The following is a 223,476-nucleotide window of genomic DNA, read 5'->3' on the forward strand; positions in this document are numbered from 1 at the left end:
GCTGCGCCGCTACGTGCACCTGGGCACCGGCAACTATCACAGCGGCACTGCGCGCGTTTACACCGACTTCGGGCTGTTCACCGCCGATCCGGACATCGGCAACGACGTCCATCTGATCTTCCAGCAGCTCTCCGGCCTGGCGCCATCGACCAAGCTCAAGCGCCTGCTGCAATCGCCCTTCACCCTGCATGCGGGCGTGCTCAAGCGCATCGATCGCGAAACCAAGCACGCGCGGGCCGGCAAGCCGGCGCGCATCGTCGCCAAGATGAACGCACTGAACGAACCGCAGGTCGTGCGCGCGCTCTACCAGGCCTCGCAGGCGGGCGTGCAGATCGACCTCATCGTGCGCGGCGCATGCACGCTGCGCCCGGGCCTGCCCGGCATCTCGGAGAACATCCGCGTGCGCTCCATCGTCGGCCGCTTCCTCGAACACCACCGCATCTACTGGTTCGCCAACGACGGCTCGCCCGACCTGTTCTGTTCGAGCGCCGATTGGCTGGAACGCAACCTCCTGCGCCGGGTCGAGACGGGCTTCCCGATCCTCGCGCCGGAACTGGCCGCGCGCGTCCACGAAGAAGCGCTCGCCAATTACCTGGCCGACAACTGCAACGCGTGGACCCTGCTGCCCGACGGCGACTACGAACGGGTCACGGTGCCGGAAGGCGTCCCGCCGCATTCGGCACAGGCGTCGCTGCTGGCGAAGATCTGCGGATGACCATCACGGCCGTACCGTCAAGGATGGACGGCGGCACGGCCTAGCGGGGATCATGTGCGCATGAGCGACGCCTTCCCCACCAGCAAACTGCCGCTCGTCGACGGCGACCTGCTCGCTGCCGTGGACCTGGGGTCCAACAGCTTCCACATGGTCGTGTCGCGCTACGTGCTCGGCCAGCTGCGCACGGTCGACCGCCTGCGCGAGACCGTGCGCATGGCCGAGGGCCTGGACCGCCGCGGCGGACTGGCGCCGGAAGTACGCCAGCGCGCGCTCGAATGCCTGGCCCGGTTCGGCCAGCGCATCCGCGACATCCCGCCGCAACGCGTGCGCGCCATCGCCACCAACACCGTGCGCCGCTTGGCGGTGCCGCAAGCTTTCCTGATGCCCGCCGAAACCGCGCTGGGCCACGCCATCGAAGTCGTCGCCGGCCGCGAGGAGGCGCGCCTGATCTACCTCGGCGTCGCCCATGCGCAGCCGGCCCGGCCCGGCGAGCTGCGCCTGGTGATCGACATCGGTGGCGGTTCCACCGAATGCATCATCGGATCGGGCTTCGAGGCCATCGAACGCGAAAGCCTGCAGGCCGGCTGCGTCGCCACTACGCGCCGCTTCTTCGAGAGCGGCAAGCTTTCGCGCAAGAAATGGAAAGAGGCGCTGACCGAAGTCACCGCCGAGTTCCAGCAGTTCGCCGGCACCTATCGCGCACTCGGCTGGAACGAGGTGCTCGGCGCATCCGGCACCAACAAGGCCATCGGCGACATCTGCGCGGCGATGAAACTCACCAAAGGCGCGGTCACCGCCGAAGCCCTGCCCGTGCTGCGCGACCGCCTGCTGCAGGCCGACCGCATCGACGCCATCGATCTGCCAGGCCTGTCCTCGGAACGGCGCCCGGTGATCGCCGGCGGCGTGCTCGTGCTGGAAGCGGCGTTCACGGCGCTGGGCATCAAGCGCATGGCCGTGAGCAAGGCGGCGATGCGCGAAGGCGTGCTGTACGACATGCTCGGCCGTGGCGGCGCGGACGATCCGCGCGATGCGTCGGTGGCGGCGCTGATGCAGCGTTACGGCATCGACGACGGCCAGGCACGGCGTGTCGAAGCCACGGCGCTGCGGTTGTTCCAGCAGGTCTCGCAGGCCTGGCAGCTCGATGCCGACGACAGCCTGATGCTGCAGCGTGCCGCGCGCCTGCACGAACTCGGACTGGCGATCGCCCACAGCCAGTACCACGTGCACGGCGCCTACGTGGTCGAGAACTCCGACATCGCCGGCTTCTCGCAACAGCAGCAGCGTTTCCTCGCGGCGCTGGTGCGCACGCATCGCCGCGGCATTCCCAAGTCCGCGTTCGATGCCCTGCCCGACCGCCTGCTGCCGTCCGCGCGCCGACTCGCCGTGCTGCTGCGGCTCGCGGTGCTGCTGCACCGCGCCCACGAAGCCGACCCGATCCCGCAGCTCGAAATCCGCGCCGACGGCAACAACCTGATCCTCGTCGTATCGCGTCGCTGGCTCGACGCGCGCCCGCTGGTGCGCGCCGATCTCGAGGGCGAGCCGGAAGACATCGCCGGCCTCGGCGTCGTCCTGAAATTTGAGGCGATCTAAGGCGCGCAGTCGCGCGCCTTCGCACTACCCGAGCCTTACGACCGCGCGATCTGGTCGGCGTGTACTTTCGCGCGCAGTTCGGCGGCGCGCACCAGCACGCCCGGCGGCGTGTGTTCTTCCGGGATCGAGAACATCTTCCATCGCCGCAGCAGCAGGCCCGGCCCGCGCGCCGAGGTGAAGGCGACGATCGGGATCGACAACAGCAGGCCGAGGATCACCGGCGCCATCCACGCCGCCAGCGATGGCGAGATGTAGTACGCCATCGCACCTGCGAGCACGCCGAGCACGGTCACGCCGCCGTAGCTACGCACCAGTCCCGACAGCGGCAGCGTGCCGTCGTCGCGACGCTGCGCATCCCAGCCCGAGTCCTTGCCGGCCAGTACTTCAGCCACGCCGCGCGACTGCACGTACATCGTCACCGGCGCCATCAACGCCGCCAGCAGCGTTTCCAGCACCATGCTCAGGAACGCGCGGATCGCGCCGCCGCAACCGCGCCGCGTGTCGCGATCGAAGAACAGCGTCAGGTAGCCCATGAACTTCGGCGCCAGCAGCACCGACATGGTCAGGAAGAACACCCAGATGAAGCGCTCCGGATCCTGCTCGCGCCAGTACGCGCCCGGCGAGAAGCCCGGCAGCGTCAGCATGTCCAGACCGAGGCCAGCCTTGAACAGCGGGATCGCCAGGCCGACCAGCATCAGCATCGCCCACATCGGCGACGTGAAGTAATGGCCGATGCCCATCATCAGATGCCAACGACTCACCCAGTGCAGACCCTTCGCCGGCAACACAGCGCTGTGCTGCAGGTTGCCCTGGCACCAGCGGCGGTCGCGGGTGAGCATGTCGGTCAGCGAAGGCGGACCTTCCTCGTAGCTGCCGCCGAGGTTGGGCACCATGTGCAACGCCCAGCCACCGCGGCGCAGCAGCGCGGCTTCGACGAAATCGTGGCTCAGCACCGTGCCGCGGAACGGCTTGGGACCGAGCAGTTCGGGCAGGCCGCCCTGCTCGGCGAACGCACGCGTGCGGATGATCGCGTTGTGGCCCCAGTAGTTGCTTTCCGAACCGTGCCACCACGCGATGCCGTGCGCGATGACCGGCCCGTACACGCGGCCGGCGAACTGTTGCATGCGCGCGAACAGCGTGTTGCCGTTGACGATCATCGGCAGCGTCTGCACCAGCGCGACATCGGGATGACGGTCCATCGCGTCGGCCAGGCGCACGATGGTGTCGCCGGTCATCAGGCTGTCGGCGTCGAGGATCAGCATCTGCGGGTACGCACCGCCGAAGCGTCGCACCCACTCGGCGATGTTGCCGGCCTTGCGCTCGTGGTTGTCCTTGCGATGGCGATAGAACAGGTGCGCGTGGTGGCCCAGGCGTTCGCGCAGCGCGAGGAACGCGCGCTCCTCGTCGGCCTGGATCGCCGGTCGCGTGGTGTCGCTGAGGACGAAGAAATCGAAACTCGACAGCTGCCCGGTCGCCTGCACCGACTCGAAGATCGCCTGCAGGCCGGCGAGAAGCCGCTCGGGATCTTCGTTGTAGGTCGGCATCAGCAGCGCCGTACGCGACTTCAGCAACGGCAGCGGAGCGTCGTCGTTCAGTCCCAGACGCGCGCGATGGCCGCCGACGATCAGCACGAAACCGGCGAGCGAACTGACGAACGCCTGCGCGATCCACGCGAACAGGCCGATGAACAGCACCAGCAGCAGTCCCTCCAGCAGATCGGTTCCGCCGCCGCGCAGCACCCACCAGATCTGGTAGGTCGCGATCAGCGTGAGCAGCGCGGCGCCGCCGATCACGACCAGACGCCGCATCGCCATCGCGCGCGGCGTGGTGGGAAGCTTCGGATTGCGCAGCGCGCCTTCGCGCAGCGTCTGCACCGGCATGTCCAGCGGCACTTCAGCCGGCAGCCACGGCGTCGGTGAACCCATCGCCGGACCGATGTCGGAAACGGTGCGCACGTCGGTCACAGGGTCCACCGGTACAGCCAGGTTTCGGTCAGCGGACCGCGCTCATCGCCGAGCACCGCGCGCAGTTCGATGCTGCGTTCGTCGCCGGGCACGAGCTCGAAGCCCAGACGCCAGCCGCCCGCGCCGGGATTCGGATGCGCGGTGACGTTCGCGATGCGGCCCTTCGATGCACTCACGTCGGCACGCACCTTGGCGCCGTCACCCAGCCCTTCGAGTCGACCGCCGTCGAAGTCGATCACCACCAGCCTTGCGCGCCCGGTGTTCTCGCCGAAGGTCAGGCCGCCGATGCGCGTGCGCGCGACCGTGGCCAGCTCCGGCTTCCAGTTGTGCTGGTCGCACCAGTGCATGCGGTAGTCGAAGCGGTGTTCGCGTCCGGCCGCGAGCGGCTGCTTCGGACGCCAGAACGCGACGATGTTGTCGTGGAATTCGTCCGCCGTCGGCAGTTCGAACAGATGCACCGCACCTTCGCCCCACTCGCCCTGCGGTTCGATCCACAGACTCGGCCGCTTCTCGTAATGCGCCTCGCTGTCGGCGTAGTCGGCGAACGCGCGCTTGCGCTGCATCAGGCCGAAGCCGCGCGGGTTGACGTCCTCGAAGCCGCTTTCCTGGATCGACGAGGGATTCTGCAACGGACGCCAGATCTGTTCGCCGCGCCCGTTGATCATGCCCAGGCCGTCGGAGTCGTGGACCGCGGGACGGTAGTCGTCGATGCCGACGCGGTCGTTGGAATCGAACTGGAACATGCTGGTCAGCGGCGCGATGCCGGCCTGGTCCAGCGCCACGCGCGGGTACAGTCGCGCCGACACGTCGAACACCGTCTCCACGCCCGGGGTGATGGTGAAACGGTACGCACCTGCCACGCTGGGGCTGTCCATCAGCGCATGCACGGTGATGCGCCCGGCGCCGCGCGCCGGTCGTTCCAGCCAGAACGCGCGGAACACCGGGAATTCCTCAGCCGGACCGCCGGTCTTCAACGCCAGTCCGCGTGCGGACAGTCCATAGGCCTGGCCTTTCGCGACGGCGCGGAAGTAGCTCGCGCCGAGGAACGCGGCGACTTCGTCGAAGTACTCGGGCCGGTTGATCGGCGAATGCAGGCGGAAGCCCGCGTAGCCCAGATCGTTCTCCTTCGGCGCAGGCGTGCCGTCGAAGGTGAACTGCGAAGGCCGGTACACCACCGGCGTGGCCTTGCCGTCGGCGACCTGGTGCATGTCCACGCGATCGCGGAAGAAGAAGCCGCGATGGAAGAACTGCGCCTGGAACGGCAGGCCGTCGTTGCGCCACAGCGCCTGCGCCGGGTTGAAGCGGATGCTGCGGTACTGGTCGTAGCCGATCTTCTCCAGCGACGCGGGCAGCTGCTTGCTCTGCGGCACGAACGGCTTGGCCGCCAGCGCCTTGGCCAGGTTGGCCACCGTCTCGCCATCGAAGGGAACCGTGGCCCCGGCCGGCGCAAAGGCGTGGGCTTCGCCTCCCGCCAACAGCGACCACAACGGCCACGACAGTCCTGCCATCAACACTTCGCGTCGGTGCACGCGTACTCCTTCGGCCATGACGGTAAACGGTTCATTCTAGGGATTGATTCGTTAACGGGCTCACCACGCAAACCCCTCGGACACGGGCCTTTCACGGCCGTCACACCGGGTAACCGTTTTCAGTCGCGGTTTTCCGAGAACCGCGTCATCCCCGCGTCATCCACCTGCCATCCTGGATTCACCGCTGCGCATCACGATTGCGCAAACCGGGAGCCGCGCATGCGCTACGCGATCGTCAGCGAAACCTATCCGCCCGAGGTCAACGGCGTCGCCCTCACCGTGCAGGGACTGGAACAGGGTCTGCGCAGCCGTGGGCACGAGGTGCAGGTGATCCGTCCGCGCCAGTCGGCCGAGGAAGCGCCGGCCGCGCACGAGGTGCTGGTGCGCGGCGCCCCGCTGCCGCGCTACCCCGGGCTGCGCCTGGGACTGCCCGCCAGCGGCCGACTGCAGACGTTCTGGCGCGAGAACACCCCCGATGCGATCTACGTCGCCACCGAAGGTCCGCTCGGCTGGTCCGCGTTGCGCGCGGCGCGCCGGCTCGGCATCCCGGCGGCGACGGGTTTCCATACCCGCTTCGACGAATACATGCGCGACTACGGTGCGGCGTTCCTCGCGCAGACCGCCCTGCGCTGGATGCGCCGCTTCCACAACAGTGCCGATGCCACCCTCGTGCCGACGCGCGAACTCGCGCAGTTCCTGCAGGAGCAGCGCTTCGCCAACGTGGTGCGGCTGCCGCGCGCGGTCGACACCGCCCTGTTCGATCCGCGTAATCGCGACGCACAGCTGCGCGCCCAGTGGGGCGTCGGCGAGAACGGCCTGGTCGTGATCTACGTCGGCCGAATCGCCGCGGAGAAGAACCTCGACCTGGCGGTGCGTGCCTTCCGCGCATTGCAGCAGTCGCGACCGGAAGCGCGCTTCGTCTGGGTCGGCGACGGACCGGCGCGCGCGCGCCTGCAGCAGGACAACCCGGATTTCGTGTTCTGCGGCGTGCAGCGCGGCGAAGCCCTCGCCCGCCATTTCGCCAGCGGCGACCTGTTCGTGTTCCCGAGCCTGAGCGAAACCTTCGGCAACGTGACCCTGGAAGCGCTGGCCAGCGGCGTGCCGACCGTCGCCTTCGACTACGGCGCCGCCCGCGAGCACCTGCGCGATGGCATCGATGGCGCGGCGATCCCGCCCGGCGATGAAGCCGCCTTCATCGCCGCGTGCGTACGGCTGGCCGGCGACGACCTCAGCCGCGGCGCGATGCGTATGGCCACGCGGCAGGCGGTCGCAGGCCTGCATCCGGAGCAGGTCGCATCGGATTTCGACTCGGTACTGCTGCAACTCAGCCACGCGCGTCGCACTCGCGACGGCACCACGGCTTCGTCCACCACGGAACGGGAGGCGTCATGAACCGACATGCCCTGCAAAAGCGTCTGATCGCCAACGATTCGGGCTGGTGCCTGCGGGTCAACCGCTGGGGCGAACGCGGCCGCTCGCGTTCGTACTTCGCGCTGGTGAGCCGCCTCGGCGACGGCGTGTTCTGGTACGTGCTGATGGGCGCGCTGATCGTCATCGACGGCTTGGACGGACTGGCCGCATCGGCGCACCTGGCCGCGACCGGCGTGATCGCACTGACGCTGTACAAACTGCTCAAGCGCTGGACGCGACGCCCGCGTCCGTTCGCGTCCGACCAGCGCATCCACGCGTGGGTGGCGCCACTGGACGAGTTCTCGTTTCCGTCCGGACACACGTTGCACGCGGTGGCCTTCAGCCTGGTCGCGATCGCGCACTACCCGGTGCTGGCATGGGTACTGGTGCCATTCACCGCGAGCGTGGCGGCGTCGCGCGTGGTGCTCGGCCTGCACTATCCGAGCGACGTGCTGGCCGCAACCGCGATCGGTACGACGCTGGCGGGCGTGTCGTTGTGGCTGGTGCCGGGCGTGTCGCTGTTCTGACGGTTACGCGGCCGCCCGCACCACTTTGGCCCGAGCCACGCTCGGGAAATACTGGCTCGCCCAGTCGCGGTCGTTGCTCACCTGTGCGTGCGCACGACTCGCCTCAAGCGCCGCGAAGTCCAGCGTCGCCACCGCCCAGCGCTGCTCGCCGCGCGTTTCGACGATCATCCCGTCGTGCGGCAGGCCCACGTCCATCGGCGCGATCAGCGCGGCCTCGCCGGTGTTGACGTCGAGCGCGGGGCTCCACGGCGCAATGCCCGCGGTCACGGCCTGCGCGACGAAACAACGGTTCTCCAGCGCGCGCGCAAGACAGCCCACGCGCACGCGGGTCGCGCCGGCCTCGGTGTCGGTGCAGCTGGGCACGATCAGCAATCGCGCGCCGGCTTCGCACTGCGCGCGCACCGGCAGCGGAAACTCGCTGTCGTAGCAGACCGACACTGCGCTGCGCACGCCGGCGGTCTCGAACACCTTCAGCTCATCGCCCGACTCGATCACGCCGGTGCCTTTCTCGAAGCCGGTCAGGCGCAGCTTGTCCTGCCAGACGTGGCTGCCGTCCGGTGCGAAGACGTAGCTCCGGTTGCGGTAACGGCCCACGCCGTTGTCGAGCAGGAACGTGCCCGCCACCACGTGCATGCTGCGCTCGCGCGCGAGCCGCGCGAACAACGCCAGCCACGCGCCGTGGTAGCGCTGCGTCGCGACGAGCGATGCCTGCAGCTCGCTGCGCGTGGCCTCGTCGAACGTCGCCGCCAGTTCCAGCGACAGGTATTCCGGCAGTACCGCCATCTGCGCGCCTCGTTCGCGCGCTTCGTCCAGCCACTGCGCCTGCTTGTTCGCGAAGGCCTCGAAGTCGGCCGGCGCGTCGATCGTGTACTTGGCGACGGCAACCTTGAGCGTGCCGTCGGCCAGGATTTCCTGCAAGTTGGTCATCGGGTGCGCTCCAGTGGTCGCAGCCAGAACGTGAGGGTGTGACCGGTCTCGCCGGCCTGTCCGACTTCGCGCCACGCAAGGTTTGCGCGGATGTCGGAGCGCGGGCGGTAGCCGCGCTTGTTCCAGAACGCCTCGTTGCCGCGATGGAAGGCGGGACGACGCGGATGCGACGGGTCGCGGTCGACCGCGCAGAACGCGGTCCACGCGTAGTCGCCATAACTGCGCGCGTGCGCTTCGCGTTCGTCGAAGAAGCGATGTCCGATGCCGCGACCGCGATACGCCGGCAGCAGCACCGACTCGCCGCAGTAGAAGACTTCCTGCGGCGCCACCGACACGCCGTCGAACGGCGCGAGGAATTCCTCCGATTCGTCCACCAGCGGCAGGCCGGTGGAGGCGCCGACCACACGGTCGCCGTCGAAGGCGAGCACGGCGACGCTGCGCGGCGACTGCAGATAGGTCTTCAGGTAGCTCGCCTCGTAGGCGGCGTCGCCGTCGTAGAGGTAGGGCCAGTCGCGGAACACGCTGATGCGCAGGCGAGCCAGGTCGTCCAGCCACGGTTCGATCGCGGCGCCGCCGTAGCAGCGGACGTCGAGCGGGCGGGCGGTTTCGGGAGAAGTGACGTCCATGACATACATGGTAGTGGCCCCTGGCAGGCGGATGGGTGGGAGGCGATCGCGTCCACGACGAACGCGGCCGCGGGCTTCCGCCCACGGCCGCGAGTCTCCTCATTCCAGACGCGGCGCCGGGCGCGCACCGGCCAGCTGGTACCAGTCGACACGGCGGGTGATCACCATGATCGTGGCCAGCACCAGGAACAGCAGGCCCGCGCCGAGCACCAGCGCGTTGTCCTCCGACACCAGCAGGCCGTACAGCGCCGCGTACAGCGTGGCCAGCATCGCCGCGAAGCCCAGTCCGCGCCCCACGCTGCGCAGTACCGCGCTCAGGTAGAAACCGAGCAGGCCGATGCACGCGGCGCTGGCGGCGAAGTAGCTGTAGAGGAAATCGAAGTGCTCGCTCAGGCTGACCAGCAGCAGGAAGAAGATCGCCAGCGACAGACCGACCAGGCCGTACTGGATCGGGTGGATCGGCAGCTGCTTGATCAACTCGAAGATGAAGAAGCCGACGAAGGTCAGCAACACGAACAGCACGCCGTACTTGGTGGCGCGGTCGGACTGGGTGTAGATGTCGACCGGATCGATCAGCGAGACGCCCACCGCGTCGAGGCCACGCATGCTGGCCGCGCCTTCGCCCAGCTCAGGCAGCGAACGTCCTTCAAGGAACTGGCGTTGCGCGGTGCTCGCCACCGACGCGATTTCCCAGTCCGCATGGAACCCTCGCGCATCTATGTCGTGGCGGGGCGAGGTGCCGCCGAAGCTCGGATGCGGCCAGCTCGATTCCAGCGCGAACCGGTTGCTCTTGCCCAGCGGCACCAGCGCGAGCGACTCCGTGCCGCCCAGGCGGATGTCGAGATCGGTATCCACGGTGAGCGCCTGTCCTGCGGCGGGCGCATCGAGGCGGACGTGCAGGCCCGGACCGTCGCGACTGCCCATGCCTTCTTCCAGTGCCATCTCGCGACCGTTCACGCGCAGGCGCGGCGCGGCCCGCAGACCGCGCACGTCGGCGATGGCGTAGCTCAGGTACGGACGACCGATCTGGCGCCCGGTGACGGCGGCGTCCTCGGGAATGCGCACGTCGAAGCGCGCCTTCGCCCGCCCCTGCCATTCGTACACGCGCACCTCGTACAGCCCGCGCCGGCGCGTGTCCGGCCGCATCGGACCGCGCACGTCCAGTGCGGCGGGGAAGAACGTCCAGTAGTCGGTCTTCGTGCGCTGGACCTTGCGGTGCGGATCGTACGGCGTGGGATCTTCGACTTCCTCCACCTGCGTGTATGGGACCACCAGCACCGGTCCGGCGAACGACTGCGCGCCGGCGTAGCTGCGCGCGATGTCGGCGACCGCCTGCGCCCGGTATTCCTGCCGTTCGTGGATGACGCCGCCGATCATCGACAGCGGGATGAGGATCGCGAGCGTCAGAACGAAGACGAACCCGACCTTCAGTGCAAGGCGCAGCATGGACAACTCCTGTCGTGGAATGGCGACAGGGTCGGCGACGAGGGTGCGCGCACGATGGCGCGACGGTGAAGCGACGGTGAAGTGCCCTAGCCCGGAAGCGCGATGCGCGCGACCGCGCCGCCGTCCTCGCGGTTGAACAGCGCGGCCTCGCCGCCGTGCAGCGCGGCCACTTCGGCCACGAAGCACAAGCCCAGCCCGCTGCTGCGGCTGCCGTTGCCCGGGCGCGGCAACGAATAGAACCGTTCGAACACGCGACCCACGGCGTAGTCGGGAATGCCCGGACCGCGGTCGCGCACTTCCACCGCCTGGCGCTCGCCGTCGCGGAACAGGCGCAGTTCGATGCCGCTGCCGCGCGGCGCGAAGTCGATGGCGTTCTCGATCAGGTTGACGATCGCCTGGCGCAGCAGGAACGGATCGCCATGCACCGGCGGCAACGCGCCGGCATGCTCGTGGTCGAGCGTCAGTCCTGCCTGCGCGAGCCGCGTCGCGCACTGCACGGCGGCATCTTCGACGAGCGTGTCGAGTTGCAGTACTTCCGGATGGTCGAGACGCTGGCGATGCTCGACCGCGGCCAGCGCCAGCATCTTGTCGATCATCTGCGCCAGGCGGTCGCTCTGACTGCGGATGCTGGCGATGAAGCGTGCGCGGTCGGCGTCATCGAGCGGCCCTTCCAGCAGTTCGGCACTGCCGCGGATCGCCGCGAGCGGGCTCTTCATTTCGTGCGTCAGCGTGTGCACGTAGTGTTCGACGTACTGCTTGCCTTCCAAGCGCGCGCGCATGGTTTCCAGCGCGCGACCGAGTTCGCCGAACTCGCCCGCCGTCGCCGGCAGCGTCGCGCGCTCGCCCGCGGTGACCGCGTTGGCGTAGCGGCGCAACATGCCGAGCTGGCGCGACAGCCACCACGCCGCGACCAGGCCGATCAGCAGCGAAACGCCCATCAACACCGCGCCCCAGCGTTCGACCACGCGCTGGCTGCGATCGATGAACGGCGCGATGGCGCGATTGGGCTTGGCTACGGTCAGCACGCCGATGATGCGTCCCTGTGCGTCGCGGATCGGCGCCGCCACGTGCATCACGGTGGAATCCGGATCGGCGTATTCGGCGCGGGTCGAACGCGCACCGTAGCGGCCGCGCAGCGTCAGGTAGACATCGTTCCAGCGCGAGTAGTCCTTGCCGACGTCGCGCCCGCCACTGTCGAACACCACGATCCCGCGCGCGTCGGTGACGTAGATGCGGTACTGCGAGGAACGCTTGCCGAAGCCCCAGATCTGCGCGCCGTAGTCGCGTTGCGCCATCGCGCGCACGCGGCGGGCGAAATCGCCGCTGTCGATGCGGCCGGCGAGGAAATCGTCGGTGGCCAGTTCGGCCAGCACGTTGGCGGTGTCAACCAGCGTGTCCTCCATCGCCTGGCGGACGCCGGGCTTCACCTGCGCGACGAACACCTGCGCCAACAGCAGCGCCGCGACCGCGACGATCACGAAGTAGCCGAGGAAGATGCGCAGACCGATCTTCATCAGGCGTCCACGTCCAGCGAGTAGCCCAGGCCGCGATGGGTGCGGATCGGATCGGCATCGGGCGCGACGTCGCGCAGCTTGGCGCGCAATGTCTTGATGTGCGTGTCGACGGTGCGGTCGCCGCTTTCCAGCGCATCGCCCCACACGCGGTCCATCAGTTGCGCGCGCGAGAGCACCGCACCGGGTCGTTGCAGCAGTGCGGCGAGCAGGCCGTACTCGTAGCGGGTCAGGTCCAGCGGACGGCCGCGGAAACGGATGCGCCTGCCGTCCGCGTCGTGCGCGAACGCGTCGGCGCTGGCGCCCGCGGGCGCCGGATGCACGCGGCGCAGCACCACGCGCACGCGCGCGACCAGTTCGCGGGGCGAGAACGGCTTGGTCACGTAGTCGTCGGCGCCGATCTCCAGACCGAGGATGCGATCGGCCTCGGCGTTCTGCGCGGTCAGGAAGATCACCGGCAGGTCGCCGTGGCGGCGCAGTTCGCGGCACAGCGCGAAGCCGCCGATGTCGGGCAGGCCCACGTCGAGGATCGCCAGGTCGAACGCCTGCGAGCGCGCCGCGGCCAGCGCCTCGCCGCCGGTCAGGCAGTGCGCGGCCTCGAACCCCTCCGCGCGCAGCGCGTGCACGACGATCTGCGCGATCGCGGGTTCGTCGTCGACCAGGAGGATGCGCATTCGGGGGCGTGCCGTGGTGGTGGGTCGGGGCAATTCTGCACGCAGCAGCGCGCCGAGGGGATGGGACGGCTATGCTTTCCGCCCGGATTCCGCGAATCCCGCCTCCACGCCCGGCTTCCATGAACTATCGCCACGCCTTCCATGCCGGCAACCACGCCGACGTGCTCAAGCACATCACCGTGCTCGCCCTGTGCGATGCGCTGGTCGCCAAGCCCGCGCCGGTATTCGCGCTGGACACGCACGGTGGCCGCGGCCTGTACGCGCTGGACAGCAACTCGGCGCAGCGCACCGGCGAAGCCGAGGGCGGAATCGGCCGCCTGATCGCCGAGGCGCCCAAGCATCCGGCGATCGCGCGCTACCTCGCGGCCGTGCGCGCCTGCCGGCACGATCACGGCAGCGCCGCCTACCCCGGTTCGCCGTGGCTGCTCGCGCATGCGCTGCGCGAGCAGGACCGCATCGCCGCCTGCGAACTGCAGCCCGAGGAAGCCGGCCAGCTGCGCGCGGTGTTCGAGCGCGATCCGCGCGTGGCCGTGCACACGCGCGACGGCTACGCCGCGATGAAGGCGCTGCTGCCGCCGCGCATCGGCGAGACGCGCTACAACCGCGGGCTGGTGCTGATCGACCCGCCGTACGAAGCGCAGCTGGAGGAGTTCGACACCGCGCTAGGCGCGCTGCGCGATGCGCTTGGCCGCTGGCCGCAGGGCACCTACGCGCTGTGGTATCCGATCAAGCTGCGCCGTTCGCTGCAGCCGTTCTACCGCCGCGCCGCGGCGCTGCCGGCTAAATCGTCGCTGGTGGTGGAACTGCAGGTGCGTCCGGACGACTCTCCGCTGCGCATGAACGGCAGCGGCCTGCTCGTGCTCAATCCGCCGTGGCAGCTGGACCAGACGCTCGCAGGCGTGGTGCCGCTGCTGGCGAAGGTACTGGGCGAGGAAGCGGGCGCGGCCGGGCGCGTGGAGTGGCTGGTGCGGGCGGCCTGAGGTCGCCCTCCCCCTCTCCCGATCGGCGTTGCCGACCGACCCTCTCCCGCAAGGGGAGAGGGTGGAACTTACGGGACATTTTCAGAGCGTGACGACTCCCACCTCTCCCATTGCGGGAGAGGTCGACGCGCGAAGCGCGTCGGGAGAGGGGTTCAGGCGACCAGCTTGCGATCCGGCTCGAAGAAGCTCCAGCGCACTTCCGGGAAACTCTGCTTCAGTGCGCGCTCGACCGTGTTGATCTGGTCGACCAGCCCGGGCACGCCGTGCTCCTCGCGCATCTGCGCCTGCACCGACACCAGCACCTCGTTGCCCAGCTGCAAGGTGATCAGGCTGATCACGCGGACGATCTCCGGGCGGCCTTCGAGGAACTCGCGCATCTGCTGCTGGCGCGCCGGATCGACGCTCTGGCCGATCAGCATCGCCTTGACCTCGATGGCCACGAACACCGCCACGACGATCAGCAGCGCGCCGATCACGATGGTGCCGATCGCGTCCCACAGCGGGTTGCCCGTCGCCACGGTCATGCCGACCGCGATCAGCGCGAACACCAGGCCCAGCAGCGCGGCCAGATCCTCGCCGAAGATCACCACCAGTTCAGCCTGGCGGCTCTCGCGGAACCACTGCCACAGGGAACGATCGCCACGGGCCTTGTTCACTTCCTGCAGGCAGGCGCGCATCGAAACGGCCTCGGCGATGATGCCGAACGTCAGCACACTGGCAGCCCACCACCAGTACTTCACCGGTTCGGGGTGCTGCAGTTTGTGGATGCCCTCGTACAGCGAGAACATGCCGCCGACGGTGAACAGCATCACCGCGACGAGGAACGACCAGAAATAGATCGCCTTGCCGTAGCCCAGCGGGTAATCCGGCGACGGCGGCTGCTTGGCCTGGCGCATGCCCAGCAGGAGCAGCAGCTGGTTGCCGCAGTCCGCGAGCGAATGCACCGTCTCGGCCAGCATCGCGCTGGAGCCGGTGAAGAAGGCAGCCACGCCCTTGGCGACCGCGATCGCGAAATTGGCGCCCAGCGCGAAGAAGATCGCGCGCGTCGAATCACCACCACCTGCCATGCCGTTCGTCCCTTGATCTTGATGAGGAGTGCTGAAGCCGCGCGAGTCTAGCACCGGCTCGCGACGCGCCCGCGCCCGCGCGGCGGCCCGCCCGCAGTCAGTCGGCCAGCTCGCGCTGGGTCTTCTTCGGCAGACGGGCGCGCACCAGTTCGTAACTGCGGCGCAGCAGCGCGCGCAGCTCCGCCACGGGCACCCGACCCGGATCTTCGAGGTACACCCAGTGCGCCCGGGCCAGGTACGGGGCCGGCTGGAAGCCGGGGCGCTCGGTCAGCTCTAGGAAGCGCTCGTCCTCGACCTTGAAGCTCATGCTCCCCTGCTTGGGCCCACGCACGCAGACCACGCAGAACATCTTGCCTGCGACCGTGAAGACCAGGTCGTCCTCCCACTTCATGCCGGACTCGCCCCCGGGCCATCCGCCCACCCATTCCTGCAGCCCAGCTCCGTCCATCGCGCGTTCCCGTCCCCGTGAAGATTGTGAATACGGCCTAGAAGCGAAGTGTGCCAATATCCGGACATGGCCGCGCGCGAACGACTCCCGCCTTGGCATGAACGGATGCGTCTCCCCAATGGACGCGAGGTGTTGATACGCCCGATCCGGCCCGAGGACGCCGAGCCCATCCGCGCCAGCTTCACGCTGCTGCAGCCGGAAGAAGTGCGCCAGCGCTTCCTGTATGCGCTGAAGGAACTCACGGTCGACATGGCCGACCGGATGACCCGGGTGAATCCGAAGACTGAATTCGCCCTGGTCGCGGCCGAACCGCTGCCGCCCGGCGAAGCGCTGATCGGCGCGGTCGCGCGCATCGCCGTCGATGAGGGTGGCCGCAACGCGGAATTCGCGATCCTGGTCAGCCATTACGTGGCCGGCATGGGACTGGGCCGCTACCTGATGACCCGTCTGGTGAAATGGGCGCGCGGCAAGAAGCTCGACCGCGTCTATGGCGATGTGTTCGAGCACAACCAGGCGATGCTCGCGCTGGCGCAGTCGCTGGGCTTCGAGCGCGAACTCCAGCAGGACGCACCCGGCCTTGTCCGCGTGTCGCTGGACCTGAAGGCCGGCAAACACTGACTGGCCGGCGGCGCCGTTGCGCCGCGTTGGACGATCTTGCCTGGGGGGCCTGCGACGGGCCGCGTCGCGCGTCCACGGAAGGACATCCTTCCGGACTCACACCATGAGCATCGACGAACAGCGACTCAACCAGTTCCTGGGCCAGGCGGTCGGCGACCTCGGCGCCGCGATCAGCGCGACCCTGATGCTGGTGGGCGACCATCTCGGCCTGTACCGCGCACTGGCGAAGAAGCCGATGGGCGCGGCGGAACTGGCCCGCCAGACCGGCACCCATGAGCGCTACATCCGCGAATGGCTCGGCAACCAGGCGGCCGGTGGCTACGTCCAGTACGACGCGGCGAGCGATACCTATTCGCTCAGCGAGGAACAGGCGCTGTGCCTGGCCGATCCCGGCGGTCCGGTCGATCTGCCCGGCGCGTATTCGATCGTCGAGGCGACCTTCCACGCACTCGAACACACCAAGGAAAACTTCCGCACCGGCAAGGGCATGGAATGGGGCGAACACCATCCCTGCCTGTTCCACGGCACCGAACGCTTCTTCCGCGCCGGCTACAACGCGCACCTGATCACCGAATGGCTGCCCGCGCTGGACGGCACGCTCGAGAAGCTGCGCGCCGGCGGCAAGGTCGCCGATGTCGGATGCGGCCACGGCGCGAGCACCACGCTGATGGCGCAGGCGTTCCCGAAATCCACGTTCATCGGTTACGACTACCACGCGCCGTCGATAGAAGTCGCGCGCGAACGCGCGAAACAGGCCGGCGTGGACAACGCATATTTCGAAACCGCCGATGCGACCGGCTACACCGGCCATCATTTCGACCTGATCTGCTTCTTCGATTGCCTGCACGACATGGGCGACCCGGTCGGCGCGGCGCGGCATGCGCTGAAGGCGCTCAATCCCGACGGCATCTGCATGCTGGTGGAGCCGTTCGCGGGCGATCGCGTGGAAGAGAACCTCAATCCCGTCGGCCGCGTGTATTACGGCGCGTCCTCGCAGATCTGCGTGCCGGTATCGCTGGCGCGCAACGGCCCGGCGCTGGGCGCGCAGGCCGGCGAGGCGCGGCTGCGCGCAGTGATGGAAGAAGCGGGCTTCACCCGCTTCCGCCGCGCCACGCAGACACCGTTCAACCTGGTGTTCGAGGCGCGGCCGTGAACGGCTAGCGAGGGGGCCAGCGCGACGCGGGCGCTATCCGGCCCGCGTCGCGCATCTTCGCGGTCAGACCACGGTCAGCGTGACGTCGATGTTGCCGCGCGTCGCGTTGGAATACGGGCACACGTGGTGCGCCTTCTCGACCAGCGCCTCGGCCTGCTCGCGGGCCAGGCCCGGCAGCGCGATCTTCAACTCGACCTGGATGCCGAAGCCGGCCGGGATCGGACCGATGCCGACACTGCCATCGATGCGCGCATCGGCCGGGAGCTGCACCTTCTCCTTGCCGGCGACGAACTTCAGCGCGCCGAGGAAGCAGGCCGAGTAGCCGGCCGCGAACAGCTGTTCCGGATTGGTGCCTTCGCCGCCCGCGCCGCCGAGTTCACGCGGCGTGGTGAGCTTGACGTCGAGCACGTTGTCGGACGAAACGGCACGGCCGTCGCGGCCACCGGTGGCGCTGGCGTGGGCGGTGTAGAGGACCTGGTCGAGGGACATGGGATGACTCCTTGGTGGGGGACTGCGGTGGATGGCCGGACGGCCTGTGATTAGTTCGCTATTTTATAGCGCGCTATGTATTTGACGTGAATCTGGTTCGGATCAACCTGCATCAGCCGTTCTTCATCAGCCCGCCGCGCAGCGATTCCAGCTGCTGCTTCAGCGTGACGATGTCTTCCAGCTCGCATTCGGACGCGCACAACAACTCGCTCGGAATCGCCTTCGCCTGCGCCTTCAGCGCGCGCCCTTCGGTCGTCAGTTCGATGACGACCTGGCGTTCGTCGTGGGTGCCGCGGGTTCGGGTGATCAGTCCCGCGGTTTCCATGCGCTTGAGCAACGGCGTCAGCGTCGCCGAATCGAGGAACAGGCGTTCGCCGATCTCCGACACCGTCACGCCGTCGCGCTCCCACAGCACCAACATCGCCAGGTACTGCGGATAGGTCAGCCCCAGCGGCGTGAGCAGCCGGCGGTAGACCTTGTTGAGCGCCAGCCCGGTCGAATACAGCGCGAAGCACAACTGCTCATCCAGCTGCAGCAGGTTCTTCGCCTTGGCGGGCTTGCGGGCGGGGGCGTTCTTCATGGGCCGCAATTTACATAGCGCGCTATCTAATTGCAAGCTATCTTTATCTCCGCCAGCGCAACGCTGCGATCCACCCCGCCGGACCGCCGCCTGCGACCGCGTGTTCATGGCGGTCACGTAAAATGCAGGCCTCTTTGCGCTGGCGGCGACGGCTGCCGGCGCTGTCCTCGTTTTGACCGGGCCCCCTGCGCAATGCCGAAGTCCGCAATCCAGACCCCTCCCCTGCCCAAGGCCGGACAGCGCGCATGGTGGCGCGCGCCCGCTTCGGCCTCGGCACTGGCGTACCACATCGCCGCCGCCGCGCAGGCCCATGACGCGCCGCTGCTGGTCGTCGCCCGCGACAACCACGGCGCGCACCAGCTCGAATCCGACCTGCACACGTTGCTGGGCCGGCGCGACGACTTGCCGGTGGTCGCCTTCCCCGACTGGGAAACGCTGCCCTACGACGTCTTCAGCCCGCATCCAGACATCGTCAGCCAGCGCCTGGCCGCGCTGCATCGACTGCCAAGCCTGGCGTGCGGCATCGTGATCGTGCCGGTGCAGACGCTGCTGCAGCGACTGGCCCCGCTCAAGCACGTGGTCGGCGGAAGTTTCGACGTGAAGGTCGGCCAGCGCCTGGACCTCGACGCCGAGAAGCGCCGACTCGAATCCGCCGGCTATCGCCACGTGCCGCAGGTGCTGGATCCGGGCGATTTCGCCGTGCGCGGCGGCCTGCTCGACGTGTATCCGATGGGCGCGGACCAGCCGTTCCGAGTCGAACTGCTCGACGACGAGATCGAGACGATCCGCGCGTTCGATCCGGAATCGCAGCGTTCGCTCGACCGCTTCGATGCGGTGCACCTGCTGCCGGGCCGCGAAGTGCCGCTGGACGACGCCGCGCTCAAGCGCGCGCTCGATGCGCTGCGCGAACGCTTCGATCTCGACACGCGTCGCAGCGCGCTCTACCAGGACCTCAAGGCCGGCCTTGCCGCGCCGGGCATCGAGTACTACCTGCCGCTGTTCTTCGATTCGACCTCGACACTGTTCGACTACCTGTCCAAGGGCGTGCTGCCGATCATCGCCGACGGCGCGATGGACGCGGCCGACCAGTTCTGGTCGCACACGGGCGAGCGCTACGAACAGCGTCGCCACGACGTCGAACGCCCGCTGCTGCCACCCGACGCGCTGTACCTTTCGCCGGACGCGCTGCGCGAGAAGCTCAACCAGGGCTCGCGCGTGGAAGTCTGCGGTGAAGGCCACGCGCAGCGCGAACGCGCCAGTGCGCTCGGCGACCAGCCCGCGCCCGCACTGCCGATCGCCGCGCGCGACCATGCACCGGCCGATGCGCTCAAATCGTTCCTGTCGAGCTATCCCGGTCGCGTGCTGATCGCCGCTGATTCGCCGGGCCGCCGCGAAGCGCTGCTGGAACTGCTGCAGGGCGCGTCGCTGGCGCCGCAGGTGCTGGCCGATTGGCCGTCGTTCGCGCTCGGCGGCGAACGCTTCGCCATCGCGGTCGCGCCGCTGGACGACGGTTTCGCCACCACCGAACCGGCGCTGGCGGTGCTCACCGAACGACAGCTCTTCCCCGAGCGCGCCAGCCAGCCGCGTCGCCGTCGTCGCGTCGGCCGCGAGCCGGAAGCGATCATCAAGGACCTGGGCGAACTCAGCGAAGGCGCGCCCATCGTCCACGAAGACCACGGCGTCGGTCGTTATCGCGGACTGGTGACGCTCGAAGCCGGCGGCATGCCGGCCGAGTACCTCGAGATCGAGTACGCCAAGGGCGATCGCCTGTACGTGCCGGTCGCGCAGTTGCACCTGATCAACCGCTACTCCGGCGCCAGCGAAGAGACCGCGCCGCTGCATTCGCTCGGTGGCGAGCAGTGGACGAAGGCCAAGCGCAGGGCCGCCGAGAAAGTGCGCGACGTCGCCGCCGAACTGCTCGAGATCCAGGCCAAGCGCCAGGCTCGCGCGGGGCTTGCGATCGACGTGGATCGCACGGCGTACGAACCGTTCGCGGCTGCATTCCCGTTCGAGGAAACGCCGGACCAGCATTCGGCGATCGAAGCGGTGATCCGCGATCTCGCTTCCAGCCAGCCGATGGACCGCGTGGTCTGCGGCGATGTCGGCTTCGGCAAGACCGAAGTCGCAGTGCGCGCGGCCTTCGTCAGCGCGATGAGCGGCAAGCAGGTGGCGGTACTCGTGCCGACCACGCTGCTGGCCGAACAGCACTACCGCAATTTCCGCGACCGTTTCGCCGACTGGCCGATCAAGGTCGAAGTGCTGTCGCGCTTCAAGACGAAGAAGGAAATCGAGACCGAACTGGCGAAGGTGTCCGAGGGCACGATCGACGTGATCGTCGGCACGCACCGTCTGCTGCAGCCGGACGTCCGCTTCAAGGACCTCGGCGCGGTGATCGTCGACGAGGAACAGCGTTTCGGCGTACGCCAGAAGGAAGCGCTGAAGGCGCTGCGCGCCAACGTGCACCTGCTCACCCTCACTGCCACGCCGATCCCGCGCACGCTCAACATGGCGATGGCGGGCCTGCGCGATCTGTCGATCATCGCCACGCCGCCGGCGCACCGCCTGGCGGTGCAGACCTTCGTCGTGCCGTGGGACGACATGCAGCTGCGCGAGGCGTTCCAGCGCGAACTCTCGCGCGGCGGCCAGGTGTACTTCCTGCACAACGACGTGGAGAGCATCGGCCGCATGCAGCGACAGCTGCAGGAACTCGTGCCCGAAGCGCGCATCGGCATCGCCCACGGACAGATGCCGGAACGCGAGCTGGAACGCGTGATGCTCGACTTCCACAAGCAGCGCTTCAACGTGCTGTTGTCGACGACGATCATCGAGTCGGGCATCGACATCCCCAACGCCAACACCATCGTCATCAACCGTGCGGATCGTTTCGGCCTCGCCCAGCTGCACCAGCTGCGCGGCCGTGTCGGTCGTTCGCACCATCGCGCCTATGCCTACCTCGTCGTGCCCGAGCGCAAGGCGATGACCGACGACGCGCGCAAACGCCTGGACGCGATCGCGGCGATGGACGAACTCGGTGCCGGCTTCACACTCGCCACGCACGACCTGGAGATCCGTGGTGCGGGCGAACTCCTCGGCGAGGAACAGAGCGGCCAGATGGCCGAGGTCGGCTTCAGCCTGTACACCGAGCTGCTCGAACGCGCGGTGCGTTCGATCCGCCAGGGCAAGCTGCCCGATGTCGACGGGCACGAAGCACGCGGCGCGGAAGTCGAACTGCGCGTGCCGGCGTTGATCCCCGACGACTACCTGCCGGACGTACACACACGCCTGACCTTGTACAAGCGCATCAGCAGCGCGCGCGATGCGGACGAACTGCGCGAACTGCAGGTGGAGATGATCGACCGCTTCGGTCTGTTGCCGGATGCGGCCAAGCACCTGTTCGCGGTTGCCGAACTGAAGCTGCGCGCGACGCACCTCGGCGTGCGCAAGCTCGACCTCGGCGACAAGGGCGGACGCCTGCATTTCGTCGAGAAGCCCAACGTCGATCCGATGGCGGTGATCCGCCTGATCCAAGGGCAGCCCAAGCTCTATCGCATGGAAGGCCCGGACAAGCTGCGCATGACGCTCGACCTGCCCGATGCGTCTTCGCGCGTGCTCGCCGCGCGCGGGTTGCTCACCGCGCTTCAACCGGCGGCCTGAGGTCGGCTATCGTGGCGCACCACTCTTGCTGGATGCCTGCATGAAGACCGCGCTGACCGCCCTGCTCCCGCTCCTGCTGCTCGGCGGTTGCGCATCCACGCCGCGTGCCGACGCGGACACCTCCGCACAGGCCACGACCTTCGTGCTGGTGCGACATGCGGAGAAGGTCGGCGACGGTTCCGACGATCCGGCGCTCACCGTCGCGGGCGAAGCGCGCGCGCAGTCGCTGTCGCGCGAGTTCGCCGACCTGCCGCTGTCGGCGGTGTATTCCACCGCGTACCGGCGCACGCAGCAGACCGCTGCGCCAACGGCACGGTCTCACGGACTGACGACGATCACCTACGATGCGAAGCAGCCCGCCGCCGATTTCGCGACCGCGTTGCGGCGCGAGCGCACCGGCCAGACCGTGCTAATCGTCGGCCACAGCAACACGGTGCCCGGCATCGCCTCGGCGCTGTGCGGTTGCGAGGCGACACCGATGACGGAAGCGGAGTACGACCGCCTCACCACCGTCCGCATCGATGCGCAGGGCCACGCCACGCTGCGCGAGACGAAGCAGCAGCCCTGACGCGCTACAGCTGCGATTCCACCGGCAACCAGCCGACCACCTTCGCCATCGCGCGACGGCTCCAGCTCGCGGCGGGGTCATGGCTCCACATCGTCGGTGGATTCGTCGTGCCGTCCTCCCAGCGCAGTTCGCCGTCGTCCAGCCACAGTCGATAACTGTTGTTGCGTTCGATCTTCCACTCGTAGATGCGCTGCAGGTCGGCGGTGAGCTGGCGATCGTTGAACAGGATGCCCATCTCGGTGTTGAGGTTGATCGAGCGTGGATCGAGGTTGAACGATCCGACGAAGCCCACTTCGCCATCGACCATGAACGCCTTCGTGTGCAGGCTGGCGTCGCTGGATGAAGAACCGAGCAAGCCCAGGCCGCCCCCGCGCGGACCGCGCGCCTTGAGTTCGAACAGGTCCACGCCGCCTTTCAGCAGCGGCACACGGTATGGCGCATAGCCGCCGTGCACCGCGGCGACGTCGGTCGCGGACAGCGAATTGGTCAGCACGCTGACGCGAACGTTGCGCTGGCGCAGGCGCAGCATCGCGGCCACGCCGTCGTCGCCGGGCACGAAGTACGGCGAGATGATGTACAGCTCGCGCCGCGCGGACGCGGTCGGCGGGATCAGCGCATCGATCAGCCAGTCGCGACGCGGCGCACCATCGGTCTTTTCGGGCGGATCGGAATACACGTGGGCATCGCGCGTCCAGCGCAGCTTGCGCTCGCCGCGCCACAGCTCCTGCACGCTCGGCGATTTCGCCAGCCGTTCGGCGTAGGGCGCCGCGTCCTTCGATCGATACTCCAGCGCGCCGACGCGACGCAGTCGATGCAGGGACAGTTCGTCGCTATCCACCAGCGCTTCGAGCGGGATCGCGTTGCCGTGGTTCCAGTAGGCGTCGAAGATCTTCGCGGTCTCCGCGACCGGCGGGCCGACCACGGCGAGGTCGGCATCGAGGAAGTTGGACGCCTCCGCCGCACCGAAATACTCGTCGCCGATGTTGCGCCCTCCGACCACCGCCACGCGTCCGTCCGCGATCCACGCCTTGTTGTGCATGCGCCGGTTGAGGCTTAGGCCGCGCAACAGCATCTCGGTGCCGCGCACGATGAAGTTCTGGCGTCCGCGCGCGGGATTGAACAGACGCACTTCGACGTTGGGATGGCGATCCAGCGCCGCCAGCACCGAGTCCTTCGCGCCCGCGTTGAGATCGTCCAGCAACAGGCGCACGCGCACGCCGCGATCGGCGGCGCGCAGCAGTTCGTGCACGATCAGGTTGCCGGTGAGGTCCGGCTTCCATATGTAGTACTGGACGTCGAGACTGCGTCCCGCCGCGCGCGCGGTGACGGCGCGCACGGCGAAGGCATCGAGGTTGTCGGCCACCAGCGACAGTCCCGCCTGGCCGGGACGCGCCTGTTCCAGCGGTGCGACGGCGCGATCGAGCGCGGTCTCGACACGGTCCGCCGGCAACGCCTGCGACGGCGCGCCGCGCGCACGCTGTGCGAATCGTCCGTAGCTGTAGACCGACAGCAGCGAGGCCAGCACCAATGCCAGCACGACGATCGCAATCCATCGCAGCTTTCGGGTCATGGCGATCCGGTGCGGGACATTGCGTCGATTCTATCCGCCCCACCTGCAACGACCGTTCACGCGACGGCTTTGGGTAGACTGGCCTTCCCCGCATCCGCATGCCCGTCATGAAGCCGATCCGCGCCGTCGTCGCGCTGCTGCTCCTCACTGTCGCCGGATGCGCCACCACGCCCACGCCCGCGCTGCCGCTGGAAGCGTCGCTGCGACCGGGCCAGAGCATCGACCTTCCCGGGCACGCGCGACTGCGCTACGTCGGTACGTTCGACGATTCACGCTGCCCGCCCGACGTGCAGTGCATCCATGCCGGCGACGCCGAAGTGCGCCTGCGCGTCGAACGCGAGGCCGGTGCCGAGGACGTGATCATCCATGCATCGGATGCGACGGCGCGGACGACCGCACCGTGGCGCATCACCCTGTTGCGCCTCGCGCACGGCGCTGCGCCCGTGGCGACGCTGCGCGTGGAGGACGCGCTGCCCTGATCGACGCCATTCGACCGCGCACCGGCGTACATGCGACGGATATCGCGGCGTGACACCCTTGCCGCAACCAACGAGGATCGCGACATGACCATCATCGTTTCCCCACGCGTGCACGACCTCGGCGGTTTCCAGGTGCGGCGCGCGGTGCCGAGCATCCAGGCGCGTTCGGTCGGACCGTTCGTGTTCGTCGACCACATGGGACCGGCGGTGTTCGAACCCGGTCGCGGCATCGACGTGCGCCCGCATCCGCATATCGGCCTGGCGACGGTGACGTTCCTGTGGTCGGGCACCATCACCCATCGCGACACGCTGGGCAGCCTGCAGGACATCAATCCCGGCGACGTGAACTGGATGACCGCCGGTCGCGGCATCGCCCATTCCGAACGCACGCCGGCGTCGCTGCGCGACCACGCCAATCCGCTGCACGGCATGCAGACCTGGGTCGCGTTGCCGCAATCGGACGAGGAAACCGAACCGGGTTTCTTCCACCATGCCGCTGCTTCCCTGCCGCAACAACGCCGCGACGGCAGCTGGCTGCGCGTGGTCGCCGGCCGCGGCTATGGTGAGGAATCGCCGGTGCGTGTGTATGCCGACACGCTCTACGTCGCCATCGATCTCGACTCCGACGCCGAACTCGCCCTGGACGACAGCCACCCGCAGCGCGCGCTCTATGTCCTGGAGGGCGATGCCCAGCTCGATGGGGCCGACATCCCGGCCATGCACCTGATCGTCCTAGACCCCGGCACCCGCCCGAAGCTGCGCGCACGCACGCCGGTGAAGGCCATGCTGCTCGGCGGCGAGCCGCTCGACGGCCCGCGCCACCTGTGGTGGAACTTCGTGTCCAGTTCGAAGGAGCGGATCGAGCAGGCCAAGCAGGACTGGCTGGACGGGCGCTTCGGCAAGGTGCCGGGCGACGACGAGTTCATCCCGCTGCCCGAGCGCTGAGCCCCGCAGCCCCCGCTCCATAAGCCTGTCGCATGGCGGACCGCGATTCATAAGCCCGACCATCCGCCTATTAAGGATGGTTATTTGTCAAGTGCCGGAATCTGGACTATGTTCGTTCCAGATCGGGCGATTCGGTCACGTTCCCCGGTCTGGCTGTAGGGGTGTTTTCGCAGCAAACCACCACAGGGGGTTAGTCGTGAATACGACGGCATGGCGTATGTCGGCCCTGCTCGTGCTTGCCGGTATCGGCAGCGCGGCACAGGCGCAGGAACAGGGAAATTGTCCGCAGCTGCCCGCCGACTCGGGGCTGGCCTGGGAAAACCGCAGCAGCGGCGATTCCGACTTCTGCCGCGCCCTGCGCGCGGACGGTTCGGAAGCGTTCGGTCTGTACATCTCCCGCAAGGCGACGTTCGAGCCCAAGCGCGGCAACCGCGCCGAGGCCGGCATGATCGATGGGCAGACGATGTACTGGTACAAGGGCGAGCTGGCGATGAAGCCGAACGTCGAAGTACGCGAGACGCTGGTCGAGCTGGCCGACGGTCGCACCGCGCACATCTGGTTCCAGGCCGAAAAGGCGGCGCTGGCAGCTTCGATGACGCAGGCGCAGTCGATCCGCTTCACCGGCACCCGGCTGAGCAGCAAGTAATCCTCGAACACGACGGCCCGGCCCAGCTGCCGGGCCCTGCGCTCGCGTGCGCGCGGGCGAGCACGCGCGCACCCGGATGACGTGCGCCTTCACGCGCCCCTCCTAAGATAGGCCGACCCTGCCCACCGGCGGGGCGAAACACACTGCAACAGCGCCGCTCGGGTGGGTGTTGGCAGTCTGGCCCGAGCTGATCCGTCAACTTCGCAGAGAAGAAGAGGAGGCAGCATGATCAAGCGTCTCGCGGCTGAGTTCATCGGTACGTTCTGGCTGGTGTTGGGCGGTTGCGGCAGTGCGGTGCTCGCGGCGAACTTCGGTGGCGACGGCAATCCGCTCGGCATCGGCCTGCTCGGCGTGTCGCTCGCCTTCGGCCTGACCGTCCTCACCGGCGCCTACGCGCTGGGCCACATTTCCGGCGGCCACTTCAATCCCGCGGTGAGTTTCGGCCTGTGGGCCGGCGGCCGTTTCCCGGCGCGCGATCTGCTGCCCTATGTGATCGTGCAGGTGCTGGGCGGCCTGTTGGCCGGCTTCATCCTGTGGCATATCGCCAGTGGGACGGCGACCTTCGTGGTCAATCCCGATGCGGCCGGTGCGTTCGCGAGCAACGGCTACGGCACGCATTCGCCGGGCGGTTACGACGTGGGCGCAGCATTCATGTGCGAGATCGTGATGACGGCGATGTTCCTCGTCGTGATCCTCGGCGCAACGCACCCGCGCGCGCCAGCGGGCTTCGCGCCGCTCGCCATCGGCCTGGCGCTGACGCTGATCCACCTGATCAGCATCCCGGTGACGAACACCTCGGTGAACCCCGCGCGCTCGACCGGCGTGGCGGTGTTCGCCGGCGCGACCGCGATCTCGCAGCTGTGGCTGTTCTGGATCGCGCCGATCGCCGGCGGCCTGCTCGGCGGCGTGATCTACCGCTGGCTCGGCCAGGAAGACCGCGCGTGATCTCTAGTCCGTCGCGTTGACGCGGATGCGGATGCAAAAAGGCCACGCCTCACAGCGTGGCCTTTTCGTTGCTGCGATTCGCGCGATATCCGCGACGGAGCCTCGTCAGAAGCGTCCTTCCTGGTAATCGACGAACGCCTGCATGATCTGCTCCTTCGTGTTCATGACGAACGGGCCGTAACGCGCCACCGGCTCGCGCAGCGGACGACCGGCCACCAGGATCACGCGCACGCCCTGCGCACCCGCGCGCAGGCGGAAGACCGGGCCGCCGATCAGTACGGCCAGCTCCTGCGAGACCAGCGGCCGCGCGTCGTCGCCGTCGCCGATCTGGCCATCGCCTTCGAACGCGTACGCGAAGGCGTTGTGGCCGTCGGGCAGTTCGTAATCCCACGACGTACCGGGTGCGAGTTCGATGTCGAGATAGACCGGATCGGTCGCCGGCTGGCGGATCGGTCCGGCGACATCGCCAAGGCGACCGGCGATCAGCTTCACCTGCACGCCGTCCTGCGGCTGCAGCTGCGGAATGCGCTCCGGCGCGAATTCCTGGTATTGCGGCTGGCTCATCTTCTCGCTGGCGGGCAGGTTCACCCACAGCTGGAAACCGCGCATGCGACCTTCCTGCTGCTCGGGCATTTCCGAATGCACCAGTCCACGGCCGGCGGTCATCCACTGCACGCTGCCGGGCACCAGCACGCCCTCGTTGCCGTGGTTGTCCTTGTGGCGCATGCGGCCGTCGAGCATGTACGTCACCGTCTCGAAGCCGCGATGCGGATGGTCGGGGAAGCCGGCCAGGTAGTCCTCGGCCTTGTCGGTGCCGAATTCGTCGAGCATCAGGAACGGATCGAGCATCTCCAGCTGCGCAGTGCCGATCACGCGGGTGAGCTTGACGCCGGCGCCGTCGGAGGCCGGCATGCCGCGGATGGCGCGGCCGATGCGGGCGAAGCGGGTGGAATCGTGGCTCATGGGGATCTCCCGGGGTGTCTGCCCAGCAATGTCGCGGCGGCGCGGCACCGCGGCCAGTGCCACGCATGGAACGGACGGTTACGCTGCCCGACCGTACGTCGGAGGGCGCGAGTGAAGCCGGGCGGGTTCATGCCAGATTAACCGCGCCGGATCGACGTTGCAGATCAGGCACCCAACCTCGGAGGGATGTCATGAAGACACTGTTGCTGCGTCTGTCGACCCTCGCACTGAGCTTGGGCATCGGCGCTTCCTTTGCCGGCGACCCTGTCGAACGCTCCGCCCCGATCCGCCCCGTGGGCGATTGCCTGGTCACCCGCGACATCATCGAATGGGGCGTGATCGGCGACAACCGGCTCGTGGTGAAGAGCCTGGGCAAGCGCTATTACGACATCGAGCTGAAGAACAGCTGCCGCGACCTCAACCGCGAACCCTACCTCGCTTTCCGCGAAGGACTGCGTCCCTCGCCGCTCGGTTCCGCGCGCGGTTTCGATCCCGGCACCATCAGCGACCCGGTCACCAGCGACGGTCGCATCTGCGGCGACCTTGGCGATGCGGTGATCCCGGTCAGCGCCGTGCACACGGGCCTGGAACAGCCGTGCACGATCGGCCGCATCCAGCGCATCGACGAAGCGACCTATCGACGCGTGTTCGAAAGCAACGCGCCGGTGGTCGGCCAGCCGGAAGCGAGCGCGGATATCGAACGCGTCGCGAAGGACTGATCGCGACACCCGCGAAAGGGCCCGTGCGAACGGGCCCTTTCCTTCCGTCTCACCAGCCGACGCCGATGCCCACGCCGGCCGACTGCTCGCTGCCGCTGAACGCCGCGCCCAGCGACAGGTTCACGTTGCGATTGATCTGGCGTTGGTAGCCCACGGCCATCGCTTCCTCGCCTTCGGCATAGCCCGCGCCGACCGACACGCGGTTGATCGTCTGGATGTTCGCCGCGCTCGAGGCCATGTGGACCATCGCCGCGTTCATCGCGCCCTGCCGGTTGATACGGCGATCGGTATGGCGGAACTCGTCCTCGACCTGGCCGCGCAGGTCTTCGATGGCCTGCATCGGCAGCGCGACGATCTCGCTCACGCGCTGGTCGGTGTAGGCATTGGCCTGGTTGAGCGTGGCCGTGGATTGCACCTGCATCTGCTGCACGTTGACCGCATCCGTCGGCGCGGTGCCGGCGGCGACGTTGGCGACCTGGCGCTCGCTGCCAGCCGCGCCCACCGAGACCGTGTTGGCGCGATCAGCCACCGAATTCGCACCAAGCGCGACGCTGTTGTCCGCACTCGCCCGCGCGTTGCTGCCCGCCGCGACCGACTGCGTGCCGCTGGCACTGGCCGGCGTCGCGTCCTGCGCGGTGAAGCGTCCATCCGCACCCGCCCCTCCTCCGAGTGAATCGAGCCGGTTGTTCAGCGCCGCCAGCGCGCTGCCGACATCGTTGAACACGTTGCCGCCGATGTCGTAACTCGGCGCATCGATCAGGCCGTTGCCGCTGACAAGCGAGTTACCGCCGAAATGCGCGGCGAGTCGCTGCAAGCCCGCATAGATCTGTCCACCGTTGACCGCATCCGTGCTGCCGGCATCGATCGTACCGGCAGCAAGGTTCACGACCTTGTTTGGCCCGCTGCCAAGATGGTTCGCGCTGAACGCGCCCGCGCCGCCTTCCGCGGCCGCATCCCACAGCAGCGCGTCGTTGGCGGTGATCTGCACCGCGCGCAGCTGCGCGACGTTGACCGCGTCCGTGTCGGCGCTGCCGGCGGCGAGGTTCGTGAGCTTGCGCTCCGCACCGGCGCTGCCGATGGACACTTCGCCGAAGGAATTCTGCGGCGTCGCCAGGCCGAACGCGGTGTAACCCGTCTGCGCACCCACGCTGGTCTGTGACGCGGAACCGATGGCCACGCTCAATGCGTGATCGACCGTGGCACCCGCGCCGAGCGCGACGCCCTGCTCCGCATTGGCCTGCGCCTGCGTGCCCATCGCGATACCCGAAGCCAGCAGCACCTGCGATTGGCGTCCCATCGCGATGCCGCCCGGCGCGGCGATGTCGACCGTCGCCGCATTGCCGATGCCGATGCCGTTGTCGCCGTTGACCACCGTGAGCGGTCCGACCGCGATGGACTCCGCGCCGATCGAGAGCGAATCGCCGGCCGTCGAATTGGCATGGAAGTACATCGTGCCGGTGCTGGTGACCGAACCGATCGCACCCTGCAACTGCCGCAGCGTCACTGCGTCCTGCTGCTGCGTGCCGTCGGCGACGTTGGTGATCTGCCGATAGCTGGTGTCGGTGCCGACCGACACCGCGCCGAGCAGCGTCTTGTCGGTGGTGTCGAAATCAACGGCGCCCGAACCGGCCGGAATGGAACCGCTGCCCGGCGCGATGGCACGGTTGGAGATCGAGCCCGCACCGAGCGCGACCGCGCCCTGCGTCGCCACGCTGGTGCCGAAGCCGAGCGCGGTGCCCTGCGAGGCGTTCACCGCCGTGTTCGCGCCGAACGTCGACGCCTGCAATGCGCCGGCGGCAACCGTGCTGTTCTCGCCGACTGCGGTGCTCTGGTCGGCATTCACGCGCGCGTTGCGGCCTATGGCGGTATCGCCGGGACCGGCGGCGAAACTCGCCGCGCCCAGCGCGATGCTGCCCGCACCGGCCGCGTTGCTGCCGCGTCCGCCGGCGAGCGCGTCCACCGCGCTGGCGGCGGAGTCTGCACCGAGCGCGAGCGCGCCCTGCTGCGACGCGTTCGCGCTGCGCCCGACCGAGGTCGCGTTCGCGCCCGTCGCCTGCGCGTTGTTGCCCACCGCCAGCGCTTCGCTCGCGGTCGCATCGGCGGATTGGCCGAGCGCCACGCTCAATGCGCCGGTCGCCGTGGCGTTCTGCCCCAACGCGGTGCTGACGTTGCCCAGTGCCCGCGCCGACGTGCCCAGCGCGACCGAGTTGCTGCCCTGCGCGATGCTGTTCTGGCCGATGGCGCTGGCCTGCGGACCGATCGCTTGCGCGGCGGTGCCGAAGGCGACGCTGTTCTGGCCGTTCGCGATGGCGTTCGCACCGACTGCGGTCGCGTCGGAATTGTTCGAACGGCTGTGGTTGCCGATGGCGATGCCGTTGTTGATCGCCGTGCCGCCGGGATCGACCGCCGCGACGATGGCGTCGGCACCGACGGCCAGACCGTTGGCCGAATTGACCGCCGCACTGTCACCGATGGCGACGCCAAGGCTGCCGGCAAGCGCGACCTGCGCGAGCGTGCCGATGGCGAGCGAATCGGCGCCTTGCGCGCTGGAGAAATTGCCGACGGCGATGGCGCGCTGTGCCGACGCGTTCGCGCTTCCACCGACGGCCACGCTCGAGGCGCCGCTCGCATTGGCCTGCGTGCCGAACGCCTGCGCGCTCACCGCGGTCGCCTGCGCCTGATTGCCCAGTGCCAGCGCGAAATCCTGGCTCGCATTGGCGAAGGCGCCGACCGCGAGCGCGTTGAGTCCGCGCGCCTGCGCCACCGCACCAAACGCGGTGGCGGCTTCGGCATCGGCAATCGCGAACGATCCCACCGCCGTCGTCGACTGCGCACTCGCGATCGACGAGCTGCCCGCAGCCACTGCATTGGGTGCGGTCGCCTGCGCGTCATCGGTGCCATCCTCCAGCCCGGTCGCCTTGAAGTAGCGCGTGTTGCCGGCGACGACCGAAGTGAGCTGGCTGACGTTGACCGCATCGGTCGGCGCGACGCCTGCCGCGACGTTGACGATGCGACGTTCCGCACCCACGGTACCGATCGATACGGTATTGGCCTGGTTGGCCACGCTGCCCGCACCGAGTGCGACCGCATTGGCTGCGGTGACGCTGCTGCCGAATCCGAGCGCGGTTCCCTGCGATGAGTTCACCGCCGTGTTCGCGCCGAACGCCGATGCCTGCAGTGCGCCCGTGGCGATCGTGGCGTTCTCGCCGACCGCGGTGCTCTGGTCGGCATTCACACGCGCGTTGCGGCCGATGGCGGTGTCGCCGGGACCGGCGGCGAAACTCGCCGCGCCCAGCGCGATACTGCCCGAACCGGCCGCGCTGCTGCCGCGTCCGCCGGCGAACGCATCGACGGCGCTGGCGGCCGAATCGGCACCGAGCGCGAGCGCACCTTGCTGCGACGCGTTCGCGCTGCGTCCGAGCGAAGTCGCATTCGCCGCAGTCGCCTGCGCGTTGTTGCCAACCGCCAGCGCTTCGCTCGCGGTCGCGTCGGCCGACTGCCCGAGCGCGACGCTGAGCGATCCGGTCGCGGTGGAGTTCTGTCCGAGCGCGGTGCTCACGTTGCCTTGCGCGAGTGCGGAGGTTCCGAGCGCGACCGAATTGCTGCCGATCGCGCGCGCGTTCTGTCCGATGGCGCTGGCCTGCGGTCCCTGCGCGTTCGCCGTGGTGCCGAAGGCGACGCTGTTCTGCCCGTTGGCCACGGCGTTCGCGCCGACCGCGGTCGCGTCTGAGTTGTTGGCGCGACTGTTGTTGCCTATCGCTATCCCGTTCTGCACGGCGGTGCCGCTGGGATCGGTGGCGGCAACTATCGCGCTCGTACCCAGCGCCAGTCCGTTGAGCGAATTCACCTGGCTGTTGTTGCCTATCGAAATGCCGTTGATGGCTGCCGCGGCGATCTGCGCGTTGGTGCCGAGCACCACGCTGTCGGTGGCCGCCGCCAATGCCCGGAAGCCAATGGCGATGGTGTTGCCCGCCTGTGCCTGCGCCAGCGTGCCTACCGCCGTGCTGTTGGTCGCGGTCGCGCGCGAACCGCCGCCGAGCGCCAGTGCGGCCTGCTGTGTCGCCTGGGAATCGAACCCGAACGCCGCGCTGCCCAGCCCCGTGGCAAGCGCAGCCGTACCCACGGCCGTACTCGCCTGCGCGATGGCCTGGCTGTTCGAACCGATCGCCACCGCCCCCTGTTGCGTCGATTGCGCCGCCGGGCCGATCGCGATCGCACCCGGGCCCGACGCCACGGTGATCTCGTTGGCGTCCACGACACCATTCGCATTGCCGTCGTTCCAGCCGCCGATGGCCGTGGTCAGCGTGTTGCTGGCCTGCGTGCGGTAGCCCATCGCGACGCTGCTCTGTCCGCTGGCGACCACTTCGTTGCCGACCGCGATGCTCGTCGCGCCAGTCGCCTGCGATCCGCCGCCGACCGCAAGGCTGCGGTCCGCGCCGGCATTGGCACCGATGCCGAACGCCTGTGCACCGATCACCGTCGCCTGCGCGCCGGTACCGACGGCGAGTGTCTGATCGGCGGCCGCATTGGCGAACGCGCCGACCGCGATGGCCGCCTCGCCCGTGGCGGTGCTGTTGGAACCCAGCGCAGTGGCACCCGGGCCGTTGGCGCTGGACGTGCTGCCCGCGGCGAGGCTGAACTGCCCCGTCGCCGACGCGTTATCGCTGCCGTCGTTCAGTCCGTCGGCGGCGAAGTAAGGAGAACCGGCACCGTTCACGCCGTTCACCGCGGCTGTGAGCTGGTCGAGGTTGACCGCATCCGTGCCCTGGGTGCCGGCTGCCACGTTGACGATCTGGCGCGGCGCACCCGCGGTGCCGATGGACACCGTATTGCTGCGGTCGGCCATCGAACCGGCGCCCAATGCGACCGCATCCGGCGCCGACACGCTCGCACCGAAGCCGAGCGCCGTGCCGCGCAGGCCGGTGATGCTCGCACCGTAACCGAAGGCGGAGCTTTCCACCGCGGTCACGGCGACGCCGGCACCGACCGCGGTGGACTGCACCGCGCCAGCGGCGACGATCGCACCTTCGCCCAGCACCGTACTGTTGTCGGCTTCTGCACGCGCGTTGTAGCCGATGGCGATGTCGCCCGGGCCGACGGCATGGCTTCCACTGCCGATCGCCAGCGAACGGTCGCCCAACGCCTGGCTGGCATTGCCTATCGATACGCTGTCCGTGCCCGACGACACCGCGCTCGTGCCGACCGCGACGGAGCGATCAGCCGTGGCAAGCGCGTGGGCGCCGAATGCGCTGGCGGAGTTGCCTGCACTGCTGCCGGCGCCGGCCGCGACCGCCTCGGTCCCGATGGCGACGGCATCGTCGGTCCCATCGGCCAGGCCGGTGGCCTGGAAGAAGCGCGTCCCATCGGCCACCTGCGCGGCGACGTCATGCGGTGTGAATGCAGCGATCAGGAGCAGCAACGTCCCGCTCCATCCGGACGCGCGTGCGCTCGTGGCGTGGTGACACCCTGCGGCTTCGCACGGGCCCTGGCCCTGGCGACCTTTCGTGTTCATGGCGTACTCCGAGCGGCTACGGTGCGGGAAGGGGCACGTCACCGGCTGACGGAGCGTTGCCGCGCCGCGCGTCGCCAGAGCGACGTGCACGAGCGCTGCAGTTAGGCGGCCCTTACGTTCGTCCAGACGGCGTCATGACCCGCCTCGTGATTACCTGCCGTCCTGTGGAGAAGGCATGAAGGACGCGTTGCATCATGTCGCCCGATAGACGAACACCGTGGCGGGAGGCACGTTACGCAGCACGAAGGCGCCCTTGCGCACGTTCAATCGCAAGTCGCGTGCCACTTCCTCGAGCACAGGCGCACGCGCGCCGTAAGTGAACTGGATGAACGGTGCGCCGGGTTTCAGGCAGGCGAACGCGGCCCGCAGCATGTCCTGCTGCTCGGCGTAGTTCATCGACAGGAACCCCAGGCCCGAGACGATCGCATCGACCGGGCCATCGCGCAGGAAACCGCAGCGCATGGCGATGCCCGGCAGGTCGCGCGCGTCGCCACGCGCCACGCGCACCTGCGGGAAGCGCGCGTGCAGGTGTGCGTGCAGCTCCTCGCTCAGCCCCACCACCAGCAGGTCGCGTCCGTGGATGCCACGTGCGAGCAGCGCACGCGTGATCGCGCCGGTACCGCCGCCGAGTTCGATCACGCGCTGCGCGTCGTCCGGAAGTTCGGCGATCATCGCAGCCGCCAGCTCGCGACCCGACGGCGCGACTGCCGCCGTGCGCAGCGGATTGCGCAGCCACTGCCGGAAGAACGTCCACGCACCATGCAGGCGGTGACGTTTCCAGCGGTGGCCGCGCCGCTTCATCAACTCCGCCGCGTCAGACGCCAGCAGCGGTGGATGCGCGCGTCGCGCTCGAAGTCCGGCGGGATCGTGCGCGGCGTGATCTCCTCGCACTGCGCGAACTGCGCGATCGCGTCCTCGTCGATGCGGAAACGACGGAAGTTGTTGGAGAAGTACAGCACGCCGCCATCGGCCAGGCGCGCCACTGCAGCGCGCAGCAGGCGCACGTGCTGTCCCTGCACGTCGAAGTCCTCGGCGCGCTTGGAATTGGAGAACGTCGGCGGATCGCAGAAGACCAGGTCGTACTGCTGCGTGTCCGCTTCCAGCCAGGTCAGCGCGTCCGCCTGCACGAGGCGATGGCGCGTGCCGCCGATGCCGTTCTCGCGCAGGTTGTCGGCGCACCATTCCAGGTACGTCGCCGACAGGTCGACGGTGGTGGTCAGGCGCGCGCGGCCGACCGCCGCATGCACGGTCGCCGCGCCGGTGTAACCGAACAGGTTGAGGAATCGCGCGTCCTCGGCCTCGGCGGCGATGCGCAGGCGCATCGGGCGATGATCGAGGAACAGGCCGGTGTCGAGGTAGTCGAAGAGGTTCACGCGCAGGCGCGCATCGCCTTCACGGACGGTGACCAGCTCGCCGCGCGAATCCATCTGCCCGTACTTGCTGCCGCCCTTGCCGCGCGAGCGCGTCTTCACCGCGACCTGCTCGCGCTCGACGCCGAACACCTCGCGCGCAGCGGCGAGCAGTTCGTTGAGGCGGCGACGCTGCACCGCTTCGGGGATTTCCGCCGGCGCGGCGTATTCCTGCACGTGCAGGAAGGTGCGCGGGGTCGCTTCGTCGGTGGTGTAGACGTCGATGGCGGCCGCGTACTCGGGCAAGTCGGCGTCGTAGGCGCGGTAGCAGGTGATGTGCTCGCGCTCGCGCCAGCTCTTGAGCTTGCGCAGGTTCTTGCGCAGTCGGTTGACGACCATCTGCGCGCCTTCCGACAGTGTCGGCGCCTGTTCGTTGCCATCTTCATCGACACGCTTGCGCTGCGGCGGCGCGACCGGATCGCACACGATCAGCGTGCACTCGATCGCACCGTTGAACAGCTGGTACTTCTTCTGCGCGCGCAGGCCGGTGGCGAAGGCGAGTTCGGCGTCGCCGCACAGCAGGCTCGCGCGCCATTCCGGCACGGCGCGCTTGAGCGCGTCGCCGAGCGCGCGGTACAGCGCGGGATCGGCGGACAGGCGTGCGTCATACGGCGGATTGCATACGACCACGCCACGCGCGGGCGTTTCGGCATTCTCGCGATGCAACGCGTCGGCCTGCAGCGAACGGATGTCGCCGGTCTTCCAGTCGATCAGACCCGCCAGTCCGGCGAGCACGGCGTTGTCCTGCGCGGCGCGGATCGCATGGGGATCGGTGTCGCGCCCGAAGAAGGCGGGACGCAGCGCGTTCATGCCGGCGGCTTCGCGCGTGCGCGCGTCGTCGACCAGCGTGTTCCATTGGGCCTCGTCGAAGCCGCGCCAGCGCGTCGGCGGCGCATGGCCGTGGCGTTGCAGGCCCGGCGCGACATCGGCGGCCATCAGCGCGCCTTCGATCAGCAGCGTGCCGCTGCCGCACATCGGATCCAGCAGCGCGCCGCCATCGGCGTACACGCGCGGCCATTGGCCACGCATCAGCACCGCCGCGGCGAGGTTCTCCTTCAGCGGCGCCTCGCCCTGCTTGGTGCGCCAACCGCGACGGTGCATCGGACCGCCGGAAAGGTCGATCGACAACACCGCGCGTCCCTTGCGCAGCACCAGGCTCAGGCGCAGGTCGGGCGATTCCACGTCCACGTCGGGACGCGCGCCGGTCTTCGCGCGCATCACGTCGACCACGGCGTCCTTGACCCGCTGCGCGGCGTAACGCGCGTGCGTGATCGCCTCACCGGACACGTGGGCGTCCACGGCGAGCGTGTGGCCGGGTGCGAGATGGTCCGGCCACGCGACTTCGGCGACACCGGCGTAGAGCGCGTTCTCGTCGGGGCAGTCGAACTCGGCGATCGGCCACAGCACGCGGCTGGCCAGTCGCGACCACAGCACCGCGCGTTGCGCGTCTGCGAGCGTGCCATCGACGTTCACGCCGGCGACGGCGGCAGTCGCGCGCGCACAGCCCAGCGCCATCAGCTCGTCGGCGAGCAGGTATTCCAGGCCCTTGCCGCAGCTGGCGAAGAACTTCATGTCAGAGCGCCGACAGCAGCGAAGCGAACGCCTCGGCGCTGGCTTCGACGTGGTTCGACAAGCGATGGCTGTCGTCGACCAGCAACAGGCGCGCACTGCGTGCGTACGACCACGCAACGACTTCGGCGGCGGGGATCAGTTCGTCGTTCCAGCCGTGGATGATCGAGGTCGGCACGCGTGCCGCTTCCAGGCGCGGCGCTTCGCCCATACGCACCGGCGGCGCCATCAGGAACAGGCCGAGCGTCGGCACCTGCAACGACACCAGTCCGGAGATGTAAGCGCCGAGGCTGGAACCGGCCAGCACCACCGGTCCACGCGTCGCCGCATCCTGCGCCAGCGCGAGCAGGCGTGCGACACGCGCGTGCACGTCGCCGACTTCGCTCACCTCGCGTTTCGCGTCGAGGTCGGTGTAGTCCGGGCGCTCGTGCGACCAGCCCAGGCGCTGCGCGACATCGGCCAGCGCCGTGACCTTGGTGGCGTCCGGGCCGCTCTCGAAGCCGTGTGAAAGAATGCAGTGTCCGCGCGTGCTCATGGATTTCCTGGTGTTCTGAACGACGACGACGTCAGTCCGCGATGGCGACGACGGTGTCGCCACGACGGATCGTGCCGCCTTCGATGATGCGTGCGCACAGGCCGCCGTGGCCGCGCATCGCGTTGTAGCCGCCCGCGCCGAGCGCGGCTTCCATGCGCGAGCACGGATCGCAGTCGTCGGTGCCTTCCAGCAGCACTTCACCGATGCGGAAGCGGCGTCCCTTCAGCGCGACCAGCGGAATGCCGGAGACCACGAGGTTGCGTCGCAGCGTGGCCGGTCGCACTTCGTCGTGGCCGGACAGCGCGGCGATCACGGGCAGGTGTTCGGCCTGGATCAGGGTCACGCCGCGCTTGCCGCTGCCGCCGCTGTAGCGATCCCCGGCCAGGCCGCCGCCGGATTCGGCGACGACTTCATCGACCTCGTCCATGACGACATCACGCTTCGGGCGCAGGCCGATCCAGTCCACGCGACCGGCGCGCGGCAGCGTGGCCATCAGTTTGCCGAGCTCGGAGTCGGCGGGAGGCAGTTTCATGGGCGATTCCATGCGGGTCGGACCGTGCGGCATCGGCGCGGCCGGGGATGACGTCCCGGCGCGGCGCGGCTCGGGAGGGGCGAATGGTAGCATCCGGCCCCATGCTGCCCGACCCGCCGGCCCCGCCCATCGCCTTCGAGCCCCTGCCCTACCAGGGCCGTCTCGATCCTCGCGACACGGGCGACATCGACATGATCGTCGTCCACTGCACCGAGCTGCCCGACCTGCCGATGGCGCGCCGGTTCGGCGAAGAAGTCCTGTACGAAGGCTCGCAGACCGGCAACAGCGGCCATTACTACGTGGACCGCGACGGCAGCGTCCACCAGTACGTCGCGATCGAGCGCATCGCCCACCACGTGCGCGGCTATAACGCGCGTGCGATCGGCGTCGAGCTGGTGAATCGCGGTCGCTATCCCGACTGGCTGGCGGCTTCGCACCAGGCGATGGATGAGCCCTACACGCCGGCGCAGATCGACGCGCTGATCGCGCTCGTGCGGCAACTGCAGGCGCAACTGCCCTCGCTGCGGTTCATCGCAGGGCACGAGGACCTGGACACCACCGAAGTCGCGGCCACCGACGATCCCGACGTGAAGGTGCGACGCAAGCGCGATCCGGGTCCGCGCTTCCCGTGGGCGCACGTGATGTCGCGCGTGCCGTTGCAGCGGATGATCTGAGTCCCAGAAACGAAAACGGCGCCCGCAGGCGCCGTCGTCGGTCCGGGCGTGCCGTTACCTGCGCCCTTCGGCGCGGGTCTCGATTTCTTCGTCTTCCTCCATGTCCGGCGGCTGGTCGCCGACCGTCCACAGGCGTTCGAGCGCGTAGAACTCGCGCACGCGCGGCAGCATGACGTGGACCACCACGTCGCCCAGGTCGACCAGCACCCATTCGGCCTCGCGCTCGCCTTCCACGCCCAGCGGCTGGACGTCGAGCTTCTTGGCGAACTTCACCACTTCGTCCGCGATGGATTTCACGTGGCGCGTGGAAGTGCCCGAGGCGATCACCATGTAGTCGGTGACGCTGCTCTTGCCTCGCACATCGATCTCGATGACATCACGGGCCTTGAGTTCCTCGACTGCCGCATGCACGGTCTTCAGCATGGCGTCCACCGGCGGCGGCGGGTTGGGCAGGCGGGTCTTGATGACTTGCGCTTCGGTACTCAAGGGTCGTTGGCTCTCGTGAAGACTCTGGTTTCGATGCCGATTATAACGAAGCCGGCGTGACGCCCCGGACGCGATAGAGCCCGTGGCGGCGGATGTATTCGGCGACGGCCGCCGGAACCCCGTCCTGCCACGGTTCACCGCCCGCGATGCGGCGACGCAGGTCCGTTGAGGACTCCGGGCGCTCGCGCGCGAGCGGGAACACGGCGAATCCCCCCGCGGGCGCTCCATTCAGCTCGGCGGCCGTGAGGCGGCGCGGGCCGATCTCGGCTTCGACCTCGGGCGCATGCGCGGCCACGGAGACCGGATCCAGCGACGAGCCCGGCCGGGCGACCGCCAGCACGTGGGCGTGGTCGAACAGCTCGCGCCAGCGATGCCAGGTGTGCAGCTGCAGCAGCGAATCGCCGCCGAGCATCCACACGATGGGCACGTCCGGGCCGAGTTCGGCACGCAGTTCGGCCAGCGTGTCGGCGGTGTACGACGGGCCCTCTCGACCGAGTTCGCGACGATCGACCTTGAGTCCTGGCTCACCGGCGACGGCGAGATCGAGCATGCGCGCGCGCATCAGGGCGTCGGCGTGGATCGTGTCCTTGTGCGGCGGATCGGCCGCGGGCACCAGGAACACCCGCGCGTCGAGCGCGTCGCGCACTTCGCGCGCTACCGCGAGGTGGCCGGCATGCACCGGATCGAAGGTCCCGCCGTAGTACACGCGCAATGCCATCGCGCCTCCGCGCTCAACCGGTCAGCAATCGCGTCGCGCGCGGTTCGGCCACCGCCAGCAGCAGGCGTTCGAGCGCCACCCACGCGTCGGCGGGCTCCTCACCGATGCGCATGCGTCCCTTGGCGATGCGGTCGACGCGACCGGCCTCGGACACGAGCGCATCCCAGCGCGGCGCGGCGTGGCGCGCCAGCGCGCGGCGGTACATGGGCTGCTTGGAATCCCAGATGCGCTGCGCCTTGAACTCGGAGGCGAGATTGCCGCCGCGTTCCTGCACGCGGGCGAGCGCGGCGGCGCGCTGCAGTTCCATCACGACCATGCCGAGCAGGCCCGGCACGGCCTCGCCTTCGGCACGCAGGCCGGCGAGCATGCGCGATACCTGCGCGCCCTGCCCGTTCATCGCCGCGTCGACGAGGCGGAACACGTCGAAACGCGCCGCATCGGCGACGAGTTCGGTCATGCGTTCGCGATCGAGCGTCTGTCCGTCCGAAAGCAGCGCGAGCTTGTCGATTTCCTGCGCCGCGGCCAGCAAATTGCCTTCGACGCGATCGGCCAGGCTCTGCACCGCTTCGTGGTCGGCACGCAGTCCGCGCGCACGCAGGCGGCGTTCGATCCAGTCCGGCAGTTCGTGCGGCTTGATCGCCCACGCGACGGCGACCTGGCCGATGCGGGCGATGGCCTCGCTCCACTTGCCGCCGTGCTGGCGGCTCCAGTCGCCTGCCGTCACCAGCAGCGCGACGTCGCCGGGCGGATCGGAACAGAAATCGATGATGACCTCCGAACCTTCCTTGCCCGGCTTGCCACTGGGCAGGCGCACTTCGACCAGGCGCCGACTGGCGAACAGGCTCGGCGCGCGGAAGCTCGCCGACAACGCGTTCCAGTCGGGCTCGCGCTGGTTGCCTTCGGCCTCGAACACCTCGCGCTCGGCGAAGCCCTGCTTGCGCGCGGCGGCGCGCACTGCATCGGCCGCTTCGAGCACGCGCAGCGGTTCCGGACCGGCGATCAGGTAGGCCGGACGCAGCGGCCCGCTCTCGAGCTGCGCGACGAGTTGCTCGGGTTTCAGTTCCATCGGCGTGGATCGCGACGCGCCGTCAGCGCGGCGTGTCGCTCGACGCGGCGGGCTCGACCGGCGCGGCAGGAGCGGCCGTCGTCGCCGGTGCGGCGGTGTTCGCGGTATCGAAGGTGCGGCGCGCGACGGCGTCGAGGCGACGCAGGATCGAGGCCACCATTTCGCGGCGCAGTTCGGTCTGCAGGATTTCGCGCTCGCCCTCGGTACCGATCGACTGCACCGGGTTGGACACGTAATCGCGCGCCAGCTCGATGGTCTGGCGCGGCACCGGCGTGGTGCCGTCGGGGCGACGCAGTTCGAACGTCACCGCGTAGCGCAGCGAGAACTCCTGCGCGCGGCCGAGTTCGTCGAGGCTGATCGGGCGATCGCCCCACTGCTCGGAGAGCAGGTCGAGCACGGTGGCATCGACGGTCTGCTCGGTCGCCGCGGGGGCGCCGGCGCGGGTCAGCGCCTGCGACAGCGACTCGGCCAGCGGGCTGTAACGGTCCACCGACACCACGCGCACCGCGCCGAGGTCCGGCGGCAGCACGAGCGCATTGCGAAGGTGGAAACCGCAGGCCGTCAGGGCCAGCACGAGGGCGACGGGAACCGCGCGCGTGAGCAGGGTGCGAAAGGTCATGCGCGCAGTCTGGACGAGGCGTTGGCGCCCATCAATAGCGGAAGTGTCAACGCCGTTCAGCGATGGGGAAGGCATGCGCCCTGACCTCTCGCCTCTCTCCGCTGCGGAGCGGCTTTGCGCGGGCGGCTCGGACCTTGTCGTTCGTCATCCCCGCGAAGGCGGGGTCTTTTGGGCCGCCGAAGGGCGGCACTATCCAATCCGCCGCACGATTCCGGCATCCGCAGAGCGTGATCCGCTCAACCGTGGATACCCGCCTTCGCGGGGACGACGGCTTGGGCTCTTCGCGGATGACGGCCTCGGACACGCGCTCCAGCGACGGCTTATCCCGCAACTATGTTGACGATCTTGCCCGGTACCACGATCACCTTGCGCACGGTCAGGCCTTCCATGAACTTGACCACGTTCGGCTCGGCCAGGGCCAGGCGTTCGATCTCGTCCTTGGCGACATTCACCGCCACCTCGATCGTGCCGCGCAGCTTGCCGTTGACCTGCACCGCCAGCGTCACCGCATCGCGCTGCAGCGCGGCCGGATCGGCGGCCGGGAACGGCACGTCCTCCAGCAGCGTTTCCTTGTGGCCCAGCACCTGCCACAACGTGTGCGAGACGTGCGGCGTGACCGGGTTGAGCAGCAACACCATCGCCTGCAGTACCTCGTGACGCACGGCGCGACCCTGGTCGCTCATGTCGTCGAACTTCGAGACGTGGTTGAGCAGTTCCATCAGCGCGGCGATCGCGGTGTTGAAGCTGTGGCGGCGGCCGTAGTCGTCGCCGACCTTCTGGATGGCTTCATGCAGCTGGCGACGCAGGGTCTTCTGCGCGGCGTCGAGGCGGGACGCATCGACCTGCGGATGGTCCGGCTGCGAGGCGTGGGTGACCACTTCGCGCCAGAAACGGCGCAGGAAGCGCGCCATGCCTTCCACGCCGGCTTCGTTCCACTCCAGCGACTGTTCCGGCGGCGCGGCGAACATCGAGAACAGGCGCACCGTGTCGGCGCCGTACTTGCCGACCATCAGCTGCGGATCGACGCCGTTGTTCTTCGACTTCGACATCTTCTCGGTGCCGCCGATGACCACCGGCCGACCGTCCGCCTTGAGCGTGGCGCCGGTGATGCGGCCGCGTTCGTCGCGGATCACTTCGACGTCGGCCGGGTTGATCCAGTCCTTCGAGCCGTCGCCGTTCTCGCGATAGAAGGTTTCCGCGATGACCATGCCCTGGGTCAGCAGGTTGGTCGCCGGCTCGTCGCTGTTCACCAGGCCCTGATCGCGCATGAGCTTGTGGTAGAAGCGGAAATACAGCAGATGCAGGATCGCGTGCTCGATGCCGCCGATGTACTGGTCGACCGGCGTCCAGTACTTCGCGCGTTCGTCGACCTGCTGCGACGCACCCGGCGAGGTGTAGCGCGCGTAGTACCAGCTCGACTCCATGAAGGTGTCGAACGTATCGGTCTCGCGCTCGGCCGCACCGCCGCACTGCGGGCAGGTGGTCTTGCGCCAGTTCGGATCGGACTTGATCGGCGAGGTCACGCCGCTGAAGGCGACGTCTTCCGGCAGCACGACGGGAAGCTGGTCTTCAGGCACCGGCACGTCGCCGCACGACGGGCACAGGATCACGGGGATCGGGCAACCCCAGTAGCGCTGGCGGCTCACGCCCCAGTCGCGCAGGCGGTAGTTGACGCGACGCTGGCCGCGGCCGTCGGCCTCGAAGCGCGTGGCCAGGGCTTCCAGCGCCTGCTGGAAGTCCATGCCGTCGAACTCGCCGGAATTCACCAGCCAGCCGCGTTCGGTGTACGCCTCTTCCTCGGCGATGCGACGTTCGAATTCCTCCACCACCTGCACCGCGGCCGTCGTGTCGTACACGTCCACCGACGGCGCCGCGCCGAGCGCGCTGCGCATCGGATCGTCGTGCTGCGCGAGGTGCTGGCCGATCTCCGCGAGCGCATCGCGCAGGTGCGTGGGCACGATCACCATGCGGATCGGCAGCACGTACTTGCGGGCGAACTCCCAGTCGCGCTGGTCGTGGCCCGGCACCGCCATCACCGCGCCGGTGCCGTAGCCCATCAGCACGAAGTTGGCGACGAACACGGGCATCTGCTCGCCGGTGATCGGATGGATCGCGCGCAGGCCGGTGTCGCGGCCGCGCTTTTCCTGCGTTTCCAGCTCGGCTTCGGTGACGCCGCCCTTCTTCAGGTCGGCGAGGAACGCGGCCAGTTCGGGATCCTTCGCCGCCGCCTGCACCGCGAGCGGATGCTCGCCGGCGATCGACACGAAGGTCACGCCCATCAGCGTGTCGGGACGGGTGGTGAACACGTGCAGCGGCTCGACGGCATTGCCGTCGTCGTCGACCACGTCGAAACGGATCTCCAGGCCTTCGCTGCGGCCGATCCAGTTGCGCTGCATCGTCTTGACCGCGTCCGGCCAGCCCGGGAGCTTGTCCAGGCCGTCGAGCAGTTCCTGCGCGTAGTCGGTGATCTTGAGGAACCACTGCGGGATCTCGCGCTTCTCCACCAGCGCGCCGGTGCGCCAGCCACGGCCGTCGATCACCTGCTCGTTGGCCAGCACGGTCTGGTCGACCGGATCCCAGTTCACCACCGAATTCTTGCGGTAGGCCAGGCCCTTCTTCATCAGGCGCACGAACATGCGCTGCTCGTGCACGTAGTAGTCCGGCGTGCAGGTGGCGAACTCGCGCGACCAGTCGATCGCGTAGCCCATCTGCTTCAGCTGCGCCTTCATGTGCGCGATGTTGGCGTAGGTCCACTTAGCCGGCGCGGTGTTGTTCTTGATCGCGGCGTTCTCGGCGGGCAGGCCGAACGCGTCCCAGCCCATCGGCTGCAGCACGTTGTGGCCGGTCATGCGCTTGTAGCGGCTGATGACGTCGCCGATGGTGTAGTTGCGCACGTGGCCCATGTGCAGCGCACCCGACGGGTACGGCAGCATCGACAGGCAGTAGTACTTGGGCTTGTCCGAGGTTTCGGCGACCTCGAAGGCGCGCGTGCCCTCCCAGAAGCGTTGCGCATCGGCCTCGATGGCCTGCGGTTCGAACGGACGGGTTTCGGTTGCGGCTTCGGCGGACACGGCGATCGGGGGACGTCGGGAAAGACCTTCAAGCCTACCGCAGCGCAACATCGGCCGCCACGCGGCGAAGGGCGCATGGCCGTTCTGCGGCCCGGTTCGCGCCCGCCGGGGCCGGGGCGTGCTTCAATCCGGCGCTCCAGGGGACGATCAACGGGAGTCTTGCGTGCGCGATTCGCTTCTTAGCCTTGCCTTGCTGGCCGCGCTGTCCAGCGTGTCCGCCCATGCCGCGGAACCAGCCGCGCCCGCCGCCTCACCCGCGGGCGAATTGCAGGCGCTGCAATGCGGCCAGGTCTTCGACGCCCGAAGCGGCAAACTCACCGGCCCGCAGACCCTGCTGGTACGGCAGGGGAAGATCGAGCGGGTCGGCGCTGCCGAAGCCGATCTCGCCGGGGCCACCCGCGTGGACCTCAGCGGCCACACCTGCATGCCCGGCTGGACCGATCTGCACGTCCACCTGGGCAGCCAGTCCAGCCCGCAGAGCTACTCGGAAGGTTTCCGCCTCGACGAGGTGGACTTCGCGTTCCGCGCGGTCGGCTATGCGAACAAGACCCTGATGGCCGGCTTCACCAGCGTGCGCGACCTCGGCGGCGAAGTCAGCCCGCACCTGCGCGACGCGATCAACCAGGGCCTCGTCGACGGACCGCGCATCTGGGCCGCGGGCAAGTCGATCGCCACCACCGGCGGCCACGCCGATCCCACCAACGGCTACAACGACGCGCTCTCGCACCTGATCGGCCCGCCCGGCCCGACCGAGGGCGTGATCAACTCGATCGAGGACGCGCGCCAGGCCGTTCGCCAGCGCTACAAGGAAGGCAGCGACGTCATCAAGATCACTGCGACCGGCGGCGTGCTGTCGTATGCGCGCTCGGGCGACGCGCCGCAGTTCACGGTGGAGGAAGTGAAGGCCATCGTCGATACCGCCAAGGACTACGGCTACCGCGTCGCCGCGCACGCGCACGGCGAGGAAGGCATGAAGCGCGCGGTGCTCGGCGGCGTGACGTCGATCGAGCACGGCACCTACATGAGCGATGACGTGATGAAGCTCATGAAGCAGCACGGCACCTGGTACGTGCCGACCATCTATGCCGGCCGCTTCGTCGCCGACAAGGCGAAGATCGACGGCTACTTCCCTGAAGTCGTGCGACCCAAGGCACAGCGCATCGGCGCGATGATCCAGGAAACCGCCGGCAAGGCGTACAAGAACGGCGTCAAGATCGCCTTCGGCACGGACATGGGCGTGGGCCCGCACGGCGACAACGCGCGCGAGTTCATCTACATGGTCGAAGCCGGCATCCCGGCATCGGTGGCATTGCAGGCCGCGACGATCCGCGCGGCGGAAGTGCTGGGCGTGGACGACCAGGGCGTGATCGAGGCCGGCAAGCGCGCCGACATCGTCGCCGTCCCCGGCAATCCGCTGGAGGACATCGCACAGGTGATGAAGGTCGATTTCGTGATGAGGGACGGCAAGATCTACCGCAGTCCGGGCCGCTGATCGCTTCGAGGCGTCGCGGCCATCGTGGCCGCGGCGCCTGCTCCGACCGCATGTTCAACGCATGCGCGAGGCCAGCACCACGCAGGCCAGCCACACCAGCAACACCAGCCGCTGTGCAAGCGGCCCGGCCAACCACGCCGTGGGCAGCGCATTCAACGACACGACCAGCACGCCGGCGACGATGAACACCATGCCGGCGCGCCGCCAGTTCGCGCGCACGCCCCATCCGAGCAGCAGCGCGCCCGGCACGAATGCCAGCCACCACAACATCCACGCCGTCGCGTGGCGCTGGCTCAGCGCGCCGTCGAGGTCGTTCGGGTCCAATGGCCACAGTCCCTGCGCGGCGAACGCCAGCGCGGAGGTCGCCAGCATCCACGCGCCGACCCCGGCCATGCGACCGTCCGGCGAGCGCATGCGCAACCGCACGAACGTCCATGCGGCGAGCAGGCCCGGCACGACGAAGCCAAGCACGTTGAACGCGGAGGCGTTCGGCACGCCATGCGCGCCGAGCAGGCCCGGTGGGTGCTGCACGTGCGAAAACGCCGGCAAGGCCGCGGCAAAACCCAGCAGCGCCAGCAGCGCACAGGCCGCCGCGATCCAGCCGGCATGACGATCGAGGAGCTGCAGCGCGGGATCCGTCTTCATCGCATCATGCTAGCGTGACCGGCCTTTTCGCGTGCTTGCCAAGCACGCTCCCCGTCCCCATCTCCAGCGCACCGACGAACGAGTTCCCCGCCGATGACCGCCCAGACCGCCGCCCCCGCCCACGTCTTCGACGCCACCACCAACACCTTCGAAACCGAAGTGCTGCAGAAGTCCATGCAGACGCCGGTGCTGATCGATTTCTGGGCCGAGTGGTGCGGTCCGTGCAAGACGCTCGGGCCGATCCTCGAAAAGATCGCCGCCGACTACAACGGCGCGTTCCGCCTGGCCAAGATCGACGTCGACAAGGAACCGCAGCTGGCCGGTGCGTTCCAGGTGCGTTCGATCCCGACCGTGTTCCTGGTCAAGGACGGTCAGCTGGTCGACGGTTTCCCGGGCGCGCTGCCGGAAGGCCAGATCCGCGAATTCCTCAAGCACCACGGCATCGAGCCGGCCGCGAACGAGCCCGAGGCCGAGGCGGCCCCGCCCGCACCGCTGGATCCGCATGCCGAAGTCGTGCGCCTGCGCCACGAAACGGCCGAAGCGCCCGAGAACGCCGAGCTCAAACTCGATCTCGCCCTGGCCCTGCTGCGCACCGGCGCGGTGCAGGAAGCCGAGCAGCTGCTCGACGGCCTGCCCGCGAACCTCGCCACCGACGACCGCGCGCGCAATGCCCGCGCGCGCCTGGACTTCGCGGCGCTGCTCAAGGACGCGCCGGCGCCGGACGTGCTGGAGGCCGCGATCGCCAGCAACCCGGGCGACCTGCGCGCCCGCCACCTGCTCGGCGCACTGCGCCTGGTCGATGGCGACGCCGAAGCCGGGCTGGAACAGTTCCTCGAAATGCTGCGGCTGGACCGCAACTTCGAGGACGGCCTGCCGCGCAAGGCTCTGATCGACGCCTTCCGCGTGATCGACGATGAGGATCTCGTCAGCCGCTACCGCCGCCGGATGTCCTCGCTGCTGTTCTGATCGCGCGGCCGCAAGGCCAACCCGGGGCGGCAACGGCCGCCCCGCTTCCGCAATACGCATCCGTATGGCAGGCTGGCGCCCCCCTCACCCGCCTCCTGCCCTGCATGAAAGCCAGCGTCCTGCGTCGCGGCCTGAACCTCTGGCCGCCGTTCCTGTTCAGCGGCATCCACGTCGCCACCATCACCGACGACTACCGGCACGCGCACGTCGAGCTGCGCATGCGCCCCTGGAACCGCAACTACGTCGGCACCCATTTCGGCGGCAGCCTGTTCGCCATGACCGACCCGTTCTGGATGCTGCTCACCATGAAGTCGCTGGGCGGCGAGTACTGGGTCTGGGACAAGGCCGGCGAGATCGAATTCGTCAAACCCGGACGCGGCACCGTGCATGCCGATTTCCGCCTCGGCGAGGACGTACTGGACGAACTTCGCGCCGCCACCGCCGGTGGCGAGAAAGCGCTGCGATGGTTCGATACCGATGTCATCGATGCCTCCGGCGAAGTCGTCGCACGCGTGCGCAAGCAGCTCTACGTGCGCCGCAAACCCGCGCATCGCGAGACGGACGGCAACGGCAAAAACGGCCAAAACTGACGGGAAATCGCCAGCTTCTGGACAAAAACTGACACTGCGCGTCATCACGCTAAACGAACGCACCCACGCACATCGTGGATGTGATGGGCACGTCGTGAGGTTTCCTCTCACTCGGCGTATGCTCCTGCTTCGCGACAGGGGGCGCCGCGATGTCCGGGTCAGCATCCAACAACGACACTTCGACATTGCCGGAAATCACCGGGTATCGCCTGCACAAGGTGATCAACCACGGTGGCATGTCGACTGTGTACCTGGGTCACCAGATCGCCTTGTCGCGCGAAGTCGCGATCAAGGTGATGCTGCCCGTTGCGCTCGCCGATGAAGTCAGCCGCCGCCGCTTCGAAAACGAAGTGCGCACGATCGCGCGACTGGAACATCCCAACATCGTCGGCATCCACGAAGTCGGTCGTACGCACGAAGGACTTCCGTACTACGCGATGCCGTACCTGCCGCGCGGCCATCTCGGCCAGCGCGACCTCAGCCAGGACGAACCGCGCGCGGTGGAAATCGCGCTGACTCTGCTGTCCGCGCTCGACTACGCACATTCGCGCGGCGTCGTGCATCGCGACGTCAAGGCCGAGAACGTGCTGTTCGACGAAGGCGAACGCGTGCTGCTCGCCGACTTCGGCATCGCGCTGCGACGCGGCTTCGGCCCGCGCGTGACCACCGCGGGACTCGCGGTCGGCAGCACCGCGTACATGGCGCCCGAACAGGCGCGCGGCGAAGACGTCGACGGACGCGCCGATCTCTACAGCCTCGGTGTGCTGCTGTGGGAAATGCTCACCGGCCGCCTGCCGTACGAAGCGTCCGATGCGCTGTCGATGGCGGTGATGCACGCGCAGGATCCGATCCCGAAGATCCCGCACCATTTGCGCCACTGGCAGCGCTTCATGAACCGCGCGCTGTGCAAGCAGGCGGGCAACCGGTTCCAGGATGCGGCGCAGATGGCGACCGCGATCCGCGCCGTGCAGCAGCGCAAGCCCTGGTCGCCGGCCTTGGACGCACTGCAGCGCATACGTCCGACGCAGCGTTGGGCGATGCCGATCTGGGCCACGCTGGGCGCCACCGCGGTCACGCTGGTGGTGCTCGCCTTCAGCCTCGGCCGCGACGAAGAGCGGCCTGCGCCGGCTGCGCCCGTGGCCACGATTCCCGATGCGACGCCGGTCACCGATCCGACCGCCGCGATGCTGCAGCCGCTGCCCGAGGCGCCGCTGCAGCGCGCGCTGGAAGACGCACGCCAGCAGATGGCGCGCGGTCGCCTGACCGAACCGCAGGACGCCAACGCCTTCGACAGCGTGCTGCTGGCCTGGCATACCGACAGCACGCACCCGGATGTCGCCAAGGCGATCGACGATCTCACCGGCGCGTTCTCCACGCAGCTCGTGCGCGCGGTGAAGGAAGGCCGCGACGATCGCGCCGCACAGCTCGCCGAGCGTGCGTCCGCGCTCGGACAGCAGACCGGTACCACTGGCTCCAAGGCGCAACAGAAATTGCGCGATGAGGCGGGCAAGGCGCTCGACGCGCGTCTGCAATCGGCGGTGCGTCGCCGCGACGGCGCCGACGTCCAGCGAATCACCGCGCTCGCCGGCGAACTGCAGCTGCCGCGCAAGCTCGATGCGCGCCTGCTCGCGCAGGCCAAGGCCCTGCCGAAGGGACTGGCGCGCGGCGCCACCCGCGAATCCATCTCGCAGACCAGCGCCAAGATCAGCGTTGCCCTGACGCCGCGTCCGGTCAGCCGCCGCGAGTACGCGCGCTTCGCCGCCGCCAACGGCCGTGATCCGGCCTTGTGCCGCGAGCGCGCGTCGCTGCTGCGCATGATCGACCCGCGCGACTGGGAAGCCCCGGGCTTCCGCCAGAACGAGAACGACCCGGTCGTGTGCATCTCGCTTGAGGATGCGCAGGCGTACGCACAGTGGTACAGCGCGCAGACCGGCCGGCGCTATCGCCTGCCCAGCGCCGAGGAAATCGCCGAGCTGCCGGGCGAAGTCGACGGCCGTGCGCTGTCGATGTGGCTGCGCGACTGCGGCAACAACTGCCAGCAGCGCCAGGTTTCCGGCGAATCCTGGCGCAGCCGCGAAGCCCAGCGCACCCTGGTGGCCGCCCGCGGCTACGACGACGTGGGCTTCCGCCTGGTTCGCGAGCGCTGAAGCCATCGCCGCTTCGGGCGGCCGGTGCCGTTCGTGGCGGTACGCCGGACTTCGGAGCGACCGACCCGGCCATCGGCGGCCCGGCGTTCTACAATCCGCGCCATGTCCCCGACCCCCTCCCCCGCTCGGCACGCGTCGCGCCCGAGCCTGCAGAAGCTCTTCCTCACTGGCCTGCTGACCCTGCTGCCGATCTGGCTGACCTGGGTCGTGGTCAAGTTCGTGTTCGTGCTGCTGTCGGACATCAGTCAACCGCTGATCACGCCGACACTGGAAAACCTCGCCGCGACCTATCCGCGCATGGCGTGGGCCGCCGAGCCGTGGGTGCGCACCGTGCTGGCGATGCTGGCCACGGTCGCGGTGATCCTGTTCTCCGGCGTGATGGCGCGACGCGTGTTCGGCCAGCGCATGCTGCGATGGTTCGAAGCGCTGATCCAGCGCATCCCGCTTGCGAGCACCATCTACAGCAGTGCGCGCCAGTTGCTCGACATCCTGCAGACCAAGCCCGACGGCACGCAGCGCGTGGTGCTGGTGGACTTCCCGCATACCGAGATGAAGTCGATCGGCTTCGTCACCCGCGTGATCCGCGAACAGGGCACCGGTCGCGAACTCGCCGCGGTGTACGTACCGACCACGCCGAACCCGACCTCCGGCTATCTGGAAATCGTGCCGGTGGAGAAGATCACGCCGACCGACTGGAGCGTGGACCAGGCGATGAGCTTCATCATCTCCGGCGGCGCGGTTTCGCCCGACACCATTCCGTTCTCGCCGCCCGCGCACGAGAGCGCGCCGACGTCCACGCAGTGAAGCGCACGCCGCGCGTCGCGGCGAACACCGGGGAACGCGCCACGTGAGTCCATCCGTCCTGCCCGTCGCCACGCGCACGCTCGACGACCGCGCCGTACGGCTCTTCATCGTGCTGAGCGCGTTCTTCTGCGTGAACGCCGTGCTCGCGGAGTTCATCGGCGTGAAGATCTTCGCGCTCGAGGACACGCTCGGCATCACGCCGCTGCAGTGGAACCTGTTCGGCCAGAGCGGATCGTTGAGCTTCACCGCGGGCACGCTGCTGTGGCCGGTCGTGTTCCTGATGACGGACGTCATCAACGAATTCTTCGGTCGACGCGGCGTGCGCACGATCTCGTGGCTGGCCGCGGGCCTGATCGTGTACGGCTTCGTGTTCGCCTTCGCCGCGATCGCACTCGCCCCCGCAGACTGGTGGGTCAAGGCCGCGCAGGCACAGGGCGTGGGCGACTACCAGGCCGCGTTCGCCGCAGTGTTCGGACAGGGTCTGTGGACCATCGCCGGCTCGCTGGTCGCCTTCATCATTGGCCAGCTGATCGACGTGGCCGTGTTTCACCGCATCCGCAGCGTCACCGGCGAGAAGCACGTGTGGCTGCGCGCGACCGGCTCCACCGCGGTATCGCAGCTCGTCGACAGTTTCGTCGTGCTGTACATCGCGTTCGTGCTCGGCCCGCAGAAGTGGCCGACCTCGCTGTTCCTCGCGGTGAGCACCGTCAACTACGCCTACAAGATGCTCGCCGCGATCGCGCTGATCCCGCTGATCTACCTGGTGCGAGCCGCGATCACGGGTTACCTCGGTGAGGCGCGGGCTCGCGAACTGCGGGAACAGGCGGCGGGCTGACCGGATAAAGGGTCAGGAGCCACCCAAACCCCGACGCGCGACGCGCCGCGCATGACCTTCGGCCCATGCCGGCCGGGGGTGGCCGGGTGAGCCTTCCGGATCGCCCGCCATTACTGGTTTCCCATGTCCGCACCCGCGCGTCCGTCCCTTCGCCTGCCGCTCGCCATCGCCCTGGCGCTCACCACCGCCGTGTCGGCGCCCGCCTTCGCCGCCCCGCAGGGCGCGGGCGCGACCGCTACGCAGGATGCCAAGGCCGCGCGCCTGAACGCGCTGTACGAGCAGTACTGGGAAGAGCTGCTCAAGCTCAATCCGCTGCAGGCAACGTTCCAGGGCGACAGCCGTTACAACGACCAGCTGCCCAACACGCTGTCGGCGCAGTACCGCAAGCAGATGCACGACTTCAACACGCGCTGGCTGAAGACCGTGAAGGACGTCGGCAGCGATGGCCTCGACGGCCAGCAACTGCTGAGCTGGCAGATCTTCGTACGCGATCGCGAGAAGTCGCTGGAAGCGGAGAAGTTCCCCGGCTGGCAGATCCCGATCAACCAGTTCTACAACCTCGCCGCGACCGCGGCGCAGCTCGGCTCCGGCACCGGCGCGCAGCCGTTCAAGACCGTGCAGGACTACGACAACTGGCGCAAGCGCGCGTCGCAGGTTCCGACGCTGTTCGACCAGGCCATCGCCAACTCGCGCGAAGGCGTGAAGCACGGCGTGGTGCAGCCGCGCGCGTTGATGGAGAAGGTGATCCCGCAGCTCGATGCGCTGATCAAGCCCAAGGCCGAAGACACCCTGTTCTGGGGCCCGGTGAAGACCTTCCCCGCCAGCTTCAGCGACGCCGACAAGCAGCGCCTCACCAATGAGTACCGCGCGATGATCGAAGGCGAGCTGATGCCCGCCTATCGCGAGCTGCGCACCTACATCGCCGATGACTACCTGCCGAAGACGCGCACAACCTCGGGCATGGGCGCGCTGCCGAATGGCGCTGCGTGGTACGCGTTCAACGCGCGCAACTCGACCACCACCAACCTGACGCCGGCGCAGATCCACCAGATCGGCCTGGATGAAGTGACGCGCATCCACGGCGAAATCGCCAAGGTGATGCAGCAGGTCGGTTTCAAGGGTTCGATGAAGGAGTTCTTTGCCTTCATGCAGACCGATCCGCGCTTCACCTTCAACGACGAGCCGGCGCTGCTGGCGTACTACCGTGGCCTCGAGGCGAAGATCAACCAGAAGATCCCGGAGCAGTTCTCGCTGACGCCGAAGGCGCCGTTCGAGATCCGCCCGGTGGAAGCGTTCCGCGCGCAGTCGGCGGCCGGCGGTTCGTACATGCGTCCGAGCCAGGACGGCTCGCGTCCGGGCATCTTCTACGTCAACACCTACGACCTGCCGACGCGCAAGACGTGGGATGCGGAAGACCTGTACCTGCACGAAGCGATCCCGGGCCACCACTTCCAGCTCGCGCTGCAGCAGGAACTGACCAACCTGCCGAAGTTCCGCCGTTTCGGTAGCGAAACCGCCTTCAGCGAAGGCTGGGGCCTGTATGCGGAATCGCTGGGTCGCGACCTCGGCGTGTATGAAGACCCTTACTCGCAGTTTGGTTATTTGCAGAACGAACTTTGGCGCGCGATCCGTCTCGTCGTCGACACCGGCCTGCACAGCAAGGGTTGGACGCGCGAGCAGGTGATCGCCTACATGCTCGACAACTCCGCCGAAAGCGAAACCCAGTCCACCGCCGAAGCCGAACGCTACATGGCGATTCCGGGCCAGGCGCTGGCGTACAAGATGGGCGAGCTGAAGATCCAGGAAGTGCGCGCGAAGGCCGAGAAGGCGCTGGGTCCGAAGTTCGACATCCGCCAATTCCACGCCGAAGTGCTCAAGGACGGTTCGGTGCCGCTGGAAATCCTCGAAGGCAAGATCGATCGCTGGATCGCCGAAAAGAAGAAATCGTGACGCTGCATCCGTCGTTCCCGCGCGGACGACGGACCTGAGAGATACTGCCCCCTCACCCCGGGAGACCACCATGACGCTTCGCCCGCTCCTGCTTGCCCTCGCCGTCTCCGCGGCGATCGCCGGCTGCTCCAAGCCCGCCACCGACACCGCCGCCACCGACAAGCCGGTTGCGACACAGAACGCGCAGGCCAAGGCCGAGCAGCTCAACAAGATCTACGCCGACTACTGGGAAGGCTTCCTCAAGCTCAACCCGGTGCTGGCCACCTTCACCGGCGACACGCGCTTCAACGCCGAGCTGCCCGACTTCGGCTCGCAGCAGTACCGCGACGAAGCGAAGAAATTCCAGCAGGACTGGCTGGCCAAGGTCGAGGCCGTGGGTTCGGAAGGCCTGACCGGGCAGGACCTGCTGAACTACGAGATCTTCACCAAGGACGCGAAGGACGCCATCGACTCCTTCCAGTTCCCGGGCTGGATGGTGCCGGTGAACCAGATGGACAGCACCGCAAGCCTCGCCGTGCAGTTCGGCTCGGGCAGCGGCGCGCAGCCGTTCAAGACCGTGCAGGACTACGACAACTGGCTCAAGCGCGGCGCGCGCATCCCGGTGCTGTTCGACACCGAGATCGCCAACATGAAGCAGGGCATCGCCGCCGGCGCCGTGCAGCCGAAGGTGCTGATGGAGAAGGTGGTCCCGCAGCTCGACGCGCTGATCAAGGACAAGCCCGAAGACACGCTGTTCTGGGGCCCGATCACCAACCTGCCCAAGGACTTCAGCGACGCCGACAAGAAGCGCCTCACCGATGATTACCGCAAGCTGATCGCCGAGCAGCTGATGCCGGCTTACAAGAAGCTGCGCGCCTTCATCAACGACGAATACCTCGGCAAGACCCGCGACACGTTCGGCCTGGACAAGATGCCCAACGGCGCGGCGTGGTACGCCTTCAACGCCAAGCAGAGCACCACCACCGACCTGACGCCGGCGCAGATCCACCAGATCGGCCTGGACGAAGTCGCGCGCATCCACGGCGAGATGCAGAAGGTGATGACCGAGGTCGGCTTCAAGGGCACGCTGCAGGAGTTCTTCAAGTTCGTGCAGACGGACAAGAAGTTCGAGTTCAAGAGCGAGGAAGAACTGCTCAAGTACTACCGCGGCCTGGAAGCGAAGATCAACGAGAAGGTGCCGACGCAGTTCTCGCTGATCCCGAAGTCGCCGTTCGAGATCCGTCCGGTCGAACCGTTCCGCGCCAAGTCCGCGGCCGGCGGCCAGTACTACCCGCCGAGCGAGGACGGCACGCGTCCGGGCATCTTCTACGTCAACACCTACGACCTGCCCTCGCGCAAGATCTGGGACGCCGAAGACCTGTACCTGCATGAAGCGATCCCGGGCCACCACTTCCAGATCGCGCTGCAGATCGAGCTGAAGGACCTGCCGTCGTTCCGCCGCTGGAGCATCCAGAGCGCGTTCGCCGAAGGCTGGGGCCTGTATGCCGAATCGCTGGGCAAGGACCTGGGCGTGTACACGGACAGCTATTCGTACTTCGGCTATCTGCAGAACGAACTGTGGCGTGCGATCCGCCTGGTCACCGACACCGGCCTGCACAGCAAGGGCTGGACCCGCGACCAGGTCATCGCGTACATGAAGGAGAACTCGGCGGTCAGCGACACCACCGCCGTCGCCGAAGCAGAGCGCTACATCGCATGGCCGGGCCAGGCGCTGGCGTACAAGATCGGCGAACTGAAGATCAAGGAGCTGCGCGCCCGCGCGGAGAAGGACCTGGGTCCGAAGTTCGACATCCGCGAATTCCACGCGGAGATGCTCAAGGACGGCGCCGTGCCGCTGGCCGTGCTGGAGCAGAAGATCGACCGCTGGATCGCGTCGAAGAAGGGCTGATCGGCCGCGCGGAACATCGCGCATCCCATCGGGTCAGAGGAAGGCCGGCGCAAGCCGGCCTTCTTCGTTTGGGCCGGGCGCTGCCTGAACAGGGCAAACAAGCGCTTGAAATTCCCGTTGGCGACCCGAAATCCGAGATTCAGCAATGCCTTACGAGAATGCGTGGATGATCCAGCCCCGCACCCTGGCCCTGGCGATCGCGGCCCTCCTCCCCGCCTCGCCGGGACTGAGCGCGCGCAAGCCCGCCAACCAACCTACCGTCCTGCCCTCTTCCGCCGGTACCGCGGCCGGGGACACGCCTGCGTCGACCGACGCGTCCGCCCTCTCCGCGGATGCGCCGGGCGGCCGCTGGCTGTCGCGGCTCGCGCCGGGCGCGGACCCGAAGGTGCTCGAGCTCGCCGTCTCGGCCATGCAGTGCGCACAGTCGGGCGGCGTCGGCGCCGACGCGCGCCGACTTGCGGTGATCGACTACAGCCGTCCATCGCTGATGCCGCGCCTGTGGGTGTTCGATCTTGCCGCGGGCAAGCTGCTGTATGAGGAGGTCGTCGCCCACGGTCAGGGTTCGGGCGACAACATGGCCACGCGTTTCTCCAACGACGACGGCAGCCACCAGTCCAGTCTCGGCTTGTTCGTCACCGCCGACACTTACACCGGCCGCAATGGCTATTCGCTGCGCATGAAGGGCCTGGAGCCCGGCGTGAACGACGCCGCGATGGCGCGCGCGATCGTCATGCACGGCGCACCGTACGTCGATCCCGTGCGCGCGAAGTCGATGGGCCGGCTCGGCCGCAGCTGGGGCTGCCCCGCCGTGCGCAGCGCGGTCGCCCGGCCGATGATCGACCTGCTCAAGGGCGGCCAGTTCGTGTTCTCGTACTACCCCGACCAGGCCTGGCTCGCGCGCTCGGCGCTGCTGAAATGTCCCGCCGCGCGAAATTCCCTCGCCCATCGGGGCGCTGACGGAGCGCCTCCGTCCGGCTAGGCTGTCACGCAGATCAAAGGATGGATTGCGCGATGACCCGACTCCGATTTCCGCTGCTGCTCGCCCTGCTGCTCGTCGCCGGCATCGCGCAGGCCGTCCCCACGTGGGGCGCGCGCCAGTCCAGTCCGGCCAACACACCGCCGCAGCAACTCAAGCCCGGCGAATGGATCTGGGGCGGCGACAACCGCGCCGGCCCGATCGCGGTGGTGGTGAGCCTCACCGAGCAGCGCGCATACGTCTATCGCAACGGCATCCCGATCGGCGTCACGACGGTCAGCACCGGCAAGCGCGGCTACGAGACGCCGACCGGTGTGTTCTCGATCCTGCAGAAGTCCAAGGATCACCGATCCAGCATCTACAACGCCGCGCCGATGCCGTACATGCAACGGCTCACCTGGGACGGCGTCGCGCTGCACGCGGGCGGCCTGCCCGGCTATCCCGAATCGCACGGCTGCGTGCACCTGCCTTCCGAATTCGCGCGCCTGCTGTTCGATTCGTCGAACATGGGCATGACCGTGGTCGTGTCGGAACAGGGCAAGTCACCGGTCGACACGGTGCATCCGGGTGCGCTGATCCCGATCGATCCGCGCACCGGCACCGACACTGGGGTGCCGCGCCTGGAAGACGGGCAGAAGTATCGCTGGCGTCCGGAGCTGTCGACTGAAGGCCCGGTGTCGATCCTGCTCAGCGGCGGCGACCAGCGCGTCGTCGTGTTCCGCAACGGCATCGAGATCGGCCGTTCGCGCGTGCTGGTGCGCAATCCCGAACTGCCGCTGGGCACGCACGCCTACATCGTCAAGGATGGCTTCCTGCCCGGCGACAACCCGCTGCTGCCGGGTACGAAAATGCCGAACTGGAGCACCATCGGCATTCCCGGTCATGGCGAAGATGCCGGCAAGCTGCTCGGTCCGGAGACCATCGACCGCGTGGTGATCCCGCACGATTTCGTCGCCGCGGTGCTGCCGCTGCTGACACCCGGTGTGGTGATGCTGGTCACCGACGAACGCATGTCGCCGGAAACCACCGGCGGCGCGCCGGTGCAGGTGCTCGATTCGGATCCGCCGGAGGGCTGAGCCCTCCGCGCGGACTTCAAGCCTGACGCCGCACGCACCTTGGGAGCGTCTCGCGTCGCTGACGAACGTTCGCCTTCGCACGCAAAAAAAAAAGCCCCGGCGAACCGGGGCTTTTCTAACGTCAGCGATGGGGCGTGCGATCAGGCGATGCCGCTGCGCGAACCGCGACCCTGGCCGCCGCCGCGATGCTGCTTCGGACCGGCGTGCGCATGGCGCGCGGCCGGCTTGCCGTGCGGACGGTGCGCAGGCTTGCGCGCGGCGCCCTGCTTCTGGCGCGGGTTCGGCAGCGGTGCGTTGAGCTGGATCGGGCGCGACGGCTCGAAGCCTTCCACCACCACCACTTCGACATCGGACCTGAGCATGTTCTGCACCTGACGCAGCAGGCCGCCCTCTTCCGGCGCGACCAGCGACAGCGCTTCGCCGCTGGCGCCGTTGCGGCCGGTGCGCCCAATGCGGTGCACGTAGTCCTCGGCCACCATCGGCAGGTCGTAGTTGATGACCAGCGGCAGGTTCGGGATGTCGAGGCCGCGTGCAGCGACGTCGGTGGCGACCAGCACGCGGGCCTTGCCGGCCTTGAACGCATTGAGTGCCTTCTGGCGCTGCGCCTGGCTCTTGTTGCCGTGGATCGCGACGGCGACGAGGCCCGCGTCTTCCAGCTGTTCCGCCAGGCGGTTGCAACCGTGCTTGGTGCGGCCGAACACGATGGCCTGATCGGTGTGACGCTTGGCCAGGATGTCGATCAGCAGATCGCGCTTGCGCGCCACGTCGATCGGATGCGCGCGGTGCGTGATCGTCTGCGCAATGGTGTTCTGCGCGGCGACCTGCACCTGCTTCGGCTCGCGCATGAACTCCACGGCCAGCGCCTTGAGCTGCGACTCGAACGTGGCCGAGAACATCATCGTCTGGCGATCGCGCGGGAGCTTGCCGAGGATGCGCTTCATCGCCGGCAGGAAGCCCATGTCGAGCATGCGGTCGGCTTCGTCGAGGACGAGGATCTCGATCGCATCGAGCTTCACGGTGCCGCGATCGAGGTGGTCGATCAGGCGGCCCGGCGTGGCGACGAGCACGTCGACGCCGCGGCGGAACATCTCCACCTGCGGGCCCATGCCGGCGCCGCCGAAGATGGCGCTGATGTTCATGCGCACGTGCTTGGCGTACGTGCGCAGGTTGTCGGTGACCTGCACGGCGAGCTCACGCGTGGGCACCAGCACCAGTGCGCGCGGACGGCGGAAGCCGTTGCCGGGGGTCTGCTTCGACAGGCGCTGCAGTAGCGGCAGGCCGAAGGCGGCGGTCTTGCCGGTGCCGGTCTGGGCGCCGCCCAGCAAATCGTGGCCGGCCATCGCCAGCGGAATGGCCTGGGCCTGGATCGGGGTGGGCGTGGCGAAATTCTGCTCGGCGAGCGCGCGCAGCAGTGCGGGCGACAGCCCGAGGGTTTCGAACGTCATGGAGTGAAGCTCCTTTGGCTCGCGGCGACGCGGCACGCCATACGGCGTGCGCGGACAAATACCGCGTGAAGGCTCGCGCGTTCCCTGGAACCGCGGTGCGAGCGATCGAAATGACGGCTGCCGGATGCTCCGGGCCGTGTCTGCGCGACGAAAGACGTGCGGGATAGAAGCCGTTTGCTCGAACCGCAATGCGGTCCACGGCGGGCATACCTGGGAAACGTACCCTTGCGGGGAGGCAGCCGTGCGCTGAACGGGGCGCACTCTACGCGAAAGCGACGGGCGCCGCCAGCCATGTAGGCTGCCCGTCAGGACAAGGTTCATCGGGGGTGGGTGATGGCGGAAGCAGGTTCGGGCGATCTGGTCAGGGTGGTGGCGCTGCTCGGCGCCGCCGTGGTCGCGGTGCCCCTGTTCAGGCGGCTGGGACTGGGCTCCGTGCTGGGCTACCTGGCCGCGGGCCTGGTGATCGGCCCGTTCGGGCTGGGCTGGTTCTCCGACCCGCAGGCGATTCTGCACGTGGCCGAACTGGGCGTGGTGATGTTCCTGTTCGTGATCGGCCTGGAGATGCGCCCCTCGCACCTGTGGAGCCTGCGCCGGCAGATCTTCGGGCTGGGCACGCTGCAGATCGCGGTGTGCGCGGTCGTGCTGACCCTCGTCGGGCTCGCGTTCGGCTACAGCCCGACCGTTTCGTTCATCGGCGCATCGGGGTTCGTGCTGACCTCCACCGCGATCGTGATGCAACTGCTCGCCGAACGCGGCGACGTCGCCCTGCCGCACGGCCAGAAGATCGTCTCGGTGCTGCTGTTCGAGGACCTGCTGATCGTGCCGTTGCTGGTGGTGGTTGCGCTGCTCGCGCCGACACCCGCGGTCGCCGAGACCTCGCGCTGGACGTCGATAGCCATTGGCGCGGGCGCGATCGTCGCGCTGGTCGCCGTCGGCGTGTGGCTGCTCAATCCGCTGTTCCGCCTGCTCGCCGCGGTGAAGGCGCGCGAGGTGATGACCGCGGCCGCGCTGCTGGTCGTGCTCGGCGCGGCGCTGCTGATGCAGCTGGGCGGACTGTCGATGGCGATGGGCGCGTTCCTCGCCGGCGTGCTGCTGTCGGAATCCACTTTCCGCCACCAGCTCGAAGCCGACGTCGAGCCGTTCCGCGGGCTGCTGCTCGGCCTGTTCTTCCTCGGCGTCGGCATGGCGCTGGACCTGTCGCTGGTCGCATCGAACTGGGCGTTCATCGTCGGCGTCGTGCTGGCGATGATGGTCGCGAAGGCCACCTGCATCTATCTGGTTGCGCGTTTGCTTCACTCCAGTCACGTCGAAGCGCTCGATCGCGCCACGCTGATGGCGCAGGGCGGCGAGTTCGCGTTCGTGCTGTATTCCACCGCGGCCGCGAGCGGCGTGATCGCCGCGCAGCACAACGCCAACCTCACCGCGATCGTGGTGCTGTCGATGGCACTGACACCGCTGGTGACGCTGGCGGTGCGTCCGTGGCTGCGCAAGCCCGACGAGAAGACCGACGACCTCGAAGTCGCCGAAGGTCTCAGCGGCAGCGTGCTGATGATCGGCTTCGGCCGCTTCGGCCAGGTGGTCAGCCAGTCGCTGCTCGCGCGCGGCGTGGACGTGACCATCATCGAAACCGACGTCGAGATGATCCGCAACGCCAGTTCGTTCGGTTTCAAGATCTACTACGGCGACGGCACGCGCCTGGACGTGCTGCGCGCGGCGGGCGCGCCGGCCGCGCAGGTGATTGCCATCTGCATCGACGGCAACGAAGCGGTGAACCGGATCGTAGAGCTGGCGAAGAGCGAATTCCCGCAGGCGAAGCTGCTCGCGCGCTCCTACGACCGAGAACATTCGCTGGAGTTGATCCACGCCGGCGTCGACGTGCAGGTCCGCGAGACGTTCGAGTCGGCGATGAAGTTCGGCCAGGCCGCGCTGTGCCAGCTCGGTGTGGACAAGGCCGATGCGCGCGCGATCGTCGAGGAGATACGCCGCCGCGACGCCGAACGCGTCGAGCTGGAGATCGCCGAAGGACTCAATGCCGGCACGGCGATGCTGTACGGAAACCTGCGCGCAGGCCCGACGCCGACGCCGTTCACGCGTCCGCGCCAGGCGGCGACACCGCTCACCCCGGAAACCGCCGCGGCGGCACAGGGCGTGGCACGCGAGTGAGGTGCGGCGGTTGCGCTTCGCGACCGCTCACACCTCCAGCGTCATACCGGGCCGCGCCAGCGTGGCCTGCACCGCGAAGTGTTCGCCGATCTCGCCGGCCAACGCTTCGCGCGCCTTGTCTTCGCCGTGCACCAGCGCCAGCGGCGGATGCGCCACGCCATCGCCGCCGGCGATCGCGCCGTACCACGCCATCAGCCCGCGCTGGTCGGTGTGCGCGGACAATCCGCCGACGGTGTGGCGTTGCGCGCTCACGCGCACGTCGAAGCCGTGGATGCGCACCCATTTCGCGCCGTCGACCAGTCGCCGCCCGAGCGTGCCTTCGGCCTGGTAACCGACGAACACCACATGCGTCTGGCGCCGGTCGAGCCGGTGACGGAAGTGGTGCAGGATGCGCCCCGCGTTCGCCATGCCGGAACCGGCGATGACTATCGCGCCGCGTTCGATGCGGTTGATCGCCATCGATTCGTCGCGCGCCTGGGTGAAGTGCAGGTTCGGCAGGCGGAACGGATTGGGCTTGTCCTGCCAGACCCGGCGTGCGTCCTCGTCGAACAGTTCGGCATGGCGGTCGTAGACGCCGACCACCTTCGCCGCCATCGGGCTGTCGAGGAAGATGCGCCAGCGCGACAGACCCCATTCGTCCCAGTGGCGCGCGAACCAGTACAACAGCTCCTGGCTGCGCCCGACCGCGAACGCGGGAATCAGCACGTTGCCGCCCTCCTTCCACGCCGCGTCGAGGATGTCGCCAAGTTCGCGGATCGTCTCGGCGCGATCGCGATGCAGGCGATCGCCGTAAGTGGATTCCATCAGCACCAGGTCGGCGCGGTCGATATTCGCCGGATCGCGCAGGATCGGCGTGCCTTTCGGACCGAGGTCACCGGAGAACACCAGCTTGCGGCCGTCCGCCCAGATCTCCACGCTCGCCGAGCCTAGGATGTGGCCGGCCTCGCGGAAGGCGATCTCGACGCCGGGCTGGATCGTCGTGCGCGTGTCGTACGGCAGCGGCTGCACGCGCGCCATCGCCGCGTGCACGTCGTCGCGCGTGTACAGCGGCTGGTGTTCGGGCTCGCCGGCGCGACGATGGCGGTTGAAGCGTTCGGCGTCACCTTCGGAGATCGACGCGGCGTCGAGCAGCATGATGGGCATCAGGTCTGCGGTCGCCTGCTGGGCGTAGATCGGCCCGGCGAAACCGCGTTTGACCAGCAGCGGCACGCGACCGATGTGGTCGATGTGCGCGTGGCTGATCACCAGCGCGTCGATCGCGGCCGGTTCGAACGGGAACGGCTCGCTGTTGCGACGCTCGGCCTCCGGGCTGCCCTGGATCATCCCGCAGTCCAGCAGCAGCCGCCCGCCGGCGGCCTCGACTTCGTGCAGCGAACCGGTGACCTCGCCGGCCGCTCCGTGGAAATGCACCCGCATGCCGCCCCTATGCCAAGAGTGGTGGTGCGACGAACGTAGCACGCCGGCCACCGCGCTCCGTGACCTTCGACACCCCCGTCCGCCCCACGGGATGTCTAAGGTGGGCGGTCCGCCTGATCGCCACACCCGCACGCCCGGAGCCCGTTTCCATGAGCAAGCCGCACGTCCTGCTTCTGTCCCTCGCCGTATCCGCCGGCATCGCCGCACTCGCGGCCCACGCCGCACCGGGCGGATCGCCAACCCCGTCGCTGGACTCGAGCAAGCTGCCCGCGCCGAACCGCTTCCTCGCCGCCGACATCGACCGCTCGCTCGATGCCTGCCAGGACTTCGGCGCGTACATCAACCAGAAGTGGCGCACGGCCAATCCGATCCCGGGCGACCGCGTGACCTGGGGTTCGTTCGAGATGCTCGACGAGCGCTCCAATGCGATCCAGCACCAGCTCGCCGAGCAGGCCGCGGCCAATCCGAACGCCACCGGTGTCGAGCGGATCGTCGGCGATTTCTTCGCCACCGGCATGGACGTGGAACTGGCCAACCGTCTCGGCCTGTCGCCGCTGAAGCCGCAGCTCGATGCCATCGCCGCGATCAAGGATCGCGATGGCCTTACCGATTACCTGCGCCGCAGCGCGGCCGACGGCAACAACGTGCTGTTCGGTTTCTCCTCGGGTCCGGACTTCAAGGATTCGATGAGCAACATCGCCTTCGCGATGCAGGGCGGCCTCGGCCTGCCCGACCGCACCTACTACACCGACGCCGGCAAGGCGAAGGAACTGGCCGCCTACCAGGCCCACGCCGCGAAGGTGCTGGAACTGGGCGGCGTGCCCGCCGCCGACGCGGCGAAGCAGGCCGCCGACATCGTCGCCTTCGAAACGCGCCTGGCGAAGGTGTCGAAGTCGCGCGTGGAGCTCTCGCGCGATGCGGAACTGCGCTACAACCCGGTCACGCTGTCGCAGGCCAACATGCTGACGCCGAACTTCGACTGGACGAAGTTCTTCGCCTCGCAGGGCGTCGCCGCGCCGTCGAAGTTCTCTCTCGCCATCCCCGCCTTCCACCAGGAAGTAAGCGCGATGCTCGCGCAGGTGCCGCTGGCGCAGTGGAAGAGCTACCTGACCTTCCGCAACATCGACCGCGCCTCGCCGTATTTGTCCGACGCGTTCGTGCAGGAGAACTACGCGTTCTACGGCAAGACCCTGCGCGGCCAGCAGGAGATCAAGCCGCGCTGGAAGCTCACCCTCGACACGCTCAACGGCCAGGCCGGCGAAGCGCTGGGCCAGATGTACGTCAAGGCCGCGTTCCCGGCCGAATCCAAGGCGCGCATGGAAACGCTGGTCGGCAACCTGCGTGTCGCGCTCAAGCATCGCCTCGAGAACCTGGCGTGGATGAGCCCGGAAACCAAGCAGAAGGCGCTGGAGAAGTGGGCCGCCTTCACGCCGAAGATCGGCTACCCCGACAAGTGGCGCGACTGGACGGGCCTGGAAACGACGCGCGCCAGCTACATCGGCAACGTGCAGGCCGCCAACGCGTTCAACTACCGCTGGAACATCGGCAAGATCGGCAAGCGCGTCGATCGCACCGAATGGGGCATGAGCCCGCAGACGGTGAACGCGTACTACCGCTCCAGCGCCAACGAGATCGTGTTCCCGGCCGCGATCCTGCAGCCGCCGTTCTTCGATCCCAAGGCCGACGACGCGCTCAACTACGGTGGCATCGGCGCGGTGATCGGCCACGAAATGATCCACGGCTACGACGACCAGGGCAGCCGCTTCGGGCCGACCGGCAACTTCGAGAACTGGTGGACGGAAGCCGACGCAGCCGGTTTCAAGAAGCTCACCGATCAGCTGGTCGCGCAGTTCAACGAGTACGAGGCCGCACCGGGCAAGCACGTCAACGGCAAGCTGACGCTGGGCGAAAACATCGCCGACCTCGGCGGCCTGGCCGTCGCGTACGACGCGCTGCAGACCGCCAGCGCGGGCAAGCGCGATCCGAAGACCGACGGCCTGACCCGCGACCAGCGCTTCTACGCGAACTGGGCAACCGTGTGGCGCCGCAACTTCACGCCACAGGAACTCGACGTGCGCCTGACCACCGACTCGCACGCGCCGGCGAATTTCCGCGCGATCGGCGCGCCGTCCAACCTCGCCAGCTTCGCCGGCAGCTATTCGTGCAAGACCGGTCAGCCGATGGTGCGCGACGGCGACAAGCAGATCGTCATCTGGTGATGGATGCGAACCGCGCGCATGACGGCGGTTGCCGTTTCATGCGCGCGGCTCACCGCATCGCTCACAGCGGCGGAGCCGTGCGCTCCTCGCGCACCACCACGGTGCCGTCGGGGCGCACGTCGCGGTAGACCACCGTCTCGCCCTGGCGCGGGAAATCGCGGTACGCGGCGAGCAGGTCGAGGTTCTGTTTCTCGATGACTTCCAGGTTGCGCACGATGCGGCGCAACAGGCCCTTGATGCCGAACACCGCGAACGGGACGAGTATCCACAGGATCGACAGGATCAGGCCGAACGCGAACAGGCACATCCACAGGAAGGTGTTGGCGCTGTAGGCCGCGTTGGCGACAGTGCTGGTGTCCATGCAGGCTCCATCACTAGGAGGAGTCCGCAGTCTTCGCAGGCACGCGTGAGTTCCGCGTGCAGCACGGCGTGATCGAGTCGTGAGTGCGCGTTCGCGTTCGACTGCGATTCAGAGCGAACGCGCGTCAGCCCGCGTCGAGCGCACGCAGCGCGTCGCGGATCTCGTGTTCGCCAGACGGACGCACGACGCGCGCGACTTCGGCGCCATCGCGCAACACGATCAACGTCGGCCACAGCTTCACGCGATACGAACGCCCGAGCGGACGACCGGGGCCGTCTTCGACCTTGAGGTGGCGGATGTCGTCGCGCGGCGCGAGCACGGCTTCGATCGACGGCTGCGCGCCGGTGCAGTAGCCGCACCAGCCGGTACCGAACTCGAGCACCGCCGCGCCGCGCCAGGCATCGACGTCGGCGCGCGCGGGTTCGTCGGTGGTGTAGGTTCGGGTGAAGGTCATCGCACGATCGTCGCGGTCCGGGCCTGCGTGCAGTGCAAGCAGACCCGAGGGCGCGTCATTTCTTCGTGACGTCCGCGAGCGGGCGCACGTACTGCAGCAGGCTGACCAGCACCTTGCCCGGCTCTTCCCACTGGATCATGTGCGATGAGCGCTCGAACCACACGCCCTGCTTGTACGGCGCCTTCACCTGCGCCAGCCACGCAGCGGTCGGTTCCGACGGGGTGGTGTAGTCGTGGCGACCCATGAAGATCACCAGCGGGATCGGGAATTCGCGCACGCCCGACATGTCGGTCTCGAGGAACTCCGGCAGGATCCGGCCGAGCGTGAACATGTTGCCCTCGTCGATCGCGCAGCGATCCTTGTCCTCGTACTCCGGCGACAGCTTGGGCGCCTGGTAGAAGTAGTACGCCGACTCGTCGCGGAACGCGGTCATGCCGCCGTAGTGCTGCGCCCAGATGCGCGCGGTGACGATCCGGTCGCGGGTGATCGGCTTGTCGCCCGGGTACGGCGCGATCGCTTCCAGCTCGCGCACGGCTTTTTCGTTCTTGTGAGCCTTCGCCTGCGCGAGTGCGTAATCGAAGCTGACGCGCTCGTTCTCGCGCACGTCGACGACCTGGCCGATGCCGACGTAGGCATGGAAGAGGTCCGGACGCTTCAGCGCGGCCTGCATGCCGATCAGCGTGCCCCAGCTGTGGCCCATCAAAATCACCTTGTCCTTGCCCAGGCGCTTGCGCACGTGCTCGGCCATCGCGATCACGTCGTCGACGTAGTTGGCGATGTGGATGGTGTTCTCGATGGACGCCGGATCGGTTTCTCCGAAGGTCTTGCCGGCAGCGCGCTGGTCGTACGTCACCATCGTGAAGTACTCCTCGAGCGGGCGCTGGAACTGCCACGTCGTCGGCATCAATGGCGAGGCCGGCCCGCCGTGCACGAACAGGATCGCCGGATTGGCCTTGTCCTGGCCGCGGATGCTGACCCACTGCTCGATGCCGCCGATGCGGGTCTTGTAGCTTTCCTGGATGCCGCCCGGGGCGACGATGCGGCCGAGGTCGGCGACGATCTTTCGCGCCGGCTCGTAGGCGCTGGTGTCGCGGCAGGTCTGGGCGGAGGCGGTGGTGCAGGCGCCGGCGATGAGCAGGCAGGCAAGCAGAATTTTTCTCACTTCAGGTCCTTGTGAACTGCGAAAAAGTCGGCGGAGCTTAGGAACGTGCTCCGTCAGGCACAAGAGATACCCGTCGGGCTTTTACGGTTGCGTCCGAGTGCATCAGCCCCGCCAGCAAGCCTCCAGGCATGCCGTTGTCCCACCCGGGTCTGCATTGCCGATTCGGGCGGATCGACCCGGCCCTGTGCGACCAGCCTCCGGACCGCTCTTCCCGCCCGGTCAATGTGACCTTCGACACCCTCCCCCCGGGACAATCGAAGCTAATGTCGCCCGATGCCCCGTTCCGGGGCCTGTTCGAACTGTCCAACGCCGTCACGGCCGGAGCCCTCTGTGAGCCTCAATAAACCGCAAGTCCTCGTGTTGTCCCTGGCCGTCGCCGCCTCGCTGGCCGCGTGCGCCAAGAAGGAAGAAGCCGCCCCGGCCGCCGATACGGCCAAGGCCGACCAGCCGGCCGCCTACACACTCGACGAGAGCAAGCTGCCCGGCGTGAACCGCTTCGTCGCCAGCGACCTGGATGCGAGCAAGAACGCGTGCGAGGACTTCGACGGTTACGTCAACGGCAAGTGGCTGGCCGCCAACGCCATCCCGGGCGACCGCACCTCGTGGGGCGCGTTCGAGATGCTCGATGAGCGCTCCACCGCCGTGCAGCGCCAGCTCGCCGAGCAGGCCGGCGCCGACACCAAGGCCACGGGCGTGCAGAAGATCGTCGGCGACCTCTGGGCGACCGGCATGGACGCGGCCAAGATCAACCAGCAGGGCATCGCCCCGCTGAAGGCGCAGCTCGACGCGATCGCCGCGCTCGACAGCCAGGAGAAGATCGCCGACTACCTGCGCACCAGCGCGGCCAAGGGCGAGAACGTGCTGTTCGACTTCGGCCCGGACGCCGACTTCAAGGATTCCAACGTCAACATCGCTTACGCCTCGCAGGCCGGCCTGGGCCTGCCGGACAAGCCGTACTACTTCGACGCCGACAAGAAGGACAAGTTGGCCGCGTACGAACAGCACGTCGCCAAGGTGCTGGAGCTGAGTGGGGTCCCGGCGGCCGACGCTGCCAAGCAGGCCAAGGACGTGATCGCGTTCGAGACCCGCCTGGCCAAGGCATCGACCGAGAAGAAGGAACTGCAGCGCGACGTGTCGCTGTACTACAACCCGATCAGCCCGGCCGACGCCGACAAGCTGGCGCCGAACTTCCCGTGGACCAAGTTCTTCGAATCGCAGGGCGTGGCCACGCCGGCCATGTTCTCGCTCGCCATGCCCAAGTTCCACCAGGAAGTCAGCGCGATGCTGGCCGACGTGCCGGCGGCGCAGTGGCAGTCGTACCTGCGCTTCCACACGGTCGACGAGGCCTCGCCGTTCCTGTCGGACGCGTTCGTCGAAGAGAACTTCAACTTCTACAGCAAGACCCTGCGCGGCCAGAAGGAAATGAAGGAGCGCGGCAAGCGCGTGCTGGCGGCCATTCGCGGCACCGCCGGCGAGGCGATGGGCGAGATGTACGTGCAGGTCGCCTTCCCGGCCGAGTCCAAGGTGCGCATGCAGGAGCTGGTGAAGAACCTCTCCGAAGCGCTGAAGGCGCGCATCGAGCATCTGGCGTGGATGGGCGACGACACCAAGAAGAAGGCGATGGAGAAGTGGGCCGCCTTCACGCCGAAGATCGGCTATCCGGACAAGTGGCGCGACTGGACCGGCCTTGCCACCAGCCGCGACAGCTACATCGGCAACGTGCTCGCGGCCAACGAGTTCAACTACAAGTGGGAGCTGGGCAAGATCGGCAAGCCGGTCGATCGCACCGAATGGGGCATGCCGCCGCAGACGGTCAACGCCTACTACAACCCGTCGCGCAACGAGATCGTGTTCCCGGCCGCGATCCTGCAGCCGCCGTTCTTCGACCCGAAGGCCGACGACGCCACCAACTACGGCGGCATCGGCGCGGTGATCGGCCACGAAATGACCCACGGTTACGACGACCAGGGCAGCCGTTTCGGACCGTCGGGCAACTTCGAAAACTGGTGGACCGAGGCCGACGCGAAGGGCTTCTCCGGCCGCACCGACAAGCTGGTGGCGCAGTTCAACGGCTATGAAGCCGCACCGGGCCTGAAGGTGAAGGGCGACCTGACGCTGGGCGAGAACATCGCCGACCTCGGCGGCCTGGCCACGGCCTACGACGCGATGAAGAAGGCGACCGAAGGCAAGCCGGATCCGATGACCGACGGCCTGACCCGCGACCAGCACTTCTTCCTCAACTGGGGCACCGTGTGGCGTCGCAACTTCACGCCGGATGAGCTGAAGCTGCGCGTGAACACCGACGAACACGCACCGTCCAATTTCCGCGCGGTCGGTGCGCCGTCGAACCTGCCGGCCTTCGCCGCGGCGTTCTCGTGCAAGCCGGGCCAGCCGATGGTCCGCGAGGGCGACAAGCAGGTCGTGATCTGGTGATCGCACGGATCGCCTGATCCACAACGCAAGTAGCGGCCGCACTCGTCGTCGGCCGTCCGAAGGCCCGGTTTCCGCCGGGCCTTCTTCTTTGCGGGCCATCACACGCCCGTTGCTAGACTCCGGCCACCCGTCTCCCCCACGGATGCCGCCATGAACCTGCGTCCACTCGGATGTGCCCTGGTCGTGAGCCTGATCGCCGGCCTCGCCTCGCCGGCCGATGCCCAGAAGAAGCGCAGCAGCAAGCCGAAGGCCGCCGCCGCGCCATCCGCGTGCAGCGACTTCTACGCCAGCGCCAACGCCGACTGGCTGCGAAGCCACACGCCGGGCAGCACCGGATCGGTGTCCGCGCTGGAGGAACTGGGCGCACGCGCGCGCCAGCAACAGCGCGACCTGCTCGAGGCCGCGTCGAAATCGCCGCAGAACAACGTGCAGAAACTGCTTGGCGATTTCTGGGCGAGCGGACTGGACGAAGCCGCTGTCGAACGCGACGGCGCGCAGCCGATCGCACCACTGATCTCGCGCATCGACGCCATCAAGAATGCGAAGGACGTATCACCCGCGATCGCCGCACTGCACCAGGTCGGCATCCCGGTGCTGTTCAACTTCGGCGCCGACATCGACCTGGGCGATCTCAACCGTCACATCGGCTACTTCGCACAGGGCGGGCTCGGCCTGCCCGATCCCGCGTACTACACGCGCAACGACGCCGACACGCAGGCGTTGATGGGGCGCTATCGCAATTACGTCGAGAAGATCCTCGCGCTCACGGGCACGCCGCAGGGGCAACTGAGCTCGGACGCGCAGTCGGTGATCGACCTGGAGACGCGCATTGCGCGCGCTTCGAAGTCGCTGCTCGACCTGCGCAATCCGCGCGCCAACTACGCACCGGTGGAAACCGCATCGCTCGCCAAGCGCTACAAGCGCCTGCAGCTGGGCGATTTCCTCAAGGCGCAGGGCGTGTCGGACGATCGCGTGTCGATGGCGAACCCGGAGCTGTTCGCGCAGCTCGACGGACTCGTCGGCAGCCTCAAGCCCGCGCAGTGGAAGGCTTACCTGCGCTGGCGCGTAGGCGATGCGATGGCGCCGTACCTGGCCAAGCCCTTCCGCGATGCGGAGTTCGAATTCCGTGGCCGCGTGTTGCGCGGGCTGGCCTCACCGCCGACGCGCCAGCAGGCGGTGCTCGATGCGATCACGCTCGCCGCCGGACCGATGGTCGGCCACGAATACGCCGCGCGTTACCTGCCCGCCAGCACCGACAAGCGTGCCGAAGACATCGCCGCGCAGCTGCGCGCCGCGCTGGGTGAAGCGCTCGATCGCGACACGCGCCTGAGTGCCTCCGCCAAGACCGAAGCGAAGGCGAAGCTGGACAAGCTCAAGATCGAAGTCGGCACGCCGAACCGCGACCTCGACTACACCGTGCAGCCGATGGGCCGTGGCAGTTTCGGCAGCAACATGCTGATCGCCTCGACGTGGCGCCATCGCGAAGAGATGAAGCGCATCGGCCGCGGCAACGCCGACCGTCGCTGGGACGTGCTGCCGCAGGATCCCGCGCTCGCGTACGACATCGCACAGAACCGCCTGATCGTCACCGCGGCGATGCTGCAGCCGCCCGTGTTCGACACCGGCAAGGACGCGGCATGGCTGTATGGCTCCTACGGCGCACTGGTCGGCCACGAACTCAGTCACGGCTTCGACAACCGCGGCCGTCACGTCGATGCGAAACAGGAATTGCGCGACTGGTGGACGCCAGCCGAAGCAAGTGCTTGGGACGTACTCGGCAAGCGCGTCGCTGCGCAATACGGCGGCTACGACGACCCGGAACTGAGTGGCCGCAAGATCAACGCCGCACAGACGAACGAGGAAAGCATCGCCGACATCGCCGGCGTGGACCTCGCATGGTCCGCGTTCCGCAAGGCCGAACCCGCGGCCGCGAAGCCGGCGCAGCAGTCGTTCTACAAGGGCTGGGCGTCGCTGTGGCCGCAGAAGCTGACGCCGGAGGCCGCGCAGCAGCGCGCCGCGACCAGCGTGCACGCGCCGGGCAAGTGGCGCACCAATGGCCCGCTGCGCAACGAGCCCGGATTCGGTGAAGCGTATGCGTGCAAGGCGGGCAGCGCGATGCAGCTGGCGGCGGACCAGCAGGTGCGGCTGTTCCCGTGACGAGATGACCGGCTCGTGCGCGAGCCGGCGTCGATCATTTGACCACGCGCATCCGCGGTGGCTTGCGACCGCCGAACGGCGGCTGCCCGCGCCAGTAACGGATCAGCAGCCAGCCGAACAGCATGCCGCCCAGGTGCGCGAAATGCGCCACGCCCGGCATCACGTTGCTGATGCCCAGCAGCAGTTCGATCGCACCGTAGACCAGCACGAGCGTGCGCGCCTTCATCGGGATCGGCGGAATCAGCAGCATCACGCGCTGGTTCGGGAACAGCAGGCCGTACGCGAGCAGCAGGCCGAAGATGCCGCCGGACGCACCGACGGTCGGATACGCCTCGCCGCCCTGCGACATCGTCCACATGCCGACGCCGATCTGGCACAGCGCCGCGCCGACCACACACACGAAGTAGTACGTCAGGTAACGGCGATCGCCCCAGACGTGTTCCAGCGGCGCGCCGAACATCGCCAGCGCCAGCATGTTGAACAGCAGGTGGGCGAAATTGCCATGCATGAACGCATACGTCACCAGCTGCCACGGCATGAATTCGATGCCGTAGACCTGCGAACCGCTGCCAGGCGGCCAAAGCATGAAATACGCGAGCGCGTCGTCGCCGATGACGAAGGGAAGCTGCAGCACGAACACCAGGCCGTTGGCGATCAGCAGGGCCTTGGTGATGGGGGGAAGGTTGGAGAACATCACGGCTCCTTGGGTGCGCTACATGGTAGCCGTTGCCCCGGTCGCCTGCGCTCATCCGTAGGTAGGGGCTAGCCGCGGACGGGCGTCCTGGACGTTCGTGCCTTCTTCGCCGGCGTTCGTGCCGGCTTCGCGCTTGTCGCAGCCTTGCGCGGCTTGTCCGCCGTGCGACGCGGGCGCACCGGCGCGTCGGCGTGCATGCCCATGCCCCACATCTGCTCGTCCAGGGTCGCAGCGGCGCGCAGCCCGCGTACACGGCCTGATTCCACGCGCACGCCCTCGGCGCGCAGCCGCTGGCTCTGCTCGCGGAAGCCCTTGGAGCCCTCCGGGAACGCGATACGGCCGTCCGAACGCAGCACGCGATGCCAGGGAAGCCCTGGGTCGTCGTTCTCGCCCAGTACCCGCGCGACAAGGCGCGCACGGCCGGGAAGGCCCGCACGGCGTGCGACTTCGCCATAACCGGCAACCTCGCCCGCGGGAATGGCGCGGATCGCCGCCAGAATGCGCCGACGCGAGTCGGCCGGGTCGTTGCTCATCGCGGTAGCATAGCGGCATCCCCCGGAAGGAGCCGCCCGTGCGCAACTTCGACTCCATCCGCCGCCATCTGCAGGCGGCGAAATTCCACATGACCGAGCACGACGTCGATGTCGTCTGCATCGAACTCTCGCTCGACCACGGCACGCGCCACCAGGCGATCTTCCTGTCCGAACTCGACGACGACGACGGCCGCCCGTACCTGCGCGTCAGCACCGCAGTCGCGCCGATCACCGGCCTGGACGCGAAGAAGGCGCTGATCTTCAACTGGCAGAGTCGCGTCGGCTACCTCGCCATCGGCGATCTCGACGGCGTACCGCACCTGCAACTGTGCGAGAACCGTCCGTACGACGGCCTCGATCCGGCGGAAGTCGATCGACTGGTGCTGGAGATCGGCGGCCTGGGCGATCGCATGGAACGCATGCTCTCGGCGGGCGGCGACCTGTTCTGATTCCGCGGAAAACGAAAGGCCCGCTTGCGCGGGCCTTCGTGTGTGCGTCGTGGCAACGATGCGGCGGGCGTTACGCCCAGCCGAAGAAGCGGAACATCTCGAAGCACAGGTAGGCGATGCCGCCGGCGGCCGGGATCGTCAGGATCCACGCCCAGATCATCTTCTCGACGACGGTCCACTTGATCGCGTTGAAGCGCTTGGCCGTGCCCACGCCCATGATCGCGGACGAGATGTTGTGCGTGGTCGAGACCGGGATGCCCAGCGTCGATGCGGCCATGATCACCGACGCCGCGCTGGTTTCTGCGGCGAAGCCGTTGATCGGATGCAGCTTCACCAGCTTGTGGCCGAGCGTCTTGATGATGCGCCAGCCGCCCGCGGCGGTACCGGCGGCCATCACGATGGCGCAGGTGAGCTTGATCCACAGATCGATGTCGTTGTGCTCCAGCGCGTTCTGCGAGGGGTGCAGGAACGCCAGCCACGGCGGCAGGTTGTCCAGCGTGCCGGCCGACTGTGCGCCGACCAGGGCGAGCGCGATGATGCCCATCGTCTTCTGCGCGTCGTTCATGCCGTGGGCGAAGCCCATGCCGGCGGCCGAGGCGAGCTGCGCCTTGCCGAAGAACGCGTTGACCCAGCGCGGTCGCGCCATGCGCGCGAGGATGCCGCCGCTGCGCGCCATGAAGGAGATGATCGCGAACAGCACGCCCATCACCAGGAAGCCGGCCGCGAAGCCCAGCAGCGGCGAGGACACCATCGGCACGATCACCTTCCACAGCACGCCGGCGCTCTTGTACCAAGGGTCTGCGGGATGCGACCAGATGACCGAGTGGAAATTGTTGCTGGCCGCCGCGACCGCGGCACCGCACAGACCGCCGATCAGCGCGTGCGAGGACGAGGACGGCAGGCCCTTCCACCAGGTGATCAGGTTCCACACGATCGCGCCGAGCAGCGCGCACAGGATCAGCTGCGAAGTGACTTCGACCACGCCGGTATCGAGCAGGCCGGACGCGATCGTCTTGGCGACCGCGGTGCCCCACAGCGCGCCGAGCAGGTTGGTGATGGCCGCCAGCGCCACCGCCTGCATCGGCGAGAGCACCTTGGTCGCCACCACGGTGGCGATCGAATTGGCGGTGTCGTGGAAGCCGTTGATGTACTCGAACGCAAGCGCCGCGAACACCACGACCAGGACCAGGGTCAACATCGGCCCGGCCCCTTACGAGTTCTTCAACACGATTTCGTAGGCGACCACGCCGGCTTCGCGGCAACGGTCGATGGCCTTCTCCAGGATCTCGAAGAACTCCTTGAGCAGGAACATCTGCAGGTTGTCGAGGCGGCCGGAGTAGATGTCGCGGTACAGCTCGAGCATCAGGCGGTCGGCCTCGCTCTCGATCGAACGCAGCTCGTCGTTGAGCGCCTTCATCGGCTCCAGCTTGAGATGGCGCAGCTGCTGCACCATCTGCACGACCACCGCTGCGGCCTGCTCCAGCATCGCCGCGCGCGGCGCGAAGTCGATGTGTTCCAGGTGGCGCGTCGCCAGCGAGTAGCGGTCGGCGAACTTCTCGACCTGCTTGGGGATCTTGTACAGCGCCGAGCCCAGGGCTTCGATGTCCTCGCGCTCGATCGGCGTGATGAAGCTGTTGACCAGTTCGTGGCTGATCTTGTCGGACGCTTCGCGCTCGCGCTGGCGAGCCAGCTTGAAGGCGTCCAGCGCCGGCTGGCGATCGGCCGTCTTGAGCATCGCGTGCAGCGCCTTGGTGCTGTCGTGCGCGGCGACCGCGGCTTCCTCCAGCAGGGTGTAGAACTGGTTGCCTTGGCCGAAGATGGTTTGCAGGGAGAACATGCGGAGGGTGCCTTGTGGGGCCGGAACACCGGCTCGATGGGGGTCGCAGGGCGGAATTATGACGGTTTGGCGACACCCGCGCCTCCCCGGCCGCAAGGTTGAATCCGGCCGGCCTGCTACCATCGTGAAGACTCACCCCCTCTCCGCACCCCTCCCCTAGATGGACGACGACCCAGAACGGCCGCCCGCCCCCGCTTTCGCGCCCCCTCACGGCGCGTCGACTCCAGCCTGCCATCCTGAGGTACGGACCGCATGCTGGAACTGCTGATCGTCATTGCCCTGATTGTCCTCAACGCTTTCTTCGCGATGTCGGAGATGGCGCTGATGACCTCGCGCAAGCTCAGGCTCAAGCAGATGGCCGAGACCAGCCGCGGCGCCAAGATGGCGCTGGAGCTGGCCGAGCATCCGGACAACCTGCTGTCCACGGTGCAGGTGGGCATCACCCTGATCGGCGTCCTCACTGGCGTGTTCGGCGGCGAGGCCATCGGTCTGGCCATCGCCGGCTGGCTGGAAGGCCTGTTCCCCAACGCGCGCGAGTACGCCCGAGGCATCGGCATCGGCACCGCGGTGGGACTGATCACGGCCGCGCAGGTGATCTTCGGCGAGCTGATCCCCAAGCGTCTTGCGCTGACCAATTCCGAACGCATCGCCTCTGCCGTCGCGATCCCGCTGTACTGGCTCTCGCGCGGCGCTCGTCCGATGGTGGCCGCGCTGGGCGCGATCAATCGCCTCTTCCTGCGCCTGATCGGGGTGAAGGACGATGCTCGCAGCGCGATCAGCGAAGAAGAGATCCGCCTGCTGGTGACCGAGAGCCATGAGCAGGGCGTGATCGACGCCGACGAACGCAAGATGATGAACCGCGTGCTCGGCCTGGGCGATCGCACCGCCGAGAGCCTGATGACGCCGCGCACGCGCATCTCCTGGCTGGATGCATCCGCCGAGTTCGCCGAGAACCTGGCGACGATGCGGCAGACGCAGTTCTCGCGCTATCCGGTCTATCGCGGCAACGACAGCGAAGTGGTCGGCATCCTCGAAGTGAAGTCGCTGCTGGACCGCCTCGACGAACGCGCGCCGGACCTGTTCAAGTCGCTGCGCGAGCCGCTGTTCGTGTCCGAGTCCACGCACGCGATGAAGCTGCTGGAAATCTTCCGCGAGGAGCAGCAGTCGCTCGCGCTGGTGGTGGACGAGTACGGCGACATCAGCGGCATGGTCACCATCGCCGACCTGATGGACGCAGTGGTCGGCCGCGTCCACAGCATGGGTGGTGCGGGTGGCGAAACCGAGGACGACGACGCGCCGGTCGTGGAACGTGCCGACGGTTCGTTCCTGATCGACGGTGCGTTGCCGGTGGAAGACCTGCGCGAGCTGGTCGGCGGTGGTCGCCTGCCCGACGAGGACGAGCACGACTTCCACACCGCCGCGGGCATGGTGATCGCGCACTTCGGCCGCATCCCCTACGTCGGCGAATACTTCGACTGGGGCCTGTGGCGCATCGAAGTCGTCGATCTCGACGGTCCACGCATCGACAAACTGCTGCTGTACAAGCGGCCGGAGCAGGAGCCCGCGACGGATGAAACCTCGGGCTGACGCTCCCCGCGAGGCCGGCACGCGCGCCCTGCTGGACGTGTTCGCCGCGGGCGATCCGGACGAGCAGCTGCGCATGGGCGACGTGCTGCACGGCCTGGGCGACCGCTCCTTCGGCATGCTGCTGTTCGTCTCGACAATCCCGGCGTTCATTCCGATTCCCGGCGTCGGCGGCGCGGTCAGCGGCCCGCTGGTGATCCTGATCGGCTTGCAGTTGCTGATCGGACTACGCCAGCCGTGGCTGCCGCAGTTCCTCGCGCGACGCGGCCCGCACCGGCACGCAATGGCGCGCTTCCGCGACCTGATCTCGCCGTGGCTGGTACGTCTGGAAAAGCTGGTTCGTCCGCGAGCGACGGTGCTGCTCGACCATCGCCTCGCCGATTTCTTCACCGGCCTGTTATTGGTGTTGCTCGGACTGCTACTGTCGCTGCCGATTCCGTTCACCAACTACCTGTTCGGCGGCCTGCTGCTGTTGTTCGCACTGGCGCTGCTAGAGCGCGACGGCTGGCTGCTCGGCGCGGCGTGGGCCGCCGGCAGCATCGCCATCGCGGTGTTCGGCGTGTTGTCGGGACACCTCGCGGGCGTGGCGGCGCGCTGGATCGACATGCTCGCCTGATTCGCGTCGCCTGCCCTGCGTTCACGCGGCGAACCCGACAGCACGCCTGCAAACAAAAAGGCCCCGCATTGCGGGGCCTTTTCTTTATCGAAGTCGTGCGCGGGTCAGGCGAACGGGTCCTGCAGCACCATCGTCGCGTCACGGTCCGGACCGGTGCTGACGATGGCGATCGGGCAGCCGGCGAGTTCCTCCAGCGCACGCAGGTAGGCGCGTGCGGCGGGCGGCAGCTTGTCCCACTCGGTGATGCCGTGGGTGTTCTCGTCCCAGCCCGGGAACTCCAGGTACACCGGCGTGCATTCTTCCCAGCCGGCGGCGTCGAGCGGCGCGTACTCGGTGCGCTTGCCGCGGTATTCGTAGGCGATGCAGATCTTCAGCTTCTCCATGCCGTCGAGCACGTCGAGCTTGGTGATGCACAGGCCGGTGATGCCGTTGACGGCCACCGCGCGGCGCAGCGCGACGATGTCCATCCAGCCGCAGCGACGCGGGCGGCCGGTGGTGGCGCCGTACTCGGCGCCGCGATCGCGGAGACCCTGGCCGACTTCGTCGTCCAGCTCGGTCGGGAACGGACCGCCGCCGACGCGCGTGGCGTAGGCCTTGGCGATGCCGAGCACGTAGTCGATCGCATCCGCACCCACGCCGGTGCCGGCATACGCACCGCCGACCGTGGTGTTGGACGAGGTCACGTACGGATAGGTGCCGTGGTCGATGTCCAGCAGCGAGCCCTGCGCGCCTTCGAACAGCACCTTCTTGCCCTGCTTGCGCAGGTCGTGAAGGATGCCGGCGACGTCGGACTTCATCGGTTCGACGTATTCGCCGAAGGCCAGCGCCTCATCGAGCGTCTGCTGGAAGTCCACCGCTTCGACGCCCAGGTACTTGGTCAGGACGAAATTGTGGTAGTCCATCGTGCTGCGCAGCTTCTCGGCGAGCTGCTGCGGGTAATGCAGGTCGGCCACGCGGATGCCGCGACGCGCGACCTTGTCCTCGTACGCCGGGCCGATGCCGCGTCCGGTGGTGCCGATGGCCTTGCCGCCGGCTGCCTTCTCACGGGCCTGATCCAGGGCGATGTGGTACGGCATGATCAGCGGCGTGGCCGGGCTGATCTTCAGGCGCGAACGCACTTCAACGCCGTTGCCTTCGAGCTCGGCGATTTCCTTCTGCAGAGCAGCCGGCGACAGCACGACGCCGTTGCCGATCAGGCACAGCGCGTCCGGGCGCAGGATGCCCGACGGAATCAGGTGCAGGACGGTCTTCTTGCCGCCGATGACGAGCGTGTGGCCGGCATTGTGGCCACCCTGGAAGCGCACGACGGCGCCGATTTCCCGGGTGAGCAGATCGACGATCTTGCCCTTGCCTTCATCGCCCCACTGGGCACCGAGAACGACGACTGACTGACCCATTTCGAAGCTCCTGACTCCGTTGCATTGAGGACCGGCAATGCCGGGCTGCCGCGGAAGGGTCCGCAAACAGCAAGAAAGCCGGCGGGGCGCAGGGCCCCGTCCGGCTTTTGTGCATTATCCGGGTTTTGGGTGGGCGGGACCACCCCGCCAGGCCAATCCGATGCGCTTCGGCCCGATCCGGTCAGGTCTGGGCAGCGGATGTGAAGACCGTCAGGTCCGTACCCACCACAGCGACAGCAGGCCGATCCCCACCACGATCCCGCCGACCACGCGCAAATGGCGGTCAGGCAAGGCGTGCAATTGTTCGGCGGCCCGCTTCCAGCCGCGCGGAGCCACGAACAGGAACAGTCCCTCCAACACCGCGACCAGGCACAGGGCCGACAACAGCTCGCTCATCGTGGTCGCGGCGCGGGATCAGCGGTCCGAACGCAGGTACTGCAGGAACGGATCGTCCTTGTCGAGGACGATCACGCCCTCGCCGTCCGCGAACGCCTTGCGATAGGCATCCAGGCTGCGCTGGAACGCGTAGAAGCCCGGGTCCTTGTTCGCGGCCAGCGCGTACAGGCGCGTGGCCTCGGCATCGCCTTCGCCGCGCAGCTTCTGCGCGTCGCGTTCGGCTTCGGCCACGATCACCGTCTGCTGGCGATCGGCGTCGGCACGGATGGTCTGGGCCTGCTCGGCGCCCTCTGCGCGGAGCTTGCTGGCGACCTGCTGGCGCTGTGCGCTCATGCGCTTGTAGACGTCGTTGATGACCTGGCTGTCGGTGGGCAGCTCGATCTGCTTGATACGCAGGTCGATGATGCGCACGCCGACCGTCGCCGCGCCGCGATTGATCGCATCCAGCTGGGCGCTGATGACTTCCGAGCGGCTGCCCGACACCACCTGTTGCAGCGTCCGCGCGTTGATCTCATCGCGCAGCGACGCCTTGATGATGGGCGCCAGGCGATTGATGGCCACGTCTTCCTGGCCGCCGGTGGCGCGGTAGAACGCGCGCACGTCGGAAATCTGCCCCACCGCGAAGAAGTCGACGCTGACGTCCTTGCGTTCGGAAGTCAGCGTGCGCTCCGGCGCGGCATCGAGCACCTGGAAACGGCGGTCGAACACCAGTCGCGTTTCCACCAGCGGCCACTTGAAGTGCAGGCCCGGGCCGATATCGCTGCGCACGACGCGGCCGAGGTTGAGCACCATGCCGGTCTGGCCTTCGCTCACCACGAACACCGATCCCATCAACGCCAGCAGCGCGGCCACGGCCAGCGCGATCCACATGGAGAATCTCATCGCGTCACCTCCTCGCGACCGGTGGGACGGGACGAACGACTGGGCCGGACGCCACCAGACGTGTCGGGGGTGATGCTGGGCGTCAACAGTTCGGGCGTGAGCAGCGGCGTCGACGTGTCGGTGCGCGGCGCGCGGCCGTCATCCATCGGCACGTAGAGCAACTGGCGCGAATCGCCACCGACGATCTTGCGGTTGCCGGCCAGCACGTCCTGCACGGTATCGAGCCACATGCGCTTGCGCGTGACGTCGGGGGCGCTCTTGTATTGCTCGACCAGCAGCGAGAAGCGGTTGGCGTCGCCTTCCGCGCGCGCGATCGTCGCGCTCTTGTAGCCCTCGGCGACCGTGCGCACGCGCGCGGCCTGGCCTCGCGACTCGGGCACGATCTTCGCGGCGTAGGCGCGCGCTTCGCTGATCAGGCGGTCCTTGTCCTGCTGCGCACTGTTCACGTCGTCGAAGGCCGGTTTGACCTGCTCCGGCGGACGCGCGTTGGCGAGGTTGAGTTCGGTCACCACCAGGCCGGTGCGGTAGGCCTCGAGCGACTTCTGCAGGTTGGTGAGCGAGGCGCCTGCCAGCGCGACGCGCGCGCCGAGGACGGTGTCCAGGGTGGAACGCCCGACCTGCTCGCGCACCGCGCTCAGCGCGGCCTGCTGCAGGATCTGGTCGGCGTCGCGGGTGCCGAACATGTACAGACGCACGTCGCCGATGCGGTACTGCACGTTCACTTCGACCTGGACGATGTTCTCGTCGGAGGTCAGCACCGGGACGTTCTCGCTGAAGGTCTTGATCTGGGTCGCGTTGATCTTGGTCACGCGCTCGATCGGCCACGGCGCCTTGAGGTGCGGGCCTGGCTGCAACACGCGCGAGAACTGGCCGAAGCGCAGTACGACGCCGCGCTCCTGTTCGGTCACCAGCACGAAGCAGTTGAACACCAGCCACAGGCCGAGGACCAGGCCGACCCAGCGCAGGATGCCACCGCCACCACCGCCGCCGAACAGGCCGCGCAGGGGTTCGAGCAGGGCGTCCAGGCCGCGGCCGTCGGGTCTGCGTTGCCGCGGGGTTCGTCCGTTCGAACCGCCGGAATTGTCACTGCCAGGGGTGTTCCAGGCCATGCCTGCTCCAGGAGATGGATCCGCGTCCGCATTCAGCTGCGCGAACGTGCGTCGATTCTAGGTGGGGGTGACGCGTGCCTCAAGCAAGGCGCCGACGCGGTTCAGGCCGCGTCTTCGTCCTCCGGCTCCGGCAGCAGCGCTCGCAGCGCCTCGCCGTGGGCCTGCACGAACAGGCGCTGCGCGTCTGCCAGGGGCAGATCGACGCGGATGCGCCAGCCGTGCTCGTCGTGATCCTCGCCGCGAACGGCGCCGAGGTCGTGCAGCTTCGCACGAAGCTTCGCGGCCTGCGGCGGCACGCGCACTTCGCCGACGACGTGGCGCAGGTCCAGCGATTCGGCCAGGGCCTGGCGCAGCAGGTCCAGGCCGCGCCCGTCCCGTGCCGACAGCCAGACGCGGTTGCGACCCTCGGCGGGACGGTCCAGTCGCGGCTGCGCGGTCTCGCCGTTGTCGAGCTTGTCGATCTTGTTGAACACCAGCAGCTGCGGCAGGTCGCCGGCGCCGATGTCCTTGAGCACTTCGTCGACCTGGGCGATGCGCTCGTCGCGCAGCGGATCGGCCGCGTCGACGACGTGCAGCAGCAGGTCGGCCTCGCGCGCTTCCGACAGGGTGGAACGGAACGCGGCGACGAGTTCGTGCGGCAGGTCGCGCACGAAGCCGACCGTGTCGGCCAGCACCACGCTGCCGCCGGACAGTTCGATGCGGCGCACCGTCGGGTCCAGCGTCGCGAACAACTGGTCGGCCGCGTACGCGTCCGCACCGGTCATCGCATTGAACAACGTCGACTTGCCGGCGTTGGTGTAGCCCACCAGCGCCACGCGCGGCAGCTCGCTGCGCACGCGCGCGCGACGCATCTGCGTGCGCTGCACTTCGACCTTGTCCAGTCGCTTCTGCAACTGTTCCAGGCGCTTCTGCAGCAGGCGGCGGTCGGTTTCCAGCTGGGTTTCGCCGGGACCGCGCAGACCGATGGAACCACCGCGCTGGCGCTCCAGGTGGGTCCAGCCGCGCACCAGGCGCGTGGCCATGTGCTTGAGCTGGGCCAGTTCGACCTGCAGCTTGCCGTCGTGGCTGTGCGCACGCTGGGCAAAGATGTCCAGGATCAGTCCGGTGCGGTCGACCACACGGCGCTGCAATGCGCGCTCGAGGTTGCGTTCCTGGCCCGGACTGAGCGGATGGTTGATGAGGATGAGGTCGGCGCCGGTGGCGTCGGCCGCGGCCTTCACCTCCTCCAGCTTGCCGCTGCCGATCAGCATCGCCGCGTTGGGGCGGTCGATGCGCGCGGTCAGCACGGCCGCGATCGTCGCGCCGGCGGAGCGGGCCAGGTCGGCGAACTCCTCCAGCAGATCCTCGTCCGGCGGGCCGCCGGCATGGGGTTGGATCAGCAGCGCGTGTTCGCCTTTGCGGGATCTTTCGAACAAACCGGGTCGAGCCTGTGGGGGATCAGTCGACAAGATGGGCACGGACCCGCGGCCACGCAAGGGCCGCAGGTCGTGTATTTCGCCGCGGTCCGGGATTCCGGACCGCCGTGGCGGGCCTTACTCGACCTCGGCTTCTTCGCCGCCCTCGCCGCTGCCGTCGGCGGACTGCACGTAGCCGCCACCCGGTCCCACGCGCACGTTGCGCGCCGGAACCACGGTGGAAATGGCGTGCTTGTAGACCATCTGGCTGACGGTGTTGCGCAGGAGCACGACGAACTGGTCGAAGGATTCGATGGTGCCCTGCAGCTTGATGCCGTTGACCAGGTAGACCGAAACCGGCACGCGTTCGCGCCGCAGCGCATTCAGGAAAGGATCCTGCAAAGACTGTCCCTTGGACATGACGTTGTTCCCCAACTCGTTCTAGTTATAAGGGCGGCGCAAGCCGCATCGCCGTTCCCTGTCCCCACAGCGGCGACGGCCCGATGGTAGCGCAAAGATCCGCGTCGCACGCGTACCCGGCTCAGCCGCTCGCGGTACCGTGCGCGCCGTCCATGAAACGCGCCCTCGCCGCCTCCAGCGCGGCGGCCTCGCGCTGCGGATCGAACCACTGCGCGTCGAGTTCGCCGCGCAGCCAGGTCAGCTGGCGCTTGGCGAGCTGGCGCGTGGCATATACCCCGCGATCGCGGAATTCGGCGGCGCCGGTGGCACCGTCGAGGTGCTCCCACGCCTGGCGGTACCCGACCGCGCGCAGGGCCGGCAGTTCGAGCGGTGCCGGATGGTCGCGCAGTTCCGGCATGGCGCGCAGCGCGCGGACCTCGTCGAGAAAACCTTCGGCGAGCATCCGGTCGAAGCGATATTCGATGCGCTCATGCAGCACCGCGCGATCCTGCGGTGCCAAGACGAGGCGCAGCACGCGCACCGGCAGGGCCGGCGCGGCGGGAGCCTCGCGCCGCCAGTCGCTGATGGTGCGTCCGGAGAGGCGGTAGACCTCCAGCGCGCGCTGGATGCGCTGGGCATCGGTGGCGTGGATGCGCGCGGCCGCCTCAGGGTCGATCCGCAGCAGATCGGCATGCAATGCGGCCCAGCCGCGTTCGGCGGCCTCGCGCTCCAGGCTCGCCCGCGTCGCCGGATCGGCCTCCGGCATCGGCGACAGCCCGTGCAGCAGCGCGTGGAAGTACAGGCCGGTGCCGCCCGCCAGGATCGGCAGCCGTCCGCGCGCGAGCACGTCGTCCAGCGCGCGACGCGCATCAACCGCGAACTCCGCCGCCGAGTACGGCTGCCACGGTTCGCGCAGGTCGAGCAGATGGTGCGGCACGCGTTCGCGTTCCTGTGCCGTCGGCTTGGCCGAGCCGATGTCGAGGTGGCGGTACACCAGCGCCGAGTCGACGCTGAGGATCTCGCCGCCGAAGCGTTCGGCCCAGTCGAGCGCGAGCGCGGTCTTGCCCGACGCGGTCGGGCCCATCAGGGCAATCGCGATGGGGCGCGTATCGACGGGCATGTTCGGCGGGCATGGACGGAGCACAGGGGCCGGGCGCGTAGCCTCGCACAGGCGCACGCGCCGGGGAACCGCGCGCTTTCCACAGACGCTGTGGAGAACCGCTGGGGCAAGGCTGTTGATAAGCGCCTGCGCCCCAGGCGTGGCAAGGCCCGCAGCAGGTTTGGCGATAATTTGGCCAGTCGGGGACGACTATCCACACCACCTGTGGACAAGCCTGCGGACAGATGTGTGCAGAACCGTCGCATCGCCTGCAACGACGCGGGGCACGCCAAACATGGTCATAAATTCACCAGCGGCCCGTCGCGGCCCGCGACGGATTTCCGTCGCCTTCGATCCACGCCGACGTGCGCGCCAACCGCGAACCGCGACTATCCACACAACCTGTGGACAAACCTGCGGACAGAAATGTGGAGACAGGCCTGCACGCCTTGCCGCACAAGGAGCGCAAGAGGTTTGGCGAAAAATTGACCGCAAAAATCGTTTGACATTCGCGTCGCTTGCACTCGACGACGACACGCGCTGCCGCGATTGTCCACAGCGCTTGTGGACAAGCATGCGGACATCCATGTGCGCATCACGCTGCAGCGCTTGCGGTGCAAGGGCTGCAGGAATGTGGTCAATATTTGTCCAGCTTACTCGTCGTCGGGCCAGCGCGGCATCGCGGGGCCTGACTTCGCGCGCGGCATCGCCTGCGAGGCCACCGCGCTCCATACCTTCAACGCATCGACCGTCGCCGCGACATCGTGCACGCGCAGCAGCTTCGCGCCGCGCTGTGCGGCGATGAGATGCGCGGCGACCGATCCGCTCGCGCGTTCGCGCGGATCGTCGCGCCCGGTGATCTCGCCGATCGTGCGCTTGCGCGACAGGCCCGCGAGCACCGGCACACCAAGTTCACCGAAACGTTCCAGCTGCGCGAGCAGCACCAGGTTGTGTTCCGTGTTCTTGCCGAAGCCGAAACCCGGATCGACGACGATCTTCTTCTTCGCGATGCCGGCCATCTCCGCGGCGAAGATGCGTTCGGCGAGGAAGCGGTGCACCTGCGCGACGACGTCGTCGTACTGCGGCGCCTGCTGCATCGAACGCGGCTCGCCCTGCATGTGCATCAGCACCACCGGAACGCCGAGCGACGCCGCAGCATCGAGTGCGCCCTCGCGCCGCAGACCGTAGACGTCGTTGATCATGCCGGCGCCGGCCTGCACGGCGGCGCGCATCACCTCGGGCTTGGACGTGTCGATGCTGATTGGCAACGAGGTTTCTTTCGCCAGCCGCTCGATCACCGGAATCGTGCGGCGCAGTTCTTCCTCGACCGGGACATCCGCCGCGCCGGGGCGCGTCGACTCGCCGCCGATGTCGAGGATATCGGCGCCCTCCTCCGCCAGCCGCAACCCGTGCGCCACCGCGGCTTCGAGCGTGTCGTGCGCGCCGCCATCGGAGAACGAGTCGGGCGTGACGTTGACGATGCCCATCACGCGTGGACGGTCGAGGATCAGCGGCCGTCCGTTGCAGTCGAGGATGAGCGTGGTGTCGAACATGATCGTGGCCGTCGTCGTGGTGCGATGAAACATCTTACGGTCCGGCGCGACCGGCGGACGACAGGCACAAAAAAGCCGGCACGGGACCGGCTTCTTCGTCGTTCGATGGACGCGTGGATCAGGTCTGCGCGGCAGGCCCGCCGATCGCGCCCGGACGCTCTCCGTCATCCTTGCTGGTACGACCGGACTTGGACCAGTCGGCCGGCGGACCCGGACGGCGACCGGCCATGATGTCGTCGATCTGGTGCGCGTCGATGGTCTCGTACTGCAACAGCGTGTCGGCCATGACGTGCAGCTTGTCCAGGTTTTCCCTCAGGATCTCCGTGGTGCGCGCGTAGGCCTTGTCCAGGATGCCGCGCACGACCTCGTCGATCCTGCGCGCGGTTTCGTTCGACACGTTCTTGTGCTGCGTGACCGAACGACCCAGGAACACCTCGTCCTCTTCCTCGCCGTAAGCGATCGGGCCGAGCTCGTCCGACAGGCCCCACTTGGTGACCATGTTGCGGGCCATCTTGGTCGCGCGCTCGATGTCGTTGGACGCACCGGTGGTGACCTTGTCCGAACCGAAGATGAGCTCCTCGGCGACGCGACCGCCGTACAGCGAGCACAGCTGCGACTCGATCGCGGTCTTGTTGAAGCTGTACTTGTCGCCTTCCGGCAAGTACATCGTCACGCCCAGCGCGCGACCGCGCGGAATGATCGTGACCTTGTAGACCGGATCGTGCTCGGGAACGATGCGACCGACGATGGCGTGGCCGGCCTCGTGGTACGCGGTAAGCTTCTTCTCGTCCTCGCTCATCGCCATCGAGCGGCGCTCGGCGCCCATCAGGATCTTGTCGCGCGCCTTGTCGAAGTGCTCCATGCGCACGTCCTTGGCGTTCTCGCGCGCGGCGAACAGCGCAGCCTCGTTGCAGAGGTTGGCCAGGTCGGCACCGGAGAAGCCCGGCGTGCCGCGCGCGATCGTCATCGGCTCGACGTCGTCGTGCAGCGGCAGCTTGCGCATGTGCACGCGCAGGATCTGCTCGCGGCCCTTCACGTCCGGCAGGCCGACCACGACCTGGCGGTCGAAACGGCCCGGACGCAGCAGCGCGGGATCGAGCACGTCAGGACGGTTGGTCGCGGCGATCACGATCACGCCCTCGCCACCCTCGAAGCCGTCCATCTCGACCAGCAGCTGGTTGAGCGTCTGCTCGCGCTCGTCGTGACCGCCGCCCAGGCCGGCGCCGCGATGGCGGCCGACCGCGTCGATCTCGTCGATGAAGATGATGCACGGCGCGTGCTTCTTGGCCTGCTCGAACATGTCGCGCACGCGGCTGGCGCCGACGCCGACGAACATCTCGACGAAGTCGGAACCGGAGATCGAGAAGAACGGCACCTTGGCCTCGCCGGCGATGGCGCGCGCAAGCAGCGTCTTGCCGGTGCCCGGAGGACCGACCATCAGCACGCCGCGCGGAATCTTGCCGCCGAGCTTCTGGAACTTGGACGGATCGCGCAGGAACTCGACCAGCTCGCCGACTTCTTCCTTGGCCTCGTCGCAACCGGCGACGTCGGCCAGAGTGACCTTGACCTGGTCCTCGCCCTGCAGCTTGGCGCGCGAACGGCCGAAGCTCATCGCACCCTTGCTGCCGCCCTGCTGCATCTGCCGCATGAAGTACAGCCAGATGCCGATGAACAGCAGCCAGGGCAGTACGTTGATGAGGATGTAGATGAGCGTCGGGCCATCCTTCGGCGGCGCCTGATCGATCGCGACGTTGTGGTTGAGCAGGTCGTTGACGAGGTCCTTGTCCTCGCGCGGCTTGAACGTGGTGAACTTGCTGCCGTCCTTGCGCTCGCCGGTGATCGTCGTGTTGTCCTCGGCGATCTTCACCTGCTTGACCGAATCCTTCTGGACCTGCTGCACGAACTGGTCGTAGGGCAGCTCGGCGCTGCTCACCGCGCGCGGTCCGAATGCCTGGAACACCACCATCAGGACGACGGCGACGATCACCCAAAGCAGCAGATTCTTGGCCAAATCGTTCATCTATTTCCTACCTGTGCCAAAGGCGCATTACAGCGCGGCGCATTGCAACGGGGGCGGCGCCATGCGGATGACCGCAGTCGCCGTACAACGGGTATCTCACGAACCTTACTTCATAACCGCGCGCTTGCCCTGTGCCAGCGCGTACACCTCGGGCGACCGCTTGCGCGACGCCTCCGGCTTGCGGATGACCACCCTGTCGTAGCGGCGGCGCAGTTCCTTCACGTACTCGTCGAAGCCCACGCCCTGGAACAGCTTGATCAGGAAGTTGCCCCCGGTACGCAGGTGCTGGTCGGCGAAGTCCATCGCCAGCTCGGACAAGTACATCGCCCGGGGCATGTCGACCGCATCCACACCGCTCTTATTGGGGGCCATGTCGGAGAGGACAAGGTCCACCTTCTGCCCCCCGAGGGAAGCCACCAGACCGGATAGGACCGCATCCTCCCTGAAATCCCCATGAAGGAATTCCACCCCGGCCAGGGATGGCATTTCCAGGATGTCCAGGGCGATGACCCGGCCCGGACGGGCCGCATCCATACGGTCCAGTTCCTGCCGGACCCACTGGGACCAGCCGCCGGGGGCGGCGCCGAGGTCGACCACGACCATGCCCGGCTTGAGCAGCCGGTCGCGTTCGACCAGCTCCTCCAGTTTGTAGGCCGCACGCGAGCGCAGGCCTTCCGCCTTGGCCTTCTTCACGAAGGGATCGGAGAAGTGTTCCTTGAGCCAGCGCTGGCTGGATTTGCTGCGGGTCGCCATCGCGCGTGAGGGTGCCGGGGGCGCTCATGATACCCTGCGCGCCCCCGCCCGATTCCCGTGATTTCCAAATGCAGACCGTCCTGACCTCAGCCCAGACCCGCTTCCTGCGGGGCCAGGCCCACGATCTGAAGGCGATGCTGCAGGTGGGTGGCAAGGGCGTGACCGAGGCGCTGGTGGCCGAGATCGACCTGGCCCTGGAACACCACGAGCTGATCAAGGTGAAGGTCGGCGCCGAGGACCGCGACGCCCGCGACGCGATGATCGGCGATATCGCCGAACGCACCGGCGCCGCGCTGGTCCAGCGCATCGGCCATACCGCCGTGCTGTACCGCCCGAGCAAGGAACGGCGCCAGATCGTCCTGCCCCGCGCCTGATTCGACCGGGCTCGCCTTCCATTCCGGCGAGCCGTCCCCATCACGGGCCCATGCAGCTCAATCTCGAACACCCCGACCACGAGTTCTACCTGCGCGCCGCGGACGGCTCCTCGGCCCGGGTGAACGATCGCCTGCTCGACGCGAGCTTCGTCCTGTCGCCGAACCGGCTGATCGAAGACTGGCCCGTGCGCGACGTGAAGGCGATGACGCCACACGACCTCGAACCGGTACTGGCGCTGGAGCCGGAAGTGATCCTGCTCGGCAGCGGCGCCGCCCAGGTGTTCCCGCCAGCGGCCGTGCTCGCCGCCTGCCTGGGGCGCGGCGTCGGCCTGGAAACCATGACCAACGCGGCGGCCGCGCGCACCTACAACGTGCTCGCCAGCGAAGGCCGTCGGGTGGTTGCGGCGTTCGTGCTCGGCGGCTGAACCGCGTTCGCGGCGAGGTCGCTCAGCGGCTTCGCAGGCGCACCCACAGTCCGAAGTGATCCGATGCCCACGTGCCATCGGCGGCGGGCTGCACGAACAAGCGGCGCGATTCCAACGGCACGAACGCATCGGCCTGCGCGAACACGTGGTCGATCCGCTGCGGTGCATGGCCCAACGCGTGGTTGAGCGTGGTGTGCGCCGGCGCGTCGACATCGTCGCCGGCATGCGTCGCGGCGTAGCCATCGAGATACGACGCGCGCAGCGGTGCGAACTCTGGACCATCGGCACGCGCGTTGAAATCGCCGCCGATCACCACGTCCGCATCACCCCGCGTCGCCGCGACCAGATCCAGCACGCCGCCGATCTGCCGTGCGCGCGTGGCGCCGCTGGCGTCGGTGAAGTTGAGGTGCACGACGTAGATCGCGAGCGGTCGTCCGCGCAGCTCGATGCGCGCCCAGCCGGCAATCCGGTAGTCATCGGACGGCTGCAAGGCGCGTGAACCGCGCTGCGTCATCGGCTCGCGCGTGAGGATCGCGTTGCCGTAACGGCGTGCGCGTTCGGGTGCGTCCACCGAAACGAAATGCCAGTGGTAGCCCAGTTGCGATGCGAGCGCCTGCGCCTGGTTTGGCAGGCCTTCGTCCTGCAGCACTTCCTGCAACAGGATCACGTCGGGCGACAGGCGCCGCAGTTCGTCGACGATCATCGACTGCCGGCGCGGCCAATCGTCGCGGTCATGCCAGAGGTTGAGCGTCACCACGTCGATTGGCGCATCGTCGTCTGCGGGCGCGACGCGCGCATCGTCCGTCGTCGTACGGCATGCGACCAGCGATGCGAACAGGCATAGCAGCGCGAATCGCAGCCAGAGCGGCACCGGCCCGCCGCATCGTGCGGGCCGCGCGGTCATTGCTTCGGCAGGTACAGCAGTGGATCGACCGGCTTGCCGTTGTAGCGGACTTCGAAGTGCAGCATCTCGCGCGGCGCGCCGCTGCGACCCATCTCGGCGATCTGCTGGCCCGAACGCACGAGCTGGCCTTCGTTGACCAGTCGGTTGCGGTTGTGGCCGTAGGCCGACAGCCACTGGTCGTTGTGCTTGATGATGATCAGCTCGCCATAGCCGACCAGGCCCGAACCCGAGTACACGACCACGCCGTCGGCGGCAGCGCGCACCGGCGCACCGCTGTTGCCGGCGATGTCGATGCCCTGCTTGGTCGGTTCGCCCGCGACATAGCGACCGATCAGCTGGCCGTCGGCCGGCCAGCGCCATTTGATGTCGCTGACCGCCGGCGTGGGCGCGGCTGGCTTGGGTGCGGTCGGCGTCGGCGTGGTGGGCGCCGTGGTCGTCGGCTTCGTCGTGCCTGTCGGCGGACGCGTCGTGGTGGCGGTGCCGCTGCGGCTGCCCGGGTACAGGCGCAGGCGCTGGCCCGGATAGATCGTGTACGGCGGATCGATGCCATTCCACGCCGCCAGGTCCGGCGCACGGATGCCATTGCGCGAGGCGATGCTGAACAACGTGTCGCCGCGCTTCACCGTGGTGGTCACGCCGTATTTCGGCTTCGACGGCGCGGACGACGACGCGCCCGGCTCGCGGTACACCTTGGAGCTCGCGCAGCCGGCCGCGAGCACGGCGACGAACGCGGCGGCGATGACGATTCGCGATGTACCGGCCATGCGCCCTCTCATCCGAACTGTGCCTTCCAGACCAGCCACGCCAGCGCTGCCACCAGCAGCACCGACGAAATCCAGCCGATCGGCTCGATGTAACGCCGCAGCGCCGCTTCGGCGCGCACGCCGCCAAGACGAATGGCCAGCGCGATCAGGTACACGCGCTTGCCACGGCCGATGAACATGCTGGCGACGAACGGTGCCAGCGGGACGCCGACGATGCCCGACGCCCAGGTGAATATCTTCAGCGGAATCGGCGTGAACCCAGCGAGAACCAGCAGCCAGAACGCCTGCCACGGCGAATGCGCGGCGATGTCGCGCAACTGCGTGACCTGCGCGTCGATGCGCTCCATCCAGCCCAGCGCGACCAGCGCCGGCTTGACCAGCTCGTAGGCGAAGTGGCCCAGCGCATAGCCCACCACCGCGCCGAACAGCGAACCGATGAGGCTCAGGGTCGCGAACCAGAAGCCACGCCGGGGCTGGGCCAGGCACATCGGCGCCAGCATCACTTCCGGCGGGACGGGGAACACGACCGCTTCGGCGAAGCTCAATCCGGTCAGGTAGGTCGGCGCATGCCGGTGGCGCGCCCAGGTGATGGTGCGCTCGTACAACGGTCCAAAGATCTTCAACGCCCGCCCCTGTTCCTGTGCTGGTTTTCGGTAGTGCTCAATCGACCATGCCCGACAACAGCGGCACGAACACGACCGGAGCCAGCGTCTGCTGCGAGATCGCACCGTCGGCGTCCTTGCTCAGGCGCAGCAGCGACTGCGCGCCCGCGCCACCGACCGGTGCGATCAGCGTGCCGCCGGCGGCGAGCTGATCGGTCAGGGCGTCCACCAGCGCCGGTGCGGCGGCGGTGACGATGATGGCGTCGAACGGGCCGTTCTCCGGCCAGCCGATGCGGCCGTCGTCGTGCTTGCTGCGCACGTTCATGCCGAGCTGGCGGAAGCGCTTGCGTGCGGTGCGCAGCAGTTCGCCGATGCGCTCGACGGTGTGCACTTCCAGTCCGAGCGCGGCGAGCACCGCGGCCTGGTAACCCGAACCGGTGCCGATCTCCAGCACCTTCTTCGGTTCACCTTCGAGCAGCGCTTCGGTCATCTTGGCGACGACCCACGGCTGCGAGATGGTCTGGCCGTGGCCGATCGGTAGTGCGGTGTCCTCGTACGCGCGCGTGGCGAGCGCCTCGTCGACGAACAGGTGGCGCGGCACGGTGCGGATCGCGTTGAGCACGCGCTCGTCGCGGATGCCGTTGTCGCGCAGGCGATCGACCAGCCGGTCGCGCACGCGCTGCGAGGTCATGCCCGAGCCGATCGCTTCGGGCTGAAGGCGCATGCGCAGGGTCACGCCACGCGCTCCCGGCCGCGCCCCAGCGAAACCGCCAGGCCATCGACCCAGCTCGCGACCTGGTCGAGCGCGTGGTAGCGGGTCAGGTCGACCTGGATCGGCGTGATCGAGATGTTGCCCGTGCGGACGGCGTGGAAATCCGTGCCCGGACCGGCGTCCTGCTCGGCGCCGGCCGGACCGATCCACCACCACTGGCGGCCACGCGGGTCCTGTTGCGGGATGCAGGCCTCGGCGCGATGGCGGTTGCCCAGGCGGGTGACCTCGAAGCCGCGGATTTCGTCCCACGGCAGATCGGGCACGTTGACGTTGAGAATGGTGTCGGCGGGCAGCGGATCGATGCGCAGGCGGGCGATGATCTCCGCCGCGGCGCGCGCGGCGGTCTCGTAATGCTTGCCGGTGTGGTCGACCGTCTGCAGCGACATCGCCACCGCGGGCAGGCCGAGGAACCGGCCTTCCATCGCCGCGGCGACGGTACCCGAATAGATCACGTCGTCGCCGAGGTTGGCGGTGTTGTTGATACCCGACACGACGATGTCCGGCTCCGCTTCGAGCATGCCGGTGATGGCCACGTGCACGCAGTCGGTCGGCGTGCCGTACACGCGCCAGGTGGAAGCGTCGAGCTGCTGCACGCGCACCGGCGCATCCAGGGTGAGCGAGTTGCTGGCGCCGGAGCGGTCCCGATCGGGCGCCACCACCAGCACTTCATGGCCGGCGGCACGCAGGCCTTCGGCGAGGACGCGGATACCGGGGGCGTCGACGCCGTCGTCGTTGCTGACCAGAACTCGCATGGACTCCCTTGTTGCTGAACTGCCGAATCGTGGGGACGCCGTCCGTCGAACGGCGAGGGACCCATGATAGCCGATGAATCCGACGCGTCCGGCGACCGGCGCCACGGCTTGCGCGAACCGTCCGCGTCGCTAGGCTGGCGGCATGGCCGACCCGCGCGACGACGACGAAGACGACAGCGAACTGTTCCGTGCCGCGATCGGCCCGGTGCGGCGCCTGCCCGAGGCGACGGCGCCGCCCGGCAAGCCGCGACCGCGACCGCGTGCGCGCATGGCCGAGCGCGACGAGGCGCACGCGCGGGAGGAGTTCCGCCACGCCCTCGACGCCAGCCTGCTCGAGGCCGGCGATGCGCTGAGCTACCGCCGCGACGAGGTGTCGCCGCGGCTGCTGCAGAAGTTACGGCGCGGGGAGATCGCGGTGCAGGAAGAGCTCGACCTGCACGGCGCCGACACGCGCGAGGCCGAACAGCTGCTGCGCGCGTTCCTGCACGATGCCCGCCAGCACGGCGTCGGCTGCGTGCGGATCATTCACGGAAAGGGATTGCACGGAGCCGCATCGGTGGCGTCGAGCGGAATGCCCGTGCTGAAGAACCTGGTCGATCGCATGCTGCGCCATCGCGCGGATGTGATCGCCTTCCACTCCGCGCCGCCGGCGCAGGGCGGCACCGGAGCGGTACTGGTACTGCTCGCGCCCCGCCGTCTCCGCTAGAACGCCTGGCGACGTCCCTGGAAGCCGGAGGGGGCGACGAGCAGGGGCTTACCGGTCGGGCTTGTGCGCGGCCAGCTCGAGTTCGCGCCTGGTCGGCGGATTGACCCAGTTGACCTCGACGCCGCGACGGCGAGCGACTTCCTCGACGTAACCGACGTACTCGGAGTCCTGGTCGATGAGCGACGGCTGGCGCTCTGGTGCATTGGCGCTGCGGGTCTCCATTCCGGCGCAGGCCGACAGGCCGAGCACCGCCAACGACAGCACGGCCATGCGTAAGGATGCTTTCATGACGGCATCTCCATGACGTGATCGCCGCAACCTGTGGATGCGGCGGCAGCAGGCATCGCGCCCCTGCAATTCCGGTATACGCCCGCTCGTCGGGCGCACCAGTGCCGGTGGGTGCTTTCCGACAGACGGTTTCGCGGACCGTTGCCGCGTGCCTTCAGCCTTCGCGGCCGAGTGCGCGGACGTCGCCGAGTTCGCCCAGCACGACCGTCGCGTACGCGCCGGGCGGGAGTGCGAAGGCGATCTCCAGCGCGCCGTCGTCACGCCAGCTCCACGCGAGGTCCGCCGGTCGCAGGCGCAGCGCGCGGCGCTCCTGCTTGAGGCCTTCGGCTTCCAGCCCGGCGCGCAACGCGAGCGCGTCCTCGTCGCCCAGCGCCCCCAACTCGCAGGCCGCGGCCGCGCCGGTGGAGCGCAGCTCGCCGCGTCCCCACAGCGGGCCGGTCGGATGGATGTCGAATGCGGCCAGGCGTTGTTCCAGCGTTTCGTCCAGCGGCTGCGGGCCGAACACGCTGCGGCTGCCGTCGAGCATCCAGACCTCGCCGTCGAGCGGGCGATCCCAGCAGCCTGCGCGCACGCGCGCGGCGAGCACGCGGTTGAACATTTCCGACCGCGCCGCCGACAGCAGCATCGTGCGCTGGTCGCGACGCACGCGGCGTCCGCCGAACATCGCCAGCGCCGCCTTGACGTTGTCGCCTTCGCGGCCGAAGCGCTGTTCGCCGAAGTAATTGGGCACGCCGCGCTCGGCGATGGCGCGAAGTCGCGCATCGACAGCGTCGCGTTCGCCGTTCGCATCGCGCAGCACGAGTACGAAACGATTGCCGGCCAGCGCGCCGCGCGGAAGCTTCTTCGCATGCCAGGCATGTTCGACGACGCGCAGCGCTTCGCCCTCGCCTTCCAGTGCGAGTGTCGCCAGGTCGGGAGCGACGCGCTTGGGCAGGTGCACGGTGAAGCGCTGGCGCGTGACCGCGTTGCGATCCTTCAGCCCCGCGTATCCGATCGCGACTTCGCCCACGCCCGCCCATTGCGCGATGCGCTTGGCGGCGAAGGCGGTGTTCATGCCGCGCTTCTCGATCGTCAGCAGCAGGTGTTCGCCGCTGCCGCTCGGCTCGAAGCCGGACAGTTCCTCGACGAAGAAATCCTCGGGCGTGGTGCGCATGTGCGCGCTGAGCACGGGCTCGCCGTGCGCGCGCGGCAGGACCTCGACGTTCGGATTCATGCGCGTTCCAGCAGACACACCGCCATCGCGGCGATGCCTTCGCCACGACCGGTGAAGCCGAGCTTCTCGCTGGTGGTCGCCTTCACGCTCACCGCATCGAGCGCGATACCGAGGTCTTCGGCCATCACCTCGCGCATCGTCGCGGCGTGCGGACCGACCTTGGGACGCTCGCAGATCACCGTGACGTCGGCATTGCCCACGCGCCATCCACGCTCCGCGATCAGCGCGTTGCAGTGGCGCAGGAACGCTCGACTGTCAGCGTCTTTCCAGCGCGCGTCGCTGGGCGGGAAATGCTGGCCGATGTCCCCCAGCGCGAGCGCGCCGAGCATCGCATCGCACAGCGCGTGGATGACCACGTCGCCGTCGGAATGCGCGATCACCCCGCGATCGTGCGGCACGCGCACGCCGCCGAGCACGACGTGGTCGCCCTCGCCGAACGCGTGCACGTCGTAGCCCTGGCCGATGCGGACGTTCGCGCTCATCGTTGCCTCAACAGGTAATCGGCCAACGCGAGGTCGGCCGGAGTGGTGACTTTCAGGTTGTCTTCGCGGCCTTCGACCAGCGTCGGATGCAGGCCGGCGCGTTCGACCGCCATCGCTTCGTCGGTCACGACGACGCCATCGCGAGCTGCAGCTTCCAGCGCATGCGTGAGCACGTCGCGACGGAACGCCTGCGGCGTGAACGCGCGCCACAGCGCCGAACGCGGTTCGGTCGCGGCGATGCGCCGTGTGTCGTCGGCGCGCTTGAGCGTGTCGCGAACGGGCGCGCCAAGGATCGCGCCCTCGGCGTGTTCACTGGCGGCCGCAATCAGGCGGTCGATGTCCTGCGCGCGCAGGTTCGGTCGCGCGGCATCGTGGACCAGCACCAGCGTGTCGTCGGCGAGTGCGGACGGCAACGCGCGCAATGCGGCGAGCACGGAGTCCGCGCGTTCGCCGCCGCCCACGCAGCGCAACACGGGCTTGCCGTGGCGCTCGCTCCAGCCGGGCCAGCGTGTGTCGTCGGCCGACAGCGCAACCATCGCACCGGCGATGCGCGGGTGCGACAGCAACGCGTCGAGCGCGTGCGCGATCAGCGGCTGGCCGGCGACTTCGAGGTACTGCTTGGGCACCTCGCCGCCGAAGCGCGTTCCGCGACCGGCGGCGGGAATGACGGCCCAGATCATCACGGTTCCCGCGGCGCGATCCCGGACTCGTCCTGCGACGCATCGTCCGTCGCGGGCGCGGGAGACGGCGCGCCGCCGTCGGGTTCGACCACGCGATAGAACGTTTCGCCGGGCTTGATCATGCCCAGCTCGCTGCGTGCGCGCTCCTCGACCGCGGCCTCGCCGGACTTGAGGTCCTCGACTTCCGCGGCGAGTGCATCGTTGCGCTGCTGCAAACCCGCGTTCTCGCGGGTCTGCTGTTGGACCTGCTGTTCCAGGCGTGCGACCGAGCGGCTACCGCCCTCGCCCACCCACAGCCGGTACTGGAGGAAGACCAGCACGCCGGCCAGCACCACCAGCAGCAGTCGCAACCAGCGCACGGAGGCTCCGTGGCTCAGCGCTTGAGCGAGACGAAGGCGTCGCGGCCGGCGTACTTCGCGGCCGCGCCGAGGGCTTCCTCGATGCGCAGCAGCTGGTTGTACTTGGCCACGCGATCGCTGCGGCACAGCGAGCCGGTCTTGATCTGCGTCGCGGTGGTCGCGACCGCGATGTCGGAGATCGTGGTGTCCTCGGTCTCGCCGGAGCGATGCGACACGATCGCGGCGTAGCGGTTCGCGTCGGCCATCGCGATGGCTTCCAGCGTTTCGGTCAGCGTGCCGATCTGGTTGACCTTGATCAGGATGGCGTTGGCCACGCCCTGGTCGATGCCTTCCTTGAAGATCTTCGGATTCGTCACGAACAGGTCGTCGCCGACCAGCTGCACCTTGTTGCCGATGCGGTCGGTGAGCTGCTTCCAGCCGGCCCAGTCGTGCTCGGCCATGCCGTCCTCGATGGTGACGATCGGGTACTGCGCGGCCCAGTTGGCGAGGAAGTCGACGAACTGCTCGCTGGTCAGGCGCTTGCCTTCGCCGGTGAGGTTGTACTTGCCGTTCTCATAGAACTCGCTGGAGGCGACGTCCAGGCCGAGCAGGATGTCCTCGCCCGCCTTGTAGCCGGCCTTGCCGATGGCTTCCAGGATGGTTTCCAGCGCTTCCTCGTTGCTGCGCAGGTCGGGCGCGAAGCCGCCTTCGTCGCCGACCGCCGTGCTCAGGCCGCGGCCCTTGAGCACCGACTTGAGCGCATGGAACACCTCGGTGCCGGCGCGCAGCGCCTCGGCGAAGCTGTCCACGCCGACGGGCAGGATCATGAATTCCTGCAGGTCGACGTTGTTATCGGCGTGCGCGCCGCCGTTGATGATGTTCATCATCGGCACCGGCAGCACGGCCTCGCGATTGCCGGCGAGGTACTTCCACAGCGGCAACTTCTTCGACGCGGCCACCGCGTGCGCGTTGGCCATCGACACGCCCAGCAGCGCGTTCGCGCCGAGGCGGCCCTTATTCTCCGTGCCGTCCAGGTCGATCATGCGGCGGTCGAGGCCGGCCTGGTCGTTCGCGTCGAAACCTTCCAGCGCCTTGGCGATCGTGACATTGACGTTCTCCACCGCCTTGCGCACGCCCTTGCCCAGGTAGCGGGTCTTGTCGCCATCGCGCAGCTCCACGGCTTCCTTGGTGCCGGTGGAGGCGCCGGACGGCACCGCGGCGCGGCCGAAGCTGCCATCGCTCAGGGTGACTTCGGCTTCCAGCGTGGGATTGCCGCGGCTGTCGAGGATCTCGCGGGCGTGGACTTTGGCGATCGTGGTCATGTCGGTCGTCAGGTGGTTATCGGAAGAAAGATGGGAAGCCGCGCGGGCATCAGGCGGGGACGATAGCCGAGTTGCCGCCGCCCCGCTCGGGGTCGGCCGCATCGTCTCGTCAGACCTGCGATTCCAGGAAGCCGTTGCGCTTGGTGATCTCGTCGATCTGCATCAACGTCTCCAGCAGCGCGCGCATCTTCGGCAGCGGCCAGGCGTTGGGGCCGTCGGACAGGGCTTCGTCCGGCACCGGATGGGTTTCCATGAAGATGCCGTCGATGCCGACCGCCATCGCCGCGCGCGCCAGCACCGGCACGAACTCGCGCTGGCCGCCGCTCTTGCCGCCGGCGCCGCCGGGCAGCTGCACCGAATGGGTGGCGTCGAACACGACCGGGCAGCCGGTGTCGCGCATCACGCTCAGCGAGCGCATGTCGCTGACGAGGTTGTTGTAGCCGAAGGACACGCCGCGCTCGCAGGCCATGATCTGCGTGTTGCCGGTGGCCTTGGCCTTGTCGGTCACGTGCTTCATTTCCCACGGCGAGAGGAACTGGCCCTTCTTGATGTTCACCGGCTTGCCGGCGCGGGCCACGTTCTGGATGAAGTCGGTCTGGCGACACAGGAAGGCCGGCGTCTGCAGCACGTCGACGACCGAGGCGACCTCGTCCATCGGCGTGTACTCGTGCACGTCGGTCAGCACCGGCACGCCGATCTGCTTCTTCACTTCGGCCAGCACTTTCAGGCCTTCTTCCAGGCCCGGACCACGGAAGCTGGTGCCCGAGGTGCGGTTGGCCTTGTCGAAGCTCGACTTGAAGATGAAGTTGATGCCGAGCTCGGAGGTGATTTCCTTGAGCTTGCCGGCGGTATCGAGCTGCAGCTGCATCGACTCGATCACGCAGGGACCGGCGATCAGGAAGAAGGGTTTGTCGAGGCCGACTTCGAATCCGCAGAGGTTCATGCTTCGCCGCTCTTTGAACCCGTCCCGTGTCGGGGCGGGTGATGTGGAAGGGATGGGCTTTCCAACATGGTGGCGGTGGAGGGGAAACCCATCCCCTCCTCCGCCCGCATCACGCGCTGGCTTCCTTCAGCAACCGGCCGCCGGCCTGCGCCTTGTTCTCGCGCGCGGCGCGGATGAAACCGACGAACAGCGGATGACCGTCGCGCGGGGTCGACAGGAATTCCGGGTGCGCCTGGCAGGCCAGGAACCACGGATGCTGCGTGCGCGGCAGTTCGACCATCTCCACCAGCAGGTCGTCCATCGACTTGGCGCTGATGGTCAGGCCGGCGTCTTCGAGCTGCGTGCGGTAACGGTTGTTGAATTCGTAGCGATGGCGGTGGCGCTCGGCGACGACGTCCTTGCCGTACATCTCGCGCGACAGCGTGCCCGGCTTGACGCGTTGCTCCTGCAGGCCCAGGCGCATGGTGCCGCCGAGGTCGCTTTCCTCGCTGCGACGTTCGATCTCGCCGCTGGAGGTGCGCCATTCGGTGATCAGGCCGATCACCGGATGCGGGCTGGCCTTGTCGTTCTCGGTGCTGTTGGCACCGGACAGGCCGGCGACGTGGCGGGCGTAATCGACCACCGCCGCCTGCATACCGTAGCAGATGCCGAAGTACGGAACGCCGTGCTCGCGCGCGTACTTGGCAGTGAGCACCTTGCCCTCGAAACCACGATCGCCGAAACCGCCCGGCACGAGGATGCCGTCGACGTCCTTCAGTGCGTCCACGCCCTGCTGCTCGATGTCGCTGGATTCCAGCCACTTCAGCTTCACACGGGTGCGCTGGCGCAAACCGCCGTGCTTGAGCGCCTCGCCCACCGACTTGTACGCGTCCTGATGATCGACGTACTTGCCGACCACGGCGATGTTGACCGTATCGACCGGATGTTCGCTGGCGTCGACTACCTCGTCCCACTGCGACAGGTCGGCCGGGCCGGCGTTGATGCGCAGGCGATCGAGCACGATGGCGTCGAGCCCTTCCTCGTGGAAGCGGCGCGGCATCTTGTAGATGTTGTCCAGGTCGACCGCCGAGATGACGGCGCGCTCGGGCACGTTGGTGAACAGCGCGATCTTGCGGCGCTCGCTGTCGGGCAGCGGCTGCTCGCTGCGGCACAGCAGCACGTCGGGCTGGATGCCGATGGAGCGCAGTTCCTTCACCGAATGCTGGGTCGGCTTGGTCTTCAGCTCGCCCGCGGCGGCGATCCACGGCACCAGCGTCAGGTGCATGAAGATCGCGCCCTCGGGGCCGCGCTCGCTGCGGATCTGGCGGATGGCTTCCAGGAACGGCAGCGACTCGATGTCGCCGACCGTGCCGCCGATCTCGACCAAACCCACGTCGAAGCCTTCGGTGGCCTCGATGATGCAGCGCTTGATCTCGTCGGTGATGTGCGGGATCACCTGCACGGTGCCGCCGAGGTAGTCGCCGCGGCGTTCCTTGCGGATCACGTTGTCATAGATCCGGCCGGTGGTGATGGAGTTCTTGCGGGACAGGCGCGTGCGCAGGTAGCGCTCGTAGTGGCCCAGGTCCAGGTCGGTCTCGGCGCCGTCGTCGGTGACGTACACCTCGCCGTGCTGGAACGGGCTCATCGTGCCCGGGTCGACGTTGATGTAGGGGTCGAGCTTCATCATCGTCACGCGCAGTCCGCGCGCTTCGAGGACGGCCGCCAGCGAGGCCGCTGCGATGCCCTTGCCAAGCGAGGACACCACGCCGCCGGTGACGAAAATCAGGGGAGTCATGGGATTGCTGCCGCTGGAAAGCCGTAGTTTACAGGTTGAGGCTTACGGCCGCGACCTTGACGCGGAACAGCGTGTTCATTCTGCCTCTGCGCGAACGCCCCGGCGGCGGCCGGGGCGTCCGGAATGCCGGTCATCGCCGGCCGTCGCGTGAGCGCTGCGGATCAGCGCTCGCGACGGTCGCGACGGCTGTTCTTTTCGGGGGCCGGGCGGGTCGTCTCGCCGCTGACGGCGGCATCGGCGGCCGCATCGACCTTGCCCGACACCGCGGGCGGGCTTCCGACCTGCGTGCCCGCGCGCCCGGCCGCATCGACGCTGGCGTCGACCCGACCCGCCGCGGAATTCGCGGTACCGACCGCACCGTTCGCCACACCATTGGCGGTATCGACGCCGCCGCGCACCGTGTCGCGAGCGCGCGACTGCGTGGTGCCGACCGTATCGCGCGCATCGCGGGCGGCCTGGCCGACCGCGTCGGTGCGCACGCCTGCATCGGCACCCGCACGGACACCGGCGTTCGCGCCCACGTTCACCGGCCCGGCCTGCACGCCTGCGCCACCATTACCGCCGACGTCCACCGCGCCGCCCAATACCTGCGCGAACGCCACGGGCGTCGCCAGCGCCATCGCAACCGCAACCGCAACCGCAATCACCTTGCCCTGCTTCATGTGCGTCTCCGTCTCTCGTTTCGGGATTGCCGCATTGCTGCGACGTTCCGACCGTAGAGAGCCCGACCCGGATCGCGGCTGAACCCGTCCGGCCACCGGCCACGCGGGTCAGCGGGGATTCGAGGATGTGTTCGCGTCTACACGCGCAAGGGCGACGCCGGTCACGCGCCTGCACGAAACGACGACGCCCCGGCGGACCGGGGCGTCGAGGAACGGCTTGAAGCGCGAGGACTCAGCGCTCGTCTTCTTCCTCGAGCTCGCGCTCGGGATGGTGCTTGGCCTTGTCCTTCTTGCTGGCCTCGGCCTTCGCCTTGTCGTCCTGGGCGGTCGACTTCTGGGCGGCCTGGCGCGACTGCTGCTGTGCCTGCGCGGATTCCTGCTTCGACTTCGCGTCGGCCTGGGTGTCCTGCGCGAACGCGGACGGCGCGACCAGCGCGGACGCGATGGCGATCGGGAGCACGAGCTTGCGGATCTTCATGGGGTACAGCCTCCTGTCACGGAACAACACGCATCGGGCCGGGGCATCCTGGGACGATCCCGCGGCGAGCCGGCGACCCGGGCGGCATCCTGGCGACGATACGCCGAGCCGGCCCTGAACGGCGTCGCCAGCCTCCCAGATGGGGGCGCAGCGCGCTCCATCAAGGCGTGCGGGGGCCGGCATGCGCGCCGTGTGTGCACGCCGGATGGACCGGTCGCACCGTATGCGACGGCCGCGGTTGACCTTATGCCGCCACCCGCCGACCATCCCCGCTCCCGCCCCACGCCGTGCACGAATGACTTCCCGTTACAACGCCGCCGATATCGAAGTCCTCTCCGGCCTGGATCCGGTCAAACGCCGCCCCGGCATGTACACCGACACTTCGCGCCCGAACCATCTGGCGCAGGAGGTCATCGACAACGCCGTCGACGAGGCATTGGCCGGCCACGCCCGCAGCATCGAAGTGACGCTGCACGCCGACGGAAGCGCCTCGGTCGCCGACGACGGTCGCGGCATGCCCGTGGACATCCACCCGGAGGAGAAGATCCCCGGCGTCGAGCTGATCCTCACGCGCCTGCACGCGGGCGGCAAGTTCAACAACAAGAACTACACCTTCTCCGGCGGCCTGCACGGCGTCGGCGTGAGCGTGGTGAACGCGCTGTCCAGGCACGTCGAAGTGCGGATCAAGCGCGACGGCAACGAATACCGCATGACCTTCAAGGACGGCGACCGCGACTCGCCGCTGGAAGTGGTCGGCACCGTCGGCAAGAAGAACACCGGCACGCGCGTGCAGTTCTGGCCGGATGCGAAGTACTTCGACACGCCGAAGTTCAACCTGCGCGCGCTGCGCCACCTGCTGCGCGCCAAGGCCGTGCTGTGCCCGGGCCTGACGGTGAAGCTGCACGACGAGGCCAGCGACGAGCGCAACGAGTGGTATTACGAGGACGGCCTGCGCGATTACCTGCGCGGCGAACTCGCCGAGCGCGAACTGCTGCCGCCGGACCTGTTCGTCGGCAAGCTCAGCAAGGACACCGAGACCGCCGACTGGGCGGTGGCATGGGTGCCCGATGGCGAGCTGGTCCAGGAAAGCTACGTCAACCTGATCCCGACCGCGCAGCACGGCACGCACGTCAACGGCCTGCGCACCGGCTTCACCGACGCGCTGCGCGAGTTCTGCGATTTCCGCAACCTGCTGCCGCGCGGCGTGAAGCTGGCGCCGGAAGACGTGTGGGATCGCGTCGCCTTCGTGCTCAGCATCAAGATGACCGACCCGCAGTTCAGCGGCCAGACCAAGGAACGTCTGTCCTCGCGTCAGGCCGCGGGCTTCGTCGAAGGCGCGGCGCACGACGCGTTCTCGCTGTGGCTCAACCAGCACGTCGAGCTCGGCGAGAAGATCGCGCAACTCGCCATCGAACGCGCCGCCGCGCGCCTGAAGACCGAGAAGCAGGTCGTCCGCAAGAAGGTCACGCAGGGCCCTGCCCTGCCCGGCAAGCTCGCCGACTGCACCAGCCAGGACCTGTCGCGCACCGAGCTGTTCCTGGTCGAAGGCGACTCCGCCGGCGGCAGCGCGCGTCAGGCGCGCGACAAGGATTTCCAGGCGATCCTGCCGCTGCGCGGCAAGATCCTCAACACCTGGGAAGTCGCGTCCGGCAGCGTGCTCGCGTCGCAGGAAGTGCACGACCTCGCCGTCGCCATCGGTTGCGATCCGGGCAAGGACGACCTGTCCGGCCTGCGCTACGGCAAGGTCATCATCCTCGCCGACGCCGACTCCGACGGCCTGCACATCGCCACGCTGTTGAGCGCGCTGTTCCTCAAGCATTTCCCGTCGCTCGTGTCGGCCGGCCACGTGTTCGTGGCGATGCCGCCGCTGTTCCGCGTCGACGTGGGCAAGCAGGTGTTCTACGCGCTGGACGAAGAAGAGAAGCGGATCCTGCTGGAGAAGATCGAGCGCGAGAAGAGCGATCGCAAGAAGGGTTTCAGCGGGCAGGTGAACGTCACCCGCTTCAAGGGCCTGGGCGAGATGAACCCGTCGCAGCTGCGCGAATCGACCATCCATCCGGACACGCGCCGCCTCGTCCAGCTCACGGTGGACGACGACACGCAGACGCATTCGCTGATGGACATGCTGCTGGCGAAGAAGCGCGCCGGCGACCGCAAGCAGTGGCTGGAGAGCAAGGGAGACCTCGCCACGCTGGAAGTCTGAGGCACCGGTTTCAAGGCAGGGCTGGGGAGCCCTGCCGCGTTACCCGCCGGCATGACGCCAAGCGGGCCATGAGAGCAAGGGGGAGCTTGTGATCTTGAAGAAGGCAGTGGCGACGCTGTGCGTCGCGGTATCGCTCGTGGGCTGCGGTGGAGGCGGCGGCGGCGGTGGGGACGGAGGCAGTGCAGCGGGTACGGGCGGAAGCGGATCCAATCCGCCGCCTTCGGGAGGCGGCACGCCGCCGGCATCGGTGACGATCACCGTGAACTCGCCGCCCGCGAACGTCCAGGTCCCCTATGGAATCCCGTACAGCACGGAGGTAGCGGGCAACTGGAGCGGCACCAACCTCGGTAGCGCCACGGTCTACCTGCAGGTCGTCGACAGCAACAACACCTTCGCGGTGCCGGCGGTCGCGGCGGCCAGCGGCAACACGTTCCGCTACACGCTCGGGCCCGGCGTCGGCACGCTGGCCGGCGATCGCACCGGCACGCTGACCGTCAACGCGTGCAAGGACCCGGCCTGCGCGCAGCGCTTCGATGGCCCGTCCGGCAGCGTGAGCTACCGCGTGCAGATCACCCCCCTGGGCGAATGGGAAACCGTGCAGCGCGATGCGTCGCACACCGGTTACGTGCCTATCATCGTGGACCCCACGCGCCTGACCAAGGCCTGGGAATGGACGTTCCCGCAGGACCCGACCGCAGCCAGTTCCTACGTGCTCAGGCCGGCGACCGGCGGCGGCATGATGTACGCGGTGGGCATCAACAGGACCAGTGCCCAGGCCTCGTTCAACCAGATGTTTTCTTCGGTCGACGAAGCCACCGGTACGCTCCGCTGGTCGCAGCAGATTGCCGGCAATGTGCACGTCCTCGGCCCGGCGGCGTACGGCGGACTCGCCTACGTGCCCACCATCGGCGCCGACAGGCTGCTCACTGCATACGACGGCACGACGGGCAGCATGAAGTTCCGCTACGGACAGACGACCGATCCGCTCGCGTCCACGCTGGCGCCGACGTTCCACCAGACGACCGCCTACTTCTTCGGCGGCCACCTCGGCGAGGAACTGCACGCGGTCGATGCCGCGACCGGCACGCTGCTGTGGGCGAAGGCGCGTCGCGATTACCAGAACACGACACCGGCCGTGGACGACAGCTACATCTACTACCCGTCGAACCGTGCGCTGGAGATCCTCGACCGCCGGACCGGCAACACCGTGGCCAGCATCACGAATCCCGTGTCGGACTCGCAGCACGCCAGCGCGATCGTCCCGATGCTGGGCTCGCGCGGCAACGTGATCGTCAACTCGTACTCGGCCACCAACCGCACCGCCAAGCTGTCGAGCTTCGACATCGCAGGGCTTCGCTGGGAATGGGCGACCCAGTACTCGTACAACCCACTGCCCGCGCTCGCCAACGGCGTGATCTACGCCACCCGCAGCGATGGCGCGCCGACCCTCGATGCGATCGACGAGGTCACAGGCAACGTGCTGTGGAGCTGGAACCCGCCGGCGAGCGATAACCAGTCCCGGGTGGTCGAGAACATCGCCGCGACGAAGAACCTCGTGTTCGTGAGCACCACCGGCAACATCGTCGGCTCCGGCTACGTGTGGGCGATCGACGTGAACACCCGCCAGGCCGTGTGGCGTTACCCAGCCAACGGTTACTCGGTGATCAGCGGCCGCGGCACGCTCTACATCCTCAATGGCAGTCCATCGCTGCCAGCCAGGAAGGTCATCGCGATCCGCCTGCGTTGACGCCACGGACCTCGGTGCCGCCCCGGGCGGGCACCCTGACCCGCAAAGACAATCCGGCACGGCCGCGGCTATGCTGCGGCCACACCATCCGAGGCCTTGGGGAGGGCCAGCACGATGAAACACGCACGAATCCGGCTGTTCGCCGCGTTGTTCGCGGCAGCGCCTGCATTGCTTCCGGCGCAGGTCATTCCCGCCGAGGATTTCTCGCGGCATAGCGAAGTCAGCGAAGTGGCCATGTCGCCCGACGGCCGGCACGTGGCGATGGCGGTGCCGACCGCCGACGGACTGGAGACGCAACTGCACATCGTCCCGCTCGACAACAGCGGCAAGGTGCAGGTGCTGCGTTTCAGCAAACAGCAGCATGTGTCCGACATCGTGTGGACCGCCGACGACCAGGTCGTGGTCGCGCGGGCCAAGGTCGATCCGCTCGAAACCGAGCCCAAGAGCTACGGCGAACTGCTCGCGTCGAACATCACCGGCAAGGACCAGGAAGTCCTGTTCGCCTACATCCCGGACGACGGCACCAAGGCCGGCCGGCGCAAGGACGAAGGCTTCGCCTCGATCGTCGACCGGGTCGACGACAAGGCGGGCATCGCGCTGGTGGATTTCACCCGCTGGTTCACCATCCTCGACCAGAAATCGCCCACCACCATCTTCCGCGTGAACACGCGCACCGGCGAGCGCACGCAGGAGGAATTCCATCCGTACTCGGCGTCGTTCGCGTTCGATTCGCACCACAAGGCCCGGGTGCGTGTGAGCTGGTCGGAACAGACCGGCGCGCCGATCCTCGCCTATCGCCCACGCCCTGCCGACGACTGGAAGCCGGTGCCGGCGAAGGTCGCCGGTTACTCGATGCAGCTGCTGCACGTGGCCGACGACGACGACACCGCGCTGGCGCTGATTTCCGACAAGGGCGAACCGGCGCAGCTGTACCGCCTCAGCCTCGCCAACGGCACGCGCGAACGCGTGGCCGGTCGCGACGACATGGACGTGGCGGGCGTGCTGTACGGCGGCTACCGCGGCGCACCATTCGGAGTGCTGTTCAACGCCGGCAAGCCGTCCGTGCAGTACCTGGACCCGAAATCGGAATGGGCCGGCCTGCACGCGGGCCTGATGAAGGCGTTCCCGGGCCAGCTGGTGTGGCTGCGCAGCTTCAGCCGCGACAATCGCAAGGTGCTGTTCACGACGAGTGGCGACCGAACGCCCGGCGCGTATTACGTGTTCGATCGCGACAGCAACCAGGTCCAGCTGATCAACGAGGCACAGCCCTGGATCAAGTCAGAGCGGTTGGCGCCGATGACGCCGGTGAGCTTCCAGACCCGCGACGGCCTCACGCTGCACGGCCTGTACACGGCGCCGGCCGGCGCCAAGGGTCCGCTGCCGATGATCGTGATGCCGCACGGCGGACCGCACGGGCCGTACGACGCCTGGGGCTACAACCGCGACGCGCAGTTCCTCGCCAGTCGCGGCTATGCGGTGCTGCAGGTCAACTTCCGCGGCTCCGGTGGGCGCGGCTGGGCCTTCGAGTACTCCGGCTACGGCGAATGGGGCGGCAAGATGATGGACGACATCGCCGACGGCGTGCGCTGGGCGATCGACAACGGCCGTGCCGATGCCAGCCGCATCTGCACCTACGGCGCCAGCTTCGGCGGCTATGCCGCGCTGATGAACCCCATCCGCTATCCCGAGCTGTACCGCTGCGCGGTCGGCTACGTCGGCGTGTACGACCTGCCGCTGATGAAGAAGGTCGGCGACCCGCAGCGCGGACGCGGCAACCGCAACTACCTGGATCGCGCGCTCGGCACGGACGAGGCGGTGATGATTGCCAACTCTCCTGCGCGCAACGCGACGAAGATCAAAGTGCCGGTGATGCTGGTGCAGGGTTCGGCCGATACACGCGTGCCTATGGACCAGTTCGACGCGATGGTGACGGGCTTCCGCAAGGCCGGCGTCTCGGTCGAGACGATGGTGGTGAAGGGCGAAGGCCACGGCTTCTACAAGCCGGAAAACCGCGCCGAACTCTATCGCCGCCTCGAAGCGTTCCTCGCGCGCAACCTTGGCCCCGGTGCAGGCGCCGCGCCGGCAACGGCGAAGTAAGCCTGCTTCAACGTGGCGCCGCCGGCGCCACGTCCTACGGGCGCAGCACTGCCAGCTGCGTCCGCACCAGCCTGGCGAACGACGCCGGCCGCACGCGGCCGAGCGTCACGCGCGGCGTGCCGTGCCAGCGCGCGCAGTCGTCGATGGCGCGTGCGACGTGGACGGCCAGTGCGTCGTCGGCGTCGATGCCCTCCTCCACGTACAGCGCCTTGACCTCGAACACGCCCTCGCGGCGATGCGCTTTCGCGTCCAGCCGTCCGACCAGGCGCGATCCGACCAGGATCGGCAGCACGAAATAGCCGTAGCGGCGCTTCGGCTCGGGCGTGTAGCACTCGAGCGTGTAGTCGAAACCGAACAGTTCGCTGGCGCGCTCGCGATCCCACACCACCGGATCGAACGGCGACAGCAGCGTCGCGTGACTGGCTCGCAAGCGTCCCGCGGCTGCCAGCGCGAGTTGCGGCGCGAAGTCGCGATGCACGTAGCCCGGTACGTCCCAGCCTTTCACCTCGACGCGCAACAGCGCGCCCTCCTCCACCAGCGGCGCCAGGTCCGCATCACGCACGCGCGGGCGCAGGCGGAAGTAGTCGGCGACCCAGCGCGCCTGCGTCACGCCGAGCGCGCGCACCGACTTCAACAGGATCTCGCGCCGCGACGCGTCGTCCGGGATCGATGCGTTCTCCCAGTCCGGCTGCACCGCACCGATCACGCGACTGGGCAGGTCGTAGACGCGGTGGAAGTTCTCGCGCCGGGCCACCATCAGTTCGCCCAGCGCGAAGGCGGTTTCGAGCCAGGTCTTCTCGTCCTTCCATTGCCACCAGCCGCCGCCCGCATTGCCGGCAGGACGCTCGAAATCGGCCGCCTTGACCGCGCCCCGCTCGCGCACGTGTTCGATGAGGCGATCGATCTGCGGTCCATGCGCCTCGCGACGACGACGCGCACCGCGGATCGCCCAGTGGTGCGCGCGGTGTTCGATGGCGCTGCGATGCAGCTTGTAGTCGGCGGCCGGGGCGAAGCAGGCTTCGTGCGCCCAGGTCTCGAAGATCGCACGACGTTCGAGCAAGCCATCGAGCCACGACGCCGGATAGCCGCCAACGCGCGAGAACAGCACCAGGTACGGACTGCGCGCAACGACGTGGATGGTGTCGATCTGCAATAGCTGCATGCGCGCGATCGCAGCGAGCAGGTCGTCCTGCCGTACCGTGCGTTTCGGGCGCGCCGCCAGTCCCTGCGCAGCCAGGTGCAGCGTGCGCGCCTGGGTGAGCGTAAGCGTCGGCGTCGTCCGTTCCGCCATGCGCGGCTCAGCGCTGCAACGCGGCCGTCAGCAGCGCGCGGATCACCGACTGCAGCCGTGCGGCCTTGGCCGCCAGATAGGCGAAACTGTCCTCGTCCATGTAGTTGCGCTGGCTGATCTCCAGCTGCACCGCCTCGACGCCGCGTGCCGGCTCGCCGTAGTGGCGCGTGATGTAGCCACCCTTGAAGCGGCCGTTGACGACGTGGTCGTAGTCGCCCTGCCCTCCCAGCACGGCTTCCAGCCGCTGCTGCAGCGCGGGCGAACAGCTCGCACCGCTGGACGTGCCGAGGTTGAGATCCGGCAGACGGCCTTCGAACAGGAACGGCAGGTCGCTGCCGCGGATCGAGTGGCCTTCCCACAACACGACGCCTCCGTGCGCGTCGCGGATGCGCTCGATCTCCGCGCGCAGCGCGTCGTGGTACGGACGCCAGTACTGATCGACGCGCGAAGCGATGTCCTCCGGCGTCGGCGCCTGGCCGTCGAGGTACACCGGTTCGCCGCTGAACTGCACCGCCGGGCACAGGCCGGTGGTGTTCTGGCCCGGATACAGCGAGGTGTCGTCCGGCGGGCGGTTGAGGTCGACGACGTAGCGCGAATGGCGCGGCACGATGACCGACGCGCCCAGTTCGCGAGCGAAGTCGTACAGGATCGACACGTGCCAGTCGGTGTCGGGCGCGCGTCGCGCCGACGGCAGCATGCGCGCGGCCAGTTCGTCGGGAATGTGACTGCCGTCGTGCGGCAGGCTCACGAACAGCGGCGCGGTGCCGCGGTGCAGCGTGTAGATGTCGTGTTCGATCGGGACGTTCATGTCATGGAGCTCATCGCATCAGCACCACTTCTTCGGCGCTGGTCGGGTGGATCGCCACGGTATCGCGCAGGTCGTCCAGCGTGATCCCGCGCTTGAGCGCGACGGCGAAGCCCTGCAGGATCTCGTCGGCCGCCTCGCCCAGCAGATGGATGCCGACGACGCGGCGTTCCTCGCCCACACACACCAGCTTGAACAGGCTGTGCTGGGGTACGTCGGCCAGTGCGTACAGCATCGGCCGGAATCCCGCGCGATACACGTGCACCGCTTCGTCGCCATGCACGCGGCGCGCGTCCGCTTCGGTCAATCCCACCTGCCCGAGCGGCGGATGCGAGAACACCACGGTCGGGATGTCGTTGGGATCGAGCAGCGCGGTGGCGTTGCCGTACACGCGATCCATCAGCCGGCGCGCGGCGGCGATGGCGACCGGCGTCAGCGGCGGGTTCGGGGTGATGTCGCCGACCGCGAAGATGTGCTCGACGCTGGTCGTGTGCCGCTCGTCGACGACGACGTGGCCTTGCGCGTCGATGGCGACGCCGACGCGCTCCAGCGCGAGGCGTTCGCTGTTGGGCCGGCGGCCGGTCGCGAACAGTAGCGCGTCGAAACGTCCGCACTCCGAGCCGTCCATGCCGCGCAGGCGCACGCCACCATCGTCGCGTTCGACCGCGGCGAGGTCGTAACCGAAGTGCAGGTGGATGCCGGCCTGCCGGTAATCCTCGGCCAGCTGGTCGGCGAGTTCGTGGTCGAATTCGCGCAGCAGCCGATCGCCGCGCACGAACAGCTCCACGCGGCTTCCCAGCGCCTGCAGCATGCCGGCCAGTTCGACCGCGATGTAACCGCCGCCGACGATCGCCACGCACTCCGGCGCGGCGCGCCACTGGAAGAACGTGTCGGAATCGCCGCCGAGATCCGCTCCCGGAATGGCGGGCCGCACGGGACGGCCGCCGGTGGCGATCAGGAAACGTTCGGCGCGCAGGTGCGTGCCGTTCTCGCATTCGACCGTGTGCGGATCCAGGAAACCCGCGTGGCTCGGGAGCAGCGCGATGCCTGCCGCATCGAGGCGACGTCGATAGCTGGCGTGGATGTTGGCGATGTAGCGCTCGCGATGGACGATGAACTCGCACCAGTCCAGCGGTGCCGGCGTCACCGGGAAACCGAGCGTGCGCGCGAGGTTCAATCGTCCCGCCACGTCCGCCGCCAGCCACATCGCCTTCTTGGGCACGCAACCGACGTTGACGCAGGTGCCGCCAAGCAGGTGCGGTTCGAGCAGGGCGACGCGCGCACCGTGTTCGGCCGCACGGAACGCACCGGCCAGCCCGCCCGAGCCGCCGCCGATGACGATCAGGTCGAACTCGGGTGCGTTGGCGGCGTTCATTCGAATCGCTCGATGGCGTACGGCGCCGCGTCGATCGCCGGCGTGCGTCGCGTGATCAGGTCCGCGACCAGCTGCCCGGTCGCGGCGCTCATGCTCACGCCCATCATGCCGTGCCCGGTGGCGACGAGCACGCGTTCATTGCCCGGCACGCGACCGATGATCGGAACGTCGTCGCAGCTCATCGGCCGCCAGCCGTACCACTCTTCCTGCTTCTGCGCGCCGTAGGGTTCGTGCAGGTATTCGCGGGCACCGCGCTCCAGCGCGGCGAGGCGGCGCGGATTCAGGCTTTCGTCGTAACCGCTGAATTCCATCGTGCTGCCAAGGCGGAAGCCGCTGTCGAACGCCGTCACGCAGACCTGGCGTTCGCGCAGCACCAGCGGTCGGCGCGGCACGAGGTTCGGGCTCGAATAGGTGATGGAATAGCCCTTGCCCGGCTGGATCGCGGCCTTCAATACCGGCGCGCCGATCGCATCGGCGAGCTTCGGCGACCACGCGCCCAGTGCCATCACCAGTTCGCGCGCCTCGCGCTCACCCTGCGCGGTACGGATACGCACGCGCTCGCCTTCGGTCGTCGCGCCTTCGAAAGCGCAATGTTCGACGATGGTGCCGCCGCGCGCGCGCACGACGCGAGCGAGTTCGGCGACGTAACGATCCGGGCGCAACACCGCATCGCCGTCGAAGCGGATCGCGCCGGCGAGCCCCGGCTTGAGCGCCGGCTCCATGCGTTCGTAGGTCGGACCGTCGACGACGTCGACGCGCACGCCCAGTTCGCGCAGGAAATCGATCTCCTCGCGGCTGTGCTCGAACTCGCGCGGATCGCGGTACACGTAGTCCTCACCGGACGGCGCGAACTCGCAGTTCAGGCCGTAGTCGCGCACCCATTCGGCCAGGCGCACGCGCGAATCGTTGAGGATTTCGGACTTGGCGCGCGCACTGCTGCGCCAGTCGCGGTCGTTGCAGCGCGCGGCGAAGCGCAGCAGCCACGACCACAGGCGCAGGTCCAGTCGCGGCGCGACGTACAGCGGCGCGTCCGGCGTCAGCATCCAGCGCAGCGCCTTGATCACCACACCGGGCGCCGCCAGCGGCGGTGCGTGGCTCGGCGTGATCGTGCCGCAGTTGCCGTGCGAGCTGCCGCCACCGACGCGGCCGGCGTCGATCACGCGGACGCTCCGCCCGGTTTCGAGCAGAGCCAGGGCGCTGGCCAGACCGATCACGCCTGCGCCGACGATCACCACATCTTCGCGCTGTTCCATGCCGTCAAGTTTAGGGGTTGTGGGCGGCCGCGGGCCGCATCGGCGGAAACCGCCCGTACGTGCAAGCCCGCCACAGCCATTCCACCGGCCCTTGGCGGAAACGCTCCAGCCACCAGCGACTGAAGACCACCTGCAGCGCGAACACCACCAGCACGCCGAGCAGCTGCCAGCGTCGCGGCACCTGGCCCCACAGTCCCAGGCCGTAGCCGTAGAAGATCCAGGTACCGATGAGCGACTGCACCAGGTAGTTCGTCAGCGCCATGCGCCCGGCCGGCGCCAGCACGCCGAACACGCGCTGTCCGCGCGTCGTCTGCAGCGCGCCGATGACCAGCGCCAGGTAGCCCAGGCTCAGCAGCGGGCTGGCGAGCAGCATCAACGCCGCGGCGAACATCGAACGCGCGCTGTCGTGGACCCAGTCGAACGTGGCCGTGATGGAGCCGCTGGCCACCGCCATCGCCAAACCGACCGGCAGCGCCCCGTAGCGCAACCAGCGGTACAGCGCCGCATGCCGTTGCGGCTGCGCGATCGCACCGCTGCGCAGCAGCCATGCACCGACGAGGAACATGCCGAGCGCGAACACTTCGAATATGAGGGTCTCGCCGATGTTGCCGAGCAGGTAGTCCACGCGCATCCGCGTGGCCTGCCACCAGCTCCCTTCGGCGTACGCGGCGACCTCGGCCGCACGCGCGGCCTGCATGCGTGCCAGCTCCGCGCCATCGACCAGTCCGCCCTCGTCCAGTCCGGCGACGGCATTGATCGCCAGCAGCAGCATCGCGAGCGCGATCATCAACAGCGCCGGCACGCCGAACAGGGCCGCACCCCAGGCGCCCTGCGCCCGCGGCGTCACGTCGCGGAACAGCAACAGCAGCAGCGCACCGATCGCGTAGGTGATGAGGATGTCGCCCGACCAGATGAGCACCGCGTGCGCCAGACCGATCGCCAGCAACGCCAGGCTGCGGCGCAGATAGACCGCGGTGAAGTTGCGTCCGGCCGCGCGGGCGCGCTCGCCCATCAGCGCGAAGCCCATGCCGAACAGCAGCGAGAACAGGATCCAGAACTTGCCCTGCACGAACACGTAGACCAGCCACGACAGCGCGTGATCGAACGGCGCCTGGTTCGGATCGACGCCCGCGTCGAGGTCGGCCAGCGGCCGCCCGAAGAACTCCACGTTCATCAGGAGGATGCCGAGCAGCGCGAAGCCGCGCAGCACGTCGAGGTTGTGCAGGCGACGGTCCAGGCGCGTCGGCGCGAGCATGGCGTCGTCGCCCAGTTCCGGAGCCACGTCCGGACGTTCCATCGTCATCCGCATCCCCCCGTACGCGAAGCGCCGATTAGACCATGCGCGGATCGACGCTGGCCGTGCCGGCGCGCACGCGGTGCGCGACCCGCCCCAAACGAAAACGGCCCGCTTGCGCGGGCCGTCGGTATCGCGGTGAGCGATGGCTCAGTGGTGGTGGCCACCGTCGCCGTGCACGTGGCCGTGCTCGATCTCTTCCGCCGAAGCTTCGCGCACGTCGACGATCTCGATGGCGAAGTGCAGGTCCTTGCCAGCCATCGGATGGTTGAGGTCGACGTCGACCACGCTCATGCCGACCTTCTGGATGGTCACGGCGCGCGGACCGAAGTTGGTCGGCAGCACGGCCTGCATGCCCGGCTCCAGGCGTGCGCCCTTGAAGTGCTTCTTCGGCACGCGCTGGGTCAGACCCTCGCGGCGCTCGCCGTAGGCTTCGGCGGCGACCACGTCGACGTCGAACTTCTCGCCCGCCTCGCGGCCTTCCATTGCCTTCTCCAGGCCCGGGATGATGTTGCCGTGGCCGATCAGGATCGCCAGCGGCTCGCGGCCCTCGGAGGTTTCCATCGGTTCCTGCCCGGCTTCGGACACGGTGTAGTGGAAGCGGACGACGCGGTCTTTCTCGATTTTCATTGCAGGACTCGGCTGGATGCCGCCTCGGGGCAGCAAGGGGGCGGCGACAGGCTTGCCGCCGACGACATGAACGGCCAATCTAGCGGCCGATGAGAGCCCGGCATTATCCCGGCAAGCCCGCCCCCGCGCCAGCGCGCGGCCTCCTGCGTTTCCTGTTCGTGCTGCTGTGCGCGGCAGGCCTCGCCGCATGCGGCGGTGGCAAGCAGGTCGTGCGCCAGGCCGCGCCGCCGTCCAAGCGCGCGTGGCCCGTGGTCCAGCCGGAAAACCCCGACGCCGCCAACGCCGTGCTGATGCGCGCCATCAGCCTGGTCGGCACGCCCTACCGCTACGGCGGCAACACGCCCGAAGGCGGCTTCGACTGCAGCGGGCTGGTCAACTATGTCTACCGCGACATGCTGTCCCTGAGCCTGCCGCGCACCTCACGCGACCTCGCCGCCTACCAGGGGCCGCGGATCGTGCCGGACCACCTCGCCGCCGGCGACCTCGTCTTCTTCGGAAGTTCGGGGAACGTCAGCCATGTGGGCATCTACGTCGGCGAAGGTCGCTTCGTCCACGCGCCCAGCACCGGTGGCACGGTGCGTCTGGACCACCTCGATGGAAGCTATTGGCGCGACCACTACACCGGGGCCAAGCGCGTCCTGCGGTGAAGGTCCGGTGAAGCCGATGGCACGATTTGTGACACGGCCCGAGTTCAGTTAACGAATAAATAACGAAATCTGAACCTAATCCGTCGCCCGTGAAGGCATCATCCACGGCGATTCGATCTTGTGACGACCGCGTGATGCCCAATCAGCACCTCGGCCATGATGCCGCCTCGACCCGCCCGAACCGCACGCCGGTTCGCTTTGTGGTCGCCGCCGCACTGGCCCTGCTGGCCGCTCCCGCCTTCGCACAACAGATGCCGAGCTCCTCGCTGGCCGGCGATTCCGCCGACGGCCCGGCCCCGGTCGCCAACACCACGCTGCCGGAGGCGATGAGCCTGTCCGACCGCGCGCTTCTGCTGGCCACCGACCTCAATCGCCTGCTGGTGCCGGCCGCCTCGGCCGGCGATCCGGTGGCGAGCCTGCCGACCGAGCAGCAGGGCAAGATCAAGACCGTCCTGCAGCGCGCGATGGCACTGCTGGGCACGCCGTACCGCTGGGGCGGCAGCGACCCGGACAAGGGCTTCGACTGCAGCGGCCTGGTCGGTTACGTCTTCCGCAACGCGCTGGGCATCGAACTGCCGCGCGTCTCCCGCGAGATGGCCAAGAGCGGCGAGCTGGTCAGCGACAAGGCCAAGCTGGCGGCCGGCGACCTGGTGTTCTTCGGCCGTCGCGGCCGCGTCGACCATGTCGGCATCTACGTCGGCGAAGGCCGCTTCGTCCATGCGCCCAGCCGTGGCAAGGACGTGCAGGTCTCCAGCCTCGACACCGGCTACTGGAGCGGCAAGTTCATGCAGGCGCGCCGCCTCGACGGCATCTGATCCGTCGCAGCGTCCAACAAAGAAGGCCGCCCCTGGGGCGGCCTTTCTGTTTACGGGGCAGGGATCGCCGGAACGCTCACAGGTTCTCGCTGACCGCGCTCAGGCGCTCGACGGTCTGCTCGATGCCCTTGCTCAGCTCCATCACCTTCAGCGCGTACTCGGCCAGGCGCTTGTCGTCGTCGTTGACCGGCGTCCACACCGGCACCGGCGTCGGCTTGCCCTCGACCGAGTCCATCGCGACGAAGACGATGATGCAGTGCGTGCACAGGCGGTCCTGCTCCGGCGCCTCCATCGGATCGCGCGCCTTCACGTCGACCGCGAAATGCATGCTGGTGGTGCCGGTGTGGACCAGCTTGGTGTGCACGGTGACGAGATCGGAAATCCGGATCGGTGCGACGAAGCGGATGCCGCCGACCGCGACCGTCACCGCGTAGGTGCCGCTCCAGCCGACCGCCGCCGCGTAGCCGGCCTGGTCGATCCACTTCATCACCATGCCGCCGTGGACCTTGCCGCCGTAATTGACGTCGGTCGGTTCGGCGAGGAAACGCAGGTTGAGTTCGCGCTGTTTGCCGCTCATGCCGGTGCTCCCGTAAGTACGCCCAGATGCCGCACCACCGCCGCGCCGACGCCGTGGACCCCGGCGCGCAGGCGGTCGTCGTTGAGTACGCCGTAGTCGGGCAGTTTGTCTGCCGCCTGGCCGACCGCGACCTGTTGTGGCACCACCAGCAGGCCCAGCTTGGCCAACGCGTCGCGCAACACCAGCAGTGAACGCAGTCCACCGAGCGGACCGGGCGAGGCCGAGACGATGCCGGCGACCTTGTCCTGGAACAGGCCGACGCCGGAACGCCCCGATTCGGTCGGCCGCGAGATCCAGTCCAGCGTGTTCTTCACCAGCGCGGGCATCGAGCCGTTGTACTCCGGCGTGCTGATCAGCAGCCCGTCGTGTTCGGCCATCAGCGCCTGCAACCGCCGCACCTCCGCAGGCGCGCCCGAGGCCTCGATGTCGCCGTCGTAGATCGGCAGCGGATGGTCGCGCAGCTCGATCAGGGTGACCTCCGCGCCGGCGGCGCGCGCGCCTTCGGCCAGCACGTGGATCAGCCGGCGGTTGTAGGAACCTTCGCGCAGGCTTCCGGCGAAGGCGAGCAGGCGCGGCCTGTGGTCGGGCATCGGCGACTCCATATGGGGGATGCCGGGATTATGCGCGCCGATGCGACGTCGGCGGCAACGCTTGCGGTGCGCGTTCGCGCGCGCGATGCTCGCGCCACGCGAAGGGAGGGAGCGGTGATGGGCAGGACGATCCTGGGCATGCTGGTCGGCGTGGTGGTTGCGGTCGTAGTGATCGCGGCCGTGGAGGTGATCGGCCACGGTTTCTATCCGCCGCCGGCGGGGCTCGACCCGCTCGACCCGGCCAATGAAGCCGCATTCGCCGCATTCGTCGCCGCGATGCCCTTCATGGGAAAACTCATCGTCCTGCTGGCGTGGGTCCTGGGCACGTTCGCCGGTGCGCTGGCGGCGGCGAAAATCGCGCGCCACCAGACCGCAGCCGCACTGCTGGTCGCGCTGGTGATCGTCACCCTCGTCATCACCATGATCACGAAGATCCCGCACCCGACCTGGCTGTCGATCGGCGGCGTGCTGCTGCCGATCCCGATCGCGCTGCTTGCCGTGCGGCTGGTCTACCGCCGCACCACGCTGCCGCGCGTGCCGTAACTCGGAGACGCGATCCACGACCTTGGGCACGGGGCCCGGTGTCGTCGTGCGCATACACTGTGCGTCCCCTCTCGCGACGCCCACGACGCCTCGATGCGCCCTTCCGTTGCCGTTTCCCTGCTGCTCGCCGCGCTGCTCCAGACGCCCGCCTTCGCCGCCGAATCGGTGCTGCCCCAGGCGCAGGCCTATGAATCGTCCGAATCGTGGCGTCGCGCGGTGGCGCCGTTCCAGATCGCCGATCGCACCTGGTACATCGGCACCGAAGGTCTGAGCGCTCTGCTGGTGAAGACCGACGCCGGCGCCGTGCTGATCGACGGCGGCCTGCCGCAGGCAGCGGACATGCTGCTCGAACGCATGCGCGCACTCGGCGTGGCGCCGTCGGACCTCAAGCTGATCCTTCACAGCCACGCGCATATCGACCACGCGGGTCCGATCGCCGCGATCCAGCGCGCCACCGGCGCACGCGTGGTGAGCAACGCCGAGTCGGCGGTGCTGCTCGCACGCGGCGGATTCGACGACCTGCACTTCGGCGACGGCATGCTGTTCCCGCCGGTGCACGTGGATCGCCTGGTGATGGACGGCGAGACCGTCGAGCTTGGCGGCGTGGTGTTCACCACGCATTTCACGCCGGCGCACACGCCCGGCAGCATGAGCTGGACCTGGACCGACGCGAAGGACGGCAAGCCGTTGCGCATCGCCTACGTCGACAGCCTCAGCGCACCGGGTTACCACCTGGTCGACAACGCGCGCTATCCGCACATCGTCGATGACTATCGTCGCGGCTTCACCGCCGTGCGTGCCCTGCCCTGCGACCTGTTGCTGACGCCGCATCCTGACGCAAGCGGCTGGAAGCTGGCCGAATCGAACACGCCGACCACGCTCACCTGCCGCGCCTACGCGGACAAGGCCGAGCGCGCGCTCGACAAGACCCTGCAGGAGCAGCGTCGCGCTCCGGCCAAGACGGACGCGCGCTGATGCCGTACACGCCCATCGTCGCCACGCTCGGCTACGTGCTTTCGCCCGACGGGCGCGAAGTGCTGATGGTCCACCGCAACGCACGACCCGACGACCACCAGCTCGGCAAGTACAACGGACTGGGCGGCAAGCTCGAACCCGACGAGGACGTCGTCGCCGGCATGCGCCGCGAACTCCTTGAGGAAGCCGGCATCGAATGCGATGCGATGCAGCTGCGCGGCACCATCAGCTGGCCCGGTTTCGGCAAGCACGGCGAGGACTGGCTCGGCTTCGTGTTCGTGGTCACGTCGTTCCGCGGCACGCCGCATTCGAGCAATCCCGAAGGCACGCTGGAATGGGTGCCGGTGGACCGCCTCGACGAACTGCCGATGTGGGAAGGCGACCGCAACTTCCTGCCGCTGGTGTTCGACGGCGACCCGCGCCCGTTCCACGGCGTGATGCCCTATCGCGACGGGCGCATGGTGTCGTGGTCTTACTCGCGCGTGTGACGCGCGCTTACTGCGACATGCGCACGCTGCCGCGTCCGTCCTTCTGTTCGAACACGAAGCGGTAGGTGAGGCTGACGGCCTGCGGGATTTCGCGATACCCGCCGCAGCTGCCCACGGTCTGCTCTTTCGTCTTCGCATCGGGAAACACGCAGCGCAGTCCCGGTTCGTAATGCCACTGCGCGACCGCGTGCGCAACCGCATCGAAGAACGCCGTATCGGCCGCGTCAAGCGCGGGGCATTCGGGCGGCTGCACTGCCGGCGTCGACGACATCACCGTGCCGGCTTCGTCGATCGCCACGCGCACGCACACCGCCTGTGACGGCAACTGCTGCGCGAGCAGCGCCGTCGGATACGCAGGCGACGGATTGGCTTCGTCTTCCAGCGGCACCAGGAAGGATTCGTTGTCGGCCAGCGTCATGCGCTGCGCCTGCGCGAACGCGCCGCTGATCTCGCGCATGCCGACCTGGCCTGAACGTGCGACGGACTCATCGGAAGCGACGGGTGCGCGCGTTGCGCAGCCGGCGAGCAGGAAAACAGCCACGATCCAGCCCCGGCGCATCGTCCTCATCCCTGAAGTGGCGGTCATTCGACCTGGTATTCCATGTTCACCGAATGCGGTGTCGTCTCGACGAATCCGTACTTCGCGTACAGATGCCTCGCGTCGCCGTCGGCGACCAGCGACACCACCGCCGAGGACGGCGCGTTCGTGCGAAGCCAAGCCATCAGCGCGCCCATGATGCGCTTGCCCAGGCCGCGCCCTTGCCACTTCGGATCGACGGCGATGTCGCTGACGATGAAGAAGCAGCCGCCATCGCCGATCACACGGCCCATCCCGACCACCGCGCCTTCGTGCAGCAGGCTCACGCCATGCAGCGTGTTCGCCAGTCCGCGTCGCGCGGCCTCGAGGCTGCGCGGCGCCATCCCGGCCTCGCTACGCAACCGGCAATAGTCCAACGGATCGGGAAAGCGCTCGACCAGCTCGATCGACGCGACGTCCACTCAGCCGCGCGCCTGGCCGACCTCGGCCTTCTCGCCTTCCGCGATGCCGAGGTTGCTCGAAGCGGCCTCGTACACATCGCGGTCGAGCAGTCCGGTTTCCTTCGCCACGATGACCGGTATCGCCATCTGGCCGGTGACGTTGGTCATCGTGCGCATCATGTCGAGCACGCGATCGATCGCGACGAGATAACCGATACCTTCCAGCGGCAGGCCCGCCGCCGAGAGCACCAGCGTCACCATCACGATCGCCGTACCGGGCACGCCGGCGGTGCCGAAGCTGCCGAGCACCGAGGCGAGCAGGATCGTGAAGTACTGGCTCGGCTCCAGGTGCAGGCCGAAGTACTGCGCGACGAACATCGACGTCAGCGCGGGATAGATCGCGCCGCAGCCGTCCATCTTGATGCTCGCACCCAGCGGCACGGCGAAGGCGGCGTAGTCCTTGTCCACGCCAAGGTTGTGCGTGACCGAGCGGATCGCCGCCGGCATCGCCGCGAAACTGGACGAGGCCACGAACGCGACCTGCATGCCCGGCGCGGCGCCGCGGAAGAACTTGAGCGGATTGAGTCCGTGCAGCGAGATGAGGCTGCCGTACACGAAGACGATGTGGATCGCGCACGCCAGGTACAGCGCCAACACGAACGTGCCCAGCGGCAGCAGCTTCTCGAACCCGTACGCGCCGACCAGCGAGGCGATCAGGCCGAACGTGCCCAGCGGGGTCATCTCCAGAACGAAGCGCGTGACCTGCACCATCGTGTCGCTGGCTTCGCCGACCAGCTTGCGCAGGCCCGCGACGCGCTCGCCGAGCTTGACCAGCGCGAACCCGACCAGTCCCGCGAACACGATCACCTGCAGGATCTTGCCTTCACTCAGTGCCTTGAACGGATTGGTCGGCACGACGTCCAGCAGCACCTGCAATGGCGAGGGCAGTTGCCGCACCGTGTAGTCCGGCGCCATCGTCAGTCCGCTCAATCCGCGACCGGGCTGCAGCACCCAGCCGACCAGCAGGCCGACGCCCACCGCCAGCGCAGCAGTGATCGCGAACCACACGAAGGTGCGTCCGCCCAGCGCGGCCACCGACTTCTGCCCGTGCAGGCTGCCGATCGCGTTCATCACCGCGAAGAACACCAGCGGCACGGCGATCATCTTGATCAGGGTGACGTAGATGGTGCCCAGCGGCGCGAACCAGACTTCCGCCGAATGGCCGAACACCCAGCCGGCCAGCGCGCCAAGCACGAAGCCCGCCAGCACGCGCTGCCAGAACGGAATGCGGAGCCAGGCCGAAACCAGCTTCATGGAACCTCTGCGCTTTACCAAACCTGTCGGCTTGGAACGATAGCCCACGGGACCGGGGGGTGCGAGACCGCCAATGCAACACCGGTGTCCCAGAGCTGCAATGACGCGGGCCATAATCGCGCTTTGCCTTCGCCATGACGGTCCCGATGTCCCGCCTGCCCCGCGCCAGCCTTCCCCTCGCCATCACGCTGCTCGCCAGCGCCTGCGCCAGCACCGGCGCGCCACCGGATTCCGCGCATACGCCGCATGCCGTCATCCACGAGGTGGACGTCCCGCAGATCCGTCATCCCGCTGGCGAAACGCCCGCGTGGTGGTTCCGCGACGGTGCCGCGCAGGCGGCCGAGCGCGGCGCGATGTCGGGCCAGGCGAAGAACGTGATCCTGTTCATCGGCGACGGCATGAGCCTCACCACCGTCGCGGCCGCACGCATCCTCGACGGCCAGCGCAAGGGCGGCCCGGGCGAGGAGAACCGCCTGAGCTGGGAGCGCTTCCCCGCGACCGCGCTCAGCAAGACCTACAACACCGATTCGCAGACGCCGGACTCGGCCGGCACGATGAGCGCGATGGCGACCGGCGTGAAGACGCGCGCCGGCGTGCTCAGCATCGGTCAGCAGGCCATGCGCAAGGACTGCGCGACCGCGCAGACCGTGCCGATGCTGACGTTGTGGGAGCTCGCCGCCAGCCGCGGTTTCGCCACCGGCGTGGTCACCACCACGCGCGTCACCCACGCCACGCCGGGCGCGACGTTCACCCATTCGGCCGATCGCAACTGGGAAAACGACACCGAGCTCACCGACGAAGCGAAGGCCGCCGGTTGCGTCGACATCGCGCGCCAGCTCGTGGAAACGCCGTTCGGCCACGGACCGGACGTGCTAATGGGCGGCGGCCGCAAGAATTTCATGCCGGCGCAGGAGCGCGATCCGGAATACGACGACAAGGTCGGCGAGCGCCTCGACGGCCGCGATCTCGTCGCGCAATGGAAGCAGCGCCATCCTGACGGCACTTACGTGTGGAACGCGCGCCAGCTCGCCGATGCGCCGGCGCGCGGACCGCTGCTGGGTCTGTTCGAACCCGACCACATGCAGTTCTCGCACGACCGTCCGCGCGACGGTGCTGGCGAACCCACGCTCGCGGAGATGACGCGCGCGGCGATCGCGCGGTTGCAGCAGAACCCGAAGGGCTACGTGCTGCTGGTCGAAGGCGGCCGCATCGACCATGCGCACCACTACGGCAACGCGTACCGTGCGCTCACCGACACCATCGCGCTGAGCGAGGCGGTGCAAGCCGCGGCCGATGCGACGTCCGCGCAGGACACGCTGATCCTGGTCACCGCCGATCACGCGCACACGCTGAGCTTCGTCGGCTATCCGCGTCGCGGCAATCCGATCTTCGACAAGGTGCGCGGCAGCAGTGGCGAGGACGGCGAGAACGGCGCGTACGCGCTCGACCAGCTCGGTCTGCCCTACACCACGCTCAGCTACAGCAACGGTCCGGGCTACGTCGGCGAGAGCGCGCAGCAGCCGGAAGGTCCGAAGCACTTCCTGCACAGCTCGAGCGGCGTGCAGGTGCCGAAGAAGGGCCGCCCCGACCTGCGCAACGTCGACACGCAGGACCCGGATTACCTGCAGGAAGCGTTGGTGCCGACCGCGGCCGAATCGCACGGCGGCGACGACGTCGGCATCTGGGCGCGCGGTCCCGGCAGCGAGGCGGTGCGTGGCAGCGTCGAGCAGAACACGATCTTCCACTTCCTGCTGCAGGCGATGCCCGCGCTGCGCACCGAGCTGTGCAAGGCCGGCGATTGCGAAGACGGCGTGCCGGTGACGCTGCCGGATCCGTCGAAGTTCCGGGGTTCGTGACCGCAAGGGAGCGCCATCCCGCACGGACGGCGCTTCGCTTCAGTTGTCATCCCCGCGAAGGCGGGGATCACACGTTCCGGCGCCTCACGCTCTCCGGAAAACTTGATTCATGCATGCGTGGATTCCCGCCTTCGCGGGAATGACGGCGAAAAGCGAACCGTCGTTTCGCGAACTCAGAACGGTTTGGCCAGCACCAGGTAGACGATCGCGATCAGCAGGAACACCGGCAGCTCGTTGAACCAGCGCAGCGCCTTCGACGACGGCAGCGCGCGACCCGCGTCCACACCCTTGAGCCAGCGGCCGCTGACGATGAAATGCGCCAGCATCAGCACGACCAGCAGCAGCTTGGCGTGCAGCCAGCCGCTGCCCGGCGCGACCATCGTCGGGAACGACGACACCACGCGGTAGCCCAGCCACAGCACCAGCCCGAACGCGAACGCCAGGCCGAACATCATGTGGCCGAAGCGGTACAGGCGACGCCCCATCAGCACCAGGCGCGCACGCACGGCAGGTTCGTCGCCGGCCTCGGCGAGGTTGACCAGGATGCGCGGCAGGTAGAACACGCCACCCATCCACGCCATCACGAACACGACATGGGCGGTCTTGATCCAGAAATAGGCGGTCATCGCTGTCCTCGAATGTGTCGGGCGGTCGTCGTGGCGCGATAGCATGGCACGTCGCGCGCCACGCGCAGAACCGCACGCATCCATCGCCCATGAGCAAACAGTACGACCAGGCCTATTTCGAACGCTGGTACCGCGATCCTTCGAAGAAGGACCACGCGGTCGGCAGCAGCGTGCGGCTGACGCGCAAGGTCGCGCTGGCCGTCGCCACCGCGGAGTACTACCTGGAACGTCCGATCCGCACCGTCCTCGATATCGGTTGCGGCGAAGGCGCATGGCGCGCACCGTTGCTCAAGCTGCGACCGAAGCTGCGCTACCTGGGCTTCGACAGCAGCGAGTACGCGATCGCGCGTTATGGCGCACGACGCAACCTGCACCGCGCGCCGTTCGCCGACTTCGCCCATCTGCGGCCGTGCCCGCCGGTGGACCTGCTGGTGTGCAGCGATGTGCTGCATTACCTCGACACGCGCGAGATCGATCGCGGCCTGCCCGGCCTGGCCGAACTCTGCGGTGGTCTCGCGTTCCTGGAGACCTTCACCCGCGAGGACGAGACCGACGGCGACGACGTCGGCTTCAAGCCGCGCCCTGCGCGCTTCTATCGCCAGCGCTTCGAGGCCGCGGGCTTCACCCCGCTGGGCTCGCACCTGTGGCTCGCGCCGGGGCTGGAGGATCGCCTCGTCGCGCTGGAACGCCCCGGCTGACCCCATTCACCCGCCTGCCCCTCCCTTCCGCTATGCTGCGGCGCAGCATGCCGCCCACCCCGGGCGCGCACACCGGATCCGACTGATGCTCTATCAGCTGCATGAACTGGGACGCGCATGGATGGCGCCGATGACGTATTGGGCGGAGGCCAGCGCGAAGATGTTCGGCCAGCAGGGTGGCTGGTTGTCGTCCATGCCCGGCGCGGCGCAGGCGGCCGCGGGCTGGGAGCTGCTATACCGCATCGGCAAGGACTACGAGAAGCCGGAGTTCGGCATCCACTCCATCGACATCGATGGCGCGGTGTATCCGGTGATCGAGCGCGAGATGCTGCGCAAGCCGTTCTGCCGGCTGCTGCGTTTCAAGCGCTACACCGACGACGCCGGCAACCTGCGCGATCTGAAGGACGATCCGCCGGTGCTGGTCGTCGCGCCGCTGTCCGGCCACCACTCCACGCTGCTGCGCGACACCGTGCGCACGCTGCTGCGCGACCACAAGGTCTACATCACCGACTGGGTCGACGCGCGCATGGTGCCGACGGAGGAAGGCGCGTTCTCGCTCGACGACTACGTCGAGTACGTGCAGGAGTTCATCCGCCTGATCGGTGCCGAATCGCTGCACGTGATCAGCGTGTGCCAGCCGACCGTGCCGGTGCTCGCCGCGATCTCGCTGATGGCCGGCCGCGGCGAAGCGACGCCCCGTTCGATGGTGATGATGGGCGGGCCGATCGACACGCGCGAGAACCCGACCAAGGTCAACGACCTCGCCACGCACAAGCCGCTGTCGTGGTTCCAGGACCACCTGATCCACCACGTGCCGCCGAACTACCCCGGCCACGGCCGTCGCGTTTATCCGGGTTTCCTGCAGCACAGCGGCTTCGTCGCGATGAACCCCGAACGGCATTTCCAGTCGCACTGGGACTTCTACCTCGACCTGGTCAAGGGCGACCTCGACGACGCCGCCGCGCACCGCCGCTTCTACGACGAATACAACGCGGTGCTGGACATGCCCGCCGAGTACTACCTCGACACGGTGCGCATCGTGTTCCAGGAACACCTGCTGCCGCGTGGCCTGTGGGACGTGCGCGGCGAGCGCGTGGACCCGTCGAAGATCCACGGCACCGCGCTGCTCACCATCGAGGGCGAACTCGACGACATCTCCGGCCAGGGCCAGACCCGCGCCGCGCACGCGCTGTGCAGCGGCATCGCCGAATCCGATCGCGAGCACCTCACGGTGAAGGGCGCCGGCCACTACGGCATCTTCAGCGGCCGTCGCTGGCGCACGCAGGTGTATCCGCAGGTGCGCGACTTCATCGCAGGACATGCTGAACGGAACGACGCACCGCCCGCTTGATCCCGGACCCGCAACCCCGAGATCATCGGTTCAACCGATGCGAGGAGTTTCATCATGGATTGTCCCGTGTGCCGCGACGTCAAACTGGCGATGACCGATCGCCAGGGCATCGAGATCGACTACTGCCCGCAATGCCGCGGCGTCTGGCTGGATCGCGGTGAACTCGACAAGCTGATCGAACGCGCCTCGGCGGAAACACCTCGCGCGGCGCAACCGCCGCCGCCCCCGCCGCAGCGCGATCAGCGACCGCACGATCCGCATCCGCACTACAGCGCACACGATCCGTACCGGCACAAGAAGAAAAAGAACCTGCTCGGCGAGCTGTTCGATTTCTGATCCACGAAGACGAAGCCCCGCATGCGCGGGGCTTCGTCGTTCGATGGCGCCTCGCGATCGCTCAGCTCGACGCGCGGCAGCCCTGGATGAACACCTTGTTCGGCGTCTCCACGCCCCAGCGTCCATCGAGTTCGCGGCAACCCGCCGTCCACGAACCGACGAGCGCACCTTCATCGTCGTAGTACAGCCACGTGCCCTGCCAGCTGGCGGTGGCGCTGAACGAGGTCGACGCCGTCATCGCGACGAGGGCGGCCAGTGCGAAGGTCCTGATACGACGCATGTCTCATCTCCTTTGATTGGTCGCGGCAAGCTTCCCGCGACCGAACCGTAGGCGATGAATCCCGCGCGTTCTGTTAACCAGCCCGCAATCCGCGCGTGAACGTGTCTTCACACGCTCGCCTTCACTCAGCTGTACTGCGCCGACTTCACCAGCATGTGCTTGGCCAGCAGTCCGTGCAGATGGCCGACCAGGCGCGCGGCGTGCAGCGTGAGGAACAGCAGCACCACGCCGACGACCACCGCGATGGGCAGGATCCAGGGCTCGCTCACCGGCACGCCGTCGAGGTACAGGTTGCTGCCGAACCCGAACAGCACCGCCAGCGGCGCGGCGATCAGCGACAGCGAGACGGTCAGGCCGACCACCGCGACGACGAAGTACACGATGCCCAGCGGCAGCATCATCAGGAAATACAGCTGCGTCGCCCACACGCGCGGATCGGTGAACAGCTCGCCGATGCGCGTGAGCAGCGGCTGGCCGCGGCTGCTGTAGAGCGGGCGTCGCGGCATGCGTTCGCCGAGCATCGTCTCGACGATGCGGCCTTCGACCAGCGACAGGATCCGCACCGATCCGAAGTACAGGATCACGAACGGAATGCCGATGATCAGCACCGCCAGGCCCGCCGACATGGAGATGCCGGTGACGACCCAGGTGAAGTAGAAGATGCCCGTCGCCAGCGACAGCAGCATGTAGAACAGCGCCGCGTACGTGCGCGGTTCCGCGATCACGCCGAAGAACTTGCCCGCCCACGACTTGCGGGGCGTCGGCGCCGGTGCACGCAGCGCGGTCTGCACCTTCACTTCGGTGTCGCGGTAGATGTCGGCGACCTCGTCGGGCGCGCCGTAACTGCCGGCGACGGCGACGATCACTTCGGCTTCGCTGCGGCCCGGATTCTCGGCGAGTTCCGAACGCAGGTATTCCTCGGCGTCGTAGAGTGCGTCCTGCACCAGCGCCGGATCGGCGCCGGCCAGCGAACGCCGCAGGTGGTCGAGGTATTCGGGGATCGTCGTCGGCAGGCCGGCGCGAGGAGTGGCGTTGCTGGGATCGAACGCGTTCATGAGTGGAGTCCCTGCAGGACGGAATCGACGGAGTCGCGGGTGGCACGCCAGGCATCGGCCCATTGCTGGAGCACGGCCTGGCCGGTATCGGTGATGCGGTAGTAGCGGCGCGGCGGACCGGACATCGACGGCTCGACGTGGCTGTCGAGCAGGCCCGCGCCTTCCAGGTTGCGCAGGACGGGATACAGCGCGCTCTGCTTGCCGCTGAGGACGCCGCCGTCGATGCGTTCGAGCTGCTTGGCGATCTGGTAGCCGTACATCGCTTCACCCGTGGATGCCAGTACGGCCAGCAGTGCCAGCGAGACCGTGCCGGAACTGAGCTCTTTCTGGAATTTGCGCAGCTGGGTATCGAGGTCGGTCATGGCGGTACCGGGGGATCCAGGCGTCCTGCCGCTAGGTTGATGATCACACTACTGGCAAGTTCCATATACCGAACCTGCCATTAGTCACGGCCTTGCCGCTGCGTGCACCGCCCGGCTGGTACCAAGCGGGAGCCGTTCCGGTTTCCGCGGCGAGGAATGCAGTCATGCCCAGAGGCGACAAATCCGCCTACACCGACAAGCAGAAGCGCCAGGCGGAACACATCGAGGACAGCGAGCGCGAGCAGGGACGGTCCGAAGAGGACGCGGAGCGCATCGCCTGGGCCACGGTCAACAAGCAGGACGGCGGCGGCCTGAAGAAACGGGCGAAGAAGACTGCCAGAAAGGCGACGAAGGACCGCAAGTCGACGAAGAAGGCTACGAAAAAGGCCGCGAAGAAGGCGACGAATAAGGCTGTCCGCAAGACGGCGAAGAAGGCTGCGAAGAAGACGGCACGCAAGTCGGCCACGAAGAAGGCCACCAAAAAAGCCACGAAGAACGCCGTCCGCAAGACCGCGAGGAAGGTTGCGAAGAAGACCGCACGCAAGGCCACGAAGAAGACCACGAAGAAGGCGGCCCGGAAGACCGTCCGCAAGTCGCCCGCGCGCAGCGCGGCGGCGCGGGCCCGGGCGAAGCGCAATGGCGCGTCGGCCTGACGACGGGTCGCGATGGCCGGTCCCCTGATCGCCGTCACGTTCCCACCGCGGAGGGCTGGTCGCGCGCGCGCGTCCGGGCCAGAATCCGCCTGTTCATGCAACCGGATCAAGGGGAAATCCGTCGTGTCCATGCCGCGTAAGTGGTCGTCCACCCTGCTCTGCACCGCGCTGCTCGCGACCCTCGGCGTCGCTCACGCGGCCGGCGAGGATGCGTTGCCCGGCGCCAAGCCGCGCTCCATGCAGGAAATCCTCGACGCCTCCAAGCCGGGCGACTGGCGCACTCCGGATGCGAAGAACCTGATCTACCTCGACCTCGACAGCGGTCGCGTGCTGATCGAACTGGCGCCGGCGTTCGCGCCCGCGCACGTCGCCAATATCCGCGCGCTCGCCAAGAACGGCTACTGGAACGGCATGAGCGTCAACCGCTCGCAGGACAACTTCGTCGTGCAGTGGGGCGATCCGGCGCAGGAAGACAAGGATCGCAAACCGCTCGGCCGCGGCACCAAGGCCAAGCTGCCGGCGGAATTCGCGCGCAAGGCGCAGGGACTCGCGTTCGACAAGTTGCCGGACGTGGACGGCTGGGCGCCGGAAGTCGGCTTCGTCGGCGGCTTCCCCGCCGGCCGCGATCCCGCCGCGGACACCGCCTGGCTCGCGCACTGCTACGGCGCGGTCGGCGCGGGACGCGACGTCGCCGCCGATTCCAGCAACGGCACCGAACTCTACGTCGTGACCGGGCAATCGCCGCGCCAGCTCGACCGCAACATCACCGTGGTCGGCCGCGTACTGCAGGGCATGGAACTGCTGTCCGTGCTGCCGCGCGGCACCGGCCCGCTGGGCTTCTACGAGCAACCGTCGCAGCGCGTGCCGATCAAGTCGATCCGCCTCGCCTCGGAATTGCCGAAGAAGGAGCGCACGTCGATCGAAGTGCTGCGCACCGACACGCCGCTGTTCAACGAACTGGTCGAAGCGCGGCGCAACCGTCGCGACGAGTGGTACAAGCACATGGCCGGCCACATCGACCTGTGCAATGTTCCGCTGCCCACGCGTGCTCCGCCGGCCAAGCCGGTGGCGGAACCGAAGGCCAAGGCGAAAGCGAAGGCGAAGCCCCGCAGCGCGCGCGCCGGCCGCGCCGGTTCGACTTCGCGGAAGTAAGCCGCCTCAGCGCGGCGCGGTGCGTTCCTCGCCGGGATCCGGCCGGCGCACCGCGTCGTCGTGCTTCAGCGCCTCGTGCTGGAACAGGCACATGCGCACCACGTCGTGGTAGCGACCGTCGCTGAAGAACTCGTCGATCAGCACGCCCTCCCGACGGAACCCCGCGTCCTCGTAGATGCGGATCGCGCGCGCGTTGTCGACATCGACCAGCAGGTAGAGCTTGTACAGGTTGAGCATGCGGAACGCGTAGTTGATCGCCAGCCGCGTCGCCGCGCGCGCGTAGCCGCGCCCCTGCTGTTCGGGCGAGATCATGATCAGAAACTCCGCACGCCGGTGCAGCTGATCGATCTCCACCAGCTCGACCAGTCCGACGCGTTCGTGACCGGCGTCCTCGACGATGAAGCGACGTTCCGACTGGTCGTGGATGTGCTTGCGGTACAGCTCTTCCAGCTCGACGAAGGATTCGTACGGTTCCTCGAACCAGTAGCCCATCACGCTGCGGTTGTTGTTCAGCACGTGCACGAAGTGGAGGTCGCCGCGTTCGAGCGGACGCAGGCCGACGCCGGGCGAAGTGGTCATCGTGTTCATGCGTCCACCCTACTCCGGTGGCATGACAGTGCGCCATGCCGCGCCATCACACGGTCTTTCGCGGGCGCTCAATAGCCTGCGGACGAGGCTCCATTCCGCCGAAGAGACCCTTGCCATGCCATTGATGCGCCTTCGAGTGACCGGCAGCGACGACGATGTCCGCGCCATCGCCAACCTGCTCACCAGTCTGGACGGCATCGAGCACATCGAGGAAGTCGATGACCTGATGCCGCACATGGACGACGACGATTCCAGTTCGGCGGGACTCCCCGACGACCAGGGGCCGGGACAGCATTCGCTCGAGATCGACGCGCCCAACCTGGCCACGGCCAACCGCGTGCGCGACGCGGTGGAAGCGCTGGCCTTCGACCTGGATGTGCTGGTCGAATTCGACAGCGAGGACTGATCCGCTACAGCAATCCGTACTCGCGCCGCCGCCGGACGCGGAAACACACGCGCACGTCACCCTGGTCGATCGCCACCAGGTGCATCGCGTAGCCGCCGGCCTGGTCGGTGAGCCAGCTGAACACGGGGAACGTCAGGCCCCTCAGCGAGACGGCCGGCGGGCCGTGCTCATCGACGAGATCGTGCAAGGGACGCAGGCTGAGTTCGACGGCGCCAACGAGCGTGCCGGCTCCGATCATCAACACCATCAATGGCTCGACCAGATCGCGCTCGCCTTCGGGCAGGGCATGCAGCGCGTGGAACTTGTCCGTGCCCGTCGGCGCGAGCGCGACGACGAGACTGCGTTCGCTGGCATGGCGATGACCGCAGGCAAGGCATTGATGGCGTCGCTGCGTGCCACCGCACATCCACAGCGTACGCATCTCGATGCCACCGCAGCGCGGGCAGGATCGACGCCTGCCCACATGTCCGATACCCGCCATCGCTTCGCCCCGCACGCTTCTTCGTGAGGGCATGGTCGGCAGGCGCGGCAGCGCCCGGAATCAGATGCGTCCTATTTGTCCCCTCGCTCAGGGCAACGCCTTCAACGCCGCGACGACGCCCGGCAAGACCGCGCGCACGCGCTTGTCGTCTGACTGGTCGGCTTCGACGTACACCGCCTGCAGGAACGCGACCAGATCGTGCCGGCGTGCGAGCCAGCGGGCATCGCGCCAGGCCAGCGCCGGATCGCCCAGGCGCGGCGACAGCGCGGCGAACCACGCGGTCCACGCGGCTTCATCGCGGATGCCACGGCGCGCGGCGTTGACGAGCGGCGCCGCAAGCCGCTGCGGCTCGCCGAAGATGTACGCCACGCCCGCATCCGGCACCGCCTGCTGCGCGATCGCATCGGCCAGTCGATGCAGTTGCGGGCCATCCAGCGCGGGATTCAGGCTCAGCTGCAGCAGCCAGTCGGCGCCGTGCGCGACGCCGTGTCGCCAACCGACGTCGGCGTCGAAGCCCCGGTAATCGCGCACCGAATCCAGATACGTGGTGGCGCGCAGCACCATCGTCGCGCGCTCGGCCGGTGTCATCCACGGCGCGACGCGATCCGTGCGCGCCACCTCCGACAGCACCAGCGCCGCGAACGGCCACGCGAATCCGTCCGGATCCGGCTGCGCCAGTCGCGTGTACAGGCGATCGCGCAGCGTGCGCAGGATTTCCGGCGCGAGTTCGCCGCGACGCATCCATGCCGCGAGGCCTTCGTAGACGACACCGTCGCGCAGGCGCGGATCGGGATCGCCCACACAGCCGGCAAACTCCAGCGCCAGCGTGTCGCGCTGGCCCGCATCGGTGAGGACGAAATCGGACTGCTTCAACGCATCGAGCTGTTCCTGCGTCCAGCCCGCGGGCGGGCACGGACCAGCGAACGCCGGCGCGGCGAACGCCAGCAGCAACAGCAGCGCCGCCAGCGGCTTCGCTGCGGGGCGCATGCGCCAGTTCGTCGTCGTTCGATCCATTCCGCTCATCGGCCACTCCGCGTTTCGACCGCGCGACTATGCCACTCGCCGACGCGCCTTTCACCCGCCGTCATCGCCGGCCGCGCGATGGAGGCCTATGATTCGCGCTGTCGACCATGCCGGCCGCGCGGCCACCCCTGATGTCCGAGAAGAAACCCATAGAAGCCTACGAAAAGCCCGCCGGCGGCTGGGATGCGCTGAAGAGTTCCTGGCACGCGTTGCGCGAGCAGGACGTGGTGATGAAGGGTGCCGGCACGCTGCTGCGCGCCAACCAGCCGCGCGGTTTCGACTGCCCCGGCTGCGCGTGGCCGGACCGCAATCCGCATTCGACCTTCGAGTTCTGCGAGAACGGCGTCAAGGCCGTCGCCAACGAAGCAACCTCCAAGCGCGTGACCCGCGCTTTCTTCGAAGAGCACAGCGTCGCCGCGCTGTCCACGCAGGACGACCATTTCCTCGAAGCGCAGGGCCGTCTCACCGAACCGATGGCCTACGACGCGACCAGCGACCGCTACCGGCCGATCGGATGGGACGAAGCGTTCTCGGCGATCGCCGATGCGCTCAACGGCCTCGCCTCACCCGACGAGGCGATCTTCTATACCTCGGGCCGCACCTCGAACGAGGCCGCGTTCCTGTACCAGCTGTTCGTGCGCGAGTACGGCACCAACAACCTGCCCGACTGCTCGAACATGTGCCACGAAGCCTCGGGCGTGGCGCTGACCGAGCAGCTCGGCAGCGGCAAGGGTTCGGTCACGCTGGAGGATTTCGAACAGGCGCAGGCGATCTTCATCTTCGGCCAGAACCCCGGCACCAACCATCCGCGCATGCTCGGCGAACTGCGCAACGCGGCGCGACGCGGCTGTCGCATCGTCGCGTTCAATCCGCTGCGCGAACGCGGCCTGGAACGCTTCGCCGACCCGCAGTCGCCGGCCGAGATGCTCGGCGGCGGCAGCACGCGCATCGCGTCGGAGTACTACCAGCCGCGCATCGGCGGCGACCTCGCGGTGGCAACGGCGATGTGCAAGGCGGTGGTCGAATCCGGCACGGTCGACCACGCATTCATCGCGCGCTACACGCACGGCTTCGAGGCATTCGAGCACACCCTTCGCGCAACGCCGTGGGAGGCGCTGGAACGCGATTCGGGCCTGGATCGCGCGCAGCTCGAACAGGCCTCGCGCACCTACATCGCCAGCGACGCGACCATCGTGTGCTGGGGCATGGGCATCACCCAGCATGCTCGCAGCGTGGCGACCATCCAGATGCTCGCCAACCTGCTGCTCCTGCGCGGGAACATCGGCAAACCAGGCGCGGGGCCGTGCCCGGTGCGTGGTCATTCCAACGTGCAGGGCGACCGCACGATGGGCATCTACGAACAACCCTCGCCGGCGTTCCTCGACCGCCTCAGCGCAGCGTTCGATTTCGCACCGCCACGCGAGCACGGTTACGACACCATCGGCGCGATCGAAGCGATGCACGACGGGCGCGGCAAGGTGTTCTTCGCGATGGGCGGCAACTTCGCCGCGGCGACGCCCGACACCGCGCGCGTGCACGAAGCGCTGCGCCGTTGCGAACTCACCGTGCACGTGAGCACCAAGCTCAACCGATCGCACCTCGTGCATGGAAAGCGCGCGCTGATCCTGCCCTGCCTCGGCCGCACCGAGATCGACCTGCAGGCCGGCGGTCCGCAGGCGGTGACGGTGGAGGACTCGATGAGCATGGTGCACCTGTCCAGCGGCATGAACCCGCCGGCATCGGAACATCTGCTGTCGGAACCGGCGATCGTCGCGCGTCTCGCCGCCGCGACGCTGACGCGCAGCCACACGCCCTGGCTATGGCTGGTGGAGGATTACGACCGCATCCGCGAACGCATCGCGCAGGTGATCGACGGTTTCGCCGACTTCAACACGCGCGTGCGCGTGCCGGGCGGCTTCCACCTGCGACATCCGGGCCGCGAACGCGAGTTCCCGACTGCGAGCGGCAAGGCCGGGTTCTTCGTCCACGCACTCGACGGACATCGCGCCGACGGCGACGTGCTGCGCCTGATGACGATGCGTTCGCACGATCAGTACAACACGACGGTGTACGGACTCGACGACCGTTACCGCGGCGTGCACGGCCTGCGCCGGGTGTGTTTCATCTCGCCCCACGATCTGCAACGGCTCGGATTCCACGACGGCGATATCGTCGACATCAGCTCGGTGTGGAGCGACGGCGAGCGCACGGTCGAGGGCTTCCGCCTTGTCGAGTACGACATTCCGCCGGGCTGCCTTGCCAGCTATTTCCCCGAGACCAATCCGCTGGTGCCACTGGACCACCACGCCGAACGCGCACGCACGCCGGCGTCGAAGTCGATCCCCGTGCGCCTGCGTCGGAGCGCGTCGTGAGCGACGACGACGCATTCGCATTGCTGCGGCTACTGCACGAGGAAGACGGCCAGTCGATCCACCGCGTCGCCAAGCGCATGCACCTGGGGCTGAGCGAACTGCAGCGCCTGCTCGCCGCGCTCGGCGACGATCCGCGCTTCGATGGGCTCGATCTGGTCGAACGGCGCGAGGATGGCGAACGCGTGCTGCTGTGGCTGACCCCGAAGGGACGCGCACTGGGCGGTGGCGCATGAACGAGCCGCTGCATTCCGTGAATGCACTGCGTCTCGATGCCGGCGGACGACGCCCGCACGACGACCGCGTGATCGTCGAAGCGCCGATCGCCCTGCTCTACAACGGCGATTCCTTCGCCGTGATGATGGCAACACCCGATTCGCTGGAGGACTTCGCGCTCGGTTTCGCACTGAGCGAAGGCGTGGTGGCCTCACGCGAAGAGTTCCGTCTGGTCGATGTCGTCCGCCATGACGAAGGCATCGCACTGCACGCGGCGATCCCGCAGGCGCGGTTCGACGCGCTCGCCGAACGTCGGCGCGGACTCGAAGGCCGCAGCGGCTGTGGCCTGTGCGGCGTCGAATCGTTGCAGGCCGCGCTGCGCCCGGTGCCTCGGATCGAGACGACAGACAGTGTGCGCGTGGATGCGATCCGCGCGGTACTGGCCGACCTCGCACATCGGCAGCCACTCAATGCGCTCAGCGGCGGCGTGCATGCGGCCGGCTTCGCGCATGCGGGTGGATTGCTGGTGCGGGAAGACGTCGGCCGCCACAACGCGCTGGACAAGGTGCTCGGCGCGATCGCACGCGACGGCATCGATCCTGCGCGCGGCTTCGTCGTGGTCACCTCGCGCGCGTCGTACGAGATCGTGCACAAGGCGGCGACGTGCGGCGTGGGCGTGGTGGTGGCGATTTCCGCACCGACCGACTTGGCGATCCGCACAGCCGACGCGGCCGGGCTCACCCTGGCGGCATTCGCCCGTGGCGAGTCGCTGAACGTCTATACGCACCCGCATCGGATCGTCCCCGCAACCTGAAGCCGCGATTGGCCACATGCGGCAAGCCGGTGGCGGCCGGGCACCCCCAACGGCCCATGCCGCCGCGCCGGTGCAGGCGATATCCTCGGCAGATCGTTTCCGTCCCGTGGATGCTGCCCATGCCGTCGTTCCGCCCCACCCTCCTCGCCGCCGCCGTGCTCAGCGCCGGACTCGCCGCCTGCCAGCCGCAGACCGCACCCGCGCCCGCCGACACCCAGGCCACCGCCGCCGCACCGGCGTCGGACGTGGCCATCGACAAGCGCTTCAGCGAAATCTCGCAGCAGTGGCTCGACGGCTGGCTGCGCCTGAACCCGGTGTCCGCCACGCAGATCGGCAAGCACGACTACGACGGCGAGATCGACGATCTCAGCGCGGCCGGTCGCCAGGCACAGGTGGACTTCAGCAAGAAGATCCTTGCCGAACTCGATGCCATCGATGCCGCCAAGCTCTCGCGCGAGAACCAGATCGACGCGGCGATCCTGCGCAACCAGGTGCGCGGCGACATCTGGAGCATCGAGACGCTGCAGAGCTGGGCCTGGGATCCGCAGGTCTACAACAGCCTCGCCGGCGGCTCGATCTACAACCTGATGGCGCGCGAGTTCGCGCCGATGCCGCAGCGCCTGAAATCGGCGACCGCGCGCATGCAGAAGATCCCCGGCATCTATGCGCAGATGCGCGAGAACCTGGATCCGGCGCGCGTGCCGAAGATCCACGCCGAGACCGTGGCCAAGCAGAACGCCGGCGTGCTCAGCCTGATCGACACCTTCATCGTGCCCAATGCGGGCCAGCTGCAGGGCGAGGATCGCAAGCAGCTCGACGCCGCCGTCGCCGACCTGCGCAAGGCCGTGGCCGAACAGCAGCAGTGGCTGGACAAGACGCTGGTGCCGAAAGCCAAGGGCGACTTCCGCATCGGCCAGACGCTGTACGACGAGAAGCTGCAGTTCTCGCTCAACTCCTCGCTGTCGCGCGCGGAGATCAAGCAGCGTGCCGAAGCCGAACTCAAGCGCGTGCGCGGCGAGATGTACGCCATCGCCCAGACCGTGCTGAAGGACAAGCCGAACGCGCCGAAGATGCCGATCGATCCGACGCCGGACCAGCAGCAGAAGGCGATCGAGGCCGCGCTCGAGCTGGCCTACGCCGACAAGCCGGCGCGCGACCAGGTGGTGGACTTCGCCAAGAAGACGCTGGCGGACGCGACCGATTTCACCCGCAAGCACGATCTGGTCACCGTGCCGGACGATCCGGTGAAGATCATCCTGATGCCGGAATTCCAGCGCGGCGTCGCGGTGGCGTACTGCGATTCGCCGGGTCCGCTCGACAAGGGACTGGACACCTACTACGCGATCTCGCCGATCCCGGACGACTGGAACGCCGAGCAGGTCGATTCGTTCCTGCGCGAGTACAACAGCCGCATGATCCACCTGCTGTCGATCCACGAAGCGATGCCGGGCCACTACCTGGAAGGCGCGCATTCGGTGAAGTCGCATTCGACGCTGCGTTCGGTGCTGCGCTCGGGCCTGTTCGCCGAGGGCTGGGCGGTCTACACCGAGGACATGATGGCCGACGCAGGCTACCTCGATAACGATCCGCTGTTCCGCCTGGTGCAGCTGAAGTTCTACCTGCGCACGATCGCCAACGCGATCCTCGACCAGGGCGTGCACGTGGACAACTGGACCCGCGAGCAGGCGATGGAGCTGATGACGAAGCAGGCGTTCCAGCAGGAGCGTGAAGCGGCCGGCAAGTGGGTGCGCGCGCAGCTCACCTCGGCGCAGCTGCCGACCTACTTCGTCGGCGCGCAGGAGCACTTCGACATGCGCAAGGCGGTAATGGCGAAGCTGGGCGACAAGTTCAACGCCAAGGCCTACCACGACCAGGTGTTGTCGTACGGCGCGCCGCCGGTGCGTTTCGTCCGCGAGATGATGCTGGACGAGCCGATCAAGTGACGATCCGGCGCGTGGCCGCATCGCGGCCACGCCTTTGCCGGATCGTCATCCCCGCGAAAGCGGGGATCCAACTGTCCGTTCCATCAGGCATTCCGCAAGCGTGATGTACGGAAACCTGGATTCCCGCCTTCGCGGGAATGACAGCGAAATGCCAAGCGAAGAAGAAACCTGACCGAGTGTCCGCCCCTCTCCCCTCGCGGGAGAGGGGTTCGGACTGCCCTCAGCGCGAACGCCCGTCGAACTGAACCACCTTCAGCGACGACGGCTCCACGCCCTCAAGGCAGCGCGCGTTGATCGCGACCATCGACGTCCCGTCGGGCTTCTGGCCTTCGGTAAATGGCGAGCTCCCGCAGGTCTGGCAGAAGTGGTGCTGCAGCCGGTGCGTGTTGAAGGTGTAGGTGCCGTAGTCGCCTTCCTTCGTCTTCAGCGTGAAAGCCTCGCGCGGCACGAACCACAGCAGGCCGCCGCGTCTGGAACACATCGAGCAGTTGCAGTCGATCACCTGGTCGATCTCGCCTTCGACGGTGTAGGCGATGCGGCCGCAATGGCAGCCGCCTTCGTAAGTGGCCATGCGCGATTCCTCGTCGGTGGAATGCCGGATTGTGCCCCAGGCGCCCGCAGCGCGGATGTGCACAAACCGACGTGGACTTAACCCCAGAGCCCTATCCTGCGCGCCTTCCACCCCGGAGACGGCCATGCCCACCCGCGAAGGCAGCCGCGTGATCCCCACCCTCAACTACCGCAATGCGCCGGCGGCCATCGAATGGCTGTGCCGCGCGTTCGGTTTCGAGAAGCAGGCGGTCTACATGGACGGCGACGTCGTGCTGCACGCACAACTGACGTTCGGCAGCGGCATGATCATGCTCGGTTCCTCCGGCAAGGACGGCGACTGGGCGAAGTACATGACGACCCCGGACGAAACCGGCGGACGCGCAACGCACGGCGTATGCGTGATCGTGGACGACGCCGACGCGCACTACGCACGTGCGACGTCCGCCGGTGCGAAGATCGAGATCGACATCGCCGACCAGCACTACGGCGGTCGCGGTTATGCCTGCCGCGACCTCGAAGGTTATGTATGGTGGTTCGGCAGCTACGACCCGTGGAAGGAAGCGCAGAAGGACGCCTGACCGCATGGAACTGTTCGATTCATCCCCGCGTCCCGTCGACGGAATCCGCGTCGGCATCGGCGGCTGGACCTTCGCGCCGTGGCGCGACAACTTCTATCCCAAGGGACTGGTGCAGCGGCGCGAGCTCGAATTCGCCAGCCGCAGGCTTACCGCGATCGAGGTCAACGGCACCTATTACGGCGCGCAGAAGCCGGCAACCTACGCCAAGTGGGCCTCGGAAACGCCGGAGGGCTTCGTGTTCTCTGCCAAGGCGCCGATGCGCATCATGCAGTCGCGCACGCTGGCGAAGACCGGCCCGCAGATCGACGATTTCCTCGGCGGCATCGCGTCGCTTGGCGACCGGCTCGGTCCGATCGTCTGGCAGTTCGACGCCAACCAGCGCCTGCAGCGCGACAGCTTCGCGGCGTTCCTGGAACTGCTGCCGAAGCAGGTCGACGGCCATGCGCTGCGGCACGTGCTCGACGTGCGCGACCCCGAGTTCGTGAACGCCGATTACCTGGCGATGGCGCGCGCGCACGGCATGGCGACGGTGTTCACCGATTCGTCCGACTATCCGTCCTTCGCCGACGTGACCGCGGATTTCGTCTACGCGCGACTGATGCGTTCGCGCAGCGGCGAAGCCACGGGCTATCCCGGCGCCGAACTCGACACCTGGACCGCGCGTGCGCGCGAGTGGGCGCAGGGCGGGCAACCGTCGGGGCTTCCCGTCCTCGATGCCGGCAACGTCGCGCCGAAGCAGAAGCGCGACGTATACGTGTTCTTCATCAGCGCGGCCAAGGAGCGCAATCCAGCCGCGGCGATGGCGATGATCGAACGGCTCGGCGCGTAGGACGCGCGTCCTGCCGCAGAGAAAGGCGCAAACCGTGCCCAACGGCACGGTGATGGCGCCCACGACACCGGATAGGCTGCAGAATCGGCTTCCCCTTGCCGGAAGAGAGAGCGCCATGACCAGTCGTCGCGAATTCATCTCCACCGCCACCCTGGCCGCCGCGGGCATCGCCCTGACGCCGCTGGCGGCCTGCAGCCAGGGCACGCCGCCGCAGGGCGCGTCGAAGCCCGCAGCGGCCGCGCGACCGGCGCCGTTCACCGGCAAGCTGATCACGCGGCCGATTCCGTCGACCGGCGAACAGATCCCGGTGATCGGCATGGGCACGTCCGGCAGTTTCGAGGTCGGCACCGGTGCCGACGAGCGCGCGCCGCTGCGCGAAGTGCTCGCGGCCTTCGTCGCCGCCGGCGGCACGCTGATCGACACCGCTCCAACCTACTCCACCGCCGAGGACGTGCTGGGCGACCTGATCGCCGACAGCGGCACGCGCGACAAGCTGTTCCTGGCGACCAAGCTGTCCGGCGTCAGCGGCAAGCAGGAAGGGTTGTCGCAGTTCAACGATTCGCTGCGCCGGTTGCGCACCGACAAAGTCGAGCTGCTGCAGGTCCACAACCTGCGCGACAGTGCGACGCAGATCGCGCTGGCGCGCGAGTTGAAGCAACAGGGCAAGACGCGCTATGTCGGCCTCACCCATTACCGCGAGGACGCGCAGGCGCAGCTCGCCGAGCAGATGCGCCAGTTCAAGCCCGATTTCATCCAGATCAACTACTCGCCGGTATCGCGCGGCATCGAGCAGACGGTTCTTCCGCTGGCACAGGAACTGGGATGCGCGGTGATGATCAACCGCGCGTTCGAGGATGGCCGACTGATCTCGCAGGTGCGCGACAAGCCGTTGCCGCCGTGGGCGAAGGACGTGGGCGCGGACTCGTGGGCGCAGTTGTTCCTGAAGTTCGTGCTGAGCCATCCCGCGGTAACGGTGGTGATCCCGGCGACGTCGAAGGTCAGGCACCAGGTCGACAACCTCAAGGCCGGCACCGGCGCGCTGCTCGATGCGACGCAACGCCAGGCGCTGATCGCGGCACTGGCCTGAGCGCGGATATCCGATGAACTGGCAAGCGCGCGTCGCACGCATCTTTGGAGTCGCCGAGGGCGAAGCCCGCCCGGTCCTGACCGGCGCCACATTGTTCTTCGTCATGTTCGCCGGCTACTTCATGCTGCGGCCGGTGCGCGAAACGATGGGCGTGGCCGGCGGCGTGGACAACCTGCAATGGCTGTTCACGGGGACTTTCCTCGCGACGCTGGCGGCGATGCCGCTGTTCGGCTGGATCGCCACCAAGGTGCCGCGACGTCGCATCCTGCCGTGGACGTTCGGTTTCTTCGCGGTGAACCTGGCGCTGTTCGCACTCAGCTTCCAGGCAGATCCGGAAAACCTGTGGGTCGCGCGCACGTTCTACATCTGGATCTCGGTGTTCAACCTGATCGCGATCTCGGTGATCTGGAGCGTGTGCGTGGACCTGTTCCCCAGCGCGCAGGCCAAGCGGTTGTTCGCGCTGATGGCGGCCGGTGCGAGCCTGGGCGGACTGGTCGGCCCGCTGCTGGGCATCGCGCTGGTCGGTCTCATCGGCCACGCCGGCCTGCTCTGGCTGGCGTCGGCGCTGCTGGTGCTGGGCATCGCGATCGCACGCCACCTGCAGCGCTGGCGCGACACGCAACCGGTGCACGACGAACTCACCGCGACGGCGCGCGCGCGTCCGCTCGGCGGCCATCCGTTCGCGGGCATCACCACGGTGCTGAAATCGCCGTACCTGCTCGGCATCTCGCTGTTCGTGCTGCTGCTAGCCAGCGTCAGCACGTTCCTGTACTTCGAACAGGCGCGGCTGGTGGAGTTGAAGTTCCCGAACCGCGAAGACCAGACGCGCGTGTTCGGCACCATCGACGTGATCGTGCAGAGCCTCACCATCCTCTCGCAGTTGTTCATCACCGGACGCCTCGTGCAGCGCCTTGGACTGGCGGCGCTGCTGGTCGCGGTGCCGGTGGTGACGATGCTCGGCTTCGTCTGGCTGGCGTTCGCGCCAACCTTCGCGGTGCTCGCGGTGGTGATGGTGGTGCGCCGCTTCGGCGAATACGCATTCGTGCGGCCGGGCCGCGAGATGCTCTTCACCGTCGTACCCACCGAGGCCAAGTACAAGGCCAAGAACTTCATCGATAGCGTGGTCTATCGCGGCGCGGATGCGGTCAGCGGCTGGGCCAAGACGCTGGTGGACATGCTGGCGCAGCATCCGGCCATCGCCGCGCTGATCGGTGCCTGCATCGCGCTGGTGTGGGCCGTGACGGGCGCGAGCCTGGCGCGCGCGCAGTCGCGCATCGCCGGGAAGGAATCGATGCCCGAAGGATTCGACATCGCGGGCGAGGGATTGAAGCGCTAGCGCAGCTTCGCCATCGCCCGCACCGGGAACGTGCCCGCTCCGCGCACCTTCGGCGGCATCGCACTGAACTCGAAGCCGTCGTCCGGCAGCGCGCCGAGGTTGGTCAGGTGCTCGACGATCAGGATGTCGGCGCCGAGCAGCGTCGAATGCACCGGGCGTTCCTTGCCGCGCGTGCCGTCACTGGACGTGTCGTCGATGTTCATCGAATCGATGCCGACCAGCTTCACGCCGCAGTCGCGCAGGTATTCGGCGGCGTCCTGCGTCAGGAACGGATGCTCCACCGCATACGACGCCTCGCGCCAGTAGGCGTCCCAGCCGGTGTGCACCAGCACCGCGCGGCCGCGGATCTCGCGGTCGAGGAACCACGAGGCATCGATCGCGCGCACCGTCGCGTGGTCGGCGCGCACGACGATCGCGTCGAGGTCGCAGAACGATTCGGGCCGGATCTGCGACAGATCGTCGCCGTGTTCGTAGCGGTGGGACGGGCAGTCGAGGTAGGTGCCGGTGTTGGCGACCATCTCGATCTTGGCGATCTGGAATTCCGTGCCCGGCGCGTACACCTCGCGCGAACGCTCGCGGCTGAGGTAGTCGCACACGCGCGCGGCCGGCAGGCCGGGATAGGTGACCAGCCCGTCTTCGATGACGTGGCTGAGTTCGACGTAGACGCGGCGCGATGACCCGTCATCGGCCTTGCGCTTGTGCGGCTCGATGATGATCTTCTTGTTGAGGATGCGCGCCGGACCGACCATCAGCAGGCGCAGGTCGCGCACGATGTAGTCGACCAGCGCGGCATCGTCGATGTCGTCGCCGTCGATGTCGAGGCGGAAATCCTGTCCCTGTATGCCGCCACCGTTGGTGAAGGCGATCTCGAAATCGAAGACGACGCGCTTGTCGGTCATGTGGCGAATCCCTGTGGTTTTCCCTCTCCCCTTGTGGGAGAGGGACAGGCCGCCGAAGGCGGCCAGGGAGAGGGGTTGAACGTTGACGCGCCTCGCCCCCTCTTCCGGCGCTTCGCGCCACCTTCTCCCGCGAGGGGAGAAGGGAACATCCTTACTTCGCCCGCTGGCTCAACGCCACGCTGCCGAGGATCAGCGCGCCGGCGATGCCCATCTTCACCGTCAGCGGCTCGTCCAGCAGCATCCAGGCCCAGGCGACGCCGAACACCGGGATCAGGTAGGTCACGGTCGACGCACGGCTCGCGCCGATGCGCGCGATCAGGCGGTAGTACATGACGAAGGCCAGGCCCGTGCACACGATGCCGAGCATCGAGGCGGAGAACCACGACGCGGCGGGGATCGCATGCGTCGGCCAGTTCGCGAGCGCGAACGGCAATGTCAGCAGCGCCGAGGTGCCAAGCGTCGCCGAAGCCACTGCCGCGGGCGGCAGGCCGGTCAGGTGGCGGCGCACCAGGTTGATGCCCACGCCGTAGAGGAACGACGCCAGCGCGCCTGCGGCCACGGCCCACGCGACGTTCTCGCCGCCGGCGGTCTTGTCGCCGGCCAGCACGACCACGCCGACGAATCCCGCGATCAGTGCGATCGCGCGGCGCGCGCCGATCTTCTCGCCGAAGAACAGGAAGCCCACCAGTGCGGTGAACAGCACCGTCATCGCGTTGGCGATCGCGCCGATGCCGGCCGGCGCACGCTGCGCCGACCAGGCGAACAGCATGAACGGCAGCGCGGAATTGATCGCGCCGATCAGCGCGATCTTCGGCCACAGGTTCAACGGAAACTTCGCACGCGAGCGCCACAGGAACGGCAGCAGCACCAGCGATCCCAGCGCCAGTCGCACCTCGACCAGCGGCATCGCACCGAAGTCCTTCGCGGACACGCGCATGAACAGGAACGATGCGCCCCAGATCGCACCGAGGATCGCCAGTTCGAGCGGGGTCATCCAGCCGCGTTCGCGTGTGCCGGACAAATCGGGAGCGGAAGCCACAGTGTTCATCGGGACCTCGTGGGGAGGGAAAGCATGACCGCGCCGGGACTCAACCCTGCGTGGGGTGGTAGCAGTGGACGATGGATTCGGGGCTGCCACCCGCGGCGAGGAACGCCGTATCGCCGAGGTTGAAGCCGATCAGCCGCACGCCGGTGCGCGTGTGCGGGCGATGCCGGCTGTCCGGCGCGAAATACACGTAGGTGCCCGCGCCGTGGCGCGCATCGCCTTCGATCACCTCGCCGCTGATCACATAGTACGACTCACCGGTTTCGTGGTGCTCCAGCGCCGGCCACTGCGCACCGGGCGCCATGTCGACCACCCACGCGCGCAGGCCGGGCCCGGCGGGAAGGTCGCGCCGCGTGCAGCCATCGCCGATGTCCAGCGCGGGCACCGCGTCGACGTCGAGCGCCCGCATCGCGATGTGGCCGGTGTTGTGCACGGGCTCCATGTCCTTTCAGCCTCTGACAGAAATCTGGCTCATGCCGGAACGCACATTGTGATTCCGCCTGAGAGCCTTACAAGCGCATACTTTCGAAGGCAGACTTGAATCTGGCTTGAGGCTCGACATGGCATTGCGCGCGGATTGGCTCCCGGCCCTGACAGCATTCGAATCGGCCGCCCGGCACCAGAACTTCGCCCACGCCGCGGAGGAACTGCACCTCACCGCGAGCGCGGTCAGCCACCACGTGCGCAAGCTCGAATCGCGCCTGGGCGTGGCCCTGTTCCAGCGCCATGCGCGCGGTGTCTCGCTGACCGCCGAGGGCCGCCAGCTGGCCGACGCCGCAGGCAGTGCGCTGGCCGACGTCGAAGGCGTGCTGCGCAGCCTGCGCGGCGCGCGCGAGGAACACGACCGCGTGCGCCTAACCACCCTGCACTCCCTCGCCTACACCTGGCTGATGCCGCGCCTGCCGGCGTTCACCCGGACGCATCCGCAGGTACGGCTGAGCGTGGACACCGAGATCGCCCTCACCCGTTTCGACGACGGCGGTCCGGACCTCGGCATCCGTCACGGCCCCGGCCACTGGCCCGGGCTGACCTCGCATTTCCTGATGGACGAGGCGCTGTTCCCGGTCGCCTCGCCGTCCTACCCGGCGCTGCCGGACATCCGCACGCCGGCCGACATCGCCCGCCAGCCGCTGATTTCCGACCACGCGCGCCAGGGCTGGCACGACTGGTTCCGCGGCGCGAACGTGCACGGCCCGCGGCTCGACGAGCGGTACAGCTTCAGCGATACCACCGACGCGATGAACGCCGCAGTGCACGGCCTGGGCGTTTCGCTGGCGCGTTCGCGGATCGCCGCGCCCTACTTCGAGCGCGGCGAACTCATCCGCCTGCCCGGCCCGGAACTGACCGCCCGCTGGGGTTACTTCATCGTCTATCCCGCGCATCGCCGCCTGCGTCCCGCCGCGCAGACGCTGGTGGACTGGCTGCTGGACACGGTCCGCAGCTGAGTCGCGAAAAATTTTCCGCCGGGCGTGTCGATTCCGCCCGGCGTGCTTCGTCCTCATGACAAGAGCCCGCCACTGGGGCCGGCTCCCTCCCCGACAGGTGACGACGATGAAGTTCATGGTGATCGTGAAGGCAACGCCCGAATCCGAAGCCGGCCAGATGCCGAGCGCGGAACTGCTGACCCAGATGGGCCGCTACAACGAGGAACTGGCCAAGGCCGGCGTGATGCTGGCCGGCGAAGGCCTCTACGCCAGCGCACAGGGCGCGCGCGTTCGCTTCGACGGCGACAAGCGCAGCGTGATCGATGGTCCGTTCGCGGAGACCAAGGAACTGATCGCCGGCTACTGGCTGTTCCAGACCGCGTCGCTGCAGGAAGCGGTCGAATGGGTGAAGCGCTGCCCGAACCCCGACGGCGGCCAGAGCGAGATCGAGATCCGCCAGGTGTACGAATTCGGCGCCTGCGGCGGCGAACTCACGCCGGAACTGCTCGAACAGCAGCAGCGCATCGCCGAGCAGATCACTGCACGGCAGTAATCCCCTCCGAGGACCGGGACACGACCATGAAGATCAACGCCTACCTCGCCTTCGAAGACCAGTGCGAAGCCGCGTTCCGCTTCTACGCGGAATGCCTGGGCGGCACGATCGAGGCGCTCAGCCGCTTCGGCGACACGCCCGCGTGCAGCCACGTTCCCGAGTCGCACCGCGACCGGATCATGCACGCGCGGCTGATCGTCGGCGACCAGGCGCTGATGGGCTCGGATTCGATGCCCGAGCATCCCTACGACGGCGTGAAGGGCTGCTCTATCGCGCTCAACGTCGATTCCGTTGCCGAAGCCGAACGCGTGTTCAACGCGCTGTCGGAAGGCGGGCACATCGTGATGCCGCTGGACAAGACCTTCTGGGCCGCGCGCTTCGGCATGTTCGTCGACCGCTTCGGCGTGCCGTGGATGGTCAATTGCGAACACGACACGTGATCGCGGCAAATCGCTGAAACCCACACAAACCCCAAGGACACACCCGATGCCCTCCCAGATCTTCGTCAACCTCCCCTGCAAGGACCTGCCGCGCTCGAAGGCGTTCTTCGAGTCGCTCGGCTACGCGTTCAATCCCGACTTCACCGACGAGAACGGCACCTGCATGGTCGTCAGCGAAGGCAGCATCCACGTGATGTTGCTGGCGCAGCCGTTCTTCCAGGGCTTCACGAAGAAGCCGGTCGCCGACGCGCACACGACCACCGAAAGCATCATCTGCCTGTCGCTCGACAGCCGCGACGCAGTCGATGCGATCGTCGCCAAGGCCGTCGCCGGCGGTGCGAAGACGCCGATGCCCGTGCAGGACCACGGCTTCATGTACCAGCACGGTTTCGAGGACCTGGACGGACACCTGTGGGAGTTCGTGCACATGTCCGGCGAACCGCCGAAGAACGCGTAACGCTCCGCACCAAGGAGAACCGCCATGCGTTTCATGATGCTGATGATCCCGAACGGTTACGAAAGCGCCGAGCCCGGCGCGATGCCGCCGGCCGATCGCGTCGCCGCGATGATGAAATACAACGAAGCCCTGCAGAAGGCCGGCGTTCTGCTCGCGCTCGACGGCCTGCATCCGCCGTCGATGGGCGCGCGCGTGAGCTTCGCGTCAGGCCGTCCGCACGTCACCGACGGGCCGTTCCCGGAAGCGAAGGACGTGCTCGGCGGCTACTGGATGATCCAGGTTAAATCGCGCGAGGAAGCCATCGCCTGGGCCTCGCGCTGTCCCGCCAGCGACAACGAAGTGATCGAAGTGCGCCAGGTGCAGGAGTTCGGCGACTTTCCCGAAGACGTGCAGGAAGCCGCCGCAGGCTTCGAGCAGATGCAACGCGCACCACACACCCCATCCCACTGAAGGAACAGCCCATGTTGAAGTTCATCGCCCTGGCCATCGTCATCGTCGTCATCGCCGTGCTGGCGTTCGCCGCGACCCGGCCCGATTCGTTCCGCGTCGAACGCAGCGTGCTCGTGCAGGCACCGCCGCAGCGCATCTTCGAGCAGATCGACGATTTCCATCGCTGGCAGGCGTGGTCGCCGTACGAGAAGCTCGATCCGGACATGAAGCGCGAGATCGGCGGCGCGGCGCGGGGCGTCGGCGCGACCTATGCCTGGAACGGCAATTCCAAGGCCGGCGAAGGACGCATGGAGATCGTCGGCACCGAGCCCGCACGCAACGTGACGATCCAGCTCGACTTCACCCGGCCGATGAAGGCGAACAATGTCGCGCAGTTCAGCATCGAGCCCGAAGGCGATGCGAGCCGGGTGACGTGGTCTATGCAGGGCGCACAGCCGTTCATGGGCAAGGTGTTCGGCCTGGTGTTCGACATGGACACGATGATCGGCAAGGACTTCGAGGAAGGCCTGCGGAATCTGAAGCGCATCGCCGAGACGCGCTGACCGTCACGCTGAACGCGCCATCACGCCAGATGCATCCATCCGCACTTGCGGATGGCGCGATGCGGTGGTCTGATCGGGCGCCATGACGGCGACCGACATCCATCGCACCATCGATGCCGTCTGGCGCATCGAATCCGCCCGCCTGATCGCCACGCTCGCGCGCATGCTGCGCGACGTGGGACTGGCGGAGGAACTGGCCCAGGACGCGCTGGTCGCGGCACTGGAAAAGTGGCCACAGAGCGGTGTGCCGGACCAGCCCGGCGCGTGGCTGATGGCCACGGCCAAGCATCGCGCGATCGACCGCCTCCGTCGCGGCAAGCTGCTGCAGCGCAAGCACGAGGAGATCGCGCGCGAGCTGGAGTCCGAACAGGACGACGCCGACGATCGCCACCTCGAAACGCTCGACGATCCGTTCGGCGACGACCTGCTGCGGCTGGTCTTCACCGCCTGCCATCCGGTGCTGCCGCGTCCGGCGCAGGTCGCGCTGACGCTGCGCCTGCTCGGCGGCCTCACCACCGACGAGATCGCACGCGCGTTCCTCGCGCCTGAAACGACCATCGCCCAGCGCATCGTGCGCGCCAAGCGCACGCTTGCCGAGAAGCAGGTGCCGTACGAAGTGCCGCGCGGCGAGGAACTGGCGCAACGCCTGTCGTCGGTGCTGTCGGTGATCTACCTGATCTTCAACGAAGGCTACTCGGCCACCGCCGGCGACGACTGGATGCGCCCGGGCCTGTGCGAGGACGCACTGCGGCTGGGCCGCATCCTCGCCGAACTGATGCCGAAGGAAGCCGAGGTGTTCGGCCTGGTCGCGCTGATGGAGATCCAGGCCTCGCGCTCGGCGGCGCGCGTCGGTCCCGACGGCGAACCGGTATTGCTGCTGGAACAGAATCGCGCGCGTTGGGACCAGTTGTTGATCCACCGCGGACTGACGGCACTGGAACGCGCGCAGAAGATCAACGCCGCGCAGGATCTGTCCGACGGTCCCTACACGCTACAGGCGGCGATCGCGGCCTGCCACGCACGCGCGCTCACCGCGCAGGACACCGACTGGGCATCGATCGCGGGCCTCTACGCCGCGCTCGCGCGCATCGCGCCCTCGCCGATCATCGAACTTAACCGCGCCGTCGCGCTGTCGATGCTGTTCGGTCCGGCCGCGGGACTGGCGCTGGTCGATGCACTGACCGGCGAACCCGCGCTGAAGGACTACCACCTGCTGCCGAGCGTGCGCGGCGACCTGCTGAAGAAGCTCGGGCGGCTGGACGAAGCGCGCGTGGAATTCGAACGCGCCGCGGACATGACCCGCAACGCGCGCGAACAGGCATTGCTGCGCCAGCGCGCCGCGGAGTGCGCGGCGGCCGGCTGAAGGCGATGGCCGCGGCTACTCCGCGACCTTCGACACGATGGGCTTGAAGCCGCCCCAGAACATGCGCTTGCCGTCGAACGGCAGGCTCTTGGGATCCATGCCGGCCAGGCGCGGATCCTTCATCACCTGCGCGTTGATCCTGTCACGCGCCTTGCGCGATTTGTAGACGATCCAGGAGAACACCACGACCTCGTCCGGCTTGAGCTTCACCGCCTGCGGGAACGAGGTGACCTTGCCCGGCTGCACGTCGTCGGCGACGCATTCGTGGTACTCCAGCGCACCGTATTCCAGCCAGATCTTGCAGGCCATACGCGCCAGCTTCTTGTACGCGTCCAGGCCGTCCCTCGGAACCGGCAAGACAAAACCATCCACATAGAAAGCCATCGTTTCACTCCTTGCGTTGATCGCGGCACGAAGCCGCATGATGCGACAGCGCTCGTTAGCGACGAGTCGACTGCGCCTTACTGCTTCGCCACGGCCTCGACCTGGATGCGCAGGGTCACGTTCATGTCGAAGCCCCAGTCCTTGCCGGCATCGATGCCGAACTCGTCGCGGCGGAACGTCGCCGAAGCGTCCGCACCACACCAGTCGCGCTTGTTGAGCGGGTGCGGCATGCACTTGAAACGCGCGATGTCCAGGTCGAGCGGTCGCGTGACGCCGTGCAGGGTGAGCTGGCCGCGCACTTTCGTCGGCATGCCGTCGCGGAAATCGGCGAGCGTGCCGGTGTAGGTGGCCTGCGGGAACTTCGCGGTGTCGAACAGCTCATCGCCGCGCGCCTTGTCGTTCATCGCGTCAAGTCCGAAATCGATGCTGGACGCATCGATCACGACCTTCACCGAGCCCTTGCCGGCGGCCTTGTCCAGCGCGATCTCGCCACTGCTGCCGTTGAACTTGCCGCGCCACGACGACATTCCCATGTGGTCGGCTTCGAAACTGGGGAAGGTGTGCGCCGGGTCGATCTCGTACACGGCCGGCGCGGCGGCGGCAACGGAGCAGGCCGCGGCCAGCGCGGCCGAGAGCGTGGAGCGAAGCGCGAAACGGAAAGCAGGCATCGTGATCCCTCGTCGTTGGCGGCCGGCGTTCTCGCGGCCTTCATGGGTTCGACGAACGGGGATGACGGGAATCGACAAGCCGGGAGGACGAGCATTTCTTTTCCTTCTCCCCTTGTGGGAGAAGGTGCTCGAAGGGCGGAAGAGGGGGGCGTGCGAAGCGCGCTACACCAGTGGGCGTCCCACCCCTCTCCCTGGCGCTTCGCGCCTGTCCCTCTCCCGCAAGGGGAGAGGGAACAGCCCACGCTACCGCTTCTTCCCACGCCCATGCCGCAGCGCCGCGGCGCGCGCCAGGTCGGCCCAGGGCCGCATCGCGGCGGCGGATTCCATCGCGGCTTCCGGCACCGACCAGTAGCTCATCGTGATCGGCGATTCCTGCCCGAGGTAGACGTAGGGCTGGCTGCCCGCGGCCTCGAAATGCAGCTGCGTTTCCGCGTCGACCTTCAGGTACAGCGCCTCTTCCATGATCACGCCGAGCATCACGCCGTCCACGTACACGCCGTGGCCGCCGAACATTGCCCGCGTGGTGACCGTGCCCAGTGGATCGAGCAGGTCGTGCAGGTGGGCGATGAGGGCGTTGCTCATGTCGGGATCACGAGGAGCGCCAGTGCGCTCCGACTGCGGGGCGAGCCCCTCTCCCGTTGCGGGAGAGGGGTGGTAAAACTGGCGTCAGGCCGCGATCAGAAACGGTGCCACAGCCTCACGTACCACGACGCACCGTTGAGGCCGAACTGGACGCTCTCGAACACGTGTCCGTTGTCGGTCTCGTCCGGATTCTGCCGGGTCGGGAAGGTGTCGAACACGTTGGCGCCACCGACGGTGAGCTTGGTGTTCTCGGTGAAGGCGTAGGTCGCGCTCACGTCGGCCGAGGCCTTGGTTGCGTAGTGCTGGTTCGGTACGCCGGCGGCGGTGCCGGAGAACGTGCCCAGGGTCTGCTCGCCGAAGTAGATGCCCTTGGCGTTGAGTTCCCACGGGCCGCGCTCGTAGTCCACGCCGAGCACCGCCTTGCTGCGCGGCGCGCCGTTCTCGACGAACAGCTCGTCGCGCTCCGACAGCAGCACGTCTTCGCGGCCTTCCAGCGCCGGCGGGGTGTGGACCTTGGTCACGTCGGTCTTGCTGTAGTTCGCGCCGAAGTACGTGCTCCAGTGCGCGTTGGCCCAGTCGAAGTCGTAGGTGACCGTGAGGTCCGCGCCTTCGGTGCGGGTGTCGACCGAGTTGAAGAAGAAGCGCGCCAGGCCGACGTCCATCGCTTCCAGGATCGGCCCGATGGTCGGATCGCTGGTGTCGAAGTCGCCGCTGAGGACGATGCGGTCGTCGATGTCGATGCGGTACAGGTCCAGCGTCAGCGACAGGTCCGACATCGGGGTCCAGGTCAGGCCGAGCGTGGCGCTCTGCGAGGTTTCCTCGGTCAGATTCGGAATGCCGGCCAGGCGGGCCAGCTCGCTGTCGTTGGAGGCGATCACCACGTCCACCGGCTCGCCGCTGATGAAGTCGGTGATGGTCGAGGAGAAGTACTTCTGCTGCAGCGACGGCGCGCGGAAGCCGGTGCTGACCGAACCGCGCAGCAGCACGCTGTCGCTGGCTCGGAAGCCGGCGGCGATCTTGCCGTCGAGCGTGGTGCCGAAGTCGCTGTAGTCCTCGTAGCGCGCGGCGAAGCCCATCATGAAGCGGTCGGTGAAATCGACTTCCACGTCCGCGTACGCGGCCCAGCTGTCGCGCGAGCGGTCGGTGACGTCGCTGGGCTGGAAGCCCGGGAAGCCCTGGCTGCCCGGATTGCCGCCCTCGCCCGCACCGTCGTAGTCCAGGTACGAGCCCGGCTCGCCGGCGACGATGCGGTACTCCTCGCGGCGGCTTTCCAGGCCGAAGGCGATGTTGAGGCCGCTCAGCACGGTGTCGAAGTAACGCGACACGTCGGCGTTGGTGGTGTTCTGCTCGAACGAGAAACCGCCCGCGTCGAAGCTGGTCGGGCTCACGCCCGGGCCGCCGTTGATCAGGTCGAGGTTGGCGAGCGAGGCATTGAGCGTGTTGTTGATCGTGTAACGCAGCTCGTTGTAGCCGTAGGTGTGCGAGACGTCCCAGTGCCACTGACCGACGTCGCCGCGCAGGCCGATGATTCCGTAGCGGTCCTGCAGGTCGCCGTCGATGAAGGGCACGAAGCCGTCCGGGTACATCGCCTCGGAGTTGCGCGAGGGGATGTCCTCGGAGCCGACGCCTTCGCGCGCGAACGCGGCGGACGACGCATCGCGGTCCTGCATGCCGGCGGTGAAGTAGACCTCGGCGGCCTCGCCCAGCGGCGTATCGCCGTTGAGGTAGACGGTGCGGTTCTGGATTTCCGAGTCGCCGATGATGCGCGGGCTGCCCTTGGGCTCGGAGCGGTCGGAACGGCCGCGGTCCTGCCATTCGCCAGTGACGGAGATCATGCCGCCGGTGGACAGTTCGGCGCCGCAGTACGCGGTCGCGAGCCAGTTCTCGCCATCGCCGCGGGTGTATTCGCCGTAACCGGCGACGGCCTCGCAGCCCTTGCGGCGCTTGAGCGAGATGTTCATGACGCCGGCGATGGCGTCGGAGCCGTACTGCGCGGCCGCGCCGTCGCGCAGCACTTCGACCGCGTCGATCGCCATGACCGGGATCGCGTTGAGGTCGGTACCGGTGTTGCCGCGATTGCGCGCGCCGTAGATGTTGACCAGCGAGACGGTGTGGTGGCGCTTGCCGTTGACCAGCACCAGGGTCTGGTCCGACCCCAGGCCGCGCAGCGCGGCGCCGTCGACCAGGTCCGCGCCGTCCGCGCCGGTCTGGCGGGTCGAGGTGAACGAGGGCGAGGCGTACTGCAGGGTCTGGGCCAGGTCGAACTGCGCGCCTTCCTGGACGGCCTCGTTCATCGGCAGCACGTCCACCGGCGACATCGAAGCGGTGTCGGACGAGCGCTGGATGCGGCGCGAGCCGAGCACGGAGACGGTTTCCAGCGTCGTGGCCTTGCCGCTTTCCTCGGCGCGTTCCTCGGCCGGGGTTGCCGGCTCGCCGGTCACCGGCGGAGTCTGCTGCGCGAAGGCGGCGGAACTGGCGAACAGTCCTCCGGAAATCCAGAGCGCGGCGTGGACCGCGCGGAACAGACGACTGCGATGCTGACTCATGTGCTCTCCCCAGGGCGATGTGCCCATCAGCCTAAAGCCAATTGTTAATAAATTGGCAAACTTTTTGCCTTGATGGGCAAATGTGACGGGTGTCAGATTGGCGGGCGCCCCTCTTCCGGCGCTTCGCGCCACCTTCTCCCGCAAGGGGAGAAGGAGACAGCCCGTTTCGGCCGAGCACCGCAAACGTCTCCCCTCTCCCCTTGCGGGAGAGGGACAGGCCGCCGAAGGCGGCCAGGGAGAGGGGTGGGGCGCGAAGAGCGCCCCTCTTCCGCCCCTTCGGGGCACCTTCTCCCACAAGGGGAGAAGGGAAAAGCCGGCGACAATACCCGCCCTCGCCCACCGCCCCACCCGCATGAATTCCGAACGCAAGGCGCACCTGCAAATCCACTTCTGCGTGCTGCTGTGGGGATTCACCGCGATCCTGGGCAAGCTCATCACCCTGCCCGCGCTGCCGCTGGTGTGGTGGCGGATGCTGCTGGTGGTCGCTGCACTGGCGCTGGTCCCGCGCGTATGGCGCGGGCTGCGCGCGATGTCGCCGAAGGTGATGCTCGCCTATGCCGGCATTGGCGCACTCGTCGCGCTGCACTGGCTCACGTTCTACGGCGCGATCAAGCTGTCGAACGCGTCCGTTGGCGCGACGTGCATGGCGCTGGGCACGGTGTTCGTGGCGATGATCGAACCGTGGCTCACGCGCACGCGCTTCTCCAAGCGCGAACTCGCGCTGGGCCTGATGGTGCTGCCCGGTGTGGTGCTGGTAGTCGGCGGCGTGCCCGCCGGAATGCGCGTGGGCATCGCGGTGGGCGCGCTGTCGGCACTGCTGGTGGCGGTGTTCGGTTCGCTCAACAAGCGCATGGTCGAACACGGCGATCCGCTCACCGTGACCGCGCTGGAGCTGGGCGCCGGCACGCTTGTGCTGACCGCGCTCGCACCGCTGATGCCGCTGCTCTTCCCCGCCTTCGCCGGTCCGCTGCTCGTCGTGCCGACCGCGCACGACGCCTGGCTGCTGCTCGCCCTGGCGCTGGCCTGCACCCTGCTCCCGTTCACGCTATCGCTGGTCGCGCTGCGCCACATGAGCGCCTTCGCGCAGCAGCTCGCGGTGAACCTGGAACCGGTCTACGCGATCGTGCTGGCGGTGCTGCTGCTGGGCGAACAGCGCGAGCTGACCACGGTGTTCTACGTGGGCATGGCGATCATCCTGGCGGCCGTGTTCATCCACCCGATGCTCGGCAAACCACGGCCGCTGCAGCACCCGGAGGTGCTCGGCACGGCGGAGGCCAAGGGCGCGGCGGAATGAACCGGCGTCTTCGTAGTAATGTCGCCGCCATGACCCGCTCCACGGGAGGCGCATGTACCTCGAGCACTACGGCCTGACCGAGCCGCCGTTCTCGATCACGCCGGATCCGCGCTTCGTCTTCCTGAGCGAGCGCCACCGCGATGCGCTCGCGCATCTGCTGTTCGGCATCGGCCAGGGCGGCGGCGGCGGTTTCGTGCAGCTGACCGGCGAAGTCGGCACCGGCAAGACCACGCTGTGCCGCCTGCTGCTGGAACAGGTGCCCGAGAACACGCGCGTGGCACTGGTGCTCAATCCGCGGCTGACGCCCGTCGAACTGCTCGAGACGATCTGCGAGGAACTGCATGTCGCGCTGCCCGAAGGCGCGCGCGGCAGCATCAAGGCGCTGGTCGATGCGCTCAACTCCTTCCTGCTCGATGCCTACGCACGCGGCCTGCGCGTGGTGCTGGCGATCGACGAGGCGCAGAACCTGTCGGTCGATGCGCTGGAACAGGTGCGCCTGCTCACCAACCTGGAAACGCCGACGCAGAAGCTGCTGCAGATCGTGCTGCTGGGGCAGCCGGAACTGCGCCGCATCCTCGCCCGCGAGGACATGCGCCAGCTCGCGCAGCGCATCACCGCGCGCTATCACCTGATGCCGCTGGACGCGACGGAAACCAGCGAATACCTGCGGCATCGTTTCCGCATCGCCGGCGGCCAGCGTTTTCCATTCGACGCTTCCGCGCTCAAGCGCATCCACCGTCATTCCGGCGGCGTGCCGCGGCTGATCAACGCCATCGCCGAACGCAGCCTGCTCGCCGGTTATGCGCACGACGTGCCGCTGATCGATGCGCGCTGGGTCGATCGCGCGGCGGCCGAAGTGCTGCCCGCGTCGCCGAAGCCGCGACGATGGGCCATCGCGCTGCCGGCAGTCGCGGCGATGCTGGTCGCCGTGGTCGTCGTCGCCTGGTGGTGGACGCGCGCACCGGCCGAGGCGAAGCCGGCGAGGCCCGCGGTCGCCGCGACGGCTGTGAAACCCGCGACGCCCACGAATCCCGAGCGCCCGGTCGCGAACCTCGAAGCGGAAGCCTTCGTGGCCGCCCTGCAGAGCGAGCCGCTGCGCCCAGGCGCGACGGGCAGTGTGGTGGACTGGATCGGCGAACGCCTGCAGCCCCGGTATTTGCCCGGGCTCGGTGATGGACCGGCGGTGTTCGACGCCGAGATGCAGGCCGCGATCCGGCGCTTCCAGCGCGACCGCGGGCTGAGCGACGACGGCGTGGTCGGCCCGGCCACGCTGATGGCGCTGGCGGCGACCGAACGCAGCGCGGGACGGACGGAGTAAACGATGTCGCTGATCCTCGACGCCCTGCGCAAGTCCGAAGCCGAACGCCGCCGTGGCCAGGTGCCGGACCTGCACGCCGAGCTGCCGCCGATCTCGCAGGTCGCGCCGCCGCGGCGACGCCTGGCGCACGCGTGGTGGATCGCCGGCGCGCTGCTGCTTGCGGCAGCGGGCGTGCTGGTCGCCAGTCGATGGCCGGCCGGGATGCCGATCGCGGCCACGCCGCCTGCGCCGGCCGCGACACCCGCCGATACGATCGCGTCATCGGGCCCGCCGCCCGCGCAGGTGCCGGTCGAACCCCCACTGATCCAGACGCCGCCCGAAGCCGTCGCCATCGTGACCGGACCGCCGGTACGACCGGCTCCGCCGCCGACCAGCCCGACCAGCCCGGCAGTCGCGCCTGCCGCGCCGCCCGCGCCGGAACCGATCGACACCATGCCGATCCCGCCACCGACCGTGGCATCCGCACCACCGCCCCCCGCGTCCGCGAGCGACGCCACCGCGCCGCCGCTGCGCGTGGCCGACCTGTCGGCCGGCGAGCGCGAGCAGCTGCCGCCGCTGAAGATCAGCATGCACATGTGGGGCCCGACGCCGGAGCAGCGCTTCGCGATCATCGACGGCACCCGGGTCGGCCAGGGCGACCGCGTCGGTGCGGCGGTGGTCGCCGAGATCGCCGCCGACGGGGTGATCCTCGACTGGCAGGGCCGGCGCATCGCGCTGCCCGTGCGCTGACCCGCCCGGCCAGTTGCGCCGCGCCCGGCCCTGACTGACCATCCGCCTGTCCGACCAACCCGGGGTACCGCCATGAACAGCAGCACCCAGCAAGACACCGGCAAGCTGATTCTCCGCATCACGCTCGGCGTACTGGTTTTCCTGCACGGCCTGTCCAAGCTCGAAGGCGGCCTCGACGGCATCTTCAAGCTGGTCGAAACCCAGGGCTTCCCCGGTTTCTTCGCTTACGGCGTGATCATCGGCGAGGTGATCGCACCGCTGCTGGTCATCACCGGATTCTTCTCGCGCATCGGCGGCATCCTGATCGTGGTCAACATGCTGTTCGCGCTCTACCTGGTGCACCTGGGCGATTTCGGCCGCCTCAACGAACAGGGCGGCTGGGCGATCGAACTGCAGCTGATGTACCTGAGCGGCGCCGCAGCGGTCGCGCTGCTCGGCCCGGGCAAGTGGGCGTTCAACCAGCGCTGACGCGCGCCACCTTCATCAGCGCGAGTGGTCGAGCCCCTCTCCCACCGGGAGAGGGGTTGGAGTGTGGGTTGGCATGTGCGATGCGCTGCCCGTTGCGGCGGACCTTCGTCCACGCATTGGCAGACAACCTCAGAGCCGGCTGACCCGGAACTTCCTTCCCTTGATCTTCCCCTCGCGCAAGCGCGCCAGCGCCTGCGCGGCCTGGCCGCGTGCGACCGCGACGTACGAACGCGTCGCGAACACGTCGATCTTGCCGACCGCATCCGCCTTCAGTCCCGCATCGCCGGTCAGCGCGCCGAGGATGTCGCCTGGACGCAGTTTGTCGCCTCGCCCCGCGTCGATGCGCAACGTCGTCATCGGCGCGGCCGGCACGTTGCTGGCCTTGCCCGACAGCGGCGTCGCCTTGAACCACGCCAGCGGCGTGCCCTCGCGTTCCTCGATGGCCGACACGCGATTGCGCTCGCGCGCACTGCACAGCGTCAGCGCGACACCGTCGCGTCCGGCACGACCGGTGCGGCCGATGCGGTGCACGTAGGTGTCGGCGTCGCTGGGCACGTCGTAGTTCACCACCACCGCGAGCTCCTTCACGTCCAGCCCGCGCGCGGCAACGTCGCTGGCGACCAGCACGTTGCAGCTGCGGTTGGAAAAGCGCACCAGCACTTCGTCGCGGTCGCGCTGTTCCAGGTCGCCGTGCAGCGCGAGCGCGGTGAAGCCGTAATGCGCGAGCGAGCCGGCGACTTCATCGACGTCCTTGCGCATGTTGCAGAACACCACGCACGACTCCGGCTTCTCCTGCAGCAGCAGCGCCGCCAGCAGCGGCGTCTTGCGCGCGGGATCGATCTCGTAGAAGCGCTGCTCGATCGCGCCGTGGCGCTCGCCGCCGGCGACTGTCACCTCGACCGGATCGCGCAGCAGGTTGCGCGCGATCGCGCGCACGCCTTCGGGGAACGTCGCTGAGAACAGCAGTCCCTGTCGCGTCTTCGGCGTGCGTCCGACGATGTCGCGGATCGGTTCCTCGAAGCCCATGTCGAGCATGCGGTCGGCTTCGTCGAAGACCAGCGTGCGCAGCGTCGAGATGTCGAGCGCGCGCTTGCGCAGCAGTTCCTGGATGCGACCCGGCGTGCCGACGACGACGTGCGGCGCGTGTTCGAGCGAGGCCAGCTGCGGCGCCAGCGGCATGCCGCCGCACAGGATCGACAGCTTCAGGTTGGGGATGGCGAAGGCGAGCTTGCGCAGCTGCTTGCCGACCTGGTCGGACAGCTCGCGGGTCGGGCACAGCACCAGCGCCTGCGTGCCGCTCTGCGCGGCGTCGAGTCCATGCAGGAGGCCCAGGCCGAAGGCCGCGGTCTTGCCGCTGCCAGTGGGGGCCTGCGCGATCAGGTCGCGGCCAGCGAGGATGGCCGGCAGGCTGTGCGCCTGCACCGGCGTCATGTGGGTGTAACCCAGCGCCTGCACGCCCTGCAGCAGGGGCGGCGCGAGCGACAGGTCGGCGAAATCGTGGGGCGTTGCGTCGGACATGCGCCATGATCGCAGCTAATCCGTCGCGCTGCTGCGTTCACCCCGGCCTCGACCGCGATTGGCCTATGCTGCGGCCACTGCCGGCCACGACGGACGCTCATGGAAGCCACGGCCACCGATCCGCAGTTCACGCACATCCGCATCGTCCTCGGCATCGTCCTGGGCCTGGCCCTGACGACGCTGCTCAAGGGCATGGCGAAGTTCGTCCAGCATCCCGGGCGCGACCGCATCTACGGCGTCCACCTGGCGTGGGCGTTGTCGATGTTCATCCTCGTGGTGCATTTCTGGTGGTGGCAGTACGGCCTGGTGCGCGTGCACCCGTGGAGCTTCACCGCGTACGCGTTCCTGATCCTCTACGTGGTCGTGCTGTTCGTGCTGTGCACGCTACTGTTCCCCGACGACCTGGCCGAGTACAGCGGCTGGCGCGACTACTTCCAGTCACGGCGGCCGTGGTTCTTCGGGATCATGGCGGTGCTGTACCTGATCGATTTCGTCGACACGCTCATCAAGGGCCGGCCGTACTACGAGCACTTCGGCATCGAGTACCCGATCCGCAACGCGACCTACATCGTGCTGTGCCTGCTGGCGATGCGGGTGCGCGCGGAGTGGTTCCACCGCGCCTTCGTCGCCTTCGCCATCGTCTACGAGCTGTCCTGGATCTACCGCCTGTACGACTACCTGTGACGATCCGCCCCTGCCTGCGAATCACCCTGTCGTAGGCAACGAGGGACGGCACCGATGGAGCACACGGCCAGCATGACCGCGGACGCGCGAACGCAGTTCGAAAGCCTGCTGCAGGAACACCGCGGGATCGTGCTGAAGATCGCCGCCAGCTATGCGCGCCCCGACGACCGTGCCGACCTCGCACAGGACATCGCCGCGCAGCTGTGGCGCGCGTTTCCCGGTTACGACGCGCGGCGACCGTTCTCGACGTGGATGTACCGCATCGCGCTGAACGTGGCGATCTCGTTCCTGCGCGGGCAGGCGCCACGCCAGCGCGCCGATGTGCCGCTGGAGGACGCACCGGAACTGGTCGACGACAGCGGCATCGACCTCGACGCGCGGCGACGCCTGCTGGCGCTGCAGCGTTTCATCGCCGCGCTCGACCCGCTCCACCGCGCGGTGCTTCTGCTGTACCTCGAAGAGCGCAGCACGCGCGAAATCGCCGAGATCATCGGCATCAGCGAGACCAACGTGACCACCCGGATCAGCCGCCTCAAGCAGCGGATCCGCCAGGACGTGGCGTGAGCCACCGGGAGCCGACTATGGAACTGGACGAACTCAAGCTGGCCTGGCAGACGCTCGACCGTCGCCTGCAGCAAAGCAATGAGCTGAGCCTGCACCTGCTGCGCGAAAGCCGCATCGACAAGGCGCGCGCGAGCCTGCGTCCGCTGTTCTGGGGACAGGTCGTGCAGCTGGTGGTGGGCTTCGTGCTGACGGTGACGTTCGCGCGGTTCTGGATCGCGCATACGGATTCGCTTGCGCTGCTTGTGTCCGGCCTGCTGATGCACGCGTGGAGCGTGGGGCTGATCGTCTCGGCGGTGATGGAACTGCTGCTGCTCACGCGCATCGACTACGCGCGGCCGGTGCTGACGATCCAGAAGTCGCTGCTGCACCTGCGCTTGTGGCGCACGCGCGTCGCGCCGTGGCTCGGCCTGCCGTTCTGGCTGCTGTGGATGCCGCTGATGGCGATCGCGTTCGAGTGGCTGTTCGGTGCGCCGATCGACGACAGCGTCTACTACGTCGGCGTGCCGATCGGCATCGCGGGATTGCTGGCGACGTTGTGGTGGTATCGCTGGACGCACCAGCCCCAGCGCCGGCACGTGGGCCAGGCGCTGGACGAAGGCAACGCCGGCCGCGGCCTGGCCCGCGCGCAGGCCGCGCTGGACGAGATCGTCCGCTTCGAGCGCGAATGACCGCGGCGGCGGACTCGGCTACGCTGCGCCGATGTCCGCCTGGTTCGTCTACCTGCTCGAATGCCGCGACGGCAGCCTGTACACCGGCATCACCACCGACGTGGCGCGCCGTTACGCGCAGCATGCGGCGGGCAAGGGCGCGCGCTACACCCGATCGCGACCACCGCACCGGTTGCTGGCGCAGTTCCCCTACCCCGACCGTTCGAGCGCCAGCCGCGCCGAGCACGCGATCAAGCGCCTGAAGCCGGAGCAGAAGCGGGCGCTGTGCGAAGGCGGCCATTGCGCGATGCCCGACTCGCTGCGACCCTGAGCGCCCCTCGCCCGCACCGAACGCCGAACGCCCGACCATGCAGCACATCGAATTCGAACTCGACCGCGACCACGTCGAACTCAACCAGCTGCTCAAGCTGGTCGGCCTGTGCGACAGCGGCGGCGCCGGCAAGGCCATCGTCGCCAGCGGCGCGGTACGCGTGGACGGCGAAGTGGAACTGCGCAAGACCTGCAAGATCCGCGCGGGCCAGCGGGTGGTGGTGGACGACGTGGAGATCGTCGTCGTCGACGTGGGCTAGACCAGCGTCGAGAACAGCTTCTCGAACAGTTCGTCCACCGGCATCACCAGCAGCGCCAGCGGCAGCAGTGGCGCGATGGATGCGACCAGGAACTGGATCAGCACGAAGCGCTGGACGGGCACCGTGACCATGTTGCTGACCGTCGAGTAGACACCGGTGAGGTCAGCCAGCGCGGAAGGATCACCGGCCTCGATGATCGGCGCGGCATCGCCGCGCGCGCGCCCGAGCCACTTCTGCTCGAACTCCTCGGTGCAGTCGGTCCCTAGCGCGCCATACGCGAACAGGCCCGCGCGCTTGAGCGCGGCCAGTCGCGGCGCCAGCAGCAGCAACGGCGCCATCATCATCGCCAGCGCCAGCACCACGTAGCCCAGCAGCACGAAACGCAGGCTGTGCAGTGTGGTGCCCAGGTATTCGATCTCGACCGCGCAGCTGCCCCCCACCATCAGGCCGCCCGCCAGCGGAAGCACGATGAAGGCGGTCTGCGCGAAGCCCAGGAATGCCAGGCCGCCGCGACCGTCCGGATGTGCGGCATGCAGCGCCAACTCCAGCCGCGCGAAGCGCGCGAGCAGGCAGATCCACAGCAGCAGTCGCCACAGCCACAGGAAGAAGAGGAAGCGGAACACGGGCATTCCGAGCCAGTGGATCCACAGGCCGGCCGGCGTCAGACCGTGCGCGCCGCTGCGCCAGTTGCCTACCTGTTCGTACAGTGGCAGTTGCGGAGCGAGGTACGAGGCGGCGACCGCCAGGACGAACAGCGTGAGTTCGGGAAAGCTGCTGTCGCGCCATCGGCGCAGCCGAGCGACCGTCGACTCGAAGCGTTCGTGGTCGTGGGGCAGGACCAGGCCGCGCAGGTGGTGCAGCGCGCGCCACAGGCGTTCATCCGCCATCGGTGCGGCGAGCACCAGCAGTGGCATCGCCAGGAGGAAGCGTGTCCAGACCGTGTAATCGCGCACGAACGGTACCGCGACGCCGCCGAGCAGCGTTCCGTGCAGCAGGGTCATGACCACCGCCGGAACCAGCACGATCGCCACCAGTGCACCGGCGAGCAGAGGAGCGGACAACCGGTCCGAGCCACCGACCCTCGACAGGCGATAGATCGGACCGCCGCGCAGCAACGAGTAACGCTCGTCCATCTCCGCCCCGCTCCCGATGGGTTGCGCCGGACACTAGCACGGAGATGGTGGGCTGCCCGTCGCGGCCGCGATGGCCACGGGCGCCGTGTCAGCTGTCGCCGTCGCCCTGCTTCGGTGGACTCTTCGCGGTGACGGCCTGCGGACCGCTCTGCCGGTTTTTCGGCGGCGTCAGGGTCGCGGTGTCGCGGTCGAACTCGGACAGCGGGCTTTCCGCCGGACAGGTGTTGTCGGGGAAACCGAAGTCGGTGCGCAACGCCAGGCCGCAGGCGTTGAGCGCGTCCAGGTCGGTGTCGGGTTGCTTGCAACGCTTGTCGAACGCGCGCGCGAACGAATCGCGGCGACTGACGAAATCCTCGCCGCATTTGCGCATCAGGCGCAGGCGATCGAGGTCGTCCTGCGCCGGATTGACGCCGTCGAGCCCGTACAGCTGCAGTTCGTCGGCGGTGAGCAGGCGCAGGCTGCGGTTGGGCACGGCCATCATCAGGTCGGCCACGGCCACCGCCGCGCCGTTGCGCTCCAGATAATCGCTGACGCGCTCGTAGACCACGCGCAGTTCGGCGTTGAGTTCCGCGCGCGTGGTCGCGGTGGAGCTCATGCGGATGATCCGGTGGATGCCCACCTGCCCCGCGATCATCCGCGTGTCGCCGGCGCTGAGGATGAACACGCAGGCGCTGTGGCAGATCGCGCCTTCGCGCACCCAGATCGTCCAGCGCGATTCGGCGATGAAATCGCCGGCCTGGATCGCGTCCTCGACCTGGCCGCCGGCCGAATCGACGTCGAGCACGCGCTTGCCGATGCCCAGCTCGTCGGCGACGCGGGTGACGCGTTCGACCAGCGAGCCGAATTCGCCGGTGATCTTGCCCTTGTAGCGCAGCCGCGCAACCCCGCCCTGCGCGCACGGCGCGAGCGCGGCGCGCACACCATCGTGGTCGAGCTTCGCCAGCGGTTCGCCGTCGCCCAGCGCGACGTAGTCGAGCTCGCAGCTGATCGACGCGGTTCCGGCGGTCAGCTCCAGCGGCGACCAGTCGACGTCGCGCTTCACGGACGTGGCCGGGCGGATGGGTTCAAGAATCGGCGTCTTGGGCGGACGTCGCGTGTCGGGCCGCGCGGGCGCGACCTTCACCGGTTCGGTGCTGATCGCGCCGCCTTCCTGCGGGCTGCCGGCTTCCTCGATCACCATGCCGTGGGTCACCGGTTCCGGGCGCTGGCAGGCCGCCAACGCCAGGCAGATCAGCAACAGTCCGGTACGTCTGGGCATGTCGGAAGGAGTTCTCCGGGGGCAGTTCGGCAAGAGCCATGAAAAACGAGAACCGCCGTCGATGCATGAATCGGCGCCAGGTGCGCCTCGATGCGACGGGTTCTATTCGAAGAATACGACGACCGGGCTGACTCGCGGCCTAGCGCGGCCATTCATCCGCGCCCGAGCGCTTCATCGCCCGCGAACACGCCCGACCACAGCGAGGTCGCCACGCCGAACCCCGGATACGTGGTCTGCCCGGCGAGATACAGCCCGTCGATCGGCGTACGGTGCGGGAACTGCTGCTGCGGCGTCGCCGCAGGCGAGAGCCCGTACAGCGCACCCTCGTACAGGTGCAGGCGGCGGGCGTGCTCGCGCGGCGTGACGATGCGCGCCTGCGCGATGTCGAGCGTCTCGTGCCGGGCCAGCCGCGCGATGGCTTCGTCGGCCGCGCGCCGCGTGGTGTCCTCGTCCCAGGCATCCATCGGCAGGTCCGGATCGACGCCCGCGTACAGCTCGACCACGCTGCCGCCCTCCGGCGCCAACTGCGGCAGAACGGTGCTGGGCACGGTGTAGCTGAGCCATGCGCTGTCGGCCGGCAGCGGTCGGTGCATGCGGTGCTGCTGTTCCATCGCCGGCACGTGGTTGATGCAGAACGCCTCCGGCGCAAGCCGATTGCGCAATCCCAGCTGTACACCGAGCGCGCGGTGCGAGAGCGGCGCCTTGCGCGCGCGGCGACGCATCGCCGTCGGCACTTGGCCGGGATCGAGCAGGCGTTCGAAGGTGTTCATGCCGCCCACGGTGGACACCACCGCATCGAATGCGCGCTCCTCCTGCCCGGCGATGCGCAGCGCACGTGCGCGTCCGCCCTGCAGCTCGATGCGTTCGACCGTCGTGCCGAGATGGATGCGCCCGCCTGCATCGCGCAGGGCCTGCGCCAGTCCGTCCGCGATGGCGCCCATGCCGCGCTCGGGCAGATGCACGCCGTCCTCGAACATCGAGACGATGCCGACGATCTGGAAGATCGGCGTGCGTTCCGGCGCGATCCCGGTGTACAGCGCCGCCGCCGACATCGCCGCGCGCACGTCGACATCGTCGAACGCGCGCGTGAGTTCCTGCGCCAGCGTGCCGCGCAGCTGCGGCAGGTAGCGCCATGCGCTGGCAAGCACGTGGGTGAGCGACATCGGCCGGGTCAGCAGATCGTCGGCGAACACGCGCAGTACCGGCCGCCAGCGGTCGAGGAAACGCGCCAGTTCGGCATTGGCGGCAAGCGTGCGCGCCGCCTCGTCTGCACCCTCGATGCGCAGCGAACGATCCGGCCCGAGCACGACACGCGTCCCCGAATCGAGGACGCTCGCCTGCGGCACCTCGATCCGCTTCAGCGGCAGCAGCGCGGCGCGATCCAGCCCAAGCCGCGCGTACACCGAATCGAGCAACTGCGGCACGGCGAGGAACATCGCGCCTTCGTTGAACGTGTAGCCGCCGACGTTCGCGGTCGAGCAGCAGCCGCCCACGTCGTCGCGCGCTTCGAACACGTCGACCTGCACGCCCTCGCGCGCCAGGTGCAGGCCTGCGGCGAGTCCGGACAATCCGCCGCCGATGATGGCGGCGCTTTCGATGGTCATCGTCTGACTCCGATCAACGCGACGCCGCCGCGTTGGCCCGGCCCTGTTCGGCGATCCACGCCTGCACGCGCTCGCGCAGGTAGCCCAGCGGGACCACGCCGTCGCCAAGCACCTGCTGGTGGAAGGCACGGATGTCGAAACGCGGCCCCAGCGCGGCTTCCGCCTCGTGACGCAGCGCGACGATCTCCAGGCCACCGGAATCGTAGGCGGTCAGCTGGCCGGGCATCGCCGCGACGCGATCGACCATGTCGGCCGCGGTCTCGGGCGAGAAGCGCCCACTCTCGGCCACGTACTTCACCACCTGCTCGCGCGTCCAGCCATACAGGTGGATGCCCGGATCCAGCACCATGCCGCGCGCGGGCCACAGGCGCCGGCTGATCTGTGCGTAAGGCGTGGTGTAGATCCCGGCCTCCTCGCTCAGCGCCTCGGAATAGCGCGCCCAGCCCTCGACGTAGGCGGAATTGAAGGCCAGTGCCGACAGCGGATGGCGCTCGCCTACATCGCGCGCGGCGGCGAGCTGCAGGTGGTGGCCAGGCCAGGTTTCGTGCACGAGCGTGATCTCGGCCGCGCCGCGACGGTCCGCATCGGGATGGTCGAGGTTGATGCGATACACACCCGGCAGTTTCTCGTCGGGCTGCGGCTCGTAGTGCGAGCTGACACCGGTGTTGCGCTGCTCGGGCTTGAGCGGTTCCACCGCCGCCGGCTGCGCCGGCATCGCCGCGAAGTACGGCGCGCTCAGTTCGCGCGCGCGACCGAGCAGTCCGCGCGAAAACTGCAGCTGTTCGTCCGCCGAGGCGAAACGGTTGTCGCGCGCTTCGTCGACGCGTTTGACGATGGTCGGCAGGTCGCGCGTGTCGAACATCGTCTGGCCGAGCTCCTGCACGCGCGCGAGATTGTCGGCCACGGTGCGCTGGCCCAGTTCGAACACGTCCTTCGGCGCGCGGTCGAGCGTGGTGTACATGCGCAGCATCGCGCGATAGCAGGCCTCACCGTGCGGCATCGCGGACAGACCGAGCGTGTCGCGCGCCTTGGGCTGGTACTCGTCGACGAGGAAATCGCGATAACGCTTGAGCGCAGGCTGGATGTCCTGCGCGACGACGGCCTCGAAGTCCTTGGCGAACGCCTCGTCCTTCGCATTCCGCGCCGGCGCGTAGTACGGCGATTCGCGCGGCGATACGGCGAGCAGTCCGTCGAGCTGCTTGACCACGCGCGCCACCACCGCCTTGGGCGCGGTGTAGCCCTCCTTCATGCCGGTGCGCAGGTTGGCGATCTCGTTGGCGACGAACACCGGCAGCGTGCGCCAGCGCTTCAGCGCCTGCGCGCGTTCGTCTGCCGTCGCCACCGGCTGGCGGTCGGCCAGGTCGGTGAAAGTGTTCTGCCAACCGAACATGTGGTTGACGTTCCAGTTCTCGGCCTTGCACACACGCAAACCGCGGCTGGTATCCAGCAGGTCGCGCATCTGCGCGTACGCGAGCTTTGGCTGCTGTCCGTCGAGGCGGCTGCGATCGATGCGCTGCAGGCGCGCCCACAGCGTGTCCTCGCTCGCGTCGAGCTTCGCGTTGTCGGTCGCGGAATTTCGCGGCAGGTAGTCGTGGCGCTTGAGCGGCAGGACTTCGTAGTACGCCGGCGAAGGATCGTATTCGAGCGAGAGCGCGACGAACTCGTCGGCCATCGCCATCACCTGTTTCGAAGGCCCGTCCCGGTCGGCCGCATGCACCGTTCCCACCATCAGTCCCAACGACAACACGCTGCACCAACCGCCCGCGAATCGCACCATGACGAGGCTCCTGCCCAGGTAGTGCGTCGATGGTAGTGGCTGCGCGTGGCCGATGCCTGTGCCATCGGCCACGCGTTCAAGTCGCATGCTGCGAGAACCGCACCTGCTACATCGCCGATAACCGCGTCGTCAGTAGCCGCGTCGCGCGAGCCATCCGCGCAGCATGCGTGCGGCCATCGAGTCCGCGTCCGCGTCGTCGATGCGCTGCGGCGCGGCCAACGACATCGCCAGCGGCGCACCGCCCGGGACGGGTTCGATCACGAAGATCTCGCCATCGAAATCGACGATGTAGAGATTGCCCGCGCTGTCCGTGCCGAAGCTGACGACGTTGTTGATCGCGCCCACGTCAGGGGTGAAGTCGGCATTGCGCAGGCGGAAACTCGACGAGGGAATCGTGATGCCCGGCAGCATGCTCTCGATGCTGATCGACCACACGTTCGGCTGGATGAAGTCGGCGAAGATGTATTCGCCGCGCAGCAGTTCCAGCGGCCCGCGATAGACGTGGCCGCCAGTGACCGAGCTGCCTTCGCGCGGGCCGGAACCGTGGCGGTATTCGGCGGCGGGCGCCTTCAGGCCGATGGTCGATCCACCGCGGAGCGGTTCCGTGCCTTCCATGATCGGCCAGCCCAGGTTGGCGCCGCCGTCGGTGGGACGCAGCAGGTCGATCTCTTCGACCGTGTCCTGACCCACGTCGCCCACCAGCAGGTTTCCGGTGAGCGGATCGAAGCTGTTGCGGAACGGATTGCGCAGGCCGTAGACCCACACTTCCGGCGCGCCGCCGGTGACCGCGAACGGATTGCCCGCGGGAATCGCGTAATCGCGGTTCGGATCGCTGGGGAACGCATCGCTGGACGGATCGATGCGCAGGATCTTGCCGAGCAGGCGGCCGGTGTTCTGCGCGTTGTCGTCCGGATCGCCCGCGCCGCCGCCGTCGCCGGTGGCGATGTAGAGCAGGCTGTCGGGTCCGAAGCCAATCCAACCGCCGTTGTGGTTGGTGCGCGGATGGGGAATGCGCAGGATCGCGTCGCCGCTGGCCGGATCGGCCTGGTCGCGGTTGTTGGTCAGCGTCTGGTAGCGACGCACTTCGATGGTGCCGTCGGTGACGGTGAGATACACGTAGAAGCGACCGCTGGTGGCGAAATCCGGCGCGGTCGCGAAACCGAGCAGGCCGCGTTCGCCGTCGGTGGCGACCTGGCCGACGATGTCGAGCAGCGGCGTCGCGAGGATCGCCCCGGTGCTCGGCGTGAGGATGCGCACGCGCCCGGCGCGTTCGACCACGTACACGCGCCCGGAGCCGTCCGGCACGGGGGCGAGGAACATCGGGAAATTCATCCCGCTCACTACCCGGCGCACGCGCAGCGGCGAGCCGACGACATCGGTGACGGTGACCGCCAGCGCGAGCGTTCCGGTCTGCGTGCCATCGCTGGCGTTGATGCTCACCAGATAGATGTTGTCGTTGTTCGCATCGGCGGGACTTTCGAAGTCCGGCGGCGTGATGAACGACAACGCGCCGGTCGCGGTGATGCGGAAACGCGCCTGGTCGGCGCCGCCGCCCAGCGCATAGGTGACCGCCTTGCCTTCCGGATCGGTGGCGATGGCGGTGTAGAACACGCCGGTCGTGCCTTCGGGCACGGTCGCCGACGCGCTGGATGAAAACGTCGGCGCGAGGTCGGTCGGCGCGCGTATCGGCGTTTCGCTGCCGCCCCCGCCACCGCCACAGGCCGCGAGCATCGCGGCCACGCCCAGAACCCACACCCGTACCACCCCTCGAACGGTGTACTCCATGACATCGCTCCGTGGCCCCGCACGCCGGGACGGCGCGCCTGCGGTCGGGCGCTGAGCGTGGCAGATCCGCCTGTACATGGTTGTGAAGGCGTTGGCGTTCGTGCCGGCCGGCGGCTCCGTCCATCGGCGCGACGGGCCGCCGGTCCAGCGTGCTTACGCAACGCCCCACAACGCGCGCGCTTCGGCCGCGATGAGGTCGGGGAATTCCTCCGGAAAGAACAGCCGCGCCCCGTCCACGCGACGCACCCCGCGCGAATCGCCGAAGCTGGCGTCCAGGTGCTTCGCGCCACGTTCGCTGAAGATGGTGTCGCCGGTGCCCCAGACGATCCGCGTCGGCGCCCGGCTGGCCTTAAGCGCCGGGCCGATGCCGTCCAGCCAGTTGCGGTCGAGCGCGATGGCGAACGCGTTGGTGCGATCGGCGTTGCGCACCAGCGGGCCCAGATACGTGTCGATCGCCAGATCGCCCGGATTCTCCGCATGCGTGAAGGTCTGGCCGCCCAGTCCCTGCGGTGAACGCGCCAGCGCCTTGTCGGCCAGCCACGGCGCCAGCCATTCGGAAACGAAGCGGCCTTCGCGCGCGAGTGCGATCACCGGTTGCAACGCCGGTGGCGGGCATTCGACCTCCGAATCGCAATTGGTCAGCAGCAGCGAGCGCACGCGCTGCGGATACTTCGCCAGGAACAGCTGCGCCGCCTGCCCGCCGCTGTCGTTGGCGATCAGGTCAACGCGCTCCACCGAAAGGCGATCGAGCAGTTCGGCCAGCATCGCCACCTGCGCATCGGGCGCGAGGCTCTGGCCCGTCGCGACTTCGGTATAGCCCAGGCCGAGGAAGTCCGGCGCGATGCAGCGACGGTACGGCGACAGCCGCGCCAGCGCGCCACGCCACTGGAAGCCATTGAGCGGGAAGCCGTGCAGGAACAGCGCTGCCTCGCCCTGCCCGCGTTCGACGTACGCGATGTTGCCGAACGACGTACGCACGAAACGGCGCGCCGCAAGGAAGGCCGCCGCGTCCTGCGCGTCGGTGGTGGCGATGGCAGCCGGCGCGTCGCCGACGAACGACATCGCGCGACCGCTGGCCATGCCGGCCGCGATGGCGCCGACGGTGAGCCCGAGGAATTGCCTGCGTTGCATGGGGACGCTCCGTTCGGGGAAACGCTCCCCGATTCGGCGAGGATCATTCGCCCAACGCCGCACCGGCTCAACGAAGCGCGAGGTCATGCCGCCATGACCTGGCAGGTCATGGTTCCGCGTCGGCCGCCCGCTTATCCTCGCCGCATGGACCGTGCCGCCCTCGCCTCTCCCGCCCCCACCCGCCTGGGCGCGCTGCTGCGCGAATGGCGTGCCGCGCGACGGCTGAGCCAGCTCGACCTCGCGCTGGAAGCCAACGTCTCGCCGCGCCACCTGAGCTGCGTGGAAACCGGCAAGTCGCAGCCGAGTCGCGAGATGATCGCGCGGCTCGCCGACGCGCTCGACATGCCGCTGCGCGAGCGCAACGCGATGCTGGTCGCAGCCGGCTTCGCGCCGCGCTATCCCGAGACTGCGCTGGCAACGCCGGAGCTGGCGCAGGTGCGACGCGCGATCGAGTTCATCCTCGCCCAGCAGGAACCGTATCCGGCGTTCGTGCTCAATCGGCACTGGGACGTGCTGATGGCCAACGCCGCGGCGATGCGCGTCAACGGCTTCGTGATGCACGGCCGCCCCAGCGCGCACGCCAACATGATCCGGCAGATCTTCGATCCCGCCGACCTGCGCGGCGCGGTGGACAACTGGGAGGAAGTGGCGGGCGACCTGATCCGCCACCTGCACGGCGAGGTCGCGGCCGCGCCGTCCGACGACACCGCGCGGGCGCTGCTGGACGAGGTGCTCGCCTATCCGGGCGTGCCGGCGCGCTGGCGTCTGCGCGACCTCGACGCCGCGCCGACGCCGCTGCTGACCACCGTGCTGCGCCGCGACGAACATCGCCTGCGCTTCTTCTCCACCATCACCACTTTCGGTACGCCGCGCGACGTGACCCTGGAGGAGCTGCGCATCGAATGCTGCTTCCCGGTCGACGAGGCCACCGCCGCGCTGTGCCAGCAGCTGGCCCGCGAAAGCGCCGGCTGAACCTTCGCTCGATCGCCGCTGTCCTGTCGCGCCGGCCCTTGCCGTAATCGGCTGGCACATTCATCGGAAAGCGACGGACATGCGGCGTGTGGCGAAGTGGATCGGGCTGACCCTGGTCGTGGTGGCAGTGGCGGTGGCGGGCGTGTTCGCGACCGCGTGGGCGCTCAGCGAACAGGCGCTGGGCAGGACCTGGCCCGTGCAGGATCCGCCGCTGGCGCAGGCCGTTGCTGGCGCATCGCTCGAACACGGCCGGCATCTGTTCGCCACGCGCGGCTGCAGCGACTGCCACGGCGCGGACGGCGCTGGCAAGCTGCTGATCGATGCGCCGAACGTGATCCGCATCGTGCCGAGCAACCTCACCCGCAGCGTGCGCGATCCCGCGTGGACCGACGATGCGTTCGCCGCCGCGATCCGCCACGGCGTGCGTCCGGACGGCACGCCGCTGATGATCATGCCCACCGGCGACTACACCGACCTGGACGACCACGACGTCGCGTCGATCATCCGCTACCTGCGCACCCTGCCCGAAGTCGCGAACGAAGCGGACCGCACGCAGGTTCGCCCGCTCGGCCGCGTGCTGTACCTGTTCGGGCAGTTGCCGCTGGTGCCGGCCGAACGCGTCGATCACTCGCCGCGCGAGCGCAAGGCGCCGCCGGCAGCCGCGGACGCGGCCTACGGTCGCTACGTCGCGCAGGTCTGTACCGGATGCCACCGCAGCGATTTCTCCGGCGGCCTGGTCCTGGAACCGGGCACGCCGCCGTCGGCGAACCTCACGCCGCATGCCAGCGGACTGGCGTCGTGGAGCGAAGCGGATTTCCTGCACGTGATGCGCACGGGCCAGCGCCCCGACGGACGCGAACTGCACCGCATGATGCCGTGGCGGTCGTACAGCCGGATGCAGGAAGTGGAACTGCGCGCGATCTGGGCCTATCTGGATTCGCTACCGCCGCTGCCCAGCCACAAGCGCGGCTGAGCGTCGCCGCGCGCTCAGTCGATGCGGTAGACGCGCGCCTTCGGCATGTCTTCGTCGACCTGCAGGAACCAGCGTCCCGCGACGCCCGGAATCACCATGATCTCCGGCGATTCCAGTGTCTTCGGCAATTTCAGCGCGCCCTTGAGCACCTTCCACTGCTGGCCGTTCTCCAGCTCGAACACGGTGCCTGGCGACCAGCCGCTGACCGGTCCTTTCAGGCGGCTGCGCACGGGCTCGTCGTTGAATCCGATCAGCGAGGACGGATCGCGACCCGCACCGTGGGCGTCCGCATGCGCGGGACTCGCGGCCGTCGTCGCCGCCACGGCGGCGGGCGCCGCGACGGGCGCGACCGGCGTCGTCTCCTGCGCCTCGCGCAGCATCCGGTTGAGCTGCTCCAGCTGCACTGGCGTGAGGCCGACGCTGCGCAACTGATCCGCGCTCAGGCGCTGCTCGATCGGCACGTAGGACTGCGCGGCGGCGATCGCGGGAACGAGCAGCGCGAACAGCACCAGCGCGGCGCGCAGGAGGACAGGCTTCATCGGCACGGACTCATGACATCGGTCCGACGACTGTGCTGCACTTTCGTGTCCGCGATGTGACAGCGCGCCGTTCAGGCATGCCGCTGCAGCGACCAGAACGGGATCTCGCGGCGCTGCGTATAGCCGCTGCGCAGGTACAGATCGACCGCACGCTGGTTCTCCTGCGCGACGTGCAGGTACGGCGTGCGTCCGCTGGCGAGGATGTCGTTGCCGAGCATCGCCAGCAGCCGGCGCGCGTAGCTGCGCCCGAGGAAATCCGGATGCGTGCAGACCGCGCTGACTTCCTGCCATTCGGGCGTGCCCATGCGCTCGCCGATGATCGCGGCCAGCCGGCCTTCCTGGTAGATGCCGAAGTAGCGTCCAAGCGACATCGTGTACGGACGGAAGTAGTGCGGATACACCAGCGCGGTCAGGTCGAGCACGTCCTGCCGGTGGGCCTCGCCAAGCTCGATGATCTCCGGCCCGTCGACCTCTTCCACCGGTTCCACGCACACCATCTGCGCGAGCATCGCCAGCAGGCGCGTTTCGTAGCCCTCCGGTACCTGAGGCAGCACGCCGAGCAGCAACGTGGTCTCGCCGGGTTCGAGCAGTGCCGGCAGCGCCTCGCGCGTGTCGACGCCATCGTGCGCGACGCCGATGAACGGCGCGATCTGCGCGGGATAGCGCGCGACCTCGCCGTGCGTGCGTGCGATCGCGCGGTGGCGGGTGTTGAGCGTGTTCCAGATCGGGTTGTCGAGGACGTGCGGGGCCATGCGGATGCGCCTGCCGGGAAAGCTCCAAGCAAACGCATCCGCCGCGCCCGCGTCAAGCCGTCATACCTGCACGGTCTTCCATTTGCCGCGCGAGAACAGCCACAGGGTGAACAGGCCGACCGAGGTTTCCGAGACGAACACGCCCCAGAACACGCCCGAATGCTGCCAGCCCAGCGAGATCGCCAGCGCGTACGACAGCGGGATCTGGATCAGCCAGAAGAACACGATGTTGATCTTGGTCGGCGTGACCGTGTCGCCCGCGCCGTTGAAGGCCTGCACCGCGACCATCCACCAGCCGTAGACGAAGTACGAGTACGACAGGATCCGCAGCCATTCGCTGCCGACCGCGATCACTTCCGGATCACTGGTGAAGAACGCGATCAACTGCTCGTGGAAGATGAAGAACGCCACCGACACCAGCATGGTGAAGGCCATGTTGTACCAGCCGATGCGCCACACCGCCGCTTCCGCGCGCTCGGCGTGGCCGGCGCCGAGGTTCTGTCCGACCAGTGTCGCCGCCGCGTTGGACATGCCCCAGGCCGGCATCAGCGTGAACATCATGATGCGGATCGAGATGGTCGCGCCGGCCACCGCATCGCTGCCGATGCTGGACAGGATGCGCATCAGGAAGATCCACGAGGTCATGGACACGAGCATCTGGCCGATGCCGCCGAGCGACGTTCGGATCACGCTCCACAGCACCGCACCCTGCCACGCCAGCTGCGAAGCGGCCACGCGGATGTGCTTGCCGCCGCGGAACAGCACCCACAGCTGCAACGCCACGCCCGCGCCGCGCCCGATGTTGGTCGCGATGGCCGCGCCTTCCACGCCCATCGCGGGGATCGGGCCGAGTCCGAAGATCAGCAGCGGGCACAGCAGGATGTTCAGGCCGTTGGCGAGCCACAGCACGCGCATCGCGATCGCTGCATCGCCCGCGCCGCGGAAGATCGCGTTGATGACGAACAGCAGCATGATCACGGCGTTGCCGCCGAGCATCCACTGCGTGTAGCGATACCCGTGTTCGATGCTCCACGCGTCGGCGCCCATCAGCCGCAGCAGATCCTGCGGGAACACGATGCCCACCACCGCCACCGGTACCGACACCAGCAGCGCGATGAAGATCGCCTGCACCGCGGTGATCGCCGCTTCCTCGCGTTTGCCCTCGCCGATGCGCCGCGCGACGATCGCGGTGATCGCCATCGCCAGTCCCATCGCGATGGAATACAGCAGGAACAGGTAGGTCTCGGTCAGGCCCACCGTCGCCACCGCCGATGGGCCGAGTTTGGCGACGAAGTAGATGTCCACCACCGCGAAGGTGGACTCCAGCACAAGCTCCAACACCATCGGCACCGCGAGCAGGAACACCGCGCGGCGCAGCGGGATCTTCGTGTAATCCGCATTGGTGCCGCGGATCGCGTCGCGCAGCTCGGACCAGAGCGAGTGGGACGTCTCCGCGACGGCGCCGCCGTCCGTCGATACGACCGTGGTGCGGTCCTGCTCGTTGTTCATTCGCATCATCCTGTTGCGGCGCGAGACGGCCGCTCATTTCCTTGACGAACCACGCAGGGCCGGATCGACAGATCCGGCGCGTTCAGCGTTCCGGCCAATGCCAGGCCGGCGCATCCAGCAGCCCCTGCCCCAGCAGCGTGGTCTGACTGAACGCCTTTTCCAGCTGCAAGGTATTGCAGTCGGGCTCCGCTTCCAACGCCGCGATCAGGCGTGGCGCATGCGACACCACCCACACCTGGCAGCGTCGCGACGCCGCCGCGATCAGGCGGGCCAGCGCCGGCAGGAGGTCGGGATGCAGGCTGGTCTCCGGTTCGTTGAGCACCATCAGCTCCGGCGGCCGCGGCGTGTGCAGCGCAGCGATCCACAGCAGGTAGCGCAACGTGCCATCCGACAGTTCCGCCGCGGACAAGGGCCGCAACAAGCCTTCCTGGTCGAAGTGCAGGAGGAAGTGACCATCGTCGCCCTGGATCGTCACACGCGCGCCGGGAAACGCATCGCGCACCGCATCGTCGAGCGACTCCGCATCGCCGATCTCGCGGATGGTCTGCCATGCGGCGGCGAGGTCGCGGCCGTCGTGGCTCAGCACCGGTGTGCGCGTGCCGAGCTGCGGCAGGCGTGCCGGTGCTTCGTGGTCCGAGCGGAAGTGGTCGTAGAAGCGCCAGCCACGGATACGCTCGCGCAGAACCAGAACCTCAGGCGCCGACGCAGGATCGGCGACGTGGTCGAACAGGCTTTCGAATCCGCTCAGGTGTTCCGCCGCGATGCGCCAGCCACGCCCTTCGCGCACACGCACGACCGGCCCGTGGCGATCCACCAGCACGTTCGCGCTGCGCAGGAACGGGCCGCTCCAGATGACTTCGCGCTTGATCTCCGGATCGCGCGCGAACGCGGAGTTCGACGGTATCGGCAGACCCAGGTCGATGGCATAGCCGAACTCGTCGCCGGCGAAGCCCAGTCGCAGCGACACGCGCTCCTGCCGCACCGAGCCTTCCACCGGCACTTCGCCGCGCTGCATTCGCGCGGACAGGCGCTCCGGCCCCGCCCACAGCGTCGAGGCCAGCCCACCTTCGCGCGCCAGCGCGGGAATCACGCCACCGCGCGCGGTTTCGGCGAGCAGCCGCAGCGCGCGATACAGGTTGGACTTGCCGCTGCCGTTCGCACCGGTGACCAGGTTGAGGCCGGTCATCGGCACGACCAGCTCGCGCAGCGAACGGTAATGGGCGACGGCGAGTGTGGTGAGCATGCGGTTCCCTGCGTGGTGCACCGGCACGGATGCACGTGGTCCATTCCCGCGCGTCCGCGCAGGCACCACGATCATCCTGCCATGCCCCTGTCGCAGGAATTGCGACGTGCGGGCGCGAACCCGCTTACGCCAACCCACCCCACCAGCGCGCGAAGTCCAGCCATGCCGCCGAACGCGGCAGCACCTGCATCAGCCCGAACTCGATCGCGAACAGCACCGCGAGCACCACGAAGGCGCGCTGGCCGTGGCGTCCGCGGTCGCGCCAGATCAGCACGCCGAGGATGAGGAACAGCAGGCCGAAGCTGATCAGCGGAATCTTCGGTCCCAGGCTCGGCATCGTCGTGGCGAGCAACCGCGCCAGCGCCGGATCGATCAGGGTGAACGCGGTGCCGACCATGTAGCGCGCGTGCAGCGCGGTGTCGTGGCGATACGCGATCGCCAGCGCCCACGAGATCAGCAGGATGGTCGATGCGGACAACGCGAGGTAGAGGATGAACGACTGGAAGCCGAGACTCTGCGGCGTCGCCGCGCCCATGCGCAGGCGCGACAGCCATACGCAGGTCAACACGATCATCGGCACCAGTACGTACGAGAACTTGCCGACCGTCCGGTGCAGCGCCATCCGCCGCGTACGCACAAGCCACGGCTGCACGAACAGCATCGCGAACCACGACAGCATCAGCCCCGCATGCAGGTGCGTGACCGCGTCGGCCTCGCCGAAGCGCCGCACGTAACTCGGCCAGAACCCAGCCACCGCCAGCGCCAGCAACGCCCAGATCCAGATCGTGCTGCCCGTGCCCCACAACCCCGGCCGACGCGCCGCGCCCGCATTCGAGATGACCGCCATCGTCCACGCTCCACGAAACCGTCGCCATGAGAACGACGATGCGGGGAAGAAGCGGACAGGCTCAGGCGGCGCGGCGCGACCGGACCCGCACGGCGAAGGCGTGCGCAGGATTGCGCACGAACAGCGTACCGATCGCGTCCTCGTCGAAACCGTTTTCGCGCAGGGCCGGAATCAGCGAAGTGAACAGCGGATCGAAGGGCTTGAACTCGCCGACGCGCGGCTGGCCCGCGTTGTACCAGCCCGCATCCTGCGAAACGAGGACGCGTTCCAGCAGGCCGGCCTCGCGCATGCGACCGATCATCGCCACGTATGCCCCGGCCGGCCCCGGACGGTAACCGTCGAACGACACCCATGCGCCGCGCCGGCCGGCCTCGACGTGGTGGCGGCCGTCGGCTTCGTTCTGCGCATGCACCCAGATCCACGCCGACGGCGAAAGGCCTTCGCGTTCGAGCAGGTCGAGTTGGGCGAACGCACAGCGTGCATTGCGACCGGGCTCGACCTCGGCCCACGGACCGGTGTGCGCGGCGACGACAAGGCCGGTTTCGAGGTGCGTACGGGCGGCGGCGCGCAGGATCCTGCGCTCGATGTCGTCGAGCGGATCGTTCTCGATGCCGAGCTTGATGAGCCCCGGGCGCACGCCGGTGCCATCGATGCCGTCGCGCCATTCGCCGATCCAGCGCCGAGCAAGCGAGCCCTCATCCTCCTCGCGCACGTAAGGCGGGATGAAGCGCCCGCCCGCCGACACGTATGCGCCGGTAGTCGTGAGCACGTTCAGGCCACTTTCCTGCGACAACCGCCGCAGCAGCGCTGGCTCGCGCCCCAGCGTGGTCGCCGTGCAATCCACCAGCGTGCGGCAGCCGAGGCTGCGGATCCGTTGCAGGTACGGCAGCACCACGTCGACGACGTCATCGGCGTCGGGCGGCATCGGCGTGGCGATCTGCTCGGCGTACGGGCGCAGGTCGGCGTAGAGGTGCTCGTGCGCGAGCGTCATGCCCATCGCGTCGGCGTCGATGGGACCGGTCACTGTCATCACCGATCCGTCCCGTTTCCCGCCGGTGCTCATGCAACCGGGCAGCGCCAGCGCGAACGACGATGCCCCCAGGGCGTGGAGGAATTCCCTGCGGTGCATCGGACGAGGCTCCAGTCGGGATGACGGGGACCGATCCTAGCGCCATCGATTGGTTGCCGCCGAAACGAAAAACGGCCCGGTTGCCCGGGCCGTTCGCGATCACCGGATGCGAAGGCGCATCACAGCATCGGCAGCTTGAGCCCCTGCTCCCTGGCGCACTGTTTCGCGATGTCGTAACCCGCGTCGGCGTGGCGCATGACGCCTGTACCGGGGTCGTTCCACAGCACGCGGGCGATGCGCTTGTCGGCTTCCTCGCTACCGTCGCATACGATGACCACACCGGAATGCTGCGAATAGCCCATGCCGACGCCGCCACCGTGGTGCAGCGACACCCACGTCGCGCCACCGGCGACGTTGAGCATCGCGTTGAGCAGCGGCCAGTCGGACACGGCATCGCTGCCGTCCTTCATCGCTTCGGTTTCGCGGTTGGGCGACGCCACGCTGCCGCTGTCGAGGTGGTCGCGGCCGATCACGACCGGCGCCTTCAACTCACCATTGCGGACCATCTCGTTGAACGCCAGGCCCAGCTTGTGGCGCAGACCCAGGCCGACCCAGCAGATACGCGCCGGCAGGCCCTGGAAGCTGATGCGCTCGCGCGCCATGTCGAGCCAGCGATGCAGGTGCGCATCGTCGGGGATCAGCTCCTTCACCTTGGCGTCGGTCTTGTAGATGTCCTCCGGATCGCCGCTCAGCGCGACCCAGCGGAACGGACCGACACCGCGGCAGAACAGCGGGCGCACGTAGGCCGGCACGAAGCCCGGGAAATCGAACGCGTTCTCGCAGCCTTCGTCCTTCGCCATCTGGCGAATGTTGTTGCCGTAATCGAACACCGGGATGCCCATGTCCTCGAAGGCGAGCATCGCTTCGACGTGCACGCGCATCGACTTCTTGGCGGCGTCGCGCACGCGGCCGGGATCTTCGGTCTGCATGCGCTGCCACTGCTCCACGCTCCAGCCGATCGGCAGGTAACCGTGCACCGGATCGTGCGCGGAGGTCTGGTCGGTCACCGCATCCGGGCGCACGCCGCGACGCACGAGTTCGGGCAGGATTTCCGCGGCGTTGCCGAGCAGCGCGATCGAGCGCGCTTCGCCGGCCTGCGTGTACTTCTCGATGCGCGCGAGCGCGTCGTCGATGTCGCTGGCCTGCTCGTCGACGTAGCGCGTGCGCAGACGCATGTCGATGCGGCTCTGCTGGCATTCGATGTTGAGCGAGCATGCCCCCGCCAGCGATGCGGCGAGCGGCTGCGCGCCGCCCATGCCGCCCAGGCCGGCGGTGAGGATCCACTTGCCCTTGAGGTCGCCACCGTAGTGCTGGCGACCCATCTCGACGAAGGTTTCGTACGTGCCCTGCACGATGCCCTGGCTGCCGATGTAGATCCAGCTGCCGGCGGTCATCTGGCCGTACATCATCAAGCCCTTCTTATCGAGAGCGTTGAAGGTTTCCCACGTCGCCCAGTGCGGGACGAGGTTGGAATTGGCGAGCAGCACGCGCGGCGCGTCGGGGTGCGTGGGGAACACGCCGACCGGCTTGCCGGACTGCACCAGCAGCGTCTCGTTGTCCTCCAGCTCGCGCAGCGACTTCAGGATCGCGTCGTAACTTTCCCAGTCGCGCGCGGCGCGGCCGATGCCGCCATAGACGACCAGCTCGGTCGGATTCTCCGCGACCTCGGCGTCGAGGTTGTTCTGGATCATCCGGTACGCGGCTTCGCTCAGCCACGACTTGCAGGTCTTCTCGGGGCCGCGCGGCGCACGGATGACGCGGGAGGGATCTTTGCGGGTGGACATATCGGAACTCCGGCAGGCGACGGGCCGGCCGCGCGCGGCGGCGTGGCGATGGAAGGCGTGGACGGAATTATCGCGCCGGTGTCGCGGTGCGGAATCCGCTTCCAGCGTCCGAGGCGCCCCTGGAAGGGCCGAACTCCCGATCGACGGCGCTTTTGTTTACGCTGTACACATGCCACGCCCCGCCACTACCGCCGATCGCATCCTGCGCGCCGCGCGCACGCTGTTCGAACGCGAGGGTGCGGCGGGCGTGAGCATGCGCCGCGTCGCGGCGGCAGTGGGGTTGTCGCCGATGGCGATCTACCGGCACTTCCCCAATCGCGAAGCGCTGCTCAAGCGCATCGGCGACGACAGCTTCGATGCGATCGCGCGTCACTGGGACGCGCGCGGACGCGGTGGCGACGTGCTCGAACGCCTCGTCGCCGTGCAGCGCATCTACCTGGACTACGCGCTGGCGCATCCGCATCTGTTCGACCAGGCGTTCTCGATGCCGCGCAGCGATGCGCGGCGATTCCCCGAGGATTTCCGCGCGCGCCGTTCGCCCACGCTCAATGTCGTGGCCGATGCGGTGGAGGACGCGATGCGCGCCGGCGTGCTGCGCGAGGACGACGTGTGGGACGTGGCGATGACGCTGTGGGCGCACACGCACGGGCTGATCGCGCTGTATCGCGCGGGGCGCTTCAACCTGGACGAGGCCGCGTTCCGGCGCACCTATGAGGCGTCGTTGCAGCGGTTGCTACGAGGATTGCTGGCGAGCGCGTGACCGCGCGACTCAGCGCGGCTCGATCGGGAGAGCCTTCACTTCGTTCGGCGGCGGAGGCGGCGGCAGGCCTTCCACCTCGAGCTGTTGCTGCTGCTGTTCCTTGCCCGCACGCCAGCCGTCGTGCTCGGACTGGCGCGCGTCGAGCTGTTGGCGCAACCGGGTCTGTTCGGCCGGCGTGGCCGACCCGCGCTCGCGCTCGATGCGGGCGCGGTCGACCGCCATCTGGTCGTCGCCACGCTTGAGCTGGTTCTGCAGCGTGTCGCCCTGCACGCGGCGGCTGGCGGCGTCGAGGTCGCGGTTGAGCCTGTCGACCGACTGCGCTTCACGCGAACGGTCCACGCCGACCTGCGACGGCGGCGGCGTGACGCGCGTCGGCATGCGCGGCGGCTGTTGCGCACCGACAGGCACGACCATCGACAGCGCGATCAACGTTGCCAGCAACGCGATAGGCGAGGTCCGCATCGCGTGGCTCAGTGCACCGACGGGTCGACCGCGCGCAGCGCGTCGGCGAGGTTGGTGCGGCCGGTGCTGTCGAGCGTCTCGCGATCGTAGGCGCGGCCGACTTCCGCACAGCGCGACTTGCGGTCGGCGGAGCGGATGCGGCTGCCGGTTTCGCGCAGGCACTTGGAATCGTCGATGCGCGGCTTCTCCTTCGCATCGGCGGCGGCTTGTGCGTCGGCGTTGGCCTGCGTGGTCTGCGCCTGCGCCGATGCGTCGGCCGTCTGCGCGGACGCGACGAACGCACTGGTGCCGAGTAGACCGGCCAGCGCGATGGCGATGAGGGTGCGGTTGCGGGTCATGCGATTCATGGCATCACCTGGGGAGGACGGCAGTCGCCGTAGCCTCACCATACGCCGCCCGTCGCCCACCGGCCGTGACGCGCGGCGGTGGCGTTTAGGCCCACGTCAGGCTTGCGGACACTGCGCCTTGCGGCCCGCGCGGAAAGCCACCGCATCGGCCTCGCTGACCGGCTTCGGGTCGACGCCATCGTCGAAGAGCACGCGCCAGACGCCGTCCGCGCCACGGTGCCAGACGGAATGGAACGCGCCGATGCGATAGCGCTGCGGGGACTTCGGATCCAGGTCCTCGAACAGCGAAGGCCCGCTCGACCAAGCGATGTCGCCGACACCGCCGTCGGCCGATGCCGCGATCGTCGTGCGCGTGGGATACCACTCCAGCCTGAGACGTTTGCCTTCGATGATCCCGCTCCAGCGCTTGGCGATGTTGTCGCGAGCGCGCGTGGGTTCGGGCCGGCTCGCGCCGAACGCGGCGTCACTCTCCAGGTGAGTGGCGAAGGCGGCGGCATCGTGCCGTGCGACCGACTGCGCGAAGCTGAGTTCGCGTGCCCACACCTCGCATTCGGGTGCGCTCATGCGCGCGACGGGCGCCGTGGCAGGCGCCTGCGCGCCGGCGACCGTCATGAAGGCAAGCATCGGCAAGGCGGCGATCGCGAAAGGCTTCATGGCGCACTCCATCTGGGTGGACACGGCAGCGGCCACTATTGGCAAGGCGGGTCCGCGCCGCCAGCGACTAAAGTCATGCCGCAACAACTCGTGGCTATCATCGGACGATGCGTCTTTCCCGTTCCGCGGCCCTGTCCGCCTGCCTTGCCCTCGCCGCCTGTTCGGCGTCCGTTCCGACCCGCCCCGCGACGTCCACGACTGGACGCCCGGATGCGGTGGTGCTCGTGTCGATCGATGCGTTCCGCGCCGACTACCTGTCGCCGCAGGACACGCCGCGCCTGCACCGCATCGCGGTCGAAGGCGCGCAGGCCGATGGCATGTTGCCGTCGTATCCCTCACTGACCTTCCCCAACCACTACACGCTGGTCACCGGCCTGCGTCCGGACCGCCACGGCGTCATCCACAACCGGATGGCCGACGGCGAACTGGGCGGCTTCGCCGTCGCGGACCGTCGCGCGGTGGACGACGGGCGCTGGTGGGGCGGCGAACCGATCTGGGTCACCGCCGAGAAGAACGGCATCCGCAGTGCGAGCTGGGCCTGGCCGGGCAGCTCGGCGAGCATCCGCGGCGTGCGCCCGAACCAGTGGGTCGCCTACGACGATAAGGTTCCGCCGGAGCGCCGTGTCGACGAGGTGCTGGGCTGGCTCGATGCCCCGCCGTCGCAGCGACCGGGCCTGGTGTCGCTGTACTTCGAACAACTCGACAAGGCCGGCCACGACCACGGCCCGGATTCGCCGCAGGTGCGGCGCACGCTGCAGGAGATGGACGCCGCGATCGGCCGCCTGTACGACGGGCTCGCCGCGCGCGGAATGCTTGATCGCGTCGATCTGGTCGTGGTGTCCGACCACGGCATGGCGACCGTCGGTCCGGACCATGCGATCGGCGTCGAACAGATGATCGGCCCGCACGATGCGCAGGCCGTGTCGGACGGCCAGTCAATCGGCTTCGTGCCGGTGCTGGGGCGCGAGGCGATCGCCGAACAGCGCCTGCTCGGCCGCCATGCGCAGTACGAATGCTGGCGCCGCAGCGAACTGCCGGCGCGCTGGCACTACGGGCGCAATCCACGCGTTCCGCCGATCGTGTGCCAGATGGACGAAGGCTGGGATGCTCTGTATCCGGACAAGCTCGCGCGGCGTTCGCCGCAGGCCACGCGCGGCTCGCACGGTTTCGATCCCGCGCTGCCGTCGATGCGCGCCCTATTCGTCGCACGCGGACCGTCGTTCGTGCCGGGCGCACGCGTACCTGCGTTCGACAATGTCGATGTCTATCCGTTGTTGGCGCACCTGCTCGGCATCGCACCGGCGCCGAACGACGGCGACCTCGCTCCGCTGCTGCCGATGCTCCGTACTGCCGAATAGGCGCGGCGACGGACCGTCCAGGCCCGTCCCACGTCCGTGTCCGAATCCGGCGAGTCCGTGCAACGGCACGGTGCTAGCCTGCGTCCATGCACCGTTCCCCGCCCCCGCACTCCGACGCCCTGCCCGCCTGGCATGTCTGCGAACAGGCGCGCCGCTCCCGCGATGCGCGTTTCGATGGCCTGTTCTTCACGGCCGTGTTCAGCACGCGCATTTACTGCCGTCCGGTATGTCCGGCGACAACCGCAAAGCGCGTCGAGTATTTCCGCCATGCCGCAGCCGCCGAAGCGGCGGGTTATCGCCCGTGCCTGCGCTGTCGCCCGGAACTGTCACCCGACGACGGCAGTTGGCGTCGCGGCGATGCCGCGGTCGCGCGTGCGCTCAAGCTGATCGATGACGGCGCGCTGGCCGAACAGCCGTTGTCGGCGCTGGCACAGCGCGTGGGACTGGGCGAGCGCCAGCTGCGCCGGTTGTTCGTCGATCGCGTCGGCGTCGCGCCGATCGGCGTGCACGGCACGCGCCGGCTGCTGTTCGCCAAGCAGTTGCTGACCGAAACGCGCTTGCCGATCACCGAAGTCGCACTCGCCTCGGGTTTCGGCAGCCTGCGGCGTTTCAACGACGCATTCCGCAACGCCTACCGCATGCCGCCGCGCGACCTGCGCAAACGCGACACGACCACCCAGGATGCCGGCGAAGCGCTGGTGCTGCGACTGGGCTACCGCCCGCCGTACGACTTCGCGGCGATGCTCGACTTCCTGCGTGGACGTGCGCTGCCGGGCGTGGAAGCAGTGGACGAACACAGCTACGCGCGCGTGATCGGCCCGGCCGATCGGCCCGGCTGGCTGCGCGTGAGCGCGTGGCCGGGCAACGAACACGCGCTGCGCCTGGAACTGCATGGCCCCGCGCCGGCGCGTTTGCTCGAGATCGTCCAGCGCCTGCGCCGGATGTTCGACCTCGACGCCGATCCGCAGGCCATCGCCGCTGCGCTATCGGTGGACGCGCGTCTGGCGCCGCTGCTCGCACAGCGACCGGGCCTGCGCTTGCCGAGTGGCTGGGACGGATTCGAGATCGCGGTGCGCGCGATCATCGGCCAGCAGGTCAGCGTCGCCGCTGCGCGCACGCTGGCGACGCGGCTCGCGCAGCGCTACGGGCAACCACTCGTGCAACCGTTCGCGCCGGGACTGACGCATCTGTTCCCGACGCCGGAAGACCTGGTCGATGCGGACCTGACGCAGATCGGTCTCATCCGCGCACGCGCGAACACGGTGCGTGGCGTCGCCCGCGCGTTGCTCGACGGGCACGTGGATTTCCGCTCCGAGCGCACGCTCGAAGACCTCACCGCGCGCTGGGTCGCCTTGCCCGGCATCGGTCCGTGGACGGCGCAGTACATCGCGCTGCGTGCGCTCGGACATCCGGACGCGTTCCCGGCGGAAGATCTGGTGCTGCAGAAGATGGTGCCCACCGACGGCTCGCGCTTGAGCACGCGTGCGCTGCGCGGTCGCGCCGAGTCGTGGCGCCCGTGGCGCGGTTACGCCGTCATCCACCTGTGGCGCGATGCGGCGATGCAGGCACCCGCGCGCCCGGTCGCGGCGAAACAGGCCTCGCCCACGCGCACACGCACGCGTCGCAACGCCGCGACGGCCGAGGCGACGCCGTGATCCGCTACACGCACGTACCCAGCCCGGTCGGGCCGCTGTTGCTGGCCGGAAGCGACGACGGCCTGCATCTGATCGAATTCCACACACCACGCCATCCGATGGCGCGCCTGGCGGACTGGACGCCCGGCGAATGCGAGGCCATCGCGCTCACGGCGCGACAGCTCGAGGAATACTTCGACGGAACGCGACGCGAATTCGACCTGCCGCTGGCGCCGCGCGGCACGGAATTCCAGCGCGATGTCTGGAACACGCTCGCGTCGATTCCCTACGGCGAGACGATCAGCTACGCGCAGCTGGCGCAACGCGTGGGGCGACCCAGCGCGGTACGCGCGGTCGGTGCGGCGAACGGGCGCAACCCGCTGCCGCTGGTGCTCCCGTGCCATCGCGTGATCGGCAGCGACGGCAGCCTCACCGGTTTCGGCGGTGGTCTGCCAACCAAGGAATTCCTGCTGAAACTGGAAGGCGCGCTGGCGCGCGACGCGGACCTGTTCGGCTGACGGCGCGCGGAATCATTCCGCCATCAGCTTCGCCATCGCCGCACGGTAACGTGCCGCGATCGTCGCGCGCTGCACGTGGTGCCCGCCTTCGACCACGCGTCGCCCGCCCACGTAGACGTCGCGCACCAGCGTGCGGTTGCCGCTGAAGATCCAGCGATCCACTGCGTCGTCCGAGGTCAGGCCGAACAGTTGCGGCGCATCGGTGTCGAGCACCACCGCGTCGGCGAATTCACCCGTGGCGAACGTGCCGATCGCGTGGCCGGTCGAAGCGCGCGCACTGTGTGCCACGTCGCGCAGCAGTGTTTCGCCGACGCTCGGCGAACCGGTGCGCACGGCGATGTTACGATGGCGCGTGGACAGGCGCTGGCCGTATTCGAGCCAGCGCAGTTCTTCGACCGGCGACACCGATATGTGCGAATCCGAACCGATGCCCCAGCGTCCGTCCGCGTCGAGGTAATCGCGCAGCGGGAACAGGCCGTCGCCGAGGTTGGCCTCGGTGGTCGGGCAGATCGCGACGGTCGCGCCGCTTGCCGCGATGCCGCGCACCTCCGCGGCGGTGAGATGCGTGGCGTGCACGAGCGTCCAGTGCGCATCGACCGCGGCGTTGCCCAGCAGCCATTCGACCGGCCGCGCGTTGCGCAGCGCGAGCGAGTCCTGCACTTCGCCGATCTGCTCGGCGATGTGGATGTGCACGGGCATTGCGGGCGGCAACGCATTGAGCACGGCGCGCATCGCGTCCACCGGCACCGCGCGCAGGCTGTGCAGCGCGCAGCCGACGTGCAGCGTCGGCCCGGCTTCCTCGCACAGCAGGTCGATCAGGCGCAGGTAGGCATCGACGTCATGGCCGAAGCGACGCTGGCGTTCGCCCAGCGCGCGGCCGTCGAAACCGCCGGTCATGTACAGCACCGGCAACAGAGTCAAGCGGATACCGGCTTCGCGCGCGGCGGCGATCAGCGCGCGCGACATCGCGGCCGGATCGTCGTAGGGCCTGCCGTCGGGCGCGTGGTGGAGGTAATGGAACTCGCAGACGGTGGTGTAGCCGGCTTCGAGCATCTCGACGTAAAGCTGCGCCGCCACTGCCTGCAGGATCTCCGGGGTGAAACGCGCGGCGAAGCGGTACATCGTCTCGCGCCAGGTCCAGAACGAATCCTCGGGATTGGTCTGGCGTTCGGCCATGCCGGCCATCGCGCGCTGGAACGCATGCGAATGCAGGTTGGCGATGCCTGGCACGATCCAGCTCGCGCTGGCGGTGGGCTCGGCGGCCCGGACCGCGGCGATGTGGCCGTGGTCGTCGACATCGAATCCGGCATCGGCACGCCAGCCGTCCGGGGTCCAGAGCATCGCGGCATCGAGGGTCTTCATGGGGCCATTGTCGCGAATGCGCGTGATCGTGGCGATGCGGTCCACCCGGCGACACCCGCCGGACGGCTAGAATCCGTTCATGACCTCGAGCACGCATCCGGCCTGGGACGGACTGATCCTCGGCGCTTCCCTGGCCACCCTCGACGCCCCGCAGGGCTACGGGGAGATACGCGATGGCGTGCTGGCCTGGAAGGACGACCGCCTGACCTTCGTCGGTTCCCGCGCCGACCTGCCCGGAACGCCGCAGAAGCTCGCGCGCGAGGTGATCGAGGCGCATGGCTGGATCACCCCCGGACTGGTCGATTGCCACACCCATCTGGTCTTCGCCGGCGACCGCGCGCGCGAATTCGAGATGCGCCTGGGCGGCGCCAGCTACGAGGAGATCGCCAGGGCCGGCGGCGGCATCCTCTCGACCGTGCGCGCCACGCGCGCGGCCGATGAAGGCGAACTGCTGCGCCAGTCGCTGCCGCGCGCGCACGCGCTGATCGCCGACGGCGTCACCACGCTGGAGATCAAGTCCGGCTACGGCCTGGACTTCGACAACGAACGCAAGATGCTGCGCGTCGCACGACGCCTGGAGCAGCTCGGCATCAGCGTGCGCACGACCTACCTCGCGGCGCACGCGCTACCGCCGGAGTTCGCCGGTCGCAGCGACGAGTACATCGACGCGGCCATCGAATGGCTGCCGCGCCTGCACGTGGAAGGACTCGTCGATGCGGTCGATGCGTTCTGCGAAGGCATCGGCTTCAGTCCGGCGCAGACACGGCGGATGTTCGAAGCGGCTCGCGCGCTGGGGCTGCCGGTGAAGCTGCACGCGGACCAGCTCAGCGACCTCGGCGGCGCGGCGCTGGCGGCGGCGTTCGATGGACTTTCCGCGGACCACGTCGAATACACCAGCGAGGACAGCGCGCGCGCGATGGCCGAACACGGCACCGTTGCCGTGCTGCTGCCGGGCGCGTTCCATGTACTGCGCGAAACACGGTTGCCGCCGCTCGACGCCTTCCGCCAACACGGTGTGCCGATGGCGCTGGCGACCGACTGCAATCCGGGCACGTCGCCGCTGCAGTCGCTGCGCCAGGCGATGCAACTGGCCTGCACGCATTTCCGCCTGACGCCCGAGGAAGCGCTGCGCGGCGCGACGGTCCATGCCGCGCGCGCGCTGGGACTGGAGGATCGCGGCGTGCTGCGCGTCGGCGCCCGCGCGGACTTCGTGCAATGGCATATCGGCCATCCGGCGGAACTGTGCTACTGGCTCGGCGGCAGGCTCGCGCACGCGGTGCACGCGGGCGGGCACCGCGTCGTCTGACATCGCGTCATCGTTCGTCACCAAGGGGAGAAAGCATGCGAGTTGCAACCGTGTTCGGTATGTCCGCCCTCGGCCTGGCGCTGGCCGCCACGCCCGTCATGGCCGCGAGCGATGCGGCGCAGCGCCTGGCGCAGGACGCGATCATCGTCGACACCCACATCGACGCGCCCGGCGAGCTGCTCTCGCACTGGGACGACCTGGGCGTGGCGACGCCGGGCAAGGAATTCGACTACCCGCGTGCACGCCAGGGTGGTCTCGACGTGGCCTTCATGTCGATCTACACCTCGCCCGACGAGGACGCCGCCGGCACCGCGTGGCAGACCGCGAACACGCAGATCGATGCGGTCGAGGCGATGACCGCGCGCCATCCGGACAAGTTCGCGCTGCTGCGTTCTCCAGCCGATGTGGAGAAGCTGCGCAAGGGCGGCCGCGTGCTGCTCACGCTGGGCATGGAGAACGGTGCGCCGATCGGCGACGACCTGAAGCAGCTCGCCGCCTTCCAGCAGCGCGGCGTGCGTTACATCACCCTCGCCCACAGCGCCAACAACCGCATCAGCGACTCGTCCTACGCGCTGGAGAAGAAGTGGGGTGGACTGAGCCCGTTCGGCGAACAGGTCGTGGCCGAGATGAACCGCCTCGGCATCATGGTCGACGTCTCGCATCTCTCCGACGATGCGATCCGCGACGTGCTGAGCACGACCGACGTGCCGGTGATCGCCAGTCATTCGGGCATGCGCCACTTCACCCCGGGCTTCGAGCGCAACATCAGCGACGAACTGGCGAAGGCCGTCGCAGCCGAAGGCGGCGTGGTGCAGCTCGTGTTCGGCACCGGCTTCGTCAATCCGACGGCGGCGGCCAATCTGCAGGCGTATTTCCAGGCCGAAGCCGACTTCGAGCGTGAGAACGCGAAGCTCGTCGCGGCCGGCAAGCCGGCGCGCTCGAAGGACGATTTCGAGGATGCGTGGAAGCAGGCGCATCCTGTGCCGGTGACGCACATCGACGCGGTGCTGGACCAGATCGACTACGCGGTGAAGCTGATCGGCTCCGACCACGTCGGCATCGGCTCGGACTTCGATGGCGTCAGCGGCAACCTGCCGGTGGAACTTCGCTCGGTGGCGGACTATCCGAACCTGGTCGAAGGCCTGCAAAAGCGCGGCCATTCCGATGCCGACATCCGCAAGATCCTCGGCGGCAACCTGCTGCGCGTGTGGACCCAGGTGGAGAAGGCGGCGAAACGCTGACGTCGCGTTCCATCGCCGGAAAAGCAAAAGCCCCGCCTGAGCGGGGCTTTTTGCTGGCAGGTTCTGCCAGAACAGGCGCTGTGCGCTTATTCCTTGGAAGCGGTCTTCTTCACCGCGACCTTCTTGGCGGCCGGGGCCTTGGCCACGGTCTTGGTCGCCTTCTTGGCGACCGGCGCGGCGGCGTTGCCGGCGGCCTTGGTCACGGCCTTGCTGCTGCGGGCGTTGCCGTAGCTGGAGTTGTAGCGCTTGCCCTTGGCGGTCTTACGGTCGCCCTTGCCCATGATCTGCTCCTGAAACTGTCAAATCCGCACCGGGTGCGGGGTTACGAAATACGCGGTCGCGACACACGCGAGGCCGCGCAGTCTAGCACGCGCATCGATTCGGCCGCTTCGCATCCGAAGCCCACCCTTCGGGCGCCCCATTACCAAGGGGGCTCCGCTTCAGGCAGCTCCTCAGCTCGTCAGTGGGCACACGATGCGTCGTGAACGTGCAGGTGGTTCAGGCGCAGGTTCGCCAGATGGGCCAGCCCGACCAGCGTGCCGCCGATAGTCATCGCGATGGCATGCGGGATCAGGCTTTCGTGCAGCGGCGTGTACAGAACGCCCACCCACAGCAGCCCCAGACCGGGCACCAGCAACGACAGCGCCTGCACGGCGCGATGGCGGCGATAGCCCCAGACCAGACTGAACAGCCCAAGCGCGGTGACGAAGACCACGAAAGCCTCTTCGAAGCCATTACCCAGCCACGCCGCCACGCCCAGCGACGGCAGCAGCGCGATCGCCAGCGGCAGCAGCGCGCAATGGATCGCGCACAGCAGCGATCCATAGGCACCGATGCGGTCGAGCAGTCTGCGGCGGGCGGGGTCGGGCATGGGCATGACTTTCGGGAGGGTGCGGACCGCGTTTCGTTATAATATAACATTCCACGACTTCCGCCACCCAACTTTACCCCAACCCATGCGAACGCGCCCCCTGTTCCGACGCCTCCCCCTCGTCCTGGCCCTGGCGGCTGCCCTGCCCTTGGCGGCCCACGCCGACGATCAGGGCCATGAACACAAGGCCACCGACCTGGCCGGCGTCGAGGTGAAGGCCACGCCGCTGGTGGGCACCGCCGAAGACCTGGCCCGCCCGATCGAGGTCCTCGCGGGCGAGAAGCTCGACGAAGCCAAGGCGAATTCGCTGGGCGAGACCGTCGGGAAACTGCCCGGCGTGCAGTCGTCCTACTTCGGTCCCGGCGTCGGACGCCCGATCGTGCGCGGATTCGATGGCGCACGCGTACAGGTGCTCAGCGACGGACTGGGCTCGGGCGACGTGTCCACGGTCAGCGTCGATCACGCGGTCAGCATCGAGCCGTTCCTCGCCGACCAGATCGAAGTGATGAAGGGCCCGGCGACCCTGCTCTACGGCAGCGGTGCCATTGGCGGCGCGGTCAACGTGGTCGATGGCCGCATCCCCGAGGCCGTCACCGACGAACCGCTGCAGGGCCGCGCCGAACTGCGCGGCAACACCGTCAACGACGAGACGACCGGCATGGTCCGTCTCGATGCCACCGCTGCCTCGGGCAATGTGGTCTTCCACATCGACGGCTTGCATCGCGAGACCGGCGACTACGACATCCCGGGCTATCCGGAGAGCGCGCAGTTGATGGCGCAGGAAGGCGAGACGCCGGATCCGTCGGAGAAGGGAACGCTGCCCAACAGCTTCGTACGCACCGACAGCGGCGCGCTGGGCGTGAGCTGGATCGGCGAGCGTGGATTCCTCGGCGTCGGCGCCAGCCTGTTCGACACGCGCTACGGCGTGCCGGGGCACGCGCACGAACACGGCGACGACCACGAGCACGAAGGCGAAGAACCAGAAGCGGAGGGCGAGGAAGGCCCGGTCAGCATCGCGATGGAACAGCACCGCTACGAAGTGCGCGGCGGGCTCGACGACCTGGGCGTGTTCAAGTCGCTGCGCGCGAAGGTCGCGCGCACGGAGTACACGCACACCGAGTACGAGGGCGAGGAAACCGGCACTGTGTTCGACAACACCAGCACCGAAGCGCGCGTGGAACTCGTGCACAAACCGCTTCTGGGCTGGGACGGCGCGCTCGGCGTGCAGTGGGGCCAGCGCGATTTCGAAGCGATCGGCGACGAGGCTTTCGTTCCGCCGTCGAAGGGCCTCGACGCCGGCGTGTTCTGGCTGGGCGAACAGACCTTCGGCGCGGTGAAGGCCGAACTCGGCGCGCGTTTCGACCGCAACGAAGTCGATGTCGATGATGCGGTCGCGATCGGTCCGGACCGCGACTTCCACACCACCAGCCTGTCGGCGGCGCTGAAGTGGGACATCACCGAAGCCTTCCATCTGTCGTTCGGTCTGGATCGCGCACAACGTGCGCCGACTGCGGAAGAGCTGTATTCCAACGGCCTGCACGTGGCGACGTCGAGCATCGAACTTGGTTCGCCCGATCTCGACGTCGAAACCGCGAACCGCGCCGAAATCGGCCTGCACTGGCACGGCGGTCCGTTCAAACTCGGTGCTTCGCTGTACCACGTGCGCTACGACGACTTCGTCTATCTCGCCGACACCGGCATCGAGGAAGCCGAGGGCCCGGTGCGCGTGTGGACGCAGGACGACGCGCGCTTCAACGGCGCAGAGGCCGAGTTCGGCTGGAACTTCGCCGACAACGCCAGCGGCCGTTGGGACCTGCGCGTGTTCGGCGACATCGTGCGCGGCGAACTGAGCGGCAACGGCTCGCGCCAGCTCGACATCTCCGTGCCGCACGGCGACCACTCGCACGACTACACGGTCGACCTGGCCCGCGGTGGCAACCTGCCGCGCATCGCGCCGAAGCGACTCGGCGGCGAAGTGCGCTGGGAACAGGGTGCATGGCGTGCTTCGCTCGGCGCGGTGCGCTATGCGCGTCAGGATGACGTGGCCGAGTTCGAAAGCGAAACGCCCGGCTACACGCTCGTTGATGCGCACGTGGCGTGGCACCAGGACACCGCCAAGGGCAATGCGTGGGAGCTGTTCGTCGACGGCAGCAACCTGCTCGACGAGGAAGCGCGCGCGCATACGTCGTTCCTGAAGGACCTTGCGCCCCTGCCCGGTCGCGGCGTGGCGTTCGGCGTGCGCGCCTACTTCTGAGGGCTTCGCGGAAACCTGAACAGCGCCGGCTGCAAACCGGCGCTTTTCTTTTCCAGGAATAGGTGTATATACACGCATCATGACCGACACCGCCGCCCCTCCCGGCACCTGCACCTGTTTCCGCCTGCGCAAGCTGGCGCGGCTGGTAACGCTGCGCTACGACCGCGCACTCGCCCCGCTCGGCATCAACCTCAACCAGTACTCGATCCTGCGCCGCGCCTCGCGTACGCCACAGGCGATGGGCGCGCTCGCCCGCGAGATGGGCATGGACCGCACCACCCTCACCCGCGACCTCAAGCCGCTCACCGCTGCAGGCTGGGTCGAGATGGTCAGCGGCGAGGATGCGCGCCAGCGACTAGTGACGGTGACAAACGCCGGCCGGCGCGTACTGGAGAAGGCGCGTCCGCTATGGCGTCGCGCGCAGGACGAGATCGACTCGAGCCTCGGAACCACGCGTGTAGAAGCCCTTCATTCCCATATCGACCGCGCGCTGGCGCGTCTGGATCCCGGAGCAAACGCATGACCTCCACCGCACCTCACCCGGCCACGCGTTACTGGCCGCTGGTCCTCGCCGCGACTGCGATGCTGATGATCACGATGGGCGTGCGCCAATCGATGGGTCTGTTCGTCGCGCCGATCGGACAAAGCTCCGGATTGAGCGTGGCGCAGATCAGCTTCGCGCTGGCGATCGGCCAGTTCGTGTGGGGCGCTGTGCAACCGGTGTTCGGTGCGATCGCCGACCAGCGCGGCCCAGGGCGCGTACTGGTCGCCGGCGGCATCCTGCTCGCCGCCGGCATGGTGCTGGCACCGGCGATGCCGTCGCAGTGGGGCCTGCTGTTGACGCTCGGCGTGCTGTCCGCCGCCGGTGCGGGCGCGGGCAGTTTCTCCATCCTCATCGGCGCGACCGCGCAGCACATGCCGGCGGAGAAGCGCTCGATGGCCGCGGGCGTGATCAACGCGGGCGGCTCGTTCGGACAGTTCGTGTTCGCACCGCTGGTGCAGGCGGTGATCAGTGCCGCCGGCTGGGCTGCGGCGATGTGGACGCTCGCGGTGTCCGCGCTGGCAACGTTGCCGCTGGCATGGCCGCTGCGCCGCAAGCCTGCTGATGCAGCGAATGCAGCCGCTACCACGCACGCAACGCCTGCACCCGGCATCGGCCTGCGCGAACAGGTGCGCATCGCGCTGCGCGATCGCAGTTACTGGATGCTGCACCTGGGCTTCTTCACCTGCGGCGTGCACATCGCTTTCCTGGTGACGCACCTGCCGGGCGAGATCGCGCTGTGCGGCCTACCGGCGAGCGTGTCGGCGGTGTCGCTCGCGCTGATCGGCCTGTTCAATGTCGGCGGCAGCCTCGCCGCGGGCTGGCTCGGCCAGCGCATGCGCATGAAGTACCTGCTCGCGGCGATGTACGCCAGCCGCGCGGTGATGATCGCGATCTACCTCGTTTCGCCGCCGACGCCGCTCACCTTCTTCATCTTCTCCGCGGGACTGGGCCTGACCTGGCTGGCGACGGTGCCGCCGACCGCGGGACTGGTCGGCAAGCTCTTCGGCGCGCGCTATCTCGGCACGCTGTTCGGCCTCACGCTGCTCTCGCACCAGCTCGGCGGCTTCTTCGGCGCGTGGATTGGCGGCGTCGTGCTCGAACGCTTCGGCGACTTCAGCTGGATGTGGTACGCCGACATGGTACTGGCACTGCTTGCCGCGGCGGCGAACCTTCCGATCCGCGAGAGCAACCCGCGGTTGCAACCGGCCACCGCATAGTTGCATTCACATCCGTCCCACAAAACCGGTGCAAGAGTGCCGGCGCGGCAACACGCCGCGACACGGACGGAGGTGGAACATGGAAACTGCATCACGCATGTGCGCGGCCGTTCTCTTCCTCGCCGGCACGATGCCGGCGCTCGCCACGACCGGAACGATCGAGTTTCGCGGCGAGATCGTCGTACCCACCGTGGGCGCCGCGCACGACGCCAGAGTTCCGCTTGCAGCGGACGCGCCGAGCCTGCAGCGCACGGTCGAACCTCTGGATACGGTGGGTCGCGGCCCGCTGGTCGACTACTACGTCGGCTACATGCGCGAGCGCGGCGTTGAGCGCGACTCGCTGCGGCTGATCACCGTCGCCTACGACTAGGCGCTGGCCTGCCGCTCCTCCGCGGCGCATGCGGCGCAGACGCCGTGCACTTCCAGCGTCTGCGCCTGCGGAGTGAAGCCCAGTTCGCGCGCGCGGCGATCGAGCGTTTCCACGATGCGCTCGTCTTCCAGTTCCGTCGCGGACTGGCAGCGGTCGCAGATCAGGAACGGCACCGCGTGCTGCGCCGAACCCGGATGGTGGCACCCGACGAAGGCGTTGATCGAAGCGAGCTTGTGGATGAAGCCGTGCTCGAGCAGGAAATCCAGCGCGCGGTACACCGTCGGCGGCGCGGCGGCGTCGTGCGTGGCCTTCATCTGGTCGAGCAGCTCGTAGGCTTTCACCGGACGACCCGCATCCGCGATAAGGCGCAGTGCATGCGCGCGGATCGGCGTGAGCCGCAGGCCACGCTGCTCGCACGCGCGCTCGACCTCGTGCACGAAGGCGTCGCCGTCGTGGACGTGGTGCGAGGGGTCGGTGCAGGCGTGGTCGTGGCTCATTCCGGGTTCCCGTGAACGGGTCCTTCCGATTTAGGCCCCGGCCGGCACTTTTGCAAGGGCGGCGTCGATGCGCGCCAGCGCCTCCGCCTGCCCGGCCAGGTAAACCGTGTGCGAGATGTCCGGGCTGACCTGGGTGCCGGTGATCGCCACGCGCATCGGCTGGGCGACCTTGCCCATGCCGACGCCGAGCGCCTCGGCGGTGGCGTGGAGGGCCTGCGACACGGACTCAGCGTTCCAGTCCGACAGCGCGGCGAGGCGTTCGCGCGCATCGACCAGCGGCGCGCGTGCGGCGGCATTGAGGTGCTTGGCGACGGCGGCCTCGTCGTACTGCGTCAGCGGGCCGAACCACACCACGGCGCGCTCGGCCATTTCCTTCAGCGTCTGCACGCGGTCGCGCATCGCCACGACGATGTCGGCCGGCTTCGGGCCCTTCGACAGGTCATACCCATGCGCACGCAGGTGCCATTCCAGGTGTTTGCCCACCTCGGCCGGATCGTCGCTCTTGAGGTACTGCTGGTTGAGCCAGCCGAGCTTCGCCGGATCCATGCGCGAGGCCTTGGGATTGACGTCCTTCAGGTCGAACAGTTCGGTCATCTGTGCGATGGAGAAGATCTCCTGGTCGCCATGCGACCAGCCCAGGCGCACCAGGTAGTTGAGCAGCGCATGCGGCAGGTAACCCATCTCGCGGTACTGCATGACGTCCGCCGCGCCGCGACGCTTGGACAGCTTGGCGCCCTCCGGGTCGAGGATCATCGGCAGGTGCGCGAAATGCGGCACCGTCGCACCGAGCGCGCGGTAGATGTTGATCTGCCGCGGCGTGTTGTTGACGTGGTCGTCGCCGCGTACGACATCGGTGATGCCCATGTCGAGGTCATCCACCACGACCGCGAAGTTGTAGGTCGGGAAGCCGTCAGAACGGAAGATCACCAGATCGTCGAGCTCGGTGTTGGCGAACTCGATGCGACCCTTCACCTTGTCCTCCCACACGACCGTGCCGTCGAGCGGATTGCGGAAGCGGATCACGCGGTTGGGATCGTCGCGGAAGCCTTCGTTGCGATCGCGGTACGCGCCGTTGTAACGCGGCTTGTCGCCGGCGGCCATCGCCTTCTCGCGCATGGCTTCCAGCTCGTCCTTGGTCTCGTACGCGTAGTACGCGGTTCCGGCCGCGACCATCTGTTCGGCGACCTCGCGATAGCGGTCCAGGCGCTGGGTCTGGTAGATCGGACCCTCGTCGTAGTCCAGGCTCAGCCATTCCATCGCTTCGAGGATGGCGTCGATCGCCCCCTGCGTGCTGCGCTCGCGGTCGGTGTCCTCGATGCGCAGGACGAACTGCCCGCCACGGCGGCGCGATTCCAGCCAGCAGTACAACGCGGTGCGCGCGCCGCCGATGTGCAGGTAGCCGGTGGGACTGGGGGCGAAGCGGGTGCGGCAGCTCATGGCAGAGGCCCGGTGCGGGGAAACCGGCGATTTTACCGGACCGAGACGTTCGGACGCGTCATGGCCGCCGGCACCCCCTAGAATCGCCGCCATGACCACCCTTTTCATCTCCGATCTGCACCTCGACGCCGAGCGCCCGCAGATCACCGAGCTGTTCGGCCACTTCGTCCGTTCCGAGGCCCGTGGCGCCGACGCGCTGTACATCCTCGGCGACCTGTTCGAGGCCTGGGTCGGCGACGACGATCCGTCCGACGCCGGCGCCTACGTCGCGCGCGAACTGCATGCGCTGCAGGCCACGGGCGTACCAGTGCATTTCATCCGCGGCAATCGCGATTTCCTGCTCGGCGAGTCGTTCGCGCAACGTGCCGGCATGACGATCCTGCCCGACCCCGCCGTGGTGATGCTGTACGGCCAGCCGACGCTGATCCTGCACGGCGACCTGCTGTGCACCGACGACGTCGCCTACCAGCAGTTCCGCGCGCAGACGCGCAATCCGCAGTGGCAGGCGCAATTTCTCTCGCAACCGCTGGTCGCGCGCATCGCGTTCGCGCAGCAGGCGCGCGCGGCAAGCAAGGCGCACCAGAGCGGACTGAAACAGCAGGGCACGATGGAATCCATCACTGATGTCTCGCCGGAAACGGTCGAAGGCACCTTCAGCCGTTACGGCCTGACGCGCATGATCCACGGCCACACGCATCGCCCGGCCGTGCATGAACTACAGGTCGAAGGCCGTGCGTGCGAGCGCATCGTGCTCGGCGACTGGTACGACCAGGGGTCGGTGTTGCGCGTGAGCCGCGACGGCTTCGCGCTGCACGGGCTGACGCTGTAGCCGTAGCCGGGTAAGCGAAGCGCACCCGGGGTTTGCCGGCGCATCGACACTTCAACCCGGGTGCGCTTCGCTTACCCGGGCTACGGTCAGCCGACCAGCTTCTCCAGCGCTTCCAGCTCTTCCGGCGCGAAGCCCGCGGCACCGCGCGCTTCGTGGTTGAACGGGCCGTAGAGCACGGCGCGCGCGTATTGCGCCAGCAGTTCGCGGAAGCGCGGCAGCGGATCGACGCCCTCGCGCTCGCAGTACCAGCGAAACCAGCGCGAGCCAGCGGCGACGTGCGCCACTTCCTCGCGCAGGATCACTTCCAGGATGTCGGCGGTGGCGTCGTCACCGAGCGAGCGCAGCTTCACTATCATCCCGGGCGTGACGTCGAGTCCGCGCGCCTCCAGCACGCGCGGCACCAGTGCCATGCGCGCGAGGCCGTCGTGCGCGGTCTTCTCGGCCATTTCCCACAGACCGTTGTGCGCGTCGAAATCGCCGTAGTCGTGGCCGTGTTCGCGCAGGCGTTCGCGCAGCATCACGAAATGGCGCGCCTCGTCGTGCGCGACCTGCACCCAGTCGGCGTAGAACTCAGGAGGCAATCCGCGGAAACGGTACGCCGCATCCCACGCCAGGTCGATGGCGTTGAATTCGATATGCGCGATCGCGTGGATGAAGGCGGCGCGTCCTTCCACGCTGCCGAACCCGCGACGCGGCAGGTCGCGCGGATGCACCAGCAGTGGGCGCTCCGGGCGGCCGGGCATGCGGATCGCTTCGGGTGGCGGCGCGTCGTGCGGGATGTGCAGCTCGCCGCGCGCGAACGCCTCGGCGGCGGCGAAGGTGGCGTCGACCTTCGCTTCCGGCGTGCCCGCATCGAGGCAGGCGCGCGCGGCGTCGAACAGCGACGTTGCCACGCGTCAGTCCGCTTCGCGGTCCGCGGGCGAGCAGGCCCAGCCGTCGGCGAAGCCGCCATGCGACTCGGCCAGCGCAGCGAGTTCGCGCTCCTGCGCGGTGAGCGCGGCGTGCGTGGGCGCCATCACGCGCACCACGCAGACCTGCCACACGTATTCGTCATCGACTTCAGGCGCTTCGGGCGTGAGCGCTGGCTGCTGCGCGGCGGCGGCGGCGAAGGCGTCGGCCTGCGCCTCATCGGCGAAGACGTGGAAGAACTCGACGGGGCGTTCGAGGGTGAGGTCGTCGCCGTCCTCGACCATCTGCCGCAGCACCTCGCCGTTCTCATCGTCCGGGATCAGCGCCAGTTGCAGCGAACGCACCATCTCACGCCCTCCGCGTCTTCTTCGCCTCGTCCGAGCGCAGCTGCTTGATGCGTTCGAAGTAGCCCGGCTCGATGCCGGTGACGTACTCGCCGTTGAAGCACGACGAATCGAAGCGGTCGATGCGGTGCTTCGGACCGGAAACCGCCTCTTCCAGGTCCGAGAGGTCCTGGTAGATCAGCCAGTCGCAGCCGAGCAGCTTCTGCACTTCGTCGTCGGTGCGGCCGTGCGCGACCAGTTCCTCGGCCGACGGCATGTCGATGCCGTAGACGTTGGGAAAGCGCACCGCCGGCGCGGCGGAAGCGAGGTACACCTTGCGCGCACCCGCATCGCGCGCCATCTGCACGATCTGGCGCGAGGTCGTACCGCGCACGATCGAGTCGTCGACCAGCAGCACCACGCGATTGCGGAATTCCAGCGGGATCGGATTGAGCTTGCGGCGCACCGACTTCGCGCGCTCGCCCTGTCCCGGCATGATGAAGGTGCGGCCGACGTAGCGGTTCTTGATGAAGCCTTCGCGGTACTTCACGCCCAGTACGTTGGAGATTTCCAGCGCGGCGTCGCGCGAGGTGTCCGGGATCGGGATCACCGTGTCGATGTCGTGGTCCGGACGCAGGCGCAGGATCTTCTCGCCGAGCTTCTGGCCCATGCGCATGCGCGCCTTGTGCACGGAGACCTCGTCCATCATCGAGTCCGGGCGCGCGAAGTACACGTATTCGAAGATGCACGGCGTGTGCTCGCGCGGCTCGGCGCACTGGCGCGTGAACAGCTCGCCACGCGGCGTGACGACGATGCCCTCGCCCGGGCGCACGTCGCGCACGCGCTCGAAGCCGAGCAGGTCGAGCGCGACCGATTCCGACGCGACCGCGTATTCGTCCTGGCCGCCGGAGTGGCGCTTGCCCAGCACCAGCGGGCGGATGCCGTTGGGATCGCGGAACGCCACCAGGCCGAGGCCCAGCACGGTCGCGACCACCGCGAAACCGCCGACGCAGCGGCGGGTCACGCCCTCGATCGCGCGGAACGCGGCCTCGGGGTTGAGCGCCTTCTGCGTGTCCAGCTCGTGCGCGAACACGTTGAGCAGCACTTCCGAATCGGATTCGGTGTTGACGTTGCGGCGATCCTGCTCGAACACCTCGCGACGCAGCGCGTCGGTGTTGATCAGGTTGCCGTTGTGCGCCAGCGCGATGCCGAAGGGCGAGTTCACGTAGAACGGCTGTGCTTCGTCGGAACCTTCGCTGCCGGCGGTGGGATAGCGGCAGTGGGCGATGCCGACGCGGCCTTCGAGCAGCGCCATCGCGACCTCGTCGAACACGTCGCTGGCCAGGCCGTTGCCCTTGTGCACGCGCAGCTTGCTGCCGTTGGCGGTGGCGATGCCGGCCGCGTCCTGACCGCGATGCTGCAGCACCGACAGGCCGTCGTAGAGCTGCGCCGCGACGTCGTTGTGGCCGACGATACCGAGAATGCCGCACATGGTGATTAGTCCTGCCTGTGAAGTTGTGTGTTGCGCGCGGCCCGTCAGGCCTCGCTGACCGGCGCCGGCAGCGCCGGCTCGGTCTCCGGTGCCGCCTGCGGCGCCGGGAGTGAAGATTCGCGACCGTCCAGGTCCACCTGCGCCGCGACCCAGTCGGGCAGCCAGGTCCGCAGCCATTGCGCGCCCGGCACGAACACCGGCACCACCTGCGAACGCTGCCACTGCGGTTCCTTCGGCATCGCCGTCAGTCCCAGCAGCAGCACCAGCGCGCAGCCGACGAACAGGCCGCGCGCGATGCCGAGCGCGAAGCCGAGCGTGCGGTCCAGTCCGGTGAGTCCGACCGACTCCACCAGCTTGCGCACCAGCCAGCCGACCAGACCGACCACCACCAGCACCGCGATGAAACTCAGCGCGTATCCGCCGAACAGCTCGCCCGCGCCGATGTCGGCGTCGCTGGAGAGCAGCAGCGCCAGATCGCCGCCGAACCGGAACGCCGCCCAGCCGGCGAGCACCCAGGCCGCGAGCGAGGCGAGCACGCCGACGAAGCCGCGCATCAGGCCGAACAGCGCCGAGACAGCGACCACCGCCAGCAATACCCAGTCGATCGCAGCCATTGTCCGCCCGGCTTAGATGGGGTCAGGGATGCGGGCGGACAATGCCGCTCACACCGAGTTTGGACGCGACCTGGGCCTTGAGCTGGTCGGCCTCGCCACGGCTGGCGACCGGCCCGATGCGGACGCGGTTGAGCAGGCCCTTGTCGGTGCGCACCTGTTCGACGAACGCGCTGAATCCGGCCGAGCGCGCGCGATCGCGCAGCTTGTCGGCCTCGGCGGCGCTGCCGAAGGCGCCCAGCTGCACGGCGAATCCGACGCCGGAGGCGGCCGGTGCCGCCGGGCGCGAAGCGACCTGCACCGGGGCCGGCGTGGGCTTGGGCTTCTCGGCGGCCGGCTTTTCGACCGGCTTGGCGGCGACGGGCTTGGGTTCGGGCGGAAGCGACGTGGCCGTGGTCGTCGGGCGCGAATCGCCCAGCGGGACGGCGGCCGAGACCGGATTGGCCGGGGCGGCGGCGGGCTGGGATGCCGGCGCGGCGCTGGCGACGGGTGCGGCCGGCGCATCGGCCTCGGCCTCCAGCGTCACCACCTTGGCGCCGACGTCGCTGCGCACGCGTGCGGACTGCAGGCGCGCGGCCTCGGCTTCGGCCGGGGTCTGGAACGGACCGATGCGGACGCGGTGCACGGTGCGACCACCGGTCCCGGGAGCCGGCTCCTGATAGGCGGGAAGCTGCGCGCCCTGCAACGCCTGGATCACGCGGTCGGCATCGCCGGTGCTGGCATAGCTGCCGAAGCTCACGGCGTAATTGCCGCCGCCGGTCGCAGCCGGGAAGGCAGAGTCAGAGGGCGTGGACGGCGCGGCGGCGGTGGTATCGACGGTTGGCAGCGCGTCGCCGTCACCGGCAGCGCTGGCGTCGAGGCCCACGGCACCGCCCTGCGGCGCCTGGCCGGGACTGACCAGCGGCAGCTCGCGCGTCTCGAAATCGCCCTCGGGCGTCTTGGGAAGTTCCAGCGGGACGTTGGATGCCCCGCTTTCGGGGGCCGGCCCCTTGATCAGCATCGGCAGGAAGATCACCGCAAGTGCGATCAGCACGACCGCACCGATCACTCGCTGTTTCAGGGCAGGTTCCATCGGGTCTCGCATGACGCAGGCGGATCGCCGCGCGAATTATACCCTCGCGATCCATCGCGACCGGCATCGCGGTCACTGCATTCAGTCGCGGGCGAGCCAGTCCAGCGCGGCGGCCACGGTGTGGAAGGAACCCAGCACCAGTACGCGATCGCCCGGTGCGGCGCCATCGACGGCCGCACGCAGCGCGGCGGGCACGTCCTCATGGGCCTGCGCGTCGGCGGCGGCGGTGCCGCGCAGGCGTCCGGCCAGCGCGTCCACGTGTCCGCCACGCGGTCCGGCATCGGCCAGTCCGGCGATGCGCCAGATGTCCACCGACGGCGCCAGCGCCTCGACCACGCCGATCACGTCCTTGTCCGACAGCGCCGCGTACACCGCGTACAGCCGACCGGATGCGGGCTGCGCGCGCAACCATGCTGCCAGCGCACGCGCCGCCTGCGGGTTGTGGCCGACATCCACCACTACCTCGACCCCATCGCGTTCGAAACGCTGCAATCGGCCGCGCACGTCCGCATCCGCCACGCCCTCCGCGATCGCCGCGCGCGGCAGCGCCTTCGGCGACTTCGGCAGCGCGCGCAGCGCGGCGATGGCGACCGCGGCGTTGCGCAGCTGCACCGGCGCGGCGAGGCGCGGCATGGGCAATTCCATGCGCCGGCCGACTTCGCGCCAGCGCCAGCGACCGGGCAACGCCTGCCCGCCCGCATCGACCTGCGGCGGCAGCGCCTCGAAGAAGAAATCGTTGGCGATGCGCCACGTCGGCGCGCCGATGCGGTACGCATGGCCGAGCACGCTCGACGGCGGATCGTCGTCGCCCAGCACCAGCGGTTTCCACGCGCGGGCGATGCCGACCTTCTCCGCGCCGATCGCCTCGCGGTCTTCGCCCAGGTAGTCCTGATGATCGAGGTCGACCGTGGTGATCACCGCGACATCGGCATCGACGATGTTGGTCGCATCCAGCCGGCCGCCGAGGCCGACTTCCAGCACGGCCAGGTCGAGCTTCGCGCGCCCGAACAGCCACAGCGCCGCGAGCGTGCCGTATTCGAAATAGGTCAGCTGCGTCTCGCCGCGCGCGGCCTCGATGGCCTCGAACGCCGCGATGAAGTCGGCGTCGCCGACGTCCGCGCCGTCGATGCGCACGCGCTCGTTGTAGGCCAGCAGGTGCGGCGAGGTGTACGCGCCGACCTTCCAGCCCGCCGCGCGCGCGATGGCCTCGATGAAGGCCACCGTCGAACCCTTGCCATTGGTGCCGCCGACCGTGATCACGGCCTTGCCGGGACGAGCGAGGCCGAGGCGCTGCGCGACCTCGCGGATGCGCTCCAGCCCCATGTCGATGGACTTGGGGTGGATGCGTTCGATGGTCTGGAGCCAGTCGGCGAGCGTGCGGGTCATCCGCGCATTATCGCCGGTCGGCCCGCGAAGGTGCGGTCGCCGCCACGCTGCCGCGCAAGCCTCACGCCGCCACACCGGGCGGACGGGACCTCAATAGCGTTCCTCGACGTACTTGTACGGATGATCCGGCTCGGTGTAGTTGCCGCGCTTCTGCCGCCGGGGAAAGTTCACTTTCTTGCGCGGCAGCTCTTCGTACGGCACGTGGTCGAGCAGGTGCTGGATGATGTTGAGCCGGCCGCGGCGCTTGTCGTCGGTGCGCGCCACGTACCACGGCGCCTGCGGCGTGTCGGTCGCGGCGAACATGTCGTCGCGCGCACGCGAGTAGTCGTACCAGCGGCTGTAGGACTTCAGATCCATCGGCGTGAGCTTCCAGATCTTGCGTCCGTCGTTGGCCCGTTCCTTCAGGCGCCGCTCCTGCTCCTCCTGGCTGACTTCCAGCCAGTACTTGAGCAGGATCACGCCGGACTTGACCATCGTCTTCTCCATCAACGGGACGATCTGCAGGAACGTGCGCACCTTGTTCTCGGTGGCGAAACCCATGACGCGCTCGACGCCGGCGCGGTTGTACCAGCTGCGGTCGAAGATCACGATCTCGCCCGCCGCGGGCAGGTAGCGCACGTAGCGCTGGATGTACATCTGGCTGCGTTCGCGGTCGCTCGGCGCCGGCAGCGCGACGACGCGGAACACGCGCGGGCTCACGCGCTCGGTGATCGCCTTGATGGTGCCGCCCTTGCCGGCGGTATCGCGTCCTTCGAACACGATGCACACCTTCAGGCCCTGGGCGACCACCCACTGCTGCAGCTTCACCAGTTCCACGTGCAGGCGCTCGAGCCGTTCCTCGTACTCGCTGCGCTTCATCCGCGTGGACTCGGGCTTGCCGTTCGGCTCGCCGCGTTTCGCCGACGCGCGCTTGCTGGCGGCCGACTCGACCTTCGCCTGCGCCGCGCCGCGCTTCGCCCGCGCACCGCGCGGGGCCGATGGTGTTGACTCGGGCTTACTGCGTTTCATGTCGGCGACTCCGCGGGGGTTGGCAGGGCGGCATCCGCTTGCAGGCGGTCGACCGCCATTTCGAGATTGAAGAACATCCATTCCTCGCCGAGCGCCTTGCCCAGCGGGGAACGCAGGACCATCGCGTGGACTTCCGGATTCAGCCCGGAGAGCACCAGCTGCACGCCCGCAGCACGATGCCGGCGTTCGGCATCGATGAGCGCGCTGAGCGCGGAATACTCCAGGTCGAACAGGCCCGACAGGTCGAGCACGACGTAGCGCGGGTGGTACTGCGCGATCAGCGGGCGGATCTTCTCCGCCGCGCGCTCGGCGTTGACGAAGAACAATCGCCCTTCCAGGCGCAGCAGCAGCAGTCCGGGGAAGGCCTCGTCATCCGGATGCTCCGGCGTGCGCGCGCGGAACACGTTGGTGCCTGGCTTGCGGCCGAGCAGCCGCACCGCCGGATCCGCCGCCTGGTGGGCGAGCGCCACCAGCGACACCACGATCGCCACCAGGATGCCCTTCAACGTGCCCAGCAGCATCACGCCGGCGAACGCCGCGAGCGCCCACAGGAACTCAGTACGCCTTACCCGGAGGATGTCGCGGAAATCCGCGGGGTTGATCAGGCCGATCGAATAGACGATCACCAGCGCGGCCAGCGTGGCGTGCGGCATCAGCCCGATCAGCGGTGCCAGCAGCAACATGGTTGCGACGGTCGCAGCCGCGGTGACGACCTCGGACATCTGGCTGCGTGCACCGGCGCGACGATTCACGGCGGTCTGCGACATGCCGCCGCCGGACGGCATCGCGCCGAAGAACGCACCGGCCACGTTGCCGGCGCCGGTCGCGAGCAGTTCGCGGTTCGCGCGCGGCAGCGGTTCGTGGCTGGCCTGGAACGCGCGTCCCACCGCGATGGTCTCGGTGAAGCTCATCAGCGCGATGCCGCATGCGCCGGGCCACAGCTGTTGTGCCAGCGCGAGATCCGGCAACGTCAGATGGGGAAAACCACTCGGCACCGTGCCCACGAGGTCGATGCCGTGGTTTTCCCAACCGAGCAGTCCCGCGGCGGCGATCGCGCCCGCGACCGCGATCAATGGTGCCGGCCAGCGCGGACGCAGGCGTTCGATCAGGGTCAGCACCGCTATCGTGCCCACGCCCACCGCCAGTGTCGGCCACGACAGGTGCCCCAGTCCGCGCAGGATCTCGCCGACGTTGTGCACGAACGATCCCTTGTCGAAGTGCAGCCCCAGCAGCTTGGGCAACTGGTCGACGATGATCACCACGCCGATGCCGGCCTTGAAACCCACCAGCACCGGCAACGAGATGAAGTTGGCGACGAAGCCCAGCCGCAACAGCGACGCGACGACGAGGATCGCGCCGACCATCAACGTCAGCGTCGCCGTCACGACGATCAGTTGGCCGGGATCCGCGCCGGGCGCGACCGAGGACAGCTCCGCACCGGTGAGGATGGCGATGGTCGTGGTGGTGCTCACCGACAACGGGCGCGACGTGCCCAGCAGCACGTACACCAGCATCGGCACGAAAGCGGTGTAGAGGCCGACTTCGATCGGCAGGCCTGCGATGGTGGCGTACGCCATCGCCTTGGGTATGACGACCGCAGCGGCGGTCAACCCCGCGACGACGTCGCCACGCAGCGGCTTTCCTCCCGATACGGGTGCTTCAGCGACCGCCACGTTGCTGCTCGTTCTCCAGGGCCTTGTTCACGATGTCGGCATAGAGCTGCGAGATCTGCGCGCCAAGCTCATGGAAGCGCGGATTCCGCGCGACGTACTGCTGGCCGTCCCGTGCGTCGTCCATCGCGCCCTTGAGGAACACGATGTCCGCATCCGTCAGGCATTCGCCGGCATCGACGCGCTTCTTCACGGCGAGCGCGCGCGGAAGACGGAACCGGAGCAACCGCTCCAGCAGCGTCTGCAGGACGGCGTCATCGTCCGGGTCAGGCATCGCTCCGTGACCGTCGTGTGATCTCGGCATCACGTTAGGAGCCGGGCAGCCCGCCGGATATTGGCCCTTGGCCCTATCGCGCCCGTTGATCGGGCCGGTTTCGCTGAGATGACCCGGGGCGCTGCCCGGGTACCGCTTCGGACTGCGTCCAGATAGCGACCAGTCGGCGATTCCTCTCCCGCTATCGTTCCCACGCAACCATCTTGAATCGTTCGTGCTCGATTCCGAAGAAATCGCACTTCCAGGCGCTTTGCGCTTCGAAGCCAAGGTCGATCCATTCATCGCGGTGCGCAAGGACGCGCTTCGCGCAATCGTCCCAGTCGACCGACATGAAGTACTCCGTGTACTTGCCGACGCGCGTCTGGATCTCTTCGTAGACGAACGAGTCGTACTCGAAGTGCAGGACCTCGAAGACGTTGCCGTCCCGGTCCGCATAATCCATCGAGAAATCCAGGCCCCACTTCGGGCGCAGCTTCACCAGCTTGTACATCAGCGGGTTGGCCTGCGCCCAGTCCTTGAGCTGATCCAGCGCCTCGCCTGCGAAACCTTTGCGCTCCAGCAACAACGCATGGTTGAGCACCGCACCGTCGTTCTTCGTTGACGGCGACACGAGCCACGTCGACCGGATCGCGTGGCGATGCTCTCTATGCGCGCAGAACTTCTGGCCATTCGCCGCTGCGAACAACTTCTCAAGTGGACTGAGGTCGTATCCGCCCTGGTCGAACAACTCGACATACTCCGGACCTGGCACGGGTACCCGGAAGTTCGCCAACCGCTTGCGGTAGAACGGTTCCGGATTCAGCTGTGTGGCAATCAGCGTGAGATCGTTCATTGGTGCGATGAACCTTCACCGAGCATTGCACTGTGTTGCGAACATCCGTGTCGGCTCTCCCTGACACCTCGGGACAAGGATGTCAGATGGCGTGTGCAGCCTGGATGACCTCCAGGGCTAGGCGAGTGCACAACGTCCGCCTCGGGCGGAAACGGAAGTGAGCCCAGCTAGTCCGGCAGATTCGAACGAATCAGGCGCACGGTTTCAGCAAGTTGGCTGGTGGAAACTTGAACTCGCTCTCGACGCTGCGCATCCCCGCCTGAATCGTGCGAGGTGCCCCTCTGACGTCCGGCACCATCGAAGGTCGCGAGTTGCGGTGGACCTATCCCCCAGTCACTGCCCTTCTGCCGAGGCACGACATGGAAATGGAAGTGCGGTGTTTCCTGCCCGCTGTAGACCCCGTTGTTCTGGAACGTAAGTATTCCGAGGGGCCGGTAGCTCCTGACGAGTGCCTGCGCGACTCTCCTGGCCGAGAGCATCACCGCCTCGCATTCGTGATCGGAAAGATCGAGGAGCGTCGCGACGTGCCGTCGTGTGATGACGCAGCACTGGCCGACTTCGAATTGCCACGGATTGATGATCGTCAACGTATGTTCGCTTTCGTCGATGATCGCCCATCGATCTTCGCGACCTGCCGTTTCGCAAAGATCGCACGGGTCTCTTATGGGAAGCTCGATCATTCGCCCTCTCCGATTGAGCCGATTTGCCCCTGGCCGATCGATCGCCGCAAAACCACGACTGCTTTGGGGCGGAAGCGGACATTAGCACCCGCTCGACCGCGCCCTCGTCGATGCACTTGACACAATTCGATAGTTAGCTAACTATCACAATATGAGCCAGGTCTTCAAAGCACTTTCCGACCCTACCCGGCGACAGGTGCTGCAACTCCTGCGCAAGGGCCCCCTGAGCGCGGGGGAGCTGAGCGACCACTTCGACGTCTCCAAGCCGACGATGTCTGCCCACTTCGCGGTGTTGAAGGACGCGGATCTTGTCCACGCCGAGAAGGCCGGGAAGTCCGTCATCTACCACCTGAAGCTGTCCGTGCTGGAAGACGCATTGCTCGGCTTCGTTCATTCCTTCGACGTGGGTGTCGAAAAACCGAAGTCCAGGAAGGAGAGAGCACGATGAACAAAGAGCTGGTTTCAGACCTCGCCTGGGGCGTCGGCATCGTGGTGCTAGCGCTTGCATCGACGTACGCGCGCAAGCTGGGCTACATCGAAGCCGAGACGGTCACGCGGATCGTCATGTGCGCTATTGGCTTGATGGTTGCCTGGTTCGGCAACCGGATGCCGAAGCGATTCGTCCCCAACGCCGTGGCGCGACAAGCCACGCGAGTCGGGGGCTGGTCGCTGGCACTCAGTGGACTGGTCTATGCAGCGCTTTGGGTGTTTGCGCCACCGCAGGTAGCGGTAGTGGGAGGTTCGGCCGCCGTCATACTGGGAATACTGGTGACGATCAGCTACTGCCTGTCGTTGCGCAGCAAGGCAAGAAAGGCGCGCCCCACCCCCTGAAGCGAAGCGGGCTCGCGCAACGCGCTACTGCACGACCTGGATCAGGAGCAGCGCGCGCACGACGTCCGCTATCGGCCCGGAGCGGACGCACCAGCCAGCTTGTGCTTGTCGGAACAGATCTCGCCTCGATCCACTACCCAACCCTCTTGCCTCGCCGCCTGTCCGATCACGTCTTCGAACATGGATCTGGACCCACTGAAATCCCGGGTTCCTTCTTTCACGAGAGCAACCAGGCTGATGCACCCTTCCTCAAGGTCGAGCTCTGCGGCCGCCATTCCAGGCCCCTCGTAAAGGTGGGCGATGCCGACCACATCGCCTCGTTCAAGAGGGATTCCGTCCTCTCTGTATCCGTGGGACGCCAGCACGAGCTCCAGCCGGTCGAGCGCTTCGCCTAACGTTGCCCCCCGATACGCCAAAGCGGCTTGGTCCACAGGGACATAGCGCCCGCGATCCGAGACGATGATGCATGCACCAAGCATGAGCGAGAGAGCGACCACGGCGGCAAACTGCTTCATCGTCGGCCTTGATCCACGTCCGCTTTGCGTTGGAAGCGGACATTACCACTCGAATCTTCAGTCAGAGGAAGAAGTCGCGGATCTCCGCGGCGATCTCGGCGGCATGGGTTTCGAGCGCGAAGTGGCCCGTGTCGAAGAACGTCACGCGCGCTTCGGGGATGTCGCGCTGGAAGGCGTCGGCGCCAGCGGGCAGGAAGAAGGGATCATGCCGCCCCCACACCGCGAGGAAGCGTGGCTTGTGGGTTCGGAAGTAGTCCTGGAACGTCGGGTATAGCGCAATGTTGCCCTTGTAGTCGCCGAACAGGTCGAGCTGTACGTCGTGAGCTCCCGGGCGCGCGAGGTAGTGGTCGTCGAGCGTGTAACCGTCCGGCGAAATCGCCGAAGGATCGGGCACGCCATGCGAGTACTGCCAATAGGTCGCTTCCGGTGCCAGCAATGCTCGCAGCGCGTCGCGATTTGCCGACGACGCGTCTTCCCAGTAAGCCCGGATCGGATTCCAACCGTCGCTCAAGCCTTCGAGATAGGCATTGCCGTTCTGCGAAATGATGCCGGTGATCCGATCGGGGCGGCGAATCGCCAGGCGAAAACCGGTCGGCGCGCCGTAGTCGAACACATAGACCGCGTAACGCTCGAACCCGACGATCTCGGTGAACCGCTCGATGGTGTCGGCAATCGAGTCGAACGTATTCGCTTTGGGATCGCCCGATTGGCCGAAGCCTGGCAGGTCCGGCGCGACGATGTGGAAACGATCCGCCAGCAGCGGGATCAGGTCGCGGAACATGTGGCTTGAACTGGGGTAGCCGTGCAGCAGCAGGAGCTTGGGGGCGCCGGCATGGCCCGCCTCACGATAGAAGACCGGAATCCCGTCGACGTCGACGGTCCGATACGAAACAGCAGTCATGGCCTTGCTCCTTGTCCTGTGTAACCAGAAATCATCTGGATAAGGGTTATACGCCCGACTTTTGTAACCTGTCAATTGCTTTTAATTAGGTTACCAAATCACCGATCACTCGGGCCGGACAGCAGACTCCAATCGAACAGAGACGCGACTAAGCCTGAATGCGAGGGACGACGCCGGCAAGCCTGAACCCAGCTGGCTAACTTGCACGACCATGTTCATGCGGTTACCTTTGGGCCGTCAGATGCCGGAAAGCACCCATGTCCGATCACCCAACCGCCATGTTCATCGCCGATGCGAGCGGGCTCGATTTCCTGAATTCAGTCGCGACGCCGATCGACGAGCCGATCGACTGGATCCGTGACGGCCGCGGGCTGGTGGATTGGCTGCGACAAGCAGGGCTGGTTCCAGAGCATGAGTTGCACAGCATCGCCAGCCGCGCGATGCCCGGTGAGCTGGATCGGGTGGCGGATCAGGCGCGCGACCTGCGCGAATGGTTCAGGGGCTTCGTCAACCGTCACCTTGGACGGCCGCTCGATCCCGACATCCTCCAGGATCTGGCCCCTCTCAATCGCCTGCTCGAACGCGACGAGGCCTACGGCAGGATCGCCCGTCAGGGCGGAGCGCTGGTGTTCGAGGAGGCGCGGCGATGGCGCTCTCCGGAGTCGCTGTTGATTCCGATCGGTGCAGCAATGGCGCGCGTGATCGTCGAAGAAGACTTCACGCACCTCAAGACGTGTGAAGGACATGGCTGCACGCTGGTCTTCGCAGACCACACCCGCGGGCGACGGCGCCGCTGGTGCAGCATGAGCGTCTGCGGCAATCGCGCGAAGGTGTCGGCACATCGCAGCCGCCAGAAGGCGGGTTGAAGACGGACATTCGTGGCCGCCGATCAGGATGAGCTGCGGATGACCTTCGCATTGATTGACCTGTAGGAACGGCCCCGATGTACCAGTTCTCGCATGAGCGCCCCCGCCTGTTCCAGACCCTCCTGTGTGATACATGCGGAGGACAGGGCTGCCTTCAAGTATCTTCGGGCGCGCTGGACTGAGCGGCGGACGCCGAGGCCCGCGAGGGACATTTTGGCAAGCTCCAACGACGAGTCACCGTCACCCAAAGCCGCAGAGCGCGCGTACCAGCCAAAGGCCAGCCTGTTCCGTCCCTGCTCCTGGTACAGGACTGCAATGTTGGAAGCAGCCGCTGCGTCACCCCGACGGTAGGCACGCTTGTACCAGTGCATTGCCGTCGTCTTGTCGGAAGAAGTGCCGATACCGACGTCGTAGAAGTAGCCCAGGTTCAACATGCAGCCGACCAATCCCGCCCCGGCACCTTTTTGAAACAGTTTCAGAGCCTGTTTGCCAAGGCCCTTGTCCCAAGCGGCGTGTGCGTTCAACTCAACGTTCTCGAGCGATTTCACCCACTGCTCCTGCGCTGCTTTGTACGTCCGCTTTGGGTCGGAAGCGGACATTAGCACTCGAACCTTCAGTCAGAGGAAGAGGAAAAAGGGGTCAGGTTCAATTCCGCCGCTGAGGAAATGTACCTGACCACGTTCCTCGGCTGCATGGAATCAGCGACGTCTCAACGTCCACGCGCCATGACGGCGGGCGAGCGCTCCTGAAGCGCTCGGAAGTATGCGAAGTAACGCATCGCGTACTTATTGCCAACCGGCTCCGATGCCACCATGCGAGGCCAAAGGTCATCAAAGCCGACCTTTCGAAGCAGGCGCGCATATTCCTTGAACTCGCGAGGCGTATTGCCGGCGGCGAGCATGTCCGTCACACGGCGCCTGATTCGAGTCTTGAGTGCCTGAGACAGTTCGATGCCTTTCAGCGCCCGTGCCGCGTTGCTCTTCAGCACTCGACCGAATGGGAGGGTGCCGTCCTGCTCGATGAGCTCGACCCCTAGCGTCGCGCAGGCTGGATCGCCGGCTTTGATTCCCTCTATTACCGGCTCCATGATCGGGTAGACCCAGGTCATGTCGGCGCGGTGATATGTCCTGGGCTGCAGTACGCGAGGCGACTGGACATCCAGTCGGGCGCAGTGCTCCAGATACCGCGACCTGACAGCTTCCACGCTCCAGGCTCCCTTGCCGTTGTAGTCGTGAATGAGCATCTTCAGGTCAATGTAAGGTCGACGCGCAGCATCGTATGCGATGTCCGCTTTGGGTCGAAAGCGGACATTAGCACTCGGCTTTGCGATTGCGCCGAAAAAGGGGGCAAGTTCAACTCCCGTCGAAAGATGTACCTGACCCCTTCCTTGATGCCTGCTAGGTACATTCGAGGAACGCGTCAGCACGTGACCCGCTCACAACTCCGCCTAACTCGGAAATGAAGTGGTCGAGCAAGATCGGCTCACTGACGAGATACATCTTGGCCTCGCTCGCGACCTCTCCGACAGAAAACTCGCTGAACTCGGATTGCTGATGAGTCGAAATGAAGAGCTTCCCCGGTGAGCGGAAATGCAACCTCGCATGAAAGGCCCCATTGGCGTACTCAGGACCGAATTCCCCAACACGAAAGTCGGAGATTCCGCCATGAATGCGATCGCGAAAGGCCCTGAGCTGATCGACCAGTTCCCCGAGGCGCGCATGCCCTGCATAAGCAGTGCTGTGGAACGACGAGTCCTTGTCGGTCACAACGATTCGAAGCTCAACAACATCGTCGTCCGACCAGATCCTTGAAATGAATATCCCTTGCTGCATCGCTCACCTAAAAAGACGGATAGAAGTGGGCCAGGTTCAATTCGGTCGTTGAAGAAGGTACCTAGGAAATTGAGGCATGTTCAATTCCACCGTCAAAGAATAGCTGCCCTCCTTCCAGGATCGCCGACGAAAGGCCTCAAGCGCGAACTGCCCCTACTCTCTATTTCATGGCCTCACCGCATCAGCTGATGCCCGATCTTCGCGACGAACTCATCCAGGTCTGTCGAATCGGTATTGGCGAGGATGATCACCGTCGTGTCGCTGTCCAGGAAGCGGTACAGCTGAGTCTGTGCGCCCATGATTCTCCCGGGCCGCTTGGCGACGCGATACGTCCGTCCGTTCGCCTTGGTCTCGTACACCCATAAACCAAGGCCGTATTCGTCCAGTCCCGGCTTCAGGAGTTGCGTCATCGAATCGGCGCTCAGGAGCTTCCCGCCAAACAAGGCATTGGAGAACACCAACAGGTCATCTGCCGTCGAGTACATCGCCCCGGATGCATACCAGTTCTCAGGATACGCCGGCAGGTCGGGCGTCATGGCTCCGCCGTCCTCGCGCCTGAAATACGTATCGGCCAGTCGCGACACGATCTGGTCCTGGCGGAGCACGCCGCTGTCGTGCATACCGAGCGGGACCAGGATCCCTCGCTTCAGCGCTTCTGCAAAGCCCTGCCCTTGCGTCCGCTCGATGATCTTGCCGAGCACCACGTAGTCGGCATTGTTGTACTCGAACTTGGTTCCCGGCGCCGCAACCAGTTTGCCGCTCGCGTAGAGCGACAGCAGCGCGTCGCTGCTGTGCGGTAACTGGTACACCGGCATGCCATCGCGGATGGCCGATGCGCCATCGGTGACCTGGTCGTAACTGGGCAGCCCCGAGGTGTGGCCCAGCAGTTGTCGCACGGTCACCTTGTCCGCTGCCTCGCCCGTGTAATCGGGAAAGTACGTGCGAACAGGCTTGTCGAGGTCCAGCTTTCCCTGATCGCGCAGCTGCAGGATCAGCGTGCTGGTGAACAGCTTCGTGATCGAGGCCACTTTGTAACGCGTACGCGCATCATTGGGCTGGTCGAATGCGATGTTGGCCAAGCCGAAGCTGTGCCGATAGATCACCTTGCCGCCCTGCTGCACCAGGATCGTCCCGCTGAAGCCGTGGTCCCGGGCATAGGCTGCGATGAACTCGTCAGGCGGCGCAGCTTGCGCCCGCATCGCCACGAGCGCCAGGAAAAGGGCGGCGGTGTAAAGGAGACGGCTCATGGCACCCTCGCACGACGCGGAAACCCGCTGATCGGGGAAGGGATACGTGCGGATTCCCGACGGTTGCAACCCGCCCAGGCCCCTCGGCAAAGCGCCGTTACCTCCCCTAAGAACGTCCGCTTTGGGTCGAAAGCGGACGTTACAGCTCTGGAACCACGTCTACGTCCAGGTCGGCATCAATCGCGGCGAGCGCAGCAATCGTGGCTCGATCCAGATAGAGCCCTGCAGGCGCTTCGCCTTCCACAAGGTAGCGCGCAACGACGGCTGTTATGGATATCTTCCCAGCACACTCACGATCGCGGAGCACCTCCGCAGCAAGCGTGACGTCGTCAACGAACCTCGACGCAACATCGCACTCAGACTCGATGCGGCGAGTGACCCAGTACACAAGCGGAACACTATGGAACGGCATACCGTCATGCTTGCGCCGCTTACGCTCTACCGACAGCGGAGCGAGCATTGAGTCCACTTCCTCCGCGTCCGTTTCCCCCAGCTTCTCGATACGCAGATAGCAAACTGTGCGCATAGGCCCTCCGTAGGCGATGACCGCTTTGGTCGAAAGCGGACATTACCACCCGGCTTCGCGATCGCGCCGGACTCACGGTTGCGCGCCCGGACAAGACTGCGCGCCCCAGCAAGCGTAGCCCGGGTAAGGCCGCAGGCCGCACCCGGGGATCGCGATGATGGGAAGCCGCCGGGTGCGCTTCGCTTACCCGGGCTACGCGCTACGCGCCGGCCTGCACGTGCGCGTGCACGCATCGCGCGCTCGTCGCGAGGTGCGTCCATTGTTCCGCTTCGTCCAGTGCGGAGCCGGCGTGTTGCAGCAGCACGCGCACGTCGGTGGGCGGGGCGCCGGCTTCGGGCAGGCGCGAGGCGATTTCCATCAGTTGCCGCGCGCGCAGCTGGCAGAAGCCGTTGAGGCGTGCGGCGTGTTCGTCGATGCAGCGGAGGTCTTCCGGCGCGCAGTGCAGGAGCAGCGCGTGGTCGATGTTGGGAACGTCGTCATCGTGGAGGATGCCGATGAGGTCGGCGAGGCATTCCGAAGCGGTGAATCGCGAATGCAGGTCGAGCGCGGTGCCGTGCGCGTCGCCTGTTGCGTGTCCGATCAAATCCGTTGCGTGACGTTGCGTGCTGCCATCGTGATGCATGAGTCGCTCCATTGACTGGGATGCCCTGCGGCGGATGCCGCAGGGGTGTCGGGAGGCAAAGAACCGCACGAAGTCGGCGGGCAGATTTCCCCTTGCGGGTCTTGTATCGCTGCCGCCCTCCCGACGCAGAGGTCTGCATCGATCGGATTGCGCCTGCGGCACCAGGCACAAAAAACCCACCGGAATTTCGGAGGTGGGCACCGCTTCGCGTGGAGTTCTTTGGCTCCGGCGGCGAGTCTTTTGCAACGCACCGAGCGCAGCAAGGCGAAGATGTCGCATGAAACGCCACGCATGACGCTCCGCGCATGAAGCGCCATGCGTAACGCATCACGCATGAAGCACCGCACCCCTCGCGCGACGCTTTTCGCCCCTCGCGTGGCGCTTTTTTCGCCACGCGTGGCGCTATTTCCTCCGGCGGCGACACTTTTCGCCCTTCGTGCGGCACCTTTTGCGCTTCCGGTGACGCTTTCTGCCTGTCGCGTGGCGCTATTTCCGCCGCGCGTGACGCTTCGTTCCTCTCGTGCGCGGCTTTTCTGCCTTGGGTGCAATGTCCAATGCGTCATGGATGACGCTTTTTTCGCCACGCGCGAGGTTTTTTGTCTCACGCCTGACGCTTTCCGCGCCTCGCATGACGCTGTCTGCCGCACGCATGACGCTTCTTTCCCTTCGCCCGACGCTTTCGGCGGCGTGCATGACGCTTTTTTCGTCGCGCGGCGACGGCCATGCGTAGCCCGGGTAAGGCCGCAGGCCGCACCCGGGGCATGGCCATCACGAGAAGACCCCCGGGTGCGCTTCGCTTACCCGGGCTACCTCGTGCCTGTGCGGTTGAAGCCCGCGCTGCGGCAGGCGTGGACCGCAGGCCCCGTGCCGACACTCATCGGAGGCTTGACACCCTTCAATATTTCCATGATTCTGGAATTATGAAAACAGACACCGCCCTCAAGGCCCTTACCGCCCTCAGTCACGAGGCCCGGCTGTCCGCCTTCCGTGAGCTGGTCCAGGCCGGGCCGGACGGATTGTCGGTCGGGGAATTGCGCGATCGGCTCGACCTTCCGCCCGCCACACTCACCGCCCAGCTCAACATCCTGCGCCATGCCGCGCTGGTGCACGACGAGCGCGAGGGGCGTGTCATCCGGGTGCGCGCCAACTATCTGCAGATGAACGACCTCATCGCCTATCTCACCGAGAACTGCTGCAGCGGCCAGGCCGTCTGCGAGCCCGCCAGCGGCTGCACGCCGCGAAAGAAAGGAGCCGCGAAGTGAACCGTTTCCACGTACACCTCAACGTATCGAACCTGGACGACAGCATCCGCTTCTACTCGCAGCTGTTCGCCACCGCACCGGCCGTCGTGAAGGGCGACTACGCCAAGTGGATGCTCGAAGACCCGCGCGTGAATTTCGCCATCTCCACCACCGGACGCACGCCGGGCATCGATCATCTGGGGATCCAGGTGGACAGCGGCGAGGAACTCGCCTCGCTCGGCCAGCGCCTCGATGCGGCCGGCAGCACCGTCGTACCCGAGCCCGATGCGACCTGCTGCTACGCGCGCTCCGACAAGATGTGGACCGAAGATCCGCAGGGCACGCGCTGGGAGACCTTCCACACCTTCGGCGATGCCGTGACCTACTACGCCGCGGACAACGCCTGTTCGAACGACGGCGCCGCGTGCAGTCCGGGACCCGCCGTCGCGCAGGCGAATGCGGAGCGTGCCGGCGGATGCTGCGTGCCGGCCTCGGGCTGCTGCTGAGGACGCCATGAACCTGCACTCCCCGCTTCCCCACGAACAGCAGGCGATCCGATCGCTGCTCACCGCCGCCGCGTTGCCCGTCGAAGATCTCGATGACGCGAAGGTGCAGTTCATCGTCGCCACCGAGAACGACGAGGCGGTCGGCGCGATCGGACTGGAATCGTTCGCCGACGCAGGCCTGCTGCGCTCACTGGTCGTTCGCGCCGATCTGCGCGGGAGTGGCATCGGCGGCCGTCTGGTCGACGCACTGGAATCCCTGGCGCGCGAGCGCGGCGTCGACCGTCTCGTACTCCTGACGCAGACCGCCGCGCCGTTCTTCGCCGGGCGTGGCTATCGCGTGATCGATCGCGAAGCGGCACCGGAAGGTGTCCGCACCAGTGCGGAATTCCGTTCGCTCTGCCCCGCGTCCGCCACCTGCATGCTCAAAGACCTGGATTGATTGACGATGAAACGTGTCCTGTTCGTGTGCGTTGAAAACGCAAACCGCAGCCAGATGGCCGAAGCGTTCGCGCACATCCACGGTGGCGATGCCGTGGAAGCGTTCAGCGCGGGCTCGCGTCCGTCCGGCGTGATCAACCCCAAGGCGATCCGCTTCATGTCCGAGCTGGGCTACGACCTGACCCGGCACGGATCGAAATCGCTCGACGAGATCGACGGCGAGTTCGATGCCGTCATCACGATGGGCTGCGGCGACGACTGCCCGTGGGTGCCGGCCAAACGGCGCGAGGACTGGGGACTTCCCGACCCCAAGCACATGGACGACGACGGTTATCGCGCCGTGCGCGACGAGATCTCCGCCCGCGTCAAAGCACTGCTGGACGCGTTGTGACGTCGCTTTCGCGCAGGCTCACGGCGGAGTTCATCGGCACTGCACTCCTGCTCACGGCGGTCGTCGGCTCCGGCATCATGGGACAGACGCTTTCGCGCGGGAACGATGGCATCGCGCTGCTGGCGAATGCCGCCGCCACGGCCGGCGCGCTGTACGTACTCATCGTGATCTTCGGGCCGATCTCGGGCGCGCACTTCAATCCCGTGGTCACCGTCGCCATGCGGTTGCGTGGCGAACTGGGTCGCACCGAGGCCATCGCCTGCATTGTCGTGCAGCTGATTGCCGCGGTGGCAGGCGTGCTACTGGCGCACGCCATGTTCGACCTGCCGTTGATCCAACCGGGCACGCATGTCCGCACCGGCTGGCCGCAATGGGGCAGCGAAGCAGTGGCGACGTTCGGACTGCTGCTGACGATCCTGCTGGGCATGCGCCATCGACCGGCGGCGGTGCCTGCCCTCGTGGCGAGCTACATCTTCGCCGCGTACTGGTTCACTTCAAGCACCTCGTTCGCCAATCCCGCCGTGACCGTTGCCCGCGCGCTTACGACGACTTTCGCAGGAATCAGGCCGATCGATGTCGCCGGCTTCATCGCTGCGCAGGCGGTTGGCGCTGTCGTCGCGATCATGGCTGCGAAGTTGCTGCTGTCCGAGGAAGATGCGCGCCTTCGGGCCGGTTGATTGCAGACCAGCCGATCCGCCGCTCCTTCCTGAAGCGTCGCGATACTGAACAGGGAAGCAGCAGATCAGCGCGGCGCCGTTCGTCGAGAAGGGGGAAATCGGTCGCGGCGCGAATCGCAGCGGAGCGGTATTCTCCGCCCGCCACTCATGCAGGGACCGATCCCATGCAGAAGTCTCGGAACGAACTGGCCTCCGACCTGTTCGCGATGCGTGCCTCGATGCCGCTCTGGCGTAAATCCCTGAGCGAGGACGAGTTGATGTCCGTCTATCACGATCAGGCGCATCGCGTGCTGTCGTGGGCCGGCGAAGAAGACCGGCAGTGGGTCACGACCCAGTTGAATGCCCTGGTGCCTTCGAAGGCACTCGTGCGCCCCGGCTAGTCATTCACGGCGCTTCCCGAAGGCGAGATAAGCCAGCACCACCGTCAGCGCGACGAGGCACGTCACGACGACGGCAAACCCGCGAGCGCTGTTCGCGAGGGGCATGCCGCCCACGTTCATGCCGAACAGTCCGGCGACCAGGTTGATCGGCAGCGCAAGCACCGTGACCACGGTGAGCACGAACAGCGTACGGCCGGTCTGTTCGTTCACCAGCGCCGCAAGTTCTTCCTGGATGAGCTTGACGCGCTCGACCAGCGTCGCCGAATCCCCAATCGCCGTGGAGAACTCTTCGGCGGCCTGACGCAGGTCGGCCACGTCGTCGCGGCTGATCCACGCCGGAGGGCGGTTCAGGAGGCGGAAGAGCGCGGTGGGTTCAGGTGCAAGCAGACGCTGCAGTCGCACCAGCGTTCGGCGCAATGAACCCAGCTCCTTGCGATCCGTGGATACGCGGTTCGCGAGCAGGCGATCTTCGATCTGGTCGACCCTGGCGCTGGACTTGCGGACGATGTCGCCCAGTACGCTGGCCTGATCGCGCAGCAGGTGCGCAAGCAGTTCGACGGGCGAGCGGAACTTCTGTCCGGCCCGAACCGCGCTGCGCAGCTGGTCGACCGAGCGCAGGGGTCGCAGCCGTGCGCTGATCACCATGTTGGGCGAGATGCACAAGCTCGTCGTACCGACGTCCGACGCGTCGAATGCCGATTCGAACAGGACGTCGTGCACGACCGCGACCAGCCGATCATCGTCCAGTTCCAGTCGCGTGGAGCCCACTTCACTGCGCAGCGACTCGAGGAAACCTTCGGGCAATTGCAGCGACCGCCGGAAGAAGCGATCCGTCGCCTGGTTGGACAATGAAAAATGCAGCCACAGAAAGGCGCCGCCCGCGTGTTGTTCCTGCGCTCCCATGAAGGCCGGCACGACATCGGCGTCGACCACCTCGGCTGCGCCATCGGGCGTGAACCGGTAACCCCAGATCAGCCCGTTCTTGTCCGACCCGTAGGCCGCAACCGTGGTCTGCATAGCGCACTCGCCGCGAAGAGGACGGGGCGAGATTAGCCCAATCCCCTTGCGCGAAGGCGCGTGTCGCCAGGCTCAGCGTTGGAAGATCGTCGCGTGACTAGCGTTCGATCCGATAGACGTCCGGCATTTGGCCGAGATAGTCGCGGTCGAACTCGTCGCTTCCCAGCAAGGTCGAGGTCGATAGTGCGGACGTGCGTTCGCGACGGGCATAGCGCGGCGGGAACAATGGCGTGTCGAAGGAAAGGTCGTGGTTGGGAAAGGGGTTGTCGCGTACGACTTCGTTCTTGAACAGCTGCATGACGGAACTCCAGGGGGAGGGAGCGGCGTTCCTCGCCGGGTCGTGCCCTTCGTGGGCGCGCCCAGACTGGAGGAAACGCGTGACCGAGGCATTTCCGTCGCACGAATGGAGCGTGTCCGGTCGGTCGGCGTTCATGGCAAGGGCGTGCCGCGCTCGACATCGACTGCGAGATGGAGCCGCAACTGCGACCACCCAACAAGCCCGCAAAGCTGCGTTCTCGACAACCCTTCCGCTACCCTACCCTTCGAAAACATCGCCTTCGCACGCTGCCGCTGTTCCGCAATCGAGTCCACAGGAGCGAAGAACCATGCCGTTCGACCTCAGCCTCTCCTACCCGCAATGGCAGGGATCGGGCCGACACGTGAACCTGCCGCGCGGTGCTGAAGCGGTCGCGGAAGTCTGCGGTCGATTCGCCCCGCTGGTCAGGGTTCCGCTCGGCGATGGCGATGTCGATGGCGAAACGCGCCACGGCGTTCATCGATGGGAAGCGATCTTCACGCAGTTCCGCAGCGCGCAGGACATCCTCGCGAATTCGGGTGCGCGTCGTGTGCTGACCGCCGGTGGCGATTGCGCGGTGGATGTCGCGGTGATCGACTATCTCAAGGGCGTGCATCCGGATCTGCAGGTGATCTGGATCGATGCGCACCTCGACGCCAATACGCCGGCGACCTCGCCCAGCGGCAATTTCCACGGCATGCCGGTCAGCGCGATTCTCGGCCGCGCGCCCGGTCCGATGCGAACGTTGCTGGGAAAGCCGATCGATCCGGCTCGCTTCCACTACGTCGGTATCCAGGTCGGCGACGATGGCGATTGGGAACTGCAACGCGAGCTTGATCTGCAGCGGCTGGATCCGAACGCACGCATCGACGGACCGGCGCACATCCATTTCGACCTGGATGCGCTGGATCCGAGTGAGTTTCCGTACGTCGCCTACCCCGACGGCAAGCTGCGAATCGACGATGCGATAGCGCTCGTGAGCCGCATCGCACGCGAAGCGGATCTGGTGGGCTTTACCGTGACCGAGTTCGCTCCGGCCAACGACGACGAAGCCCGCGCCGGCAGCCGGGTGATCGAACGCCTTTGCGAGGCGGCCGTCGCTCCTCCGCCTGTGATCTGAGACGCACAGGCACACCATTCTTGCCCCCCGCGCGCGGTCGGACACGGATCCGGCACAGACCTTCCGGATTGCCGTGGTCACCCGGTTGGCCGGATGGGACGGTGTCGTTGCGTTCGGCTTTGTACGGGTGGCGCCGGAAAGCGGCTCCGCTTGCACAAAGCCGCGCCGGGTTGGCGCAACCCCTGCCAGCGATCGAACCGGAGAGGACCGATGACCAAGTGGATGCCTTTGGGATGCGCCGTGGCCGTGCTCTGCGGCCATGCAGCGTTGGCGCAGGCGCAATCCGCGGCGGCCGTGACGTCGGCCCCTGCTCCGGCACCTGCAGCCGGCACCGCCGCGCAGGGCAATCGCCTGGTGATGGCGGACAACGAATCGTTCCTGCTGCCGCTGGACGACAGGAAGAACGTGCAGCCGAGCTACCCGCCGAACCTGCTCGCCCAGCAGCTGCCGCCGCGCACGGTGTGCCTGAGGGTGGGCATCGACGAGAAAGGCGCCGTGATCGTGGTGGCCAAGGCGCCGGCTTCGGAATTCTGTGTGATGGATGCGGAGCCCGAGTTCCTGGCCGCGTCGGAAACGGCGGCGAGGACCTGGAAGTTCGACCCCGCGCTGCGCTGCGTCTTCCGCAACGCGGAGGACAAGAAGCGGGCGCACGCCAGCTGCGACGGCGGCAAGAGCATTCCTGAGGCGGTGACCCTGGTGTATCGAATCCGGTTCGAACAGGTCGACGGACAACCCAAGGTGCACGTCATCGGCGGATGACGTGCTTTAAGGCATCAGCCAAGCGCTACCACGCGCAGCGTCGGCCGCTGCTCTGTCTCGCACACCAGAGGCGACACGCCAACGCGCCCTTCACTCAGGGGACCGTGCGTGTCTTCCATCGTCGTGCTGCTCGGTACCACGACTTTGCACGAACTCCGGGAAGGTCTCCTCCAGCGAGTCCCTGTCCGGCAGGATGTAGAACACTCCGCCCCGCTCGAACGTCGGACGGATGATCTGCTCGTAGAATTCGGGCGCGACGTTGATGCAGCCATGCGTGACGCGGTTGTCGTCCGGCGTGGGCGATGCAAGGCGTTCGGGGCGCTTCTCGGCCGGGACGCCAGTCGCGGTCGGGTGCATGGAGACTGCGGAATCGTAGTCCACCCACAGGACGCGCCCAGCGTCGGTCGATGGGCCGAAACCGCCGACAAAGCGACCCGCAGGCGTCGTGCGATCCCGACCCGGAATTTCGCGAAGCGCAAGGCCGGCGATGCCGGGGGCCGCATGATCGCCGACTGCCGAGCCAAAGAGCCCAGGCGCCGCGCCGCGAAGCCGGCCGTCGCCGCCGAACACCAGGATCTGTGCAGCGGCCTTGTCCATGATCGCGAACGGATAGCCTTCGCTGTTCCGGGTTGCGACAACCCAGCCCGCGAGCTCAATGACCGTACCGGATACTTCTTGCCCAGGCGGAAGCTGGTCGAACTCGGCCACCGGTTGTGCGGCGGCATCCTCGGCGCTCGCCGCGTTGAAGCTCGCGAACGCCAAGGCCAGGGCCAGCACGCCAGAAGCGGCCCGGATTGCAGGGTTTATGCAGGTATTGATAAGTCGATTCCTTGGGACGAAGACCGGGAAAAGAAAAGAGACCGGTGGCCAGCAAAGGCCACCGGATCTCGAGTTCAACCGGTTCGTCACCCACTACTCAAGAACGATTAACCGCGCGGCTTGCGGGCCGGCGCTGCTTCGAGCTGCTGGACGCGGCCTTCCAGCGAATCAAGCCGTGAGTTGGCTTGCTGCGCGCCCTGATTGGCGGCTTCGGCGCTCTGGGCTGCGCTCTGGACCTTCGCGTCGAGTGAGTCGAGGCGCGAGTTGATCGTCGCAAACTCTTCTTTATAAGTAGCGCAGCTGGCAAGGCCCAGGACGGCGACCGCCACGCAGAGCGTACGCGCCGTCGTCAAATTTTTCTTGGTCAGGAACATTCCAATTCTCCTTCGTCTGGGTTCTCGGACATAGAGCGGCCTCTTTTGCCTGAACATGATGACGTTGTAATACGTAGATG

225 protein-coding genes and 2 pseudogenes (1 of these 227 running past the window's edge) are annotated in these 223,476 nt (G+C 67.9%); 98 read left to right on the forward strand and 129 right to left on the reverse strand.

All coding sequences use genetic code 11. From position 1 onward, the window contains the following. Positions 1-715 carry the 3' end of a polyphosphate kinase 1 gene (ppk1, locus tag FOF45_RS00580; RefSeq protein WP_158982096.1) on the forward strand. Its footprint begins 1,385 nt before the window's first position, so only the last 715 of its 2,100 coding nucleotides appear in the window; its start codon lies off the left edge, out of view; its stop codon occupies positions 713-715. Positions 716-775: 60 nt separating this feature from the next. Next, positions 776-2,305, forward strand: coding sequence for an exopolyphosphatase (gene ppx, locus FOF45_RS00585; RefSeq protein WP_158982097.1), 1,530 nt, complete (start codon positions 776-778; stop codon positions 2,303-2,305). A gap of 35 nt (positions 2,306-2,340) precedes the next feature. Here the strand turns inward: ppx and mdoH are convergent, their stop codons facing one another. Continuing rightward, positions 2,341-4,230, reverse strand: coding sequence for a glucans biosynthesis glucosyltransferase MdoH (gene mdoH, locus FOF45_RS00590; RefSeq protein ID WP_158987109.1), 1,890 nt, complete (start codon positions 4,228-4,230; stop codon positions 2,341-2,343). 35 nt (positions 4,231-4,265) lie between these two features. Next, a complete protein-coding gene (locus FOF45_RS00595) occupies positions 4,266-5,798 on the reverse strand; it encodes an OpgD/OpgG family glucan biosynthesis protein (protein ID WP_199244412.1) in 1,533 nt (510 codons plus the stop codon). Positions 5,799-6,017: 219 nt separating this feature from the next. Between FOF45_RS00595 and FOF45_RS00600 the strand changes: the two genes are divergently transcribed. After that, a complete protein-coding gene (locus FOF45_RS00600; RefSeq protein WP_158982098.1) occupies positions 6,018-7,190 on the forward strand; it encodes a glycosyltransferase family 4 protein in 1,173 nt (390 codons plus the stop codon). After that, entirely contained in the window at positions 7,187-7,735 is a 549-nt protein-coding gene (locus FOF45_RS00605) for a phosphatase PAP2 family protein (protein WP_158982099.1), read from the forward strand. The genes FOF45_RS00600 and FOF45_RS00605 overlap by 4 nt, the downstream gene beginning before the upstream one ends. A 3-nt stretch (positions 7,736-7,738) precedes the next feature. Here the strand turns inward: FOF45_RS00605 and FOF45_RS00610 are convergent, their stop codons facing one another. From FOF45_RS00610 to creB, 5 genes are all read right to left on the reverse strand, one after another. Further along, on the reverse strand, positions 7,739-8,662 hold the full coding sequence (locus tag FOF45_RS00610) for a carbon-nitrogen hydrolase family protein (RefSeq protein ID WP_158982100.1): 924 nt from the start codon (positions 8,660-8,662) through the stop codon (positions 7,739-7,741). Then, positions 8,659-9,288, reverse strand: a complete 630-nt coding sequence (locus FOF45_RS00615) for a GNAT family N-acetyltransferase (RefSeq protein ID WP_233264014.1) — start codon at positions 9,286-9,288, stop codon at positions 8,659-8,661. Before FOF45_RS00615 ends, FOF45_RS00610 begins: the two co-directional genes overlap by 4 nt. 99 nt (positions 9,289-9,387) lie before the next feature. Further along, complete coding sequence (creD, locus tag FOF45_RS00620) at positions 9,388-10,734, reverse strand: cell envelope integrity protein CreD (protein ID WP_325063835.1); 1,347 nt, start codon at positions 10,732-10,734, stop codon at positions 9,388-9,390. Positions 10,735-10,820: 86 nt separating this feature from the next. Continuing rightward, on the reverse strand, positions 10,821-12,248 hold the full coding sequence (creC, locus tag FOF45_RS00625; RefSeq protein ID WP_158982103.1) for a two-component system sensor histidine kinase CreC: 1,428 nt from the start codon (positions 12,246-12,248) through the stop codon (positions 10,821-10,823). After that, positions 12,248-12,919: a two-component system response regulator CreB gene (gene creB / locus FOF45_RS00630; RefSeq protein ID WP_158982104.1), complete on the reverse strand. Its 672-nt coding sequence runs from the start codon at positions 12,917-12,919 to the stop codon at positions 12,248-12,250. The genes creC and creB overlap by 1 nt, the downstream gene beginning before the upstream one ends. Positions 12,920-13,038: 119 nt before the next feature. On the opposite strand from creB, the gene FOF45_RS00635 reads away from it, so the two are divergent. Beyond that, entirely contained in the window at positions 13,039-13,899 is an 861-nt protein-coding gene (locus FOF45_RS00635) for a 23S rRNA (adenine(2030)-N(6))-methyltransferase RlmJ (protein WP_158982105.1), read from the forward strand. Between the two features lie 152 nt (positions 13,900-14,051). On the opposite strand, the gene FOF45_RS00640 is transcribed toward FOF45_RS00635, so the two are convergent. Together FOF45_RS00640 and FOF45_RS00645 are read right to left on the reverse strand one after the other, a co-directional pair. Further along, positions 14,052-14,966: a cation diffusion facilitator family transporter gene (locus FOF45_RS00640; RefSeq protein WP_158982106.1), complete on the reverse strand. Its 915-nt coding sequence runs from the start codon at positions 14,964-14,966 to the stop codon at positions 14,052-14,054. A gap of 97 nt (positions 14,967-15,063) precedes the next feature. Further along, positions 15,064-15,414 (reverse strand): MmcQ/YjbR family DNA-binding protein, encoded by a 351-nt coding sequence (locus tag FOF45_RS00645; protein ID WP_158982107.1) that lies wholly within the window; start codon positions 15,412-15,414, stop codon positions 15,064-15,066. Between the two features lie 66 nt (positions 15,415-15,480). On the opposite strand from FOF45_RS00645, the gene FOF45_RS00650 reads away from it, so the two are divergent. Together FOF45_RS00650 and FOF45_RS00655 are read left to right on the forward strand one after the other, a co-directional pair. Next, positions 15,481-16,032, forward strand: coding sequence for a GNAT family N-acetyltransferase (locus FOF45_RS00650; RefSeq protein WP_158982108.1), 552 nt, complete (start codon positions 15,481-15,483; stop codon positions 16,030-16,032). Positions 16,033-16,135: 103 nt separating this feature from the next. Further along, a complete protein-coding gene (locus FOF45_RS00655) occupies positions 16,136-17,185 on the forward strand; it encodes a class I SAM-dependent methyltransferase (protein ID WP_158982109.1) in 1,050 nt (349 codons plus the stop codon). A 63-nt stretch (positions 17,186-17,248) separates the two neighbouring features. Here the strand turns inward: FOF45_RS00655 and FOF45_RS00660 are convergent, their stop codons facing one another. Together FOF45_RS00660 and FOF45_RS00665 are read right to left on the reverse strand one after the other, a co-directional pair. After that, positions 17,249-17,674, reverse strand: a complete 426-nt coding sequence (locus FOF45_RS00660) for an organic hydroperoxide resistance protein (protein WP_158982110.1) — start codon at positions 17,672-17,674, stop codon at positions 17,249-17,251. Positions 17,675-17,786: 112 nt separating this feature from the next. Then, entirely contained in the window at positions 17,787-18,254 is a 468-nt protein-coding gene (locus FOF45_RS00665; RefSeq protein ID WP_158982111.1) for a MarR family winged helix-turn-helix transcriptional regulator, read from the reverse strand. A 192-nt stretch (positions 18,255-18,446) separates the two neighbouring features. On the opposite strand from FOF45_RS00665, the gene mfd reads away from it, so the two are divergent. Together mfd and FOF45_RS00675 are read left to right on the forward strand one after the other, a co-directional pair. Further along, positions 18,447-21,908 (forward strand): transcription-repair coupling factor, encoded by a 3,462-nt coding sequence (gene mfd / locus FOF45_RS00670; RefSeq protein WP_158982112.1) that lies wholly within the window; start codon positions 18,447-18,449, stop codon positions 21,906-21,908. Between the two features lie 40 nt (positions 21,909-21,948). After that, entirely contained in the window at positions 21,949-22,476 is a 528-nt protein-coding gene (locus tag FOF45_RS00675; RefSeq protein ID WP_158982113.1) for a SixA phosphatase family protein, read from the forward strand. Positions 22,477-22,480: 4 nt separating this feature from the next. On the opposite strand, the gene FOF45_RS00680 is transcribed toward FOF45_RS00675, so the two are convergent. Further along, the gene (locus FOF45_RS00680) at positions 22,481-24,046 is read right to left on the reverse strand and encodes a phospholipase D family protein (protein ID WP_158982114.1); all 1,566 of its coding nucleotides are present in this window, start codon (positions 24,044-24,046) and stop codon (positions 22,481-22,483) included. 107 nt (positions 24,047-24,153) lie between these two features. On the opposite strand from FOF45_RS00680, the gene FOF45_RS00685 reads away from it, so the two are divergent. From FOF45_RS00685 to aqpZ, 4 genes are all read left to right on the forward strand, one after another. After that, on the forward strand, positions 24,154-24,525 hold the full coding sequence (locus FOF45_RS00685; RefSeq protein ID WP_158982115.1) for a hypothetical protein: 372 nt from the start codon (positions 24,154-24,156) through the stop codon (positions 24,523-24,525). 84 nt (positions 24,526-24,609) lie between these two features. Next, positions 24,610-25,470, forward strand: coding sequence for a pirin family protein (locus tag FOF45_RS00690; RefSeq protein WP_158982116.1), 861 nt, complete (start codon positions 24,610-24,612; stop codon positions 25,468-25,470). Positions 25,471-25,666: 196 nt separating this feature from the next. Beyond that, on the forward strand, positions 25,667-26,116 hold the full coding sequence (locus tag FOF45_RS00695) for a hypothetical protein (protein WP_233264015.1): 450 nt from the start codon (positions 25,667-25,669) through the stop codon (positions 26,114-26,116). A gap of 225 nt (positions 26,117-26,341) precedes the next feature. Continuing rightward, positions 26,342-27,061 (forward strand): aquaporin Z, encoded by a 720-nt coding sequence (aqpZ, locus tag FOF45_RS00700; protein WP_158982118.1) that lies wholly within the window; start codon positions 26,342-26,344, stop codon positions 27,059-27,061. A 105-nt stretch (positions 27,062-27,166) separates the two neighbouring features. On the opposite strand, the gene FOF45_RS00705 is transcribed toward aqpZ, so the two are convergent. After that, complete coding sequence (locus FOF45_RS00705) at positions 27,167-28,024, reverse strand: pirin family protein (RefSeq protein ID WP_158982119.1); 858 nt, start codon at positions 28,022-28,024, stop codon at positions 27,167-27,169. Positions 28,025-28,215: 191 nt separating this feature from the next. Here FOF45_RS00705 and FOF45_RS00710 point away from each other — a divergent pair, with 191 nt between their 5' ends. Beyond that, entirely contained in the window at positions 28,216-28,743 is a 528-nt protein-coding gene (locus FOF45_RS00710) for a hypothetical protein (protein ID WP_158982120.1), read from the forward strand. Positions 28,744-28,792: 49 nt separating this feature from the next. Here the strand turns inward: FOF45_RS00710 and FOF45_RS00715 are convergent, their stop codons facing one another. The 5 genes from FOF45_RS00715 to FOF45_RS00735 form a co-directional block, all read right to left on the reverse strand. Further along, on the reverse strand, positions 28,793-34,255 hold the full coding sequence (locus tag FOF45_RS00715) for a beta strand repeat-containing protein (RefSeq protein WP_158982121.1): 5,463 nt from the start codon (positions 34,253-34,255) through the stop codon (positions 28,793-28,795). 192 nt (positions 34,256-34,447) lie between these two features. Then, positions 34,448-35,056, reverse strand: coding sequence for a class I SAM-dependent methyltransferase (locus FOF45_RS00720; RefSeq protein WP_158982122.1), 609 nt, complete (start codon positions 35,054-35,056; stop codon positions 34,448-34,450). Next, positions 35,056-37,236 carry a bifunctional 23S rRNA (guanine(2069)-N(7))-methyltransferase RlmK/23S rRNA (guanine(2445)-N(2))-methyltransferase RlmL gene (gene rlmKL / locus FOF45_RS00725; protein ID WP_158982123.1) on the reverse strand — a complete coding sequence of 727 codons (2,181 nt, stop codon included), beginning with the start codon at positions 37,234-37,236 and terminating at the stop codon, positions 35,056-35,058. The genes FOF45_RS00720 and rlmKL overlap by 1 nt, the downstream gene beginning before the upstream one ends. Position 37,237: 1 nt before the next feature. After that, positions 37,238-37,768, reverse strand: coding sequence for an alpha/beta hydrolase (locus FOF45_RS00730; RefSeq protein ID WP_158982124.1), 531 nt, complete (start codon positions 37,766-37,768; stop codon positions 37,238-37,240). A 31-nt stretch (positions 37,769-37,799) separates the two neighbouring features. Beyond that, entirely contained in the window at positions 37,800-38,300 is a 501-nt protein-coding gene (locus tag FOF45_RS00735) for an MOSC domain-containing protein (RefSeq protein ID WP_158982125.1), read from the reverse strand. A gap of 104 nt (positions 38,301-38,404) precedes the next feature. On the opposite strand from FOF45_RS00735, the gene FOF45_RS00740 reads away from it, so the two are divergent. After that, a complete protein-coding gene (locus tag FOF45_RS00740) occupies positions 38,405-38,974 on the forward strand; it encodes an N-acetylmuramoyl-L-alanine amidase (protein ID WP_425481946.1) in 570 nt (189 codons plus the stop codon). A gap of 54 nt (positions 38,975-39,028) precedes the next feature. Here the strand turns inward: FOF45_RS00740 and rsfS are convergent, their stop codons facing one another. From rsfS to leuS, 5 genes are all read right to left on the reverse strand, one after another. After that, on the reverse strand, positions 39,029-39,460 hold the full coding sequence (rsfS, locus tag FOF45_RS00745; RefSeq protein ID WP_158982127.1) for a ribosome silencing factor: 432 nt from the start codon (positions 39,458-39,460) through the stop codon (positions 39,029-39,031). Between the two features lie 40 nt (positions 39,461-39,500). Continuing rightward, the gene (nadD, locus tag FOF45_RS00750) at positions 39,501-40,178 is read right to left on the reverse strand and encodes a nicotinate-nucleotide adenylyltransferase (protein WP_158982128.1); all 678 of its coding nucleotides are present in this window, start codon (positions 40,176-40,178) and stop codon (positions 39,501-39,503) included. Between the two features lie 13 nt (positions 40,179-40,191). After that, positions 40,192-41,244 carry a DNA polymerase III subunit delta gene (gene holA, locus FOF45_RS00755; RefSeq protein ID WP_158982129.1) on the reverse strand — a complete coding sequence of 351 codons (1,053 nt, stop codon included), beginning with the start codon at positions 41,242-41,244 and terminating at the stop codon, positions 40,192-40,194. Between the two features lie 22 nt (positions 41,245-41,266). Next, complete coding sequence (locus FOF45_RS00760; RefSeq protein ID WP_158982130.1) at positions 41,267-41,863, reverse strand: LPS-assembly lipoprotein LptE; 597 nt, start codon at positions 41,861-41,863, stop codon at positions 41,267-41,269. Between the two features lie 320 nt (positions 41,864-42,183). Further along, positions 42,184-44,934, reverse strand: a complete 2,751-nt coding sequence (gene leuS / locus FOF45_RS00765; RefSeq protein ID WP_233264016.1) for a leucine--tRNA ligase — start codon at positions 44,932-44,934, stop codon at positions 42,184-42,186. Positions 44,935-45,097: 163 nt separating this feature from the next. On the opposite strand from leuS, the gene FOF45_RS00770 reads away from it, so the two are divergent. Next, positions 45,098-46,426 carry a metal-dependent hydrolase family protein gene (locus FOF45_RS00770; protein WP_233264017.1) on the forward strand — a complete coding sequence of 443 codons (1,329 nt, stop codon included), beginning with the start codon at positions 45,098-45,100 and terminating at the stop codon, positions 46,424-46,426. 54 nt (positions 46,427-46,480) lie between these two features. Here the strand turns inward: FOF45_RS00770 and FOF45_RS00775 are convergent, their stop codons facing one another. Further along, the gene (locus FOF45_RS00775) at positions 46,481-47,071 is read right to left on the reverse strand and encodes a DUF998 domain-containing protein (RefSeq protein WP_158982133.1); all 591 of its coding nucleotides are present in this window, start codon (positions 47,069-47,071) and stop codon (positions 46,481-46,483) included. Positions 47,072-47,164: 93 nt separating this feature from the next. On the opposite strand from FOF45_RS00775, the gene trxA reads away from it, so the two are divergent. From trxA to FOF45_RS00820, 9 genes are all read left to right on the forward strand, one after another. After that, on the forward strand, positions 47,165-48,037 hold the full coding sequence (gene trxA / locus FOF45_RS00780) for a thioredoxin (protein ID WP_158982134.1): 873 nt from the start codon (positions 47,165-47,167) through the stop codon (positions 48,035-48,037). Positions 48,038-48,141: 104 nt separating this feature from the next. Further along, positions 48,142-48,627, forward strand: coding sequence for a DUF4442 domain-containing protein (locus FOF45_RS00785; protein ID WP_158982135.1), 486 nt, complete (start codon positions 48,142-48,144; stop codon positions 48,625-48,627). A 149-nt stretch (positions 48,628-48,776) separates the two neighbouring features. Then, positions 48,777-50,774 carry a bifunctional serine/threonine-protein kinase/formylglycine-generating enzyme family protein gene (locus FOF45_RS00790; RefSeq protein ID WP_158982136.1) on the forward strand — a complete coding sequence of 666 codons (1,998 nt, stop codon included), beginning with the start codon at positions 48,777-48,779 and terminating at the stop codon, positions 50,772-50,774. Between the two features lie 102 nt (positions 50,775-50,876). Beyond that, entirely contained in the window at positions 50,877-51,578 is a 702-nt protein-coding gene (locus FOF45_RS00795; protein WP_158982137.1) for a DUF502 domain-containing protein, read from the forward strand. Between the two features lie 58 nt (positions 51,579-51,636). Next, the gene (locus tag FOF45_RS00800) at positions 51,637-52,413 is read left to right on the forward strand and encodes a queuosine precursor transporter (protein ID WP_158987114.1); all 777 of its coding nucleotides are present in this window, start codon (positions 51,637-51,639) and stop codon (positions 52,411-52,413) included. Positions 52,414-52,536: 123 nt separating this feature from the next. Continuing rightward, entirely contained in the window at positions 52,537-54,363 is a 1,827-nt protein-coding gene (locus tag FOF45_RS00805) for a DUF885 domain-containing protein (RefSeq protein ID WP_158982138.1), read from the forward strand. A 70-nt stretch (positions 54,364-54,433) separates the two neighbouring features. Next, entirely contained in the window at positions 54,434-56,251 is a 1,818-nt protein-coding gene (locus FOF45_RS00810) for a DUF885 domain-containing protein (protein ID WP_158982139.1), read from the forward strand. A 166-nt stretch (positions 56,252-56,417) separates the two neighbouring features. Beyond that, positions 56,418-57,230, forward strand: a complete 813-nt coding sequence (locus tag FOF45_RS00815; RefSeq protein ID WP_158982140.1) for a murein L,D-transpeptidase catalytic domain family protein — start codon at positions 56,418-56,420, stop codon at positions 57,228-57,230. Between the two features lie 32 nt (positions 57,231-57,262). Further along, positions 57,263-58,303, forward strand: coding sequence for a L,D-transpeptidase (locus FOF45_RS00820; RefSeq protein WP_158982141.1), 1,041 nt, complete (start codon positions 57,263-57,265; stop codon positions 58,301-58,303). A 140-nt stretch (positions 58,304-58,443) separates the two neighbouring features. Here FOF45_RS00820 and FOF45_RS00825 read toward each other — a convergent pair whose 3' ends face one another. After that, a complete protein-coding gene (locus FOF45_RS00825; RefSeq protein WP_158982142.1) occupies positions 58,444-59,748 on the reverse strand; it encodes a DEAD/DEAH box helicase in 1,305 nt (434 codons plus the stop codon). A 330-nt stretch (positions 59,749-60,078) separates the two neighbouring features. On the opposite strand from FOF45_RS00825, the gene FOF45_RS00830 reads away from it, so the two are divergent. Next, the gene (locus FOF45_RS00830) at positions 60,079-61,911 is read left to right on the forward strand and encodes a monovalent cation:proton antiporter-2 (CPA2) family protein (protein WP_158982143.1); all 1,833 of its coding nucleotides are present in this window, start codon (positions 60,079-60,081) and stop codon (positions 61,909-61,911) included. Positions 61,912-61,938: 27 nt separating this feature from the next. Here the strand turns inward: FOF45_RS00830 and FOF45_RS00835 are convergent, their stop codons facing one another. After that, positions 61,939-63,327: an MBL fold metallo-hydrolase gene (locus tag FOF45_RS00835; RefSeq protein ID WP_158982144.1), complete on the reverse strand. Its 1,389-nt coding sequence runs from the start codon at positions 63,325-63,327 to the stop codon at positions 61,939-61,941. A gap of 149 nt (positions 63,328-63,476) precedes the next feature. On the opposite strand from FOF45_RS00835, the gene FOF45_RS00840 reads away from it, so the two are divergent. Beyond that, a complete protein-coding gene (locus tag FOF45_RS00840) occupies positions 63,477-65,546 on the forward strand; it encodes a M13 family metallopeptidase (RefSeq protein ID WP_158982145.1) in 2,070 nt (689 codons plus the stop codon). 61 nt (positions 65,547-65,607) lie between these two features. Here FOF45_RS00840 and FOF45_RS00845 read toward each other — a convergent pair whose 3' ends face one another. From FOF45_RS00845 to FOF45_RS00855, 3 genes are all read right to left on the reverse strand, one after another. After that, the gene (locus FOF45_RS00845; RefSeq protein ID WP_158982146.1) at positions 65,608-65,907 is read right to left on the reverse strand and encodes a hypothetical protein; all 300 of its coding nucleotides are present in this window, start codon (positions 65,905-65,907) and stop codon (positions 65,608-65,610) included. 124 nt (positions 65,908-66,031) lie between these two features. Beyond that, a complete protein-coding gene (locus tag FOF45_RS00850) occupies positions 66,032-66,361 on the reverse strand; it encodes a thioredoxin family protein (RefSeq protein WP_158982147.1) in 330 nt (109 codons plus the stop codon). A 55-nt stretch (positions 66,362-66,416) separates the two neighbouring features. Next, positions 66,417-67,523 (reverse strand): alpha/beta fold hydrolase, encoded by a 1,107-nt coding sequence (locus tag FOF45_RS00855; protein ID WP_233264018.1) that lies wholly within the window; start codon positions 67,521-67,523, stop codon positions 66,417-66,419. 273 nt (positions 67,524-67,796) lie between these two features. Here FOF45_RS00855 and FOF45_RS00860 point away from each other — a divergent pair, with 273 nt between their 5' ends. Next, positions 67,797-69,956, forward strand: a complete 2,160-nt coding sequence (locus tag FOF45_RS00860; protein WP_158982148.1) for a M13 family metallopeptidase — start codon at positions 67,797-67,799, stop codon at positions 69,954-69,956. Between the two features lie 150 nt (positions 69,957-70,106). Then, on the forward strand, positions 70,107-72,113 hold the full coding sequence (locus FOF45_RS00865; protein WP_158982149.1) for a M13 family metallopeptidase: 2,007 nt from the start codon (positions 70,107-70,109) through the stop codon (positions 72,111-72,113). 34 nt (positions 72,114-72,147) lie between these two features. Here FOF45_RS00865 and FOF45_RS00870 read toward each other — a convergent pair whose 3' ends face one another. Further along, positions 72,148-72,807, reverse strand: a complete 660-nt coding sequence (locus tag FOF45_RS00870; protein ID WP_158982150.1) for a rhomboid family intramembrane serine protease — start codon at positions 72,805-72,807, stop codon at positions 72,148-72,150. 203 nt (positions 72,808-73,010) lie between these two features. After that, a pseudogene (locus FOF45_RS00875) lies at positions 73,011-73,340 on the reverse strand (MGMT family protein); the annotation flags it as partial. A gap of 38 nt (positions 73,341-73,378) precedes the next feature. Between FOF45_RS00875 and FOF45_RS00880 the strand changes: the two are divergent. Further along, a complete protein-coding gene (locus tag FOF45_RS00880) occupies positions 73,379-73,789 on the forward strand; it encodes a hypothetical protein (RefSeq protein WP_158982152.1) in 411 nt (136 codons plus the stop codon). Between the two features lie 70 nt (positions 73,790-73,859). Here the strand turns inward: FOF45_RS00880 and FOF45_RS00885 are convergent, their stop codons facing one another. Together FOF45_RS00885 and FOF45_RS00890 are read right to left on the reverse strand one after the other, a co-directional pair. Then, positions 73,860-74,987 (reverse strand): inorganic phosphate transporter, encoded by a 1,128-nt coding sequence (locus tag FOF45_RS00885; protein WP_158982153.1) that lies wholly within the window; start codon positions 74,985-74,987, stop codon positions 73,860-73,862. Positions 74,988-74,999: 12 nt separating this feature from the next. Beyond that, positions 75,000-75,626 carry a DUF47 domain-containing protein gene (locus FOF45_RS00890; protein ID WP_158982154.1) on the reverse strand — a complete coding sequence of 209 codons (627 nt, stop codon included), beginning with the start codon at positions 75,624-75,626 and terminating at the stop codon, positions 75,000-75,002. A gap of 252 nt (positions 75,627-75,878) precedes the next feature. Between FOF45_RS00890 and FOF45_RS00895 the strand changes: the two genes are divergently transcribed. Then, positions 75,879-77,213, forward strand: coding sequence for a hemolysin family protein (locus tag FOF45_RS00895; RefSeq protein WP_158982155.1), 1,335 nt, complete (start codon positions 75,879-75,881; stop codon positions 77,211-77,213). Continuing rightward, positions 77,197-77,826 (forward strand): exopolysaccharide biosynthesis protein, encoded by a 630-nt coding sequence (locus tag FOF45_RS00900; RefSeq protein WP_158982156.1) that lies wholly within the window; start codon positions 77,197-77,199, stop codon positions 77,824-77,826. The genes FOF45_RS00895 and FOF45_RS00900 overlap by 17 nt, the downstream gene beginning before the upstream one ends. 104 nt (positions 77,827-77,930) lie before the next feature. Here FOF45_RS00900 and FOF45_RS00905 read toward each other — a convergent pair whose 3' ends face one another. The 10 genes from FOF45_RS00905 to rlmE form a co-directional block, all read right to left on the reverse strand. After that, on the reverse strand, positions 77,931-79,223 hold the full coding sequence (locus FOF45_RS00905; RefSeq protein ID WP_158982157.1) for an adenylosuccinate synthase: 1,293 nt from the start codon (positions 79,221-79,223) through the stop codon (positions 77,931-77,933). 210 nt (positions 79,224-79,433) lie between these two features. After that, the gene (locus tag FOF45_RS00910) at positions 79,434-79,619 is read right to left on the reverse strand and encodes a DUF2065 domain-containing protein (RefSeq protein WP_158982158.1); all 186 of its coding nucleotides are present in this window, start codon (positions 79,617-79,619) and stop codon (positions 79,434-79,436) included. 18 nt (positions 79,620-79,637) lie between these two features. Continuing rightward, complete coding sequence (hflC, locus tag FOF45_RS00915) at positions 79,638-80,501, reverse strand: protease modulator HflC (protein ID WP_158982159.1); 864 nt, start codon at positions 80,499-80,501, stop codon at positions 79,638-79,640. Next, positions 80,498-81,610, reverse strand: a complete 1,113-nt coding sequence (gene hflK, locus FOF45_RS00920; protein ID WP_158982160.1) for an FtsH protease activity modulator HflK — start codon at positions 81,608-81,610, stop codon at positions 80,498-80,500. Before hflK ends, hflC begins: the two co-directional genes overlap by 4 nt. Before the next feature lie 101 nt (positions 81,611-81,711). Next, positions 81,712-83,025: a ribosome rescue GTPase HflX gene (gene hflX, locus FOF45_RS00925; RefSeq protein WP_158982161.1), complete on the reverse strand. Its 1,314-nt coding sequence runs from the start codon at positions 83,023-83,025 to the stop codon at positions 81,712-81,714. Positions 83,026-83,142: 117 nt separating this feature from the next. Next, entirely contained in the window at positions 83,143-83,424 is a 282-nt protein-coding gene (gene hfq, locus FOF45_RS00930; RefSeq protein ID WP_158982162.1) for an RNA chaperone Hfq, read from the reverse strand. Positions 83,425-83,545: 121 nt separating this feature from the next. After that, positions 83,546-84,523 carry a tRNA (adenosine(37)-N6)-dimethylallyltransferase MiaA gene (gene miaA, locus FOF45_RS00935; protein ID WP_158982163.1) on the reverse strand — a complete coding sequence of 326 codons (978 nt, stop codon included), beginning with the start codon at positions 84,521-84,523 and terminating at the stop codon, positions 83,546-83,548. Between the two features lie 632 nt (positions 84,524-85,155). Beyond that, positions 85,156-86,055, reverse strand: coding sequence for a dihydropteroate synthase (gene folP / locus FOF45_RS00940; RefSeq protein WP_158987118.1), 900 nt, complete (start codon positions 86,053-86,055; stop codon positions 85,156-85,158). 118 nt (positions 86,056-86,173) lie between these two features. Further along, the gene (gene ftsH / locus FOF45_RS00945) at positions 86,174-88,075 is read right to left on the reverse strand and encodes an ATP-dependent zinc metalloprotease FtsH (protein ID WP_158982164.1); all 1,902 of its coding nucleotides are present in this window, start codon (positions 88,073-88,075) and stop codon (positions 86,174-86,176) included. 105 nt (positions 88,076-88,180) lie between these two features. Further along, positions 88,181-88,828, reverse strand: coding sequence for a 23S rRNA (uridine(2552)-2'-O)-methyltransferase RlmE (gene rlmE, locus FOF45_RS00950; protein ID WP_158982165.1), 648 nt, complete (start codon positions 88,826-88,828; stop codon positions 88,181-88,183). 68 nt (positions 88,829-88,896) lie between these two features. Here rlmE and yhbY point away from each other — a divergent pair, with 68 nt between their 5' ends. Further along, positions 88,897-89,202 (forward strand): ribosome assembly RNA-binding protein YhbY, encoded by a 306-nt coding sequence (gene yhbY, locus FOF45_RS00955; protein ID WP_158982166.1) that lies wholly within the window; start codon positions 88,897-88,899, stop codon positions 89,200-89,202. 50 nt (positions 89,203-89,252) lie between these two features. Then, a complete protein-coding gene (locus FOF45_RS00960) occupies positions 89,253-89,627 on the forward strand; it encodes an Mth938-like domain-containing protein (RefSeq protein ID WP_158982167.1) in 375 nt (124 codons plus the stop codon). Positions 89,628-89,649: 22 nt separating this feature from the next. On the opposite strand, the gene FOF45_RS00965 is transcribed toward FOF45_RS00960, so the two are convergent. From FOF45_RS00965 to surE, 5 genes are read right to left on the reverse strand one after another with little or no spacing between them, the layout of a single operon-like run. Then, a complete protein-coding gene (locus tag FOF45_RS00965) occupies positions 89,650-90,498 on the reverse strand; it encodes an endonuclease/exonuclease/phosphatase family protein (RefSeq protein WP_158982168.1) in 849 nt (282 codons plus the stop codon). A gap of 29 nt (positions 90,499-90,527) precedes the next feature. Beyond that, the gene (locus FOF45_RS00970; protein WP_425481947.1) at positions 90,528-91,325 is read right to left on the reverse strand and encodes a peptidoglycan DD-metalloendopeptidase family protein; all 798 of its coding nucleotides are present in this window, start codon (positions 91,323-91,325) and stop codon (positions 90,528-90,530) included. Beyond that, the gene (locus tag FOF45_RS00975) at positions 91,304-91,918 is read right to left on the reverse strand and encodes a YqaA family protein (protein WP_158982170.1); all 615 of its coding nucleotides are present in this window, start codon (positions 91,916-91,918) and stop codon (positions 91,304-91,306) included. The genes FOF45_RS00970 and FOF45_RS00975 overlap by 22 nt, the downstream gene beginning before the upstream one ends. A 37-nt stretch (positions 91,919-91,955) precedes the next feature. Continuing rightward, entirely contained in the window at positions 91,956-92,633 is a 678-nt protein-coding gene (locus FOF45_RS00980) for a protein-L-isoaspartate(D-aspartate) O-methyltransferase (RefSeq protein WP_158982171.1), read from the reverse strand. After that, entirely contained in the window at positions 92,630-93,421 is a 792-nt protein-coding gene (gene surE / locus FOF45_RS00985) for a 5'/3'-nucleotidase SurE (RefSeq protein WP_158982172.1), read from the reverse strand. Before surE ends, FOF45_RS00980 begins: the two co-directional genes overlap by 4 nt. A gap of 142 nt (positions 93,422-93,563) precedes the next feature. Here surE and FOF45_RS00990 point away from each other — a divergent pair, with 142 nt between their 5' ends. Next, complete coding sequence (locus FOF45_RS00990; RefSeq protein ID WP_158982173.1) at positions 93,564-94,127, forward strand: Smr/MutS family protein; 564 nt, start codon at positions 93,564-93,566, stop codon at positions 94,125-94,127. Positions 94,128-94,175: 48 nt separating this feature from the next. On the opposite strand, the gene FOF45_RS00995 is transcribed toward FOF45_RS00990, so the two are convergent. From FOF45_RS00995 to FOF45_RS01040, 10 genes are all read right to left on the reverse strand, one after another. Beyond that, positions 94,176-94,415: a hypothetical protein gene (locus FOF45_RS00995; RefSeq protein ID WP_158982174.1), complete on the reverse strand. Its 240-nt coding sequence runs from the start codon at positions 94,413-94,415 to the stop codon at positions 94,176-94,178. Positions 94,416-94,569: 154 nt separating this feature from the next. Beyond that, positions 94,570-95,628 carry a tRNA pseudouridine(13) synthase TruD gene (truD, locus tag FOF45_RS01000; RefSeq protein ID WP_158982175.1) on the reverse strand — a complete coding sequence of 353 codons (1,059 nt, stop codon included), beginning with the start codon at positions 95,626-95,628 and terminating at the stop codon, positions 94,570-94,572. Beyond that, complete coding sequence (gene ispF, locus FOF45_RS01005; RefSeq protein ID WP_158982176.1) at positions 95,625-96,110, reverse strand: 2-C-methyl-D-erythritol 2,4-cyclodiphosphate synthase; 486 nt, start codon at positions 96,108-96,110, stop codon at positions 95,625-95,627. The genes truD and ispF overlap by 4 nt, the downstream gene beginning before the upstream one ends. After that, a complete protein-coding gene (gene ispD, locus FOF45_RS01010) occupies positions 96,107-96,790 on the reverse strand; it encodes a 2-C-methyl-D-erythritol 4-phosphate cytidylyltransferase (protein ID WP_158982177.1) in 684 nt (227 codons plus the stop codon). Before ispD ends, ispF begins: the two co-directional genes overlap by 4 nt. After that, a complete protein-coding gene (gene ftsB / locus FOF45_RS01015) occupies positions 96,790-97,149 on the reverse strand; it encodes a cell division protein FtsB (RefSeq protein WP_158982178.1) in 360 nt (119 codons plus the stop codon). The genes ispD and ftsB overlap by 1 nt, the downstream gene beginning before the upstream one ends. Before the next feature lie 14 nt (positions 97,150-97,163). Continuing rightward, positions 97,164-98,450 carry a phosphopyruvate hydratase gene (gene eno, locus FOF45_RS01020; RefSeq protein WP_158982179.1) on the reverse strand — a complete coding sequence of 429 codons (1,287 nt, stop codon included), beginning with the start codon at positions 98,448-98,450 and terminating at the stop codon, positions 97,164-97,166. Between the two features lie 109 nt (positions 98,451-98,559). Continuing rightward, the gene (gene kdsA / locus FOF45_RS01025) at positions 98,560-99,393 is read right to left on the reverse strand and encodes a 3-deoxy-8-phosphooctulonate synthase (protein ID WP_158982180.1); all 834 of its coding nucleotides are present in this window, start codon (positions 99,391-99,393) and stop codon (positions 98,560-98,562) included. 109 nt (positions 99,394-99,502) lie between these two features. Then, a complete protein-coding gene (pyrG, locus tag FOF45_RS01030) occupies positions 99,503-101,167 on the reverse strand; it encodes a CTP synthase (protein WP_158982181.1) in 1,665 nt (554 codons plus the stop codon). Between the two features lie 161 nt (positions 101,168-101,328). Then, complete coding sequence (locus FOF45_RS01035; protein ID WP_158982182.1) at positions 101,329-101,829, reverse strand: hypothetical protein; 501 nt, start codon at positions 101,827-101,829, stop codon at positions 101,329-101,331. A 232-nt stretch (positions 101,830-102,061) separates the two neighbouring features. Then, a complete protein-coding gene (locus FOF45_RS01040) occupies positions 102,062-102,307 on the reverse strand; it encodes a hypothetical protein (protein ID WP_158982183.1) in 246 nt (81 codons plus the stop codon). 295 nt (positions 102,308-102,602) lie between these two features. Between FOF45_RS01040 and parE the strand changes: the two genes are divergently transcribed. The 3 genes from parE to FOF45_RS01055 all read left to right on the forward strand — a co-directional run bounded on the left by parE (position 102,603) and on the right by FOF45_RS01055 (position 108,354). Then, complete coding sequence (gene parE, locus FOF45_RS01045; protein WP_158982184.1) at positions 102,603-104,510, forward strand: DNA topoisomerase IV subunit B; 1,908 nt, start codon at positions 102,603-102,605, stop codon at positions 104,508-104,510. Between the two features lie 259 nt (positions 104,511-104,769). Then, positions 104,770-106,257, forward strand: coding sequence for an outer membrane protein assembly factor BamB family protein (locus tag FOF45_RS01050; RefSeq protein ID WP_158982185.1), 1,488 nt, complete (start codon positions 104,770-104,772; stop codon positions 106,255-106,257). A gap of 114 nt (positions 106,258-106,371) precedes the next feature. Next, positions 106,372-108,354 (forward strand): alpha/beta hydrolase family protein, encoded by a 1,983-nt coding sequence (locus FOF45_RS01055; protein ID WP_158982186.1) that lies wholly within the window; start codon positions 106,372-106,374, stop codon positions 108,352-108,354. Positions 108,355-108,388: 34 nt separating this feature from the next. Here the strand turns inward: FOF45_RS01055 and FOF45_RS01060 are convergent, their stop codons facing one another. The 6 genes from FOF45_RS01060 to FOF45_RS01085 form a co-directional block, all read right to left on the reverse strand. Further along, positions 108,389-109,645 carry a winged helix-turn-helix domain-containing protein gene (locus FOF45_RS01060; protein WP_158982187.1) on the reverse strand — a complete coding sequence of 419 codons (1,257 nt, stop codon included), beginning with the start codon at positions 109,643-109,645 and terminating at the stop codon, positions 108,389-108,391. Between the two features lie 7 nt (positions 109,646-109,652). Continuing rightward, positions 109,653-110,453 (reverse strand): N-formylglutamate deformylase, encoded by an 801-nt coding sequence (gene hutG / locus FOF45_RS01065; protein ID WP_158982188.1) that lies wholly within the window; start codon positions 110,451-110,453, stop codon positions 109,653-109,655. Between the two features lie 10 nt (positions 110,454-110,463). Beyond that, a complete protein-coding gene (gene gorA / locus FOF45_RS01070) occupies positions 110,464-111,825 on the reverse strand; it encodes a glutathione-disulfide reductase (protein WP_158982189.1) in 1,362 nt (453 codons plus the stop codon). Then, positions 111,822-113,078, reverse strand: a complete 1,257-nt coding sequence (locus tag FOF45_RS01075) for an NAD(P)/FAD-dependent oxidoreductase (RefSeq protein ID WP_158982190.1) — start codon at positions 113,076-113,078, stop codon at positions 111,822-111,824. The genes gorA and FOF45_RS01075 overlap by 4 nt, the downstream gene beginning before the upstream one ends. A 10-nt stretch (positions 113,079-113,088) precedes the next feature. Continuing rightward, positions 113,089-114,348 carry a DUF418 domain-containing protein gene (locus tag FOF45_RS01080; protein ID WP_425481948.1) on the reverse strand — a complete coding sequence of 420 codons (1,260 nt, stop codon included), beginning with the start codon at positions 114,346-114,348 and terminating at the stop codon, positions 113,089-113,091. A gap of 174 nt (positions 114,349-114,522) precedes the next feature. Further along, the gene (locus FOF45_RS01085) at positions 114,523-115,002 is read right to left on the reverse strand and encodes an FKBP-type peptidyl-prolyl cis-trans isomerase (RefSeq protein ID WP_158982191.1); all 480 of its coding nucleotides are present in this window, start codon (positions 115,000-115,002) and stop codon (positions 114,523-114,525) included. 89 nt (positions 115,003-115,091) lie between these two features. Here FOF45_RS01085 and FOF45_RS01090 point away from each other — a divergent pair, with 89 nt between their 5' ends. Together FOF45_RS01090 and FOF45_RS01095 are read left to right on the forward strand one after the other, a co-directional pair. Continuing rightward, a complete protein-coding gene (locus FOF45_RS01090) occupies positions 115,092-115,649 on the forward strand; it encodes a C40 family peptidase (RefSeq protein WP_158982192.1) in 558 nt (185 codons plus the stop codon). 134 nt (positions 115,650-115,783) lie between these two features. Then, positions 115,784-116,464 carry a C40 family peptidase gene (locus FOF45_RS01095; RefSeq protein WP_158982193.1) on the forward strand — a complete coding sequence of 227 codons (681 nt, stop codon included), beginning with the start codon at positions 115,784-115,786 and terminating at the stop codon, positions 116,462-116,464. A gap of 76 nt (positions 116,465-116,540) precedes the next feature. Here FOF45_RS01095 and FOF45_RS01100 read toward each other — a convergent pair whose 3' ends face one another. Both FOF45_RS01100 and FOF45_RS01105 read right to left on the reverse strand, forming a co-directional pair. Beyond that, positions 116,541-117,041, reverse strand: a complete 501-nt coding sequence (locus tag FOF45_RS01100; RefSeq protein ID WP_158982194.1) for an acyl-CoA thioesterase — start codon at positions 117,039-117,041, stop codon at positions 116,541-116,543. Then, positions 117,038-117,631: an NADPH-dependent FMN reductase gene (locus FOF45_RS01105; protein ID WP_158982195.1), complete on the reverse strand. Its 594-nt coding sequence runs from the start codon at positions 117,629-117,631 to the stop codon at positions 117,038-117,040. Before FOF45_RS01105 ends, FOF45_RS01100 begins: the two co-directional genes overlap by 4 nt. 117 nt (positions 117,632-117,748) lie before the next feature. Here FOF45_RS01105 and FOF45_RS01110 point away from each other — a divergent pair, with 117 nt between their 5' ends. From FOF45_RS01110 to FOF45_RS01120, 3 genes are all read left to right on the forward strand, one after another. After that, a complete protein-coding gene (locus FOF45_RS01110) occupies positions 117,749-118,174 on the forward strand; it encodes a hypothetical protein (RefSeq protein WP_158982196.1) in 426 nt (141 codons plus the stop codon). A 93-nt stretch (positions 118,175-118,267) separates the two neighbouring features. Then, positions 118,268-119,149, forward strand: coding sequence for a subclass B3 metallo-beta-lactamase (gene bla / locus FOF45_RS01115; protein WP_158982197.1), 882 nt, complete (start codon positions 118,268-118,270; stop codon positions 119,147-119,149). Further along, positions 119,149-119,637, forward strand: a complete 489-nt coding sequence (locus FOF45_RS01120) for an NUDIX hydrolase (protein ID WP_158982198.1) — start codon at positions 119,149-119,151, stop codon at positions 119,635-119,637. Before bla ends, FOF45_RS01120 begins: the two co-directional genes overlap by 1 nt. 7 nt (positions 119,638-119,644) lie before the next feature. Here the strand turns inward: FOF45_RS01120 and FOF45_RS01125 are convergent, their stop codons facing one another. The 3 genes from FOF45_RS01125 to FOF45_RS01135 are packed head-to-tail and all read right to left on the reverse strand — an operon-like array spanning position 119,645 to position 121,929. Continuing rightward, positions 119,645-120,178 carry an energy transducer TonB gene (locus FOF45_RS01125; protein ID WP_158982199.1) on the reverse strand — a complete coding sequence of 178 codons (534 nt, stop codon included), beginning with the start codon at positions 120,176-120,178 and terminating at the stop codon, positions 119,645-119,647. Between the two features lie 41 nt (positions 120,179-120,219). Next, entirely contained in the window at positions 120,220-120,636 is a 417-nt protein-coding gene (locus FOF45_RS01130; RefSeq protein WP_425481874.1) for a GNAT family N-acetyltransferase, read from the reverse strand. Next, on the reverse strand, positions 120,637-121,929 hold the full coding sequence (locus FOF45_RS01135; protein ID WP_158982200.1) for a dicarboxylate/amino acid:cation symporter: 1,293 nt from the start codon (positions 121,927-121,929) through the stop codon (positions 120,637-120,639). It lies immediately after the preceding gene. 146 nt (positions 121,930-122,075) lie between these two features. On the opposite strand from FOF45_RS01135, the gene FOF45_RS01140 reads away from it, so the two are divergent. Then, a complete protein-coding gene (locus tag FOF45_RS01140) occupies positions 122,076-123,785 on the forward strand; it encodes an alkaline phosphatase (RefSeq protein WP_158982201.1) in 1,710 nt (569 codons plus the stop codon). Between the two features lie 173 nt (positions 123,786-123,958). On the opposite strand, the gene FOF45_RS01145 is transcribed toward FOF45_RS01140, so the two are convergent. After that, on the reverse strand, positions 123,959-124,411 hold the full coding sequence (locus FOF45_RS01145) for a CopD family protein (RefSeq protein ID WP_158982202.1): 453 nt from the start codon (positions 124,409-124,411) through the stop codon (positions 123,959-123,961). A gap of 89 nt (positions 124,412-124,500) precedes the next feature. Here FOF45_RS01145 and FOF45_RS01150 point away from each other — a divergent pair, with 89 nt between their 5' ends. The 3 genes from FOF45_RS01150 (at position 124,501) to FOF45_RS01160 (ending at position 126,796) form a co-directional block, all read left to right on the forward strand. Further along, on the forward strand, positions 124,501-125,109 hold the full coding sequence (locus tag FOF45_RS01150) for a class I SAM-dependent DNA methyltransferase (RefSeq protein WP_158982203.1): 609 nt from the start codon (positions 124,501-124,503) through the stop codon (positions 125,107-125,109). 85 nt (positions 125,110-125,194) lie between these two features. Then, on the forward strand, positions 125,195-126,460 hold the full coding sequence (locus FOF45_RS01155) for a polyhydroxyalkanoate depolymerase (RefSeq protein ID WP_158982204.1): 1,266 nt from the start codon (positions 125,195-125,197) through the stop codon (positions 126,458-126,460). A gap of 54 nt (positions 126,461-126,514) precedes the next feature. Then, positions 126,515-126,796 carry a TFIIB-type zinc ribbon-containing protein gene (locus FOF45_RS01160; protein ID WP_158982205.1) on the forward strand — a complete coding sequence of 94 codons (282 nt, stop codon included), beginning with the start codon at positions 126,515-126,517 and terminating at the stop codon, positions 126,794-126,796. A 61-nt stretch (positions 126,797-126,857) separates the two neighbouring features. Here the strand turns inward: FOF45_RS01160 and FOF45_RS01165 are convergent, their stop codons facing one another. From FOF45_RS01165 to FOF45_RS01175, 3 genes are all read right to left on the reverse strand, one after another. Beyond that, on the reverse strand, positions 126,858-127,076 hold the full coding sequence (locus FOF45_RS01165; protein WP_158982206.1) for a DUF6289 family protein: 219 nt from the start codon (positions 127,074-127,076) through the stop codon (positions 126,858-126,860). A gap of 125 nt (positions 127,077-127,201) precedes the next feature. After that, positions 127,202-128,131: a sensor domain-containing protein gene (locus FOF45_RS01170; RefSeq protein ID WP_233264020.1), complete on the reverse strand. Its 930-nt coding sequence runs from the start codon at positions 128,129-128,131 to the stop codon at positions 127,202-127,204. Further along, complete coding sequence (locus FOF45_RS01175; RefSeq protein WP_158982208.1) at positions 128,128-128,493, reverse strand: PadR family transcriptional regulator; 366 nt, start codon at positions 128,491-128,493, stop codon at positions 128,128-128,130. Before FOF45_RS01175 ends, FOF45_RS01170 begins: the two co-directional genes overlap by 4 nt. A gap of 164 nt (positions 128,494-128,657) precedes the next feature. On the opposite strand from FOF45_RS01175, the gene FOF45_RS01180 reads away from it, so the two are divergent. Next, on the forward strand, positions 128,658-129,146 hold the full coding sequence (locus FOF45_RS01180) for a HupB (protein ID WP_158982209.1): 489 nt from the start codon (positions 128,658-128,660) through the stop codon (positions 129,144-129,146). Positions 129,147-129,275: 129 nt separating this feature from the next. Further along, positions 129,276-130,205 (forward strand): annotated as a pseudogene (locus FOF45_RS01185) (peptidylprolyl isomerase); the annotation flags it as partial. 99 nt (positions 130,206-130,304) lie between these two features. Here the strand turns inward: FOF45_RS01185 and speG are convergent. Beyond that, positions 130,305-130,886: a spermidine N1-acetyltransferase gene (gene speG, locus FOF45_RS01190; RefSeq protein WP_158982210.1), complete on the reverse strand. Its 582-nt coding sequence runs from the start codon at positions 130,884-130,886 to the stop codon at positions 130,305-130,307. Between the two features lie 115 nt (positions 130,887-131,001). Here speG and FOF45_RS01195 point away from each other — a divergent pair, with 115 nt between their 5' ends. Next, the gene (locus FOF45_RS01195) at positions 131,002-131,292 is read left to right on the forward strand and encodes a hypothetical protein (protein WP_158982211.1); all 291 of its coding nucleotides are present in this window, start codon (positions 131,002-131,004) and stop codon (positions 131,290-131,292) included. Between the two features lie 4 nt (positions 131,293-131,296). Here the strand turns inward: FOF45_RS01195 and FOF45_RS01200 are convergent, their stop codons facing one another. Together FOF45_RS01200 and FOF45_RS01205 are read right to left on the reverse strand one after the other, a co-directional pair. Continuing rightward, positions 131,297-131,713, reverse strand: coding sequence for a hypothetical protein (locus tag FOF45_RS01200; protein ID WP_158982212.1), 417 nt, complete (start codon positions 131,711-131,713; stop codon positions 131,297-131,299). A 147-nt stretch (positions 131,714-131,860) separates the two neighbouring features. Next, the gene (locus FOF45_RS01205) at positions 131,861-132,760 is read right to left on the reverse strand and encodes a DUF2785 domain-containing protein (protein ID WP_158982213.1); all 900 of its coding nucleotides are present in this window, start codon (positions 132,758-132,760) and stop codon (positions 131,861-131,863) included. A gap of 167 nt (positions 132,761-132,927) precedes the next feature. On the opposite strand from FOF45_RS01205, the gene FOF45_RS01210 reads away from it, so the two are divergent. The 4 genes from FOF45_RS01210 to FOF45_RS01225 all read left to right on the forward strand — a co-directional run bounded on the left by FOF45_RS01210 (position 132,928) and on the right by FOF45_RS01225 (position 138,138). Next, positions 132,928-135,168: an FdhF/YdeP family oxidoreductase gene (locus FOF45_RS01210; RefSeq protein ID WP_158982214.1), complete on the forward strand. Its 2,241-nt coding sequence runs from the start codon at positions 132,928-132,930 to the stop codon at positions 135,166-135,168. Beyond that, positions 135,165-135,401, forward strand: coding sequence for a helix-turn-helix domain-containing protein (locus FOF45_RS01215; protein WP_158982215.1), 237 nt, complete (start codon positions 135,165-135,167; stop codon positions 135,399-135,401). The genes FOF45_RS01210 and FOF45_RS01215 overlap by 4 nt, the downstream gene beginning before the upstream one ends. Continuing rightward, the gene (gene fdhD, locus FOF45_RS01220; protein WP_158982216.1) at positions 135,398-136,195 is read left to right on the forward strand and encodes a formate dehydrogenase accessory sulfurtransferase FdhD; all 798 of its coding nucleotides are present in this window, start codon (positions 135,398-135,400) and stop codon (positions 136,193-136,195) included. The genes FOF45_RS01215 and fdhD overlap by 4 nt, the downstream gene beginning before the upstream one ends. A 119-nt stretch (positions 136,196-136,314) precedes the next feature. Further along, positions 136,315-138,138: a DUF885 domain-containing protein gene (locus FOF45_RS01225; protein ID WP_158982217.1), complete on the forward strand. Its 1,824-nt coding sequence runs from the start codon at positions 136,315-136,317 to the stop codon at positions 138,136-138,138. Positions 138,139-138,358: 220 nt separating this feature from the next. On the opposite strand, the gene FOF45_RS01230 is transcribed toward FOF45_RS01225, so the two are convergent. Continuing rightward, positions 138,359-138,709, reverse strand: coding sequence for a GFA family protein (locus tag FOF45_RS01230; RefSeq protein WP_158982218.1), 351 nt, complete (start codon positions 138,707-138,709; stop codon positions 138,359-138,361). A 124-nt stretch (positions 138,710-138,833) separates the two neighbouring features. On the opposite strand from FOF45_RS01230, the gene FOF45_RS01235 reads away from it, so the two are divergent. From FOF45_RS01235 to FOF45_RS01250, 4 genes are all read left to right on the forward strand, one after another. Then, a complete protein-coding gene (locus tag FOF45_RS01235; protein WP_158982219.1) occupies positions 138,834-139,268 on the forward strand; it encodes a VOC family protein in 435 nt (144 codons plus the stop codon). A gap of 4 nt (positions 139,269-139,272) precedes the next feature. Continuing rightward, positions 139,273-140,097 carry a DUF72 domain-containing protein gene (locus FOF45_RS01240; protein WP_158982220.1) on the forward strand — a complete coding sequence of 275 codons (825 nt, stop codon included), beginning with the start codon at positions 139,273-139,275 and terminating at the stop codon, positions 140,095-140,097. A gap of 115 nt (positions 140,098-140,212) precedes the next feature. Beyond that, complete coding sequence (locus tag FOF45_RS01245; protein WP_158982221.1) at positions 140,213-141,184, forward strand: aldo/keto reductase; 972 nt, start codon at positions 140,213-140,215, stop codon at positions 141,182-141,184. 13 nt (positions 141,185-141,197) lie between these two features. Beyond that, positions 141,198-142,520 (forward strand): NTP/NDP exchange transporter, encoded by a 1,323-nt coding sequence (locus FOF45_RS01250; protein ID WP_158982222.1) that lies wholly within the window; start codon positions 141,198-141,200, stop codon positions 142,518-142,520. On the opposite strand, the gene FOF45_RS01255 is transcribed toward FOF45_RS01250, so the two are convergent. The 3 genes from FOF45_RS01255 to FOF45_RS01265 form a co-directional block, all read right to left on the reverse strand. Beyond that, complete coding sequence (locus FOF45_RS01255) at positions 142,517-143,419, reverse strand: cyclase family protein (protein WP_158982223.1); 903 nt, start codon at positions 143,417-143,419, stop codon at positions 142,517-142,519. The genes FOF45_RS01250 and FOF45_RS01255 overlap by 4 nt on opposite strands. A gap of 151 nt (positions 143,420-143,570) precedes the next feature. Further along, positions 143,571-144,467, reverse strand: coding sequence for a DMT family transporter (locus FOF45_RS01260; RefSeq protein WP_158982224.1), 897 nt, complete (start codon positions 144,465-144,467; stop codon positions 143,571-143,573). A gap of 40 nt (positions 144,468-144,507) precedes the next feature. Next, the gene (locus tag FOF45_RS01265) at positions 144,508-144,906 is read right to left on the reverse strand and encodes a cupin domain-containing protein (protein ID WP_158982225.1); all 399 of its coding nucleotides are present in this window, start codon (positions 144,904-144,906) and stop codon (positions 144,508-144,510) included. Between the two features lie 118 nt (positions 144,907-145,024). On the opposite strand from FOF45_RS01265, the gene FOF45_RS01270 reads away from it, so the two are divergent. From FOF45_RS01270 to FOF45_RS01300, 7 genes are all read left to right on the forward strand, one after another. After that, entirely contained in the window at positions 145,025-145,909 is an 885-nt protein-coding gene (locus FOF45_RS01270) for a LysR substrate-binding domain-containing protein (protein WP_158982226.1), read from the forward strand. Between the two features lie 106 nt (positions 145,910-146,015). Beyond that, complete coding sequence (locus FOF45_RS01275; protein WP_158982227.1) at positions 146,016-146,441, forward strand: YciI family protein; 426 nt, start codon at positions 146,016-146,018, stop codon at positions 146,439-146,441. 26 nt (positions 146,442-146,467) lie between these two features. Further along, a complete protein-coding gene (locus tag FOF45_RS01280; RefSeq protein ID WP_158982228.1) occupies positions 146,468-146,881 on the forward strand; it encodes a VOC family protein in 414 nt (137 codons plus the stop codon). A gap of 46 nt (positions 146,882-146,927) precedes the next feature. Then, entirely contained in the window at positions 146,928-147,338 is a 411-nt protein-coding gene (locus tag FOF45_RS01285; protein ID WP_158982229.1) for a VOC family protein, read from the forward strand. Between the two features lie 24 nt (positions 147,339-147,362). Next, positions 147,363-147,788: a YciI family protein gene (locus FOF45_RS01290; protein WP_158982230.1), complete on the forward strand. Its 426-nt coding sequence runs from the start codon at positions 147,363-147,365 to the stop codon at positions 147,786-147,788. Between the two features lie 11 nt (positions 147,789-147,799). Then, positions 147,800-148,330: an SRPBCC family protein gene (locus FOF45_RS01295; protein WP_158982231.1), complete on the forward strand. Its 531-nt coding sequence runs from the start codon at positions 147,800-147,802 to the stop codon at positions 148,328-148,330. An 82-nt stretch (positions 148,331-148,412) separates the two neighbouring features. Next, positions 148,413-149,693, forward strand: a complete 1,281-nt coding sequence (locus tag FOF45_RS01300; protein WP_158982232.1) for an RNA polymerase sigma factor — start codon at positions 148,413-148,415, stop codon at positions 149,691-149,693. A gap of 15 nt (positions 149,694-149,708) precedes the next feature. Here FOF45_RS01300 and FOF45_RS01305 read toward each other — a convergent pair whose 3' ends face one another. The 4 genes from FOF45_RS01305 to FOF45_RS01320 form a co-directional block, all read right to left on the reverse strand. Further along, positions 149,709-150,077, reverse strand: coding sequence for a DUF1428 domain-containing protein (locus tag FOF45_RS01305; protein ID WP_158982233.1), 369 nt, complete (start codon positions 150,075-150,077; stop codon positions 149,709-149,711). A 77-nt stretch (positions 150,078-150,154) separates the two neighbouring features. Beyond that, the gene (locus FOF45_RS01310; RefSeq protein ID WP_158982234.1) at positions 150,155-150,745 is read right to left on the reverse strand and encodes a YceI family protein; all 591 of its coding nucleotides are present in this window, start codon (positions 150,743-150,745) and stop codon (positions 150,155-150,157) included. A 243-nt stretch (positions 150,746-150,988) separates the two neighbouring features. Beyond that, complete coding sequence (locus FOF45_RS01315) at positions 150,989-151,327, reverse strand: TfoX/Sxy family protein (RefSeq protein WP_158982235.1); 339 nt, start codon at positions 151,325-151,327, stop codon at positions 150,989-150,991. Between the two features lie 95 nt (positions 151,328-151,422). Continuing rightward, positions 151,423-153,873 carry a TonB-dependent receptor plug domain-containing protein gene (locus FOF45_RS01320; RefSeq protein WP_158982236.1) on the reverse strand — a complete coding sequence of 817 codons (2,451 nt, stop codon included), beginning with the start codon at positions 153,871-153,873 and terminating at the stop codon, positions 151,423-151,425. A 352-nt stretch (positions 153,874-154,225) separates the two neighbouring features. On the opposite strand from FOF45_RS01320, the gene FOF45_RS01325 reads away from it, so the two are divergent. From FOF45_RS01325 to FOF45_RS01340, 4 genes are all read left to right on the forward strand, one after another. Beyond that, positions 154,226-155,167, forward strand: a complete 942-nt coding sequence (locus FOF45_RS01325; protein ID WP_158982237.1) for a DMT family transporter — start codon at positions 154,226-154,228, stop codon at positions 155,165-155,167. A 52-nt stretch (positions 155,168-155,219) separates the two neighbouring features. Next, positions 155,220-156,485: an ExeA family protein gene (locus tag FOF45_RS01330; protein WP_158982238.1), complete on the forward strand. Its 1,266-nt coding sequence runs from the start codon at positions 155,220-155,222 to the stop codon at positions 156,483-156,485. A 3-nt stretch (positions 156,486-156,488) separates the two neighbouring features. Beyond that, positions 156,489-157,214, forward strand: a complete 726-nt coding sequence (locus FOF45_RS18425) for a general secretion pathway protein GspB (RefSeq protein WP_158982239.1) — start codon at positions 156,489-156,491, stop codon at positions 157,212-157,214. Positions 157,215-157,286: 72 nt separating this feature from the next. Continuing rightward, positions 157,287-157,682 (forward strand): DoxX family protein, encoded by a 396-nt coding sequence (locus FOF45_RS01340; RefSeq protein ID WP_158982240.1) that lies wholly within the window; start codon positions 157,287-157,289, stop codon positions 157,680-157,682. A 129-nt stretch (positions 157,683-157,811) separates the two neighbouring features. Here the strand turns inward: FOF45_RS01340 and dbpA are convergent, their stop codons facing one another. Then, the gene (dbpA, locus tag FOF45_RS01345; RefSeq protein ID WP_158982241.1) at positions 157,812-159,200 is read right to left on the reverse strand and encodes an ATP-dependent RNA helicase DbpA; all 1,389 of its coding nucleotides are present in this window, start codon (positions 159,198-159,200) and stop codon (positions 157,812-157,814) included. A gap of 99 nt (positions 159,201-159,299) precedes the next feature. Here dbpA and FOF45_RS01350 point away from each other — a divergent pair, with 99 nt between their 5' ends. The 5 genes from FOF45_RS01350 to FOF45_RS01370 are packed head-to-tail and all read left to right on the forward strand — an operon-like array spanning position 159,300 to position 161,685. Further along, positions 159,300-159,884, forward strand: coding sequence for a hypothetical protein (locus tag FOF45_RS01350; protein ID WP_158982242.1), 585 nt, complete (start codon positions 159,300-159,302; stop codon positions 159,882-159,884). 54 nt (positions 159,885-159,938) lie between these two features. Next, positions 159,939-160,448, forward strand: a complete 510-nt coding sequence (locus FOF45_RS01355) for an RNA polymerase sigma factor (protein WP_158982243.1) — start codon at positions 159,939-159,941, stop codon at positions 160,446-160,448. Between the two features lie 17 nt (positions 160,449-160,465). Beyond that, a complete protein-coding gene (locus FOF45_RS01360) occupies positions 160,466-161,116 on the forward strand; it encodes a hypothetical protein (RefSeq protein ID WP_158982244.1) in 651 nt (216 codons plus the stop codon). A 31-nt stretch (positions 161,117-161,147) separates the two neighbouring features. Next, a complete protein-coding gene (locus FOF45_RS01365; protein ID WP_158982245.1) occupies positions 161,148-161,426 on the forward strand; it encodes a GIY-YIG nuclease family protein in 279 nt (92 codons plus the stop codon). 37 nt (positions 161,427-161,463) lie between these two features. Beyond that, positions 161,464-161,685 carry an RNA-binding S4 domain-containing protein gene (locus FOF45_RS01370; protein ID WP_158982246.1) on the forward strand — a complete coding sequence of 74 codons (222 nt, stop codon included), beginning with the start codon at positions 161,464-161,466 and terminating at the stop codon, positions 161,683-161,685. On the opposite strand, the gene FOF45_RS01375 is transcribed toward FOF45_RS01370, so the two are convergent. The 6 genes from FOF45_RS01375 to FOF45_RS01400 form a co-directional block, all read right to left on the reverse strand. After that, the gene (locus FOF45_RS01375; protein ID WP_158982247.1) at positions 161,682-162,818 is read right to left on the reverse strand and encodes a hypothetical protein; all 1,137 of its coding nucleotides are present in this window, start codon (positions 162,816-162,818) and stop codon (positions 161,682-161,684) included. The two genes, FOF45_RS01370 and FOF45_RS01375, sit on opposite strands and share 4 nt — an antisense overlap. A gap of 88 nt (positions 162,819-162,906) precedes the next feature. Beyond that, a complete protein-coding gene (locus tag FOF45_RS01380) occupies positions 162,907-164,076 on the reverse strand; it encodes a COG3904 family protein (RefSeq protein WP_158982248.1) in 1,170 nt (389 codons plus the stop codon). Between the two features lie 152 nt (positions 164,077-164,228). Beyond that, positions 164,229-165,680 (reverse strand): phytoene desaturase family protein, encoded by a 1,452-nt coding sequence (locus FOF45_RS01385; RefSeq protein ID WP_199244414.1) that lies wholly within the window; start codon positions 165,678-165,680, stop codon positions 164,229-164,231. A gap of 13 nt (positions 165,681-165,693) precedes the next feature. Further along, positions 165,694-167,457 carry a DUF885 domain-containing protein gene (locus FOF45_RS01390; protein ID WP_158982249.1) on the reverse strand — a complete coding sequence of 588 codons (1,764 nt, stop codon included), beginning with the start codon at positions 167,455-167,457 and terminating at the stop codon, positions 165,694-165,696. 129 nt (positions 167,458-167,586) lie between these two features. After that, complete coding sequence (locus tag FOF45_RS01395) at positions 167,587-169,242, reverse strand: PQQ-dependent sugar dehydrogenase (protein ID WP_158982250.1); 1,656 nt, start codon at positions 169,240-169,242, stop codon at positions 167,587-167,589. Positions 169,243-169,395: 153 nt separating this feature from the next. Then, entirely contained in the window at positions 169,396-170,373 is a 978-nt protein-coding gene (locus FOF45_RS01400; protein ID WP_158982251.1) for an alpha/beta fold hydrolase, read from the reverse strand. 144 nt (positions 170,374-170,517) lie between these two features. Here FOF45_RS01400 and FOF45_RS01405 point away from each other — a divergent pair, with 144 nt between their 5' ends. Then, entirely contained in the window at positions 170,518-171,345 is an 828-nt protein-coding gene (locus tag FOF45_RS01405) for a helix-turn-helix domain-containing protein (RefSeq protein ID WP_158982252.1), read from the forward strand. A gap of 88 nt (positions 171,346-171,433) precedes the next feature. After that, a complete protein-coding gene (locus FOF45_RS01410; RefSeq protein ID WP_158982253.1) occupies positions 171,434-172,318 on the forward strand; it encodes a cytochrome c4 in 885 nt (294 codons plus the stop codon). 14 nt (positions 172,319-172,332) lie between these two features. Here FOF45_RS01410 and FOF45_RS01415 read toward each other — a convergent pair whose 3' ends face one another. From FOF45_RS01415 to hutU, 7 genes are all read right to left on the reverse strand, one after another. Further along, positions 172,333-172,857 (reverse strand): hypothetical protein, encoded by a 525-nt coding sequence (locus FOF45_RS01415; protein WP_158982254.1) that lies wholly within the window; start codon positions 172,855-172,857, stop codon positions 172,333-172,335. A gap of 71 nt (positions 172,858-172,928) precedes the next feature. After that, positions 172,929-173,609, reverse strand: coding sequence for a GNAT family N-acetyltransferase (locus FOF45_RS01420; protein WP_158982255.1), 681 nt, complete (start codon positions 173,607-173,609; stop codon positions 172,929-172,931). Positions 173,610-173,669: 60 nt separating this feature from the next. After that, on the reverse strand, positions 173,670-175,118 hold the full coding sequence (locus tag FOF45_RS01425) for an MATE family efflux transporter (RefSeq protein ID WP_158982256.1): 1,449 nt from the start codon (positions 175,116-175,118) through the stop codon (positions 173,670-173,672). A gap of 82 nt (positions 175,119-175,200) precedes the next feature. Further along, positions 175,201-176,361, reverse strand: a complete 1,161-nt coding sequence (locus FOF45_RS01430) for an AAA family ATPase (RefSeq protein ID WP_158982257.1) — start codon at positions 176,359-176,361, stop codon at positions 175,201-175,203. Positions 176,362-176,485: 124 nt separating this feature from the next. Beyond that, positions 176,486-177,208 carry a hypothetical protein gene (locus tag FOF45_RS01435; RefSeq protein ID WP_158982258.1) on the reverse strand — a complete coding sequence of 241 codons (723 nt, stop codon included), beginning with the start codon at positions 177,206-177,208 and terminating at the stop codon, positions 176,486-176,488. Between the two features lie 61 nt (positions 177,209-177,269). After that, a complete protein-coding gene (locus FOF45_RS01440; RefSeq protein WP_158982259.1) occupies positions 177,270-178,337 on the reverse strand; it encodes a phosphotriesterase family protein in 1,068 nt (355 codons plus the stop codon). Positions 178,338-178,456: 119 nt separating this feature from the next. Further along, positions 178,457-180,121: a urocanate hydratase gene (hutU, locus tag FOF45_RS01445; protein WP_158982260.1), complete on the reverse strand. Its 1,665-nt coding sequence runs from the start codon at positions 180,119-180,121 to the stop codon at positions 178,457-178,459. 169 nt (positions 180,122-180,290) lie between these two features. On the opposite strand from hutU, the gene FOF45_RS01450 reads away from it, so the two are divergent. Beyond that, the gene (locus FOF45_RS01450) at positions 180,291-180,881 is read left to right on the forward strand and encodes a TetR/AcrR family transcriptional regulator (protein WP_158982261.1); all 591 of its coding nucleotides are present in this window, start codon (positions 180,291-180,293) and stop codon (positions 180,879-180,881) included. Positions 180,882-180,890: 9 nt separating this feature from the next. Here FOF45_RS01450 and FOF45_RS01455 read toward each other — a convergent pair whose 3' ends face one another. From FOF45_RS01455 to FOF45_RS01465, 3 genes are all read right to left on the reverse strand, one after another. Next, entirely contained in the window at positions 180,891-181,343 is a 453-nt protein-coding gene (locus FOF45_RS01455) for a hypothetical protein (protein WP_158982262.1), read from the reverse strand. A gap of 8 nt (positions 181,344-181,351) precedes the next feature. Then, positions 181,352-181,690, reverse strand: a complete 339-nt coding sequence (locus tag FOF45_RS01460) for a hypothetical protein (protein WP_158982263.1) — start codon at positions 181,688-181,690, stop codon at positions 181,352-181,354. A 96-nt stretch (positions 181,691-181,786) separates the two neighbouring features. Next, positions 181,787-182,344 carry a YybH family protein gene (locus FOF45_RS01465; RefSeq protein WP_233264021.1) on the reverse strand — a complete coding sequence of 186 codons (558 nt, stop codon included), beginning with the start codon at positions 182,342-182,344 and terminating at the stop codon, positions 181,787-181,789. A gap of 107 nt (positions 182,345-182,451) precedes the next feature. Between FOF45_RS01465 and FOF45_RS01470 the strand changes: the two genes are divergently transcribed. The 3 genes from FOF45_RS01470 (at position 182,452) to FOF45_RS01480 (ending at position 185,854) form a co-directional block, all read left to right on the forward strand. Further along, positions 182,452-183,702: an alkaline phosphatase family protein gene (locus FOF45_RS01470; RefSeq protein WP_158982264.1), complete on the forward strand. Its 1,251-nt coding sequence runs from the start codon at positions 182,452-182,454 to the stop codon at positions 183,700-183,702. Positions 183,703-183,788: 86 nt separating this feature from the next. Then, positions 183,789-185,357 (forward strand): DNA-3-methyladenine glycosylase 2 family protein, encoded by a 1,569-nt coding sequence (locus FOF45_RS01475; RefSeq protein ID WP_158982265.1) that lies wholly within the window; start codon positions 183,789-183,791, stop codon positions 185,355-185,357. Continuing rightward, positions 185,354-185,854 carry a methylated-DNA--[protein]-cysteine S-methyltransferase gene (locus tag FOF45_RS01480; protein WP_158982266.1) on the forward strand — a complete coding sequence of 167 codons (501 nt, stop codon included), beginning with the start codon at positions 185,354-185,356 and terminating at the stop codon, positions 185,852-185,854. The genes FOF45_RS01475 and FOF45_RS01480 overlap by 4 nt, the downstream gene beginning before the upstream one ends. A gap of 12 nt (positions 185,855-185,866) precedes the next feature. On the opposite strand, the gene FOF45_RS01485 is transcribed toward FOF45_RS01480, so the two are convergent. Continuing rightward, positions 185,867-187,216 (reverse strand): formimidoylglutamate deiminase, encoded by a 1,350-nt coding sequence (locus FOF45_RS01485; protein WP_158982267.1) that lies wholly within the window; start codon positions 187,214-187,216, stop codon positions 185,867-185,869. Positions 187,217-187,295: 79 nt separating this feature from the next. Between FOF45_RS01485 and hutI the strand changes: the two genes are divergently transcribed. Together hutI and FOF45_RS01495 are read left to right on the forward strand one after the other, a co-directional pair. After that, complete coding sequence (hutI, locus tag FOF45_RS01490; RefSeq protein WP_158982268.1) at positions 187,296-188,522, forward strand: imidazolonepropionase; 1,227 nt, start codon at positions 187,296-187,298, stop codon at positions 188,520-188,522. Between the two features lie 35 nt (positions 188,523-188,557). Beyond that, positions 188,558-189,763 (forward strand): dipeptidase, encoded by a 1,206-nt coding sequence (locus FOF45_RS01495; RefSeq protein ID WP_158982269.1) that lies wholly within the window; start codon positions 188,558-188,560, stop codon positions 189,761-189,763. Between the two features lie 86 nt (positions 189,764-189,849). Here the strand turns inward: FOF45_RS01495 and FOF45_RS01500 are convergent, their stop codons facing one another. Then, positions 189,850-190,044, reverse strand: coding sequence for a 30S ribosomal protein THX (locus FOF45_RS01500; protein WP_158982270.1), 195 nt, complete (start codon positions 190,042-190,044; stop codon positions 189,850-189,852). A gap of 179 nt (positions 190,045-190,223) precedes the next feature. After that, on the reverse strand, positions 190,224-190,634 hold the full coding sequence (locus FOF45_RS01505; RefSeq protein ID WP_158982271.1) for a MerC domain-containing protein: 411 nt from the start codon (positions 190,632-190,634) through the stop codon (positions 190,224-190,226). 85 nt (positions 190,635-190,719) lie between these two features. On the opposite strand from FOF45_RS01505, the gene FOF45_RS01510 reads away from it, so the two are divergent. From FOF45_RS01510 to FOF45_RS01525, 4 genes are all read left to right on the forward strand, one after another. Continuing rightward, a complete protein-coding gene (locus FOF45_RS01510) occupies positions 190,720-192,888 on the forward strand; it encodes a TonB-dependent receptor domain-containing protein (RefSeq protein ID WP_158982272.1) in 2,169 nt (722 codons plus the stop codon). Positions 192,889-192,967: 79 nt separating this feature from the next. Next, on the forward strand, positions 192,968-193,411 hold the full coding sequence (locus tag FOF45_RS01515) for a MarR family winged helix-turn-helix transcriptional regulator (protein WP_158982273.1): 444 nt from the start codon (positions 192,968-192,970) through the stop codon (positions 193,409-193,411). Continuing rightward, on the forward strand, positions 193,408-194,649 hold the full coding sequence (locus FOF45_RS01520) for an MFS transporter (RefSeq protein WP_158982274.1): 1,242 nt from the start codon (positions 193,408-193,410) through the stop codon (positions 194,647-194,649). The genes FOF45_RS01515 and FOF45_RS01520 overlap by 4 nt, the downstream gene beginning before the upstream one ends. A 79-nt stretch (positions 194,650-194,728) precedes the next feature. Further along, the gene (locus FOF45_RS01525) at positions 194,729-195,019 is read left to right on the forward strand and encodes a hypothetical protein (RefSeq protein WP_158982275.1); all 291 of its coding nucleotides are present in this window, start codon (positions 194,729-194,731) and stop codon (positions 195,017-195,019) included. Here FOF45_RS01525 and FOF45_RS01530 read toward each other — a convergent pair. Together FOF45_RS01530 and gltX are read right to left on the reverse strand one after the other, a co-directional pair. Beyond that, positions 195,016-195,516 carry a transcriptional repressor gene (locus FOF45_RS01530; RefSeq protein WP_158982276.1) on the reverse strand — a complete coding sequence of 167 codons (501 nt, stop codon included), beginning with the start codon at positions 195,514-195,516 and terminating at the stop codon, positions 195,016-195,018. The genes FOF45_RS01525 and FOF45_RS01530 overlap by 4 nt on opposite strands. A 30-nt stretch (positions 195,517-195,546) precedes the next feature. Next, positions 195,547-196,953 carry a glutamate--tRNA ligase gene (gltX, locus tag FOF45_RS01535; protein WP_158982277.1) on the reverse strand — a complete coding sequence of 469 codons (1,407 nt, stop codon included), beginning with the start codon at positions 196,951-196,953 and terminating at the stop codon, positions 195,547-195,549. A gap of 91 nt (positions 196,954-197,044) precedes the next feature. Here gltX and lpxH point away from each other — a divergent pair, with 91 nt between their 5' ends. Further along, entirely contained in the window at positions 197,045-197,782 is a 738-nt protein-coding gene (lpxH, locus tag FOF45_RS01540; RefSeq protein WP_158982278.1) for a UDP-2,3-diacylglucosamine diphosphatase, read from the forward strand. A gap of 86 nt (positions 197,783-197,868) precedes the next feature. On the opposite strand, the gene FOF45_RS01545 is transcribed toward lpxH, so the two are convergent. The 11 genes from FOF45_RS01545 to FOF45_RS01595 form a co-directional block, all read right to left on the reverse strand. Beyond that, a complete protein-coding gene (locus FOF45_RS01545) occupies positions 197,869-198,675 on the reverse strand; it encodes a ferritin-like domain-containing protein (RefSeq protein ID WP_158982279.1) in 807 nt (268 codons plus the stop codon). A gap of 3 nt (positions 198,676-198,678) precedes the next feature. Beyond that, positions 198,679-199,038, reverse strand: a complete 360-nt coding sequence (locus FOF45_RS01550; RefSeq protein ID WP_158982280.1) for a ribonuclease E inhibitor RraB — start codon at positions 199,036-199,038, stop codon at positions 198,679-198,681. Position 199,039: 1 nt separating this feature from the next. Then, positions 199,040-200,506: an amidophosphoribosyltransferase gene (gene purF, locus FOF45_RS01555; protein WP_158982281.1), complete on the reverse strand. Its 1,467-nt coding sequence runs from the start codon at positions 200,504-200,506 to the stop codon at positions 199,040-199,042. A 44-nt stretch (positions 200,507-200,550) separates the two neighbouring features. Beyond that, positions 200,551-201,120, reverse strand: coding sequence for a CvpA family protein (locus FOF45_RS01560; RefSeq protein WP_158982282.1), 570 nt, complete (start codon positions 201,118-201,120; stop codon positions 200,551-200,553). A gap of 22 nt (positions 201,121-201,142) precedes the next feature. Further along, entirely contained in the window at positions 201,143-202,189 is a 1,047-nt protein-coding gene (locus FOF45_RS01565) for an SPOR domain-containing protein (protein WP_158982283.1), read from the reverse strand. Positions 202,190-202,270: 81 nt separating this feature from the next. After that, a complete protein-coding gene (gene folC / locus FOF45_RS01570) occupies positions 202,271-203,575 on the reverse strand; it encodes a bifunctional tetrahydrofolate synthase/dihydrofolate synthase (protein ID WP_158982284.1) in 1,305 nt (434 codons plus the stop codon). A 90-nt stretch (positions 203,576-203,665) separates the two neighbouring features. After that, positions 203,666-204,583, reverse strand: coding sequence for a polyphosphate kinase 2 (gene ppk2, locus FOF45_RS01575; RefSeq protein WP_233264022.1), 918 nt, complete (start codon positions 204,581-204,583; stop codon positions 203,666-203,668). Further along, on the reverse strand, positions 204,580-206,256 hold the full coding sequence (locus FOF45_RS01580; RefSeq protein ID WP_158982285.1) for a SulP family inorganic anion transporter: 1,677 nt from the start codon (positions 206,254-206,256) through the stop codon (positions 204,580-204,582). The genes ppk2 and FOF45_RS01580 overlap by 4 nt, the downstream gene beginning before the upstream one ends. Beyond that, positions 206,243-206,527 (reverse strand): hypothetical protein, encoded by a 285-nt coding sequence (locus FOF45_RS01585; protein WP_158982286.1) that lies wholly within the window; start codon positions 206,525-206,527, stop codon positions 206,243-206,245. The genes FOF45_RS01580 and FOF45_RS01585 overlap by 14 nt, the downstream gene beginning before the upstream one ends. Positions 206,528-206,708: 181 nt before the next feature. Further along, positions 206,709-207,359 carry a hypothetical protein gene (locus FOF45_RS01590; RefSeq protein ID WP_158982287.1) on the reverse strand — a complete coding sequence of 217 codons (651 nt, stop codon included), beginning with the start codon at positions 207,357-207,359 and terminating at the stop codon, positions 206,709-206,711. 167 nt (positions 207,360-207,526) lie between these two features. Further along, complete coding sequence (locus tag FOF45_RS01595) at positions 207,527-208,039, reverse strand: HIT family protein (RefSeq protein WP_158982288.1); 513 nt, start codon at positions 208,037-208,039, stop codon at positions 207,527-207,529. A gap of 151 nt (positions 208,040-208,190) precedes the next feature. Here FOF45_RS01595 and FOF45_RS01600 point away from each other — a divergent pair, with 151 nt between their 5' ends. Both FOF45_RS01600 and FOF45_RS01605 read left to right on the forward strand, forming a co-directional pair. After that, positions 208,191-208,487, forward strand: a complete 297-nt coding sequence (locus FOF45_RS01600; RefSeq protein ID WP_158982289.1) for an autorepressor SdpR family transcription factor — start codon at positions 208,191-208,193, stop codon at positions 208,485-208,487. Continuing rightward, positions 208,484-208,870 carry an ammonium transporter gene (locus tag FOF45_RS01605; RefSeq protein WP_158982290.1) on the forward strand — a complete coding sequence of 129 codons (387 nt, stop codon included), beginning with the start codon at positions 208,484-208,486 and terminating at the stop codon, positions 208,868-208,870. The genes FOF45_RS01600 and FOF45_RS01605 overlap by 4 nt, the downstream gene beginning before the upstream one ends. A 68-nt stretch (positions 208,871-208,938) precedes the next feature. Here the strand turns inward: FOF45_RS01605 and FOF45_RS01610 are convergent, their stop codons facing one another. Together FOF45_RS01610 and FOF45_RS01615 are read right to left on the reverse strand one after the other, a co-directional pair. Then, positions 208,939-209,385, reverse strand: coding sequence for a hypothetical protein (locus tag FOF45_RS01610; RefSeq protein WP_158982291.1), 447 nt, complete (start codon positions 209,383-209,385; stop codon positions 208,939-208,941). A gap of 61 nt (positions 209,386-209,446) precedes the next feature. Then, entirely contained in the window at positions 209,447-210,286 is an 840-nt protein-coding gene (locus tag FOF45_RS01615; protein ID WP_158987132.1) for an alpha/beta fold hydrolase, read from the reverse strand. 257 nt (positions 210,287-210,543) lie between these two features. Here FOF45_RS01615 and FOF45_RS01620 point away from each other — a divergent pair, with 257 nt between their 5' ends. After that, positions 210,544-211,152, forward strand: coding sequence for a CGNR zinc finger domain-containing protein (locus FOF45_RS01620; RefSeq protein ID WP_158982292.1), 609 nt, complete (start codon positions 210,544-210,546; stop codon positions 211,150-211,152). 23 nt (positions 211,153-211,175) lie between these two features. Here the strand turns inward: FOF45_RS01620 and FOF45_RS01625 are convergent, their stop codons facing one another. The 6 genes from FOF45_RS01625 to FOF45_RS01650 all read right to left on the reverse strand — a co-directional run bounded on the left by FOF45_RS01625 (position 211,176) and on the right by FOF45_RS01650 (position 215,379). Further along, on the reverse strand, positions 211,176-211,700 hold the full coding sequence (locus FOF45_RS01625) for a tetratricopeptide repeat protein (protein WP_158982293.1): 525 nt from the start codon (positions 211,698-211,700) through the stop codon (positions 211,176-211,178). Between the two features lie 161 nt (positions 211,701-211,861). Continuing rightward, positions 211,862-212,260: a hypothetical protein gene (locus FOF45_RS01630; protein ID WP_158982294.1), complete on the reverse strand. Its 399-nt coding sequence runs from the start codon at positions 212,258-212,260 to the stop codon at positions 211,862-211,864. A gap of 289 nt (positions 212,261-212,549) precedes the next feature. Beyond that, a complete protein-coding gene (locus FOF45_RS01635) occupies positions 212,550-212,918 on the reverse strand; it encodes a hypothetical protein (protein WP_199244415.1) in 369 nt (122 codons plus the stop codon). A gap of 239 nt (positions 212,919-213,157) precedes the next feature. Next, positions 213,158-214,231 carry a serine hydrolase domain-containing protein gene (locus FOF45_RS01640; RefSeq protein ID WP_158982296.1) on the reverse strand — a complete coding sequence of 358 codons (1,074 nt, stop codon included), beginning with the start codon at positions 214,229-214,231 and terminating at the stop codon, positions 213,158-213,160. A gap of 139 nt (positions 214,232-214,370) precedes the next feature. Further along, positions 214,371-214,757 carry a hypothetical protein gene (locus FOF45_RS01645; RefSeq protein ID WP_158982297.1) on the reverse strand — a complete coding sequence of 129 codons (387 nt, stop codon included), beginning with the start codon at positions 214,755-214,757 and terminating at the stop codon, positions 214,371-214,373. Positions 214,758-214,956: 199 nt separating this feature from the next. Continuing rightward, positions 214,957-215,379 (reverse strand): hypothetical protein, encoded by a 423-nt coding sequence (locus FOF45_RS01650; RefSeq protein WP_158982298.1) that lies wholly within the window; start codon positions 215,377-215,379, stop codon positions 214,957-214,959. A 920-nt stretch (positions 215,380-216,299) separates the two neighbouring features. Between FOF45_RS01650 and FOF45_RS01655 the strand changes: the two genes are divergently transcribed. The 6 genes from FOF45_RS01655 (at position 216,300) to FOF45_RS01680 (ending at position 219,012) form a co-directional block, all read left to right on the forward strand. Then, positions 216,300-216,641, forward strand: coding sequence for an ArsR/SmtB family transcription factor (locus FOF45_RS01655; protein ID WP_158982299.1), 342 nt, complete (start codon positions 216,300-216,302; stop codon positions 216,639-216,641). Beyond that, positions 216,638-217,126 carry an ArsI/CadI family heavy metal resistance metalloenzyme gene (locus FOF45_RS01660; RefSeq protein ID WP_158982300.1) on the forward strand — a complete coding sequence of 163 codons (489 nt, stop codon included), beginning with the start codon at positions 216,638-216,640 and terminating at the stop codon, positions 217,124-217,126. The genes FOF45_RS01655 and FOF45_RS01660 overlap by 4 nt, the downstream gene beginning before the upstream one ends. 7 nt (positions 217,127-217,133) lie before the next feature. Further along, the gene (arsN2, locus tag FOF45_RS01665; RefSeq protein WP_158982301.1) at positions 217,134-217,565 is read left to right on the forward strand and encodes an arsenic resistance N-acetyltransferase ArsN2; all 432 of its coding nucleotides are present in this window, start codon (positions 217,134-217,136) and stop codon (positions 217,563-217,565) included. A gap of 6 nt (positions 217,566-217,571) precedes the next feature. Continuing rightward, the gene (locus FOF45_RS01670; RefSeq protein WP_158982302.1) at positions 217,572-217,955 is read left to right on the forward strand and encodes an arsenate reductase ArsC; all 384 of its coding nucleotides are present in this window, start codon (positions 217,572-217,574) and stop codon (positions 217,953-217,955) included. Then, complete coding sequence (locus FOF45_RS01675) at positions 217,952-218,632, forward strand: aquaporin (protein ID WP_158982303.1); 681 nt, start codon at positions 217,952-217,954, stop codon at positions 218,630-218,632. Before FOF45_RS01670 ends, FOF45_RS01675 begins: the two co-directional genes overlap by 4 nt. A 164-nt stretch (positions 218,633-218,796) precedes the next feature. After that, entirely contained in the window at positions 218,797-219,012 is a 216-nt protein-coding gene (locus tag FOF45_RS01680) for a hypothetical protein (protein ID WP_158982304.1), read from the forward strand. On the opposite strand, the gene FOF45_RS01685 is transcribed toward FOF45_RS01680, so the two are convergent. Both FOF45_RS01685 and FOF45_RS01690 read right to left on the reverse strand, forming a co-directional pair. Then, entirely contained in the window at positions 219,013-220,029 is a 1,017-nt protein-coding gene (locus tag FOF45_RS01685; RefSeq protein WP_158982305.1) for a transporter, read from the reverse strand. It abuts the gene before it with no gap. Positions 220,030-220,126: 97 nt separating this feature from the next. Next, complete coding sequence (locus tag FOF45_RS01690; RefSeq protein WP_158982306.1) at positions 220,127-220,327, reverse strand: hypothetical protein; 201 nt, start codon at positions 220,325-220,327, stop codon at positions 220,127-220,129. Between the two features lie 79 nt (positions 220,328-220,406). Here FOF45_RS01690 and FOF45_RS01695 point away from each other — a divergent pair, with 79 nt between their 5' ends. Then, positions 220,407-221,444, forward strand: coding sequence for an arginase family protein (locus FOF45_RS01695; protein ID WP_233264024.1), 1,038 nt, complete (start codon positions 220,407-220,409; stop codon positions 221,442-221,444). Between the two features lie 150 nt (positions 221,445-221,594). Further along, positions 221,595-222,203, forward strand: coding sequence for a hypothetical protein (locus FOF45_RS01700; protein ID WP_233264025.1), 609 nt, complete (start codon positions 221,595-221,597; stop codon positions 222,201-222,203). 90 nt (positions 222,204-222,293) lie between these two features. On the opposite strand, the gene FOF45_RS01705 is transcribed toward FOF45_RS01700, so the two are convergent. Beyond that, a complete protein-coding gene (locus tag FOF45_RS01705) occupies positions 222,294-222,977 on the reverse strand; it encodes a hypothetical protein (protein ID WP_425481949.1) in 684 nt (227 codons plus the stop codon). A gap of 152 nt (positions 222,978-223,129) precedes the next feature. Beyond that, complete coding sequence (locus tag FOF45_RS01710) at positions 223,130-223,396, reverse strand: hypothetical protein (RefSeq protein ID WP_158982308.1); 267 nt, start codon at positions 223,394-223,396, stop codon at positions 223,130-223,132. Positions 223,397-223,476: the final 80 nt, after the last annotated feature.

Source organism: Lysobacter panacisoli, assembly GCF_009765165.1.
GTDB classification, from domain to species: Bacteria; Pseudomonadota; Gammaproteobacteria; order Xanthomonadales; family Xanthomonadaceae; genus Lysobacter_J; species Lysobacter_J panacisoli.

What these genes read in the sequence shown, in the direction of transcription:
- FOF45_RS00660 (WP_158982110.1), bottom strand. Translation starts at nt 17,674, where the DNA reads ATGTCCCTCGACCAGGTCCTCTACACCGCCCACGCCAGCGCCACCGGT.
- FOF45_RS01225 (WP_158982217.1), top strand. Translation starts at nt 136,315, where the DNA reads ATGCCGTCGTTCCGCCCCACCCTCCTCGCCGCCGCCGTGCTCAGCGCC.
- FOF45_RS01310 (WP_158982234.1), bottom strand. Translation starts at nt 150,745, where the DNA reads ATGCCTGCTTTCCGTTTCGCGCTTCGCTCCACGCTCTCGGCCGCGCTG.
- FOF45_RS00995 (WP_158982174.1), bottom strand. Translation starts at nt 94,415, where the DNA reads ATGAAAGCATCCTTACGCATGGCCGTGCTGTCGTTGGCGGTGCTCGGC.
- FOF45_RS01160 (WP_158982205.1), top strand. Translation starts at nt 126,515, where the DNA reads ATGGATTGTCCCGTGTGCCGCGACGTCAAACTGGCGATGACCGATCGC.
- hutI (WP_158982268.1), top strand. Translation starts at nt 187,296, where the DNA reads ATGACCTCGAGCACGCATCCGGCCTGGGACGGACTGATCCTCGGCGCT.
- FOF45_RS01180 (WP_158982209.1), top strand. Translation starts at nt 128,658, where the DNA reads ATGCCCAGAGGCGACAAATCCGCCTACACCGACAAGCAGAAGCGCCAG.
- FOF45_RS01365 (WP_158982245.1), top strand. Translation starts at nt 161,148, where the DNA reads ATGTCCGCCTGGTTCGTCTACCTGCTCGAATGCCGCGACGGCAGCCTG.
- folP (WP_158987118.1), bottom strand. Translation starts at nt 86,055, where the DNA reads ATGTTCGACACCACGCTCATCCTCGACTGCAACGGACGGCCGCTGATC.
- FOF45_RS01435 (WP_158982258.1), bottom strand. Translation starts at nt 177,208, where the DNA reads ATGGCGGTCATCTCGAATGCGGGCGCGGCGCGTCGGCCGGGGTTGTGG.
- FOF45_RS01280 (WP_158982228.1), top strand. Translation starts at nt 146,468, where the DNA reads ATGAAGATCAACGCCTACCTCGCCTTCGAAGACCAGTGCGAAGCCGCG.
- FOF45_RS01440 (WP_158982259.1), bottom strand. Translation starts at nt 178,337, where the DNA reads ATGCACCGCAGGGAATTCCTCCACGCCCTGGGGGCATCGTCGTTCGCG.
- purF (WP_158982281.1), bottom strand. Translation starts at nt 200,506, where the DNA reads ATGTGCGGCATTCTCGGTATCGTCGGCCACAACGACGTCGCGGCGCAG.
- FOF45_RS00895 (WP_158982155.1), top strand. Translation starts at nt 75,879, where the DNA reads ATGCTGGAACTGCTGATCGTCATTGCCCTGATTGTCCTCAACGCTTTC.
- FOF45_RS00790 (WP_158982136.1), top strand. Translation starts at nt 48,777, where the DNA reads ATGTCCGGGTCAGCATCCAACAACGACACTTCGACATTGCCGGAAATC.
- nadD (WP_158982128.1), bottom strand. Translation starts at nt 40,178, where the DNA reads ATGGCATTGCGCGTGTACTACGGCGGGACCTTCGATCCGGTGCATGCC.
- FOF45_RS01405 (WP_158982252.1), top strand. Translation starts at nt 170,518, where the DNA reads ATGGACCGTGCCGCCCTCGCCTCTCCCGCCCCCACCCGCCTGGGCGCG.
- FOF45_RS01260 (WP_158982224.1), bottom strand. Translation starts at nt 144,467, where the DNA reads ATGAACACTGTGGCTTCCGCTCCCGATTTGTCCGGCACACGCGAACGC.
- FOF45_RS01595 (WP_158982288.1), bottom strand. Translation starts at nt 208,039, where the DNA reads ATGATCGAGCTTCCCATAAGAGACCCGTGCGATCTTTGCGAAACGGCA.
- FOF45_RS01600 (WP_158982289.1), top strand. Translation starts at nt 208,191, where the DNA reads ATGAGCCAGGTCTTCAAAGCACTTTCCGACCCTACCCGGCGACAGGTG.
- truD (WP_158982175.1), bottom strand. Translation starts at nt 95,628, where the DNA reads ATGAATCCGAACGTCGAGGTCCTGCCGCGCGCGCACGGCGAGCCCGTG.
- ftsH (WP_158982164.1), bottom strand. Translation starts at nt 88,075, where the DNA reads ATGAACGATTTGGCCAAGAATCTGCTGCTTTGGGTGATCGTCGCCGTC.
- ispF (WP_158982176.1), bottom strand. Translation starts at nt 96,110, where the DNA reads ATGAGCGCGAACGTCCGCATCGGCCAGGGCTACGACGTGCACGCGTTC.
- FOF45_RS01270 (WP_158982226.1), top strand. Translation starts at nt 145,025, where the DNA reads ATGGCATTGCGCGCGGATTGGCTCCCGGCCCTGACAGCATTCGAATCG.
- FOF45_RS01235 (WP_158982219.1), top strand. Translation starts at nt 138,834, where the DNA reads ATGCCCACCCGCGAAGGCAGCCGCGTGATCCCCACCCTCAACTACCGC.
- yhbY (WP_158982166.1), top strand. Translation starts at nt 88,897, where the DNA reads ATGCAGACCGTCCTGACCTCAGCCCAGACCCGCTTCCTGCGGGGCCAG.
- FOF45_RS01505 (WP_158982271.1), bottom strand. Translation starts at nt 190,634, where the DNA reads ATGCCCGACCCCGCCCGCCGCAGACTGCTCGACCGCATCGGTGCCTAT.
- FOF45_RS00820 (WP_158982141.1), top strand. Translation starts at nt 57,263, where the DNA reads ATGACCCGACTCCGATTTCCGCTGCTGCTCGCCCTGCTGCTCGTCGCC.
- FOF45_RS01655 (WP_158982299.1), top strand. Translation starts at nt 216,300, where the DNA reads ATGAAAACAGACACCGCCCTCAAGGCCCTTACCGCCCTCAGTCACGAG.
- FOF45_RS01305 (WP_158982233.1), bottom strand. Translation starts at nt 150,077, where the DNA reads ATGGCTTTCTATGTGGATGGTTTTGTCTTGCCGGTTCCGAGGGACGGC.
- FOF45_RS00825 (WP_158982142.1), bottom strand. Translation starts at nt 59,748, where the DNA reads ATGACGTTCGAAACCCTCGGGCTGTCGCCCGCACTGCTGCGCGCGCTC.
- FOF45_RS00840 (WP_158982145.1), top strand. Translation starts at nt 63,477, where the DNA reads ATGAGCAAGCCGCACGTCCTGCTTCTGTCCCTCGCCGTATCCGCCGGC.
- creB (WP_158982104.1), bottom strand. Translation starts at nt 12,919, where the DNA reads ATGCGCATCCTCCTGGTCGACGACGAACCCGCGATCGCGCAGATCGTC.
- bla (WP_158982197.1), top strand. Translation starts at nt 118,268, where the DNA reads ATGCGCCCTTCCGTTGCCGTTTCCCTGCTGCTCGCCGCGCTGCTCCAG.
- FOF45_RS01055 (WP_158982186.1), top strand. Translation starts at nt 106,372, where the DNA reads ATGAAACACGCACGAATCCGGCTGTTCGCCGCGTTGTTCGCGGCAGCG.
- FOF45_RS00760 (WP_158982130.1), bottom strand. Translation starts at nt 41,863, where the DNA reads ATGACCTTTCGCACCCTGCTCACGCGCGCGGTTCCCGTCGCCCTCGTG.
- FOF45_RS00805 (WP_158982138.1), top strand. Translation starts at nt 52,537, where the DNA reads ATGTCCGCACCCGCGCGTCCGTCCCTTCGCCTGCCGCTCGCCATCGCC.
- surE (WP_158982172.1), bottom strand. Translation starts at nt 93,421, where the DNA reads ATGCGAGTTCTGGTCAGCAACGACGACGGCGTCGACGCCCCCGGTATC.
- FOF45_RS01400 (WP_158982251.1), bottom strand. Translation starts at nt 170,373, where the DNA reads ATGCAACGCAGGCAATTCCTCGGGCTCACCGTCGGCGCCATCGCGGCC.
- holA (WP_158982129.1), bottom strand. Translation starts at nt 41,244, where the DNA reads ATGGAACTGAAACCCGAGCAACTCGTCGCGCAGCTCGAGAGCGGGCCG.
- speG (WP_158982210.1), bottom strand. Translation starts at nt 130,886, where the DNA reads ATGAACACGATGACCACTTCGCCCGGCGTCGGCCTGCGTCCGCTCGAA.
- FOF45_RS01550 (WP_158982280.1), bottom strand. Translation starts at nt 199,038, where the DNA reads ATGGTGCGTTCGCTGCAACTGGCGCTGATCCCGGACGATGAGAACGGC.
- FOF45_RS00640 (WP_158982106.1), bottom strand. Translation starts at nt 14,966, where the DNA reads ATGGCAGGTGGTGGTGATTCGACGCGCGCGATCTTCTTCGCGCTGGGC.
- hflK (WP_158982160.1), bottom strand. Translation starts at nt 81,610, where the DNA reads ATGGCCTGGAACACCCCTGGCAGTGACAATTCCGGCGGTTCGAACGGA.
- FOF45_RS00710 (WP_158982120.1), top strand. Translation starts at nt 28,216, where the DNA reads ATGAAGACACTGTTGCTGCGTCTGTCGACCCTCGCACTGAGCTTGGGC.
- FOF45_RS01320 (WP_158982236.1), bottom strand. Translation starts at nt 153,873, where the DNA reads ATGAGTCAGCATCGCAGTCGTCTGTTCCGCGCGGTCCACGCCGCGCTC.
- FOF45_RS01370 (WP_158982246.1), top strand. Translation starts at nt 161,464, where the DNA reads ATGCAGCACATCGAATTCGAACTCGACCGCGACCACGTCGAACTCAAC.
- FOF45_RS00865 (WP_158982149.1), top strand. Translation starts at nt 70,107, where the DNA reads ATGAACCTGCGTCCACTCGGATGTGCCCTGGTCGTGAGCCTGATCGCC.
- arsN2 (WP_158982301.1), top strand. Translation starts at nt 217,134, where the DNA reads ATGAACCTGCACTCCCCGCTTCCCCACGAACAGCAGGCGATCCGATCG.
- FOF45_RS01075 (WP_158982190.1), bottom strand. Translation starts at nt 113,078, where the DNA reads ATGGAACAGCGCGAAGATGTGGTGATCGTCGGCGCAGGCGTGATCGGT.
- rlmKL (WP_158982123.1), bottom strand. Translation starts at nt 37,236, where the DNA reads ATGAAGTTCTTCGCCAGCTGCGGCAAGGGCCTGGAATACCTGCTCGCC.
- hfq (WP_158982162.1), bottom strand. Translation starts at nt 83,424, where the DNA reads ATGTCCAAGGGACAGTCTTTGCAGGATCCTTTCCTGAATGCGCTGCGG.
- FOF45_RS00845 (WP_158982146.1), bottom strand. Translation starts at nt 65,907, where the DNA reads ATGGACACCAGCACTGTCGCCAACGCGGCCTACAGCGCCAACACCTTC.
- pyrG (WP_158982181.1), bottom strand. Translation starts at nt 101,167, where the DNA reads ATGACTCCCCTGATTTTCGTCACCGGCGGCGTGGTGTCCTCGCTTGGC.
- FOF45_RS00775 (WP_158982133.1), bottom strand. Translation starts at nt 47,071, where the DNA reads ATGAAGACGGATCCCGCGCTGCAGCTCCTCGATCGTCATGCCGGCTGG.
- FOF45_RS01165 (WP_158982206.1), bottom strand. Translation starts at nt 127,076, where the DNA reads ATGCGTCGTATCAGGACCTTCGCACTGGCCGCCCTCGTCGCGATGACG.
- FOF45_RS00735 (WP_158982125.1), bottom strand. Translation starts at nt 38,300, where the DNA reads ATGAAACTGCCTCCCGCCGACTCCGAGCTCGGCAAACTGATGGCCACG.
- FOF45_RS01500 (WP_158982270.1), bottom strand. Translation starts at nt 190,044, where the DNA reads ATGGGCAAGGGCGACCGTAAGACCGCCAAGGGCAAGCGCTACAACTCC.
- FOF45_RS01395 (WP_158982250.1), bottom strand. Translation starts at nt 169,242, where the DNA reads ATGGAGTACACCGTTCGAGGGGTGGTACGGGTGTGGGTTCTGGGCGTG.
- FOF45_RS01425 (WP_158982256.1), bottom strand. Translation starts at nt 175,118, where the DNA reads ATGAACAACGAGCAGGACCGCACCACGGTCGTATCGACGGACGGCGGC.
- FOF45_RS01100 (WP_158982194.1), bottom strand. Translation starts at nt 117,041, where the DNA reads ATGAGCGGCAAACAGCGCGAACTCAACCTGCGTTTCCTCGCCGAACCG.
- mfd (WP_158982112.1), top strand. Translation starts at nt 18,447, where the DNA reads ATGCCGAAGTCCGCAATCCAGACCCCTCCCCTGCCCAAGGCCGGACAG.
- FOF45_RS01495 (WP_158982269.1), top strand. Translation starts at nt 188,558, where the DNA reads ATGCGAGTTGCAACCGTGTTCGGTATGTCCGCCCTCGGCCTGGCGCTG.
- FOF45_RS01085 (WP_158982191.1), bottom strand. Translation starts at nt 115,002, where the DNA reads ATGAAAATCGAGAAAGACCGCGTCGTCCGCTTCCACTACACCGTGTCC.
- FOF45_RS00615 (WP_233264014.1), bottom strand. Translation starts at nt 9,288, where the DNA reads ATGGACGTCACTTCTCCCGAAACCGCCCGCCCGCTCGACGTCCGCTGC.
- ppk2 (WP_233264022.1), bottom strand. Translation starts at nt 204,583, where the DNA reads ATGAAACGCAGTAAGCCCGAGTCAACACCATCGGCCCCGCGCGGTGCG.
- FOF45_RS01290 (WP_158982230.1), top strand. Translation starts at nt 147,363, where the DNA reads ATGCGTTTCATGATGCTGATGATCCCGAACGGTTACGAAAGCGCCGAG.
- FOF45_RS01670 (WP_158982302.1), top strand. Translation starts at nt 217,572, where the DNA reads ATGAAACGTGTCCTGTTCGTGTGCGTTGAAAACGCAAACCGCAGCCAG.
- lpxH (WP_158982278.1), top strand. Translation starts at nt 197,045, where the DNA reads ATGACCACCCTTTTCATCTCCGATCTGCACCTCGACGCCGAGCGCCCG.
- FOF45_RS01330 (WP_158982238.1), top strand. Translation starts at nt 155,220, where the DNA reads ATGTACCTCGAGCACTACGGCCTGACCGAGCCGCCGTTCTCGATCACG.
- FOF45_RS01420 (WP_158982255.1), bottom strand. Translation starts at nt 173,609, where the DNA reads ATGGCCCCGCACGTCCTCGACAACCCGATCTGGAACACGCTCAACACC.
- FOF45_RS01560 (WP_158982282.1), bottom strand. Translation starts at nt 201,120, where the DNA reads ATGGCTGCGATCGACTGGGTATTGCTGGCGGTGGTCGCTGTCTCGGCG.
- kdsA (WP_158982180.1), bottom strand. Translation starts at nt 99,393, where the DNA reads ATGAACCTCTGCGGATTCGAAGTCGGCCTCGACAAACCCTTCTTCCTG.
- FOF45_RS01205 (WP_158982213.1), bottom strand. Translation starts at nt 132,760, where the DNA reads ATGCGCCCCGCAGCGAAGCCGCTGGCGGCGCTGCTGTTGCTGCTGGCG.
- FOF45_RS01475 (WP_158982265.1), top strand. Translation starts at nt 183,789, where the DNA reads ATGCACCGTTCCCCGCCCCCGCACTCCGACGCCCTGCCCGCCTGGCAT.
- FOF45_RS01645 (WP_158982297.1), bottom strand. Translation starts at nt 214,757, where the DNA reads ATGCGCACAGTTTGCTATCTGCGTATCGAGAAGCTGGGGGAAACGGAC.
- FOF45_RS00690 (WP_158982116.1), top strand. Translation starts at nt 24,610, where the DNA reads ATGACCATCATCGTTTCCCCACGCGTGCACGACCTCGGCGGTTTCCAG.
- FOF45_RS01300 (WP_158982232.1), top strand. Translation starts at nt 148,413, where the DNA reads ATGACGGCGACCGACATCCATCGCACCATCGATGCCGTCTGGCGCATC.
- FOF45_RS01385 (WP_199244414.1), bottom strand. Translation starts at nt 165,680, where the DNA reads ATGACCATCGAAAGCGCCGCCATCATCGGCGGCGGATTGTCCGGACTC.
- FOF45_RS01640 (WP_158982296.1), bottom strand. Translation starts at nt 214,231, where the DNA reads ATGAGCCGTCTCCTTTACACCGCCGCCCTTTTCCTGGCGCTCGTGGCG.
- FOF45_RS01175 (WP_158982208.1), bottom strand. Translation starts at nt 128,493, where the DNA reads ATGACCGACCTCGATACCCAGCTGCGCAAATTCCAGAAAGAGCTCAGT.
- FOF45_RS01450 (WP_158982261.1), top strand. Translation starts at nt 180,291, where the DNA reads ATGCCACGCCCCGCCACTACCGCCGATCGCATCCTGCGCGCCGCGCGC.
- FOF45_RS01590 (WP_158982287.1), bottom strand. Translation starts at nt 207,359, where the DNA reads ATGAACGATCTCACGCTGATTGCCACACAGCTGAATCCGGAACCGTTC.
- FOF45_RS00810 (WP_158982139.1), top strand. Translation starts at nt 54,434, where the DNA reads ATGACGCTTCGCCCGCTCCTGCTTGCCCTCGCCGTCTCCGCGGCGATC.
- FOF45_RS00900 (WP_158982156.1), top strand. Translation starts at nt 77,197, where the DNA reads ATGAAACCTCGGGCTGACGCTCCCCGCGAGGCCGGCACGCGCGCCCTG.
- FOF45_RS01240 (WP_158982220.1), top strand. Translation starts at nt 139,273, where the DNA reads ATGGAACTGTTCGATTCATCCCCGCGTCCCGTCGACGGAATCCGCGTC.
- FOF45_RS00645 (WP_158982107.1), bottom strand. Translation starts at nt 15,414, where the DNA reads ATGGACGGAGCTGGGCTGCAGGAATGGGTGGGCGGATGGCCCGGGGGC.
- FOF45_RS01565 (WP_158982283.1), bottom strand. Translation starts at nt 202,189, where the DNA reads ATGGAACCTGCCCTGAAACAGCGAGTGATCGGTGCGGTCGTGCTGATC.
- creD (WP_325063835.1), bottom strand. Translation starts at nt 10,734, where the DNA reads ATGCTGCGCCTTGCACTGAAGGTCGGGTTCGTCTTCGTTCTGACGCTC.
- FOF45_RS00680 (WP_158982114.1), bottom strand. Translation starts at nt 24,046, where the DNA reads ATGACCCGAAAGCTGCGATGGATTGCGATCGTCGTGCTGGCATTGGTG.
- FOF45_RS00890 (WP_158982154.1), bottom strand. Translation starts at nt 75,626, where the DNA reads ATGTTCTCCCTGCAAACCATCTTCGGCCAAGGCAACCAGTTCTACACC.
- FOF45_RS00650 (WP_158982108.1), top strand. Translation starts at nt 15,481, where the DNA reads ATGGCCGCGCGCGAACGACTCCCGCCTTGGCATGAACGGATGCGTCTC.
- FOF45_RS00600 (WP_158982098.1), top strand. Translation starts at nt 6,018, where the DNA reads ATGCGCTACGCGATCGTCAGCGAAACCTATCCGCCCGAGGTCAACGGC.
- FOF45_RS01295 (WP_158982231.1), top strand. Translation starts at nt 147,800, where the DNA reads ATGTTGAAGTTCATCGCCCTGGCCATCGTCATCGTCGTCATCGCCGTG.
- eno (WP_158982179.1), bottom strand. Translation starts at nt 98,450, where the DNA reads ATGACCACGATCGCCAAAGTCCACGCCCGCGAGATCCTCGACAGCCGC.
- FOF45_RS00850 (WP_158982147.1), bottom strand. Translation starts at nt 66,361, where the DNA reads ATGACCTTCACCCGAACCTACACCACCGACGAACCCGCGCGCGCCGAC.
- FOF45_RS01155 (WP_158982204.1), top strand. Translation starts at nt 125,195, where the DNA reads ATGCTCTATCAGCTGCATGAACTGGGACGCGCATGGATGGCGCCGATG.
- FOF45_RS00785 (WP_158982135.1), top strand. Translation starts at nt 48,142, where the DNA reads ATGAAAGCCAGCGTCCTGCGTCGCGGCCTGAACCTCTGGCCGCCGTTC.
- folC (WP_158982284.1), bottom strand. Translation starts at nt 203,575, where the DNA reads ATGACCCGCACGCTCGCCGACTGGCTCCAGACCATCGAACGCATCCAC.
- FOF45_RS00860 (WP_158982148.1), top strand. Translation starts at nt 67,797, where the DNA reads ATGCCCCGTTCCGGGGCCTGTTCGAACTGTCCAACGCCGTCACGGCCG.
- miaA (WP_158982163.1), bottom strand. Translation starts at nt 84,523, where the DNA reads ATGCCCGTCGATACGCGCCCCATCGCGATTGCCCTGATGGGCCCGACC.
- FOF45_RS00990 (WP_158982173.1), top strand. Translation starts at nt 93,564, where the DNA reads ATGGCCGACCCGCGCGACGACGACGAAGACGACAGCGAACTGTTCCGT.
- FOF45_RS01325 (WP_158982237.1), top strand. Translation starts at nt 154,226, where the DNA reads ATGAATTCCGAACGCAAGGCGCACCTGCAAATCCACTTCTGCGTGCTG.
- FOF45_RS01355 (WP_158982243.1), top strand. Translation starts at nt 159,939, where the DNA reads ATGGAGCACACGGCCAGCATGACCGCGGACGCGCGAACGCAGTTCGAA.
- FOF45_RS00835 (WP_158982144.1), bottom strand. Translation starts at nt 63,327, where the DNA reads ATGCGGGTGCATTTCCACGGAGCGGCCGGCGAGGTCACCGGTTCGCTG.
- FOF45_RS00675 (WP_158982113.1), top strand. Translation starts at nt 21,949, where the DNA reads ATGAAGACCGCGCTGACCGCCCTGCTCCCGCTCCTGCTGCTCGGCGGT.
- FOF45_RS01135 (WP_158982200.1), bottom strand. Translation starts at nt 121,929, where the DNA reads ATGAAGCTGGTTTCGGCCTGGCTCCGCATTCCGTTCTGGCAGCGCGTG.
- fdhD (WP_158982216.1), top strand. Translation starts at nt 135,398, where the DNA reads ATGAACGAGCCGCTGCATTCCGTGAATGCACTGCGTCTCGATGCCGGC.
- FOF45_RS00730 (WP_158982124.1), bottom strand. Translation starts at nt 37,768, where the DNA reads ATGAGCACGCGCGGACACTGCATTCTTTCACACGGCTTCGAGAGCGGC.
- FOF45_RS01430 (WP_158982257.1), bottom strand. Translation starts at nt 176,361, where the DNA reads ATGCTCACCACACTCGCCGTCGCCCATTACCGTTCGCTGCGCGAGCTG.
- ppx (WP_158982097.1), top strand. Translation starts at nt 776, where the DNA reads ATGAGCGACGCCTTCCCCACCAGCAAACTGCCGCTCGTCGACGGCGAC.
- FOF45_RS00655 (WP_158982109.1), top strand. Translation starts at nt 16,136, where the DNA reads ATGAGCATCGACGAACAGCGACTCAACCAGTTCCTGGGCCAGGCGGTC.
- hutU (WP_158982260.1), bottom strand. Translation starts at nt 180,121, where the DNA reads ATGTCCACCCGCAAAGATCCCTCCCGCGTCATCCGTGCGCCGCGCGGC.
- FOF45_RS01520 (WP_158982274.1), top strand. Translation starts at nt 193,408, where the DNA reads ATGACCTCCACCGCACCTCACCCGGCCACGCGTTACTGGCCGCTGGTC.
- FOF45_RS01605 (WP_158982290.1), top strand. Translation starts at nt 208,484, where the DNA reads ATGAACAAAGAGCTGGTTTCAGACCTCGCCTGGGGCGTCGGCATCGTG.
- FOF45_RS00635 (WP_158982105.1), top strand. Translation starts at nt 13,039, where the DNA reads ATGAACTATCGCCACGCCTTCCATGCCGGCAACCACGCCGACGTGCTC.
- FOF45_RS01530 (WP_158982276.1), bottom strand. Translation starts at nt 195,516, where the DNA reads ATGAGCCACGACCACGCCTGCACCGACCCCTCGCACCACGTCCACGAC.
- FOF45_RS01380 (WP_158982248.1), bottom strand. Translation starts at nt 164,076, where the DNA reads ATGCCCAGACGTACCGGACTGTTGCTGATCTGCCTGGCGTTGGCGGCC.
- parE (WP_158982184.1), top strand. Translation starts at nt 102,603, where the DNA reads ATGACTTCCCGTTACAACGCCGCCGATATCGAAGTCCTCTCCGGCCTG.
- FOF45_RS01630 (WP_158982294.1), bottom strand. Translation starts at nt 212,260, where the DNA reads ATGACCTGGGTCTACCCGATCATGGAGCCGGTAATAGAGGGAATCAAA.
- FOF45_RS01455 (WP_158982262.1), bottom strand. Translation starts at nt 181,343, where the DNA reads ATGCGGACCTCGCCTATCGCGTTGCTGGCAACGTTGATCGCGCTGTCG.
- FOF45_RS01650 (WP_158982298.1), bottom strand. Translation starts at nt 215,379, where the DNA reads ATGCATCACGATGGCAGCACGCAACGTCACGCAACGGATTTGATCGGA.
- FOF45_RS01170 (WP_233264020.1), bottom strand. Translation starts at nt 128,131, where the DNA reads ATGAACGCGTTCGATCCCAGCAACGCCACTCCTCGCGCCGGCCTGCCG.
- FOF45_RS01110 (WP_158982196.1), top strand. Translation starts at nt 117,749, where the DNA reads ATGGGCAGGACGATCCTGGGCATGCTGGTCGGCGTGGTGGTTGCGGTC.
- FOF45_RS01615 (WP_158987132.1), bottom strand. Translation starts at nt 210,286, where the DNA reads ATGACTGCTGTTTCGTATCGGACCGTCGACGTCGACGGGATTCCGGTC.
- gorA (WP_158982189.1), bottom strand. Translation starts at nt 111,825, where the DNA reads ATGAACGCCGCCAACGCACCCGAGTTCGACCTGATCGTCATCGGCGGC.
- FOF45_RS01140 (WP_158982201.1), top strand. Translation starts at nt 122,076, where the DNA reads ATGTCCCGCCTGCCCCGCGCCAGCCTTCCCCTCGCCATCACGCTGCTC.
- FOF45_RS01210 (WP_158982214.1), top strand. Translation starts at nt 132,928, where the DNA reads ATGTCCGAGAAGAAACCCATAGAAGCCTACGAAAAGCCCGCCGGCGGC.
- FOF45_RS01485 (WP_158982267.1), bottom strand. Translation starts at nt 187,216, where the DNA reads ATGAAGACCCTCGATGCCGCGATGCTCTGGACCCCGGACGGCTGGCGT.
- FOF45_RS01040 (WP_158982183.1), bottom strand. Translation starts at nt 102,307, where the DNA reads ATGAAGATCCGCAAGCTCGTGCTCCCGATCGCCATCGCGTCCGCGCTG.
- aqpZ (WP_158982118.1), top strand. Translation starts at nt 26,342, where the DNA reads ATGATCAAGCGTCTCGCGGCTGAGTTCATCGGTACGTTCTGGCTGGTG.
- FOF45_RS01255 (WP_158982223.1), bottom strand. Translation starts at nt 143,419, where the DNA reads ATGACCGACAAGCGCGTCGTCTTCGATTTCGAGATCGCCTTCACCAAC.
- FOF45_RS01680 (WP_158982304.1), top strand. Translation starts at nt 218,797, where the DNA reads ATGCAGAAGTCTCGGAACGAACTGGCCTCCGACCTGTTCGCGATGCGT.
- FOF45_RS01690 (WP_158982306.1), bottom strand. Translation starts at nt 220,327, where the DNA reads ATGCAGCTGTTCAAGAACGAAGTCGTACGCGACAACCCCTTTCCCAAC.
- FOF45_RS01510 (WP_158982272.1), top strand. Translation starts at nt 190,720, where the DNA reads ATGCGAACGCGCCCCCTGTTCCGACGCCTCCCCCTCGTCCTGGCCCTG.
- FOF45_RS00665 (WP_158982111.1), bottom strand. Translation starts at nt 18,254, where the DNA reads ATGAAGAACGCCCCCGCCCGCAAGCCCGCCAAGGCGAAGAACCTGCTG.
- hflC (WP_158982159.1), bottom strand. Translation starts at nt 80,501, where the DNA reads ATGAGATTCTCCATGTGGATCGCGCTGGCCGTGGCCGCGCTGCTGGCG.
- FOF45_RS00910 (WP_158982158.1), bottom strand. Translation starts at nt 79,619, where the DNA reads ATGAGCGAGCTGTTGTCGGCCCTGTGCCTGGTCGCGGTGTTGGAGGGA.
- FOF45_RS01340 (WP_158982240.1), top strand. Translation starts at nt 157,287, where the DNA reads ATGAACAGCAGCACCCAGCAAGACACCGGCAAGCTGATTCTCCGCATC.
- FOF45_RS01285 (WP_158982229.1), top strand. Translation starts at nt 146,928, where the DNA reads ATGCCCTCCCAGATCTTCGTCAACCTCCCCTGCAAGGACCTGCCGCGC.
- FOF45_RS01250 (WP_158982222.1), top strand. Translation starts at nt 141,198, where the DNA reads ATGAACTGGCAAGCGCGCGTCGCACGCATCTTTGGAGTCGCCGAGGGC.
- FOF45_RS00610 (WP_158982100.1), bottom strand. Translation starts at nt 8,662, where the DNA reads ATGACCAACTTGCAGGAAATCCTGGCCGACGGCACGCTCAAGGTTGCC.
- FOF45_RS01525 (WP_158982275.1), top strand. Translation starts at nt 194,729, where the DNA reads ATGGAAACTGCATCACGCATGTGCGCGGCCGTTCTCTTCCTCGCCGGC.
- FOF45_RS00720 (WP_158982122.1), bottom strand. Translation starts at nt 35,056, where the DNA reads ATGAAGCGGCGCGGCCACCGCTGGAAACGTCACCGCCTGCATGGTGCG.
- FOF45_RS01610 (WP_158982291.1), bottom strand. Translation starts at nt 209,385, where the DNA reads ATGAAGCAGTTTGCCGCCGTGGTCGCTCTCTCGCTCATGCTTGGTGCA.
- FOF45_RS01460 (WP_158982263.1), bottom strand. Translation starts at nt 181,690, where the DNA reads ATGAATCGCATGACCCGCAACCGCACCCTCATCGCCATCGCGCTGGCC.
- FOF45_RS01200 (WP_158982212.1), bottom strand. Translation starts at nt 131,713, where the DNA reads ATGCGTACGCTGTGGATGTGCGGTGGCACGCAGCGACGCCATCAATGC.
- FOF45_RS01375 (WP_158982247.1), bottom strand. Translation starts at nt 162,818, where the DNA reads ATGGACGAGCGTTACTCGTTGCTGCGCGGCGGTCCGATCTATCGCCTG.
- dbpA (WP_158982241.1), bottom strand. Translation starts at nt 159,200, where the DNA reads ATGTCCGACGCAACGCCCCACGATTTCGCCGACCTGTCGCTCGCGCCG.
- FOF45_RS01685 (WP_158982305.1), bottom strand. Translation starts at nt 220,029, where the DNA reads ATGCAGACCACGGTTGCGGCCTACGGGTCGGACAAGAACGGGCTGATC.
- FOF45_RS01585 (WP_158982286.1), bottom strand. Translation starts at nt 206,527, where the DNA reads ATGCCTGACCCGGACGATGACGCCGTCCTGCAGACGCTGCTGGAGCGG.
- FOF45_RS01035 (WP_158982182.1), bottom strand. Translation starts at nt 101,829, where the DNA reads ATGAAGCAGGGCAAGGTGATTGCGGTTGCGGTTGCGGTTGCGATGGCG.
- FOF45_RS00885 (WP_158982153.1), bottom strand. Translation starts at nt 74,987, where the DNA reads ATGTTGACCCTGGTCCTGGTCGTGGTGTTCGCGGCGCTTGCGTTCGAG.
- FOF45_RS01230 (WP_158982218.1), bottom strand. Translation starts at nt 138,709, where the DNA reads ATGGCCACTTACGAAGGCGGCTGCCATTGCGGCCGCATCGCCTACACC.
- FOF45_RS01390 (WP_158982249.1), bottom strand. Translation starts at nt 167,457, where the DNA reads ATGGTGCGATTCGCGGGCGGTTGGTGCAGCGTGTTGTCGTTGGGACTG.
- FOF45_RS01150 (WP_158982203.1), top strand. Translation starts at nt 124,501, where the DNA reads ATGAGCAAACAGTACGACCAGGCCTATTTCGAACGCTGGTACCGCGAT.
- FOF45_RS00795 (WP_158982137.1), top strand. Translation starts at nt 50,877, where the DNA reads ATGTCCCCGACCCCCTCCCCCGCTCGGCACGCGTCGCGCCCGAGCCTG.
- FOF45_RS01360 (WP_158982244.1), top strand. Translation starts at nt 160,466, where the DNA reads ATGGAACTGGACGAACTCAAGCTGGCCTGGCAGACGCTCGACCGTCGC.
- FOF45_RS00685 (WP_158982115.1), top strand. Translation starts at nt 24,154, where the DNA reads ATGAAGCCGATCCGCGCCGTCGTCGCGCTGCTGCTCCTCACTGTCGCC.
- FOF45_RS00705 (WP_158982119.1), bottom strand. Translation starts at nt 28,024, where the DNA reads ATGAGCCACGATTCCACCCGCTTCGCCCGCATCGGCCGCGCCATCCGC.
- FOF45_RS00870 (WP_158982150.1), bottom strand. Translation starts at nt 72,807, where the DNA reads ATGTTCTCCAACCTTCCCCCCATCACCAAGGCCCTGCTGATCGCCAAC.
- FOF45_RS01090 (WP_158982192.1), top strand. Translation starts at nt 115,092, where the DNA reads ATGAGAGCCCGGCATTATCCCGGCAAGCCCGCCCCCGCGCCAGCGCGC.
- FOF45_RS00905 (WP_158982157.1), bottom strand. Translation starts at nt 79,223, where the DNA reads ATGGGTCAGTCAGTCGTCGTTCTCGGTGCCCAGTGGGGCGATGAAGGC.
- hutG (WP_158982188.1), bottom strand. Translation starts at nt 110,453, where the DNA reads ATGAACGTCCCGATCGAACACGACATCTACACGCTGCACCGCGGCACC.
- gltX (WP_158982277.1), bottom strand. Translation starts at nt 196,953, where the DNA reads ATGAGCTGCCGCACCCGCTTCGCCCCCAGTCCCACCGGCTACCTGCAC.
- rlmE (WP_158982165.1), bottom strand. Translation starts at nt 88,828, where the DNA reads ATGGCGACCCGCAGCAAATCCAGCCAGCGCTGGCTCAAGGAACACTTC.
- FOF45_RS01095 (WP_158982193.1), top strand. Translation starts at nt 115,784, where the DNA reads ATGCCCAATCAGCACCTCGGCCATGATGCCGCCTCGACCCGCCCGAAC.
- FOF45_RS00960 (WP_158982167.1), top strand. Translation starts at nt 89,253, where the DNA reads ATGCAGCTCAATCTCGAACACCCCGACCACGAGTTCTACCTGCGCGCC.
- FOF45_RS01710 (WP_158982308.1), bottom strand. Translation starts at nt 223,396, where the DNA reads ATGTTCCTGACCAAGAAAAATTTGACGACGGCGCGTACGCTCTGCGTG.
- FOF45_RS01350 (WP_158982242.1), top strand. Translation starts at nt 159,300, where the DNA reads ATGGAAGCCACGGCCACCGATCCGCAGTTCACGCACATCCGCATCGTC.
- FOF45_RS00715 (WP_158982121.1), bottom strand. Translation starts at nt 34,255, where the DNA reads ATGAACACGAAAGGTCGCCAGGGCCAGGGCCCGTGCGAAGCCGCAGGG.
- FOF45_RS01195 (WP_158982211.1), top strand. Translation starts at nt 131,002, where the DNA reads ATGCCATTGATGCGCCTTCGAGTGACCGGCAGCGACGACGATGTCCGC.
- FOF45_RS01120 (WP_158982198.1), top strand. Translation starts at nt 119,149, where the DNA reads ATGCCGTACACGCCCATCGTCGCCACGCTCGGCTACGTGCTTTCGCCC.
- FOF45_RS01515 (WP_158982273.1), top strand. Translation starts at nt 192,968, where the DNA reads ATGACCGACACCGCCGCCCCTCCCGGCACCTGCACCTGTTTCCGCCTG.
- FOF45_RS01465 (WP_233264021.1), bottom strand. Translation starts at nt 182,344, where the DNA reads ATGAAGCCTTTCGCGATCGCCGCCTTGCCGATGCTTGCCTTCATGACG.
- FOF45_RS01620 (WP_158982292.1), top strand. Translation starts at nt 210,544, where the DNA reads ATGTCCGATCACCCAACCGCCATGTTCATCGCCGATGCGAGCGGGCTC.
- FOF45_RS01275 (WP_158982227.1), top strand. Translation starts at nt 146,016, where the DNA reads ATGAAGTTCATGGTGATCGTGAAGGCAACGCCCGAATCCGAAGCCGGC.
- FOF45_RS01265 (WP_158982225.1), bottom strand. Translation starts at nt 144,906, where the DNA reads ATGGAGCCCGTGCACAACACCGGCCACATCGCGATGCGGGCGCTCGAC.
- FOF45_RS00815 (WP_158982140.1), top strand. Translation starts at nt 56,418, where the DNA reads ATGATCCAGCCCCGCACCCTGGCCCTGGCGATCGCGGCCCTCCTCCCC.
- FOF45_RS18425 (WP_158982239.1), top strand. Translation starts at nt 156,489, where the DNA reads ATGTCGCTGATCCTCGACGCCCTGCGCAAGTCCGAAGCCGAACGCCGC.
- FOF45_RS01105 (WP_158982195.1), bottom strand. Translation starts at nt 117,631, where the DNA reads ATGCCCGACCACAGGCCGCGCCTGCTCGCCTTCGCCGGAAGCCTGCGC.
- FOF45_RS01315 (WP_158982235.1), bottom strand. Translation starts at nt 151,327, where the DNA reads ATGAGCAACGCCCTCATCGCCCACCTGCACGACCTGCTCGATCCACTG.
- creC (WP_158982103.1), bottom strand. Translation starts at nt 12,248, where the DNA reads ATGAAGATCGGTCTGCGCATCTTCCTCGGCTACTTCGTGATCGTCGCG.
- FOF45_RS01245 (WP_158982221.1), top strand. Translation starts at nt 140,213, where the DNA reads ATGACCAGTCGTCGCGAATTCATCTCCACCGCCACCCTGGCCGCCGCG.
- mdoH (WP_158987109.1), bottom strand. Translation starts at nt 4,230, where the DNA reads ATGGGTTCACCGACGCCGTGGCTGCCGGCTGAAGTGCCGCTGGACATG.
- FOF45_RS00605 (WP_158982099.1), top strand. Translation starts at nt 7,187, where the DNA reads ATGAACCGACATGCCCTGCAAAAGCGTCTGATCGCCAACGATTCGGGC.
- FOF45_RS01470 (WP_158982264.1), top strand. Translation starts at nt 182,452, where the DNA reads ATGCGTCTTTCCCGTTCCGCGGCCCTGTCCGCCTGCCTTGCCCTCGCC.
- ispD (WP_158982177.1), bottom strand. Translation starts at nt 96,790, where the DNA reads ATGATCTGGGCCGTCATTCCCGCCGCCGGTCGCGGAACGCGCTTCGGC.
- FOF45_RS01060 (WP_158982187.1), bottom strand. Translation starts at nt 109,645, where the DNA reads ATGGCGGAACGGACGACGCCGACGCTTACGCTCACCCAGGCGCGCACG.
- trxA (WP_158982134.1), top strand. Translation starts at nt 47,165, where the DNA reads ATGACCGCCCAGACCGCCGCCCCCGCCCACGTCTTCGACGCCACCACC.
- FOF45_RS01415 (WP_158982254.1), bottom strand. Translation starts at nt 172,857, where the DNA reads ATGAAGCCTGTCCTCCTGCGCGCCGCGCTGGTGCTGTTCGCGCTGCTC.
- FOF45_RS01145 (WP_158982202.1), bottom strand. Translation starts at nt 124,411, where the DNA reads ATGACCGCCTATTTCTGGATCAAGACCGCCCATGTCGTGTTCGTGATG.